This is a genomic window from Bradyrhizobium sp. WYCCWR 13022 (genome assembly GCF_030435535.1).
In the GTDB taxonomy this organism is placed as follows: domain Bacteria; phylum Pseudomonadota; class Alphaproteobacteria; order Rhizobiales; family Xanthobacteraceae; genus Bradyrhizobium.
Genome location: NZ_JAUIZJ010000008.1, coordinates 10001 through 239579, shown reverse-complemented (window position 1 = coordinate 239579; position 229579 = coordinate 10001). Strand labels below are relative to the sequence as shown.

Annotated in this window: 210 protein-coding genes, 1 tRNA gene, 1 rRNA gene, 1 pseudogene and 1 riboswitch (2 of these 214 cut by a window edge); of the genes and pseudogenes, 114 read left to right on the top strand and 99 right to left on the bottom strand. The window is 62.4% G+C overall.

Annotated elements, in window-relative coordinates:
• The 5 genes from QY049_RS14250 to QY049_RS14230 all read right to left on the bottom strand — a co-directional run.
• Nucleotides 1–734, bottom strand: the 5' portion of a protein-coding gene (locus QY049_RS14250; RefSeq protein ID WP_194478289.1) for an amidohydrolase. The gene continues 319 nt to the left of window position 1, outside the view; the window shows 734 of its 1053 coding nt (coding positions 1–734); its start codon is at nt 732–734; its stop codon lies beyond the left edge, outside the window.
• 112 nt (nt 735–846) lie between these two features.
• Complete coding sequence (locus QY049_RS14245) at nt 847–1368, bottom strand: hypothetical protein (protein ID WP_258764098.1); 522 nt, start codon at nt 1366–1368, stop codon at nt 847–849.
• Between the two features lie 66 nt (nt 1369–1434).
• Entirely contained in the window at nt 1435–2250 is an 816-nt protein-coding gene (locus tag QY049_RS14240) for an MBL fold metallo-hydrolase (RefSeq protein WP_258764097.1), read from the bottom strand.
• Between the two features lie 106 nt (nt 2251–2356).
• On the bottom strand, nt 2357–3883 hold the full coding sequence (locus QY049_RS14235; protein ID WP_194478286.1) for a permease: 1527 nt from the start codon (nt 3881–3883) through the stop codon (nt 2357–2359).
• Nucleotides 3880–4629 (bottom strand): ABC transporter ATP-binding protein, encoded by a 750-nt coding sequence (locus QY049_RS14230; RefSeq protein ID WP_194478285.1) that lies wholly within the window; start codon nt 4627–4629, stop codon nt 3880–3882. Before QY049_RS14230 ends, QY049_RS14235 begins: the two co-directional genes overlap by 4 nt.
• Before the next feature lie 259 nt (nt 4630–4888).
• On the opposite strand from QY049_RS14230, the gene QY049_RS14225 reads away from it, so the two are divergent.
• The 6 genes from QY049_RS14225 to QY049_RS14200 all read left to right on the top strand — a co-directional run bounded on the left by QY049_RS14225 (nt 4889) and on the right by QY049_RS14200 (nt 11663).
• A complete protein-coding gene (locus QY049_RS14225; RefSeq protein WP_194478284.1) occupies nt 4889–5764 on the top strand; it encodes a branched-chain amino acid ABC transporter permease in 876 nt (291 codons plus the stop codon).
• 4 nt (nt 5765–5768) lie between these two features.
• The gene (locus tag QY049_RS14220) at nt 5769–6920 is read left to right on the top strand and encodes a branched-chain amino acid ABC transporter permease (protein WP_194478283.1); all 1152 of its coding nucleotides are present in this window, start codon (nt 5769–5771) and stop codon (nt 6918–6920) included.
• Nucleotides 6917–7675 (top strand): ABC transporter ATP-binding protein, encoded by a 759-nt coding sequence (locus QY049_RS14215; RefSeq protein WP_194478282.1) that lies wholly within the window; start codon nt 6917–6919, stop codon nt 7673–7675. The genes QY049_RS14220 and QY049_RS14215 overlap by 4 nt, the downstream gene beginning before the upstream one ends.
• Nucleotides 7676–7679: 4 nt before the next feature.
• Entirely contained in the window at nt 7680–8468 is a 789-nt protein-coding gene (locus tag QY049_RS14210; protein ID WP_194478281.1) for an ABC transporter ATP-binding protein, read from the top strand.
• A gap of 70 nt (nt 8469–8538) precedes the next feature.
• Nucleotides 8539–10377, top strand: a complete 1839-nt coding sequence (locus QY049_RS14205; RefSeq protein ID WP_258764096.1) for a long-chain fatty acid--CoA ligase — start codon at nt 8539–8541, stop codon at nt 10375–10377.
• 86 nt (nt 10378–10463) lie between these two features.
• Nucleotides 10464–11663: an ABC transporter substrate-binding protein gene (locus QY049_RS14200; protein ID WP_258764095.1), complete on the top strand. Its 1200-nt coding sequence runs from the start codon at nt 10464–10466 to the stop codon at nt 11661–11663.
• Between the two features lie 87 nt (nt 11664–11750).
• Here QY049_RS14200 and QY049_RS14195 read toward each other — a convergent pair whose 3' ends face one another.
• Nucleotides 11751–12875 (bottom strand): lysozyme inhibitor LprI family protein, encoded by a 1125-nt coding sequence (locus QY049_RS14195; RefSeq protein ID WP_258764093.1) that lies wholly within the window; start codon nt 12873–12875, stop codon nt 11751–11753.
• 81 nt (nt 12876–12956) lie between these two features.
• Nucleotides 12957–13688, bottom strand: a complete 732-nt coding sequence (locus QY049_RS14190; RefSeq protein WP_258764092.1) for a transglutaminase-like cysteine peptidase — start codon at nt 13686–13688, stop codon at nt 12957–12959.
• Nucleotides 13689–14305: 617 nt separating this feature from the next.
• On the opposite strand from QY049_RS14190, the gene QY049_RS14185 reads away from it, so the two are divergent.
• From QY049_RS14185 to QY049_RS14135, 11 genes and pseudogenes are all read left to right on the top strand, one after another.
• Entirely contained in the window at nt 14306–20773 is a 6468-nt protein-coding gene (locus tag QY049_RS14185; protein ID WP_258764091.1) for a FecR domain-containing protein, read from the top strand.
• Between the two features lie 155 nt (nt 20774–20928).
• The gene (locus QY049_RS14180) at nt 20929–23160 is read left to right on the top strand and encodes a CHASE2 domain-containing protein (protein ID WP_194478275.1); all 2232 of its coding nucleotides are present in this window, start codon (nt 20929–20931) and stop codon (nt 23158–23160) included.
• 68 nt (nt 23161–23228) lie between these two features.
• Nucleotides 23229–23366: pseudogene (locus tag QY049_RS14175) on the top strand (dipeptide/oligopeptide/nickel ABC transporter ATP-binding protein); the annotation flags it as partial.
• The gene (locus tag QY049_RS14170; protein ID WP_258764090.1) at nt 23363–23560 is read left to right on the top strand and encodes a hypothetical protein; all 198 of its coding nucleotides are present in this window, start codon (nt 23363–23365) and stop codon (nt 23558–23560) included. The pseudogene QY049_RS14175 and the gene QY049_RS14170, both read left to right, overlap by 4 nt.
• The gene (locus tag QY049_RS14165; RefSeq protein WP_258764088.1) at nt 23557–24972 is read left to right on the top strand and encodes an amidase; all 1416 of its coding nucleotides are present in this window, start codon (nt 23557–23559) and stop codon (nt 24970–24972) included. The genes QY049_RS14170 and QY049_RS14165 overlap by 4 nt, the downstream gene beginning before the upstream one ends.
• 250 nt (nt 24973–25222) lie before the next feature.
• Nucleotides 25223–25492 (top strand): GlsB/YeaQ/YmgE family stress response membrane protein, encoded by a 270-nt coding sequence (locus tag QY049_RS14160; RefSeq protein ID WP_194478272.1) that lies wholly within the window; start codon nt 25223–25225, stop codon nt 25490–25492.
• Nucleotides 25493–25744: 252 nt separating this feature from the next.
• A complete protein-coding gene (locus QY049_RS14155; RefSeq protein ID WP_258764086.1) occupies nt 25745–27493 on the top strand; it encodes a type I secretion system permease/ATPase in 1749 nt (582 codons plus the stop codon).
• The gene (locus QY049_RS14150) at nt 27490–28824 is read left to right on the top strand and encodes an HlyD family type I secretion periplasmic adaptor subunit (RefSeq protein WP_258764084.1); all 1335 of its coding nucleotides are present in this window, start codon (nt 27490–27492) and stop codon (nt 28822–28824) included. Before QY049_RS14155 ends, QY049_RS14150 begins: the two co-directional genes overlap by 4 nt.
• Nucleotides 28825–28934: 110 nt before the next feature.
• Complete coding sequence (locus tag QY049_RS14145; RefSeq protein ID WP_194478269.1) at nt 28935–30404, top strand: AMP nucleosidase; 1470 nt, start codon at nt 28935–28937, stop codon at nt 30402–30404.
• A gap of 119 nt (nt 30405–30523) precedes the next feature.
• The gene (locus QY049_RS14140) at nt 30524–31138 is read left to right on the top strand and encodes a M48 family metallopeptidase (protein ID WP_194478268.1); all 615 of its coding nucleotides are present in this window, start codon (nt 30524–30526) and stop codon (nt 31136–31138) included.
• 125 nt (nt 31139–31263) lie between these two features.
• Nucleotides 31264–31539 (top strand): DUF1488 domain-containing protein, encoded by a 276-nt coding sequence (locus tag QY049_RS14135; RefSeq protein WP_258764083.1) that lies wholly within the window; start codon nt 31264–31266, stop codon nt 31537–31539.
• A 189-nt stretch (nt 31540–31728) separates the two neighbouring features.
• On the opposite strand, the gene QY049_RS14130 is transcribed toward QY049_RS14135, so the two are convergent.
• Nucleotides 31729–32211 (bottom strand): CinA family protein, encoded by a 483-nt coding sequence (locus QY049_RS14130; RefSeq protein WP_194478266.1) that lies wholly within the window; start codon nt 32209–32211, stop codon nt 31729–31731.
• 167 nt (nt 32212–32378) lie between these two features.
• On the opposite strand from QY049_RS14130, the gene QY049_RS14125 reads away from it, so the two are divergent.
• Genes QY049_RS14125 through QY049_RS14115 form a run of 3 tightly spaced genes read left to right on the top strand, consistent with a single transcriptional unit; the run spans nt 32379 to nt 34985 of the window.
• The gene (locus QY049_RS14125; protein WP_194478265.1) at nt 32379–33437 is read left to right on the top strand and encodes an amidohydrolase family protein; all 1059 of its coding nucleotides are present in this window, start codon (nt 32379–32381) and stop codon (nt 33435–33437) included.
• Nucleotides 33438–33462: 25 nt separating this feature from the next.
• The gene (locus QY049_RS14120; RefSeq protein ID WP_258764082.1) at nt 33463–34572 is read left to right on the top strand and encodes an amidohydrolase family protein; all 1110 of its coding nucleotides are present in this window, start codon (nt 33463–33465) and stop codon (nt 34570–34572) included.
• Nucleotides 34572–34985 carry a Rieske (2Fe-2S) protein gene (locus QY049_RS14115; RefSeq protein WP_194478263.1) on the top strand — a complete coding sequence of 138 codons (414 nt, stop codon included), beginning with the start codon at nt 34572–34574 and terminating at the stop codon, nt 34983–34985. The genes QY049_RS14120 and QY049_RS14115 overlap by 1 nt, the downstream gene beginning before the upstream one ends.
• Before the next feature lie 72 nt (nt 34986–35057).
• Here the strand turns inward: QY049_RS14115 and QY049_RS14110 are convergent, their stop codons facing one another.
• Together QY049_RS14110 and QY049_RS14105 are read right to left on the bottom strand one after the other, a co-directional pair.
• Entirely contained in the window at nt 35058–36404 is a 1347-nt protein-coding gene (locus tag QY049_RS14110; RefSeq protein ID WP_258764079.1) for an MFS transporter, read from the bottom strand.
• Nucleotides 36405–36549: 145 nt separating this feature from the next.
• On the bottom strand, nt 36550–37443 hold the full coding sequence (locus tag QY049_RS14105) for a transcriptional regulator GcvA (protein WP_194478261.1): 894 nt from the start codon (nt 37441–37443) through the stop codon (nt 36550–36552).
• A 110-nt stretch (nt 37444–37553) separates the two neighbouring features.
• On the opposite strand from QY049_RS14105, the gene QY049_RS14100 reads away from it, so the two are divergent.
• On the top strand, nt 37554–37757 hold the full coding sequence (locus QY049_RS14100) for a DUF1127 domain-containing protein (protein WP_258764078.1): 204 nt from the start codon (nt 37554–37556) through the stop codon (nt 37755–37757).
• 79 nt (nt 37758–37836) lie between these two features.
• Nucleotides 37837–38460: a GNAT family N-acetyltransferase gene (locus QY049_RS14095; protein ID WP_258764077.1), complete on the top strand. Its 624-nt coding sequence runs from the start codon at nt 37837–37839 to the stop codon at nt 38458–38460.
• A gap of 65 nt (nt 38461–38525) precedes the next feature.
• Here QY049_RS14095 and QY049_RS14090 read toward each other — a convergent pair whose 3' ends face one another.
• Together QY049_RS14090 and QY049_RS14085 are read right to left on the bottom strand one after the other, a co-directional pair.
• Complete coding sequence (locus tag QY049_RS14090) at nt 38526–39356, bottom strand: enoyl-CoA hydratase (RefSeq protein WP_194478258.1); 831 nt, start codon at nt 39354–39356, stop codon at nt 38526–38528.
• Nucleotides 39357–39466: 110 nt separating this feature from the next.
• Nucleotides 39467–40168, bottom strand: a complete 702-nt coding sequence (locus QY049_RS14085; RefSeq protein ID WP_258764073.1) for an SDR family oxidoreductase — start codon at nt 40166–40168, stop codon at nt 39467–39469.
• A gap of 233 nt (nt 40169–40401) precedes the next feature.
• On the opposite strand from QY049_RS14085, the gene QY049_RS14080 reads away from it, so the two are divergent.
• Nucleotides 40402–42186, top strand: coding sequence for an acyl-CoA dehydrogenase family protein (locus QY049_RS14080; RefSeq protein WP_258767080.1), 1785 nt, complete (start codon nt 40402–40404; stop codon nt 42184–42186).
• 44 nt (nt 42187–42230) lie between these two features.
• A complete protein-coding gene (locus tag QY049_RS14075; protein WP_194478256.1) occupies nt 42231–43319 on the top strand; it encodes a Zn-dependent alcohol dehydrogenase in 1089 nt (362 codons plus the stop codon).
• A 45-nt stretch (nt 43320–43364) separates the two neighbouring features.
• Here the strand turns inward: QY049_RS14075 and QY049_RS14070 are convergent, their stop codons facing one another.
• The 5 genes from QY049_RS14070 to mbfA all read right to left on the bottom strand — a co-directional run bounded on the left by QY049_RS14070 (nt 43365) and on the right by mbfA (nt 47711).
• Nucleotides 43365–43718 carry a nuclear transport factor 2 family protein gene (locus QY049_RS14070; RefSeq protein WP_301269542.1) on the bottom strand — a complete coding sequence of 118 codons (354 nt, stop codon included), beginning with the start codon at nt 43716–43718 and terminating at the stop codon, nt 43365–43367.
• A 28-nt stretch (nt 43719–43746) separates the two neighbouring features.
• Nucleotides 43747–45219 (bottom strand): amidase, encoded by a 1473-nt coding sequence (locus QY049_RS14065; RefSeq protein ID WP_258764071.1) that lies wholly within the window; start codon nt 45217–45219, stop codon nt 43747–43749.
• Nucleotides 45220–45309: 90 nt separating this feature from the next.
• Nucleotides 45310–45840 carry a cytochrome b gene (locus QY049_RS14060; protein ID WP_194478253.1) on the bottom strand — a complete coding sequence of 177 codons (531 nt, stop codon included), beginning with the start codon at nt 45838–45840 and terminating at the stop codon, nt 45310–45312.
• Nucleotides 45841–45869: 29 nt separating this feature from the next.
• The gene (locus QY049_RS14055; protein WP_258767079.1) at nt 45870–46730 is read right to left on the bottom strand and encodes a hypothetical protein; all 861 of its coding nucleotides are present in this window, start codon (nt 46728–46730) and stop codon (nt 45870–45872) included.
• 9 nt (nt 46731–46739) lie between these two features.
• On the bottom strand, nt 46740–47711 hold the full coding sequence (gene mbfA / locus QY049_RS14050; protein WP_194478252.1) for an iron exporter MbfA: 972 nt from the start codon (nt 47709–47711) through the stop codon (nt 46740–46742).
• 155 nt (nt 47712–47866) lie between these two features.
• Between mbfA and QY049_RS14045 the strand changes: the two genes are divergently transcribed.
• Entirely contained in the window at nt 47867–48589 is a 723-nt protein-coding gene (locus QY049_RS14045; RefSeq protein WP_194478251.1) for a hypothetical protein, read from the top strand.
• 59 nt (nt 48590–48648) lie between these two features.
• On the opposite strand, the gene QY049_RS14040 is transcribed toward QY049_RS14045, so the two are convergent.
• The 6 genes from QY049_RS14040 to QY049_RS14015 all read right to left on the bottom strand — a co-directional run bounded on the left by QY049_RS14040 (nt 48649) and on the right by QY049_RS14015 (nt 53741).
• Nucleotides 48649–49014 carry a hypothetical protein gene (locus QY049_RS14040; RefSeq protein ID WP_258764070.1) on the bottom strand — a complete coding sequence of 122 codons (366 nt, stop codon included), beginning with the start codon at nt 49012–49014 and terminating at the stop codon, nt 48649–48651.
• 82 nt (nt 49015–49096) lie between these two features.
• Nucleotides 49097–50248 (bottom strand): alpha/beta hydrolase, encoded by a 1152-nt coding sequence (locus QY049_RS14035; protein ID WP_301269541.1) that lies wholly within the window; start codon nt 50246–50248, stop codon nt 49097–49099.
• Nucleotides 50249–50284: 36 nt separating this feature from the next.
• A complete protein-coding gene (locus QY049_RS14030; RefSeq protein WP_258764069.1) occupies nt 50285–51154 on the bottom strand; it encodes an MBL fold metallo-hydrolase in 870 nt (289 codons plus the stop codon).
• A gap of 14 nt (nt 51155–51168) precedes the next feature.
• The gene (locus QY049_RS14025; protein ID WP_194478247.1) at nt 51169–51780 is read right to left on the bottom strand and encodes a glutathione S-transferase family protein; all 612 of its coding nucleotides are present in this window, start codon (nt 51778–51780) and stop codon (nt 51169–51171) included.
• Between the two features lie 140 nt (nt 51781–51920).
• Complete coding sequence (locus QY049_RS14020; RefSeq protein ID WP_194478246.1) at nt 51921–52763, bottom strand: fumarylacetoacetate hydrolase family protein; 843 nt, start codon at nt 52761–52763, stop codon at nt 51921–51923.
• 126 nt (nt 52764–52889) lie between these two features.
• Nucleotides 52890–53741, bottom strand: a complete 852-nt coding sequence (locus QY049_RS14015) for an MBL fold metallo-hydrolase (protein WP_258764067.1) — start codon at nt 53739–53741, stop codon at nt 52890–52892.
• A 194-nt stretch (nt 53742–53935) separates the two neighbouring features.
• On the opposite strand from QY049_RS14015, the gene QY049_RS14010 reads away from it, so the two are divergent.
• Nucleotides 53936–54367, top strand: coding sequence for a DUF3775 domain-containing protein (locus QY049_RS14010; RefSeq protein WP_194478244.1), 432 nt, complete (start codon nt 53936–53938; stop codon nt 54365–54367).
• On the opposite strand, the gene QY049_RS14005 is transcribed toward QY049_RS14010, so the two are convergent.
• From QY049_RS14005 to QY049_RS13985, 5 genes are all read right to left on the bottom strand, one after another.
• The gene (locus tag QY049_RS14005) at nt 54368–55357 is read right to left on the bottom strand and encodes an NADPH:quinone reductase (RefSeq protein ID WP_258764066.1); all 990 of its coding nucleotides are present in this window, start codon (nt 55355–55357) and stop codon (nt 54368–54370) included.
• A complete protein-coding gene (locus tag QY049_RS14000; RefSeq protein WP_194478242.1) occupies nt 55354–56136 on the bottom strand; it encodes an SDR family oxidoreductase in 783 nt (260 codons plus the stop codon). Before QY049_RS14000 ends, QY049_RS14005 begins: the two co-directional genes overlap by 4 nt.
• Nucleotides 56137–56264: 128 nt before the next feature.
• A complete protein-coding gene (locus QY049_RS13995) occupies nt 56265–56777 on the bottom strand; it encodes a CvpA family protein (RefSeq protein ID WP_194478241.1) in 513 nt (170 codons plus the stop codon).
• A 196-nt stretch (nt 56778–56973) separates the two neighbouring features.
• Nucleotides 56974–58569: a GMC family oxidoreductase gene (locus QY049_RS13990; protein WP_258764064.1), complete on the bottom strand. Its 1596-nt coding sequence runs from the start codon at nt 58567–58569 to the stop codon at nt 56974–56976.
• A 57-nt stretch (nt 58570–58626) separates the two neighbouring features.
• Nucleotides 58627–60072, bottom strand: a complete 1446-nt coding sequence (locus QY049_RS13985; RefSeq protein ID WP_258764063.1) for a coniferyl aldehyde dehydrogenase — start codon at nt 60070–60072, stop codon at nt 58627–58629.
• A gap of 309 nt (nt 60073–60381) precedes the next feature.
• Between QY049_RS13985 and QY049_RS13980 the strand changes: the two genes are divergently transcribed.
• The 4 genes from QY049_RS13980 (at nt 60382) to QY049_RS13965 (ending at nt 66522) form a co-directional block, all read left to right on the top strand.
• Nucleotides 60382–60458 (top strand) — tRNA-Met (locus QY049_RS13980).
• Between the two features lie 627 nt (nt 60459–61085).
• On the top strand, nt 61086–63335 hold the full coding sequence (locus QY049_RS13975) for a hypothetical protein (RefSeq protein ID WP_301269540.1): 2250 nt from the start codon (nt 61086–61088) through the stop codon (nt 63333–63335).
• A 210-nt stretch (nt 63336–63545) separates the two neighbouring features.
• On the top strand, nt 63546–65636 hold the full coding sequence (locus QY049_RS13970; protein ID WP_301269539.1) for an AAA family ATPase: 2091 nt from the start codon (nt 63546–63548) through the stop codon (nt 65634–65636).
• Between the two features lie 421 nt (nt 65637–66057).
• Nucleotides 66058–66522, top strand: coding sequence for a lipocalin-like domain-containing protein (locus QY049_RS13965; protein WP_301269538.1), 465 nt, complete (start codon nt 66058–66060; stop codon nt 66520–66522).
• 181 nt (nt 66523–66703) lie between these two features.
• Here QY049_RS13965 and QY049_RS13960 read toward each other — a convergent pair whose 3' ends face one another.
• Nucleotides 66704–67471: an SDR family NAD(P)-dependent oxidoreductase gene (locus tag QY049_RS13960; RefSeq protein ID WP_301269537.1), complete on the bottom strand. Its 768-nt coding sequence runs from the start codon at nt 67469–67471 to the stop codon at nt 66704–66706.
• Nucleotides 67472–67697: 226 nt separating this feature from the next.
• Here QY049_RS13960 and QY049_RS13955 point away from each other — a divergent pair, with 226 nt between their 5' ends.
• The 6 genes from QY049_RS13955 (at nt 67698) to QY049_RS13930 (ending at nt 74459) form a co-directional block, all read left to right on the top strand.
• Nucleotides 67698–68912: an ABC transporter substrate-binding protein gene (locus tag QY049_RS13955; RefSeq protein WP_301269536.1), complete on the top strand. Its 1215-nt coding sequence runs from the start codon at nt 67698–67700 to the stop codon at nt 68910–68912.
• Nucleotides 68913–68925: 13 nt separating this feature from the next.
• The gene (locus QY049_RS13950) at nt 68926–69435 is read left to right on the top strand and encodes a nuclear transport factor 2 family protein (RefSeq protein WP_301269535.1); all 510 of its coding nucleotides are present in this window, start codon (nt 68926–68928) and stop codon (nt 69433–69435) included.
• An 88-nt stretch (nt 69436–69523) separates the two neighbouring features.
• Entirely contained in the window at nt 69524–70336 is an 813-nt protein-coding gene (locus QY049_RS13945; RefSeq protein ID WP_301269534.1) for an HpcH/HpaI aldolase/citrate lyase family protein, read from the top strand.
• 17 nt (nt 70337–70353) lie between these two features.
• A complete protein-coding gene (locus QY049_RS13940) occupies nt 70354–71229 on the top strand; it encodes an oxaloacetate decarboxylase (RefSeq protein ID WP_301269533.1) in 876 nt (291 codons plus the stop codon).
• Nucleotides 71230–71246: 17 nt separating this feature from the next.
• Nucleotides 71247–72941, top strand: coding sequence for an FAD-dependent oxidoreductase (locus QY049_RS13935; RefSeq protein ID WP_301269532.1), 1695 nt, complete (start codon nt 71247–71249; stop codon nt 72939–72941).
• A gap of 183 nt (nt 72942–73124) precedes the next feature.
• Nucleotides 73125–74459 carry an MFS transporter gene (locus QY049_RS13930; RefSeq protein ID WP_301269531.1) on the top strand — a complete coding sequence of 445 codons (1335 nt, stop codon included), beginning with the start codon at nt 73125–73127 and terminating at the stop codon, nt 74457–74459.
• A gap of 196 nt (nt 74460–74655) precedes the next feature.
• Here the strand turns inward: QY049_RS13930 and QY049_RS13925 are convergent, their stop codons facing one another.
• Nucleotides 74656–76359, bottom strand: a complete 1704-nt coding sequence (locus QY049_RS13925; RefSeq protein ID WP_301269530.1) for an FAD-dependent oxidoreductase — start codon at nt 76357–76359, stop codon at nt 74656–74658.
• A gap of 210 nt (nt 76360–76569) precedes the next feature.
• On the opposite strand from QY049_RS13925, the gene QY049_RS13920 reads away from it, so the two are divergent.
• From QY049_RS13920 to QY049_RS13900, 5 genes are all read left to right on the top strand, one after another.
• Nucleotides 76570–77457: an alpha/beta hydrolase gene (locus tag QY049_RS13920; RefSeq protein ID WP_301269529.1), complete on the top strand. Its 888-nt coding sequence runs from the start codon at nt 76570–76572 to the stop codon at nt 77455–77457.
• Nucleotides 77458–77793: 336 nt separating this feature from the next.
• A complete protein-coding gene (locus tag QY049_RS13915; protein WP_301269549.1) occupies nt 77794–78579 on the top strand; it encodes an ABC transporter ATP-binding protein in 786 nt (261 codons plus the stop codon).
• Nucleotides 78576–79289, top strand: coding sequence for an ABC transporter ATP-binding protein (locus QY049_RS13910; protein ID WP_301269528.1), 714 nt, complete (start codon nt 78576–78578; stop codon nt 79287–79289). Before QY049_RS13915 ends, QY049_RS13910 begins: the two co-directional genes overlap by 4 nt.
• A 9-nt stretch (nt 79290–79298) precedes the next feature.
• Nucleotides 79299–80177 (top strand): branched-chain amino acid ABC transporter permease, encoded by an 879-nt coding sequence (locus QY049_RS13905; RefSeq protein ID WP_301269527.1) that lies wholly within the window; start codon nt 79299–79301, stop codon nt 80175–80177.
• 2 nt (nt 80178–80179) lie between these two features.
• Nucleotides 80180–81181 (top strand): branched-chain amino acid ABC transporter permease, encoded by a 1002-nt coding sequence (locus tag QY049_RS13900; protein WP_301269526.1) that lies wholly within the window; start codon nt 80180–80182, stop codon nt 81179–81181.
• Here the strand turns inward: QY049_RS13900 and QY049_RS13895 are convergent.
• Nucleotides 81178–82107 (bottom strand): LysR family transcriptional regulator, encoded by a 930-nt coding sequence (locus QY049_RS13895; RefSeq protein WP_301269525.1) that lies wholly within the window; start codon nt 82105–82107, stop codon nt 81178–81180. The two genes, QY049_RS13900 and QY049_RS13895, sit on opposite strands and share 4 nt — an antisense overlap.
• A 128-nt stretch (nt 82108–82235) precedes the next feature.
• Between QY049_RS13895 and QY049_RS13890 the strand changes: the two genes are divergently transcribed.
• The 6 genes from QY049_RS13890 to QY049_RS13865 all read left to right on the top strand — a co-directional run bounded on the left by QY049_RS13890 (nt 82236) and on the right by QY049_RS13865 (nt 88210).
• Complete coding sequence (locus QY049_RS13890; protein WP_301269524.1) at nt 82236–83228, top strand: LysR family transcriptional regulator; 993 nt, start codon at nt 82236–82238, stop codon at nt 83226–83228.
• Between the two features lie 88 nt (nt 83229–83316).
• The gene (locus QY049_RS13885; RefSeq protein ID WP_367401190.1) at nt 83317–85206 is read left to right on the top strand and encodes an FAD-dependent monooxygenase; all 1890 of its coding nucleotides are present in this window, start codon (nt 83317–83319) and stop codon (nt 85204–85206) included.
• 23 nt (nt 85207–85229) lie between these two features.
• Nucleotides 85230–86168: a fumarylacetoacetate hydrolase family protein gene (locus QY049_RS13880; protein WP_301269522.1), complete on the top strand. Its 939-nt coding sequence runs from the start codon at nt 85230–85232 to the stop codon at nt 86166–86168.
• Nucleotides 86169–86379: 211 nt separating this feature from the next.
• Nucleotides 86380–87000 (top strand): NIPSNAP family protein, encoded by a 621-nt coding sequence (locus QY049_RS13875; protein WP_301269521.1) that lies wholly within the window; start codon nt 86380–86382, stop codon nt 86998–87000.
• A gap of 36 nt (nt 87001–87036) precedes the next feature.
• Nucleotides 87037–87624: a VOC family protein gene (locus QY049_RS13870; protein WP_301269520.1), complete on the top strand. Its 588-nt coding sequence runs from the start codon at nt 87037–87039 to the stop codon at nt 87622–87624.
• Nucleotides 87599–88210, top strand: coding sequence for a VOC family protein (locus QY049_RS13865; RefSeq protein ID WP_301269519.1), 612 nt, complete (start codon nt 87599–87601; stop codon nt 88208–88210). Before QY049_RS13870 ends, QY049_RS13865 begins: the two co-directional genes overlap by 26 nt.
• A 55-nt stretch (nt 88211–88265) precedes the next feature.
• Here QY049_RS13865 and QY049_RS13860 read toward each other — a convergent pair whose 3' ends face one another.
• A complete protein-coding gene (locus tag QY049_RS13860) occupies nt 88266–91739 on the bottom strand; it encodes a pyruvate carboxylase (RefSeq protein WP_301269518.1) in 3474 nt (1157 codons plus the stop codon).
• A 318-nt stretch (nt 91740–92057) separates the two neighbouring features.
• Between QY049_RS13860 and QY049_RS13855 the strand changes: the two genes are divergently transcribed.
• Both QY049_RS13855 and QY049_RS13850 read left to right on the top strand, forming a co-directional pair.
• Nucleotides 92058–93434, top strand: a complete 1377-nt coding sequence (locus QY049_RS13855) for an MFS transporter (RefSeq protein ID WP_301269517.1) — start codon at nt 92058–92060, stop codon at nt 93432–93434.
• Nucleotides 93435–93615: 181 nt separating this feature from the next.
• Nucleotides 93616–94527, top strand: a complete 912-nt coding sequence (locus QY049_RS13850) for an alpha/beta fold hydrolase (protein WP_301269516.1) — start codon at nt 93616–93618, stop codon at nt 94525–94527.
• Between the two features lie 84 nt (nt 94528–94611).
• Here QY049_RS13850 and QY049_RS13845 read toward each other — a convergent pair whose 3' ends face one another.
• A complete protein-coding gene (locus tag QY049_RS13845) occupies nt 94612–95382 on the bottom strand; it encodes an SDR family NAD(P)-dependent oxidoreductase (RefSeq protein ID WP_301269515.1) in 771 nt (256 codons plus the stop codon).
• A 308-nt stretch (nt 95383–95690) separates the two neighbouring features.
• Here QY049_RS13845 and QY049_RS13840 point away from each other — a divergent pair, with 308 nt between their 5' ends.
• Nucleotides 95691–96917 carry an ABC transporter substrate-binding protein gene (locus tag QY049_RS13840; RefSeq protein WP_301269514.1) on the top strand — a complete coding sequence of 409 codons (1227 nt, stop codon included), beginning with the start codon at nt 95691–95693 and terminating at the stop codon, nt 96915–96917.
• Between the two features lie 72 nt (nt 96918–96989).
• On the opposite strand, the gene QY049_RS13835 is transcribed toward QY049_RS13840, so the two are convergent.
• The gene (locus tag QY049_RS13835) at nt 96990–97898 is read right to left on the bottom strand and encodes a LysR family transcriptional regulator (RefSeq protein ID WP_301269548.1); all 909 of its coding nucleotides are present in this window, start codon (nt 97896–97898) and stop codon (nt 96990–96992) included.
• 98 nt (nt 97899–97996) lie between these two features.
• Between QY049_RS13835 and QY049_RS13830 the strand changes: the two genes are divergently transcribed.
• The 3 genes from QY049_RS13830 to QY049_RS13820 all read left to right on the top strand — a co-directional run bounded on the left by QY049_RS13830 (nt 97997) and on the right by QY049_RS13820 (nt 99762).
• The gene (locus QY049_RS13830) at nt 97997–98752 is read left to right on the top strand and encodes an SDR family NAD(P)-dependent oxidoreductase (RefSeq protein WP_301269513.1); all 756 of its coding nucleotides are present in this window, start codon (nt 97997–97999) and stop codon (nt 98750–98752) included.
• A 100-nt stretch (nt 98753–98852) separates the two neighbouring features.
• Entirely contained in the window at nt 98853–99293 is a 441-nt protein-coding gene (locus QY049_RS13825) for a nuclear transport factor 2 family protein (RefSeq protein ID WP_301269512.1), read from the top strand.
• An 85-nt stretch (nt 99294–99378) separates the two neighbouring features.
• A complete protein-coding gene (locus QY049_RS13820; RefSeq protein ID WP_301269511.1) occupies nt 99379–99762 on the top strand; it encodes a nuclear transport factor 2 family protein in 384 nt (127 codons plus the stop codon).
• 321 nt (nt 99763–100083) lie between these two features.
• On the opposite strand, the gene QY049_RS13815 is transcribed toward QY049_RS13820, so the two are convergent.
• From QY049_RS13815 to QY049_RS13765, 11 genes are all read right to left on the bottom strand, one after another.
• Nucleotides 100084–101148 carry a hypothetical protein gene (locus QY049_RS13815; RefSeq protein ID WP_301269510.1) on the bottom strand — a complete coding sequence of 355 codons (1065 nt, stop codon included), beginning with the start codon at nt 101146–101148 and terminating at the stop codon, nt 100084–100086.
• 3 nt (nt 101149–101151) lie between these two features.
• Nucleotides 101152–103716 (bottom strand): DUF3578 domain-containing protein, encoded by a 2565-nt coding sequence (locus QY049_RS13810; protein ID WP_301269509.1) that lies wholly within the window; start codon nt 103714–103716, stop codon nt 101152–101154.
• Between the two features lie 911 nt (nt 103717–104627).
• A complete protein-coding gene (locus tag QY049_RS13805; RefSeq protein WP_301269508.1) occupies nt 104628–106439 on the bottom strand; it encodes a phage/plasmid primase, P4 family in 1812 nt (603 codons plus the stop codon).
• A gap of 429 nt (nt 106440–106868) precedes the next feature.
• Nucleotides 106869–107099 (bottom strand): AlpA family transcriptional regulator, encoded by a 231-nt coding sequence (locus QY049_RS13800; RefSeq protein WP_301269507.1) that lies wholly within the window; start codon nt 107097–107099, stop codon nt 106869–106871.
• 117 nt (nt 107100–107216) lie between these two features.
• Nucleotides 107217–107963 (bottom strand): hypothetical protein, encoded by a 747-nt coding sequence (locus QY049_RS13795; protein WP_301269506.1) that lies wholly within the window; start codon nt 107961–107963, stop codon nt 107217–107219.
• Nucleotides 107956–109197 carry a site-specific integrase gene (locus QY049_RS13790; RefSeq protein WP_301269505.1) on the bottom strand — a complete coding sequence of 414 codons (1242 nt, stop codon included), beginning with the start codon at nt 109195–109197 and terminating at the stop codon, nt 107956–107958. Before QY049_RS13790 ends, QY049_RS13795 begins: the two co-directional genes overlap by 8 nt.
• A 272-nt stretch (nt 109198–109469) precedes the next feature.
• Nucleotides 109470–110237: an ABC transporter permease gene (locus QY049_RS13785; RefSeq protein WP_258764062.1), complete on the bottom strand. Its 768-nt coding sequence runs from the start codon at nt 110235–110237 to the stop codon at nt 109470–109472.
• Nucleotides 110234–110998, bottom strand: coding sequence for an ABC transporter permease (locus QY049_RS13780; RefSeq protein ID WP_258764061.1), 765 nt, complete (start codon nt 110996–110998; stop codon nt 110234–110236). Before QY049_RS13780 ends, QY049_RS13785 begins: the two co-directional genes overlap by 4 nt.
• Nucleotides 110995–111801, bottom strand: a complete 807-nt coding sequence (locus QY049_RS13775; RefSeq protein WP_258764060.1) for an ABC transporter ATP-binding protein — start codon at nt 111799–111801, stop codon at nt 110995–110997. The genes QY049_RS13780 and QY049_RS13775 overlap by 4 nt, the downstream gene beginning before the upstream one ends.
• Nucleotides 111798–112502 (bottom strand): GntR family transcriptional regulator, encoded by a 705-nt coding sequence (locus QY049_RS13770; protein WP_258764059.1) that lies wholly within the window; start codon nt 112500–112502, stop codon nt 111798–111800. The genes QY049_RS13775 and QY049_RS13770 overlap by 4 nt, the downstream gene beginning before the upstream one ends.
• Before the next feature lie 12 nt (nt 112503–112514).
• On the bottom strand, nt 112515–113435 hold the full coding sequence (locus tag QY049_RS13765; RefSeq protein WP_309493996.1) for an ABC transporter substrate-binding protein: 921 nt from the start codon (nt 113433–113435) through the stop codon (nt 112515–112517).
• A gap of 111 nt (nt 113436–113546) precedes the next feature.
• Between QY049_RS13765 and QY049_RS13760 the strand changes: the two genes are divergently transcribed.
• The gene (locus QY049_RS13760) at nt 113547–114536 is read left to right on the top strand and encodes a fumarylacetoacetate hydrolase family protein (RefSeq protein ID WP_258764055.1); all 990 of its coding nucleotides are present in this window, start codon (nt 113547–113549) and stop codon (nt 114534–114536) included.
• 67 nt (nt 114537–114603) lie between these two features.
• Nucleotides 114604–115380, top strand: a complete 777-nt coding sequence (locus QY049_RS13755) for a cyclase family protein (protein ID WP_194478233.1) — start codon at nt 114604–114606, stop codon at nt 115378–115380.
• Nucleotides 115381–115523: 143 nt separating this feature from the next.
• Here QY049_RS13755 and QY049_RS13750 read toward each other — a convergent pair whose 3' ends face one another.
• The gene (locus QY049_RS13750; protein WP_301269503.1) at nt 115524–117086 is read right to left on the bottom strand and encodes a winged helix-turn-helix domain-containing tetratricopeptide repeat protein; all 1563 of its coding nucleotides are present in this window, start codon (nt 117084–117086) and stop codon (nt 115524–115526) included.
• 67 nt (nt 117087–117153) lie between these two features.
• Between QY049_RS13750 and QY049_RS13745 the strand changes: the two genes are divergently transcribed.
• The 4 genes from QY049_RS13745 to QY049_RS13730 all read left to right on the top strand — a co-directional run bounded on the left by QY049_RS13745 (nt 117154) and on the right by QY049_RS13730 (nt 121424).
• Nucleotides 117154–118392, top strand: coding sequence for an acyl-CoA dehydrogenase family protein (locus tag QY049_RS13745; protein ID WP_258764052.1), 1239 nt, complete (start codon nt 117154–117156; stop codon nt 118390–118392).
• 137 nt (nt 118393–118529) lie between these two features.
• The gene (locus QY049_RS13740; protein ID WP_301269502.1) at nt 118530–119327 is read left to right on the top strand and encodes a GNAT family N-acetyltransferase; all 798 of its coding nucleotides are present in this window, start codon (nt 118530–118532) and stop codon (nt 119325–119327) included.
• A gap of 379 nt (nt 119328–119706) precedes the next feature.
• Complete coding sequence (locus tag QY049_RS13735; protein WP_258764048.1) at nt 119707–120924, top strand: OpgC domain-containing protein; 1218 nt, start codon at nt 119707–119709, stop codon at nt 120922–120924.
• Between the two features lie 11 nt (nt 120925–120935).
• Nucleotides 120936–121424, top strand: a complete 489-nt coding sequence (locus QY049_RS13730; protein ID WP_258764047.1) for a DUF2059 domain-containing protein — start codon at nt 120936–120938, stop codon at nt 121422–121424.
• A gap of 6 nt (nt 121425–121430) precedes the next feature.
• Here the strand turns inward: QY049_RS13730 and QY049_RS13725 are convergent, their stop codons facing one another.
• The 6 genes from QY049_RS13725 to QY049_RS13700 form a co-directional block, all read right to left on the bottom strand.
• Nucleotides 121431–122927 (bottom strand): sugar ABC transporter ATP-binding protein, encoded by a 1497-nt coding sequence (locus QY049_RS13725; RefSeq protein ID WP_194478227.1) that lies wholly within the window; start codon nt 122925–122927, stop codon nt 121431–121433.
• Nucleotides 122924–124021 (bottom strand): hypothetical protein, encoded by a 1098-nt coding sequence (locus tag QY049_RS13720; RefSeq protein ID WP_258764046.1) that lies wholly within the window; start codon nt 124019–124021, stop codon nt 122924–122926. The genes QY049_RS13725 and QY049_RS13720 overlap by 4 nt, the downstream gene beginning before the upstream one ends.
• Nucleotides 124018–126141 carry an SMP-30/gluconolactonase/LRE family protein gene (locus tag QY049_RS13715; RefSeq protein ID WP_258764045.1) on the bottom strand — a complete coding sequence of 708 codons (2124 nt, stop codon included), beginning with the start codon at nt 126139–126141 and terminating at the stop codon, nt 124018–124020. Before QY049_RS13715 ends, QY049_RS13720 begins: the two co-directional genes overlap by 4 nt.
• A 75-nt stretch (nt 126142–126216) precedes the next feature.
• A complete protein-coding gene (locus tag QY049_RS13710) occupies nt 126217–127224 on the bottom strand; it encodes a sugar ABC transporter substrate-binding protein (RefSeq protein WP_258764044.1) in 1008 nt (335 codons plus the stop codon).
• A 40-nt stretch (nt 127225–127264) separates the two neighbouring features.
• Nucleotides 127265–128236: an ABC transporter permease gene (locus tag QY049_RS13705; RefSeq protein WP_258764043.1), complete on the bottom strand. Its 972-nt coding sequence runs from the start codon at nt 128234–128236 to the stop codon at nt 127265–127267.
• Between the two features lie 41 nt (nt 128237–128277).
• Entirely contained in the window at nt 128278–130167 is a 1890-nt protein-coding gene (locus QY049_RS13700; protein WP_301269501.1) for an AMP-binding protein, read from the bottom strand.
• A gap of 272 nt (nt 130168–130439) precedes the next feature.
• Here QY049_RS13700 and QY049_RS13695 point away from each other — a divergent pair, with 272 nt between their 5' ends.
• The 4 genes from QY049_RS13695 (at nt 130440) to QY049_RS13680 (ending at nt 135187) form a co-directional block, all read left to right on the top strand.
• Nucleotides 130440–131384, top strand: coding sequence for a helix-turn-helix domain-containing protein (locus QY049_RS13695; protein WP_258764041.1), 945 nt, complete (start codon nt 130440–130442; stop codon nt 131382–131384).
• 280 nt (nt 131385–131664) lie between these two features.
• On the top strand, nt 131665–132432 hold the full coding sequence (locus tag QY049_RS13690) for a FadR/GntR family transcriptional regulator (RefSeq protein WP_258764040.1): 768 nt from the start codon (nt 131665–131667) through the stop codon (nt 132430–132432).
• 118 nt (nt 132433–132550) lie between these two features.
• Nucleotides 132551–134164 carry an acyl-CoA synthetase gene (locus QY049_RS13685; protein WP_258764039.1) on the top strand — a complete coding sequence of 538 codons (1614 nt, stop codon included), beginning with the start codon at nt 132551–132553 and terminating at the stop codon, nt 134162–134164.
• A 15-nt stretch (nt 134165–134179) separates the two neighbouring features.
• Nucleotides 134180–135187, top strand: coding sequence for an NAD(P)-dependent alcohol dehydrogenase (locus tag QY049_RS13680; protein WP_258764038.1), 1008 nt, complete (start codon nt 134180–134182; stop codon nt 135185–135187).
• A 10-nt stretch (nt 135188–135197) separates the two neighbouring features.
• Here the strand turns inward: QY049_RS13680 and QY049_RS13675 are convergent, their stop codons facing one another.
• Nucleotides 135198–136397 carry an MFS transporter gene (locus QY049_RS13675; protein WP_258764037.1) on the bottom strand — a complete coding sequence of 400 codons (1200 nt, stop codon included), beginning with the start codon at nt 136395–136397 and terminating at the stop codon, nt 135198–135200.
• Nucleotides 136398–136579: 182 nt separating this feature from the next.
• On the opposite strand from QY049_RS13675, the gene QY049_RS13670 reads away from it, so the two are divergent.
• From QY049_RS13670 to QY049_RS13645, 6 genes are all read left to right on the top strand, one after another.
• The gene (locus tag QY049_RS13670) at nt 136580–137383 is read left to right on the top strand and encodes an MBL fold metallo-hydrolase (protein WP_258764036.1); all 804 of its coding nucleotides are present in this window, start codon (nt 136580–136582) and stop codon (nt 137381–137383) included.
• Between the two features lie 160 nt (nt 137384–137543).
• Complete coding sequence (locus QY049_RS13665; RefSeq protein ID WP_258764034.1) at nt 137544–138560, top strand: alpha/beta fold hydrolase; 1017 nt, start codon at nt 137544–137546, stop codon at nt 138558–138560.
• Nucleotides 138561–138575: 15 nt separating this feature from the next.
• Nucleotides 138576–139526: a fatty acid desaturase gene (locus QY049_RS13660; protein ID WP_258764032.1), complete on the top strand. Its 951-nt coding sequence runs from the start codon at nt 138576–138578 to the stop codon at nt 139524–139526.
• 304 nt (nt 139527–139830) lie between these two features.
• Complete coding sequence (locus tag QY049_RS13655; RefSeq protein WP_258764031.1) at nt 139831–141990, top strand: hybrid sensor histidine kinase/response regulator; 2160 nt, start codon at nt 139831–139833, stop codon at nt 141988–141990.
• Nucleotides 141987–142235 (top strand): Hpt domain-containing protein, encoded by a 249-nt coding sequence (locus tag QY049_RS13650; RefSeq protein ID WP_258764030.1) that lies wholly within the window; start codon nt 141987–141989, stop codon nt 142233–142235. The genes QY049_RS13655 and QY049_RS13650 overlap by 4 nt, the downstream gene beginning before the upstream one ends.
• Before the next feature lie 112 nt (nt 142236–142347).
• On the top strand, nt 142348–143664 hold the full coding sequence (locus tag QY049_RS13645; RefSeq protein ID WP_258764029.1) for an EAL domain-containing protein: 1317 nt from the start codon (nt 142348–142350) through the stop codon (nt 143662–143664).
• 270 nt (nt 143665–143934) lie between these two features.
• Here QY049_RS13645 and QY049_RS13640 read toward each other — a convergent pair whose 3' ends face one another.
• Nucleotides 143935–144168, bottom strand: a complete 234-nt coding sequence (locus QY049_RS13640; RefSeq protein WP_258764028.1) for a hypothetical protein — start codon at nt 144166–144168, stop codon at nt 143935–143937.
• A 137-nt stretch (nt 144169–144305) separates the two neighbouring features.
• A complete protein-coding gene (locus QY049_RS13635; protein WP_258764027.1) occupies nt 144306–145286 on the bottom strand; it encodes a YafY family protein in 981 nt (326 codons plus the stop codon).
• 86 nt (nt 145287–145372) lie between these two features.
• Here QY049_RS13635 and QY049_RS13630 point away from each other — a divergent pair, with 86 nt between their 5' ends.
• A complete protein-coding gene (locus tag QY049_RS13630) occupies nt 145373–146017 on the top strand; it encodes a glutathione S-transferase family protein (RefSeq protein WP_258764026.1) in 645 nt (214 codons plus the stop codon).
• Nucleotides 146018–146032: 15 nt separating this feature from the next.
• Complete coding sequence (locus tag QY049_RS13625) at nt 146033–146467, top strand: DUF6157 family protein (RefSeq protein ID WP_194478208.1); 435 nt, start codon at nt 146033–146035, stop codon at nt 146465–146467.
• 3 nt (nt 146468–146470) lie between these two features.
• On the opposite strand, the gene QY049_RS13620 is transcribed toward QY049_RS13625, so the two are convergent.
• From QY049_RS13620 to QY049_RS13605, 4 genes are all read right to left on the bottom strand, one after another.
• Nucleotides 146471–147256, bottom strand: a complete 786-nt coding sequence (locus tag QY049_RS13620; RefSeq protein ID WP_258764025.1) for an enoyl-CoA hydratase/isomerase family protein — start codon at nt 147254–147256, stop codon at nt 146471–146473.
• Nucleotides 147257–147268: 12 nt separating this feature from the next.
• Nucleotides 147269–148378 carry a cyclic nucleotide-gated ion channel gene (locus tag QY049_RS13615; RefSeq protein ID WP_258764024.1) on the bottom strand — a complete coding sequence of 370 codons (1110 nt, stop codon included), beginning with the start codon at nt 148376–148378 and terminating at the stop codon, nt 147269–147271.
• Nucleotides 148379–148548: 170 nt separating this feature from the next.
• Entirely contained in the window at nt 148549–148767 is a 219-nt protein-coding gene (locus QY049_RS13610) for a hypothetical protein (RefSeq protein WP_194478205.1), read from the bottom strand.
• Nucleotides 148768–148882: 115 nt separating this feature from the next.
• Nucleotides 148883–150322: a TAXI family TRAP transporter solute-binding subunit gene (locus QY049_RS13605; protein WP_258764023.1), complete on the bottom strand. Its 1440-nt coding sequence runs from the start codon at nt 150320–150322 to the stop codon at nt 148883–148885.
• 407 nt (nt 150323–150729) lie between these two features.
• Here QY049_RS13605 and QY049_RS13600 point away from each other — a divergent pair, with 407 nt between their 5' ends.
• Complete coding sequence (locus QY049_RS13600) at nt 150730–151077, top strand: DUF3307 domain-containing protein (protein WP_246755648.1); 348 nt, start codon at nt 150730–150732, stop codon at nt 151075–151077.
• A 190-nt stretch (nt 151078–151267) separates the two neighbouring features.
• Complete coding sequence (locus tag QY049_RS13595; protein WP_194478201.1) at nt 151268–151666, top strand: hypothetical protein; 399 nt, start codon at nt 151268–151270, stop codon at nt 151664–151666.
• On the opposite strand, the gene QY049_RS13590 is transcribed toward QY049_RS13595, so the two are convergent.
• Both QY049_RS13590 and QY049_RS13585 read right to left on the bottom strand, forming a co-directional pair.
• The gene (locus QY049_RS13590; protein WP_246755647.1) at nt 151663–151986 is read right to left on the bottom strand and encodes a YkgJ family cysteine cluster protein; all 324 of its coding nucleotides are present in this window, start codon (nt 151984–151986) and stop codon (nt 151663–151665) included. The genes QY049_RS13595 and QY049_RS13590 overlap by 4 nt on opposite strands.
• Nucleotides 151983–152681: a YafY family protein gene (locus QY049_RS13585; RefSeq protein ID WP_025575324.1), complete on the bottom strand. Its 699-nt coding sequence runs from the start codon at nt 152679–152681 to the stop codon at nt 151983–151985. Before QY049_RS13585 ends, QY049_RS13590 begins: the two co-directional genes overlap by 4 nt.
• Before the next feature lie 112 nt (nt 152682–152793).
• Between QY049_RS13585 and QY049_RS13580 the strand changes: the two genes are divergently transcribed.
• Nucleotides 152794–153057, top strand: coding sequence for a hypothetical protein (locus QY049_RS13580; RefSeq protein ID WP_194478199.1), 264 nt, complete (start codon nt 152794–152796; stop codon nt 153055–153057).
• A gap of 38 nt (nt 153058–153095) precedes the next feature.
• The gene (locus QY049_RS13575; RefSeq protein WP_258764022.1) at nt 153096–153824 is read left to right on the top strand and encodes a glutathione S-transferase family protein; all 729 of its coding nucleotides are present in this window, start codon (nt 153096–153098) and stop codon (nt 153822–153824) included.
• Nucleotides 153825–153900: 76 nt separating this feature from the next.
• Here QY049_RS13575 and QY049_RS13570 read toward each other — a convergent pair whose 3' ends face one another.
• The 9 genes from QY049_RS13570 to QY049_RS13530 form a co-directional block, all read right to left on the bottom strand.
• The gene (locus QY049_RS13570) at nt 153901–155052 is read right to left on the bottom strand and encodes an ABC transporter substrate-binding protein (protein ID WP_258764021.1); all 1152 of its coding nucleotides are present in this window, start codon (nt 155050–155052) and stop codon (nt 153901–153903) included.
• A 91-nt stretch (nt 155053–155143) separates the two neighbouring features.
• On the bottom strand, nt 155144–155563 hold the full coding sequence (locus QY049_RS13565; RefSeq protein WP_194478196.1) for a thioesterase family protein: 420 nt from the start codon (nt 155561–155563) through the stop codon (nt 155144–155146).
• Between the two features lie 13 nt (nt 155564–155576).
• The gene (locus tag QY049_RS13560; protein WP_194478195.1) at nt 155577–156338 is read right to left on the bottom strand and encodes an SDR family NAD(P)-dependent oxidoreductase; all 762 of its coding nucleotides are present in this window, start codon (nt 156336–156338) and stop codon (nt 155577–155579) included.
• A gap of 22 nt (nt 156339–156360) precedes the next feature.
• Nucleotides 156361–158244: a feruloyl-CoA synthase gene (locus tag QY049_RS13555; protein WP_258764020.1), complete on the bottom strand. Its 1884-nt coding sequence runs from the start codon at nt 158242–158244 to the stop codon at nt 156361–156363.
• Nucleotides 158241–159050, bottom strand: a complete 810-nt coding sequence (locus QY049_RS13550) for a crotonase/enoyl-CoA hydratase family protein (RefSeq protein ID WP_258764019.1) — start codon at nt 159048–159050, stop codon at nt 158241–158243. Before QY049_RS13550 ends, QY049_RS13555 begins: the two co-directional genes overlap by 4 nt.
• 265 nt (nt 159051–159315) lie before the next feature.
• Nucleotides 159316–159777: a DUF3237 domain-containing protein gene (locus tag QY049_RS13545; protein ID WP_258764018.1), complete on the bottom strand. Its 462-nt coding sequence runs from the start codon at nt 159775–159777 to the stop codon at nt 159316–159318.
• A 10-nt stretch (nt 159778–159787) separates the two neighbouring features.
• Nucleotides 159788–161107 carry a TRAP transporter large permease gene (locus QY049_RS13540; protein ID WP_194478191.1) on the bottom strand — a complete coding sequence of 440 codons (1320 nt, stop codon included), beginning with the start codon at nt 161105–161107 and terminating at the stop codon, nt 159788–159790.
• A gap of 2 nt (nt 161108–161109) precedes the next feature.
• Nucleotides 161110–161619 carry a TRAP transporter small permease gene (locus tag QY049_RS13535; RefSeq protein WP_258764016.1) on the bottom strand — a complete coding sequence of 170 codons (510 nt, stop codon included), beginning with the start codon at nt 161617–161619 and terminating at the stop codon, nt 161110–161112.
• A gap of 74 nt (nt 161620–161693) precedes the next feature.
• The gene (locus QY049_RS13530; RefSeq protein WP_258764015.1) at nt 161694–162710 is read right to left on the bottom strand and encodes a TRAP transporter substrate-binding protein; all 1017 of its coding nucleotides are present in this window, start codon (nt 162708–162710) and stop codon (nt 161694–161696) included.
• Between the two features lie 254 nt (nt 162711–162964).
• Between QY049_RS13530 and pobA the strand changes: the two genes are divergently transcribed.
• The gene (pobA, locus tag QY049_RS13525) at nt 162965–164134 is read left to right on the top strand and encodes a 4-hydroxybenzoate 3-monooxygenase (protein WP_258764014.1); all 1170 of its coding nucleotides are present in this window, start codon (nt 162965–162967) and stop codon (nt 164132–164134) included.
• A gap of 142 nt (nt 164135–164276) precedes the next feature.
• A complete protein-coding gene (locus QY049_RS13520) occupies nt 164277–164732 on the top strand; it encodes a PaaI family thioesterase (protein WP_258764013.1) in 456 nt (151 codons plus the stop codon).
• Here QY049_RS13520 and QY049_RS13515 read toward each other — a convergent pair.
• Nucleotides 164689–165573 (bottom strand): LysR family transcriptional regulator, encoded by an 885-nt coding sequence (locus tag QY049_RS13515; RefSeq protein WP_194478187.1) that lies wholly within the window; start codon nt 165571–165573, stop codon nt 164689–164691. The two genes, QY049_RS13520 and QY049_RS13515, sit on opposite strands and share 44 nt — an antisense overlap.
• A gap of 117 nt (nt 165574–165690) precedes the next feature.
• Here QY049_RS13515 and QY049_RS13510 point away from each other — a divergent pair, with 117 nt between their 5' ends.
• Nucleotides 165691–166314, top strand: a complete 624-nt coding sequence (locus tag QY049_RS13510; RefSeq protein WP_194478186.1) for a pyridoxamine 5'-phosphate oxidase family protein — start codon at nt 165691–165693, stop codon at nt 166312–166314.
• Here the strand turns inward: QY049_RS13510 and QY049_RS13505 are convergent.
• Both QY049_RS13505 and QY049_RS13500 read right to left on the bottom strand, forming a co-directional pair.
• Nucleotides 166311–167396, bottom strand: coding sequence for an AbrB family transcriptional regulator (locus QY049_RS13505; protein WP_194478185.1), 1086 nt, complete (start codon nt 167394–167396; stop codon nt 166311–166313). The genes QY049_RS13510 and QY049_RS13505 overlap by 4 nt on opposite strands.
• Nucleotides 167397–167496: 100 nt before the next feature.
• On the bottom strand, nt 167497–167775 hold the full coding sequence (locus QY049_RS13500; RefSeq protein ID WP_194478184.1) for a PsiF family protein: 279 nt from the start codon (nt 167773–167775) through the stop codon (nt 167497–167499).
• Between the two features lie 186 nt (nt 167776–167961).
• Here QY049_RS13500 and QY049_RS13495 point away from each other — a divergent pair, with 186 nt between their 5' ends.
• On the top strand, nt 167962–168453 hold the full coding sequence (locus QY049_RS13495; RefSeq protein WP_258764012.1) for a hypothetical protein: 492 nt from the start codon (nt 167962–167964) through the stop codon (nt 168451–168453).
• A gap of 47 nt (nt 168454–168500) precedes the next feature.
• On the opposite strand, the gene QY049_RS13490 is transcribed toward QY049_RS13495, so the two are convergent.
• Complete coding sequence (locus tag QY049_RS13490) at nt 168501–169049, bottom strand: TetR/AcrR family transcriptional regulator (RefSeq protein ID WP_258764011.1); 549 nt, start codon at nt 169047–169049, stop codon at nt 168501–168503.
• A 107-nt stretch (nt 169050–169156) separates the two neighbouring features.
• Between QY049_RS13490 and QY049_RS13485 the strand changes: the two genes are divergently transcribed.
• The 5 genes from QY049_RS13485 (at nt 169157) to QY049_RS13465 (ending at nt 171955) form a co-directional block, all read left to right on the top strand.
• Nucleotides 169157–169585, top strand: a complete 429-nt coding sequence (locus tag QY049_RS13485) for a thioesterase family protein (RefSeq protein WP_258764010.1) — start codon at nt 169157–169159, stop codon at nt 169583–169585.
• Nucleotides 169586–169588: 3 nt separating this feature from the next.
• On the top strand, nt 169589–170065 hold the full coding sequence (locus QY049_RS13480) for a PaaI family thioesterase (protein WP_258764009.1): 477 nt from the start codon (nt 169589–169591) through the stop codon (nt 170063–170065).
• Nucleotides 170066–170105: 40 nt separating this feature from the next.
• Nucleotides 170106–170489: a CidA/LrgA family protein gene (locus tag QY049_RS13475; protein WP_258764007.1), complete on the top strand. Its 384-nt coding sequence runs from the start codon at nt 170106–170108 to the stop codon at nt 170487–170489.
• A complete protein-coding gene (locus QY049_RS13470) occupies nt 170486–171208 on the top strand; it encodes an LrgB family protein (protein WP_258764005.1) in 723 nt (240 codons plus the stop codon). Before QY049_RS13475 ends, QY049_RS13470 begins: the two co-directional genes overlap by 4 nt.
• Nucleotides 171209–171295: 87 nt before the next feature.
• The gene (locus QY049_RS13465) at nt 171296–171955 is read left to right on the top strand and encodes a DsbA family protein (protein ID WP_194478178.1); all 660 of its coding nucleotides are present in this window, start codon (nt 171296–171298) and stop codon (nt 171953–171955) included.
• 84 nt (nt 171956–172039) lie between these two features.
• On the opposite strand, the gene QY049_RS13460 is transcribed toward QY049_RS13465, so the two are convergent.
• The 3 genes from QY049_RS13460 to QY049_RS13450 all read right to left on the bottom strand — a co-directional run bounded on the left by QY049_RS13460 (nt 172040) and on the right by QY049_RS13450 (nt 174412).
• On the bottom strand, nt 172040–172246 hold the full coding sequence (locus QY049_RS13460) for a hypothetical protein (RefSeq protein ID WP_194478177.1): 207 nt from the start codon (nt 172244–172246) through the stop codon (nt 172040–172042).
• A gap of 85 nt (nt 172247–172331) precedes the next feature.
• Nucleotides 172332–173402, bottom strand: coding sequence for a phospholipase (locus tag QY049_RS13455; protein WP_194478176.1), 1071 nt, complete (start codon nt 173400–173402; stop codon nt 172332–172334).
• A gap of 20 nt (nt 173403–173422) precedes the next feature.
• Nucleotides 173423–174412 carry a S1C family serine protease gene (locus tag QY049_RS13450; RefSeq protein ID WP_301269500.1) on the bottom strand — a complete coding sequence of 330 codons (990 nt, stop codon included), beginning with the start codon at nt 174410–174412 and terminating at the stop codon, nt 173423–173425.
• Nucleotides 174413–174701: 289 nt separating this feature from the next.
• On the opposite strand from QY049_RS13450, the gene QY049_RS13445 reads away from it, so the two are divergent.
• From QY049_RS13445 to QY049_RS13415, 7 genes are all read left to right on the top strand, one after another.
• Entirely contained in the window at nt 174702–176120 is a 1419-nt protein-coding gene (locus tag QY049_RS13445; protein ID WP_258764002.1) for a M20 family metallopeptidase, read from the top strand.
• 261 nt (nt 176121–176381) lie between these two features.
• On the top strand, nt 176382–178172 hold the full coding sequence (locus QY049_RS13440; RefSeq protein WP_194478173.1) for a peptide ABC transporter substrate-binding protein: 1791 nt from the start codon (nt 176382–176384) through the stop codon (nt 178170–178172).
• A gap of 29 nt (nt 178173–178201) precedes the next feature.
• Nucleotides 178202–179161 carry an ABC transporter permease gene (locus tag QY049_RS13435; RefSeq protein ID WP_194478172.1) on the top strand — a complete coding sequence of 320 codons (960 nt, stop codon included), beginning with the start codon at nt 178202–178204 and terminating at the stop codon, nt 179159–179161.
• On the top strand, nt 179127–180056 hold the full coding sequence (locus QY049_RS13430) for an ABC transporter permease (RefSeq protein ID WP_194478171.1): 930 nt from the start codon (nt 179127–179129) through the stop codon (nt 180054–180056). The genes QY049_RS13435 and QY049_RS13430 overlap by 35 nt, the downstream gene beginning before the upstream one ends.
• The gene (locus QY049_RS13425; RefSeq protein WP_194478170.1) at nt 180056–181051 is read left to right on the top strand and encodes an ABC transporter ATP-binding protein; all 996 of its coding nucleotides are present in this window, start codon (nt 180056–180058) and stop codon (nt 181049–181051) included. The genes QY049_RS13430 and QY049_RS13425 overlap by 1 nt, the downstream gene beginning before the upstream one ends.
• The gene (locus tag QY049_RS13420; RefSeq protein WP_194478169.1) at nt 181048–182016 is read left to right on the top strand and encodes an ABC transporter ATP-binding protein; all 969 of its coding nucleotides are present in this window, start codon (nt 181048–181050) and stop codon (nt 182014–182016) included. Before QY049_RS13425 ends, QY049_RS13420 begins: the two co-directional genes overlap by 4 nt.
• A gap of 63 nt (nt 182017–182079) precedes the next feature.
• Entirely contained in the window at nt 182080–183327 is a 1248-nt protein-coding gene (locus tag QY049_RS13415; protein WP_258764000.1) for an MFS transporter, read from the top strand.
• A 12-nt stretch (nt 183328–183339) separates the two neighbouring features.
• On the opposite strand, the gene QY049_RS13410 is transcribed toward QY049_RS13415, so the two are convergent.
• Both QY049_RS13410 and QY049_RS13405 read right to left on the bottom strand, forming a co-directional pair.
• Nucleotides 183340–183963 carry an HAD family hydrolase gene (locus QY049_RS13410; RefSeq protein ID WP_367401189.1) on the bottom strand — a complete coding sequence of 208 codons (624 nt, stop codon included), beginning with the start codon at nt 183961–183963 and terminating at the stop codon, nt 183340–183342.
• A 77-nt stretch (nt 183964–184040) separates the two neighbouring features.
• Complete coding sequence (locus QY049_RS13405) at nt 184041–184262, bottom strand: dodecin (RefSeq protein ID WP_194478166.1); 222 nt, start codon at nt 184260–184262, stop codon at nt 184041–184043.
• A gap of 150 nt (nt 184263–184412) precedes the next feature.
• Between QY049_RS13405 and QY049_RS13400 the strand changes: the two genes are divergently transcribed.
• Entirely contained in the window at nt 184413–185294 is an 882-nt protein-coding gene (locus QY049_RS13400; RefSeq protein WP_258763999.1) for a DMT family transporter, read from the top strand.
• 5 nt (nt 185295–185299) lie between these two features.
• On the opposite strand, the gene QY049_RS13395 is transcribed toward QY049_RS13400, so the two are convergent.
• The 6 genes from QY049_RS13395 to QY049_RS13370 form a co-directional block, all read right to left on the bottom strand.
• The gene (locus QY049_RS13395) at nt 185300–186559 is read right to left on the bottom strand and encodes a glycosyltransferase family 87 protein (protein ID WP_258763998.1); all 1260 of its coding nucleotides are present in this window, start codon (nt 186557–186559) and stop codon (nt 185300–185302) included.
• A 132-nt stretch (nt 186560–186691) separates the two neighbouring features.
• On the bottom strand, nt 186692–187249 hold the full coding sequence (locus QY049_RS13390) for an HNH endonuclease (protein WP_008142962.1): 558 nt from the start codon (nt 187247–187249) through the stop codon (nt 186692–186694).
• Between the two features lie 209 nt (nt 187250–187458).
• On the bottom strand, nt 187459–188436 hold the full coding sequence (locus tag QY049_RS13385) for a peptidyl-alpha-hydroxyglycine alpha-amidating lyase family protein (RefSeq protein ID WP_258763997.1): 978 nt from the start codon (nt 188434–188436) through the stop codon (nt 187459–187461).
• Between the two features lie 39 nt (nt 188437–188475).
• Nucleotides 188476–190239 carry an NAD(P)/FAD-dependent oxidoreductase gene (locus tag QY049_RS13380; RefSeq protein WP_258763996.1) on the bottom strand — a complete coding sequence of 588 codons (1764 nt, stop codon included), beginning with the start codon at nt 190237–190239 and terminating at the stop codon, nt 188476–188478.
• A 55-nt stretch (nt 190240–190294) separates the two neighbouring features.
• A complete protein-coding gene (locus QY049_RS13375) occupies nt 190295–191380 on the bottom strand; it encodes a DUF2855 family protein (protein WP_258763994.1) in 1086 nt (361 codons plus the stop codon).
• The gene (locus QY049_RS13370; RefSeq protein WP_258767077.1) at nt 191377–192117 is read right to left on the bottom strand and encodes a DNA-3-methyladenine glycosylase; all 741 of its coding nucleotides are present in this window, start codon (nt 192115–192117) and stop codon (nt 191377–191379) included. Before QY049_RS13370 ends, QY049_RS13375 begins: the two co-directional genes overlap by 4 nt.
• Nucleotides 192118–192217: 100 nt before the next feature.
• Between QY049_RS13370 and gluQRS the strand changes: the two genes are divergently transcribed.
• Nucleotides 192218–193090, top strand: coding sequence for a tRNA glutamyl-Q(34) synthetase GluQRS (gene gluQRS, locus QY049_RS13365; RefSeq protein WP_258763993.1), 873 nt, complete (start codon nt 192218–192220; stop codon nt 193088–193090).
• A gap of 106 nt (nt 193091–193196) precedes the next feature.
• A complete protein-coding gene (locus QY049_RS13360; protein WP_258763992.1) occupies nt 193197–194474 on the top strand; it encodes an ATP-binding protein in 1278 nt (425 codons plus the stop codon).
• Here QY049_RS13360 and QY049_RS13355 read toward each other — a convergent pair.
• Entirely contained in the window at nt 194401–195294 is an 894-nt protein-coding gene (locus QY049_RS13355) for a YihY/virulence factor BrkB family protein (protein WP_194478072.1), read from the bottom strand. The two genes, QY049_RS13360 and QY049_RS13355, sit on opposite strands and share 74 nt — an antisense overlap.
• A gap of 287 nt (nt 195295–195581) precedes the next feature.
• Here QY049_RS13355 and QY049_RS13350 point away from each other — a divergent pair, with 287 nt between their 5' ends.
• The 6 genes from QY049_RS13350 (at nt 195582) to QY049_RS13325 (ending at nt 199546) form a co-directional block, all read left to right on the top strand.
• A complete protein-coding gene (locus QY049_RS13350; RefSeq protein ID WP_194478071.1) occupies nt 195582–195776 on the top strand; it encodes a twin transmembrane helix small protein in 195 nt (64 codons plus the stop codon).
• 1 nt (nt 195777) lies between these two features.
• Nucleotides 195778–196350: a cob(I)yrinic acid a,c-diamide adenosyltransferase gene (locus QY049_RS13345; RefSeq protein ID WP_194478070.1), complete on the top strand. Its 573-nt coding sequence runs from the start codon at nt 195778–195780 to the stop codon at nt 196348–196350.
• A 125-nt stretch (nt 196351–196475) separates the two neighbouring features.
• Entirely contained in the window at nt 196476–197225 is a 750-nt protein-coding gene (locus QY049_RS13340) for an electron transfer flavoprotein subunit beta/FixA family protein (protein ID WP_194478069.1), read from the top strand.
• A complete protein-coding gene (locus tag QY049_RS13335; protein WP_194478068.1) occupies nt 197225–198175 on the top strand; it encodes an electron transfer flavoprotein subunit alpha/FixB family protein in 951 nt (316 codons plus the stop codon). Before QY049_RS13340 ends, QY049_RS13335 begins: the two co-directional genes overlap by 1 nt.
• A gap of 209 nt (nt 198176–198384) precedes the next feature.
• Nucleotides 198385–199266 carry a 3-hydroxybutyryl-CoA dehydrogenase gene (locus QY049_RS13330; protein WP_194478067.1) on the top strand — a complete coding sequence of 294 codons (882 nt, stop codon included), beginning with the start codon at nt 198385–198387 and terminating at the stop codon, nt 199264–199266.
• 85 nt (nt 199267–199351) lie between these two features.
• Entirely contained in the window at nt 199352–199546 is a 195-nt protein-coding gene (locus QY049_RS13325) for a hypothetical protein (protein ID WP_212297328.1), read from the top strand.
• A 7-nt stretch (nt 199547–199553) separates the two neighbouring features.
• Here the strand turns inward: QY049_RS13325 and QY049_RS13320 are convergent, their stop codons facing one another.
• Nucleotides 199554–200219, bottom strand: a complete 666-nt coding sequence (locus QY049_RS13320; protein WP_258763990.1) for a TlpA disulfide reductase family protein — start codon at nt 200217–200219, stop codon at nt 199554–199556.
• A 101-nt stretch (nt 200220–200320) separates the two neighbouring features.
• On the opposite strand from QY049_RS13320, the gene argH reads away from it, so the two are divergent.
• From argH to lysA, 3 genes are all read left to right on the top strand, one after another.
• A complete protein-coding gene (gene argH, locus QY049_RS13315; RefSeq protein ID WP_258763989.1) occupies nt 200321–201718 on the top strand; it encodes an argininosuccinate lyase in 1398 nt (465 codons plus the stop codon).
• 94 nt (nt 201719–201812) lie between these two features.
• The gene (locus QY049_RS13310) at nt 201813–202106 is read left to right on the top strand and encodes a lipoprotein (protein ID WP_194478063.1); all 294 of its coding nucleotides are present in this window, start codon (nt 201813–201815) and stop codon (nt 202104–202106) included.
• A gap of 23 nt (nt 202107–202129) precedes the next feature.
• The gene (gene lysA, locus QY049_RS13305; RefSeq protein ID WP_258763988.1) at nt 202130–203395 is read left to right on the top strand and encodes a diaminopimelate decarboxylase; all 1266 of its coding nucleotides are present in this window, start codon (nt 202130–202132) and stop codon (nt 203393–203395) included.
• A gap of 142 nt (nt 203396–203537) precedes the next feature.
• Here lysA and QY049_RS13300 read toward each other — a convergent pair whose 3' ends face one another.
• Together QY049_RS13300 and QY049_RS13295 are read right to left on the bottom strand one after the other, a co-directional pair.
• Nucleotides 203538–204428 (bottom strand): NAD(P)-dependent oxidoreductase, encoded by an 891-nt coding sequence (locus QY049_RS13300; RefSeq protein WP_194478061.1) that lies wholly within the window; start codon nt 204426–204428, stop codon nt 203538–203540.
• 220 nt (nt 204429–204648) lie between these two features.
• Nucleotides 204649–205032, bottom strand: a complete 384-nt coding sequence (locus QY049_RS13295) for a carboxymuconolactone decarboxylase family protein (RefSeq protein ID WP_008567285.1) — start codon at nt 205030–205032, stop codon at nt 204649–204651.
• Between the two features lie 169 nt (nt 205033–205201).
• Between QY049_RS13295 and QY049_RS13290 the strand changes: the two genes are divergently transcribed.
• Entirely contained in the window at nt 205202–207814 is a 2613-nt protein-coding gene (locus tag QY049_RS13290; protein WP_301269499.1) for a TIGR02302 family protein, read from the top strand.
• Nucleotides 207815–207892: 78 nt separating this feature from the next.
• On the opposite strand, the gene QY049_RS13285 is transcribed toward QY049_RS13290, so the two are convergent.
• Together QY049_RS13285 and QY049_RS13280 are read right to left on the bottom strand one after the other, a co-directional pair.
• Nucleotides 207893–208267, bottom strand: coding sequence for a response regulator (locus QY049_RS13285; RefSeq protein WP_027530607.1), 375 nt, complete (start codon nt 208265–208267; stop codon nt 207893–207895).
• A gap of 46 nt (nt 208268–208313) precedes the next feature.
• Nucleotides 208314–209192 carry an MJ0042-type zinc finger domain-containing protein gene (locus QY049_RS13280; RefSeq protein WP_258763985.1) on the bottom strand — a complete coding sequence of 293 codons (879 nt, stop codon included), beginning with the start codon at nt 209190–209192 and terminating at the stop codon, nt 208314–208316.
• A 201-nt stretch (nt 209193–209393) separates the two neighbouring features.
• Between QY049_RS13280 and ftsE the strand changes: the two genes are divergently transcribed.
• From ftsE to QY049_RS13260, 4 genes are all read left to right on the top strand, one after another.
• Nucleotides 209394–210053, top strand: coding sequence for a cell division ATP-binding protein FtsE (gene ftsE, locus QY049_RS13275; RefSeq protein ID WP_092288863.1), 660 nt, complete (start codon nt 209394–209396; stop codon nt 210051–210053).
• Entirely contained in the window at nt 210046–211014 is a 969-nt protein-coding gene (locus QY049_RS13270; RefSeq protein ID WP_194478057.1) for an ABC transporter permease, read from the top strand. The genes ftsE and QY049_RS13270 overlap by 8 nt, the downstream gene beginning before the upstream one ends.
• 71 nt (nt 211015–211085) lie before the next feature.
• Entirely contained in the window at nt 211086–211790 is a 705-nt protein-coding gene (locus QY049_RS13265) for a YdcF family protein (RefSeq protein WP_194478056.1), read from the top strand.
• A gap of 23 nt (nt 211791–211813) precedes the next feature.
• The gene (locus QY049_RS13260) at nt 211814–212587 is read left to right on the top strand and encodes a 1-acyl-sn-glycerol-3-phosphate acyltransferase (RefSeq protein ID WP_258763984.1); all 774 of its coding nucleotides are present in this window, start codon (nt 211814–211816) and stop codon (nt 212585–212587) included.
• Here the strand turns inward: QY049_RS13260 and QY049_RS13255 are convergent.
• The gene (locus tag QY049_RS13255) at nt 212584–213186 is read right to left on the bottom strand and encodes a gamma-glutamylcyclotransferase (protein WP_258763983.1); all 603 of its coding nucleotides are present in this window, start codon (nt 213184–213186) and stop codon (nt 212584–212586) included. The two genes, QY049_RS13260 and QY049_RS13255, sit on opposite strands and share 4 nt — an antisense overlap.
• 110 nt (nt 213187–213296) lie before the next feature.
• On the opposite strand from QY049_RS13255, the gene QY049_RS13250 reads away from it, so the two are divergent.
• Nucleotides 213297–214481 carry a DUF2125 domain-containing protein gene (locus QY049_RS13250; protein ID WP_258763981.1) on the top strand — a complete coding sequence of 395 codons (1185 nt, stop codon included), beginning with the start codon at nt 213297–213299 and terminating at the stop codon, nt 214479–214481.
• Nucleotides 214482–214488: 7 nt separating this feature from the next.
• On the opposite strand, the gene QY049_RS13245 is transcribed toward QY049_RS13250, so the two are convergent.
• The 3 genes from QY049_RS13245 to QY049_RS13235 are packed head-to-tail and all read right to left on the bottom strand — an operon-like array spanning nt 214489 to nt 217404.
• Entirely contained in the window at nt 214489–215430 is a 942-nt protein-coding gene (locus QY049_RS13245; protein ID WP_258763979.1) for a prephenate/arogenate dehydrogenase family protein, read from the bottom strand.
• Nucleotides 215427–216521, bottom strand: coding sequence for a histidinol-phosphate transaminase (gene hisC, locus QY049_RS13240; protein ID WP_194478051.1), 1095 nt, complete (start codon nt 216519–216521; stop codon nt 215427–215429). Before hisC ends, QY049_RS13245 begins: the two co-directional genes overlap by 4 nt.
• A gap of 34 nt (nt 216522–216555) precedes the next feature.
• Nucleotides 216556–217404: a chorismate mutase gene (locus QY049_RS13235; protein WP_194478050.1), complete on the bottom strand. Its 849-nt coding sequence runs from the start codon at nt 217402–217404 to the stop codon at nt 216556–216558.
• A 159-nt stretch (nt 217405–217563) separates the two neighbouring features.
• Nucleotides 217564–217643, top strand: a riboswitch (SAM riboswitch).
• A gap of 93 nt (nt 217644–217736) precedes the next feature.
• Here QY049_RS13235 and QY049_RS13230 point away from each other — a divergent pair.
• Both QY049_RS13230 and metW read left to right on the top strand, forming a co-directional pair.
• Nucleotides 217737–218939: a homoserine O-acetyltransferase gene (locus tag QY049_RS13230; protein ID WP_258763978.1), complete on the top strand. Its 1203-nt coding sequence runs from the start codon at nt 217737–217739 to the stop codon at nt 218937–218939.
• Between the two features lie 2 nt (nt 218940–218941).
• On the top strand, nt 218942–219604 hold the full coding sequence (metW, locus tag QY049_RS13225; protein WP_194478048.1) for a methionine biosynthesis protein MetW: 663 nt from the start codon (nt 218942–218944) through the stop codon (nt 219602–219604).
• A gap of 117 nt (nt 219605–219721) precedes the next feature.
• Here metW and QY049_RS13220 read toward each other — a convergent pair whose 3' ends face one another.
• Nucleotides 219722–220585: an alpha/beta fold hydrolase gene (locus tag QY049_RS13220; protein ID WP_258763977.1), complete on the bottom strand. Its 864-nt coding sequence runs from the start codon at nt 220583–220585 to the stop codon at nt 219722–219724.
• A 230-nt stretch (nt 220586–220815) separates the two neighbouring features.
• Here QY049_RS13220 and QY049_RS13215 point away from each other — a divergent pair, with 230 nt between their 5' ends.
• Nucleotides 220816–221463, top strand: coding sequence for a TIGR02594 family protein (locus tag QY049_RS13215; protein WP_258763975.1), 648 nt, complete (start codon nt 220816–220818; stop codon nt 221461–221463).
• 119 nt (nt 221464–221582) lie between these two features.
• Here QY049_RS13215 and QY049_RS13210 read toward each other — a convergent pair whose 3' ends face one another.
• Complete coding sequence (locus tag QY049_RS13210) at nt 221583–222386, bottom strand: MOSC domain-containing protein (protein ID WP_258763973.1); 804 nt, start codon at nt 222384–222386, stop codon at nt 221583–221585.
• Nucleotides 222387–222627: 241 nt separating this feature from the next.
• Between QY049_RS13210 and clpB the strand changes: the two genes are divergently transcribed.
• Nucleotides 222628–225267, top strand: a complete 2640-nt coding sequence (gene clpB / locus QY049_RS13205) for an ATP-dependent chaperone ClpB (RefSeq protein WP_258763972.1) — start codon at nt 222628–222630, stop codon at nt 225265–225267.
• 82 nt (nt 225268–225349) lie between these two features.
• Here clpB and QY049_RS13200 read toward each other — a convergent pair whose 3' ends face one another.
• Nucleotides 225350–227413: a M23 family metallopeptidase gene (locus QY049_RS13200; protein ID WP_194478043.1), complete on the bottom strand. Its 2064-nt coding sequence runs from the start codon at nt 227411–227413 to the stop codon at nt 225350–225352.
• A 691-nt stretch (nt 227414–228104) separates the two neighbouring features.
• A complete protein-coding gene (locus QY049_RS13195; RefSeq protein ID WP_143270136.1) occupies nt 228105–228398 on the bottom strand; it encodes a hypothetical protein in 294 nt (97 codons plus the stop codon).
• Nucleotides 228399–228408: 10 nt separating this feature from the next.
• On the opposite strand from QY049_RS13195, the gene QY049_RS13190 reads away from it, so the two are divergent.
• Nucleotides 228409–229579 (top strand): 16S ribosomal RNA (locus QY049_RS13190) (it continues 316 nt past the right edge of the window).

Below are 229579 nucleotides of genomic sequence, written 5' to 3'. Positions count from 1 at the left end.
GCGATCTCCCGGATCGCGGCGCGCCACTGCGGGAATACCTCTTCGCGCCGCCCGGCAAAGCGGCCCACGCCGGCCGGCCCGCCGCAATGGTCGAGCACGATCCTGGTGTCGGGGAAGGCGTGCGCCAGTTCAGCGAGCTCGCCGATCTGCGGATGAAACAGCCAGGCATCGAAGCTGAGGCCAAGCGGCGCGAGGCAGGCAAAGCCCTTGCGGAAGGTCGGGTCCTGCAGCAGGCCCTTCGGCCGGTTCGCGTACATGCCGGCGACGACGGGGTCTTGGTCCCAGGCGGAGGAATGCCTGATGCCGCGGAAGCGACCGTTGCCGGCGGCGATCTCCGCCTCGAGCACCGGCTTTGCGGCATCGCCCAGCAGCAGATTGGCGTGGCTGACGATGCCGGCGCAGATCGCGGCCTTGCCGTAGCCGCCGCTCGCGCTCATCGCGGCGACGCCGTTGGCGAACTCGACCTCACCCACGGGCCGGAACGCTTCGGGCCCGTGCGCACGGTACATCGAGCGGCAATCGACATAGACGGTGGCGATGATGTTGTGGCCGGAGGCGATATCGGCAGCCATCTCCTCGATCAGATAGCGATGTCCGCGATTCCAGAGATGATGATGCGGATCGACGATCGGCCTGAGGGGATCGATGATCTCTTCCTGATATTGCGCGAGCCAGTCCTCGCGCGGTTCGACGAAGAGTCCGCTGGTGTTGGCAGGCAGACCGCTTGCAGCCATCGACGTTCGCTCCCTCATGTTTTTATGGCGGGAGCCTAGCACCTGATCTGGTTGCGCAGCAGCGCGCGTGGCTCAGAGCACCATCGCAGCGGCGGAGGAGGTGGGCTCCCCATCACCTCTTACGCCGCCGCGCCCTCACATCGACCACCAGTCGCCAGTCGGTTGCCGCGGCGGGCTTGACCTCGCCCAGCCAGCGAAAGGAATCGTCCGTGATTTCGACAAAACTCCACCGCGTGAGGTCACCGGCTTCGGTTGTGCCCTCCTGCACGATGTCCTCGCCGCGTGGACGACCGATCTGGTGACGGAACACCGAGCGCGCTGGATCGGACCAGGAAATCCGCCACGCGGAAATGGTGGGGTCGTAGACCCGCAGCGTCGTGCCGTACCAATTGCCCGCGATGGGAAAGGCGGAGCTGCCCGCTGGGCGCGGAATGATCCAGACGTCCTGAACGGCGCGTCCTTCCAGCACCCAGCCGAAATGGATTTCACCTGGCGCGGTGTGTTTCGTTCCATCAGCGCCGTGGGCGGTGATCCCGGCGTCCCAATCTCCGACGAAGCGGCCATAGAGCTCAAGCGCCGCCGCATGCTCGGGGTTGGGGCCATCCGCGTGCAGCAATCTCTCGAAGTCGGTCATGTCGATCTCCTGCTGCCAGGGAGATCAGCACGACCGGCCGGCGGCCGACTTGGAGAAAATTGCGCGTTAGACGCCGTCGAGGATGATCACTGTCGGTGTCGTCGGCAGCGTATCTCGCGAGATCCGCAAGGAGCGCTCGGTGCGGCGGTCGATCTCGAACTGCCGGCCAATGCGGCGCATGAACTCGTCGAGCGGGGTCGCGAAGCGGTGCATCGGCAGCACCACGGAGGCGCGCAGCCGCCTGGTGATCTCGGAGACACCGTCGAGCGACATGGTGTAGGTGCCGTCGATCGGCACCATCACGATGTCGAGCCGGCCGATCTGGGCGAAATGGCTGTCGTCGAGCTTGTGATGGAGATGGCCGAGATGACCGATGCAGAGGCCCGCCACCTCGAAGATGAAGATCGAATTGCCGTCACGGATCATGTCCGCGCCGGAATCGTCACCGAAATAGCGGCGGATGTCGGTGGTGACGTTGCGGATGAAGGTGTCGCCGATGCGCTCCGACACGATGGCCGGCTTGCCGTCCTCGCCCCAGCCGTGCAGGACATGGGGAATGCGCTTGTCGGGATTGAGAGAATAGTGGGTGCTGTGCGCCCGGTTCATGGTGACGACGTCGGGCAGCCGGCCGACCTGATAGGCGCCGCTGTAATCGGTCGCGATGCGCACGCCGCCGGGCGTGTCGATGAAATAGGTGGAGTGGCCGGCATAGGTGATCTCGACCTCGGCCGCGGTAGCCGCCTGCCGGAAGGCGACCGGCATAGCGCGGGGCGCGGCGTTCGCTATCGCCAGGCATTCGCTGCGTTGAGACGGCTGCTGGGCGAGGGCAGGAGAGAGACAAGCGCCCAACAGCGCAAATGCCGCCGAAATGAATCGCCGCATGAACCGGTCCTCGATGACTTCAGGGGAAAGTCTAGCGTGCAACGCAGCGTGTCGCCAACAGGACGCGATCAACAGCGCGTCAGTGTCGCACCTTCAGTCCCTGCCTTTAGTCGCGCCTCGGGCTGAACTTCCAGGTCATCGCGACCAGGCCCGCGGTGATCAGGCCGCTGACGATGCCTGCGGTCGGCAGCGTGAGCAGCAGCGCGGAGGTAGCGGCCCAGCCGATCGAGGAGAAGGCTTCGGCGAAGGTGGCAAGCCGCGACGAGGTCTGGCGACGGCGGAATTGGCTGCGCCGGGCCTGGACGCGGAACCAGAGCTGGATCGCGGTGGCGCAGGCTGCGCTGGCGATGATCATGGCCGCCGTGATCGCAGCCTGGAAAGGCGAGGCGAATACCAGTGCAGCAACCAGCGGGCTGAAGATCGCGGCGATCGCGATCAGCACCACCTCGATCTTGGCGCGGATGACGCTCGTGGGTGTGAGTGGCGCGGTCGCGACCAGATCGGGCGCGTCTTCGCCTGATATCGTCAGCCAGGCGAGCCCGCCGGCGAGTTGCCCTGCCGCCATCACGATGACAGGCGAGATGAGAGTCAGCGCCGCGGAACTGTCGCCAAAGCTGCGCCAGAGCAGCAGGGCCGGCGGCACCAGATAGAGCAGTTGCATCAATGTCTGCGAGATCAGCCAGGGATCGCGCCAGAGCAGCATGAATTCCTTGCGCCGCAGCGCCTGCTGCCGCGATCCGCCACGGAATGGACGTTCCTTCGCGCGCTTGCGGTTGGACGTGCCATAGGCGGCGGCGTCGATCGCGGTGTCGGCGAAACGGCCCGAGAAGATCGCCATGACGCATCCGAGCAGCACCAGCCCGAGCGCGAGGAGCGACAGCAGCGCCTCGCTGTCGCCCATGGTCGCACGTGCCGGCCACCACCAGATGCTGTCGATGTCGGGCGCGTGGGCGGCGAGAGTGCCCGACGTCAGGATGGTGAAGCGCGACAGCGTGCCGTAGGATATGATCGCCGCGACCTGGAGCGCGATCACGAAACCGGCGCCGATGATCGCAGCCAGGATCTGGGCAACGAAGCGCGTCCGCGCCGGGCCGATCAGGCGGAACAGGAGAATGGTGACGGCAATGGCGATGGCCGCGGCCGACAGGCCCATCGCGACGACCACGCCGAATGCGGCAAGCCACCGCGCGCCGCCGCCGATGACGAGCACGTCGATGAAGGGCGTCGAGAACAACAGCGCCATCGCCGTGACGGTGAGCGCGATTGCGGCGATGCGGACCGAGAACAGGTTCGCCAGCGTCGCCGGCGAGGACATGATCAGGTCGAGATCGGCGCGGGCGTAAAACACCCGCGTCACGGATTCGATCGCCTGCGACAGCATCAAGGTCCAGGCGAGGAAGATCGTCGCCGAGATCACGATCAGCGACGATTTGTCGAGCGGCAGTTGCAGATTGGCGAAGCGGCCGATCACCGCCCAGGCCGGCACGTGCAGCAGCGCGGCGAAGAAGACGAGGCCGATCATAGCGGCGCGCGCGCGCCGGCGCCGGCCGCCCGTCATCATGGCGAACCATTCGCGCCAGGCGAGGCGGAGCTCGTGACGGGCAAACCACGAAAGGGCGGTCGCCGAGCTCATGCGGCTTCCTGGAGCGTCACCAGGGCGATGAAGAGATCCTCCAGGCTGGTGTCGGCATGGCCGTTCTGCTGACGCAGCTCCGTCAGCGTGCCTTCGGCAACGAGGCGGCCCGCGGCGATAACGCCGATGCGATCGGCCATGCGCTCGGCCACCTCGAGAATATGCGTCGTCATGATGACGGTGCAACCGGCGCGGACCCGCTCGCCGAGCAATCCCTTCACGTGGCGGGCGGAGACGGCATCGAGGCCCGTCAGCGGCTCGTCGAGAATGATGAGACGGGGATCGTGCACCAGCGCGCCGGCAAGAGCCACCTTCTGACGCATGCCCTTGGAAAAACCTTCGCATCGTTCGTGCCGGTGCGGCTCGAGCCCGAGCGAAGTCAGGAGCTCCTCGGCGACCGGCTTCGAGGCCGAGGGCGCGATGCCCCAGAGGCCGGCGACGAATTCGAGATATTCGAGTGGGGTGAGCTTGTCATAGATCATGGGCTCGTCGGAGACCCATGCCATGACTTGCTTGGCGGCGACCGGATGAGCGAGCGCATCGACGCCGAAGATCGAGACACCGCCATCGTCGGGCCTGAGCAGGCCCGCAACCATGCGCAAAGTGGTGGTCTTGCCGGCGCCGTTGGGGCCGACCAGCGCATAGAATTCGCCGGCATGAATGGTGAGATCGAGGCTGTCGACCGCCAAACGGTCAAAACGCTTCGTTAACCCTCGGACTTCCAGTGCCGAGCTGTCCGGCTTCATGACGGCCACACCATGAGGTTTTGCATAGCCCGCGACCATGACCCGAAGATGTTTCGGCCCCGTGAATCGCGCCGCCGCAAATTCCGTCATTCACCTTGGACTAAAGGCAAGTCACCGTTTGTTGACAGCGCGCGGGCCTTCAGGCTGAATTGGCGCCGGGCAAATGCGCTAACGCGGCAGAACGACTGCGTAGCGACTGGACACAAGATGCGACAAGGCGGTCAAAGAACCGCCGGTCGCGTCGGGAGGATGCGCGGCGATGCTGGATTTCGTTCAGCAGCTGGTCAGCGGCATTGCGCTCGGCTGCGTCTACGGCCTGATCGCGCTCGGCTTCGTGCTCGTCTACAAGGCCACCGAGGTCGTCAACTTCGCCCAGGGCGATCTGATGATGCTGGGCGGCTTCTTCGCCTTCACCTTCATCGGCATGATGGGCCTGAACTACTGGGTCGGCTTCGCCGGCGCCGTGGCGGCGATGGCGCTGTTCGGCATGCTCGCGGAGCGGATCGTGGTGCGGCCGATCCTCGGCTATCCGCAATTCTCCATCATCATGGCCACCATCGGCCTCGGCTATTTCCTGCGCTCGGTCGCCGGCATGATCTGGGGCACCGACGATTTCAAGATCGAGACGCCGTTCAGCCAGGGCGTGCTGCGCATCGGCTCGCTGGTGCTCGCGCATGACAAGCTGTCGGTGATCGCGGCAACGATCATCCTCTGCACGCTGCTCTGGCTGTTCTTCAACAAGACCACGCTCGGCACCGCGATGCGCGCCAGCTCCGAGAACATGCTGGCAGCCTACTACATGGGCATCCCGGTCAAGCGCGTGGTGTCGATCGTCTGGGCGATCAGCGCGGCGGTTGCGACCTGCGCCGGCGTGCTGCTGGCGCCGATCACCTTCATCCATTCCAACGTCGGGCTCGTGCTCGGGCTCAAGGCATTTCCGGCCGCAGTGCTCGGCGGCTTCGGCTCGATCCCCGGCGCGGTCGTCGGTGGCGTCCTGATCGGCGTGATCGAGAGCATGGCCGGGTTCTATCTGCCGGAGGGATGGAAGGACGTCGCGCCCTACGTCGTGCTGCTGGCCGTGCTGTTGCTCAAGCCCGAAGGCCTGTTCGGCCTTCATGCCCGCAAGAAGGTCTGAACGCATGCGCTTCCTGTTCAAGACCGACTATGAGGACGACATCAGGCTGTTTCCGCATTCGGGCTATGTCGTCTCCTACGGCCTGCTGCTCGCGGTGCTGCTGATCGCGCCCTACGTGCTTTCCAGCTATCTGATGAGCCAGCTCGTCTTCGTCTGCATCTACGCGACCGTGGGCGTGGCGCTGTTGATTTTGACGGGCTTTACCGGACAGGCTTCGCTCGGGCACGCCGCGTTCCTCGCGATCGGTGCCTACACGGCGGCCTACCTGCAGAAGTACAACGTACCGTTTCCGGTCTACTTCCTCGCCGCAGGCGTCTTGACCGGCTGCATCGGCGCGCTGGTCGGCTTTCCCGCGCTGCGGCTCCAGGGCATCTATCTCGTCATCGCCACCATCTCCTTCGCTTTCATCGTCGAGGAGATCCTGGCGCGCTGGGAGAGCGTCACCAACGGCAACGAGGGCATGCGGGTCAAGGCGCTGACGCTGCTCGGCGTGACGGTCTCGCGCGACAGCCCCACCTTCTATTTCGTCTGCCTGGCGGTGCTGGTGCTCACCATCGTCGGCACGCTCAACCTGTTGCGTTCGCCGACGGGGCGGGCCTTCGTCGCCATCCGGGACTCCGAGACCGCTGCACGCAGCATGGGCGTCAACGTCGCGCTCTACAAGGTGAAATCCTTCGCGATCTCGGCGGCGATCACCGGCTTTGCCGGCGTGCTGTTCGCGCACAAGCTCTCCTTCATCTCGCCGGAGATGTTCACGCTCCAGCTCTCGATCGAGTTCATCATCGTGATCCTGATCGGCGGCACATTCAGCCTGCACGGCGCGGTGCTGGGCGCGATCTTCATCGTGATGATCGATCCGTTCCTGACATACCTCAAGGACGACATGCCGGGAATCATCGCCGGCATCGCCGCGACCTTTGGAGCGGGCACGGCCGCGGCGGAGAATATCCAGTCGAAGGCCGCGGCCTTCGCCTCGCTCAACGGGCTGAAGGGTGCGATCTACGGCATCATCATCGTGCTGTTCGTGCTGTTCGAGCCGCTCGGGCTCTACGGCCGCTGGCTCAAGATCAAACTCTTCTTCCAGCTGTTCCCGCTCTACAAGCGCTCGACCTTCAAGCGGCAGAAGATCTACGTGAAGTCGGAGCGGAACCGATGAGCTATTTCCGCGCCGAAAACCTGTCGCTGCATTTCGGGGGGCTGAAGGCCGTCGACGCAGTGTCCTTCGCGGTCGAGAGGGGCGAGATCCTCTCGATCATCGGGCCCAACGGCGCCGGCAAGAGCTCTATCTTCAACCTGATCTCGCGCATCTACCGGCCGACCTCGGGCCGCATCTTCTTCGAGGACCAGGACATCACCGAACAGCCGCCCTACGACATCGCCAAGCTCGGCATCGCCCGCACCTTCCAGAACATCGAGCTGTTCGAGAATGCGACCGTGCTGTCGAACCTCCTGGTCGGACGCCACCGCCATTCCTCCACGCAGCTCTGGCAGGAATTGCTGTTCCTGCCGAGCGTGCGCGCCAATGAGAAGGTGCACCGCCGCCGGGTCGAGCAGGTGATCGAGTTCCTCGACCTCGAGGCCTATCGCGACAAGCTGATCTCGGGCCTGCCTTACGGTGTCCGCAAGGTGATCGAGCTTGCGCGCGCGTTGTGCACGGAGCCGAAGCTGATTCTGCTCGACGAGCCGTCCTCCGGCCTCAATGTCGAGGAGACCGACGACATGTCGTTCTGGATCCGCGACATGAAGAGCGAGCTCGGCGTCACCGTGCTGATGGTCGAGCACGACATGTCGTTGGTCAACCGCGTCTCCGATCGGGTGATCGCGCTGAACTACGGCCGCGTGCTGGCGATGGGCTCGCCCACCGAAGTCCAGCAGCATCCCGACGTCGTCGCTGCGTATCTGGGAGCCTGATGCGATGGATGCGACCGTTGCGCCCGACATCATCCTGAAGCTCTCCAACATCGAGAGCTATTACGGGCCGATCATGGCGATCCGCGGCATCTCGCTGGAGGTGCCGCGCGGCCGTATCGTCACGCTGCTGGGCGCCAACGGCGCCGGCAAGACCACGGTGCTCAAGACCATCTCCGGCATTCTCGACCCGCAGAAGGGCTCGATCGAGTTCATGGGCAAGCCGATCCAGCGGATGGAAGCCGATCGCATCGTGCGGCTCGGCCTCAGCCATGTCCCCGAAGGACGCGAGGTGTTCCCGTTCCTCTCGGTGCGCGAGAACCTGATGATGGGCGCCTATCCGCGCAGCGACCGCGACGGCGTGGCGGACGATCTGGAGCGGGTCTATGGCTATTTCCCGCGGCTGAAGGAGCGCATCAACCAGCCGGCCGGCCAGCTCTCCGGCGGCGAGCAGCAGATGCTCGCGATCGGGCGCGCGCTGATGAACCGTCCGACGCTGCTGCTGCTCGACGAGCCCTCGCTCGGCCTGTCGCCGATCCTGGTGAAGGAGATCTTCACCATCATCCGCCGCGTCAACGAGGAGCAGGGCATGTCGATCCTGCTGGTCGAGCAGAATGCCCGCGTGGCGCTGGAGACCGCGCATTATGGCTATGTGCTGGAGATCGGGCGCGTCGTGATGAACGACAGCTGCGACCGCTTGATGCATTCCCAGGACATCCAGGAATTCTACCTTGGCGCCAAGGAAGCCGGCGCGCGAGGCGAACGGCGCTGGAAGAAGAAAAAGACCTGGCGATGAAAGACCTGGCGGTGAATGTTGGCGGTGAAAGACGTCGATGAAGCGCTGAAGCGGCAACGAGGAGAGACGCATGGCCCGACCGGCGGTGCTGACGGTCGCTGATACGATCGCAAAGAGCTTCTTGCGCGCGGCAGAAGTGCGCGGCGACAGGCCTGCGATCCGCGAGAAGAAATTCGGCATCTGGCAGCCGACGAGCTGGCGCGAATGGCTGCAGATCTCCAGGGAAATTGCATACGGCCTTCGCGCCATCAACTTCATGACGGGCGACGTCGCTTCCATCATCGCCAATGCGGTCCCGGAATGGATCTACGCCGACATGGGTATTCTCTGCGCCGGCGGCGTCTCCTCCGGCATCTACCCGACCGACGCATCGGCCCAGGTCGAATACCTGATCAACGATTCCACGACGCGGGTGATCTTCGCCGAGGACGAAGAGCAGCTCGACAAGATCCTCGCCTGCCGCGCCCGCTGTCCCAGCCTGCAGCGGATCGTCGTGTTCGACATGGAGGGCCTCAGCGGCTTCTCGGACGACATGGTGATGTCGTTCGAGGAGTTTCGCGCGCTCGGCCGCAACCACATGGTCGGCCGCGAAGCGCTCTGGCAGGAGATGGTCGACAGCCGCAGCGCGAGCGATCTCGCCGTGCTCGTCTACACCTCGGGCACGACAGGTCCGCCCAAGGGCGCGATGCACGCCAACCGCAGCGTCACGCACCAGATGCGGCATGCCAACGACTTCATCCCTGCGCGCGAGGACGAAGACCGGTTGATCTTCCTGCCGCTCTGCCACGTCGCCGAGCGCGTCGGCGGCTACTACATCTCGGTCGCGCTCGGCTCGGTCATGAACTTTGCCGAGAGCCCCGAGACCGTGCCGGACAATCTGCGCGAGGTACAGCCGACCGTGTTCCTCGCGGTGCCGCGGATCTGGGAGAAATTCTATTCGGCCATCACGATCGCGCTGAAGGACGCGACGCCACTCCAGCAATGGGTCTATCGCCGCGCCATCGCGATCGGTTATCGCATGGTCGACTGCCGGAGCGAAGGCAAGGCGCCGCCACTGGGCCTGCGCATCGCCAACGGCGTCGCGTACCGGCTGGCCTTCCGCAACATCCGCCGCATGATCGGGCTCGATCGCTGCCGCATCGCCTTCACCGGCGCGGCACCGATCGCGCCGGACCTGATCCGCTGGTACCTCGCGCTCGGCATCGACATGCACGAAGTCTACGGCCAGACCGAGAATTGCGGGGTCGCGACCATGATGCCGGGAGAGCGCGTCAAGCTCGGCTCGGTCGGTACGGCGGTGCCCTGGGGAGAGGTCGCGCTGTCGCCCGACGGCGAGATCCTGATCAAGGGCGACTTCCTGTTCATGGGCTATCTGAACCAGCCGGAGAAAACGGCGGAGACCATCGATACCAGAGGCTGGCTGCACACCGGTGACGTCGGCACCATCGACAACGAAGGCTTCGTCCGCATCACCGACCGGATGAAGGACATCATCATCACCTCGGGCGGCAAGAACATCACGCCGTCGGAGATCGAGAACCAGCTGAAATTCTCGCCCTACATTTCGGACGCCGTCGTGATCGGCGACAAGCGGCCGTATCTCACCTGCCTCGTGATGATCGACCAGGAGAACGTCGAGAAATTCGCCCAAGACCACGACATCCCCTTCACCAACTACGCCAGCCTGTGCCGGGCCAGCGAAATCCAGGACCTGATCTGGCGCGAGATCGAGGGCGTCAACGCGAATTTCGCCCGCGTCGAGACCGTCAAGAAATTCTACCTGATCGAACGCCAGCTCACCCCTGAGGACGAGGAGCTGACGCCGACCATGAAGCTGAGGCGCGGCTTCGTGAACAAGCGCTATGCCGCCGAGATCGACGCGATGTATCGCGAGCGCGCGGTGGCTTAGCGCGCGCATGCGCGTGCAGACAAGAAGGCGAAGCGGTGATGGCCCCGCCCTTCGCGTCATACGGGCCCTAAGGAGAGGAGACGTCAATGTCGAAATCGTTGAAAGCGTTCGGCCTTGCTGTGGGCGCGGTGGCGCTCACTTGTCTGCCGGCCGCAGCGCAAACCAAGGTCACCAATGAAGGCATCTCGGCTAGCGAGATCGTCATCGGCACCCATCAGGATCTGTCGGGTCCGATCAAGGTCTGGGGCGTGCCCGTGTCCAACGGCATGAAGATGGCGGTCGAGGAGATCAACGCGGCTGGCGGCATCCACGGCCGCAAGATCAGGATGATCCTCGAGGACAACGGCTACGATCCGAAGAAGGCGGTGCTGGCCTCGCAGAAGATGGTCGAGCGCGACAAGATCTTCGCCATGATCGGCCCGATGGGCTCGCCGACCGTGCTCGCCGCGCAGGACATCCTGTTCGACGCCGGCGTGCTCCAGCTCTTCCCGCTGACCGCGGCCGAGTTCACCTTCAAGTTCGATCCCGCCAAGCCGCAGGAGCGGCTGAAGTTCAACAATCTGCTGCCTTACGTCGAGAGCACGCGCGCCGCGCTGAAATACATGATGGAATGGAAGAACTTCAAGAAGCCCTGCATCATGCACCAGGACGACGAGTACGGGAAGAACGTGCTCGACGGCTTCAACCAGCAGCTCGCCGCGATGAAGGTGCAACCGGCCGCGATCACGAGCTTCAAGCGCGGCGCCTCCGACTTCAGTGCGCAGATCGCCAAGATGAAGTCCGACGGCTGTGATCTCGTCGTGCTCGGCACCATCATCCGCGAGACCATCGGCGCGATGACTGAGGCCAGGAAGCTCGGCTGGGACGTGACCTTCCTCGGTGCCACGCCCACCAACGTGCTGGAGGTGCCGATGCTCGGCAAGGAGGCGGTCGAAGGGCTCTATGCGGCCTCGGGCTTCGAGATCCCCTACGAAGACACCGCCAAGGGCAAGGTCCACGACTGGCTGATCAACTACAAGAAGATGTTCAACACCGATGCGAACACGCAGGCGATCATCGGCTACAACGCGGTGATGACGTTTGCGTTCTACGCGGACAAGGCCGGCAAGGATCTCACGGGTCAGAAGATGCTCGATTCGCTGGAGTCGGGCGACAAGTTCCTCGACATCTTCAACTCGCCGCCGACCAAGTTCTCCAAGACCGACCACCTTGCCAACACCATCACCCAGGTGCAGCAGGTCAAGGGCGGCCGCTGGGTGCTGGTGAAGGACAATCTGATGTTTTGATGTGCGCCTCTCCTCGCTTGCGGGGGGAGGAAGCAGCCTCGCCACAACTCTCTCCCCGCAAGAACGGGGAGAGGGAGACAAGGTCGTCTACGATCCCCCGCCCGCCGTCCCCGAATTCACCGGCGCCAGCTCGTCCTCGCGGCAGCGCCAGCCGTCGGCGGCTTTGACGAAGGCAAAGGTGCGCTGGATCCTCAGCCGGCGCGTGACGTTGAAGGCTGCCGCGGAGCGCTCCTTGCCGGTCGCGGCCGGCTGCGGCCGGCCGGTGCCGGCGTCCCAGCAGGTGCCGGTACAGGTCGAGGCGACCTTGCTGCACGTGGTGAACGGTGCCAGCACCACCATCTCGATCTCGCCGGTGACCTGCGCCTCCTGATCGGTCACCTTGCTGTCGAGCGCGTAGACGCGGTTGATGCGCAGGAAATTGCCGCACGAATTGGCCGCGTGAATGCGCGCCGCGCAGAAGTCGACGGCGTCGGTGTCGGGCTCCCGGGCTGCGACCTGGCGGCCGAACACCTGCTTCGGATCGCCCTTGGCGGCCGTGATCTCGTCGGTCTTTTGCTTCAGATATTCGGCGAGGCAGTTTTCCGCGGAGCCGAGCTCCTCGAGCGGCACGTTCTCTTTGCCGACCAGATTGCACTTGCGATCGCGCTCGCGCGTCCAGCGGCCGTATTCGGCGAAGGCAAAGCGTGCGGCGGTGGGGTCGAGCTTGCCGATCAGGCCGAGCACCTGGCTGTTGAGCTCGGTCTCGGTCAGCGCCAGGGACGGGTCCGCGCAGATCAGCGCGCCGGCCGCCGTGTTGGCCGCGAGACAGTCGAAATCGGGATCGCGCACGATCGCGGCGCGGTCCTCCGTCACCTTGAGCAGGCAGGCCTTCACCCGGTCGAAATCGTCATCGCGGATCGCGGCCTGGCCGACGATGCCGCAGCCGAGATTGCGCTGGCGATTCCAGATCGCGTTCTCCTCGATCGCGGGCAGGCGATCGGGCAGGCGGGCGAGCCGCGCCTCGACGGCCGCAGACAGCTTCTCGGCGGCCGCGGACAGCTCGGCGTCACCGCAGAACAATTGGTTGCCGGGATCGCGAATCTGCTGGCAGTCGTTCCTGGCGAACAGCGGCAGCCTGTCGGCGATGGCGGGAGCGGACGTGCCGGACTGAGCGAAGCCTGGCGCCGCAGGCCAGGCCAGCAGCGCAAGCACAGTCACCACGATCGACCGCATTCCGGATGTCCCCAGCATTGCCGTGGCCATGCTAGCGTCTCGGATCGCGCGGCGAAATGGGTTTGTAGGGTTACGGCGAGATCAATGCGCCGCGGGGGCGATCATCGAGAACCGCACGGGCTCGACGGCATATTTCAGCACGGCCGACTGGTAGAGCACGAACAGCGGCTGGTAGGTGCGTGCGTCGTCGTCCTCGACCATCGCCATGCGGCGGTTGTCCAGCATCAGCCAGTGACCGTCGAGCTTTGCCGCGACGACCGCATGGTCTTCGCCGACCCTGACGTCGCGCACCACGACGAGGCGGAGGTCTTCCGCGGCGACGCCGGCAAGCCGCAGCGCGGCGAGCTTGGCGATGGCATAGTCTTCGCAGTCGCCGGCGCCGCGCGCGAAGGTCGCGAGCGGCGAGCTCCAGACGTCGTCGGCGCCGTCATCGGCGGCGCGGATGCCGAGGTTGATGGCCCGGTTGGTCTCGCCGAGCCGCGCGCGGCCGTCGCGCGTGCGGGCCTGGTCGACGATGGCGAGCAGCTTCAGCGCCGCGGGCGAGGCGCAATGGTCGCGGTCGCCGTCGCACAGCGCGAGCTGCACCATGTCGTCGTCGAACTGGTCCTTCAATGCGAGCCATTTCTGACGCAGGCCGCCGGTGGAAATGGCGAAGGCGAACACGCCGAACGGCTCGGCCGATCTGCGCACGAGCACACCCGCACCCGGCGACAGCAAGGTGCCGGCACGAAGATCAGCGGCGGATCCGAGCAGGAACAATCCGCACAGGACAAGGATAGCGCGCCAGGCGCGCGAGCGAGCAGCGGTCTCCATCTGACATCCCCTTCCAGCTTCGCCGGGTCCCCTTCGACCTGCACGTGCCGGGCTTGTTGCTTTCGCGGAGATAGTGCGAGACGGGCCGTTTTGTTCTGCTTAACGCGCCGAGGCAGGGTGCCGAAACCGCGGGGCAGGCTCAACCGGGCCTGCCCAAATTGCGTAAAGTTTTACGAATCGGGGGCGGGGGAGAGGCCCGGCTGCCGCGAAATCGAATCGATTGCATGCAGAGGTTGCAGGCCGGGCGATTATGCGCCTATGGCTAACGACCCGCTATTTTACGGGTTTTGTTAGTTGGATCACAGATTTGGCTCCGTATTTGCCGCAGGATGTTGCGGGGCACCACGAAGAATAGATGACACGAGTATCTGCTGCTGGATGATTACTTCTGAATACATGGGGACCAGAAGAACATGCGCAAATAGACGAAGCTATACTTATCAAGATCGCGGGGATGACTTCAGCTTCTCCATCGATGTCGCCCTGAGCATAGTCGTTGCGCGCCGAGTCACGCTGAATCACACAAGCAATAGATGGTTTCGCTAATGACTTGGTAATGATATGCAAGCTTAGGCGGTGGATACTTTCTTAAATATTAACCCTTTTTCGGTGCCCGGTTGAACTACGCTGGCAAATTTGACGCCGCGCTCTCTTTGGATGGCCAGGGTTTTCGCGCGCCCGCCTCCGACCATGTCGATTCCTTTACCGCCAAGGCGCATGGCCACGTGCCTGACGGCGCGATCGTCATTGCCGATCCGAATCTGATCTTCCACGGCGAGTTCAAGCGCACCGGTGTCGATCTCGTGCTGTCCCGTGACGGCCATGACTTCGTCGTTCACGATTATTTCAGGGGCGACAAGCGCGCGGCGATCGCCTCGCCCGACGGCGCCCATCTCACCGGTGACATCGTCAGCGCGCTCACGGGCTACGTTCAGGTCGCGCAGGCCGCGCCCGGCGCCGCCACGGCGCAGGTGATCGGCCACGTCACCAAGCTCACCGGCAGCGCGACCGCGATCCGCAACGGCGTCTCGGTCATCCTGAACAACGGCGACAATGTCGAGAAGGGCGACGTGGTTTCGACCGGTTCGGACTCGACGCTCGGCATCACCTTCATCGACGGCACCGTGTTCGGCCTGTCCTCCAACGCGCGGATGGTGCTGAACGAGATGGTCTACGACCCCAACGGGTCGAACAATTCCTCGCTGCTCAGCCTGGTCGCCGGCACCATCACCTTCGTCGCCGGCGACACCGCCAAGCACGGCGATATGAAGATCGACACGCCGGTCGCCACCATGGGCATCCGCGGCACCGCGGTGCTGACGGAGATCAACTTCGTCGTTCCCCCGGGCGGCGGTGATCCGCAGCCGCAGGCGAATTTCCAGGTGCTGGTCGAGCCGAACGGCACCACCGGCTCCTACATCCTGTTCGACAAGCTGACGCTGCTGCCGATCGCGACGGTCAATCAGGCCGGCCAGATGATCCAGATCAGCGGCGGCAACGTCTCGGTCACCAATGCGCTGCTGTCGCCTGACGTGCAGAAGCTGATCACGGACGTGTTCACGCTGAAGTTCACGGACAACAACACCAACACCAAGCTCACCACGAACTTCACCGACACCATCACGCAGAACGGCAACATCGTCATCATCAAGACGGACACTGGTGCGACCGCGACCGCGACCTTCACCAATACCGTCAACAATGGCACCGGCCCCGGGCAGGGCGGGACGGACAAGGGGGCCGATCGTTTTCCTGGACCGCCCGACGCGCGCACCCTCGATGCCAACGGTAATGTCACGACGGCGTTCGCCACGACCGAGCACGCCGCGGCGACCGGCGACCGCGCAGACGCGACCGGCGCGCCCGTGCCTTCCGACACGATCACCATCCGGGTCACGTTCGTCGACCAAAACCTGGGCGACCGGCCAACGGTGTCGGTGAGCCTCGACGCATCAAGCTACACCTATAAGGACGCCGGTGATCACGACGTCACCGCCTCGCTCACTGCTCTGCAGAAGCAGGACATCGCGGCGACGCAGGTCCAGATCGCCGTCGCCGCCGACGGCGGCAACAACAACAACGGTTCGGCGGTCCTGACCTACACGGTCCCCGACCACGTCTTCGACTTTCTGGCGGCCGGCGAAACGTTGACGCTGACCTACAATGTCAGCGTCAACAACAATTTCGCGGTCCAGCCCGAAGCCAAGACCATCCCGATCACCATCACGATCACCGGCACCAACGACAAGCCCGTGATCGCCACCAGCGTCCCGACCATCACGTTCGCGGGCGGCACCAGCGTCCCCGGCGGGCCGCTCACCAGCGACGTGCCGACGTCGGGCACGCTGACTTTCAACGATGTCGACCTCACCGACGCGCATACGGTGTCGGTGTCGGATTTCAGTGCGGTCCTGCCCGGTGGCACTGTTCCCACGGCCATCTCCGACTTCCTCGCGGGTGCCTTGCTGGTCTCGATCGGATCCGGCGATGACAGTACCGGAACCGGCACGGGGACGGTCACCTGGTCGCTGAAGGACATTCCGGTCTACCTCGCGGACTTCATTCCGCAGGATGAAGTGCTGACGCTGACCTACACGGTGACGGTCACGGATTCGCAGGGCGCGACCTCGAACCAGACCATCACGGTCACGATCACCGGCACCGACGCTCCTGCCGTGGTGTGGATCGCGACGAACGCGCCCTCGGGCGGTTTCTGGAAGGACGGTGCCAACTGGGAAACCGGCACCGTTCCGACGATCAATGACGACGTCATCGTCATCACCGATCAGCTGCATGGGCTGACGCCCTCCTATCCCGTCACGATCGACCTCCCGGCGTTCGGCAAGTCGCTGACGATGGATGATTACGACACGACGGCCGACCACACCGCGCCAGAGGTGATCAACCACAGCACGCTCACGCTCGCGGGCACGCTCACGCTCAATGCCGACGCGAAGTTGACCAATGCTGCGCACGACACCGTCTTCGTCGGCGGCGCGATCGATGTCGAGACGATCACCCGGAAGAACGGCGATGTCGTCGTCAACACCGCCGCGATTGCCAATGCGGGCACGCTCACGCTGGCCGCAGGCGGCAAGATCGCCTCCCTGACCACCATCGCCAATTCCGGCACGATCGAACTTTCCGGCGGCACGCTGGCGCTGAACACCAGCATCGCCAATGATGGCGGTGGCGTGCAGGTCGACTCCGTTGCGACGCTGGTTGCGGACACCGTGACGCTCGACGGCGGCACCCTCACCATTCTCGGCACGCTGGAGCTCGACGGCATCAGCCTGATCGAGAACGGCACGCTGAACAATTCCGGTGCGGTCAACGTCAAGGGTGCGGCGGAGTTCGCCCACGAACTCGTCGACAACGCCGGCGGCACGATCGAGATCTGGGCGAACGACACGCTGACCCTGAACGGCGTCACGATCAGCGGCGGCGCCGTCGAGGGCGACGGCAGCATCGACGTCACCGGCGCCAGCCGGATCGACAGCGGCGCGACGCTGAGCGCGAGCGCCGTGACGGTCGAAAGCGACGCCACGCTGACATTCGGCGATGCGACGGTGTCGACAGGCGCCATCGACAATGGCGGCACCGTCGAGGTCGAAGCCGACGAGACGCTGACGTTTGCCGGCGCCACCCTGACCGGCGGCACGCTGGCGATCACGGGCACGCTTGAAACGACCGGCACCGGCGCCATCGACAGCGCCGACACCACCGTAGCCACGACCGGAACGATCTCCGTCACCAGCGGCACGCTGACGATCGACCCTGGAACGCTGCACGCCATCACCAATCACGGCCTGATCGAAGCGGTGACCGGCGGCACGCTGAATCTGACGACTGCCACGATCGGCAATGCCGACGGCACGATCTCGGTTGACGGCACGTCGAAGCTCTTTCTGACCGACGTCTCGATCAACGGCGGCAGCCTCACCAACGCCGGCAATCTCTACAGCGCCGGTCTCGACACGGTGACAGGCGGCGTCACCAACACCGGTGTCATCGAGGTCCAGGGCGGCACGCTGAACCTGTCCGGCGGCCTCACCGGCGCCGGCAAGCAGATCATCATCGACGACGAGGCGACGCTCGAGCTGGCCGGCGCTGACGCGCAGGCCATCAGCTTTGCCGGCGGCACCAGCACGCTTCAGCTCGACAAGGTGGCCGGCCAGAGCTTCACCGGCACGATCGCGGGTACCTCGTCGCAGGACGGCACCTTCACGATCACCGGAACGGCCGATATCTCGACATCGCTGGGCGACGCGCTCGACTTCACGGCCTCGGGCGGGACGAGCGATGGCGGCGGTGGCAACATCGTGCTGACACCGACCGGCACGCTGGCCGGTCACGACAACGGCATCGTCGTCACCCAGGACGGCATCGGCGATATCTCGCTCACGACGGTCGGCGACATCACGGGCCAGACCGGCAGCGGCATCGTGCTGCACGACGGCGTCAACGGGGCCGGCGGCATCACGGCGACGATCGGCGGCGGCGTCACCGGCGCCGTCGGCTTCGATGTCGTGTCCCATGGCGACGGCGACGTCACCATCACGAACGACGGTGACATCACCGGCACGGCCTCGTTCGGCATCGATATCGACCAGAACGATTCGGGCGCGGCCGGCGCGACGCACGTCGTCAATCACGGCACCGTGGTCGGCGCCGACGGTGTTGCGGCAATCTCCATCCGGGAAAACGACGCCAACGCGGCCGTGATCGACAATTCCGGCACCATCGGACCCGCTGATGCGGACACGGTGACCTCGACGACCCATGCGATCGTCGAGACCGGCGGCGCCGTCACCATCAACAACACCGGCCACATCAACGGCAACATCTCTGTCGCCTCCGCCACGTTCAACAACGAGGCGGGCGGCACCTGGACGGTCGCCGGCAGCGGCGTGTTCGGCGCTGCGTCGTCGATCGTCAATCACGGCGACATCGATCTGCACGGCGCCTCGATCTCCGGCACCGGGCTGAGCGTCGAGAATGACGGCGGCATCGACAGCTGGGGCGCTGCGTCGATCGCGGGCGATATCACCAATACCGACACCGGCCTGATCGAGGTTCACGCCGGGACGCTGACGCTGTTCGGCTCGCTGACGGGCTCGACGTCGAGCGCGGTCGTCGTCGATGCCGGTGCCACGCTCGAGGTCAAGGGCGCGGTATCGCAAACGGTCACGCTCGCCGGCGACGGCGCCGAGTTCGAGATCGACACGCAGCATTTTGGCGGCGCGATCGCGGACCTGACCGCGAACGACAAGATCGACCTGACGATGATCAAGTGGGGGCTCGGCACCACCGCGGACTATGTCCCCAATGCCGACGATCCCGCCAGCGGCGGTGTGCTGACGGTTACCGGCGACGATGGCGCGACCATCAGCCTGACCCTGGTCGGCGACTATCGCGACGCACATTTCGCCGGCAGCGACGAGGGCGGCCACACGCTGATCACCATCCACGCCGACGACGACGCACCGGCGTTGAGCACGGATGGTGCGACCTTGACGGCGAGCGTCTCCGAGCTCGCCGATACCACCAATTCTCCGACGCTCGACCCGTCGCCGGCCGCGACGGGCTCGATCGCTTTCACCGACATCGACCTGACCGACCGCCCGACGGCGATGATCACGGACAGGTCGGCCACCTGGCTCGCTGCCGATGGAGATACCCAGCTCACGCTGACCTCGGGACAGGCAAGTGCGCTGGAAAATGCGCTTTCGGTCCTGACGTCGGGCAAGAACAACGGCACCGCCGACTGGAGCTATTCGATCGCCGACAGCGCGCTGGATTTCCTCGCGCGGGGCCAGACCGCGACGGTGGTCTCGACCATCACGCTCGACGACCATCACGGCGGGAGCGATACGGCGCAGGTGACGGTCACGATCACCGGCGCCAACGACGCGCCGACGCTCGCCGACACGACGCTGCCGTCCGTCGCCGGCAACCAGGGCGACCCGGCCGGGCACAGCTTCAGCGATCTGTTCCAGGGCAAGTTCGCCGACGTCGACGATGGCGGCAGCCTGAAGGCCATCGCGGTGACGTCGGACACGGCGTCATCGAGCCAGGGCGTCTGGCAATACGAGCTCGCGGACACCGGCCAGTGGGTCGACATCGGCTCGGTCAGCGACACCCATGCGCTGGTGCTGGACCCCGGCACGCTGGTGCGATTCGTCCCGGCCAACGGCTTCACCGGCACCCCGGATCCGCTCGGTGTCCACGCCCTCGACGACACCTATACTGGCGGCATCACGAGCTCCGCCTCGCCGGTGACGACCGATATCACGGTGATGGATACAGACGGCACGGCCTCGGTCTCGCACCAGGCCGCCACGATCGGCACGAGCGTGACCGCCCCCGTCGGCGGGCCCGTGATCGACACCACTCATTTCTACGTCGTGCATGACGGCGAGCTCGGCACCGACACCATCTTCAATCTCTTGGTCACTGACACCGATTCCGGCGCTTCGACGGATGGCTTCACGGTCACGGCAACCACCGCGCATGCGCCGGGCAGCAGCGTCGATCTGTCGCCGACGTCGGGGTCGCTCGCCGACATCAACACGGCCTTCACGGACGGTGTCACCTACAGTGGCGGCGTCACGCCGCCTGATACCGACCAGATCGCGGTGACGGTGACGGACAAGACCACCGGTCTCTACGACACTGTCAACTTCATCTTCAACGAGGGCGACGCCAGCAACGGCGTCACGCTGACCGGCACCAGCGGCAAGGACGTCATCTTCGCGACGACGACCGGCGACACGCTGACGGGCGGTGACGGCAAGGACCAGTTCGTGTTCGCACCGGGCTCGAGCGGGGGCGACGCCACGCATACCGTCACCGATTTCATCGAAGGCCTCGACACGATCGACCTGCGCCAGTTCTCCGGTGTCAGCTCCATCGGCAATCTGACCATCGTCCAGCAGCAGACCTCCGCCGACACGCTGGTCACATGGAGTCAGCAGATCAGTCATTCGGACGGACCGCCGGTCACGGAGAACGAACAGCTCCTGCTGAAGAACGTGATTGCCGCCAATCTCAAGGCCAGCGATTTCATCTTCCACGTGACCTGACGAGCGCCGGATCCGGCCGGCTGGCCCGCGGCGAACGCCCAGCCTGACCCCGGCAAAAAATCGACAATCCTTCGCCCCAGGGAATAGCCAACCGCGCACTGAAGTTCCATGATCGGCCTCCGAGGACGTGGCGCGCGGCAGGAAGCTCGACTGACATGAAACGTCTCAAAATCTGGCGCCGGTGGTTCGCGCAAAAATTCGGCTTCGCGCGGCTGCTGTGCCTTGGGCTGCTGATCGTGTTTGCAGCCCTTCGGCTCTGGGATCCGCCGCCGGTCCAGGAACTGCGGCTGCGCACCTTCGACATGTTCCAACTGATCGATCCCCGGCACAAGACGGTGCGGCCGGTCACCATCGTCGACATCGACGACAAGAGCCTTGCCAGGTTCGGCCAGTGGCCATGGTCGCGCACGCGCATCGCGGACATGATCATCAACCTCACCAGCAACGGCGCGGTGGCGATCGGCTTCGACGTGGTGTTCTCCGAGCCCGACCGGCTCAATCCGGATCTGGTTGCGAGCCAGATGCGCTATCTGGACGACGCCACCCGCACCAGGCTGCGCGAACTGCCGAGCAACGACCAGGTCCTCTCCGAAGCGATCAGGCGCTCGCGCGTGGTGCTGGGCGAGACCGGGCAGTCGACGATCACGTCGGAGATCGACAAGGAGCTTCCCTTCACCGGCGTGGCGACGGTCGGTGAAGCCGGGGCCGAGCGCTTTCTGTTCGAATTCCCGGGCCTCCTGCGCAACGTGCCCGTCATCGAGAAGGTCGCCGCCGGTCGCGGCCTGTTCACGATCAGGACCGAGCGCGACGGCCTGATCCGGCGCGTGCCGACGGTCATGCTCGCGCAGGGCAACATCATGCCCTCGCTCAGCCTCGAGATCCTGCGGGTCGTCACGGGGACTCCGACGCTGCTGGTGCGGACCGACAAGGCCGGCGTCCGCGCCGTCCGCCTCAAGGGTGTCGAGATCCCGACCGACGAGAACGGTCAAATCTGGGTGCACTATGCCCGTCACGATCCCTCGATCTACGTCTCGGCGGCCGACGTGCTCGACAACACCGTGCCGCCGAGCAAGATCAACGGCAAGCTGGTGCTGATCGGTACCTCCGCGGTCGGCCTGAACGACATCAAGACCACGCCGGTGTCGCGCGCCATGCCGGGTGTCGAGATTCACGCCCAGGTGCTCGAAAGCATATTGACGGGCGCAACGATCTCCCGGCCGAACTACGCGCTCGGCATCGAATTGCTCGCAGCGATGATCATCGGCATTCTCGTCATCATCTTCACGCCGAATCTCGGCCCGGTCAGGCTGGTGGTTGCGGGCGCGATGTTCGCCGCCATCCTGATCGGCACGTCCTGGTTCTTCTACTCGCAGTACCGCTATATCATCGACTTCACCTATCCGCTGCTGTCGACGACCGCGATCTACCTGACCTTCATCTTCGCGAGCTTCGTGCGCGAGCAGCGGCAGCGGAAGGAGATCCGCGGCATCTTCGCGCAATACATGTCGCCCGTCCTGGTCGAGCAGATGGCGCAGTCGCCGGAGAAGGTCGTGCTCGGCGGCGAGGAGCGCGAGATGACGATCATGTTCTCCGACGTGCGCGGCTTCACCACGATTTCGGAGAGCTACAAGCACGATCCGCAAGGGCTCATCGTGCTGATGAACCGCTTCCTGACGCCGCTCACCGACGTGATCATCGAAGAGAAGGGCTACGTCGACAAATACATGGGCGACGCCATCATGGCGTTCTGGAATGCACCGCTCGACGATGCCAACCACCAGGTCAACGCCTGCGAGGCCGCGGTCCAGATGCTCGAGAAGATCGACGTGGTCAACAAGGAGCGCGAGCAGGAGGCCGCCGACGGCGGCCGCATCTACATCCCGCTCAATGTCGGCATCGGTCTCAACACCGGCATCGGCGTGGTCGGCAACATGGGCTCCGATCTGAAGAAGAACTATTCGGTGCTCGGCGACAGCGTCAACCTGGCGTCACGCCTCGAAGGCCAGACCAAGGAATACGGCTTCCCGATCATCGTCGGCTCCCGCACCGCGCTCGCCGCCAAGGACAGGTTCGCGATCCTCGAGCTCGACTTCATCATGGTCAAGGGCAAGACCGAGCCGGAAGTGATCTATGCGATCGCCGGCCGCGAGGACGTGATGCATTCGGCCGCGTTCCAGCGCCTGCGCAACATCACCATCGAGATGCTCGGCTGCTACCGCAGCTGCGATTGGCAGGGCGCGCTGGACGCCATCGAGCGCGGCCGCCGCAGCGAGGATGCCGATACGCTGGAAAAGCTGTTCAAGCTGTACGAGGCGCGCATCAAGGAGTTCAGGATCAACCCGCCGCCGGAAGGCTGGACCGGAGCGTATGCGCTGCTGACGAAATAGAGGGCGAGGCTTTACGCTCGTCCCACGACGAAAGTGTCGCCCCCGCGCAGGCGGGGACATCGCGACGCCGCCCATTTGCGGAGCCGCCCTGCGCAAATGCGGCACCAAATCTCACGGCGCTCGGTAATATGGGTCACGAGGCCGCCTGCTCCATGGCCACTTCGGGATCAGGCCATGGCCGAGCGGCCAAAGAGGAAACCGCATGACGAGACCAACGACAAAAGAGATCCAGGCGACGGTACGGATCGCCGGCATTCCCGTGGACGACGAGATCGCGACCCGCATTTCCAACTCCATCGGGCCGGCCTTCGAAGGCTTCGCGGCCATCGCCGGCACGCTGCCGTTCGACCTCGAGCCGGCGCTCTATCCGCTCGCGCAAGCCGCGAAGGTGTCGAAATGAGCGCTGAGCCCGCCTTGATGACGCTCACCGAGGTCGCGCGTGCGATCGCGATGAGGCAGGTCTCCTCCCATGAGGTGACGCGCGCCCTGCTGCACCGCATCGCGCAATGGCAGCCGCATCTCAACGCCTTCATGTCGATCGAGTCGGAAGCGGCGCTGAGGGCAGCCGATGCCGCCGACGCCGACCTCGCCAAAGGCGAGGTGCGTGGTCCGCTGCACGGCGTTCCGCTCGCGCACAAGGACATGTATTACGACGCCGGCAAGGTCGCGACCTGCGGCTCGCTGATCCGCCGCGACTTCGTGCCGACGGTGACGTCCACCGCGCTGCAGCGGCTGAAGGATGCCGGCCAGGTCCGCCTTGGCACGCTGCATCTGGCCGAATTCGCCTATGGTCCGACCGGGCACAACGCCCATTACGGCCCGGTGCGCAATCCCTGGAACGTCGCGCATATCACCGGGGGCTCCTCCTCGGGCTCCGGCGCGTCGGTCGCCGCGCGGCTGACCTATGCGGCGCTCGGCTCCGACACCGGCGGCTCGATCCGCATGCCCGCGCATTTCTGCGGCGTCACGGGGCTGAAGACGACCGTCGGCCGCGTCAGCCGCGCCGGGGCGATGCCGCTGTCGCAATCGCTCGACACGGTTGGCCCGCTCGCGCGCACGGCGGAGGACTGCGCGCTGCTGCTGGCGCTGATGGCTGGTGCGGATCCGGAGGACTCGACGACCAGCCGCGAACCGCTGTCGGATTACGTCGCCGCCACCAAAGGCTCGCTGAAAGGCTTGAAGATCGGCGTGCCCGCGTCCTTCTATGTCGACGATCTCGACAGCGAGGTCGCGCGCGTGCTGGACGAGACCATCGCGGTGCTCAAGCGCGAAGGCGCCGACATCGTCAAGGTCGAACTGCCGGACCAGCGGCAATTGTCGTCCGCAAGCCAGCTCGTGCTCGCGGCCGAAGCCGCCGCCTTCCACAAGCGCTGGATGATCGAGCGGCCGCAGGATTACGGCGCGCAGACGCTGATGCGGCTGCAGAACGGCCTTTCCGTTCCCGCCGTCACCTATCTCGAGGCGATGCGCTGGCGCGGCCCGGCCCTCGCTGCGCACAACGCGGCCGTCGCAGGCGTCGACGCCATCATCGCACCGGCCTCGCCGATCCCGGCGCCGACCATCGAGGAGAGCGATGTCGGCGGCGGGCCGAACGCGCCGGCGCTGCTGCAGCGGCTGACGCTGTTCACCCGCCCGGTGAACTTCCTCGGCCTGCCGTCGCTCACGGTGCCCTCGGGCTTCACCAGGAGCGGGCTGCCTGTCGGCATGCAGCTGATCGGCCGCTCCTTCGATGAAGCGACCCTGCTCACCGTCGGCGCCGCCTTCCAGCGCGTCACCGACCATCACGACCGGGTCCCGAAACTGCCGTCATGAGGGGCGGGCGAGGGGGCGACCGAAGCGAGCACCGAGCTGCGGTTACACCTCTCTCGTCATGCTCGCAGGATTCTCCTGCGCGAACATCGGACTATGACAACCCACCGAGCGCATCCCGATGGGCCAGTTCTACTGTGCATGGGCTGTTTTCGCGATTCGTGTCTGACCGGTCCCGCCCTGGGCACCATTCAGACCCCATTCATCCCGGTTCCGGTTCCATGGCCGCGTTCACGGAGAGGGACTTCAACTTATGTACATTTCTGGTCAAAGCCTCATCGTCATCCTGTTCGTCGGCCTGGTCGCCGGCTGGCTCGCCGGCAAGGTGGTGCGGGGGAGCGGGTTCGGCATCATCGGCGACATCGTGATCGGCATCGCCGGCGCGTTCGTCGCGAGCTTCCTGTTCCCGAAGCTCGGCATCCATATCGGTGTCGGGCTGGTCTCGGAGATCATCTTTTCCGCCATCGGCGCCGTCATCCTGCTGCTGGTGGTGCGACTGGTGCGCGGCGGCGGCCGGCTCTAGCCGTCTCGATCGACCGGAACCTCCGCCTCTCCCCAGCCCTGGGGGGAGGCGCTTGTCTTTGCTAGAAAAAGCCGCAAAGACTGTGAAATACCGGACTTGCGGATCGAGCCGTCCGGGGTAGATGTGATGCGGGCCCGGATAAATTCGATTGCGTTGCCCGCGGGAAGAACCCGATATTAATCCGGGGCGGGTACGCCTCGATTTGCCTGTGAATTCGGGGGGCCTCCCCCTTACCCGAAAGAGATCAGACTGATGGCAGCCGTTCCCGGCCTCCGCCGTTCAGAGCTCGGTGACGCGCTGCGTGCCTGCCGCACCGCGTTCGTCGGCGTCGGCTTCATGAGCTGCATGATCAACCTGCTCTACCTGACCGGGTCGCTCTTCATGCTGGAGGTTTACGACCGCGTGCTGCCGAGCCGCAGCATTCCGACCCTCGTCGGCCTGATCGTGCTCGCCGGCGGCCTCTACATGGCGCAGGGCGTGCTCGACATGATCCGCAGCCGCATCCTGGGACGGGTCGGCACCGCGCTCGACGAAGCGCTGAACAAGCGCGTGTTCGACACCATCGTGCGGCTGCCGCTGCTGGTCGGCAACCGCAACGAGGGACTTCAGCCGCTGCGCGACCTCGACAATGTCCGCTCCTTCCTGGGCAGCATGGGCCCGAGTGCGTTCTTCGACCTGCCATGGCTGCCGCTCTATCTCGGCATCTGCTTCGCCTTCCACGTCTGGATCGGCGTGACCGCGCTGATCGGCGCCGTCATCCTGGTCGGCCTGACGCTGGTCACCGAATTCCTGTCCCGCCAGCCGGCGAGGGAGGCGATGGGCCTTGCCGCCCAGCGCAACGACCTCGCCCAGTCCAGCCGCCGCAACGCCGAAGTTCTGGTGTCGATGGGGATGGCCGGCCGGCTGAACGCGCGCTGGAGCGCGGCCAACGAAAAATATCTCGCCGGCAATCAGCGTGCGAGCGATGTCGCCGGCGGCCTCGGTGCGATCGCCAAGGTGCTGCGCATGATGCTGCAATCGGCGGTGCTCGCGGTCGGCGCCACGCTCGTCATCCGCCAGGAGGCGACTGCCGGCATCATCATCGCGGGCTCGATCCTCTCCGCCCGTGCATTGGCGCCGGTCGATCTCGCGATCGCGCATTGGAAATCCTTCGTCGCGGCCCGTCAGAGCTGGCATCGCCTCAGCCGTCTGCTGGAACAGATGCCGGCGCAGGCGATACCGACCCAGCTGCAGGCGCCGACCAGCCGCCTCGCGGTCGAGGCCCTCGCCATGGTGGCGCCGGGTGACCAGCGGCTCATCGTCCAGGACGTCACCTTCGCGCTCGAAGCCGGCAACGGCCTCGGCGTGATCGGCCCCAGCGGCTCCGGCAAATCCTCCCTGATCCGCGCGCTGGTCGGCGTCTGGCAGCCGGTCCGCGGCAAGGTCCGGCTCGACGGCGCGGCGCTCGACCAGTGGTCGTCGGACGTGCTCGGCCGTCACATCGGCTACCTGCCGCAGGACGTCGAGCTGTTCGCCGGCACCATCGCGCAGAACATCGGCCGCTTCGATCCCGAGGCCACCTCCGACGGCATCATCTCCGCGGCCAAGGAGGCCGGCGTGCACGAGATGATCATCAAGATGCGCGAGGGCTACAACACGCAGGTCGGCGAGCAGGGCGGATCGCTCTCCGCAGGCCAGGCCCAGCGCGTGGCGCTGGCGCGCGCGCTCTACGGCAATCCGTTCCTGATCGTGCTGGACGAGCCCAACTCCAACCTCGACACCGAAGGTGACGAGGCCCTGACCCGTGCGATCCGCAGCGCGCGCGGACGCGGGGCCATCGTCATCGTGGTCGCGCACCGGCCCATCGGCGTCGAGGCGGTCGACCAGATCCTGGTGCTGCGTGACGGCCGCATGCAGGCCTTCGGTCCGAAGGAGCAGGTGCTCGCCCAGGTGCTCCAGCCCCGCGTTGCGCCGCCGGCGCCGATCAAGATCGTCAGCGAAGGCGGAGTGGCCAAACCATGAGCACGGTGACGGTTGACGGGACAAAGCCCGCCGCGAACAGGACCGTGCGGGAATCGATCCGGTTTCACCTGATCCTCGGGCTCGGAATCGTGCTGTTCCTCGCCGTCGGTCTCGGCGGCTGGGCCTCGACGGTGCTGATCTCTGGCGCGCTGATCGCGCCGGGCCAGATCGTGGTCGAATCCAACGTCAAGAAGGTGCAGCACCCGACCGGCGGCGTGGTCGGCGAGGTGCGCGCGCGCGATGGCGACGTGGTCAAGGCCGGAGACATCCTGGTCCGGCTCGACGACACCGTCACCAAGGCCAATCTCGCCATCGTCACCAAGAATCTCGACGCTGCACTGGCGCGCGCGGCGCGGCTCCAGGCCGAGCAGCGCGGTCTCGACAAGATCGTGTTCCCTTCATCGCTGCTCGATCGCGTCAGCGATCCCGACGTCAAGGCGCTGCTCGACAGCGAAAGCAAGCTGTTCGACGTCCGCGTCAACGGCCGTGCCGGCCAGAAGGCGCAGCTTCGCGAGCGCATCCAGCAGCTCAACGAGGAGATCGAGGGCCTCCAGGCGCAGGAGAAAGCCAAGGACAAGGAGATCGCGCTGGTGCAGCAGGAGCTCACCGGCGTGCGCGATCTCTATGACAAGCATCTGGTGCAGATCTCGCGCCTGACCACGCTGGAGCGCGACAGCGCCCGCCTCAATGGCGAGCGCGCCCAGTACATCGCCTCGCGGGCGCAGGCCAAGGGCAAGATCACCGAGACCGAGCTTCAGATCATCCAGGTCGACAAGGACATGGTGAGCGAGGTCTCCAAGGATCTGCGCGAAACCAATGACAAGAGCGGCGAGCTGATCGAGCGCAAGGTCGCGGCCGAAGACCAGCTCCGTCGCGTCGACATCCGCGCGCCGCAGGACGGCATGGTGCTGCAATCGACGGTGCATACCGTCGGCGGCGTCGTTACCGCCGGCGACACCCTGATGCTGATCGTGCCGCAGACCGACGACCTCCAGGTCGAGGCCAAGGTCAATCCTGTCGATATCGACAAGCTGCAGATCGGCCAGAAGACGTTGCTGCGTCTCTCCGCCTTCAACCAGCGCACCACGCCTGAACTGAACGGCGTCGTCAGCCGCGTGTCGCCGGACGTCACCACCGACCAGCGCACCGGCCAAAGCTACTATACCATCCGCGTCTCGATGTCCCCCGAGGAGGTCGCCCGCCTCGGCGACTCCAAGCTGATCCCCGGCATGCCGGTGGAAGCGTTTGTGCAGACCGGCGACCGCACCATGCTGTCGTACCTGTTGAAGCCGCTGCACGACCAATTCATGCGGGCCTTCCGCGAGAAGTGACGCGCGGCAAATTCGATCTCGTAGGGTGGGTTACGCCAAGGCTAACCCACCCTACGGCACCTTCTTCTTTGCTATAGTTCGACTCACGCAAACAGCCCGGCGGTCGAACCATGCAATCTCCCCCCTCCATCGCCACGAAATCCTTCTCCGATGCGGGCCTCGCCGTCGCCCGTCTCGAGAAAATCTACGAGCGCAACACCAAATTCCTGCGCGACCGGTTCGAGGCCTATGTCTCGGGCGAAGCGATCACGACGCGGGTGCGCGCCTATTATCCCTTCGTCCGCCTCACCACCGCGACGCATGCGCGGCTGGATTCGCGTCTTTCCTACGGCTTCGTCGCCGGACCCGGCGTGCACGAGACTAGCGTGACTCGACCCGACCTGTTTCGCGCCTATCTCACCGAGCAAATCGGCCTGTTGATCCAGAACCACGGCGTGCCCGTCGAGATCGGCGAATCCGCCGAGCCGATTCCGATCCATTTCGCCTATCGCCGCGACATCAACATCGAAGCGGCCATCACCACCAGCGAGAATTCGCCGGTCACGCGGTCGCTGCGCGATGCGTTCGACGTACCTGATCTTGCCACCATGGACGATTCCATCGCCGACGGCACCTTCGAACTTCGGCCGGGCACGCCCGAGCCGCTGTCACTGTTCCGTGCCGCCCGCGTCGATTACTCGCTGCGCCGACTCTATCACTACACCGGCACCGATCCCGAGCACTTCCAGAACTTTGTCATTTTCACCAACTACCAGTTTTACGTCGATGCGTTCGCGCAATCGTGTCAGCAGCGTCTTCAGTCCGGCGAAGCCGGCCTCGACGCCTTCGTCGCGCCGGGCAACGTGATTACGCGCAGCGGCGGTGCGACCACAGGCGATGCACCCGTGCGCTCGCCGCAGATGCCGGCCTTTCATCTGGTCATGCCAGGCTATCGTGGCATCAGCCTGATCAACATCGGCACCGGTCCGTCGAACGCGCGCAATGTCACCGACCACGTCGCGGTGCTGCGGCCGCATGCCTGGCTGATGCTCGGGCATTGCGCGGGCCTCCGCAACACGCAACGGCTCGGCGACTACGTGCTCGCCCATGGCTATGTGCGCGAGGACCACGTGCTCGACCGCGAGTTGCCGCTGTGGGTGCCGATCCCGGCATTGGCCGAGATGCAGGTCGCGCTGGAGCAGGCGGTGGAGGACGTCACGGGCCTGGAGGGTTTCGAGCTCAAGCGCCTGATGCGTACGGGCACCGTTGCCAGCGTCGACAACCGCAACTGGGAGATATCCGGGCCAGAAGTGATCCGCCGCATGTCGCAATCACGCGCGGTCGCGCTCGACATGGAATCGGCAGCGATCGCCGCCAACGGCTATCGCTTCCGCGTCCCCTACGGCACGTTGCTCTGCGTCTCTGACAAGCCCCTGCATGGTGAGATCAAGCTCGCCGGCATGGCCAGCGAATTCTACCGTCGCCGCGTCGGCCAGCATCTCGAGATCGGCCTCAAGGCGCTGGAACGGCTTAAGCAGCAGGAGTCGGAACGACTGCATTCGCGCAAGCTCCGCAGCTTCGCCGAGGTGGCCTTCCAGTAAGGCAACAGAGCTGTCATACGAACGCCGACGTCTCCGCGTGGACGGCGTCCCGGAATATTGCTGCCGTGGCAGGGTTATCAGATGGTCCGGGGCCGCTTGAAACCTCACAGGAGGCGGAGATGTTCACGACAACGATCAGGTTCGTCACGCTGGGCATGTTGGCGGCAGGTTTGTTGGGCGCGCCCGCGTTTGCCGCGGGCGGAGGCGGTGGTGGGGGCGGCGGAGGCGGAGGGGGATCCATGGATCCCTTTGCCTCGTCATCGTCGCAGTCGCAACCGCAGCCAGTCTATCCGAAGCGGACGGGTACCAAGGCAACCCAGAAAGGGAAGAAGCCGAACAACCAGTCCAGTATCGACGATCCGGCATTCGCGGCCGGTTACCGCGTGGCCTACGACACCATCTACCAGCGCAACGACTACGCGACCGCGATCTCGCAACTGAAGTCGCTTGGCCATGACGACCATCCGAACGTCGCCAACCTCATCGGCTACTCCTACCGAAAGCTCGGTGACTACGAGCAGTCGCAGGTCTGGTACGAGCGTGCATTGAAGGCCGACCCGAACCATGTCCTGACGTGGCAGTATTACGGGCTGTGGCAACTCGAGCGGGGCAATCGCGAGCAGGCGCTCTATCACCTCAGCCGGATTGCAGCCATCTGCGGGACGGATTGCGAGGAGTATCGATCGCTGGCGGCGGCACTCGACAAGCCGACCGGGACGGCGTTCGCCTATTGACGCCGGAGAGGCGCCCGGCGCCGTTGCCAGGCTCCGCATGACGACCCCGTCTTCCTGGCGCAGATGGTGACAAGGCGCCGGATTTTCAGCATTGTCCCGCTCGGGGGCGCGAACGGGACAATTGCATGCCGCTGACGCGCGACAGGATCATCGGCCACGACCTTGAACGGCTGGCCTTCCGCTTCACCATGCTGAACGATGGTGAGGCCGTGCAATGCCAGATCAGCGATGCGGCGATGGATGAGCTTGCAGGCATGCAGGGCACCGAGAGCAGCGCGCGGCAGGCGCAGTTCACCTCGCTGCGCGAGACCATCGAACGGATCGCTTCGGACCTCTACGACGAGGCGCCGCGCTTCAAAGGCTATGTGGTGCGGATCTTTATCCGGCATTTGGAAAGGTAGTGATGTCTCACGATGTGGTCGTCCTACCCACCGCTGTCATGCCCCGGCTTGACCGGGGCATCCAGTACGCTGCGGCCTATCGATTCGACAACGAGTGTCTCTGGAATACTGGATCGCCCGGTCAAGTCGGGCGATGACAGTCGTGTTTGTGGTGAGATCATTGCGACTCACTCACACGGCAGCAGGCGCTCACACCTCCAGCTTCCTCAGCAACAGCTTCAGCGCCGTCGCCGCGAACACCTGCATGTTGGCGAACCGGTCGCCGCTCGCCGTCTCCAGCGTCATGACCTCGACCGCAGGTCCCGCGACCGCCATGCAGCTATGGCCGGCGGCATCGCCGTAGCGGTTGCCGGTGGGGCCGGCAGCGCCGGTCTCCGACAGGCCCCAGTCGGAACTGAAGCGGCTGCGCATCTGCTCGGCGAGGAGCTTCGCGTAGGGCTCCGACGATGAGCGAAAGCCCTTCATTCCTTCGTCCGAAATATCCATCAGCACGCGCCTGGCATCGCGGGTGTAGACCACCGCGCCGCCGAGGAAATAGGCCGACGCGCCGGGCACCGCGAGCAGGCTTGCCGCGATCAGGCCGCCAGCCGACGATTCCGCAACCGCAATGGTCTGTTTGCGCGCGATCAGTTTCGCGGCGACCTGTTCCGCAATGCCGACGAGCTCTTTCATCCCTATCCCCTGTTCCTTCGCAACCGAGCTCAGCCTTCCTAGCATATGACAGAAGCCTTGGCCGAGTTGCGGGCGAGGGGCAGGCCTGCTTGAATGGCAACCAAGGCGGAGCGCCGAAGCGGTATCCGCGAGAAGATTCGACGAGGAAACGTGAGAAGAGAGACGTGATGGCGTCCCTGATCGCCGGCGGAGTGGATTGCGACGTGCATCCGGCCGTGCCGCATCTGACCAGCCTGCTGCCCTACCTGAACGACTATTGGCGCGATCAGGTGACCACGCGCGGCATGGTCGATCTCATCTCGCAATCCTATCCGAAGAACTCGCCGATCGTGGCGCGGCCCGATTGGCGTCCGGAAACCGGCAAACCGGGTGAGAGCCTCGAGGGCATGCAGCGCCATGTGCTCGATCCCTTCCAGCTCAAGTACGCTATCTGCAATCCGCTCTACGGCGTGCAAATGGTGTTTTCCGAGGACATGCAGGCCGCGTTCTGCCGTGCGTTGAATGATTGGCTCGCCACGGAATGGCTCGATCGCGATTCCCGGCTGCGCGGCTCGATCGTGATTCCGACTCAAAGCGTCGAGAAATCAGTCGCCGAGATCGAGCGATGTGCGCCGGACAAGCGCTTCGTGCAGGTGCTGGTGCTTGTGATGGGGGACACGCCGCTCGGCAAGCGTGCGCTGTGGCCGATCTACGAGGCTGCCGAACGGCTCGACCTGCCGGTCGGCGTCCACGCCGGTTCCGCCTATCACAATCCGCCGACCGCAGTGGGCTGGGGTTCCTATCACATCGAGGACTATGTCGGTCAGGCCCAGGCGTTCCAGACCCAGCTCACCAGCCTCATCGTCGAGGGCGTGTTCGCAAAGTATCCGCGGCTGAAAATGGTGATGCTGGAATCCGGCGTGTCCTGGATCTCACCCTATCTCTGGCGCCTGCATAAGTTCTGGCGCGGCGTTAGGATGGAAACGCCATGGGTCGATCGCGCGCCGCTCGAGATTGTGCGTAGCAACATCCGCTTCTCATTACAGCCATTTGATGCGCCGCCGGACGCTGAGACATTAATTCGCCTGTTTGATCATATGCAGTCCGACGAATTGGTCTTATTCTCCACGGACTATCCACACTGGCAGTTCGACGGCCAGGACGCGCTGCCCGAAGGTCTCACCCCCGATCTCGTGCGCAAGATCATGATCGACAATCCGCATGCAACCTATCCCCGCCTGACGTGAGCCCGCTGCCAAAGGAGGCAAGGCGATGAATATCCAGTTCCGCGAAAGCCCAGAGGCCGCTTCCCATCCGACGACCAAGACCGCGATTGCGGACTGCGACATCCATCCGGCGCGCGCGACCCGGACCGAGCTTTATCCCTATCTTGCCAAACGCTGGCAGCATCACCTCGAAGTCTACGGTGTCCACGCCTATCAGGGCATGATGGAAGGCCCACCCTATCCGAAGGCGCAGCCCAACGCTTCGCGGCGAGATGCCTATCCGCCGGAAGGCGGCCCACAGGGTTCCTCGCTCTCCTTCATGCAGAAGCAGCTGCTAGATCCCAACAACGTGCAACTCGGCGTGCTGAATCCGCTCAATACCGGGCAGGGCATCCGCAATCACGATCTCTCGGCTGCGCTGTGTTCCGCGATCAACGACTGGCAGATCGACAAATGGACCAGCAAGGACAAGCGACTCAAAGCGTCGATCGTCGTCGGCAATGAGGATGGGCTGTCGGCCGCCGCAGAAATCCGCGAGCGTGCCGGCGACAAGAATTTCGTGCAGGTGCTGCTGCTCAGCCGCAATGTCGAGCCGCTCGGCCAGCGCCGCTATTGGCCGATCTATCAGGCTGCGGAAGAGGCGGGCCTGCCGGTCGGTGTGCACGCCTTCGGTTTCGGCGGCAATCCGATCACGCCGTCGGGCTGGCCGTCTTATTACATCGAGGAGATGGTGGGGCATTCGCAGTGCCAGCAATCGGCGCTGGCAAGTCTCGTTCTGGAGGGCGTGTTCGAGCGCTTCCCAAAATTGAAGATGGTGATGATCGAGGCCGGCTTCGGCTGGGCGCCGTCGTTGGCGTGGCGGCTCGACAAAGTCTGGCAGCGGCTGCGCAGCGAGGTACCGGATGTGAAGCGGCCGCCGTCGGAATATATCCGCGAGCAGGTGTGGTGGACGACGCAGCCGATGGAAGATCCTGAACGCCGCGAGGATCTGTTCGACGTGATCAACTGGATCGGCTGGGACCGGCTGCTGTTCGCCACCGACTATCCGCATTGGGACTACGACGAGCCGTCGCGCGTCCTGCCGGCGGGCGTCAGCGAAGCCAATCGCGCGGCGTTCTATCTCGACAACGCAAAGAAGCTGTATGGAATTGCTTGATGGCGCGTCATGTGATTGCGCCCGTGGATGAGCTTCCGCCCGGCACGCGAAAATTTCTGGAGATCGAAGGACGGCCGATCGCGGTCTTCAACATCAAGGGCGAGTATTTCGGTCTGATGAACCGCTGCCCGCATCAGGGCGCGGCGCTCTGCGAGGGGCCGCTGATTGGCCTGGCGCAGTCATCGAATCCCGGCGAGATCGAATACACCAAGTTGGGTGAGATCATCCGCTGCCCCTGGCATGGCTGGGAATTCGACATCCGCACCGGCCAGTCCTATTGCGACCCCCGCCGCTTTCGCGTGAAGGCCTATCCGGCTCATGTCGAACCGGGCGCGAGCGTGGTGAAGGGGCCGTATGTCGCGGAGACTGTCACGGTGAAGGTCGAGAGCGACTACGTGGTGGTGGAACTGTAAGTCAGCCGCGCCGGGACTCCGATCCCTCGCCCCGTTCTTACGGGGAGAGGATTGGGGTGTGAGACTCCCGTCTCAGTGCCCCGTCGCCGGCTCCGTCGCCGTATCATAGGTCGGAACGGCTTGGCTGCCGCCGCGATAGACGATCAGCGCGGCGACGATGCCGAGCGCTGCACCGAACATGAGCCAGTACGCTGGCGAGGCCTTGTCGCCGTTGGTCATGCTGATCAACTTGGTCGCTACGGCGGGCGTCGACGTGCCGAAGATGCCTGCGGCCAATGCGAAAGCGATCGAGAAGCAGGTGGTCCGGACATGGGCCGGCACGATCTCGACCAGACAACCCAGCATCGTGCCGCTGTAAACGCCAAAGTAGAACGAGAACATCATCTGGACTGCCAGCAGCTTTCCGAGGCTGGGAGCTGCCGCGAGCCAGGACAGCGCGGGGTAAGCAGTCAGGAATGACAGGGCCGCGATCGTCACCAGTACGGGCTTGCGACCGATCCGGTCGGATAGCGCGCCTCCGACCGGATTCCAGATGAAGTTGGTCACCGCGACGAGAAGCGTCACAAGCAGCGTTCCCGTCGCCGATAGGTTGAGCTGCTTGCCGAAGCCCGGGGCGTAGACCGTGATGAAGTAGAAGGTCGTTGTGGTCAGCACGGCAATCATCATACCGAGGATGACGATGCGCCAGTTCGCGATCGCCGATGCGAACACCTCGCGCGCGGTCGGATGCCTCTTCATGGCGAGGAACGCCGGTGTTTCCTCGAGCGAACGCCGCAGGAAGAAGATGACGGGGATGATGATGCAGCCGACGAAGAACGGGATGCGCCACTTCGCGACGCCACCGAAGACATCCAGGAAGGTGTCGCTCGGCATGGCTTCTCTCAGGATGAAACCGATGATCGCTGCGACAAAGATCGCGACCTGCTGGCTGGAAGACTGGAACGAGGTGTAGAAACCGCGATTGCCTGGTGTCGCGATCTCCGACAGGTAAACGGAGACGCCCCCCAGTTCCACACCGGCCGAGAACCCCTGGATCAATCGGCCAATTAGGACGATGACCGGGGCTGCTACACCGATCGCTGCATATGACGGACAGAAGGCGATGACCACGGTGCCGAGCGCCATGAGTGCCAGCGTCAAGATCAGGCCCTGGCGGCGGCCGATGCGGTCGATATAGGCGCCGAGCACGATGGCGCCCACCGGGCGCATCAGCGCGCCGAGCCAGAACACGCCATACGCGTTGAGCAGTGCAGCGGTGTCGTCTGCCGCGGGGAAAAACGCCTTTGCGATGTCCTGCGCATAGAAGCCGAACAGGAAGAAGTCGAACTGCTCGAGGAAATTGCCTGATGTGGCGCGCAGGATCGCGCCGATGCGCGATTTGATGGCGGGCGGATTGGTTGATGCTGCTGGTCCAGCCATGACGTTAATCCCCTTGAAGGTGCGGCCGGACCGGAACTCACTTCGCGGCAGGCGACGGATTGTTGCTGCGACAATTTGTCCACCTACCCCATCCCGCGCGGGGCGCGGCGAGTCAACCAATTTTACCGCCGAAGCTGATGATTTTTCAGGCTTTATTTCGCGTCGCAGCCACCACCCATTGGCGGAATGCGGCAAGCTTGGGCGCCTCGCGGCGGCCTTCCGGAGAGACCAGGTAAAAGCCGGCATCCGCCGGCAACGTGATCTTGAAGGGAACCACCAGCCGGCCCTTGGCGATGTCGTCCTGGACGTAGGACGTCCGTCCCATCGCTACGCCCATCCCGTCGATGGCCGCCTGCACCGTCATCAAGGTCATGTCGAAGGTGAGGCCGGGCTGGCGGGAGATGCCGGTCGCAAGCCCCGCAGCCGTCAACCACAGCCGCCAGTCATCGCTGTTGTTGGTATGCAGCAGCACGTGGCCCTTCAAATCCTCAGGCGTGCGAAGCGACCTGTCGCCGCGAAGCAGTGAAGGGCTGCACACCGGAAACAGCTCGTCCGCCATCAGCCAGTCGGCGCGCAGGCCCGGCCACTGACCGCGGCCGTAGCGGATTGCGGCATCGACTTTGTCGCGCTGGAAATCGACGAGGCTCGTCGACGTCGTGATGCGGACGTCGATGCCGGGATGACTTTCCTGGAAATCGGTCAGCCGCGGCAGCAGCCATTTTGCGGCGAGCGAGGCGATCGTCGAGACCGTCAGCACCTTGTCGTCGTCCTTGCGCAGGAGGCGGTCGGTCGCGAGACGGAGGTCGTTGAAGGCCGCGCGGATGCCCGGCAAATAGTCGCGCGCCTCCGGCGTCAGCGCCAGCGCGCGGTTCTGCCGGATGAACAGGCGGATGCCGAGCTCCTCCTCGAGCCTGCGGATCTGATGGCTGATCGCGGTCTGCGTCACGTTCAGCTCGGATGCGGCCAGCGTGAAGCTGAGATGGCGTGCGGCGGCCTCAAACGCCCGCAATCCGTTCAGAGAGGGCAATCTGGCAGTCATTTGGCAGCAGAGTGCATGAGTTTATTTCATGCGAAATGGTACAATTTGTCGTTTGTCGCAGTGCACTTCGAAGCAGATATTAGCTCCCAACTTAGCTCAAGGAGCTGAATATGTCTACTTTGACCCACAATTCGATGACAAATCATCATGCACCGGGCCTGATCCAGCAGATCGGCGAGACCCTCCATATCTGGCACGAGCGCTACCGGACCAGGCGCGAATTGACCAACTGGACCGCCCGCGATCTCCACGACGTCGGTCTGTCCTGGGCCGACATTGCCTACGAGGCTGACAAACCCTTCTGGCGGGCCTGATAGGCCGCCAGGCCGGCGCCGCCTGATCACAGGGGCGCCGGCGGTCCCTTGTTCCATTGCACTCTATTGGGCTCGTGTCATGAGCACCTATCGGCTGGAAGACCTGAAGCAATATTCCGATATGCTGCGCACCCGCGGCGGAGAGGCGGTCAACGTTCGCTTCGTCGAGCCTGGTGACACCGAGGAGCTTCAACACTATTTCCGCTCGCTCACGACCCGCTCCCGCTACAACCGTTTCTTCGGCGCCCTCAGCGAGTTGCCGAAAGCACTGCTGAGCGATTTCCTCGCGGTCGGCGAACGCGAGCGTTTTACCGTGGTCGCGACCAAGATGGTCGATGGCTTCGAGACCATCGTTGCCGAGGCGCGCTACGCTTTCCACGCGGAGACCTCGACGCTCGAATTCGGCCTGTCGGTCGACGATCGCTGGCAAGGCCACGGCATCGCGACTGCGCTGATGAAGAATCTCGAATGCCGCGCCGCTGCGCTCGGCGCCGAGCACATCTTCGGCGACACGCTGCGCTCCAACGAAACCATGATCTCGCTTGCACGCAAGTCGGGCTTCGCCTTGGTGAACCATCCAGACGACTGGAAGCTGGTCCGCTTCGACAAGGAGATCCACGTCGCACCAAAGGACATTCCCTGTGCGAGCTGGCGCCTCGCCGCCCTTTCCCGTCAGGCCGATAGCCCCTCAGCCTCGGCCTGACACCACTCCAAGCCCGGCCCGGCCAAGCCAGTGCCGGGCTTTTTTTGCTTTCACGAGGCGCGCGCCTACTTCCCGGTGAACACGGCTTTCCGCTTCTCGATGAAGGCCTGCACAGCCTCCTTGTGATCCGCTGTCGTGGTCAGGCGGACCAGCCGCTCGGCCTCGTGGTCCCTGGCGGTCTCGAAGTCGAATTGCAAGGCCTCGTCGAGATTGTCCTTCATGTATCGCAGCGCCAGCCGCGGACCTTCGGCAAGTGATTTTGCTAGCGCGAAAGCTTCGGCCTGCAGCTTGTCGTCGGGCACGACGCGGTTGACGAGGCCGATGGCTTCGGCGCGCGCCGCATCGACGCGGTCGCCGGTGAACAGCAGCTCGCGCGCCCGCGCAGTGCCGATGAGGCGGGTCAGCAGCCAGGCGATGCCGTAATCGCCGGACAGCGCGATGCGGGCATAGCCGGTGGCGACGAAAGCCGATTGCGCGGCGATGCGGATATCGCAGGCCATGGCAAGGGCAAGCCCCGCGCCGACCGCGGGGCCGGGAAGAGCAGCGATGGTCGGCTTGCGCACCGATACCAGCGCGCCGGTGAGCAGCCGCTGTCGCTCCTGGAGATCGGCGACGCGGTCTTCGAGCGACATCTCGAGCTTTTTGGGATCTCGATGTGCGCCCATCCCCTTGACGTTGCCGCCGGCGCAAAAAGCTTCGCCCGCGCCGGTGATCAAGAGCGCGCCGACGTCGCGGCTCTCGCCGCAGCTGCGGATCATCGTGCGCAGCGCCGGCGTCAGCGTGTCAGAAAGCGAATTGCGCGCCTCCGGCCGGTTCAGCGTGATGACGGCGACCCGGTCGCGGATGACGCAGAGCAGTTCATTGGTGCCGGTATCGACGGTGGTTTCCGTGGTCATGCTCGCTCCTCCGTTCTTGTTGTCATTCCGGGGCGATGCGAAGCATCGACCCCGGAATCTCGAGATTCCGGGGTCGGCTCTTCGAGCCGCGCCGGAACGACGAAATTAACTCAAAACTTCTCCACCCAGGGCCGCAGCTCCAGCTCCCAGCTCCACGCGCTGCGCGGCTGCTGCAATACGTTCCAATAGCTCTCCGCGATCGCATCGGGATCGAGCATCGAATCCGGCTTATCGCCAGGTTCGGTCCGTACTGCGCTGCGGATGCCGCCGTCGATGACGAAATGCGCGACATGGATGCCCTGCGGCGACAATTCGCGCGCCATGCTCTGCGCCAGCCCGCGCAGCGCGAACTTGCCCATCGCGAACGGAGCGGACTGCGCATAGCCCTTGACGCTCGCTGATGCTCCGGTGAACAGGATCGCGCCGTGCTGGCTCGGCAGCATGCGCCTTGCCGCCTGCTGTGCGACCAGGAAGCCGCCATAGGCGCTGACCGCGATTGCGTTGGCGACATCGGCCGGGACCAGGTCGACGAGCGGCCCGCGCGAACGGCCGCTGGCGTTGTAGACGACGAGGTCGGGCGTGCCGATCTCGCGCTCGACGAGGCCAAACAGCCGCTCGACCTCCTCAGGATCGGTGGCGTTGCAGGCATAGGCCTTGGCGCCTGTCTCGCTGCAGAGCGCGCCCAGCTTCTCGATCTTGCGCGCGGCCAGCGCGACGTGGATACCTTGCTTGGAAAGCAGCCGCGCCAGCGAGGCGCTCAGGCCTTCGCCGGCGCCGACGATGAGGGCGATCTTGTATTTCGGATGTTCCATGGGGAGATCTCTTAGGACGGGAAACCGTTGATCTAGGCATCCGCGGCGCGGACAACCAGCCGGGATACAAGGCCTGCCGATCACAATTCCGCAGAGCGAATTGCACCTTCACGGCGATCATGCCTCCCTGACAATTTGCGGCTTTAACGCGTCTCGCGATGGGAGCATGATCGACATCATCTCAAGCGGCAAGCGATAAGAATTGCCGTCGGGCGGAAACGAAGAGGACGATGATGCACAAGCCGGTCACAGCGCAGCCCAAAGATGTCGTGGCCGCACCTTCAGGTCTGCTGGCCCCGGATACGTCGGGCATGAATTTCTACCGCGCCGATCAGGCGCTGACGGACCTCCTGCGCATTCATCTGCCCGACACGCTGTTCCGTCACATCGAGCCGCATCTCGATCGTCTCGGCGAACTCGCCGGCGGCCGGCTCGACGAATGCGCGCGCCTCGCCGACCGGCACACGCCGGTGCTGCACCAGCGCGACAAGTTCGGCCGCGACGTGCAGTCGGTCGAATATCATCCGGCCTATCGCGAGTTGGAGAACGCCGCGTTCGGCGAGTTCGGCATCCACGCGCTCTCGATCCGCAAGGGCATCATGGGCTGGCCCGACAAATATCCGGTCGTGGCAAAACACGCCTTCACCTTCCTGTTCAACCAGACCGAATTCGGCATGGGCTGTCCGATCAACGTCACCGACGGTTGCGCCAAGCTGCTGGCGAATTTCGGTAGTGAGGCGCTGAAGGCGAAATATCTCGAGGGCCTGACCTCGACCGACATGAGCAGGCTGACGCAAGGCGGCCAGTTCATGACCGAGAAGGAAGGTGGCTCCGACGTCGGCACGCTGACCACGCGCGCGGTGCAGGAGGGCGACCATTGGCGCCTTTACGGCGAAAAATGGTTCTGCTCGAATGCCGATGCGAAAGTCGTGATGCTGCTGGCGCGTCCTGAAGGCGCCGGCCCCGGCACGCGCGGCGTCGGCCTGTTCCTGATGCCGCGCTTCCTCGACGACGGCTCGCAGAACCACTACCGGATCGTGCGCCTGAAGGACAAGCTCGGCACCCGCTCGATGGCCTCGGGCGAGATCAAGCTCGAAGGCGCGATCGCCTATGCCGTCGGCAAGCTCGATCGCGGCTTCGTGCAGATGGCCGAGATGGTGAACTCGTCGCGGCTGTCCAACGGCGTCAAATCCACCGCGCTGATGCGCCGCGCCTATCACGACGCGATGACGGTGGCGAAGAACCGCGTCGTGTTCGGCAACCGCATCATCGATTTGCCGCTCGGCCGAAGGCAGATGCTGAAGATCATGTTGCCGGTCGAGCAGGCGCTGTCGATGAGCTTTCTCACCGCCGATGCGCTCGACCGCGCCGAGGCGGGCAGCCAGGATGCGGCGGCGCTGCTGCGCATCCTGACACCGACGCTGAAATTCCGCGCCACGCGCGATGCGCGAAAGGTCTGCGGCGATGCGCTCGAGATGCGGGGCGGCATCGGTTATATCGAGGAATTCGCGACCCCGCGCCTGCTGCGCGACGCGCATCTCGGCTCGGTCTGGGAAGGCACCGGCAACATCGTGGCCATCGATGCGCTCAGGCGCGCCGTTGGTCGCCACGGTGCCGAGTCCGCGCTCGCTGCCGATCTGCATGCCCGGCTGGATGACAGCGCGTCGGTGCCGCAGGCCTGGCGCGACAATCTGCGCGGCCTCGTGGATCAAGCGGTCGGATTCGCGCGCGAGGTCGCCGGCAAGTCCGAGAATGAGGCCGATGCGCGCCGCGCGACGAGCTTGCTCTATCATGTCGCCAGCGCGGTCGCGCTGGCCTGGGAGGCGCACCGTATCCACGAGATGCGCGGCGATGCGCGCCGGCTGCTGCTGTCGCGGCTGGTGATCGATCACCGGGTGTCGCCGAGCGATCCGTTCCGGCTGACGGAAAATGCCGTGCAGGCAAGGATCGCAGCGCTGCTGCTCGGCGATCGTGCCGCCGGCATGAGCGAGGTTGGCGAACTGGTTCTGGCAGCGTAGGCTGCGCGCCACGCTCGAACAAAAAACGTGATAGGGAGTGCTCGATGAAGGCCGCCGTCCTCCATGAAGTCAACAAGCCGCTGGTCATCGAGGATGTCAGCCTGCCCAAGCCCGGCCCGCGCGAGGTCCTGATCCGCACCGCGGTGGCCGGCCTCTGCCACTCCGACCTGCACTTCATGGAAGGCCTCTATCCGCATCCGCTGCCCGCGGTGCTCGGGCACGAGTCCGCCGGCATCGTCGAGCAGGTCGGCTCCGACGTTACCTACGTGAAGCCGGGTGACCACGTCGTGACGTGTCTCTCAGTGTTCTGCGGCACCTGCGACAATTGCACCACGGGCCGCACCGTGCTCTGCACCGACACGACGGTGAAGATGCTGCCGGGTGCATCCAACCGGATGCAGTGGAACAGGCCGGAGAAGCTGAACCAGTTTCTCAACCTCTCGTCCTTTGCCGAGCAGATGCTCGTGCACGAAAACGCCATCGTCAAAATTCGCAAGGAAATGCCGCTCGATCTCGCGGCGCTGATCGGTTGCGGCGTCATCACCGGTTATGGCGCAGTCGTGAACACGGCGAAGGTGACGGCGGGCGAGACCGTGGCGGTGATCGGCTGCGGCGGCGTCGGCATGGCCGCGATCAACGGCGCGCAGATCGCCGGCGCCGGCCGCATCATCGCCATCGACACCAATCCGGCAAAGCTCCAGCTCGCGACCAAGCTGGGCGCGACCGACATCATCAACCCTGCCGACGGCGACGTCGTGAAGCAGGTGCGCGATCTCACCAATGGCGGCGTGCAGCATTCGTTCGAGGTGCTTGGCCGCAAGGAGACGGCGGAGCAGGCCTTCGCCATGCTCACCTCGGGCGGCACCGCCACCATCGTCGGCATGATCCCGTTCGGGCAGAAGATCGAGCTGCACGGCTTCGACTTCCTGCGCGAGCGGCGGATCCAGGGCTCGTCGATGGGCTCGAACCATTTCCGCGTCGACATGCCGCGCCTGGTCGATTTCTACCTGCGTGGCCGGCTGCATCTGGAGGATTGGATCTCGGCCAAGCTGAAGCTCAGCGAGATCAACGAGGGTTTTGCCAACATGAAAGCCGGCAAGACGCTGCGCAGTGTAATCGTGTTTGATAGCTGAGCGTTTTTGCCTCTCCCCGCCCTTTGCGGGGAGAGGCAGGAAGCCTCAGCGCGACACGTGCGCCGACACGGCCAGCCACGTCCCGTTCTTCTTCGCCCAGCAATCGGTATATCGCCCGGTCGCCTGTTGGCCGTCCGCGGTGGTGTAGCTCGTCGCCGCGTGGATGATGGCGAAATCGCCCATGATGCGGATGACGACGTCGAATGCGTGCAGATTGCGGATCGCGATCGGCCGTGCCGTCTGCTCCAGGAAGGCGGCGCGGTCGACCAGTGTCTTGTCGGGATTGGAGCAATAGAATTCCGGCGCCAGGATCTCGTCGAAGCGCTTGACGTCGCAGTTCTGCACGGATGCGACGTAGTCGCGGTTGAGTGCGGTGAGCTGTTCGAGGTCCTGGTTCATGGTGCTTCCTCTCCCTGGGATGAGGCCTTCAATCGTCAAACATCTTCGGCGGCACGAATCCGCCGAATTCGCGCTCGATCAGCTCGGCAAGCTTGAGCGGCGTGCGGTCCTCCAGCCACGGGCCGACGATCTGTACGCCGACCGGCAACCCATCCGGTGCGAAGCCTGATGGGATCGCGGTCGAGGGCAGGCCGGGGAGCGTCGCGATGCCGGGCCAGGCGAGCTGGTCGGGATAGACATACTCCTCGCCGTCGATCTTGATGCGGCGCTGCTCCTGGTCGTCCGAGTGATCGTGCGGATAGGCCGGCGTCGGCATGACCGGGCAGATCACCGCGTCAAACGTCTTGAACAGCTCGCGCCATTGCGCGCGCAACCGGGTGCGCCCGGCGTTCGCCACCACCCAGTCGCGATGGCTCAGCGAGATGCCGCGCAATCTTTCCGCGGCGAGGCTGTTGTCGCCTTCCGGCAGGGCCGCGGCGGCCGCCTTGGCGCCGGCATAGACATCAGGTGCAAAGCTGGCCGCCAGGAACGACAGCAGCATGCGCATATAGAGCCGCGACGAGGCCGTGAAGTCAGGCAGCAGCGGGCTGCTGCGTTCGATCTTGACGCCAGCCTTGGCCAGATTGTCGGCGAGCGTGTTGATGGTGCCGCGCACGGCCGTGTCGGTCGGCAGCAGCGGATCGGTGTCGATCACCAGCACACGAAAATCCCTGAACGCGGCATGTCGCGCCGCGGGGAGATCGAGCCTGTAGGCGACGCCCGCCTCGATCGGATCAGGGCCGGCCATGACGTCGAGCAGCAGCGCGAGGTCGGCAGCGCTCCGCGCCATCGGACCGATCACCGAGAGATCGCGCTCGAACGGCAGCGGCGGCGCCGGCGGCGCGACATGCCCGCGCATGGCGACCAAGTTGAAGGTCGGCTTGTGCGCATAGACGCCGCAATGGAACGCTGGCACGCGCAGCGAGCCGCCGATGTCCGAGCCGATCGACAGCGGGCCATAGCCCGCGGCGAGCGCCGCGGAAGAGCCGCCGGACGAGCCGCCCGGCGTGCGGCCGAGATCGTAGGGATTGTTGGTGGTGCCGTAGATGTCGTTGTAGCTCTGCCAGTCGGCGAGCGCGAGCGGCACGTTGGTCTTGCCGAGCACGACGGTGCCGGCGTCCTTCACCCGCGCCACCGGCAGCGAGTCGTCCTTGGCGATGAAATCTCTCTGCGCAGGATTGCCCCAGGTCGTGGGCAGGCCGGCGATGTTGTAGGATTCCTTCACCGTCATCGGCAGGCCGAGCAGCGGCCTGCGCTCGCCGCGGGCCAATGCCGCATCCGCGTCACGGGCGGCGCTCAGCGCACGATCGAAATCCCGGACGCAGATCGCGTTGATCTTGTCGTCGTGACGCTCGATGCGGTCGATCGCATCCTGCGCGAGCTCGACGGCGGAGACCTTCCTTGCCGTCAACGCGGCCGACAGCTCGACCGCACTCTTGAAACTCCATTCCGACTTCGCCACGACATGCTCCTGCGCTTCACTTGTGGGATGATGCGCAGTTTTAGCCGATGCCGCAACCGCCGTTTGATCGCGGTTGATCTGCCTTGGTCTTTATCCGGGTAGCATTCGCTGCATCACACGGTCGCGATAGACGAAGATATGCGCGAGCGCGGCGGCGACATGAACCGCGATGGTGACGAGCAGCGCCCATTCCATCGCCTGGTGGAGGCCGTCGATGGTCCTGCCGGCCGCTGCGTTGCCAGATGCCAGCATCGGCAGCGGCACGAGATAGAAGAAAGACAGCGACCATCCGCGAAAGGACGCAAACAGCCAGCCCGAAATCGTCGTCGCCAGCACCAGCGCGTAGAGCAGCCAGTGAATGGCCTCCGACGAGATGCGCTGCCAGGCGGGCAGCGAGCTCTCGGGCGCGACGGGATGGGTGACACGCCAGGCGAGGCGGAGTGCCGTCAGCGCCAGAACCGTGATCCCGATCGAGACATGAAACGTCATGCCGGCACCCGGACGCATGTCGCGGTGGAGATCCGGCATCAGCCAGCCGATCGGATATTGCACGGCAAGCAACGCGACGATGAGCCAGTGGAAGATCTTGGCTGGTGTGCCGTATTGAAGACGGTTGGTCATGAGGCTCCTGCCATTGAATGCCGTGCCGATCAGGGCTGGAAACCCCGCGTCGCGGCATGGGTGAACGGATTGACGGGCCCGCTGCCCATGCGCGTGTTGCCGTCCGGCTTCTGTCCCGGCACGGGGAAGGCGTAGCCGATGATGGTCTTCACCACCAGCCGGTCGGACGCCGGCGTTAACCCGTAGCCGACGCCAAAGTTCACATCGAACACACCGGCCTTGAAGTCGGTAACGGCAAACAACGTGTGCTGCTGGTCCGCAAGCTTGTCGAAACTACCGATCTGGCCGAGGTCGCTGTAGTACTCGAATCCTGCGAACAGGTCGTCCCCGAACCTGCGTGCGATACGCGCTGCCGGCGTGAAGTGCTGTTCAGAAAATTTCCCGAAATGGATGTCGACGATCGGATTGACGATGAACTCGTAGTCGCTGTTTCGCATCCCGATGATCGGGCGAATCTCCATCGAGAAGCGGGACTGGGAGAATGGCGGTGTCTCGTTGCTGAATTCGAAGTTCACGCCGTAGAAAAAATTGCGTTGTTCGGCGTGCGGCGAAACGAACAGCGTTCGCAGCTTGAAGGCGTCCGAATAGAAGCGCTCGTCCTGGACCGAGAACGGTAGATACAGCCCGACCTCCCACCAGTCGGTCACGCCGTAGGCGAATTCCGGGGTGCCGTTCAGGCTGTGATTTGAGGCGAGCTCCCCGGGAAAGGGCGGATTCTTCTGACCGAGCGCGACGTCGTTTAGGTGCTGCTGGATCGTGAATTGGCCCACCTCGGCGATCCCGGCGTTGTAGACTTGAATTTCGTCGGTCGCATGCGCGGCTCTGCCGACGGCCGAGAGGCTCAATGCAGCCCCAAGGCCTGCTGCAGCGAGCGAGCGACGTTCCTTCATCGCCGCCACCTACGCCGCCCCGATCAATATTCCCACCGCCAGCACGATCGCGCCACCGAGCACGATCTGGAACACGGCCTGGAGGAACGGCGTGTCCATGTAGCGGGCGCGGATGAAGGCGATCGCCCACAATTCGAAGAACACGACGAGGCCGGCGATACCGGTCGCGATCCAGAAGGCGTTGGGCCATGCGTCTGGTACGAGATAGGGCATGGTGTGGCCGAGGCCGCCCAGCGTCGTCATCGCGCCGCAGGTGATGCCGCGCAGCCAGGGCGAGCCGCGTCCCGTCAGCGAGCCGTCGTCGGACAGCGCCTCTGCAAAGCCCATGCTGATGCCGGCGCCGATCGAGGCGGCAAGGCCGACGAGAAAAGTCTGCCAGTTCTGGTGCGTGGCGAAGGCCGCCGCGAACAGCGGCGCCAGCGTCGAGACCGAGCCGTCCATCAGGCCGGCGAGGCCGGGCTGCACATATTGAAGCACGAACATCCGCCGACGCGTTCGGTCTTCTTCCTCGCGCACGTCGGGCTTGAGGATCTCGTCGGTCAGAGCGACTGCGCGGTTCTCGTGATGCTTTTCTTCCTCGGCGAGATCGCCCAGCAGGCGGCGCACGCCGACATCCTTTGCCTGCTCGGCGGCGCGCGCGTAAAAGCGCTCAGCCTCGAGCTCCATGGTCTCGACTTCTTTCCGGATCGTGTCGAGTGGCAGGTTCTTGGTCAGCCAGATCGGGCGCCGGCGCAGAAAGCCCTTGACGTCCTCGCGGCGGATCGGCGGCAGATGCGGGCCGAAACGCTCTTCAAAGAGCTGGAGCAGGCGATGCCGGTGGCCGCGCTCCTCCTCCGCCATCTCCTCGAAGATCTTGGCCGTATCCGGATAGCGCTCTCGCAAATCCTCGGCGAAGGTCATGTAGATGCGGCTGTCCTGCTCCTCGGAGGAGATCGCGACCGCAAGCACCTCGCGCTCGGTCAAATCGGCAAAGTTCTTCACGGAGAGCCCCATCAACGTAACTTAGAACGGTTCTAAATTACATAGGGTATCCGTCAGAGCAGGTCAATTCGCCCCCGCAATGCGGCGACTTGGATGGAACCGAAGTCCGGGAACAGCCGTTCGAATGACCGTGCCGAGACGCGGAGGGGAGTGCCATGGACAAGGTCAAATATCGCTTCAATGCACCGCGCCTGGCCCCGCGGAGGACAAAGCTCGAGATTCCCGGATGGGCGGGGCCGCGCGAGCCGCGTGCAAACGGTTCGCATGAACAGGTCTGGCACTGTGTGCCGTTCTCGGAAGGCGCGCAGTACGGCATCGAGCTGTTCTATCCCTACGACAATGAGCTGCATGTCAGCACCCGCGACGGCAAGCTCGAGCTGGAGGGTGATTGGGGACCGGCGCCCGAGAGTGGGGTGCAGTGGCCGCCGTTTCGCAACTTCGGCGACGGCTTCTACACCTATCAGCTCCTGCTCGACCTCAAGGTTGAGAAGGGCATGGCGATCCGCACCGAGCCGCATCCGCGCTTCTACGTTGACCGGACGGACACCGTTCCGGTTGCCGTGCCGGCCCTGATCCGCAACTGGTGGCCGATGGTCTTCTTTTGCGTGTTCAAGTCGCCGGCCGAAGGACGCACCCACATCTTCCGGCCGGGCGAGCCGTTCGCCCAGATCATCGTCATTCCCGAAGAGGCGAAGTTCGAACTCGAGCCGATGAGTGAGGAAGAGGCGGCCGAGCGGGAGCTCCAGTCGCGCCGGATCCATGCGAATCGGCCTGCGCTCTCGGCCGGGACCGAATGGACCTCATCGACCGACACGGTGTTCGATGGCACCTACAGGCACCTGCATCGCGCAGCCAAGGACAAAGCCAGACAAGGCTGAAGGTCAAAGAGAAACGCCGGGCGGGGCGCCCGGCGCTTCGACGTGATCCTCGGTAACCGCTACCGATAGTAATAAAAGCCATGGTGGTGGTGATGATGGTGGTGATGGTGGTGATACCGCCGCCGCGGAACCACCACGACGCCACCGCGCCAATAGCCATGATGATGGTGATGGTGCCAGTAGCCGTGATGATGATGGTGGTGGTGATGGTGGTAGTAGAATTGGGCCACCTGGACGTTGGCTTCGGCTGAATTCGCCGGAGCCTGCTCATCGAGCGCCTGCAGCGTACGAGCTGCATTCGGAATGGGTTCCAGCAAATCTGCGTAGGAACTTGCCTTCAGCACGTCCGACGGCGTGGCTTGCGCGCCGGCCAATGTGCCGAGCGCCGCCACCGCTCCCAACAGTCCGGCGATCTTCTTCTCCATCAGGGAATCTCCTCCTATGTGCACATTGCCCAATGGCGGCAACGCGTCGCAGGGAGGAACGTTCCTGCCTTCCGGCCTGATGCTACCGATGCCGTGCAGCCTGTTCGAGAAAGCCGAGCAGCAACCGGCTGACCTCGGCAGGCTGCTCCTGCTGCACCCAATGGCCGGCGCGGTCGACGAGATGGCAGCCGAGCATGTTGGTGCAGCCGCCCCCCTGCATCGCCTCGAACACGCCGGGCCGCTGGTAGGTGCCCCAATCCTGCTTGCCCGAGATGAAGCACGAGGGCACGTCGATGCCGCGGCCCGAGAACAACTGCATCTCGCTGTTGAGAATGCCCGTCGTGCCGTAGCGATACCATTGCAACCCGCCCTGGAATCCGGTGCGGCCATATTCGGCGGCGTAATAGGCGAGATCGCTGTCCGGCAGCCATTGGTTGGCGGCGATCGCGGCGGCCGACGGCATCTCCTTCGCGACCGTCTCGGCCATGGTCTCGTCGAGGTCCATCACGTAATAGGTCGGCAGTTTTTCGAGCTCGCCCGCCGACCAGGATTTCAGCGGAGTGGGGTTGTTGTCGGTCCAGTCCGCGCTTTTGTGATGATAATAGGCGCGCAGGAAATCATGCAGGCCCTGCGGCGCGTCGACCATGTCGGCATTGGCCGGCCGTGTCGAATAGTACCATTGATAGTGCTTGCGCGGGCGCGGCAGCGCGGCGAGCTCGCGATGGACAGGGTCTTCGGCTGGCGGCGTTGCCGGCGCATCGACCGTATTGAACGGCAGCGGCGGCGCCCCGCCGAACGGCGCGCTCATCAACGTCACCGAACGAAACACGTCGGGCCGGATCAGCGCGCACCAGGCGGCGACCGGGCTGCCGAAATCATGTCCGGCGAGGTCGACCTGCCTGTAGCCGAATGCCGACACCAGCGTGAGCGCATCGCGAACCAGATTGAGCAGCGAGAATGGCGTGAGATCGCCGTCGTAGTCAGCGGTCCATCCCGTGGTGCGGCCATAGCCGCGCTGGTCGGGCGCGAGCACGTGATAGCCCGCAGCCGCGAGCGCCGGCATCACTTTGCGCCAGGAGAAGGCGAGCTCGGGAAACCCGTGCAGCAGCAGGATGCAGGGGCGCCCCTTTGTCTCGAAACCGGCCTCCAGCACATGCATGCGCAAGCCGTTGATGCCGTCGACATATCGTGAGCGGATGCCGGCGGGAAGGGGGATGTCGGGGAGTGATGCCATCGTGTCGCTCTATTCGAGGGAATCTACGACATCTCACTAAACGGCCGCACACACGAATGCGCTGCCCTTGCGCTTGATCTTCCCCACCGAGGGCGAAGGGAAATGCGCGGTGCAGCACAGCGTGTCGGTGCCGCAATAGCGTTCGAGAAAGCCGCGGCGTGTCGTCGCCGCCTTGGCCGGATCGACGTCGAACTTGATCGACAGCTCAGGATAAAGCGTCTGCAGCGGCGAGTGCATCAGATCGCCGGAAAACACCGCGTCGTCCTTGCCGCGTCCCATCGCGATGGCGACGTGACCCGGCGTGTGGCCCGGCGTCGGCACGATGCGGACATGATCGCCGATCCGGTGGTCGTTGCCGACGAGCTCGTGCCTGTTGGCCTCGACGACCGGCAGCACGCTGTCGGCGAAGGGCGGGATCTCCGTCTTTGCATTCTCCGCGAACCAGTGGTCGTATTCCTGCCTGGCGAACACGTAACGTGCCTTGGGGAAGGTCGGCACCCAGCGGCCGTTCTCCAGCCGCGTGTTCCAGCCGACGTGATCGACATGCAGATGCGTGCACATCACGAAGTCGATGTCGTCGACCGAGACGCCGGCGCCATTGAGCGCGCGCAGATAGCTATCGTCGGTCTTCATGTTCCACTTCGGGCGATTGGGGCGCGGCTTGTCGTTGCCGATGCAGCTGTCGATCAAAATGGTGTGGTGCGGCGTCTTCACCACATAGGACTGGAACGCCAGCATCAACACGTCCTGATCGTCCAGTGCCTTGGCTTGCCGCATCCAGTCCCGGTTCTCGGCGAGCACCTCCGGCGTCAGTCCCGGCAGCATCTCCAGTGCCGGGACGAACGAGGTTTCCTGCTCGATGACGCGATGGATGATGAGATCGCCGACCGAGAACTTCAGGCTCATGAGAACTCCAGTTGTTATGCGGCTGGTGGCACCGAGATCTTGACCGAGGGCCGCTCGAGCATCTTCTGATGGAAGGCGTCGAGTTTCGGATAGGCCTTGCGCCAGCCGCAATCGGCGAAGCGGAAGTCCGCATAGCCGAGCACGCAGACGAGGCCGATCTGCGAGATGTCGAACGGGCCGTTCAGCACCTCAGGCATGTTCTCGAACCGCGCCATGCCGGTCCATGCCCGGTTCCAGTGGTCGTCCGACCACGCCTGCCATTGCAGGCCCTGCGGTCGCACCATCTTTTCGTAGCGGCACAGCAGCATGGAATCGAGCATGCCGTTGATGAGCGAATGATTGGTCTTCGCCTTCCAGCGCCGCGGACCGTAGTCCGGGATAAGGCTGCCGCCGGCCATCTCGTTGAGATATTCGACGATGACGTAGGAGTCCAAAATCACGTCGCCGTCATTGGTGATCAGCACCGGCAGCTTCTTCAACGGCGTGATCTTCGAATAGTCCTCGTTCACCGTGCCCGGGGCGACGGTCGCCGGCGTGAACTCGATCTTGTCGATCAGCCCGAGCTCGATCGCGGCGATGCGCACCTTGCGGGCGAAGGGCGAGGCAGCGGAGAAGGAGAGTTTCATGGGAGTGTCCTACGGGGTGACCGGAAGTTGGTTTTCGTCATTGCGAGGAGCGAAGCCAATCCGGACTGTCTCCGCAGGACGATCTCTGGATTGCCTCGCTTCGCTCGCAATGACGGGGAGAGGGCGGAAGTCGCGGCAGCTTACGCCGCCACGATCTCCTGGCGTTGCTCGCCGAGGCCTTCGATGCCGAGCGTCACGACGTCGCCGACGTTGAGGAAGGTCGGCGGCTTCATGCCGAGGCCGACGCCGGGCGGGGTGCCCGTCGTGATGATGTCGCCCGGCAGCAGGGTCATGAACTGCGAGACGTAGGAGATGCACTTGGCCATCGAGAAGATCATGGTCTTGGTCGAGCCCGTCTGGCGGCGCTGACCGTTGACGTCGAGCCACATCGAGAGGTTCTGCACGTCCTTGATCTCGTCCTTGGTCGCAAGCCAAGGTCCGACCGGGCCGAACGTGTCGTGCGATTTGCCCTTGGTCCACTGGCCCAGGCGCTCGGTCTGGAAGTTGCGCTCGGACACGTCGTTGCAGACGCAATAGCCGGCGACGTAGTTCAGCGCATCGGCTTCCGAGACGTACTTGGCGCGGGTGCCGATGATCGCGGCGATCTCGACTTCCCAGTCGAGCTTGGTCGAGCCGCGCGGCTTCTCAACGTTATCGTTCGGGCCGGACAGCGACGTGTTGGCCTTCATGAAGATGATCGGCTCGGTCGGAATGGCGGCGCCGGTCTCCTTGGCGTGGTCGCTGTAGTTGAGGCCGATCGCGACGAATTTCGAGATGCCGGTGACGGGGGCGCCGAAGCGCGGCTTGCCGGAGACGGCCGGCAGCGAGGCCGGATCGATGGCCGCGAGCTTCTTTAGAGATTCCGGCGAATAGGCCTCGCCGGTGAGGTCCTTCACATGCGCCGAGAGGTCGCGCAACTGGCCGGATTTGTCGATCAGGCCGGGCTTTTCCGCACCCTTTTCGCCGTAACGAACAAGCTTCATTCTCGTTTCTCCCTTGGGATGGACTGATCGGTTAAATAGCTTCATGGAACAGCGCGGCGGGAAATTCAACCGCCGAAAAAGGAGCGCAATGCAGCCCTTCCGCCGTGAGGTGACGGCCCGCAAACCCTATGATTGCAGCGCCACAAACCTGAACGCATCGCCCTCCCGCCGGATATGCCCGGCCGAGAAATGCCCGCCCACCACCAGAGTCGGCGTATCGGCAAACCGGTCGAACAGTTCGCGCCGTGTGGCGGCCGACTGCGCCTGGTCCGAATCCGCGGTGGAGGACCAGCCAAGATGCGCCATCTGGCAGGGGTGATGGGCGACGTCGCCGGTCAAGAGACCCTGCTCGCCGTCCGACTGGATCAAAATGCTCATATGGCCCGGGCTGTGGCCGGGCGTCGGGATCATGCTGATGTGCTCGCCGAGGCGGTGATCGCTCGGGATCAGATCGGCACGGTCGGCATCGACGATCGGCTTCACGGAATCGCTGAAGACGGCCTGCTTGTCCGGCTCGGACGAGTGGTCGCGCCAGTGCTCGTATTCGGTGCGGCCGAACACGTAACGGGCCTTCGGGAAGGCCGGCACCCATTTGCCGCCGACGAGCTTCGTATTCCAGCCGACATGGTCGACGTGAAGATGGGTGCACAGCACGGTGTCGATGCTTTCAGGCGGAAAACCCGCCGCCGCCATCATCTCCAGGAATGGTGTGTTGCGGTTATTCCAGGTCGGGACGTTGCGGCCCTGCTTGTCGTTGCCGAGCCCGGTGTCGACCACGATCCGGCGCGAGGGCGTCTCCACCACCAGCGAATGGATCGACATTTTCAGCCGGCCTTCCTCGGTGGCGAAATGAGGGATCAGCCAGGGCAGCTTCCGGATCTCGTCATTGCTCGCCAGAGGCAGAATGAAGCGGGTCGAGCCGACCGTCTCCATCTCCACCACCTTGGTGATTTTGACCTTGCCGATCTTCCAATGCATGGGACGTGCCCCCATTTTCTTGCTTGTGTCCTCCCCGTCATTCCGGGGTCGTGACTTCGTCACGCCCGGAATGACCGGGATAACTGGCGGCGAAAGATGCGCACTTTCCGCCTCCGGGCGCAATGGATCATCTGTCGCGATGTTGCGTTATCGAGGAAACCCGGACCAACCCGAACGACGAGCAGGGGGAGCCCATGCCAGAGCTAGCGATTTCCGCCGACAAGGTCGCCTTCATCATCGAGAAGGCGCGTGAATTCGACGTCAAGGAATCGGGATCGGATCCGGATTCAGGCTCCAACCCCTCCGATGACGACGAGATCGACGTGCTGGAGGACACCAATTCCGATCCGGTCGCGGCCGAGCTATCCGGCTTCATCCGGGCGCTGAACGAGGACGAGCAGCTCGACCTGGTCACGCTGATGTGGCTCGGTCGCGGCGACGGCGATGTCGACGAGTGGGACGACCTGCGCGCCCGCGCCATCGAGGCGCGCAGCGAGTACAAGGCGCCGAGGCGCGAGGTGGTGCAATATCTGCTCGGCGAGCCGATGCTGGGCGATCTGCTCGCCGACGGCATGGACGAACTCGGCATCGACTGGAGCGGCGAGCGGACCACGCCTGTGTCGTAGCTATCGAGCGCAGTCGACGATCACGGTACCGAGCTTGTCGCCCCTCTCCACGGCAAGATGGGCCTGCGCAGTATCCGACAGCGCGAACTGCGCCGCGACGTTGTGAATCCGCTCACCCGCCAATAGCCACTTTGTCATGTCGGCTTGTGCCGCTGCGAGCAGCGCCGGCGGCAGCGCGAACAGCACGAGCGATTGCAGGTTGATACACTTTTCCATCAGCTCGCGCATCGGCAGCGTTGGCGTGCGATTGCCGTTGGTGGCGTAGACGGCAATGGTGGAGTTCACCGCCATCAGCTTCAGCGTCGTCGCGATGTTGCCGCCGAAATCGACCTCGACCACGCGGTCGACCCCGCGCCCGCCGGTGAAGGCCATCGCCTTGGCGACGACGTCCTCGTGCTTGTAGTTGATCACGAGATCGGCGCCCGCGCGCCTGGCCTGCTCGCCCTTCATCGCCGAACTGACCGTCGCGATCACCCGGGCGCCGCCCCATTTGGCGAGCTGCACCGCATAATGGCCGACCGCACCGGCGCCGCCGGTGACCAGCACGGTCTTGCCGACGAGCGGCCCGCCCGCAAACAGCGAGCACCACGCGGTCATCCCCGGGATGCCGAGCGTCGCGCCTTCCGCGAAGGAGAGATCGTCCGGCAGCGGCGTCACCAGCTTCTCGGCGAGCGCGATATATTCCGCGGCCGTGCCGAAGGCGCGGCCGTTGCGCTGACCGTTGAACAGCCAGACCCGATCGCCGATCTTGAAGCGCGTCACGCCGTCGCCGATCTGGTCGACAAATCCCGCGCCGTCGCTGTTCGGAATGACGCGCGCAAACTCCATCGTGCGGTAGCTTCCGCCGCGACGACCGACATCGGCCGGATTGACGCCGGAGGCTTCCAGGCGAATGCGAACTTCGCCCGGACCCGCGACCGGCGTTGGCATCTCACCATAGGTGAGAACGTCCGCCGCCGGTCCTGTCTGTTCGTACCAGACTGCCTTCACAGCGTGCCCGGGAACGCACCACCATCGAGCAAGATGTTCTGTCCGGTGATGAAGCCCGCCTTGGCACCGCACAGGAATGCGCAGGCATAGCCGAACTCGTCGGGCTGGCCGAAGCGGCCGGCCGGATTGAGTTTTGCGCGCTCGGCCAGAATCTGCTCGGGCGTCGTGCCGCGCTTGTCGGCCTCGGCCTTCGCGGTGCCGGTCAGGCGGTCGGTCTCGAACGGGCCCGGCAAGAGGCCGTTGATGGTGACGTTGTTGATCACGGTCTTGCGCGACAGGCCGGCGATGAAGCCGGTGAGGCCGGCGCGTGCGCCGTTGGAGAGGCCGAGGATGTCGATCGGCGCCTTCACCGCGGCCGAGGTGATGTTGACGATGCGGCCGAACTTGCGCGCCATCATGCCGTCGACGGTCGCCTTGATCAGCTCGATCGGCGTCAGCATGTTGGCATCGATCGCCTTGATCCAGTCGTCGCGGGTCCAGTTGCGGAAATCGCCGGGCGGCGGGCCGCCGGCGTTGTTGATCAGGATATCGGGCTCGGGGCAGGCTTTCAGCACGGCCTCGCGACCGGCGGGCGTGGTGATGTCGCCGACGATCTCGGTGACCTTCACGCCGGGATAGGCCTTGCGGATGTCGTCGGCCGTCTTCTTCAGCGCTTCGGCGCCGCGCGCGGTCAGCGTGACGTCGACGCCGGCTTCGGCCAGCGAGATGGCGCAAGCGCGCCCCAAGCCCTTGCTGGATGCGCAGACGATGGCGCGGCGGCCTTTGATCCCAAGATCCACAGTTTCACTCCCGAAAATAGCAGGCAGGTTTTGGATGGCCGGCACTGTAGCCAACCTGAACGCCGCTGATAAGGGACAGGCCCGCGTCAAAATGCATGGCGCGCGGCGCGGCGATGCAAATGCGCGGGTTAGATTCGCCGCTCCTGCTTCAGGCGGTCGATCGCGGCCGCGGCCTCCGGCGGCAGCGACTTGAAGCCCATCTGCCCGACCATCGAGAACAGCGGCCGCAGATGCGAGCCGGCCAGGAACGGCGGCTGCCGGTTCGGCGGCACGATCTGGTCGAACACCAGCACCAGCGTCGTGGCGACGAGCCCGACCCTGATGGCGCCGAGCGCGGCGCCGCCGAGGCGGTCGCCGATCCCGGCGTCGCGGATCGTGTCGCTCAGCGCGAGGCGGCCGAGATATCCGAACAACATGCCGACGACCAGGAAGATGCCGAAGAACCAGATCCAGTTCTGAAACAGCGGCGCGTTCGGATTGGCGGCGACCTGGGGCACGATCAGCGGCATCAGCGCGACAGCGATGGGGGCGGCGAGCAGATAAGCGAGGATGGTCATGGCGCTGCCGAGCAGACCGGTCCGGAAACCGAAGCCGATCGCAATTGCGAGCGCCGCATAGACGGCGAGATCGAAACTGTTCATGCGCGAAACCCTGCCAATGGAACGAATGAACGGCGAACCGGTCGTTCGGTTTCAGATCGCTAAAATCGTCTGTATTTTTTGCTCCAGAGGCTCAAATACTGCGCCCATTCCATGACTATTCAACGTCAGCGATAAAGGCAACTTTTGGTTGTCAGCCCGACGAAGGCCGGGACGACGATGTGGAGACCGCGCCCCCTCACGCCCGCACCTCCGCCCGGATCATGTCCGCCGCCTTCTCCCCGATCATGATGGCAGGCGCATTGGTGTTGCCGCCGATCAGCGTCGGCATGATCGAGGCGTCGACGACGCGCAAGGCCTCAACGCCATGCACTTTCAGCTTCGGATCGACCACGGCCATCGCATCGGTGCCCATCTTGCAGGTGCCGACGGGGTGATAGACCGTGTCGACGCGATTGCGCAGGATGGCGCGGATGTCGTCGTCGGTGTGCACGCCGGACGTGAACATGTCCTTCTTCTGCAATGCGCGCAGCGCGGGCGTCTCCATCAGTCGTCGCGTGGTCTTGAAGCCCGCAACCATCGATTCGAGATCCGCTTCCTCCCCCAAGAAGTTCGGATCGATCATCGGCGCCGCGAGCGGATCGGCGCTCTTCAGCCAGACGCTACCGCGGCTCTTCGGCCTGAGCAGGCAGACATGGCACGAGAAGCCTGCCTCCTTGTGCTTCTTGCGGCCGTGGTCGTCGAGCATCGCGATGACGAAGTGCAGCTGGATGTCGGGCACGTCGAGGTCGGGCCGTGTCTTCAGGAAGCCGCCGCATTCGGCGAAATTGGTGGTCATCAGGCCGCGCCGCTCCTTCCGATAGCGCTGGATGGCGCGGAGCAGCGATGGCACCCGGCCAAGCGAGGCGTGAACGAAGTGCGGATAGTCGGAGGCGTAGACGAACACGAAATCCGGATGGTCCTGCAGATTGCGACCGACGCCCGGCAGATGATGCGTGACGTTGATCCCATGCTTGCCAAGTGCCTCGCCCTCACCGACGCCCGACAGCATCAGGAGTTGCGGTGACTGGAAGGCGCCGCCGGCAAGGATCACCTCGCGGCGCGCGCGCAGCTCCTTCGTTTGCTTGCCTTGCACATATTCGATGCCGACCGCACGCCCGCCTTCGAACAGGATCTTCGTCGCCTGCGCCCCGGTCTCGACGCGCAGATTGGCGCGCTTATCCATGTGCGGCTGTACATAGGCGCGTGCGGCGCTCCAGCGCTCGCCCTTGTGCTGCGTCACCTGATAGCTGCCGAGCCCTTCGTGGTCCTCTTCATTGAAGTCCTCGCGAATGCGGAACTGCGCCTCGCGCGCGGCCTGGTGGAAGATCTCATGGATCGGATTGTCCGAGCGCAGCCTGTTGACATGCAGCGGGCCGTCCTTGCCGTGATAGGCGCCGTCGAAGTCGCTGTTGTTCTCCGAGCGCTTGAAATAAGGCAGCACGTCCGCGTACGACCAGCCGGCATTGCCGAGCGAGGCCCAGTGGTCGTAGTCCCATTTGTGGCCGCGGATATAGACCATCGCGTTGATCGCCGAGGAGCCCCCGAGGCCCTTGCCGCGCGGTTGATAGCCGATGCGGCCGTTCAATCCCTTTTGCGGCACGGTATCGAAGGCCCAGTTGGCCGCCTGGTACGGCAGCGCGAGCCCGAACGGCGTGGTGATCCGCCAGCTGTCGTTCTTGCCGCCGGCATCGAGCAGCGCCACTGACGTTGCCGCATCCTCGGAAAGTCTTCCTGCCACCGCGCAACCGCCCGAGCCTGCGCCCACGACGACGAAATCGAATGTGTCAGTCACTGATGTTTCCCCCTGATTGTCCTTCCGGGTTCGCTTCGCGCCCCGGAACGACCGTCCTTACGACATGAACCGCATCATCTTCTCCAGCCGCGCGATCTTGCCGCCATAGGGCGGGTAGAGATCGGCGAGACGATTGAATTTGGAGCGATAGAACACCGGCTTCAGCTTGCTGAACGTCCTGAAGCCCCACTCGCCGTGATAGGCGCCGGTGCCCGAAGCGCCGACGCCGCCCATCGGCTGGTTGATCTGCGCGAAGTGAAACAGGCAGTCGTTGATGGTGACGCCGCCCGAGACGGTGCGTGCCAGCATCTCATCGCGCGCGTGGTGGTCTTTGCCGAACCAGTACAGCGCCAGCGGACGGTCGCGCCGGTTCACGAAGGCGATGGCGTCAGCGGGATCGCGAGTGCCGAGCACCGGCAGCACCGGGCCGAAGATCTCCTCCTGCATCGCCGCCATGTCTTCGGTCGCGCCGAGGATCAGCGTCGGCGGGAATTTGCGGTGTGACTTCCAGTTGGGATCGTCAGCCCTCGCCGGTTGCAGGATCTTGGCGCCGCGCTGCGCGGCGTCGGCGACCAGCGCTTCGAGCCGCGCATAGTGCCGGTCGGAAATGATCGAGGTGTAGTCCTCGTTGGCGGGATCGGCGCCGAACATGCGCCGCATCTGCGCGCGCAACTTCTCGGCGAAGGCCTGCAACGAACGTTCCGGCACCAGCACATAATCAGGCGCGATGCAGGTCTGTCCGGCGTTGAGCAGCTTGCCATAGGCGATGCGCTCGGCCGCTTCGTCCAGATCGGCGGAGGCATCGATGATCGCCGGCGACTTGCCGCCGAGTTCGAGCGTGACAGGCGTGAGATTGCGCCCTGCGGCTTCCGCGACCAGCCGCCCGACCCGGGTCGAGCCGGTGAAGACGAGGTGATCGAACGGCAGGTGTGCGAAACCTTTTGCGACCTCGTCCTCGACGCCGGTAACGAGCAGCTCCGTTGCGTCGAACCTTTCGGTAACCGTCTCCTTCAACAGCGCGGAAAAGTGCGGGACCAGCTCGCTCGGCTTGATGATGACGCGGTTGCCGGCGGCGATGGCGCCGATCGCGGGCGCGAGCGTGAGCTGCAGCGGATAGTTCCAGGGCGCGATGATGCCGACGACGCCGAGCGGCTGCGGGATCAGCCGGTTGCGCGCGGGGAGAAATTGCAGCGCAGTCGCCACGCGCTGCGGCGCCATCCAGGCTTTCAGATGTTTCGATCCATGCCGGATCTCGGAGAACACCATCATCGCCTCGGCGATGGTGGTCTCGACCGCCGAGCGGTGGCCGAAATCGGCCGAGATCGCCTGTCGGAGACGGTCCTCGTTGTCGGCGACCAATGCGCGCAGCCGCGCCAACCGGTGGAGCCGCGCGGCGCAATCAGGCGCCGGTTCGGTTCGCGAGCGCGCGACCATGGCCTGGAATCTGTCCGTGAGCGCGGAAAGTGCGGCGCTCGCCACGGGGCGGTCCACAACGTTGTCCATGGCGCTCCTCCCCATCAGGCGTTTCGCCGCTGTTTTGTTGCCGCAAGCTGGCGGTTTGTGGAACTTCTGGCAAGTGCGTGGCAAATTGGCCGGAATCGGTGGCCGCAACCTGTCATAAAGTCGAAAAAAACGTCCCTGCGGCCCTTTCCAAAGCCGGTTCGGGTTGGTACATACCCCTCGCACCCGACGGGCGTCGCCCGGGGTTGCCTTCCAGGGAAGCCTTCGGGACGGGAGAAGCAAGCCACGCGAGCCGCGTCGGCCCTCAATCCACCGTCCCCGGCTGATCTGCGAAGGCGCGCAACAGTTTAACGCGGGGTGGAGCAGCCCGGTAGCTCGTCAGGCTCATAACCTGAAGGTCATAGGTTCAAATCCTATCCCCGCAACCAAATAAGTCGCTGTCTTTTAAGCGTAAATTCAAAAAGCCGCTCTGATGAGCGGCTTTTTTTTGTCCGGAATCGCCACCGAGTCGCCACGGTGATTCTGCGACCCTCCCGCGAGCTGGCGTCGCTTTCGATCAGTGCACCTGAGTCTGCTTAGTGCCGTGTCGCGAGTTCGAATCTCTCTGGCTCCGCCACCCCACCACAATCATCTCGTACTTGGAGCTGCGGACACGTCAGAAAATCGGCTGTCTTCCTGCATTCCCGCGCACGGAGAACTCCCGGCCGTCCTTCGACAAGGGCCCGAATGCATCCGGAGAACCGAATTTTTCTCCGAATCTTTGAACCCGCAAATCGGCCTAGTACGGCATTTCTCGGAAAATCAACGGCTTGGCTGCGCGGCGGTTTGAATCCGTCTCGCTCACCCAAATATCATAACCCATAAAAGCTGTATCGAACTCAAACTTCCCGTTGTCCGATGTATGCGCTCCGTGTTTTGCTGAACTATCGCGGTTGAGGAATGCCCAGACTTTGCAGACTCACGACAAGATGGTGGCACAAGCTCAGGGACCGTACCGAGATTTAGCCCTGCATACGATCGGTTGGAAAGCTTTCCAAGACTTATGCGCGCATGTCATGGAAGACGTTCTCCATACGCCGGTTGAGATCTTTCGCGAGGCGCACGACGACGGGCAAGACGCGGTATTCAACTCAAAAGGCATCGGCGGAGGGGAACAGCCGACAACTGTTCAATGCAAATTTAGTGCAAACGCGGGGCGCACTCTCACACCGAGCGATTTGGCCGTTGAAGAAGAGCATATCGAACAGTTATTGCGGAAGGGGCTTGCCGACCGATACGTGTTGATGACGAATATGTCGGTTTCCGCTCCCGCGGCTGTCAAAATTCGGAACCGATTGAAAGAACTTGGCGTGAAGCGTCCTCACGTCTTTGGAAAAGAATTTCTGACACGCGTCATTCGTAGCAGCAGCAAACTTCGTGCGCTGGTTCCACTCGTCTATGGTCTGGGAGATCTCTCAATTATCCTGGATGACCGACGGGCGAAACAAGCCAAGGCCGTTCTTGGGCATCTTCAGAGTTCTTTGCGAACGTACGTAACCACAGCTCCGCACGTCAAAGCCGTTCGGGCTCTCGCAAAGCATAAAATCGTCATGTTGCTCGGAGATGCAGCCACCGGCAAATCAACCATAGCAGCCGTCTTGGCAACGGTCGCAGCCGATAATCCGCGCCACCGCTGCTTCAAAGCGGACGGACCAATCGAACTCATGGAGAATTGGAATCCCGATGATGGCGGCGCGCTTTACTGGATCGACGATGCGTTCGGCCCGAACCAGTTGAGGCAAGATTTCGTTGATGCCTGGATAAACATGATGCCGAAAGTCCAAGCGGCTATCGCTGGAGGAAACTCGTTTGTACTTACGTCCCGCCGCCACATTTACGAGGCTGCCAAGCCGAAGCTTGGCTCTCGCAATCACCCGCTGTTTCGAAACGAAGAAGCCATTGTTCAAGTAGGCAATTTGACTCCGGATGAGCGCAGCCAGATTCTTTACAATCACATAAAGGCCGGCAATCAGTCCAAACAATGGAAAACGAACCTCAAGCTCAATCATATTGAGGAGCTCGCTAAGGAGGAATTACTTCTCCCGGAGATTGCAAGGCAATTGGGCGACCGCGCATATACCCAAAAGGTTCAGCTAAGTCGGGATTCTCTCGTTCATTTCATCCGCTCGAACCGTGCTTTTCTGAACGACACGATCAAAGAGCTTTCAAAGGATAGCCGTGCCGCGCTCACGCTCGTCTTCCTGCATGGCGGTAAGATGGCGATTGGCAATCCGTCTGCCAGCATGCAAGAGCTCGTGATCCGCCATTATGATATTGATCGCGAGACGTTGGGCGAGGCACTCGGCCACCTCAAGGGGTCTTTTCTCGTTGAGAAGTCGGAAGGCGGCCAGTCATTCTGGACATTCAAACATCCGACCCTTGCAGATGCTCTCGCCGCCACGCTAGGCGAGACTGAGGGTATGCGTGAACTCTATTTGCGTGGCGTACGGGTTGAAACAGTTTTGTCCAACACTGCGTGCGCCTCTGAGAGCGTTATTGGTGATTTCGTTCTGCTGCCAGAAACGCTTGATGGATTGCTGGTTGAGCGCTTGCTCCAGACGCCAGATGAAGCGGGTTTGAACCGACAATTCTTCAGCTATCTCGCCGACAAGGCATCCGATTCAGTTTTTCGCGCTCTATTCGCCAAGGCTCCGGAACTCTTTGAGCGAAACGCTTCTTCCAGTTACCGTTCGGCCTACGACCCCAAAGTGCGTGCATACGCTCGCGCGCATAACCTCAATATTCTTCCGCCGGAACGTCGCTCGGTGATGGCTGACACTCTTGAAAACGATCTGTTTGAGTATCTTGATGTTTCGTTTTTGGACGAAGAACGCATCCTGCAACTCTTCTCTGTGTCGACGCTCCTCAATTTGGTTTGGCGCATCAAAACCGATCTCATTCCCAAGTACGAAGAGGCCATCGACACATGCGTTGACGATGCCGATCTCGACCTCGAGCCGAGCAGCAACTTCGACGATCTGAGTTCGGCCGTGTCCGATCTTGAGCGGTTCCTTGATGATAAGGATCCGGAGGCGCTTGAGCGCGCGCAATCACTTTATGGCGCAATCGAGAGCGGTATCGAAAAGGTTGCGGAGCGCAAAGATAAGCGCCGGCGTCAGCGCGACAGCGAAGATTGGATGTGGGAAGAGCTATCTGAAAGCAGTCGCCCGCTGTCCCAATCGCCGCCAACCACGTCGCGCGCGGAGCGAGAAATCAGTAACGCCTCCCCCACTCCGCGCTCGATTTTCAGTGACGTCGATCAATAATTCTCTCCGGGAGCGTAGCTGATGCGGAGCGTGCGGTCGCAGATCCGAGCAGCCCCTGATTTGGCCGGTCCGACGGCTCGCGGGGGGCCATCGTAATGAAGCATGTTGCGTACCGGTCAGAAGGCGTAGTTTTCGATGTTAAACTATATTTTGTCTGCGCAACGAGCCATGCTTCCGCTAAATATCCGATTAGATTCGTAGGGGGCTATCGTGGCTGTGTTGACCATCAAGATATCGAATTGCAACAGCATCGACGATGCAACGATCAGTATCGCCGAGGGGGCGTTGAATATCAAGTATGGTCCGAATGGGCTTGGCAAAAGCACGTTAGCGAAAGCAATTGTTAGTCAAATACGCGCGGATGACACGCTTAAAGATCTTGTCCCTTTTAAGAACCGCGGGAAGACGGGCGTACGGGCGCCGTCCGTCGAAGGTGTTGACAGTCTAAGATCGGCGCTGGTTTTCGATGAGGAGTTTGTTCAGCAATTCGCTTTTCAAAAGGATGAGGTGGTAAAAAACAGCTTCGAAATATTTATCCGAACACCGGAGTATCTTGCAGAAATCGCTGAAATTGATGCTTTACTGGCTGGCATAAAGAAAGCTTTCGCCGATAATGCCGAAATCGGGCAAGTCATCGGGGATCTGAAGGAGCTGCGCGAGGCGTTTGGCAAATCTTCCAAGACCGGCGCCATTCCAAAAAGCAGTAAAATCCACAAGGCATTCGGCTCCGGAAATAAGATCGCGAACATTCCTGATGCGCTTAAGCCGTTCGAGACTTTCATTAGGAGTCAGGAGCCCGCCAAGTGGATCGCCTGGCAAATTAAGGGGAACGAGTTTCTGCAGCTCGAGGACCGCTGTCCTTATTGCTCGACAGCGCTGACGGATACACAACAAAAACAGACGGTCTTGGCTGTTGAGAAGGAGTATGACGCGACCGCCGTAGGTCACCTGAATACGTTGAAGGCGGTCATCGATCGGCTAGGTAAATACTTCAGCGAAAAATGCCGAGAAAATCTCGACAAAGTAACAAAGGCGAAAATTGAGCTGACGGCTCAGGAGAACAGCTTTCTAACGGGCCTGAAGGCGGACATTGAAGGTTTGATCGAGAAGCTGGAAGCCTTGCGAACCATGTCGTTCTTTTCGCTCCGAGACGTTGCGGAAATCAGTGATCGACTGACTCCCTTGAAAATAGACCTTAGCCTCATCGATAAGCTGGATTCGCGTGAGACAAGGATAACTGTAGACCCGATCAATGAGCAGCTCGACGGTCTTATCGATAGGGTCGGAAGCCTGAAAGGTAGGATCAATCGGCACAAGGCGAAGATTAAGAAAACAATTGATGAGAACCAGAGTAGCATAAACGGCTTCCTTCGGTCGGCTGGCTATAGATACGCTGTGGAAATCGTTGCCGAACCGGATTCATACAAAATGAAGCTGGTTCATCGGGATCTCGGCAGCCACATCGAAATGGCATCGCGGCATCTGAGTTATGGCGAGAAAAATGCCTTCGCGCTCGTGCTGTTCATGCATCAGGTCATCAGCGAAAAACCGGATCTGATCGTCCTCGACGACCCAATCTCCTCCTTCGACAAGAACAAGAAATTCGCTATCCTCCACGAGTTGTTCCGCGGAAGGGCGAGTCTCCGAGATAAGACGACCCTTATGCTGACTCATGACATCGAGCCGGCCATTGATGTAATCAAAAGCACGAATGCCATCTTTCAAGGGGCTCGACCCTCGGCGACCTTTCTGTCGTCCCGGGCTGGAGTCATCAAGGAAGTTCCGATCGAACGCGAGGATATTCAGACCTTCGCAAAGATATGCAAAGATAACGTCACGTCTCTGACTGACCCCCTCATCAAGACTATATATCTGCGCCGCGAGTTCGAGCTGCGAGACGATATGGGACTGGAGTACAACCTGTTAGCCAGCTTATTCAAGGGGAGAGAAATACCGACCGTTAAGTTTGCAACGGGCAGCCGAGACATGACCCCCCAGGAGAAGACGCTCGCCGAAGCAAAGATAAAGGTCGACTTTCCAGCATTTGACTACGATGCGCTGGTGACCGAAGCAAAAGACTTAGAAGCTATTAAAGCCAAGTTCCACGCTACCAACGTGGGCTATGAGAAAGTCCAACTATTCCGGCTTCTAGGCGGTGATCACGATGATGACGTTATCCGAAAATTTATCAACGAAACTTATCACATCGAGAATGAGTATGTAATGCAACTCAACCCCCATAAGTTTGAGAGTATTCCGGAGTACGTCGTCGACGAGTGCGCGCGTCTCTTGCCAACCTGATCGACGGTAGTGACAGCGCGTTTCGATAAGTGCGGTCATCAACAACGCGCCGGCCGAGGGTTGTTCCAAAAGAGTAGGTTCCTGGAGAACAAACGTCGCCCCACATGGAGCCCGCAAAACTCCATAACACTCGATGGGCGAATAAAGACGAGTGCACTCCAAGTGGCGGGTGTCTGATCCAATCAGAACACCCCTTGAGAGCGCAGGCGTGATCGGCAAGGAGGCCGCGTCGGGCGTCATCGCTCAACCATCGTACGCATGTGGGCGAAGGAAGTCCGCAGGTGCGCCACGACGAAGAGCTTTGCGAGAGAAGAAGGGCTCTTTCAAAATGACGAATCGACGCAATTAGTCATTCTGTCATAGAATTATGAAATGACCCGCCAATAGGGGCGGATCGAACGACGTTGCAGGATTTCACAAGATGGACGAGCAGATCACGCCTTTTGATCGGAAGCTTCTGGCGGGATCTTGGGAGTTTGTGTCCGACTTGAACAAAGCCACGCAGGACCCGACCCAAACGACTAGCTTCTTCGGAGCAAAGCCGAGCGGCATCTTTATGTTCATGCCCAACGGTCGCTACTCGGTCATCCTAATGCATCCCGACCTGCCAAAGTTCGCGGCGAACGATCGTCTCAAGGGCACGCAAGAGGAAAATTTGGCTATTATCCGAGGTGTATATTCTCACTTCGGTCGGTATGCTTTCGATGGTGCTTCGGGAGAGCTTATCTTCTCCGTGGAGGGCAGCACGTTTCCAAATGAGAGGGGTCGTCAGACCAGGAGACACGTGGTGCGGCTCACGAACGACTTGCTGTCGTTTACTAACAGCGCTCCCCCCACGGGCGGACATTTGGTCCAGGCAGCTACTGAACTTAGGAGAGCCGATTGAGAGCCAAACTCAACATCTGAAGCATCAATGAGCCGATACCGCTTGTGTAGAGCGTTACGCGGGTCGTCGCGCCTCCCAATGGAGAGCCGCCCATTGCGTGATCAGGCCTCGTCCTGACTGGAGATGCGCGATCAAACGAAACCATCGACTGGGACCCATAGCTAGCGGAGCCGCTTAGCGGTTAGGTCAGAACGCCGCCATCAATCACATTGATCGACCCGGTTATCTTTGACGATGCTGGCCCCAACAACCAAAGCACGAGATCTGCGACATCATCTGCTGTAATCGGAAGCCCGAGGGGGCGTTTTCGCAACTGCCTCGACACTCGTCGATCGACTTCTCCCCCGTCCTCCGATGTACCTTTCAACGAAGACCGTAGTGCCGGCGTATCTACCGACCCTGGGGCTACGGCATTTACTCTAATATTGAACTGGCCCAACTCGGCTGCCGCTTGCTGAGTGATCCTTAACACCGTCGCTTTGGTCGCCCCATAGAGGCCGTGATCGGCAACGCTTCGCAATCCTACGGCGGAAGCCGTATTCACGATTGAGCCGCCGGAGGACGCCTTCATAGCCTTGGCCACAGCCTGCAGTCCGAGCAGCGATCCCAGAACATTCACATCGAACAGAGAGTGATAATCCTCGTCCGTGAAGTCCAAAAGCGGAGCGCGGGGGCCAAGTAATCCCGCATTATTGTGGAACATGTCGATCCGTCCAAATCGATCTAAACAGGTGCTAACGTAACGTTCTACCTGAATTCTATCACTGACATCCGCTTCGATCTTCAATACCTTGTCGACTCCTCCAAACGCGCCCTGCAGCGCGGATCCGTCTCTGTCGACGACAGCCAGTTGAACTCCCAAAGACAACAGCTTCGAAGCGACTGCGAGACCGATGCCGCTGGCGCCGCCCGTCACAATTGCTACTCGATCCACGAACCACTGGCTCATATTGCTCGACCTCTCGTTCTGCCGAGTAGTGAATCCGGCGAGCAGAGTCAAAGTCTAGTCGTTAATTGAAACTGTATCTTCGCCAATGGCGAAGGCGAGATGAGCGCGAGGGGCGAATAGGTCTTCACGAAATACGAATTGATCAAGACGTGCTACAGACGATTATAGGGTAGCCGGTGAACCATGACGCAGAATGCGCCTGAGGCCGACTGAAGGGGAGGGATACATGAAAGCCATTCGTCTCGCAGTGGTGTGGCTCGCAATCGCAGTGGGAATGCTTCCTGCGCAAGAAGCCCTTGCTCAGAAAAAATATGGGCCAGGCGTCACCGATACCGAAATTAAGATTGGTAACACGACGGCCTATAGCGGTCCTAACTCGCAGTTCGGCGTGATGGCGCGCGTGATGGCCGCTTATTTCGCACAAATCAACGACCATGGCGGGATCAATGGTCGGAAGATCAAGTTCATTTCGTACGACGACGCCTTCAATCCCTCCAAGACCGTCGAGCAGGCTCGTAAGTTGGTTGAGAGCGATGAGGTTCTGCTCCTCTTCGGTACGTTGGGTACACCGACGAATACTGCAATTGTGAAGTACATGAACATCAAGAAGGTGCCGCACCTGTTCATCGCAGCTGCCGGAGCGCGTTGGAACGATCCGAAGAATTATCCCTGGAGCATGGGAACTGTTCCGAGCTACCTGTGGGAAGGTAGGATTTATGGAAAATTCCTTCTGCAGGAAAAGCCGGACTCGAAAATTGCGGTCATTTACCAGAATGACGACTATGGGCGCGATCTTCTCAAAGGCTTGAAGGAGGCCCTTGGCGAAAAGGCAGGCGATATGGTCATTTCGGAGAACAGCTTCGAAATTACCGACCCGACAATTGATACTCAGATTGTAAAATCGAAGGCGTCGGGAGCGGATGTCTTTATGGATTTCACTCCGCCGAAATTCGCTGCGCAAGCTATCCGAAAGCTGTCTGAGATCGGCTGGAAACCGTACCACATTCTGAACAGTGTCGGGAGCTCGATTGGCACTGCGATAAAGCCAGCCGGCTTCGAGAATGCGCAAGGCATCGTGTCGTCCGCCTACAACAAGGACGCTAGCGACCCGAGGTGGGCCGACGACCCCGGGATGAAGGAGTTCTTTGGCTTCATCGACGCGCGCCTGAATGGCGTAAGCAAGGACGATCTTCAGGCTTTGAATGGATACAACTTCTCTCAGATGATGGAGCAGGTTCTGAGGCAGTGCGGTGACGATCTCAGTCGTGAGAACGTCATGCGGCAGGCGGCGAATCTTAAAAACTTTCATCCGTCGGGCTTGTTGCCAGGTATCACTGTGAATACCAGCCCGACCGATTATGCGCCGATGAAGTCGCTGCAACTCGTCAGGTTCGAAGGGGAGAAGTGGGTCCCGTTTGGCCCGCTTCGCAACGGGGAATAAGGAAGGTGACCATATGCCCGTAGACACTAAAACGGAACAGTTCGATGAGAAGCGATCGCTAGCAGAAGCTGAAATCAAGAACCTCTCGCATCGCTACGCGCTCGCGTTGGATCGCAGCGATTTCGAAGAATGGGAAACGCTCTTCACCAGCGACGTTGTTTGGCAGACGGCCGGTCGTCCGGCGTTCAGCGGGCTGACCGAAGTTATGGAGGTCCCGCGACGGCTGCATGGCGCCTTCAAGAACACATTCCACGCCGTGCTCACGCAAGTCGTCAAATTCTCGGGAGCTGACACGACTGGTATCGTCTATTGCGCGGCGCACCACCTGATTGACTACGACTTCGTCTCGCCAGGCCGGGATCCGATAGGAATGTCATACCAATTTCTGATGCGCTACGAGGACAAGTATCGCAAGGAAGACGGCCGGTGGAAGTTCGCAGCAAGGAAGCTGATCATGGTCACGAGGCAGATCGACCAGATCGTTCAATTCGCTCCGGATGGGACTTGGTCCGCCGCGTCGTAGGCAATGGCGAATCTATCGCTGATCGTGCGCCAGGATGCTGCGTATTTTGCGCGCGCATAGCTGGCCTCTTAAGTGAGCAGGAGCGAAAGTGACCGATCGCGACCGATCTAGAAGGGGTAATCGCATCAAATCTGCGCTCTTGCTGGGCCGATCTGCGTGGGGAATTGGTGTGCAAACAAATTCCCCCGAGTTCGTCGAGATGGCGGCGTCTATTGGGTTCGACTTTGTATATCTCGATTGCGAGCACGGATCGTTTGGATTCGACGGTCTCGTTCCGCTGATACGGGCGGCCGAGGCTTCCGGCACGACGCCGATCGTCAGGGTGCCTGATCATACTCCGAGCTTCATCATGAGAGTGCTCGACGCAGGCGCGATGGGCGTCATAGTGCCGAACATCAAAAGCGCTGCTGAAGCTCGAGCGGTTGTATCGGCGGCAAAATATCTCGATGGCTCGAATGGCGGATCGCGTGGCGCGTGCCCCGGAACGAGAGCGACTTGGCATCAAGTAGCCGATTGGCGCGCATTTTCGGCGGCGAGCAATGCGGACACAATAGTCTGGCTGCTGTTGGAGTCGGTCGACGCCTTGAAGTCCGCGGGTGAGATCGCGGCGATCCCGGGGGTTGATGCGATTATGCTCGGGCCATTCGATCTTGCGCACGCTTTGGGACTTCCCGGTCAAACTGCGCATCAGGCGGTCGTAGAGGCGTGCTGTGACATCGCAAAGCAGGCTAGGTCACACAGTGTAGACGTCGTGTGGACGATGTTCGGGGCAGAAGCGTCACCTGAGGAGGCAGATCTAATCAAATCGATAGAATCCAGAATTATTATCGCGGGCACAGACCGTCGAATCGTCATGAATGCCCTACGAGGGCGTTTGCCGACTAGTGGCCACGGTCGATAAGCAGCAGGAAATAGACAATGGAACGACCGGTGCGCTCCCGCAGTGCCAGCGATAGACGACGCGCTTTCAAGGCGCGGCTTACCCAACCGGGTACGATAGCGGTCCCGGGCGCCTACGACGCGCTGAGTGCCAAACTGATCGAGCGCGAAGGGTTCGAAGCAGTTTATCTCGGAAGCTACGCCACATCGGCGGCTCGATTCGCTGCGCCCGACGTCGGATTGGTGACCTTGGAAGACATGATTTCCCATGCATCGACCATCGTTCGCGCGGTGAACGTGCCGGTCGTGTGCGATGCGGAGGCCGGGTGGTTCAATGCAGCGAACATTTGGAAGACGGTCGAATCGTTCGAGTCCATCGGCGTCTGCGGGATCCACATGGAAGACCACGAGTTCGGGAAGCATGCCCCTGTCGCTCCTCGAATGACGCCCTTGGTGGAGGCTGCAGCGCGCATACGCGCAGCGGTTGAAGCACGCACCGATCCGAACTTCCTCATCATTGCCAGGACCGATGCCCTATGGATATCCGGCAGCCTCACGGAGGTTGTGGATCGTTTGAACGCATACGCTGGGGCGGGAGCCGATCTCTTGATGCCGACGCGTGTTTCCCCAGAGCAGGTGCAACACATTCGTGAGCGCGTCTCAGTTCCGATCGTGATCACCGACAGGCCTGGTGTGTCCCTGGCGGCGGAGCGCGAAGCCGGCGCGAAAATGGTGCTCTATTACGGTCTTACACTTTACGCAGCGTTTTCGGGAGTGCGCAACGCTTTGAACGACTTCGCGGAGAAGCAGAATGCAGACGTGGTTCCTAATCTTCGAGCCGTGATTCCCGACCTTGAATCGATGCTTGACTACGGGGCGTTCGCCGAACGTGCGCGTCGATATGGCCTGACTTGATAGCTGGAAGTGAAGTCATGAGTGTTGCTCGAGCTGCAAAAGCCGTAGATGTGATCGTGGTCGGTTCTGGTGCTGCTGGGTTGGTTGCGGCGGTATTTGCTTCGTTGTCCGGGAGCTCGGTTGTCATCCTGGAAGCCGCCGACGAGCCGGGAGGCACGACGGGCTGGTCTGACGGCGCTTTCTGGGCGCCGAACAACCATTTTCTAAAAGCCAAGGGGTTAGACGACCCGCGAGATGACGCCCTGCGTTTTATGGCGTCCACGGCATTTCCCGGCGAGTACGTCGCTGAGGACGCATATCTCGGCATCGGTCGACGTCGCTATGCGGCTTTGGCGGCATTCTACGATAAGGGTGGGCATGTCTTTGAGACGCTGCAGAACTTGGGTGCCCTGGTGACGAAGCACGCCAATAGAACGGACATGATCGATCACTCTCTGCTGAACAAGCGCTCGAGAGGGAGGGTCATGGTCGTCATGAGGCCCGACGGCCAACGTGGGTTTGGCGAGGATATCGTCGGACAATTGCGTGACTACCTTGACCGCCAAGGCGTCCCGTTGCTTCTTAACCATCGCGTTATGGAGCTGCAGCGCAATCGGACAGGCAGAGTCGACGGCGTGGTTGCGCAGACACCATCCGCAGAAGTGCGCATCTTGGCGAGGCGCGGTGTTGTCTTCGCAAGCGGAGGTTTCGTGCACGATCACGAGCTTTTGCGTTCCTTCCAACAGACTGCTCCATTCGCAGGAACTGCGGCTCCGACGAATCGAGGGGACTTCATCAGAATTAGTGCAAAAGTGGGAGCGGCGTTGGGCAACATGGCTCATGGTTGGCGCTCCCAAATCGTTCTCGAACAGGCGCTCGACGAGGGAATTGCTCCAAGCCACGTTCTTCAGCCTTCCGGTGTTCCGCGTCACTACTGGCAGTCCCCAGGCGACAGTTGCATGGTTGTCAACAAGAAAGGACATCGCGTTGTCAACGAAAAGCGTGCTGGGCATGAGGTGTCATTGGTGCACTACCAATGGGATGCGGTGGAGTCGGAGTTTACGAATCGGCTTCTCTTCATGATCTACGATCGCCGAGCCCGGGATGTGTTCGCTGGAAACTATCCACTCCCCCATCCGGGAGAGACGGCCGGTTATATTATCGAAGCTGCCACGATCGCTGATCTGGCGATAAAGATCCAGGGAAGGCTAGATAACCTAAAGAGCAGGATCGGCGAAATTCGTCTGGCTGACAATTTTGCTGATGCTCTCTCTCGTGAGATCGAGCTCTTTGAAACCGAGGCATTGAGCGGCGTTGATGCCCGTTTCGCGCGTGGGCACAATGTTTTCGATACGGAATTGCACCGCGAAGTCTTCTCGATCGCTCGAACGGATACAAACTGGCCACCTCATGACCTTCCTAACGTGACCATGTATCCTTTCCAAAAGGAAGGACCGTTTTACTGTATTATCGTCGCGCCGAGCCTTCTGGACACGAACGGGGGGCCGATCACGGATGAAACGGGTCGGGTGATTGACGTCGACGGAAAGATCGTGCCGGGACTTTTCGCCGCAGGCAACTGTTCTGCATCACCGGCGGGGCAGGCTTACTGGGCACCAGGTGCCACGATGGGTCTTGCTGCCGTCTTTGGCGCGATCGCGGGCGAGAGCGCGGCGTTAGAGCCTTCAAACATCGGTGAGTTGCCGGAAGACCTGTTGTACGACTCTGGTTAGCCGACAGCGGGCGGCCAAAGCTGCAGTGGTCTTCGCACAAGACGAATGGCAGAACGTCATAGACATATGGCCGGCCCGCGCTCATCGACCTAAGGTCTCCGGTACTAAGAATCGTCCGGGGGAAGTATGGCAATCCGAGTGGCATTCAGATCGAAGGGTGGTAATGCAGGCGATGTGAATGACATGGCCCGACGTTCTGCGTTGGTCAGCTTTGTCGGTAGCATGCTGGAATACTACGACTTCATCATTTACGGCGCCGCCGCCGCGTTCATCTTTCCGAAGATATTCTTCGTGGGCCTCGATCCCGCCACGGCTACACTCGTGTCGCTTGCAAGCTTCGGGGTTGCGTTCGTGGCCCGCCCCGTGGGTGCAGTGGTCATCGGCCACTTTGGGGATAGGGTGGGCCGCAAGTCCGTCCTGGTCTTCACACTTCTGATGATGGGGTTTTCTACGCTGGCGATCGGCCTTCTGCCTGACGCAAGAACGATCGGCAACGCGGCGCCGGTCATCCTGGTAATTCTAAGGCTTTTGCAGGGCTTGTCCGCGGCTGGAGAACAGTCAGGATCGAATTCTCTTACCTTGGAACATGCATCCTCCGGCAACCGCGCCTTCTTCACGAGCTGGACCTTGAGCGGAGTGCAGGCAGGCGCGATCTTGGCTAAATTCGCCTTCATCCCAGTGGCGGCGCTTCCCCAAGAGCAGCTTCTCAATTGGGGATGGCGCATTCCCTTCCTTCTCAGCTTCGTCGTGCTCGTGGTGGCATATCTGGTGAGGAGAAGGATGCCCGAAGCTCCGGAATTCGCGCGGCTTAAGGATCGACGCGATGTTGAGAGATTTCCGATCGTCATGTTGGTTCGCGACTACTGGGCCGAGGTGAGTCGTGTGGTCGTCTGCTCCTTGATCTCATGTATCAGTTCATTGACCACGGTGTTCGCCTTGAGCTACGGCACGGCGGAATTCCATGTTCCGGGCTCTATCATCCTTTGGGCAGGAGTGCTCGGAAACGCGCTTGCGTTAGTCGTGCAGCCGTTCTGGGCCATTCTTGGCGATCGCGTTGGCCGGAAGCCGGTCTTCATCGTCGGTTCGGTTGGATGCGCATTGACTGTGTTCCCATATTTCATGGCCATCTCTTCCGGAAACTCCCTGCTTATCTTCGGCGCAGCGATGCTGATGTCAGGGATTTTTTATGGCGCGACGAACGCGATCTGGCCTTCGTTCTTCGGTGAGATGTTCGAGACACGTGTACGATATTCCGGCATGGCAGTCGGAACCAATCTTGGCTTCCTTGCGGCAGGATTTACACCGGCCATCAGTCAGAGCCTGATGCAGAGCGGCCCCACGGGTTGGCTTCCTGTAGCAATATTCATCGGTTCTTGCTGTATCGCCGCTGCGGTGTCTGCCGCGACAGCTCGTGAAACGCACGCAGTTAGGCTCAACGATCTCGGACGGCCTGCCGCTGATGAAACCCATGCAGGTGCCAGATCATCCGTCGCCAATTTTGGGCGCGGTAAATGCTGATCCCCTGGTGCGCACTAGGCGCCTTATCGGCAGCTTCGTATTAGGAATGGTCGATCGAACGAATCGCAATGGTCGTTAAGACCGAACTGTTGGGGCAACGGAAAACTAGACCTTGCGTAAGGGCGCTGCCATGCCACATAACGATAATAGTCTGCCAAAGGTGATCCAAGTCAGATCACCCTGGCTCGCTCCCATTTCAAACATCAGTTAAAGCAGTACTCAACTTCTTGGCCACGATGTAGGCGAATGTCATAGCCGGGCCGATCGTTACGCCAGCGCCCGGATAGGTTCCCCGCATGATGCTGCTTGCATCGTTGCCCACTGCATAAAGGCTCTGCAATGGCTCGCCATTGTCGCCGATAACTTGCGCGTCCGCGTTCGTTTTCAGACCAGCAAACGTCCCGATGTCTCCAGGGATGATCCGAAGAGCGTAGAATGGACCGTCGCAAATTGGAGCGATATTCGGATGTTCTCCGCGATCATGTTTCGCTCCGTGGATTCGCTCGTAGGCGTCTGCGCCCTTATTGAAACTGGCGTCCACACCCTTTCCAGCCTGCCCGTTGTAGAATTCTACGGTCGCTTCTAGTCCTGCAGCCGAAATGCCGCAGAGTCGTGCCAGGTCTGCAATTGATTTGCCCTTCTTCAAATATCCGGTGCGTAAGAACCTCGTGATGCTGAGCGGCCACGGCGGTGCCGCCCCCATGCCCCACCGTCTTACGGATCGATGATCAGCGATAATGAACGCCTCGACATTTTCGTCGTTTTGGCAGGCGGCAATCATCTGGGGGACAAAGTCGTGATACGGTAAGGCTTCGCTGGCAAATCGATTTCCTCGACGGTCCACGACGATAAATCCGGGTTTTGCCCTATCGCTGAAATGAGGAAAGCCAATCCTGGAGCCGTCTGGTTGGGGGACTTCAGAGACAGGAGCCCAAGCCGCGTACTGATGCACATCACCATCGATCGCACCGCCGATCGCGGTGGCGAATTGAAAACCGTCTCCAGTATTCGTGGACGGGGGTAGCGAATGGTACTGAAGATCTTTACGGATTTCCTGGTCGAACGGCTGGCGCAAATCTCGATTGGCGGAAAAGCCTCCCGTCGCGAGAACAACGGCCTTCCGCACCCGCACTAGTACTTCTCGGTTGTCTCTGGTGACGATCGCCCCTCGAATTCGGTCCCTCTCGACTATGAGACGTGCGAGGGGGCTTGAGCGCCACATCGGAATTTTCAACTTCAGCGCGCTCGAGAGTAAGCTCGCGACCAGCGCATTTCCGTTGGTCAGTCGTGTTCCTCTCGAGTGGCCAAGTCGATCGTAACAATAGCGGCCAAACATCTTGGTGGCGTACCAGACCGAGGACGCCGAATTTCTGAGATTGTACAGATGAGGAATGTCTCCGCTGCCGACCATCATTCCCCCGAAGATAGTCATCGTCTTCAATGGAGGACGGACATTTGCAAAGTGAGCTCCCAGGAGGCGGCCGTCGAACACGCGCGGGCGCAGAGTCCGTCCGCCACCCGATGCTCCCGGTAGAGTAGGATGGTAGTCCGGCATCGTCGGGAGAAGGTCGAACCGAGTGTCTGTTTTCGCTTCGATGAAACGCAACATTTCGGGCGCCCACCGCAGAAAGGCTAGCATGCGATCTCTGTCGACCAGATTGCCTGCTTCGCATTCGAGGTATTTGGATGCGCGCTCCTCGCTATCGACTATGCCTGCTGCCGCAGCCTGCGGACTGTTCGGCACCCAGATCACCCCCGCGGAGAAAGCGGTAGTGCCGCCGAAATACTGGGTCTTCTCTACCAAAAGTACGTCTTGCCCGAACTCGCGACATGCGATCGCAGTCGTCAGACCTGCGGCACCACTCCCGACCACCAGAACGTCGCACTCGTAGCTATCCATAACAGCTCCTGCTTTTTAGGGACGGTACTTCAGCTCGCGTTGTTGCGGCATTCGAAAGGCGCGAATGCCCTGTCTTGCGCTTCGGGGCGTGGAAACAAGACTGGGTCTTCGCGCTGAGCGAACGGTTGTTAGTGCAAGCCGAATCGACGGTGTGGACCGTCAGGGGCATACCTTCAAAATCCCGCCGAGTTCATCCCGAACGGAGGTCGAATGTCTGATCCTGAAGTCGAAGTCATCCGCCGCATATTGAGCGAGAACCCCGCTCCGCAGTCGCTTGCGGAGCTAAGGAAGTTCGTGGACTTGGACGCAGAGAGATATCCGCTTTCAGGATACAGCACGGAGAGGATCTCCATCTCGGGTCTGCAAGCCGAGTGGGCAATTTCGGCAGGTGCCGACCAAAGGCGGGCGATCCTCTATCTTCATGGTGGTGGCTATGCTTTCGGCTCCATTTTAAGCCATCGTCACTTAGCGGCCGAGATCGGCAGATCGTCCGGCTGCAAATCTCTCATCCTCGACTACCGTCGTGCTCCCGAGCATCCGTATCCCGCGGCGGTTGAAGATGCGATGGCCGCGTATTCCTACCTTTTGGAGCAAGGAATGAGGCCGGAACACATCGCAGTGGTCGGCGACAGCGCCGGAGGAGGGCTCGCCGCGGCTACGTTACTCTCCATCAAGAGCAAACGATTGCCGCAGCCGGCCTGCGGGTGGCTCATCTCGCCCTGGGTCGATATGGAGGCGACTGGACGCAGCTACGAGACGCGGGCTCAAGCTGACCCGATGGTCAAGCGCGAGATGATCTTGGAACTAGCGCGAATGTACTTAGCGGGGCACGATCCGAAAGGTGAGCTTGTTTCGCCTATCTACGCAAATCTGACCGGTATTGCTCCACTACTTCTACAGGTGGGCGCAGCGGAAGTCTTGCTCGACGATTCGCTGGCTTTGGCTCGCCAGGCAGGATCGCATGACGTAGCGGTGCAACTCGAAATCTGGCCCGACATGATTCATATTTGGCACACGTTCTTTCCCATCTTGTCGGCGGCTCGTCGGGCCATCGCCAACGGCGCGGCGTTTGTGAAGGCGCGGATGGATATTCAATGACAATCGGCGCCAAGCTGCCGCCCAGCACGTGTAAGAAGTCGTAGGCTGTACCAACCGCAACTGCGCATCGACGTCGCGTCGGCTTGAGTGAATCGGGGCTCAATAGCAAGGCGGGATTGTTCGAGTAGATGCTCCAACAGTGCGTGCGCCGTCGTGCAGCTTCTAATCGATTTACAAGATCAACGGGTCTGTCCAGTTGTCGTTCGCTCGCCGCGAACGCTGTTTTGCATATGACGATTTGACCGTGAAGGCGCGTCGAATACCTTAGGACAAATGACAAAGCATGTCGGCGGATTTCGACCGACACTGCGCATCAGGAGCGGCCAAGGGCAAGAGATGACGATTGCTGGCGCACGTGAAGTTCTGTCCGTTGAGAAAGTGGGAATTCGCTTTGGTGGTGTCGTTGCGCTGGACGACGTATCCTTCGCGATACGTGCCGACGAGATCTTGGGTTTGATCGGTCCGAATGGTGCCGGCAAGACCACGTTGTTCAATTGTTTGAGCCGATTGTACCAACCCACGAGCGGTGACATCCAGATTGCGGGCCAGAGCCTGCTTAATTTGAGGCCGCACGAAATTGTGCGGCATGGCATCGGACGGACTTTTCAGAACGTATCCCTTTTCCATAACCTTTCTGTCTTCGACAACATTCGCATCGGATGTCACTCGCGGGGTCGAAGAAATGTAGCTTACGATATCTTTGCGCTTCCGGCGGCTGCGCGCGAGGAACGCGAGGTTGATGCGCGCATACTCGAGATTGCTGAATTTCTTGACCTCTTGGATTGCGGGTCGAGGAAAGTTGTTGGCCTCCCGTTCGGAACCCAGAAACGGGTCGAGCTTGCCCGAGCGTTGGCATCACAGCCGAAACTCCTGCTTCTGGACGAGCCGGCCGGCGGCCTCAATCACGAAGAGGTCTACGCGCTGGGCGATCTCATCAAGAAGATACGCGATCGACGCGGTGTGACGATCTTGCTGGTCGAGCATCACATGGGGCTCGTGATGTCGATTGCAGACCGAATCGTCGCCCTGAACTTTGGAAAGAAACTCGCCGAAGGAACGCCTTCAGAGATTCAGGCTAATCCAGAGGTGATCAAGGCGTACTTGGGAGACGGTGGAAGATGAGGGCGCTGTTGGAAGTAAGCGATTTGCGCGCACAGTATGGCGCCGTCCGAGTACTGCATGGGATGTCTTTCGAACTCGAAGAAGGCGGAGTGACGGCGCTGTTGGGAGCCAACGGTGCGGGAAAGACAACGACGTTGAGGGCTGTTTGCAATGCCGTGTCTCATACAGGCGACCTGATTTTCGACGGCAAAAGTCTTCGGGGAAAAACCACGGAGTCTATCGTCAAGCTCGGCATTGCTCATGTGCCGCAAGGGCGGGGTACTTTCACGAGATTGAGTGTCGAAGAGAATCTTCAAGCGGGCGCGCTGGTAAGGCGTGGCCGCACCGCTATCGAAGGCGACATTGAGCGAATGTACGCCTATTTCCCGAAGCTGAAGGACCGTCGATCGCAACAGGCCGGAACGCTTTCGGGCGGCGAGCAACAGATGTTGGCTGTGGCTCGAGCGCTCATGCTTCGCCCTCGCCTCATGCTGCTGGATGAACCATCCTTTGGCCTCGCCCCGCTCGTTGTGCAGTCGCTCTTCGAGATCTTGGCAAGGATCAACAAGGAGGAGCAGGTGAGTGTCCTGGTCGTTGAACAGAACGCACAGCTTGCGCTGAAAATATCCCGAAAGGCCTATGTCATCGAGACGGGCTGCATCGTGATGAGCGGCGATGCTGCGGAGATCGCAAGCAATGAAGATATCCGCAAATCCTATCTGGCGTGCTGAGGACTGAACATGGAGCTGCTTGTCAATCAAGTTCTGGCTGGTATCGCGACCGGAGCGATTTACGCCTGCATGTCGCTATCCATCGTGATGATCTACCAGGCGATCGATCACCTAAACTTCGCGCAGGGCGAGATGGCGATGGCGTCGACGTTCATCGCATGGCAGATGATCCAGTGGGGATTTCCGTACTGGGTCGCGTTTACACTCACGATCGCTATTTCGTTTGGCGTGGGGTTTGCCCTGGAACGTGCAATTTTTCGTCCGCTAGCGAAGGCTCCGGTGTTGACGCATGTGGCGGGCTTCATCGCTCTGTTTGGAATATTCAACAGCGGCGCCGGCATGATCTGGGATTACACAATAAAGGAATTCCCTACTCCGTTCGGCAAGGAGCCATTTCTCGGCAGTGATCTTTTAAACGCACATCAGGCCGCGATGTTTGGGATTACCGCGGCGCTCTTGGCTCTTCTATATTTTTTCTCGAACTACACGCGTACGGGCCTGGCGATGCGGGCCGCCGTCTCTAACCCGGAGTCCGCTGGATGGGTCGGGATCAACGTCGGCTGGATCATCGGGCTCGGCTGGGCCTTGGCAGCCGCGATCGGTGCGGTCGCCGGCATGCTCATCGCCCCGTTAGTATTTCTGGATCCTAACATGATGGGCGGCGTATTGATCTACGGATTTGCTGGAGCAGTGCTCGGGGGGCTCAATAGTCCATTGGGCGCCGTAGTTGGCGGCTTCATTCTCGGCGTAGCTGAGAATTTGATCGGGACATACCTTCCGGGGGCCGGCAATCAGTTGAAGTTGCCGATCGTGCTGTTCGTAATCGTTGCGATCCTTTGTGTTCGGCCGCAAGGGCTCATGGGCCGCACAGCAGTCGAGAGGGTTTGAAGATGACGAGTCTTCCTGAAGTGGCCGCGGTCGCGGCACCGTCTGAAAACAGGAGTACACATGTCAGCTCCGGACAATGGCATACGGCCATTGTTCTCGGACTTTTGATTGGCGTTCCAGTTGTTGCGACCGGTTTCGTCACCTTCCAAATGACAATGTTGCTCGTGTACGCGATTGCCCTCATCGGTTTGAACATTCTGACCGGGTTCACAGGGCAATTTTCGCTGGGTCAGAACGCTTTCTTCGCTATAGGGGGATACACGTCGGTCATTTTGATCGAGCACCTTCACGTGCACTACCTTCTCAGCATACCCATCGCTGGAATTGTCGCTTCGCTCGCTGGCATAATCTTCGCATTCCCTGCGCTGCGGCTCAAAGGCGTGTATCTGGCATTGGCGACCTTCGCGTTGGGGACCGCGTTGCCGCAGATTCTCAAGATCGAACAGTTCGAGGAGTGGACCGGTGGCGTGCAAGGTATGATCACTGAGAAGCCGGAGACCCCCTTCAATTGGCCGATTTCGCAAGACACGTATATTTTCTACCTTGTCCTGGCTTTCACAGTGGCCGTGTATCTTCTGTCCAACAATTTGCTTCGGAGCAAAACTGGGCGCGCGCTTTTGGCTATCAGGGAGAACGATGTCGCTGCGTCCGCCATGGGCGTAAATGTCGCATTCTACAAGACAGTAGCTTTCGCTCTTAGTGCAGGCGTAACCGGCATCGCCGGCGCTCTTGGCGCACTTGTCGTCCAATTCGTTGCGCCGGACGGCTACACGATCCAGTTGGCAGTTGCTCTTTTCCTCGGAATTGTGATCGGAGGCGTTGGTTGGCTACCGGGCACGCTAGTGGGAGCGGCCTTCATCGTGTTCGTTCCCAATATAGCAGAAGACATCTCGAAGGGATTGTCAGGAGCGGTCTTCGGCGTTCTCATTCTCTTCGTCATCTTTGTATTGCCGCGCGGTGCCCAGCAACTGACTGAGCTGATAACGGGAAGGCGCGATAACTAGGGCAATCTCGAGGTTCCGAGCAATGAAATGCCTCCCTTGCGCATGGAGAGAAACCGCTCCGTGAGAAAGTCGAGAAGCACACTAAGTTTTGGTGGAACGTGAGGGCTAGCGGGCCAGACCGCCCACCAGCCGATATCTCGTTGAACTTCGTTCTCCAGGACGCGGATCAGTTGTCCGGACTTCAGCAGGTCGGTCACCGTGAAGTCGGGTACGCATGCGATGCCCAGCGCCGATTTTGCGGCGTGGATGAGCATTAGGTTCTCGTTGGAGATCAATCGAGCGGGTAGGCGAATATCCGGCTCATCGTTCGTCTTTGAGATCGGCCATGGCGCGATCCGCCCGCTACGCACGAAACGAAGATGTAGGCAATCGTGGTCGGATAGACCTTGTGGCGTGCGTGGGGCGCCCTTCTTGTCCAAATATTCAGGAGATGCAACCAAGATCAATCGGAATACTGCGATCTTGCGAGCCATCAGTCGAGAGTCATGAAGTTCGCCGACCCGGATCGCCAGATCGAAGCCTTCCTCGATGAGATCGACATATCGATTCGTGAAATCTAGGTCGAGCTCGACATCCGAATATGAGCGCATGAAGTCCGCGAACATCGGTAGCAGCAGACCGCTCGCAAGGGGCAGAGATATCCGCATCCGTCCTCTCGGCATCCGTCGAGCGCCCGATAGCTCTGCCTCTGCCGTCTTCAGTTCGAAGAGTATCTTTCGACAACGTTCCAGATAAAGGGTGCCTTCGTGCGTCAAGCGTATGCTGCGGGTACTGCGATGAAACAGCCGCACGCCGAGCCGTTCCTCTAATCGCCCGATGCTTTTTCCAACAGCAGATGCCGAAACGCCCAGAACGCGCCCAGCCGCCACGAAACTTCGCAGCTCCGCAACTTGAACGAACACTGAAACGCCTGACAGGTCTGCCATTGCGGACAGTTTGGTCCTGTTAGAACGGAATTCAAGAGATATTTTCCTAATTCGGGCTCGCGGTTAAAGAATTTGTGACGAAAGCGAACCGCCGAAGAGCGGGCGCGGGACCGAAAGGAGGAACTGCAATGGACCGACGTCTTGCACGCAACTTGGACATTCTCACGCTCCAACTCTTCGTGGCTATCTGCGAGGAGGGAAGTCTGACTCGGGCGGCTCGGCGCGAAGGTATTGCCCCATCGGCAGTGAGTAAGCGGATCGCAGATCTGGAGGTCGCTCTGGAGGCCGAGCTGCTGCACCGCGGAACGACAGGAATGGTTCTTACCTCTGCCGGCGAAACGATGCTGCGCTACTCTCGCAGCGTTCTCCGAACTATCCAGACAATCGGGACGGAATTGCAAGAGTACGCAAGGGGGCACCGAGGATTCGTTCGGCTAAGGGCGAATATGGGCACGATCGTTCAGTTTCTGCCGGAAGAGCTTGAAAGCTTTTTTGCAGCAAACAATCGCATTCGAGTCGACCTGGCGGAGCGCTCCAGTCATGCCGTCGTAGACGAAATCGAGAAGGGCCAGGCAGACATCGGACTTTGCTCGAGTATTGTGGAGAGCAGCTGCCTGAGTCGGATACCCTACCGAACTATTCGGCTCGTTCTTGTTACCCGCGACGATCACCCGCTCGCGGTAATGTCAAAGGTGTCCATCCTGGATACGCTTAGCTACCCGCACATCGGCCTGGAGGAACACAGTGCCGTTCATAAGCTCATGTCGTCCTATGCTCAGTACGTTTCAAAGCAATTGAACACCCGGCTTCATGTTTCGGGCTTCGACGCACAATTGCGGATGATCCAGGCTGGCCTCGGTATCGGCTTTATGCCCGCTGAGGCCTTTAACGCCATCGGAAAACCTATGGGTCTCGTTTCGCTGGAGTTGACCGACATTTGGGCTCGTCGGCAGATTGACATTGTTTATCGCGGAGAAGAGTCGTTGTCAGCGGCTGGGAAGTTGCTGCTTCATCATCTAACCGAGAGCGGCTCGAGACACGTATCCGACGATCAGAGAGTTTCGCCGCCATTGTTGGCGGGTCTACCCGATTGGGGCCGAGAGTTCGCCAGCCTCCAGTAAGCCGCGAATGGAGAACGGTCGTCAGGCTCGGGATCAAATCCCGAGCCTGTTTGATTCAGAGCCGTCAACGAGACTTCGTCACTAACGAATGCGCCGTTGTGGCAGACGATTAGACCTGTGGCCGCCTCCACCCTACCATTTGGCACGTCCCTCGGTTCGAGATGCGATTTCCTTGGGAGCCAACTTTCTTAGTCTGGAGGCTAGCATGCGGGCGGTCGAAACTGATGTCCTCATCATTGGAGCTGGACCCGCTGGCTTAACCGCTTCGGCCCTTCTCGCTCGCGCGGGCGTCAGAGCGATCACTGTCACTAAACATCGCGGGACTGCAGATTCTCCAAGAGCACACATCACCAATCAGCGGACAATGGAGGTGTTTAGGGATCTAAAGGCAGACGGTAACGTCGAGGCCGTAGGCATGCCGCATGAGCTAATGGGGTGCCAAATATTTGCAACTTCGTTTTCAGGCTTGGAGTTGTCGCGAATGAAGACTTGGGGAGCGGGTTCGGATCGCCGCCATGACTACGATAGTTCCAGTCCTTGCCGCATGCATAATATACCCCAGCACGTGCTGGAGCCGATTTTGCTTACTGTCGCGAAGCATCATGGAGCTGACATTCGTTTCAAGAGTGAACTGATTCGTATCCGTCAGGACGAAGGTGCGGTCGAGGGAGTAGTTGCCGATTACGGAGAAGCTGCCGAATACATCATACGTGCGAAATATGTTATCGGAGCGGATGGCGCAAAGAGCGTCGTTGGTGAACAGCTCGGCTTCGATTTTGAAGGCTCAGCGGCGCTCGGCCACGCCGTCAGCGCCTGGGTTGAAGCGGATCTTACCAAGTATACCCGTCATCGGTCAGGTGCGATTGCTTTCATCGCACACCAAGACAGCGATCTCTGGATGAGCGTGTGGCCTTGCGTAAAGCCATGGACCGAATGGAATCCTTTCTTTTTGCGTTACAACCGGGCGCATGGTGACGCCTCAGAAGAAGGTATCCGAACGCATATTGCGGCGGCCATCGGCGATCCTAACATCGAATTTAAGATCAAGAAGATAAGCCGCTGGCAAGTGAACCAGATGGTCGCTTCTAGATATCGCATCAAGCGAGCCTTCCTCGTGGGTGACGCAGCGCACCGTCATCCACCTGCGAATGGGCTTGGAAGCAATACCTCGATCCAGGATTCTTACAATCTCGCATGGAAAATCGCCCTTGTTCTTCAAGGAAGTGCTCCAGAGGCACTTCTCGACACTTACAATTCGGAGCGCCAGCCTGTTGGCCGTCAGGTAATCGATCGAGCGATTCGAAGTCAGCGAGAAATGCTTCCGTGGTCGGACGCGGTGGGGCTGCGGCCTGGCATGACCACGAGCGATGCTCGCGCCAATATCGAGGAGCTATTTGGGGACAGCGAAGAAGGCGCTAAGCGGCGTTATGCCGTTGAAGCGGGAATAAGGATGATGAATGGTCAATTCAATGCCCACGGTGTTGAGTTGGGGCAGCGATACCGCCTCGGAGCCATCGCTGATGATAATACTCCATTCCCGGAATACATCCGAGACCCAGAACTCTACTATCAGCCAACCACGCATCCTGGCGCGCATCTGCCTCACGTTTGGGTCGAGAACGGTCCTGATCGCATCTCGACAATCGACGTCGCCGACTACGGTCGCTTTACTTTGATTACCGGTATAGGGGGGAGCAGATGGCTCGCGGCCGCTCAGGCAGTCTCTGCGGACCTGGGGGTAAAAATAGCTGTCGTCCCGATCGGGATGCGACTTTCGAACGACGATGTTTACGGTGATTGGACGAAGCAGCGCGAGATCAACGATGGCGGCTGCATTCTCGTCCGCCCAGATCGCGTGGTCGGCTGGCGGACAGTAGATCTGCCTTCGGATCCCACTGCAAGTTTACATCGCGCCATGCAGAAAATCCTACAACTAGACTCCACTCCAACAGCAGCCCGCGCTGTGGCGGCTTGCTAAGAAAGGTCAGATACGAGGCTATCATGAAACTCTGCTATTTTGACGACTACAGGCTGGGTATGGTTCGCGACGATATTGTCATCGACGTCAGCTCGACGCTGAGTGAAGTGAAGGCGCGAAACCAGCAGGATCTCATGGCTACCCTGATAGCCGACTTCGCAATTTTCAAACCACGACTAGAGGCCTTGACCAGTGGAGCGGGAACGCCGCTTTCGAAGGTGCAGCTCCGAGCTCCGTTGCCCGCTCCACGCACCATCGTGTGCATGGCCGTAAACTACGACGACGGCCTTATAGTCTCTCCCCATGTGAATGCATTTCACAAGACGCCGAACGCGATAATCGGGCCCGACGAGAAGATGGTTCTTCCCGACGTGCCAGCGAGCGTGTTCGAAGGTGAGGCCGAGATGGCGATTGTCATCGGCAAGCGAACGGAAAACGTTTCGCCGGAAGAGGCGATGGATCACGTGTTCGGATACACGAATTTCATAGACGGGTCTGCTAGAGATCTGCTCCCGACTACGAACAGCTTCTTTCAAATGAAGTCCCGTCGTACCTTCGCTCCGACAGGGCCGTACATCGTGACTAGGGACGAAATAGCGGATCCCCAAAACCTGAACATCAGGTTGTGGGTCAATGGGGAGCTGAAGCAGGATTTCAACACAGCGAAGATGGTGACGAACATTCGCAACAGTATCGCGTGGGTAAGCGCTATCCAGACGTTGGAGGCGGGAGATATGATTGCAACGGGTACCGACCATTGTGGATTGAACGCGTTCCAACATGGTGATCTCGTCGAGCTCGAGACGCAAGGGCTAGGACGGCTCCGCATAAGGGTTCAAGACGATTTGAAGCGGACATGGTCTCGCGAGACGCGGATAGAACGCCACAAAAAGGGCCTCAAAACCATAGCCCCCCAACTGTCTGGAAAATATACTTCGGAGCAATCGGTCGTGAATAGCTGACCGCCGGGACTCTCCCTCTAACGCCAAATGACTTGGTCCTGCGAAGGGTCTCGTGGTGCGGGCGAAAGCCCGCATTTTGCGTTTTGGACGAGTTGCTCTTTCGATTGTTCGCGAACGACGAAAGTCCCGCCCCGATTTACGATTGGACGCTTGATTGGGTCGTACTTACCAAGAGCAGGTACACGCGGGAATGGATAGGAGAAACCTGCGAATGATTGTCGAGATGCGCACCTATACTCTGAAGCCAGGGTCGACCAAGCAATTCGAGGACAATTTCGAGAAAGGGCTGCCCGCTCGATTGCAGCTTTCGCGCCTGGGAGCGTTTTGGCATACCGAAGTCGGCACACTAAATCAGGTCATTCACCTCTGGCCGTACAAGGATATTGCCGAGCGCGATAGCGTTCGGCAAGCAGCCTACAAGCTTCCTGGCTGGCCCCCGGATATTCGTCCTTTTGTCGAGCACATGGAGGCGAAGATTCTTGTCCCCGCCGAGTATTCGCCTCCACTTGAGGAGCGAAGGGTCGGCCCGCTCTTCGAGATCAGCACATTTACCTATTCGCTCGGTTCGATCCCCTCGGTCATGCAGGCGTGGGGAGAGAAGATCGAGGCGCGAATGGCAATGTCGCCGCTGGTTGGAGCTTGGCGAAGTGAGATCGGGCCTCTCAATCAATGGATCCATATTTGGGGCTATCGGGATGCTGGCGAACGTCAGCGGATCCGCGCGGAATCCGTCGCGAATGGTGTCTGGCCTCCGAAATTGCCAGCGGATGCAAAGATCTTGCGACAAGAGAGCATTCTGGCGATGCCAAGTAGCTTCTCGCCAGTACGTTAAAACACTAAAGCATCGAACAGGACACAGGAACAATATATGACCGATGAGAAGACCGGACAGCCTCCCGAAAAGCCAGTTATGCCGAGCGGCATGAATCATCTCGTGCTGAACGTTTACGACATCGAGGAGACGCATCGCTTTTGGACCGAGGTCATCGGGTTAAAGCAGGTGGGGGCTCTTGCGCCGGGCGCGGGCCCGAACGGTCGCCAACGACCCAAGATGCGCTTCTATAGCGGATATGACGAGGGCGCACGCCGGCATCACGATATTGCGTTCGTGGAGAACGCGAGCCTGCCTCCGAAGCCGAAGGAGGGATGGGACATCTACACATCACCGAATTCGATCAACCACATCGCGATCGAACTGCCGAGCCGTGAAGCGTGGCTGCAGCAATTGGAATTCATGCAAAGCAAAGGCGTGAAATTCAATCGCAAGATTGATCACGGGATGTCGCACAGCGTCTATGTTAGCGACCCCAACGGGTACGGCGTTGAGCTCCTGTACGAACTGCCGCGGGAGAATTGGGAGAACGATCTCAACGCAGCGTTCAACTACGCCCGTGAACGGCCGGCCGAAGGTCCCGAGGCGCTGCGGGACGATGGCGAAGTTCCTAAATTTGGCTGACAAGATGATCCAGCATAAGGAGCATTCGACCATGGCGCCTTCGCTCATCCGTGGCATGGATCATGTTGGGATTACAGTCCCAGATTTGGATGCGGCTATCCGCTTCTTCTGTGAAGTGCTCGGGTGCCGCCTCGTCCATTCGCGAGGGCCGACCGCTTGGGCGGACCCTGCCAAATCCGCAGAGGCCGCTCGCTTTGTGACCGAAAACTTGGGCGTTCATGAAGGTACGACGGTAGCTGGCATCGCAATGTTGCGGTGCGGTCACGGGTCGAACATCGAGCTGTTCGACTACCGTTGCTCGAATCGGCGCGAAGAGCCGCCGAACAACGCCGATATCGGTGGGCACCATCTCGGCTTTTACACGGATGACATCGTCGCAGGCGTCGAGCACTTGAAAAGAAACGGCGTCAAAATCCTTGGTGAGGTCAAGACGGTCACGTCGGGGCCGGAGGCGGGGCTGTCTTGGGTCTACTTCGTCTCGCCGTGGGGGCTTCACATGGAGCTCGTGTCGTTTCCCTCGGGCAAAGGATATGAAAAGTCCGATCCCGACACGAAGCTTTGGTCCGCGATAGCGCCCGCGGCCTGAGCCAAAACTTCAGACCAAAGTCGGGCCGACGCCATTGGCGTCGGCCTTTTGCCGTTCAAGCGATGACTGCGAGTAGGTCTTTCGCATCGACCTGCTGTCCGACCTGCACGAGGATCTCGCTGATAATTCCATCTTCTTGAGCGTGCAATACAGTTTCCATTTTCATCGCTTCGATGCTGAACAACACGTCGCGCGCCTTGACGCTCTGGCCCACCGTCACCGCGATGTTCGAAATAGAACCCGGCATCGGCGCGGCGACCTGCTTCTGATCACTGGCGTCAGCTTGTCGGCGAGCTACCCGGTTGGCGCCCGCAGCATGGTTGCGGACTTTGACGATCCGTTGCTGGCCGTTGAGCTCGAAAAAGACCTGAGTTTCGCCATCCTGATCGGTTTCGCCGATCGTCAGGAGCCGAATCTGAAGGCGCTTTCCATGTTCGATTTCGATGGAACACTCCTCGTTCGGACGCATCCCGTAGAAGAACACTGAGGTCGGAAGTACCGATACGGGGCCATACCGACGGGTCGAATCCACGTATTCGAGAAAAATCTTCGGATACATCAAATAGGAGACAAATTCATGCTCCGATATCGGGCGACCACATAGCCGCTCTGCTTCGCTCCTCTCGCGCGCAAGATCCGCATCGGGCAACAGCGCGCCCGGGCGGCAAACGATCGGGGTCTCGCCTTTTAGAGCTTTGAGTTGCAGTGTCTTGGGCCAACCTCCGGGCGGCTGGCCGAGATTTCCTCGAAGCATGTCGACCACAGAAGCAGGAAAGGAGAGTTCCTTTTCCGGATCTTCTACATCTTGGCGCGATAGCCCTTGACTGACCATCAGAAGCGCCATGTCACCAACGACCTTCGAGGACGGTGTTACTTTGACGATATCGCCCAACATTTCGTTCACCGTGCGATAGGTGGACGCGATCTCATGCCATTTCTGATCAAGACCGAGCGAACGGGCCTGTTCCTTGAGATTTGTGTACTGCCCACCGGGCATCTCATGCAAATAGACTTCTGACGCTGCGACAGCCTGGGCACTTTCAAAGGCCGAATACTGATTTCGCGTCGTTTCCCAGTAGTGGCTGATCCGACGAACGGCGTCCGCACTCAGGCCGCTATCTCGGTCTGTGTGGCGTAAAGCCTCAACAAGAGATCCCAAGCATGGCTGAGACGTGGCCCCCGAGAACGCGTCCATGGCGGCGTCGATAGCGTCTACGCCCGCGTCAACGGCGGCCAAAAGCGTTGCACCTCCCAAGCCCGAAGTATCGTGCGTGTGAAGATGTATGGGGAGGCCGACCTCTTCCTTGAGCGCTTTCACCAGGACTCGAGCAGCCTGTGGCTTCAACACGCCTGCCATGTCCTTTATTCCAAGAATGTGGCAGCCGGCCGCTTCCAGCTCCTTGGCAAGACCAATGTAATAGGAGAGCGAATACTTCTCTCGGGATGAATCGAGTATGTCGCCCGTGTAGCAGATTGCTCCCTCTGCGAGCCTGTTGCTTTCCAGAACCGCGTCGATCGAAACGCGCATGTTCTCGACCCAGTTCAAGCAGTCGAAGATGCGAAAGACGTCCATGCCCGCGGAGGCGGCTTGGCCGATAAAGTGGCGTACAACATTATCGGGGTAGTTGGTGTAGCCGACGCCGTTGGCGCCACGAACAAGCATTTGAGTGAGAATGTTTGGAGCAGCCTGACGAATGAGTGCCAATCGCTCCCAAGGATCTTCGTTCAAAAATCTCATAGCCACATCGAATGTGGCGCCTCCCCAACACTCCAGTGAAAAGAGCTGTGGTAGGCCCACCGCGTATGCCTCAGAAATTGTGGCAATATCGCGCGTCCTCATGCGCGTTGCCAACAATGATTGGTGAGCATCTCTCATCGTGGTGTCGGTGATGAGCACCGTTCGTTGCGATCTCATCCACTCAGCGAATGCTTTGGGTCCAAGGCTGTCGAGAAGCACTCGAGTGCCTTCCTGCGGCGCATACGATTGGTGTTGCTCGAAGCGCGGCACCGGCATGTCACGAACCCGCAAAACCGGCTTGGGTCGGTCGCGCGTTTCCGGGTGACCGTTGACAGTTATTTGTCCGATATAGGAAAGAAGCTTGGTGGCGCGGTCGCGCCGTTCAATGGCTGCGAACAACTCGGGAGTTTCGTCAACGAAGCGAGTACTATATTGGCAAGAAACAAACGTCGGATGGACCAAGACTGTCTGGAGAAACGTAAGATTCGTCGCGACGCCGCGGATGCGGTATTCGCGCAACGCACGCCCCATTCGCGCTATCACTTCTTTGGACGATGGAGCCCAAGCTGTAACCTTTTCGAGCAGCGGATCGTAATGACGAGAAACGACTGCGCCCGTGTAGGCCGTTCCGCCATCGACCCTGATGCCCAGGCCGAACGCCCCCCGGTATGCTTGAATCCGACCGTAGTCGGGTATGAAGTGATTTTCAGGATTTTCAGTCGTAATTCGACATTGCAGGGCGTGCCCATTCATTCGGATTTCTTCTTGAGGAGGAATTCCGGTTTCCTCGATGAAGCCGAGGCGGCCACCTTCGGCGATCCTGATTTGCGCCTTGACGATATCCAGACCGGTTATCTGCTCCGTGACGGTGTGCTCTACTTGAATTCGCGGATTGACCTCGATGAAATAGAAAGCGCCCGTGTCGGCATCCATGAGGAATTCGACGGTTCCTGCGCCGACATAGTTTGTGGCGGCGCCTATCCTTAAGGCGAATTGGCAAAGTGCGTCCCGGGAATCCCCCTCAAGATATGGCGCGGGCGCACGTTCTACGATCTTTTGGTTTCTCCGTTGGATCGAGCAGTCACGTTCGAAAAGATGCATTTGTCGTCCGTGGGTATCGCCCAGAAGTTGGACTTCCACGTGCCTTGCCCGCCGCACCAGTTTCTCGAGATATACCTCGTCCTTCCCGAACGTCGATTTTGCCTCCCGCCTCGCGCTCGCGACGGCTTCCAGAAGCGCTGCTTCATCCTCGATCGGCCTCATCCCGCGTCCACCGCCGCCCCAGGACGCCTTCAACATGACGGGATATCCGACCTCCGCGGCAATTTGCAGGATAGCATCGTTATCGTACGGCAAGGGTGGCGACGCCGGCATTACGGGCACACCTTGACTCTGGGCCAGATTGCGGGCTGCCACCTTGTTTCCAAGCGTGCGCATCGTGAGAGGCGTTGGGCCAATGAAGATGATGCCAGCTGCTGCACAAGCTTCGGCGAACTCGGGGCTTTCAGAGAGAAAGCCGTATCCGGGATGGATCGCATCCACCTTGGCGCTGACGGCCACTCGGACAACTTCGTCGATGGAAAGGTATGCCTCGATAGGTCCGAGCTGCAGCTCTCCGCGAGCGCCGCGCCCCACCTGATATGCTTCGTCGGCCTTGAAGCGATGCAGCGAAAGTGTGTCTTCCTCAGCGTAGATGGCTACCGTTGCTATGCCCATTTCGGAGGCGGCACGAAACACCCGAATTGCGATTTCGCCTCTGTTGGCAACCAGAATTCGCTTAATGTTGGACAACGCACACTCCTTAGCTATCCGACGCGATAGTGTCGGTCTAGGGAATTGCTTTACGTAAGCGGGCAAATCATAGAATTCGTCTCTTGCGAATGCTCCTTCCCGATAAGTCATCCGATGCACGAAAGCGCCCCCGCGCGGCCGTCTGCGGAATGCCGCGAGAAGCTGGCACGCGGTGCCACGTAACTTGCGTCCGGACGGGTCGTGTTATCCAAGCGCGAAGGGACGCTGATCTCACACGAATGGACCCGAGCCTTGATTGTGAAGAAGGTGAGGTGCGCAAATGTCCTCGACTAGGCGGCGCATCCCAGGGGAGTCATCTTGCACGAGCCGTTGCCCAGCAAGCCGAACAAGCAGTCCAATGATATCTACGAAATGGGTGCGCTCGCGGGCGCCTCTGCCATTACGGCACTTCACTTCAATATGATTGTCGTTGCTCTTCCCAATATTGCAAGCGACCTGGTGGTTCCTCCGGACGTTTTGCAATGGGTCGTGACGGCGTTCTCCTTGGCGTACAGTGGCTTTCTCTTGGCGGGAGGAAGAGCCGCGGACGTCATCGGGAGAAGAAAGGTGTTTCTCGCGGCTCTGCTCGTGTTTGCTCTTGGCTCGGCCCTGGGAGCGTTGGCCAACCGCACGTCCGTCCTATTGATAGGACGGGTGATACAGGGACTGGGCGGTGCGCTTCTCTTTCCTTCGACACTGTCGTTATTGAACAATCTATTTCCCGAAGGGCCTGCTCGGCATCGAGCGTTTGGAATTTGGAGCCTCGTTTCATCGTCGGGAGCCACATTCGGCGCGTTGGCGGGAGGCGCGCTCGTGCATGCCTTGGGATGGAGGTCGGTATTCATCATCAATCTTCCGATGGTGGCGCTGACAGCGCTCTGTGCGATCCTGTCCCTTCCCGCGGACCAACCTCGCGCTGGACGTGTGAGTTGGTGCGGCGCATGTGCCGCCGCGGGTACGGTTACCGCGTTCATGACGCTCCTGGCTCAAGCAGGAAAATGGGGGGTGCTGTCACCCAGCTCCGGCGCCGTCCTTTGCTTAGGCTTGATCTCTGCCGGGCTGAGCTTCCGCATCGAGAAGAAATCGTCGTATCCGCTCGTCGATCGAGCCGTGTTTGGAGAGGGAACCGTTTCCATGGCGATGGTGCTTGCCGCGCTGTTCATGGGGACTTTCATGATGCTCCCCTATTTCCTGACGCTGCTGTTCCAGCAGACCTACGAATACGACCCCGTCAAGGCAGGTCTCGCATTTCTCGTCCCAAGTTTGAGCATCATGGCCGGAACGCAGCTCGCAGCGCGCATAGTCGCGCGGACCGGAGTTCGGACACTTTTAGCGACAAGTTTCGCGCTCGGCGCTGTTGGAACACTGTGGCTCGGTTTCGAGCTTAATGCATCGGCGAACTATCCCCGCCTTGTCCTTCCTTTAGTTTTATTCGGCATCGGCCAGGGCGGTGCATGGAATGGGATTTGGATCTTCGCCGGACTGAACGTGTCTCGCGCGCGCCAAGGCATAGCGTCCGGTTTGGTGTCTACGTCGATGTGGATAGGAGGTGCGGCTGGTCTCACCATCCTTGTCCGCATATCGGAGACGCAAGGCTCATCATCCGGGCACACGAATGTAATGGCCGTATTCGGAACGGCAGCCGGCGCAATGCTGTTCGCTGCCGTCGTAGTCGTGCTTTGGAGACGAGACTGAGCGCTGCTTTCAGGAAGCCAGTGGATCGGCAACTCCCTGGTGTATTTGAAGCTCGCCGTCGTCTACTGGAGCATTCTTAGTCCAAGAATGATGAAGCGTTCTAAACGAATGGACCGAGGCACTAGCTGAACCTTACGATCGGGCATCTTACTGGCCATCACGCTACGCGGGAGAACTCTGAATGTCCGACGATTACAAGAGCATCTGGACCGAACTCTGTAAGCTGCCCCTCAGGCAGGATTACGTAGATGCCAAGGGCGTGAAGACGCGCTACATCAACGCTGGGCCTAAGTCTGCGCCAAAGGTGATAATGCTGCATGGAATGGGCGGCAGCTGGGAAAACCTTTATTGCAACATCGCGGATCACGCCCAGCACTTTGATACTTACGGCTACGACATGGTCGGTCACGGTTTCAGCGACAAGCCGGACAAGCCACGCAGCACCGTTGAGTATGCGGAGCATCTGCTTGCCTTCATGGACGCGATGTCCATCGAGAAGGCCTCGCTCCTGGGTCTGTCTTTGGGCTCATGGGTGGCAACGAAGTTCGCCGCAATGTATCCCGATCGGGTCGAGAAGGTCACGATGGTTTCGGCTTGGGGCCGCCCCTATACGAGCGAAGCCGAGGTCGAGAAGAACCGTGCTCTCATGGCATCCAGCCGTGAGAGGCGGCTCGCCGCTGTCGCAAATCCGACCTGGCAAGCCATGGATGAGGTCTTCGCGCATCTGATCTCCGACCCCAAAAAGCGCGTGCCCGACCTCCTCGCTCTGCGGCAAATCATCTATAGGCAGCCGGAGATGAAGCGCGCCATGGAAAACATTCTGGAGGGTCTAAATCCTGATACTTGGAACACCAATGCAGTCAGCGACGATGAGGTAAAAAAGATCCAGAATCCCTATCTGATCGTCGCGGCGATCAGCCACAAGGATGTTTTCCTCGAGAGTGCTTATGCCTATGCCAAGCTCTTGAAGAACGCTCAACTCATCGAGTTTCCGGGAACGTCCCATTTCCCTCACCTCGAGCGGGCATCAGACTTCAACCGCATGAACATCGAGTTTCTCCGAGGACAATTGAAGGAGCGGCACGTCGCCTAAGCTGGCAGTCATCCTCCCGAGACTGAGCCCGGCAGCAAAGCCGGGCTCGTTTTTTAGTCGGTGAACCAAGTACGGATGCTCCCATCACAGAGCTAGAAGGCCGCCATCGATGGGCAGGACCGTTCCGGTCACGTAACTCGATCTGTCGGACGACAGGAATAACACCGGCCCGGCTACCTCGTCGGGTTTTCCCATCCTGCCGAGAGGAGTGCGGTCTCTGAAATATTTAAGGTAGTTTTCATCCTGCCGCGAGGTGTGGGTCATTGGGGTTTCGATGGGGCCCGGCGCAACGGCATTTGCGCGTATCCCATACTCCGCTAGCTCGACAGCGCAGGCGCGCGTGAATTGGGCGACAGCAGCTTTAGACATCGCGTAGGCCGACATTCGGAAGGGAAGCGAGATCTGGGATTGGATCGAGGCGACACTGACTATGGTCCCGCGCGTTTCTCGAAGGTGGTCCAGGAAGGCGTGGACTGTGAATGCAAGGCCATCGACGTTTATAGTTTGAAGACGCTTCCATACATCGAAATAATTGTCGGACCCGACTGCGCTCCTCGTAGCGACACCGGCGCTATTTACCAGAGCTGAGATCCGGATTCCCATACTGCCAAGTTCCGAACTGACTCTCTGAGCCGTCGAGAGATCGGTTATGTCCCAGCCATAGGCGAGCGCTTCGCTTCCATCGTTTTTTATCTCGGCGGCAACTAAGGCCGCACCTTCAGCATTCCGGTCGCCGACGATCACGCGAGCTCCTGATCTGCCAAATGCATGAGCGACCGCTTTTCCGATGCCGCTCGCTGCGCCTGTGACCAGCACGGTCTTTCCGTCGAACTCAGTTGTGCGGCTCAAGATCATCGTTCACTCCCTGCTGCTTCGTTCGGCGAACTGCGCGACAAACGGTTGCGACATTGTCGAAGGTCATTACGATGAGACAAGAGGTGCAGCGTGCGTCTTTTGAGAACTCTCATTCTTTTCCATGTGCGGCCAATCGTCGATAGTACCATCTCTCAATGGTGAGAGCTCTTTTACGCGGCATTCGTCTCCGGAGAAGGATGAGTGGCAGGAGATGAATCGACACAATTGGGACGACGCGCGATTTTCGGTCTCCTGACAGTCGCGCGCTGATCCAAGCGTAATGGCGCAAAGGCGACGAGGAGGAGCTCATGCGAAGGAATTACAAGCGGGTCATCTTGTGTTCTGGTTTGGCAATATTGCTTGGTGTCGCCCGTAGCGAGGCGGCCGGAAAGTATGATCCGGGAGCAAGCGATTCGGAGATCAAGATCGGGCAGACGATGTCTTACAGCGGTCCGAATTCGTCGTTCGGCGTCATCGGTACGGTCTTCGCGGGCTATTTTCGGAAGGTCAACGACGAGGGTGGTATTCGCGGCCGAAAGATCAACTTTATTTCTTACGATGATGCCTTCAATCCCGCGAAAACGGTAGAGCAGACGCGACGCCTCGTCGAGAGCGACAAAGTGCTATTTACGGTTGGCTCGCTCGGCACCGCGCTGCAGCTTGCTGTGCAAAAATACATGAATTCGAAGAAAGTCCCGCAACTCTTCATCAGCGGCGCATCCTCGCGCTGGGAGGATCCTGAGCACTTTCCATGGACGATGGGTTATGTGCCGAGTTATCGCGCCGAAGGGCGAATTTACGCGCGCATGCTTCTCAAAGAGAAGCCTGACGCGAAGATCGCGATTTTGTATCAGAATGACGACTACGGAAGAGATCTGATCCGCGGGGTAAAGGACGTATTCGGAGAGCGCGCAGCCTCGCTGATCGTCGCTGAGGAAGCGTTTGAGATCACCGAGCCGACTATTGATACCCATATCGTGAAACTCAAGGCGTCTGGAGCGGATACGTTCTTCGATTTCACTCCTCCCAAGTTTGCCGCTCAGACCATCCGGAAGGTGGCCGAGATCGGCTGGAAGCCTTTTCATGTCCTGAATACGGTCAGTTCCTCCATTGCCACCGTCCTTCAGCCGGCCGGTCTGGAGAACGCCGAGGGAATCGTCTCGACGGCTCATTCCAAGGATCCAAGCGATCCTCGCTGGGACAACGACCCGGGAATGAACAGGTACAAGGAGTTCGTCAAAAAGTACGTTCCGGCGATCAATCCCAACGACTTCTTGGCATCAAACGCCTACGACGCCGCGCAGACGATCGTTCTCGTGCTGAACGAGTGCGGCGATGATCTGACGCGGGAGAATGTCATGAAGCATGTGGCGAACATCAAAGGTCTTCATCCGGATGGCAAGCTTCCTGGTATCGACATCAATACTAGCCCGACCGATTATGCTCCGATGGAGAGCCTTCAGGTGATGAATTTCCAGAAGGACCGATGGGTGCCAGTCGGTGACGTCATTAGCGGAGAACTCGATCCGCATTAATCCAGCAAGGACGGTGTCAGCCCGCCTCGCGGTCGGGCTGGACACTTCGGCGGACGAAGAGGCGAACAACGGTTAGGAGGATCGCGATCGAAACAAGTGATCGGCCAGGAAATCGCTCAGTACTTCGATTTTTGCGGGGCGAGTGCGGGCCGCGGGTGTGATGAAGTACACCCCGCCTCCGGGAAGCTTCCAATCCGGTAGCAGGACCTTGAGTGTTCCGCCGGCTAGGTGGGGGTCGGCGACAAAGGAAGGAAGCTCGGCAATCCCTATTCCATCCAAGAGCGTAGGCAGCAAAGCATCGATGTTCGTCACGGAGAGCGGCCCGATGGGGGTCACCGAAGCCTCTCTTCCATCTGGATGCGTAAAGTGCCAGCTGCTCGTACGCGTCCGGTAGGCATAGCCGAGGCAATGATGCGCATTGAGTTCCGCGGGCGACTGCGGCGCCCCATAACGCTTGATGTAGGAAGGCGCTGCCACGATTACGCGGCCCATATTCCGAAGGCGGCGGGCCACCAAAGATGAATCCGGAAGTGCGGCAATCCTGATCGCTGCATCGAACCCCTCGCCAATCAAATCCACAGTCGCATCGCTCAAGTGCAGATTGAGCGAGATCTCGGGATATTGCCGCAGGAAAGCAGGCGCTATCGGAGCTATCTCGCGCAATCCGAATGACATCGGGACTGCGAGATTGATCGTACCGCGTGGCAGGCTCGACAGCTCGCGAGCTGCCGCTTCAGCCTGCTCCGCCTCCGCCAATACCCTGGCCGCTCGCTCAGCAAGGCGCCGGCCAAAATCCGTGAGCGCGACTTTCCGCGAGGTTCGGTTGAACACCTGGGCGCCCAGACGATCTTCGAGGCGCGTGATGGCTCGGGAGACGGTAGCCACCGACAACTTCAGCGACCGAGCGGCGCCTGCGAAGGAGCGTTCTTCGGCGACTTTCGCGAGAAGGGCCAGTCCTTCGAAGTCGGGGAGATTTGACATAATGTCGACAATCCTGCAACGATGACTTTCAATCATTTCTATATCGGAATGATAGGGGCGTTGTCATCTTGTGTTTGCAACACGCAGGAGTGACCAACATGTCCCAGAAACTTAATGGAAAAATCGCTGTCATTACCGGCGGCACCAGCGGCATCGGCCTCGCCACGGCCAAGCGTTTCGTCGCGGAAGGTGCCGAAGTCTTCATCACTGGCCGACGAAAGCCCGAACTGGATACCGCCGTGACCGCGATCGGTCGAGGTGCAACGGGTGTTCAAGCAGACGCCTCGAAACTTTCCGACCTCGATCTGCTCTACCAGAAAGTGAAGGCCGACGCGGGTCGGATCGACGTGCTCTTTGTGAATGCGGGTGGTGGATCCATGTTGCCGCTCGGTCAGATAACTGAACAACAATATGCGGACACGTTCGATCGTAACGTCAAAGGTGTGCTGTTCACGGTTCAGAAGGCGTTGCCGCTGATTCAGGATGGAGCATCGATCATCTTAACGGGCTCTACCGCCGGGACCGAGGGAACGGCTGCATTCAGCGTCTATGCCGCATCGAAGGCTGCGGTTCGGTCTTTCGCCCGCAACTGGATCCTCGACCTTAAGGAACGGCGGGTGCGGATCAACACGCTCAGTCCCGGCGCTACAAAGACACCAGGTCTTGTCGAACTCGCAGGGCCCGATCCTGCTCAACAGCAGGGGCTGCTCGATTATCTTGCCTCCCGCATTCCCATGGGGCGCGTCGGTGAGCCCGATGAAATTGCAAAGGCCGCAGTGTTTCTGGCTTCCGACGATGCCAGCTTTGTGAACGGCATCGAGCTCTTCGTCGACGGCGGCCAAGCTCAGATCTGAACTGAGCACAAGCACCAACTGCTCTCTATTCATCTCGGATCGCGCCGCAGCTGCTCAGCTCTCGTCGCCAACGATAACACTGCATCTGAAAGGACCAACTATGACCGAGAACGAACGCATTATCCGCAAACTCTACGATGTCGCAGAAGCCCAGGATTCTCGCGCATTTACCGAACTATTCACTCCCGATGGATATTTCTGGGACGTATCTGCCGGCCAACGCTATTTCGGTGCCGATATCGGTAAGACCGTCGATATCTACGCTAAGGCCTTCCCGGATATGCATCGCGCGCTCGAAGTCATCTACGTCACCGGAGACGTGGTGATCGTGGAGCTATCCCTGAACGGAACTCACAAAGGTCCGCTTGCTCTTCCTGCCGGCACTATTCCTGCGACCGGAAAGGAAATCCATGCGCCGTGTTGCGATGTCTTTCATCTCGAGAACGGGAAGGTGAAGTCCTTCCATTGCTACACCGCCGCGACCATTCTGATGGGACAGCTCGGGGTGATGGGGAATCTTCAAGCTGCGCTAGCAGGTTAATTGAATTTGCCAGATCGTCGGCGTCTATAACTTTCCAGATCAGGGCGCGCCTTCTAGGCGCGCCAGCCCTTCAAGGAGCAAGCCTATGCCGAGCCTAGAACCGGACTACGACCATATTCTGCGTTCGAATCTGGGGCGCGTTTTCAACGAACGCGATGCTGCAAAGCGAGCGGAAGCTGTTGCGGAGCTCTTCATTGCAGAGCCCATCATGTACGAGCCAACGAAGGTTATTCACGGGCGCGAAGCGATCGCGGACGTGGCGGGTCAGTTGCTCGAACAGTTCGGGCCCGAATTTGCGTTTGTGCCGAACGGAAAGGCGGTGGGACATCATGGTTTCGGGCAGCTATTGTGGCGCGCGGGTCCAAGAGGCGGTCCGATCGTTGTCACCGGTGCAGACGTCGCAGAGGTCATCGATGGTCGGATTGCACGGCTTTGGGTGATGCTACAATCTGAGAAATCCCCCGACTAGGGGATCGAGTTGGGGGGAACGATACCGCGCCTGTCAAATCACAGCGGGCGTCTCGCTCGACGGGATCTTTCGAAGAGCGTGTCAACGTGTCAACCGTGTCAACCCAGATATCGAGTTCTGGCGCTGGAGGAATTTAGGGGCGCGCTTGGGCCGTACGGGGGGTGGGCTAGGGAAGGACCCGATGGAATCCGAATGACCGCAGCGCTTCCTCCGCTGATACTCTAGGGATCAAAAGCGCAAAACCACGGGACTAATTTCGGAAAGCAAATACTGTTTGCGCAACGAAAGGTTTCGGCCAGTGGCCTAAGCCCGCATTCATCGTCAGTTCGATGCTTGGACAGCGGTTTGCCGTTCAAATCCCTCAAGCAGGCCAGTCAGCGCAAGATGCACATGCTTCCAAGGTACACTTAAGTCAATAGCTGCTATAACGATCTCATGTCCGTCTAGACGATACCTGTGCATAGATCCCTCCCCTGGAGAGGCGTAGACGAGAGCGCCGCGAACCGGGAGCCCCGGCGCTCTGTCCGAAGCGTGCTTCATATATGCGAAGAGCTGGTATAGGTGGCTAGATCTGATCTTGGGCGTTCCCGACGAGCGCGGGAACGGATCAGCGTAGAACTTTGCATCCATCACGATAGTACTTTGAGGGGATCGCAATACTATATCAGTTCGCATAAGCGGCACGAGACTGGGATCGCCGTCCGGCCGGGCGTCGAACCGCCATCGCATGTCCTCTCGTCGCACGGTGAAGGCGCTCTGCTCATAAAAATAGAAGTTGCGCAAGAAATCCTCGAAGACACTCGACATTCGCTCTTCATCGCGCAGGATTTCGGCAAACCGAGTGCCTGAACCGTCTTCGTTTGGGAGCATCGTGCGACAGATAAACTCACACAACTTTATGAGAGAAGAATATTGCGCGTTGTTTCGCGAAAGTTGAACTCTCCGAAAGATGCTCGGGCTTAGCTTGAGCAGAGCCACCTCTCCCATCTTCCGACAGATCAGACGCAGTTCGTGCGCGAGGGAAGCGTCGATCTGGACATTATTAGCGAGCAGGACGGCGGTCGATTTGATGATCTGATTGTGTAAAACGTCATGACATAGCTCATCGACCTGGCAGGAGGCCGCTCCCCTTTGAAGCGTCTGCTCCTTAATGGTCCGATCAATAAGGATGCGTCCGCGTGGCGATCTCAGTTCGCCCTCGAAACCGACGTATCCTCGATCGAGGCCTCTCCGTAAGAGGCGGCGAACCCCGTTAATCATCACCCGCGCAAACAAATTGGGGAGGTCCGGACAATCATCGATCCCGACTTCGGTAGATCCCCCCTCGGGAAAACGCTCCCATGCATAGCAAAAGAGGTAGTAAAGGTTACGAATGGGGATAGTCACGGCTTAACCTGCTAGCAGTCGTTCTCGCCAATCCGCCGCCTTCTTCGGGTCATCAAACCAGTATTCCTCAAGAAGAGGACGGATCTCCGTTTCGATGATCCTTTCGTACCATCCATCAGTGTAGGAGCTATCGTCCTCAGGCACAAAGAAGCTGTGTCCAATTTGAAATCCCGGCCCTAGGTTGATCGTGTCGTTCGCAATCGCGTCGTTTAGCTCAATCATCCGTGACGTGATACGATCTACAATAGCCTCCGGAATCTCTCCAGCTAGCAAATACTGCCTGAAACGAGGAGATGAGAACTGGGGAGACAACGTTACGAACGCGAACCGACGCCGTAGTGCATAATCCACCATTGAGAGGGATCGATCGGCAGTATTCATCATACCGATAATAAAAAGGTTCTCCGGCACGTAAAATTTCCGATCATTGGATCGGGCATAAGTCAGGCGGGTTGCCCACCCGGGATCCCTCTTATCCTGTTCGATCAGGAGCATCAATTCCCCGAAAATTTTGGACAGGTTGCCGCGATTAATCTCATCAATGATGAGAACGTAGTCGCGGCTCGGATCGATCAGGGCTGCCTGACAAAATCGCAGGAATACACCGTCTCTGAGTTCAAAGCCCCCGGCGGGGGTAGGCCGATAGCCTTGAACGAAATCCTCATACGCATAGGACTGGTGGAATTGCACAGCCTCAATGCGGCTCGGGGCATTGTGGCCCATTAGAGCGAACGCAAGCCGTTTGGCGATAAACGATTTACCGACGCCCGGCGACCCCTGGAGAATGATGTTTTTCTTCGCTCGCCAGACGGTAAGGATACTTGCGACTTCCTCCTCGGGCACAAAGACACCTGACATGGCATCTTTGAGCGAATATGCCTCTTCCTCGACTGGAAGAGGGGCGAGATCGGGCGCTGACACGAGGTCTTGCGCTGCTGACGCTGGCCGGGTATCCACAATCTGGTCATAAGCCTTCAGGAGGGTTTCAAGTACTTCTTCGAATCGTTCGTCGGTGGGGAGATCGCTCAGATCGAAACGCTTGTACGCCACCGTTCCGGCCTCGTACTGTCGGCCCCTCCACTTCTCGGTCTTTAGGTTGATAGTGTTACCAAGCTCGATGCCGGTTTGTGTCACCCAACCGATCTGCCCACGGTAGCCTTCCGATCGTTCGGTCAACGTCCGAACGGCTGCATTCCGGCCGAGTTCGTTGACGAGTTGCGTCATGCCCTGATTGAGCGTCGCGTAAATGGTTGCGAGATCTTCGGACACGAGCAGGCCGACGTAAATTCCAGATTGAGTGCTGGTAGTCACATCTCGATTGAGGAGGGCGAACCATGGTATGCTGGCCCACACGCCCTTTCCGAGGCTCCATTGAGTAGTGATGTGCGGACGTTTCGCAACACTTGCCAGATTTTCCAGTCGAGTCTGGATCTCCTCCATCAGATCCCAGAGATCAGGAATTTCCCCATAGGGTCGCTGCCGAGCGACGTCGAGTTTTCTAACCATCTCGCCGAATAGCGTCGCGAAAGATCTTCCCAGCGCCGGAACTGCCGCATAAGGGGACAAATGAGGCGAGCTATTACCTTCAGTTCGGATCGAGGACATGAGTGGCTGAAAGGTACGAGCCATATCACGGGCGACGGTTGGGAGGTCTGCGGAGTCAAGCTCCTGTCCAGTAAACCATCGAGTGATGGCGCCTCCGCCCTCTCCAGCGCCCTCGGGGGATTTGAAATAGCGAAGCCATGCCGAAAGATCGTCGAACTCACGGCGGCCTGGTTCAAGTCTGGACTTGCGCCGAAAAGTCCAGCAATCGCCAAGCGAGCGTTCCAGTTCGACTGCGGCCGGATCGCGAGGGTCGGGCAGCTGCCGATAAATGGCGGGGGCTGCTGCTCGGAGTTTTGCCTTGAGATCTGAATTGGAGAAATCGGATGGGTGTGTCGAGACGTAGAAGCCGAGTTCTACACCTTTACCGGATGCAATTGCGAACAGCTGGGGATTGCCTAAAAATTCTGTAGCATTCTGCTTTCGATAAACACCAAACCAGAGGTCTTTAGGAATTGCACCTCGGACCCCACTCTTCAAATGAAAGCCCGAGGTGAGGCGGACCTCATACTCAGCGTCGCCCAGTTCCTCCTGAACCAGGCGCCCCAGTCGCCCCAACGCAGCATGAACCCTCTCGTAAGCTGCGCTCTCTTCGGAGGAGAGGTCAGCGTACCTGTCGCGGTCACGGCTGAGCCGCAGGAGTTCGACATCGCGTGAATGAATTGAGACGCGTGGAGGCTCCGATGGGCCTCTTACTTGGAACCCCAAGCCTTCGAGCTTGGCTCGCACAGTTGCCTCGCCTCCGCTGAATTGATCAGCCCCGAGTGGCCCCTCGTCTGGAAATTGCTTGCCAACAGCGACTCCGACAATGGCTTTGCTGTCGTAATCCCGCCCATCGTGCTCTAAAAAGTACGTTCGGGAGGGGCCGTAGCCATAGCGAGCGAGAAAGGCCTCGCGGCCAAGTTCATCGTACTCCGCTATGGCGCTAAGCACGGCATCTCTGTCGCTCAATGCGGACAGCGGCATAACTTCTCCCCCAAATGAGTTTCTACAGACTATTCATCGCCGAACTGAGTGTCTCGATCAAGGTCATGGGCCAGCAGAACCAGGCGGAGCGACGGTCATGCCCACCTCGCTAGACCAGCCGTAGCGTTGGAATTCCGGCAGGGCTCAAAGCTGGGGCCTTGCGCGTCCGCCTTTCTACATGCAGGTCGTCCAAGCGATCCTGCGCTGGTCGCCTCGTCGGTCCGTTCTCAGGCCTTATGCTGGGCTTCTCTGCATCGTGCCGGTTTTCGTAAAGACTCGCGCTCGCGCTGGATCACTGACCGGCTCCTGATTGCGTTGGACGAAGAGGCAGACACTTGCAAAGACCAAGGAGAGGGGGCGAGAGCCTGTTGGGAAGAGATCGTCTTTGAGGGGTAGGCTTGAAAGGACGGTGCGACCAGCGGGTGGTGCCGCACCGAACCTACATCGCAAGTCAGGTGATTTGCCTCGTGCAAAAGGAGTTAGTGTTCGGTCTGGAACGTGCCGCAGTGTCTTGGGACGGATGTACATTTCAATGCACCGGCAACCAATTCTAAGCGTTTGAGTCACCCTTTAAGTCCAAGCTCGGCCGACGTATCGAACTAGTCAGAGGTACGGACTGCGTAGGGTGTGCAGGCTGTGAAGGCTGGTAAGCCAATCATCAAAAGCCAATTCCCTTTTCAATTTCATGTTCTTATTCCTTTGTGTGAAGGCTGTGAAAGGTTGGACTAGACGCACGCATGAGAGAAATTGATTGCGGGCTTGGTTTTGCGCAGAACAGCAAATTTGAAGGCGCCGACTTCGGTCGTTACCCGTCATACCCTCCCCAAATCTTCTATCTCTCTGACTCGGCTAATGATTACTGTTTGTGAAGGGGGCGAAGCCCCCTTCACGCAGCGACCTACCCGTCACGGTTAAACGGGAACGATGTCATCATCGCTAGGACGGGACGATTTATCCGAGAGGCGTCGCGAAGGAACGTTCTTCAATTTGATATTGAGATAGCGCATTCCAGTTCGGTGCTTCTCTTTAAGGAAGCCCTTCTGCAACATCGCCGTCGCAAAGCTCTTTTCACGCCAGGGACGAACAGCGTTGGCGCTCGACCAGCTCACGAACGCATCATACAGCTGCCGAGCGAACACGAAAGGAGGTTCCGCCTCAGAAGTCGAAGGAGGCACTCGTTCCACGCATTGAGCGAGAAACGTGCCGACCGGATCCATTTCCTCGCGATATTCCGCAGTCGCGTCGCTGACCTCCTTGGGCGTTTGCAGGCCGTGATTAAGATAGTCGAGAGTGCCCTTGATGAGCCAGTTCAAGATGCCGGATCGCTCCTGCCAAAGCTCCTCCATCACCTCATCCATCGGTCGCTTCTCGGCGTTCGAAATCGTAACCGGCCAAGGCACGAAATTGACACGCCGCCAAATACCATGGTCCACCCCGCTGATTTCCGGCTTGTGGTTTCCAGAAAGCACGAGCTTAAAGGTTGGTCGAAATTCAAAAAATTCTTTGTTCAGTGACCGCACGAGCATCGGTTCGCCGCCTGTCAGTGATTTGATCAAGGCCTCTTTGAACTGCACGCCTCGCTCGGGCTCAGATGCGCGCACGAGCCGCGCGCCAGGCAATCGTGCGAGATCAGGGGTTGCTTGAGCTCCCGACCTCTGCTGGTCGCCCGACAAAGATTCAAACGCAATCGTTGCGCAGTACGGTCCCATAATTCGTGACACGATCTCGACAAAGGTCGATTTCCAATTCGAGCCGGTCCCGTAATAAAAGGCGAAGCATTGATCCCCAGTGAGCCCGGTCAACGAGTACCCGTGGTAACGCTGAACAAAATTGCGAACGGGGTCGAGGGGCAGAAATCGCCTTACGGCAGCTTCGAAAGTTGGGCAACTTGCTTCGGGATCGTACTTCACAGGCGCCACCTTGCTAATGTTGTCGGCCCGAGAATGCGGATGCAGTTCGACCCGATAGCTTTTAACACTGTGCTCGACGTAATCAGAAGTGTCAGGATCCGGGCTCTCGTCGCAGAGAAATCGGATCGTTCCGTTTTCGACGTTGAATGCCAATTTTTCAAAATCGAGCTCATCGATCGTCGCAACGCGGTGCGGCTGTGCCTGCTCAAGCATTCCGCGGATTTTCCCGCTGTTGCCGGACGAGACGGAATATTTCTGGCGGATGAGACGCCGAGCCGCGACGGCATTTGTGGCGTAGTCGCCACCCGCAACGATTCGGGTCAGCGTTCCCCAGCGTTTGTCCTTTTTGGCGTCCGCGCCTTGGTCCCTTTCGATCGCCTCCAAGGCCGGCCGCGCTGTCTCGGCAGCGTCGATGAGACCTTGCTCGTGCGACGTCGGCAAAATCACGTCACTTTCGAGAGCGATACGAGCGGCCGTTTCTTGTGCAAACAACATAGCAGTTAGAGCACCGCCCTCCTGTTCCCAATGCGTGCCCTTCCAAACGTGCCATCCGACATCTCGGACGTGAAGAAGGTTAGCCCCAAACCATTTGAGCAGCCGTTGGCCATTTCCAACGTCGTTTTGAGGTTCTTTCGAGCAGGCGACCAACACTTCTTTAGTCAACTCAGCATTCGGCGGATCTTCGCTTGCCTGTGCGGCGGGGTGCGGGGCGTATTGCGACCCAATGCCGTAATGAAAATCGGAGTTGGTTTCCGCTTCGATCATCCTGCAGATCCGTTCGTGAGGCGGAATGTGATTTTCGTCGTTTTCCACTTGTAGTCTCTTTCGTATCGGTGAGAATTGGCGGCGGCGCCAACAAATTCGTTAGGCGCACGGCGCGGCGATTGCGCGTCGACGGTTCACGTCAAAAGCGCATGGCTATCCGCACTCGAAGATCGAGTTCGGAATCTTGAATCGGCCGTAGCCGAAAGTTTGGTGATGGTCTCGGCGAGCTTTCGCGTGTCGGAGGGCGGAAGCCCGTAAGAGCTTAGCCTCTTATGGCTGGCTGTGTATGAGCGCGCTGTCGCAGCTTATGCATATGTTGCGCAGCATCTTGGAGCGAGTTCCAGCTAACAGTAGACGGCCAGCCTCACAGCCATAAAACTCATAGGCATTTCGATCGATAGCAGTCATTAGAATAGCCGAGATCTTGTTCGAAGGCCTTTTTGGCGGGCGACGGTGCGCTTGTAGTTGCGCCTCTTGTCATCCCACATCAGATGTCGACTTGCGCCGGCGTGAATTCATCCAGCTGTCGATGTCGGACCGCGAATAGCGAACAGTTCGGCCAATCTTGATTGCGGGCGGCCCCTCGCCCGAAACAAACAGTTTAGCAAGCGTGCTCTCGCCAATTTGGAGATGAAGGGCGGCCTCACGTCGAGTGAGCCACGCTTTGGGGACGAAATCGGTAGTCTTGGGTTGGGCGATCGAAGACATGAAGTTGCTTTCAAGTTGGTGCGTTAGAATCAACGTCCACTCTTTTAGAGCCACTTTTTCGACCGGCCTGATTTTGGAGTTTTTTCACTGATACGACCTATTGTATCAGTTTTTCTGTCATTTTTTCCGAGATTTGCTCGCCTTCATGGCTCGGAAACTTCGCTGACCGTTCCAAATTAGCTTGAGAGTCTGCGAGACGTTTGGAGCTTTGTAAGAGAACTGGTCACCCTTGCTGCGCCACTCTTGGATGAGGCGGCGAGCGACATCGACCCGACGGTATTTCCCGGGCCCATCGACGCAGTTGTACCCTCGAGTGGACAGGGCCAGTAAGGTTTCCTGTATTTTCATTCTGAGGTTCGCCGGCCTCCCTGCCGCTTTTGTCGGTGCGCTAATAGACGCCGCGGCTAGGCTCAATGGCCAGAGGGCTAATACCTGTGAGCCATCCAAGATAGCATGAGAGACCACTTCTTTTCGGATAGCCCCCTTTCGTGGCCGAGACCGCTTTTCGACGACGCCGAATGCGGACACAAGAGAACCGGACTCCGTCGAGACGTCCAACCGGGTCCATTCCCACGGATGGAGTGCCTGGATAGGGCCATTGTTATAAGCGCCATAGGCGATCAATTTTCCCTTCAGTAGAGCTTCTCGAATTTCGGAAAGGAACCGACCATCGATTTCGGACCACAGCTCGCTGTCGAGATCTACGTTGTATGTTTGCGGGAAGCCGCGGCGAACCAGTTCCCAACGAACGAACCAAGCCCAGGTCTCATCAAGCGTCCACCATCTCTCATGCGTCGTCGTATGGGTTATCGATGCGTTGGTAGCCGCGTGGCGGCGGCGGGTCTGACCCAGGTTTTTAGGCATCGCCCATCGCTTTGGAGAGGCTGGCTCCGATCGCATTCGAAGCACGTTTGAGAGGGTCGTTGTCCAGATGTGCATACCGGGCTGTGGTAGCGGGCTGCGAGTGCCCCAACAGCTTCCCGATAATTGGAAGTCCAAAGCCGGCGCCTGCGCCGTAACTGGCGTGTGTGTGGCGAAGATCGTGAATTCTTACCCCCGCCAAGCCCGATCGCGTGCTCACGAGCTTCCAAGGCTTGTTAAGATCATGGCGTGGCTGACCGGCGATATCGCTAGCAATCACGTAGTCATCAACACGCGGAAGTTTTTCAAGAATGGCGACAGCTGGGGCGTTGAGAATAATCGCCTTCTGCCCTGTCTTGCTATCCGGCAATAAAAGGAGTCCTCGCTGCAGGTCGACATACTCCCATTTGAGTTCGAGAACTTCTCGAAGCCGAGCGCCGGTGAGAATCAGAAGCCGCAGGGCGGCGGCGACATGAGGCCCGATTTTTGTCCGGCCGTTTTTCGGGATGTGCTTCGCATTGGGCTGGTTGTTATCAACAGCCCACGGAATGCCCACCGTTTCCGCTTCACGAATGGCGTCTCCCAGGCGGCCGAGTTCCGCTGAGCTCAGGAACCGCTCGCGGCGCTGCTCGCGGAATGCTTGGACGTGACTCGCAGGGTTGTGCCCCTTGGCGACGAGCCCGCAGACGGCAGCGTACCGGAAGACGGATCCGACGAACTCGACGACCCGATTCGCGGTCATTGGCGTCACCTTGCCGATCTTCCGGTGCATCTTCGAAACATCGGCGCTGTCGAGCGCATCGAGCTTGCGGGTGCCGAGGAGGGGAACGGCGTGCTTACGGAGATAGATGCGGTAATTCACGACCGTGCGCGGCTTGAGCTTTGTCTCGGCCTCCTCGCTGAGATAGCGCTCGCCGAAGTCGGCGAATGTTGGCATGGCGCGCTCGGTCGAGCGCTTGCGGGCGGGATCCTGTCCGAGGGCCACAGCGGCAAGAGTCGATTTGGCCATAGTGCGTGCCTGGTCTGGCGTCATGCTTGTGGTGGATCCGAGCACCATCCGCGTCTTGCTGACGCTCCGTCCGCCCGCACCGCTTCGGTACTCCACGCACCACCTCTGAACGCCGGAGGGAAGGACCTTCAGGCAAAAGCCGGTCAGTTCGCTGTCGTAGAAGATGGTTGGCTTGTCGACCGGTTCGATTGCGTCGATGGTCCTTTTCGTCAGCTTCAATACTGGCACTTTGCTCCCCAGAATCGCCACCGAGTCGCCACCGTAACGGGAATGACGGGATATCTCGGGAAATCGCGATGCTAGAGTTCAGTAGTACTTTGAGAGACTTAGGTAAAGCGGGGAGTCTTGGGATAAATCCAGAAAACTGTGAAATTCATACTCATAACCTGAAGGTCATAGGTTCAAATCCTATCCCCGCAACCAAATTCGGAATGACCGGTTCCGAGACGAAAATGGCCCGCTTGATGCGGGCCATTTTTGTTTTGGGCGATGTGATCGCGCTACCTCGCCGCGGTTTGCCAGGCGAGGAGCCGCTGCTCGACGAGCGACACCGCAATCGACGTCAGATATCCGGTCGCACCGAGCAGGATGACGCCGGCGAAGAGGTCGGCCGAGCGGAACGCGCGTGCCGAAAGCAGGACCCACTGACCAAGGCCGTCGAGTCCGGCCAGGATCTCGCAGACCACCGAGAGGATCAGCGCGACCGTCAGGCTGAGCCGCATGCCTGCGAGGATGTCGGGCAATGCCGAGGGCAAGGCGATCTTGCCGATGATTGCGGCGCGCGACATCTGCAACGAGCGGGCGACCTCGTAGAGTCGCGGCTCGACTGCGGCAAAGCCGTGAATGGTTGCCAGCATGATCGGCCAGATCGCGCCGAAAGCGATGACGAACAGCGCCATGCCTTGCGTCAGTCCGAGCATCGCGATTGCGACAGGGACGATCGCCGAGACCGGCAGGGGCCGCAGGAATTCCAGCGACGGCGCGACATAGGCCCGCATCATCCTTGAGGATCCGATCAGCGCGCCGAGCGCGATGCCGGCGATCGAGGCGGCGAGCCAGCCGTAGGCCATGTGCTCGAGCGTGCCGATCAGCTTGCTGGCGAGATCGCCGCTCGAAAAGCCGCGCATCAGCGCGGCCCAGGCCTTGTCAGGACCCGGCAGGAACACCGGCGAGACCAGCTTCAGATTGGCAATGAGCTGCCACGTCGCGATGAAGCCGGCCGCGACGACGACGCTTGCGACACGCCAGAGGATCGCCGCGCGGTTCACGGATTGTCTCCGGCAACCGCGGCGCGCCCGAACAGGCGGCGCTGGGCCGCAATCAACAGGATGTTCAGCGCATAGCCGATTACGCCGATCCACAGCAGATAGGCCAGCATCAAGTCGGCGCGCAGGGCCTGCTGCGCCAGCATGATGCCGGCGCCGAGCCCGATCGGATTGATGGCGATCTCGACGGTAACGGCGACGATCAGGGCGATGCCGGCCGACAGGCGGAAGGCGACGAAGATCCGCGGCAGTGCTGCCGGGATCACGATCTCTGTGATCCGTTGTGTCGCGCTCAGCCGCAGCGCTCGCGACACCTCCATCAAGCGCGGCTCGATGCTGCGCACCGCGCTGCGCGTCATGATCAGCATCGGCCAGACGCAGGCGAACGCCACGATCACGATCTCCATCCGGTAGCCGAAGCCGAGCGCGATCAGCGCAATCGGCAGCAGCGCGATCGAGGGAATCGGGCGGATCGCCTCGACCGTCACCTCCATCAGCCGGTCGAGCGGACGTGAAATGCCGAAGGCGATGCCGAGCGAGAGGCCTATTGCGCTGCCGATCGCGAGCCCTGCAAAGGTAGCGAACAGCGTGTCGCGGGTCGCGACCGGAATCGACAGATCGGCCAGCGCTGCGGCCAGCGCCGCGAGGATCGCACTCGGCGGCGCCAGGCTGTCGCTTTGCAGATGGGTGAGGCGCGCCCAGAGCTCGAACGCCAGCATCAGCGCCAGCGGCAGCAGCAAGGGTCTCGTGCGATCGAGGTTCAATGTTCGGTTGCCTTGATGAAGTCGAACAATTGCCGGCGCAGCCGCAGGAATTCGGGATGCTCGCGGGTGGCGAGCTGGTCGCGCGGACGCGGCAGGTCGACATCGAGCTCGATCCCGATCCGGCCCGGATGCGGCAGCAGGCCAATGACACGGTCGCCGAGATAGATCGCCTCGTCGAGGTCGTGGGTCACGAAGATCACGGTCGTCTGGCTTGCCTGCGTCAGCGACAGGACTTCGTCCTGCAAGCCCTGGCGCGTCATCGCATCGAGCGCGCCGAACGGTTCGTCCATCAGCAGCGTCGTCGGCTCCTGTGCGAGGCAGCGCGCGATCTGCAGGCGCTGCTGCATGCCTCCCGACATTTCGGTCGGATATTTGTCGGCATGGCCGGGCAGGCCCACCTTGCGCAGCAGCGCCTCGATGCGAGCGTTGCGCTCGCGCGCCGGCACACGAGAAGCTTCCAGCGCCAGCGAGATGTTTCCGGCCGCGGTCCGCCACGGCAACAGCGCCTTGCCGTAATCCTGGAACACGATCGCGACCTCGCGGCGCGGCGCGGTGATCTCCTCGCCGTCGAAGGTCACGGCGCCGCTGGTGGGGCGATAGAGGCCAGCGGCGAGCCGCAAGGCCGTGGTCTTGCCGCAGCCGGAGGCGCCGACGATGCAGAGGAATTCGCCCGGCCGCACCTGAAGGTCGAGATTCTCGATGATGGTCTTGCCGCCGAGCCGCAGCGTCGCAGCGTTGAACGCGATCAGCGTCTCTTGCCGCCGCGCGGCGCGGGCCTCAATGATCCTGGCAACGACGGTCATGATTGCTCCCCGCCGGCCTGCGGATAGACGAAATCGATGGTCGAGTGCAGATGCGCCGCCAGCATCTTTTGCGCGGCGGGCACGTCGCGGGCGAGCACATGGTCGGCGAGCGTCTGGTGACTCCGGATGAACCCCTCGCCGCTGTCGATCGCACCCATCATGACGCGGCGATAGCGATAGGCCTGGTCGTAGAGGTCGGAATGGGCGGCCAGCATGCGCTGCGAGCCGCAGGCCGCGAGCAGCGCGGTGTGAAAGCCCTTGTGCAGCCGGTCGAAATCGGCCGCGCCTTCGCGGAACTCGTTGCCGGTTCGCTCGATATGCCGGCGCATCTGATGCAGCGCGCTGATGATGCCGGCCTCCCAGGCGACGTCGCCATGGAGGATGGCGAGCCTGACGGCCTCGATCTCGACCGCCGTCCGCATGCAGGTGATGTCGGCGAGATCCTCGCGGCTGACCTCGGCGACGCGAAAGCCGCGCTGGCCGATGCCGACGATCAGGCCGCGCGACATCAGCCGCGACAGGCCTTCGCGCAACGGCGTGGCGCCGATCTCGTAGCGATGCACGAGATCGACGATGCCGAGCCGCGATCCCGGTGCGAGATCTCCGGCCAGGATGTCCTGTTCGATGAGGCTTGCGGCGCGCTCGCTCAAGGTGCCGGCTTCAGTCGGCGGGCGTTCGAGAGTGCGCTCGGGAGCAGGCATCGTCCTTTTCCTTCAATTCAGCACGAGTTTGGCGGTATCGAGCTTCGATTGCAGCATCTTCTGCGACGACATCACCTCGATCCACCAGGTGAGGTTTTCTGCCTTGAGGTTCGGCTCGGACTGGTTCGGCGGCGTCGACTTGACGAGTTCGAGCGGCTGCTTGGTGAACTTGGCGATCGCGGCGGAGGCCTTCTCGCGATCACTGTTGACGATTGCGGCCGCCTCCGCGATGGCCTCGCGGAATTTCTTCACGGTCGCCGCGTTTTTCTCCGCCCAATCGCGGGACGCTGCGTAGAAGATGATCGGATCGGTGCGGCCGAGCTCGGCGCCGTACCGCGCGCCGACCGAGCCGAGCCCCGCATTGGTCATGCGCGTGACGAACGGCTCGGCGGTGAGCACGGCATCGACACTGCCTGATTTGATGATGTCGGCCATGGTCGGGAAAGTGACCTCGACGAAATTGACGCTTTTGGGATCGACGCCTTTCTCCACGAGCCATTTCACGAACAGCACATGGAGAAAGGCGTTCAGGCCGGGTGCGCCGACCTTCTTGCCGACGAAGTCCTTCGGCTCCTTGATGGTGATGCCGTTTCGGACGAAGGCGGCGATCGCGGTGTTCGAGGTCTGGTTCATGACCGAGGCGCCGGCGATCGCGACGAGGTCGAGGCCGCCGTCGACGGCCTGCAGGAAGACGGTCGAGGTGGGGCCGCCGATCTGAATCGAGTTCGACAGGATTGCCGCCGGGATATTGGAATTGATCGCGATCGGCGTCATCTCGACGTCCAGCCCATGCTTTCTAAAGATACCTTCGTCGACCGCGACCATCGCCGAGGCGCAGTCGGAGGTCGCGGTGCAGCCGATCTGGATCTTGGCCTGCGCCTGTGCTGGCGCCGTCACTGCAACAGACATCCCGAGGGCGAGACCCGCCACCATCGCACTTACCTGCGTTCGCCTCACCGCGCTCTCCCAATTTGTATTTTTATAGCTTGTTTATCGATATTTTATCTGATCATATATTTCTAGCGATAGCAAGGGGTGCCCAAGGTGAAGCTCGCAACGTTCAGATCGGCCGGTCAGGAGAAGATCGGCGTCGTCCATGGCAATGACAGCCAGGTGCTCGACCTCGCCGCAGCCGCCGCGCGGGAGGGGCAGGCCGATCCCGCCTTCGGCTCGATGCTGGCGCTGATCGATGCCGGGCCCCGCGCGCTCGATCGGGCGGCGGCCCTGCTCGACAAGCACGGCCAGGACGCGACACTGTCGGCGGCGGTCCGCGCCGTCGACATCCTCGCGCCGGTGCCGGAGCCCAGGCAGATGCGCGACGGCATGTCGTTTCCGCTGCACATCCTCCAGGCGCCGCGCGGGCAGCAAAAGCTCGCCGCGCGCGCCAAGGGCGACATGGCGGAATTGGCGCGCATCGACGCCGAGCCGCTCGGCGAACTGCCCGAGGTCTATCGCAAGCAGCCGATCTTCTACATCACCAACCGCTTCAGCGTGCGCGGCACCAACACCACAGTGAAATGGCCGCGCTACAGCAAGGTCATGGACTACGAGCTCGAATTCGGGATCATCACCAAGAACAAGGGCGCCAACATCTCGGCCGCGAAGGCTGGGGATCACATCTTCGGCTACACTATCTTCAACGATTTCTCAGCGCGCGACGCCCAGCGCATCGAGATGGAGGGACGGCTTGGCCCGGCCAAGGGCAAGAGTTTCGACGGCGGCAACGTGATGGGTCCGTGGATCGTGACCCCGGACGAGATCGGCGATCCCTATCGTCTGAAGATGGAAGCGCGCGTCAACGGCGAGACACGTTCGAAAGGCGTGAGCGAAGGCATGCTGTTCTCTTTCGAGGAGATCATCGCCCACGTCACCCAGGACGAGACGCTGATGCCCGGCGAGTTCATCGGCTCCGGCACGGTCGGCAATGGTTGCGGCCTCGAGCTCGGATGGTATCTCGAGCATGGCGATACGATCGAGCTCGAGGTCGAGAAGATCGGTATCTTGAAGAACCGTGTCGAGCGGCAAGACGTTTGAAGAGACGCCTGAAGGGTCGCCTGACGGCCGCCAAACATTCAACGAGAACAATCAACGAGGAAGCGCCATGACGACCAGGCTGATCGACATCTCCGTTCCCCTGCAGAATGATGTGCCGGCCGACCCGCCCGGCAATCATCCGACGATCCAGTACATCAATCACCAGCAGGGCCTGCCGCGTATGCTGCAGTTCTTCGACGGGTTGAAGGCCGAGGATCTGCCTGATGGCCAGGGCTGGGCGGTGGAACAGGTCAGCCTGTCGACCCACAACGGCACGCATCTCGATGCACCCTGGCATTTTCATCCGACCATGAATCGCGGCGAGCGTTCCTGGACCATCGACGAGGTGCCGCTGGAATGGTGCTTCCAGCCCGGCGTGAAGCTCGACTTCCGTCACCTGCCGGACGGCTATGTCGCAACGGCCGGGGATGTCGAGGCCGAGCTCAAGCGCATCGGCCACGAGCTGAAGCCGCTGGAGATCGTCGTGGTCAACACCAGCGCCGGCGCCAAATATGGCCGGCAGGACTACGTCACTTCGGGCTGCGGCATGGGCTATGAAGCGACCATGTACCTGCTCGAACGCGGCGTGCGCCTGACCGGCATCGACGGCTGGAGCTGGGACGCGCCGTTCGTTCATACCGCGAAGAAATACGCCGAGACGAAAAACGCCAGCCTGATCTGGGAAGGTCACAAGGCCGGTCGCCATATCGGCTATTGCCATCTCGAGAAGCTGCACAATCTCGAACTGCTGCCGCCATCCGGCTTCAAGGTGTCATGCTTCCCCGTGAAGATCGAACGGGCCTCGGCGGGATGGACACGGGCGGTTGCGATTCTGGAGAGCTAGCCGCGCAGGCCTCGGTGCGCACCGGTCGTACCTCAAATGGCCATCATCAGCATTTGCGCTGCAACGAGAATGGCCCGCTAGACGCGGGCCATTCTGGCTTTGCAGGCACTGTCGCCGTAACCGTGGCTTCGAGCGAGGCGCCTTCAACCAGATAGACCGGCCTTGCGCAAACCGTCGAGGAAGTGATCGCGATCGACAGAGGCTCTGTACCTCCCGGCCCGCGCGCGAGCGAGATCGAGCGTGTTCGCCGGAAAAATTGTCCCGTTGGCGTTGATTTCCCGATGCCTTTCCCTCACGAACCTCTCCGCTTCCGACCGTGCTTCGCCGAGCCGGCCCATCTGTGCATAGCAGGCGGCAAGGAGACCGTGCGACCACCGGTCAAGGGATCGCGTCTCCATCAGCGCCTTGACCGCCTGCTCGTACTCCCGACCCGAATAGAGGGCGAGCGCGTGGTACCAGTTGTACAGATTGGGCGGAAACGGATTTAGCCGCTTGGCCACTCCGATCCATGTGAGCGCCTCTCGCCAGCGCCCCCAGTAGACCAGAATGTTTGCGAGGACCGCAGCGACGTCGGCATCATTCGGATTGAGCGCGAGAGCGCGGCCGAAGTGGAATTCGGCCCTGTCGTCCTCGCGTCGCAGGAACAGCAATTGCGCGAACACGCCGTGAGCCCAGGCGTCGCGGTCGTCGATATCGAGCGCGGTCTCGATCTCGCGAAGTGCATCGTCGAGGTCGGCGCCGGAGGGCGATTCGAGAAACTCGTCGCAGACGATGGTCCAGGCGATGTTGACGTGAGCTCGGGCATATTGCGGGTCGAGCGCGACGGCGTTCCGAAAATGCTTTCGGGCCTCCGCCATGCCGCTCACCGTCAACTGACGCCACCGCTCGTCCCCCATCAGGACCAGATCGTAAGCGGTGATGCTCGGGGTGGGTTTTCGTCTGGCGATCTCACGGCTCGCGTCCTCGAGCCGGCCCGGAAGAGCCGCGACGATCGCCTGGACGATCTCGTCCTGCAGGGCGAAAATGTCCTCGAGTTCGCGTTCGTAGCGCTCGGCCCAGAGATTGAAGCCGCTCCTGGCGTCGAGAATCTGGACGGTCACCCGCACGCGGCTGCCGGTCTTGCGCATGCTCCCTTCGGCGACGTAGTCGACGCCGAGTTCGCGGCCGACCCGCTTGATCTCGGAGGTCTTGCCCTTGTAGGCGAAGCTGGAGTGGCGGGCGACGACGAACAGCGACCTGAACCGCGACAGCTCCGAGATGATGTCTCCGGTGATCCCGTCCGAGAAGTACTCCTGCCCGGGATCGCCGCTCAGATTCGAAAACGGAAGTACCGCGAGCGAGGCCCTGTTGGACACGACGGGCGATTGCGAACCAGGCTGGTCGGCTCCAATCTCGGTGAGCGGCGGCCCGACGTAACGATAGCCCCGGCGCGGCAGCGTCTCGATCCAGGTGGCGCCCCCGTCGGCTCCGGCAAATATGCGACGCAACGCGGCGATCTGAACCGTTAGATTGCTTTCCTCGATCGCAAGCCCCGGCCAGCCGGCCTGCATCAGTGCGTCCTTGGAAACCGGCGTTCCGGCCTGCTCGACGAGCAGCCGAAGCAGCATCACCGCGCGGCGTCCGAGTGCGATCGGTTCGGACCCACGAAACAGCATCTCGGCTTCTGCATCGAGACGGAAGGGACCGAATTGTCGGATCGGGGGCATGATCCGGAGACTACATTTTTTACAATCTTTTCGGAACAGATTTGGGACCGCCGATAAGCGGGCGATCATGCTGTGGGCGCCAAATCACTTCGAGGGTTGCCCGATGAGCGATACGTGCGATGCGGCGGAGACGAACGAACTGGATCCGGACGTACTATCCGACCCCCGGCATCCGGTTCGTCGCATTCGCGAAGCCGTCCAGGCGCTGGCCCCACTCGTCGCCGCGCATCGTGGCGAATTCGACGGCGGGCGCCGCTTGCCGGATGTTGTTTTCGTGGCGCTCGCCGAGGCCGGCCTCTTTCGCCTGTGGCTGCCGCACGCGCTCGGCGGACCCGAACTTTCTCCCTTCGACTTCATGCGCGTCGTCGAAGACGCCTCGGCGCTAGACGGCTCGGTTGGCTGGCTGGTGGGCAACGGTGGCGGCATGAGCCGGCTCGGCGGCTACCTCGGCCGGGCCGTCGCATCCGAGTGGTTTTCCGATCCCCGTGCCTTCGTCGCCAGTGCGACCGGCGCGGTCGGCACGGCGCGTGTCGTCCGCGGCGGCTATCGCGTATCCGGACGGTGGCCCTTCGGCAGCGGCGCACATCACGCGACGCGCTTCATGGTGCTGACGAGCGTCCGGCCCGAAGATCCGGTCTCGCCCCTCATCTGCTGCTATCTCGACCGGACAGACGTGACCATCCTCGACAATTGGCACGTGTCCGGACTGCGCGGCACCGGAAGCTGCGATTTCGACGCGCGCGATGTCTTCGTACCGGCGGCTCATGCGCACTCGTTCCTGGGCCTGCAGCCGACCCAGCCCGGACGGCTCTATCGCATGCCGCCGTCATCCGTGTTCGCCTGGAGCATCTCCGGGGTGCCGCTCGGGATCGCCTCCGGCGCGATTGCCGGATTTGCAGAACTCGCCTGCCGAAACGGCCGCCAAGGCAGCCGGGCCTCGCTACGCGATCGAGAAACCGTCCAGGCGACGGTCGGGCGGGCGAGGGCGAAGCTTCGCGCGGCCCGCGCCTTCATCGTCGATGCGATGAACGAATTGATGGCGGCGGCCGAGACGGAAGGCGATCGGCTGACGGAGGCGCGCGCGGATGTTCGGATCGCCAACGCGAACGCGGCCGAAGCTGCGATGTCCATTGCCGACGAACTGGCCGCGAGCGCGGGCTCCGTGGCCATCTTCGAGACTTGCGCGCTGGAACGCGCGGTCCGCGACGTGCGCGCCGCCGCAAAGCACGTCGCGATGAGCCCAAACAACTACGTCACTTCCGGCCGGCTGACGCTTGGGCTCGATCCCGGAGCGGCGAGGTTTTGACCACCCTCCGACCACCAAACGGAGTTGCCTCGATGTCTGTGGTTTACCGGCCGGCGCGTGCACAGGATCTGGAAATCGCGGATGCTCTCGTCGTTTCCAGCATCAACGACCTCACGGAACGGCATGGCTTTGGGCCGATGGCCGCCGCTTCGGCCCCCAGGTTCCAGCTGTTTTCCATGAGAGACGATCCCGACGGTCTGTGGGTGGCGGAGGAGGACGATCGAATCCTCGGCTTCGCCTGGAGTTGGGTCTGCGGCCAAATGTGGTTTCTGGCACAGCTATTCGTGTCGCCGGATCAGCAGGGGCGGAGCATCGGCAACGAGCTGATCAAGCGGACCCTGGAGCATGCCGGGCGGTCGAATGCGTCCAACAAGGTGCTGATCACCTTCAGCTTCAACACGGTCTCGCAAGGCCTCTACATGCGCTACGGACTGTTTCCGAGGTTTCCCATCTACAGCGTCGGCGTCGCGCGCGAGCAGCTGATCGCTGCCCGGCGAGGCCCGCAGTTCGACGTCACGCCGCTGCAGGAGAACGCTTCGACCCTTGGTCGCCTGGCACAGGCGGATGTGCGGGTCGTTGGCGTATCCCGCGAAAAGCATCATCGTTATCTGATCAACGACAGCAGCACGCGAGGGTTCAATCTCCACGACGGCCATGAATGGGTGGGCTACGCCTACGTCGATTCCGGCGGGCACGTCGGACCGCTGGCGACGATGGAGCACCATGCCGTCGCTACCGCTTTCAGGACGGCACTCCATCTCGCGCTCGAAAGCGAATCGCCGCGGATATCGGCGTTCCTGCCCGGCGCGAGTGAGGCGGCCCTTCACACCGCGTTCGAGCATGGAATGCGGATCAAGTTTCCGATGTTGCTGATGTCGTCGCGGGACTTCGGGAACTGGAGCGGCTATCTGCCGCGCAATCCCGGATTCATGTGATCGCGATGACCGGTAAAGTCATGCCGACAATCGTCCGCAGCGCTCACGTCGGCTTTCCTGAAAGGCTCGGCTTCAGGCGTGCTGCCGAGGGCGATCAGCCGTCCCGACGCCGGCGCCGCGTCGGGTCGCGTTTTGCCCGACGGGTGCCGTGTGTTTTGTAAGCCATGCAAGGACTTAGCTACTGTGCATGGGGTTGTTTTCAGCTCCTTTGCGCGTCCGGCCCGCGCGTTGCGGCGACAAAGTCCCTTGCGCGGACGCCAAGGTCGGCTACCGTTGCTCGTCTAACCGCAGGGTTAGATGAGCTTTTGATTGATCCTTTTTAGCATCTGATTTTCACGGCGCCGCGGTGGCGCGGTGCCCACGGTAAGAGGCGGGGGCCATGATCATACGAGACCAGGCAGCACTCTTGGCGCCGGTCGAGCGCGACTTGAGGCTCGACCTCTTCCGCGGCATCGGCCTCTGGATGATCTTCCTCGACCACATCCCGCAGGATGTCGTGGCGTGGCTGACGCTGCGCAATTACGGCTTCAGCGACGCCGCCGAGTTCTTCGTCTTCATCTCCGGCTACCTGGTCGGCTGGATCTACGGGCCGATCGTCACGGGCGGCTGGTTTCTCGCCGCGCTGAAGCGATTGTGGAAGCGGGCGGCGGAGATGTACGTCGCCCACATCATGCTGTTCCTGCTGTTCACTGCGCAGATCGCCCGCACCGCGCGCCGCTTCGACAATCCGATGTACGAGCACGAGTTCAACGTGTTCAATTTCCTGGCGCATCCGGACGAACTGATCGGGCAGGCGATCCTGTTGAAGTACAAGCCGGTCAATCTCGACGTGCTGCCGCTCTACATCGCACTGGTGTTCGCTTCGCCCTTCATCGTCTGGTGCCTGGTCCGCCGGCCGAACCTGACGCTCGCTGCGTCCGTGGTGCTCTACGTGCTGTCGCGCTGGTTCGACTGGAACGTGGCGTCCTATCCGCCGGGCACGACCTGGTATTTCAACCCGTTCTGCTGGCAGCTGATGTTCGTGTTCGCCGCCTGGTGCGGCATCGGCCAGATCGATAAGATCAGCCGATGGGTGTGGTCGAAGGCTGCGATGACGCTGGCCGCGGCCTGGATCGTTTTCGCCCTCCTGATCGTGATGACCTGGCACGTTCCCGCGCTCGAAGCCATGATCCCGAAATGGATGATCAAGGCGATCTACCCGATCGACAAGACGGACCTCGACCTGCTGCGCTTCACCCATTTCCTGGCGCTGGCGACCTGGGTGACGTATTTCGTCTCGCGCCAATGGAAGGCGCTGCAGACGCCATGGCTGCGGCCCGTCATCCTCTGCGGCCAGCACTCACTGCCGATCTTCTGCCTCGGCGTGTTCCTGTCGTTCTCCGCGCACTGGATTCTGACCCAATACACCAAGGGCGTATGGGAGCAGCTCGCGGTCTCCGCCGCCGGGATCATCATCATGATCGGCGCCGCCTGGCTGCTCCATCGTGCCGAGCGGGTGCCGAATCTGTTCGTGAAAGTGTCGGAGGTCGAGCAGGCGGAAGCGGCCATCGAGACTGGGCCGACGTCGACCGCGGCCGTTGCGCCTGCGGGCCGGTGAGGGGAGTGGCCATGCCCAGACATTTGCCAGCGATCGCCGCTGTTCTTCTCTGTCTCATTGGCGGGGCTTCCGCGGAAGCGCCGTCGCCGGAGGCGATGAATACGGCGCGCAAGCTCGTGGTGACGCTGAAGATCGCCGATCAGTATCGCGCGCTGCTGCCGCAGCTTCTGCTCAAGCTGCGGCCGGTGGTGGCGCAGGACAGGCCGGAGATCGAGCGCGACTATGACGCGATGACGGCGCCCGGTGCCGAGATCTACACGCCGTTCTTCGCATCGATGACCGACCAGATCGCCGCCGTGTATGCCGCGAGTTTCACCCTGGACGAACTGCGCCAGATCGAGGCGTTCTACGCCCAGCCGGCCGGACAGAAGTTTCTGGCGCAATCCGATGCGTTGGTGCAGGCGAGCGCGCAGATTGCCCAGGATGTCAGCCAGAAGGCCGCCGACCAATTGAAGCAACGCCTGATCGAGGCACTGCGCCAGAAGGGGCACAAATTATAGACGCAGCTAGTGGATCGCCGCGTACATGATCTTCTCCTCCGTCGCCTCCAATGCAGAGAACTCTTCCACGACCTTGCCCTGGCGCGAGACCAGGATGCGGTCGGAGAGCGCCATGATCTCGGGCAAATAGGACGAGATGACTACGACCGCCTTGCCCTCATCGGCGAGCCGGTTGATCAGCTCGTGGATTTCGACGATGGCGCCGACGTCGACGCCGCGGGTCGGTTCGTCGAAGATGATCAGGTCCGGCTCCTGCACCAGCGATTTGGCGATGACGACCTTCTGCTGATTGCCGCCAGAGAGCTCGACGACCTTGCCGTCGTCGCTAATGGCGCGAACCTTCAGCCGCTCGATCCAGGTTTTGCCGACCGCGTCGGTCTCCCGCCGCGACAGCATCATGCGTCCCCGCGGAAACTTCGACAGCAGACCGAGATAGATGTTGCGCGCGATCGAGGACGTCTCGAAGAAGCCCTCGACCTTGCGGTCCTCCGTGACATAGGCGACGCCGGCCTTCACCGCGGGCGCCGGCACACGATAGCGCACCGGCTGGTCGTGCAGCAGGATCTCGCCGCCATGGAAGAAGTCGCGCTTGAGCACGCCCGCGACGATCTTGAACGTTTCGGTGCGGCCCGCGCCAACGAGGCCGAACACGCCGGTGATCTGGCCCGCGAATACTGACAGCGAGTTGTTCTTCACCATCGGCGCCATCTTCAGATTTTGCACCGTCAGCACCCGCGCGCCGGTCGGCCGCACGCTGCTCTTGCGGGCGCCATAGAGTGTGTTGGAAAGGTCGCGCCCGACCATGGCCTGCACGATCGCGGCTCGATCGAACTTGGCGACATCGTCGGTCACGACATGCTTGCCGTCTCGCAGCACCGTGATGCGGTCGGCGAGTAGCAGCGCTTCTTCCAGCGCATGTGAAATGAACACGATCGAGACGCCGCGCTTCTTGAGATCACGAACGAGGTCGAAGAAATATTTCTTCTCCTCCGGCGTCAGCGACGCCGTCGGCTCGTCGAAGATGATGACCTTGGCGCGGTGCAGGACGGCGCGTGCGATTTCCACCATCTGCTTCTTGGCCGCGCCGAGGCCGCTGACGGTTGCGGTCGGCGTGACGTCGAAATTGAGCGACTGCAGGAATTGCTGTGCGGCGATGTAGATACCGCGCAGCCGGTTATAAAACTTCTCCTGCCCGAGAAACAGATTTTGCGCGACCGTCATGGTCGGGACCAGACTGTTTTCCTGGAACACCATGGCGATGCCGAGATTGCGCGCCTCCAGCGGTGTTTTCGGCGCGACGTCGGCGCCGTCGACCGTCATGGTCCCCGAGGTCAGCGTCACCACGCCCGCCATCACCTTGGTGAGGGTGGACTTCCCGGCTCCGTTCTCGCCGACCAGTGCGTGGATCTCGCCGCGGCGGAGATCGAAGTCGACACCGTCGATAGCGGGCACACCGGCATAGAGCTTTGTCGCCTTGCGCAGCGAGAGGGCGATGTCGCTCATGTCCGAAACTCCTTGGCGAGGCCAGCAAGCGGCAGCTTCAGGATCCGGCCCGGTCCCTTTGCGATCAGCACGAGATCATCGTCCATCTCGATCGCCGCAACGATACCGTGATTGACGCCGTCCACCCGGCTGTGCAGCGAATAGAGCGGCTGGCCGTCCGCATCGAGACGGATGACGAGACCGTAGGAGCGCGGTGGTGCCCACGGCTTGATGACGCCCATGGTCTTGATATGCGCGCCCTGCATCGGCTCCTTGAAGGAGCGCCCGGAGCGCAGGCGCGGCGCGACCCAATAGGCCGGATCGATCTCGGCCATCATGCGGCGCCGGTAGCCTGGCTCGCGCAGCACAAACTCGACGAGCTGGGTCCGTGCGGTGAAGGCGGTGAGCCAGTAGCCGCCCCCTGAGGCCTTCGACAATCGCGACGGATAGACGGGGAGATGGGCAAGCACGACCTTTGGCGATGCGCCTGATGCAACGAGAACGAGGCGATGGCGCCAGCTCTCGCTGACCAGCACGGCGTTGCCATGCGCGCAGGCGCCGAAAGCATAGCCGAGCCCCTGAGCCAAGCGCGTCACGGTCTTGGTCGCCGGGTCCAGTCTGAACACGCGGCCCGTGCGATTGAGCTCCAACAGGTCTCGGGCCCAATCGTCGACGCCTGACGTGGTCGAGCCGTCGGTTGCAATCAGCGTGTTGTCGTCCGCCAGCGCCAACGCGTTGATCGCTTTGAAGGCCGCATCGGTGAACGTCACGCCCGGCTGCTCGGCTGATGGACTTGCATAAACGCGCACCTCGCGACCGCCGAGCGCGATGACGAGGCCGCCGCCAGGAAGGGCACAAAGGGCTGATATCGGCTGTTCGAAGCGACGCACCTCCGATGCCGAGCCGCCGCGCAGGCACATCAGCCGCTGGCCGTCGGCGATGAAGAGGTTGCTTCCATCCGTCGCGATATCTTCCGGTGCCTCGCATGTCATCAAGGTCTCGGCCGATTCCAGCTTCTGGTTGGGCTTCAATGCGCCGTCGAAGGACGGCACGGTGATGGTGGCGTCGCCGCGCCCGAGGAAACGGTTGGCGAAGTCTCTGACGGCCGCGATCACGATTGCTTCCCCCACCGCTTGTCATACTGGACGAAGTTCGGATCGGCCTTGTCGAGCTTGTAGCGACCGATGCGGTTGTTGAGGATGCCGCCGAGATAGAGATAGCCGCGATGCTCGCGCATCGAGGTGATCATCGGATGGTTCTCGCCGTGCAGGTCCCAGAACGACTCGACGATCTTGCCCTGCTCGTTGAACTTGACCACGCAGCCGGTGTTGATGTTGGGGAACAGCCATTCGTCGACCGGCACGCGCTTGGCCATGCGGCGACGGAAGCCCGGCATCTTCCAGGCGAGGTCGAGCGAGGGGCTGCGCATGCCGACCAGGGCCAGCCAGTAATTGCCGTCGGAGGCGAGGTTGATGTTGTCGGGGTATCCAGGCAGATTGTCCATCACCACCTCGACCGCACCCTTCTTGGGGCCTGCGAACCAATAGCGCTTGATCGAGCAGCCGAAGGTTTCGGCGAACAGGATCGACTGGCCGTCGCTGGCGACGCAGATGCCGTTGGGAAATTTGAGGCCGCGCAGTTCGGTGCGTGTGGTGCCGGTCTTGGTGTCGTACGAGATGATGCGGCCGTTGCCGCGCGCTTCCAGGCCGTCGATCGGCCACTCGTCCATCTCGTAACGCACCGTTGCTTCCGAGAAGAAGATCAGGCCGTCGTCGGTGATGTCGAGGTCGTCGGCGAGGCGCAAGCGACTATCGTCGTTGACTGAGCGCATGCTGCGGTTGGTCTCGTCGGTCGCCTTCTCCACCGTGCCGTCGGGCTTGATACGATAGAGCCCCATGCCGCCGATGCAGACATAGAGATTATCCTCGCGGTCGAAGGCCATGCCGAGCGGCTGGCCGCCGATATGGGCGAACACTTCCATCTTTTGGTAGTCGGGCGCGAGGAAGCGCATGATGTCGCCGTGGCGTGAGCCGGCGTAGAGATTGTCGTGGCGATCGAGGATGACGTCCTCCGGTGCCTCGATGCGGCCGAGCCCGATCGCCTCGACGTCACGCAGCTTGTCGTTCTGCTCGAACGGTCCGCCTTGTCCGATCTCGGTCGGCGGTGGCGGCGGCAGCTCGTGGTAGGTCGGCGCGACGTAGACCTTGCTGATGATGCGGGTCCGGTTCTTCTGCCAGCGGATGTCGACCATCGCGGCGACGAGCAGGATGCCGGCCAGCGCCATGCGGTTGACGCCGCCGCGCGCGTTCATGGTGGTGAGGCCGTTGGTAATCAGGAGCACGATCAGAACGCCGACGGCCGATTTGGCGACCGAGCCCTTGCCGCCGCCGAGCGTGATGCCCCCAAGCACTGTCGCGGTCAGCACGATCACCTCCAGGCCGACACCGATGTCGCCGCCGACGGTGCCGAGCCGGGACGCGAAGAACAATGCGCCGACGCTGGTCAGCGCGCCGCTTGCGACATAGCAGAGCGCGATCGTGCGGCGGACGGGAATGCCAGAATTGTAAGCCGAGCGGCGCGAGCCGCCGATGGCGGTGATGTGCCAGCCGGGCCGCAAGCGCGTCATGAAGATGTGACCGAAGATGGCGACAACGATATAGGCCAGCGCCACGGTCGGAATGCCCAGGACAGAACCGGCGCCGATGAAATCCCAGGACGGGATGTCGGGGAAGGCCGAGGCGATGGCGTTGGAGTAGCGCTGGATCAGGAGATCGTAGGCCGAACGGTAGATGATCAGCGTGATCAGCGTGGTGATGAAGGCGCGTAGCCGCAGATATCCGACCAGGATGCCGTTGACGGCGCCGAGCAGGGCGCCACAGAGCAGTGTCGCGACCACGACTGCGGGAACGGGCCAGCCCGCGACGTCGAGCAGATAGAGGGCGCAGAAATCGGTCAGTGCGAAGATCGATCCGACCGAGAGATCGATGCCGCCGACGATGACGACCAGTGCGAGCCCGAGCGCGATGAAGCCGATCTCGCCGGCCTGGCGCGCGGTGTCCGCGAGGCTCGCCGGCGACAGGAAGTTGTCGATGGACCGGCTGAACGCGAAGCCGACGATCAGGAGAAGGATGACCGGAATGGCTGTCTCGGTCCATCGCTTGGAGAGGATTTCGCCGAGGAGATGATCAGGCCAGTAGCGGTAACGCAGGCTTGTGATTGTGTCGCGCATCGGCATTCCAATGAGGCATGGAAACTATTGAGAGCGAGATCCCCGGGTGTTGATCCCGGGGATCTCGGGCGTCAGCGCGGACTATTTCTTGAGATCACTGAGATTCCAGCACGACATCTGGCTGTCAGCGTTCTCCTTGGTGATCGGGATCAACGTGGTATATTCCGAGCCCTTGATCGAGCCGGGCTTCGCGCCCGACGACAGCAGCCACTTGATCGTACCGGCCATCTGCGCGGCCTGGGTCGGCACGTCGTAGCTCAGGTTGAGGTCGAACGCGCCTGATTTCACCAGCTCGCAGGCGCCTTTGCGTTCACCGCCACCCGAAGTCGCCAGGAACACCTTGCCGGTGAGGCCCGCTTCCTTCACCGCGGCCGCCGTGCCGATGTCCATGCCGTCCCAGAATCCGACGATGCCGCACAGGTCTGGATTCTGCTTCAGCACCGTTTGCGTGATCGCCTTGGCTTTCGCAGCATCCCAGTCGGCGGCCTGGCTCGACACCACCTTGACTTCGGGATGCTTGGCGAGAACGTTCTCGACACCCTTCAGCGTGTAGGCGCTGGCCGCGGCCGAGAGCGCACCCTGAACGATCGCGATCTTGTTCGACTTGCCCTCGCAAGCCTTGACCACGGCTTCGGTATCCCGCTCGCCGATCTCGATCCAATTGGCGCCGACGAAGGCGGAGCTGCGATAGGCCGAACCCATGTTGATCTGGATGACGTAGATGCCCTCGTTCTCGGCGCGCTGGAGCAGCTTTGCGTAGGTTTGCACGTCGGGATTATGGACCACCATCACCGCCGGTTTCTCGGAGATCAGCGACGTGACGGCTTGCGCGCCCGCATTGGTGTTCCAATTGGCATCGCGGATCACGAACTTGACGCCGAACGGCTCGAGTTCCTTCTTCAGCCCGGCGTACCAGCCCTCGGTGAGGTCGAAGTTCATCGCGACCGGCACGTAGGCCACGGTCTTGCCGGCGAGGGCTTCCTTGAACGGCTTCTGGAACGGTTCGTCCAGGCCCTGCTGGGCCAGCGCCGGTCCCGTCAGTGCCGCGAGAGCCAGTGCGGCGAGCATTGCCTTTTTCGGATTGTTCATTGCTTCCTCCTTGGTTGTCGTCGTCGTTGTTGTCGGTCGTTCAGATGTCGCCTTGCTGTGCCGTTTCTTCGTTGCGCGGATTCAGGAAGGAGTCCGTGATGACGGCGAGCAGCAAAACCACGCCCTTGATGAGATTTTGCCCGGCGTAGGAGATATCCATGATGGTCATGCCGTTGAGCATGGTGCCGATCAGCAGCGTGCCGATGACGACGTTCAGCACACCGCCGCGCCCACCTGACAGCCCGATGCCGCCCAGCACGACCACCAGGATCACGTCGTAGATCAGCGTGGAGTTGAAGACACGGGTCGGCATCGAATTGACCGATGCGGCCATCACGAGACCTGCGAAGCAGCCGATCAAGGCGGCGACCACGTATTGCAGCACGACGATCGGCCGTGACGGAATGCCGGTGACGCGCGCGGCGTAGGGATTATCGCCGATCGCATAGATATAGGCGCCCCAGCGGGTCTGGCGCAGCAGGAATGCGACCACGATGCAGGCGATCGCGAACATCACGATCGAGGTCGGAATGCCGAGAATGGTGCCCTGTCCAAGCCGCTCGAAGCCGTTCATGCCCGCGCTCCATTGCACGACGTCGAGTTCGAACAGTGCGGCCTGTCCGAGTCCAGCGAGCAACAGGCCGGTTGCGAGCGTCGCAAACAGCGATGGCACCTCGGCATAGGCGATCAGCCAGCCATTGACGAGGCCGAAGGCGATCGTGAGCAGAACCGCAATCAACAACGAGAACGGCAGCGAATGGCCGTTCTGCACCATCTGAAGCACCAGTCCTGGGGGCACCGCGAGGGCCGCGATCAGCGAGATGTCGATGCCACGGCCGATCACGACGATCGCCATGGCGAGGCCGAGGATGCCGAGCACGGCCACGTTCTGGAGCAGCGTCAGCATGTTCTCGGCCGTCAGAAAGCCATTCAGGAAGATCGAGAAGACGAGGAACAGCAACGCAAAGACGGCGAAGACGATCTCTTGCTGATTGAACCGAAAGCGCTTCATCCCCTGATTGCCTTTCTTCGACGCCGGCCTCTGCGGGTCCGTTATGACGATCGAGTCTCTATGCGATAGGTCTGTGGGAGCGAAGCCAGGCTTTCCGTAAGTGCCTGCACCCGCTCCCTGTCGTTGGAATCGATCGAGATGGTGACCAGCGTATTTAACCTGGCGTCTTTGTCGACGAGAATCTCAGCAACGGTGTCCGGGCCGAAGATGAGATCGATTTCGGTCCTGACCTTCTCTCGAATGGCGAAGTCCCGCAGCGTGGGCTTGAAGATCTTGCCGACCGCGGTGACCGGGAGTGCTTCGAGCAGGACGACGCGTTTTGGTCTGGCGGGAGGCTCATTGACGTTACGTTCGAGGTGCTCGCGCAGCTGCGGCAGGTCGATGGTTTTTCCGGGAGACGGAACGACGAAGAGAATAGGTACCTCGCCCGCGTAGGCGTCCGGCATGCCGACGGCTGAGCTCATCTGGACACCGGGGAAAGCATTCGCGACGTCCTCGATGGCGGCGGGGTCGATGTTGTGGCCGCTGCGGACAATCAGGTCTTTCTCGCGGCCGGTTAGCACCAGCCGTTGGTCGGCCGTAAGGTAGCCAACGTCGCCTGTGACGATCCAATGGTCGTCGGTGAGCACGCCCCTGTTGTGCCGGGGATCAAGATATCCGGGAAACACTTGCGGTCCACTGACAAGGACGAGGCCGCTGGTGAGCGGCGGGCATTTCGTCTCGAGGGTCGCATCGGTTAGCGCGACGATCTTCGTGTTTGCAAACGGCGCCCTGAAGCCGACGCTGCCTTGCACGGGCGTGCCGCGGCCGGGATTGAACGCGATCGCCGCCGCGGTTTCCGTCATGCCGTAGGTCTCGAACAGTCTGATCCCGGTCCGGGCCTGGAACCTTTCGCTGACGGCCTTCGGCGCCACGGCCCCTCCGGTGAGGGCCATGCGGACGGAGCTGACATCGGAGGATCCGATCGGCACCTCCGCAAGGGCGGCGATCGAGGTCGGCACTCCGCTGACGATGGTCGCGCCAAACCGCTCCGCCGTATGCCAATAGTCGCGGATCGCATCCGGACTTCTGAGGCTGTAGGGCGACGGAATGATCACGTGGCCGCCAGCCGCCAAGATGGACAGGCCCACCGTCATGGTGCCGCCGACGTGAAACAGCGGGAAGCCGTTGATGGCGGCATCCTGCTCATCCAGTCCGTGAACCTGTGCAAAGGCCCAGGCGGCATGGATCTGGTTGCCATGCGTCAGGCGAACGAGTTTGGGCCGTCCGGTGGTCCCGCCGGTGTGGAACAGTGCGCAGACCGTGTCGCGATCCCGCGAGGTCTCGAAGTCCAGCGTATCGCGCATCGTCGCGACCGCCTCATCGAAGCTCACGGCGCCGCCGGTCAGGCGGCCATTCGCGCCGATCACGAAAATCGTCTTCAGCGACGGGACGCGACTCGCGACATTGGCCGCCCTCGTCCAGATCGCGCGATCGGCTGCTTCCGAGGCGACGACCAGAACGGTTGCGTTCTGCGCGTCGAGCAGATCCGCAATGGCATCTTCGTTCAGGAGATAGTTGATCGAGCTGGCGACGCCGGCGATCTGGGCGCCGAGCAAGGCCGGGAAGAGCTGCGGCAGGATCGGACAGAGAAACGCGACCGTGCCGCCGTTCCTGTCGATGCCGTGTGATCGGAACAGGTTCGCCGCGCGTATGATTTCCGCGAGCAACTGCCGATGCGTAAGCGTGATGTCGCCGGGTTCGCGCGAGCCTTTGGTCAGGACCGTCAGCGCAGGCCGGTCGGGATGCAGGCGCGCCGTTGCGGCAAAGAGATCATGCAGATTGCGGGCCGGGATGAGCGAGTCGTAAGGCCGCCGTTCCAGCGCCTCGATGTCGGCGATGGTTTCGATCAGCTGCGTGAACCGCGTTGTGCTCAGCGAGGGCGCGCTCACGGACGCCGCCGTTCAAGCGGCACGGCGCAATGTGCGGCAGCTGATCTGTCCTGGTGCAAGCGAACGTTTCCCGCCTATCTAGGTGACCGATTTTTGTTCTTCATAGGCGACATTGCCTGGACCCGGCTTGCTCTGGAGCGCAAAGCTTTTGCTTGTCCGCGCAAACCCGTCTTGCGTGCAGGCGGTGGCCATCCAGAATTTCGCCGCCGGGCCGGCTTGTGCGACGCACAAACGACGTTCATCATCATGACCTCGTAACGGATGGGCGCGCGATGGACCTGATATTTTCGACGGACGACCTTGAGCCGTCCAAACGTTTCGCCGCTTGGCAAGGCGCCATTTGCGACGTCTACGTTCATGTCGACGTCAATGCCGAAGAGCGGTCCGACTACCAGGGCTTCATACGCGAGGCGAAGTTCGGCGCGATCACAATGACCGATGTGCTGCTGTCGGAGCAGCGCATATCTCGGCGCGAGCGGCACATCGCAAAGCTCGACAAGGATTGCTACTACCTCGAATTCGTTCAGCAAGGCAGGATCAACGTTCTTCAGGCCGGCCAGACCATGCGTTCGAACGCCGGAATGAGTACGGTCTTTTCGGCCTCCGAGGCCTATGACCTCGAATGCATTGGCAAGGTACGTTCGCTCTACCTGGAAATTCCCTGCGCGGAGTTCGTGGAGCGCTTCAGCGATGGGCGGCTGCCTGTCATCACCGCTATGACGACGAGCCGCGGCCTGGGCCGGATCGCCGCCGAGTTCTGTGCGACCCTTGCGCAGGAAGGCGCATCGCTCGACGAGATTGCACGGACGCGGCTCGGCGGTGAACTGATGGACGTGCTGGCACTTGCGCTCGACATGGGCGACCGGGACGAATTCTCCGAGGACGCGGCCGCGCAGCAGGCCCGTCTGCGCTCGGTCAAGGCCTGGATCGAGGCGCACCTCACCGACGCGGATCTGTCGCTGGAGAGGATCGCGAAGAGCAATGGCGTCTCGCTCAGGCATCTGCACTATCTCTTCCGGCTCACTGATGTCTCGGTGTCCGAATGGATTTTGGATCGCCGGCTTCAGCGTTGTTACGACGTCTTGACCCGTTCCGAGTTGCGATCCCTGTCGATCACCGAGGTTGCCTATCAGCTGGGTTTCAGCAGTTCGTCCTACTTCAGCACCGTGTTTCGCAAGAAGTTCGGGCATAGCCCGTCGGACCTGCGGCGGCGCTAGCGGACCTGCAACCGCGATGCAGGCCCGTCGTCGGTGGCGTCACTTCAGGATCAGGCAGCCACCGACCTTCAGCGGACAGCAGCCAGCCCGCAGACACGAATGCCGCGATAGGTCTCATGGACAGTTTCCTCTTGTGGGACTGTTCCGTCCCTTTGTCCGACAAAGCTAGAGCCGAGCTCCCCTGGAGTCAATTTACTCCGCATGCTTCGTTAAAGGAGCCATTTGACGCGCTCTCCAGCGCCTTTTATAGCTTGTCGGACAATCGCCATTAGGAGCCGTCGTGCCCCTCTCGCCGCTCTTCCGTCCGATCGATGTCGCGCCGGCCTATCAGAAGGTCGCCGACGCAATCGAACGTGAGATCGTCAATGGCCGTATCAAGCCCGGCGATCCCATTGGCACCGAGCACGATCTGGTGCGGCAGTTCGGCGTCAATCGTTCGACCATTCGCGAGGGCATCCGCGTGCTGGAGGAGGGCGGGCTGATCAGCCGCGATTCCTCGCGCCGTCTGCACGCCTGCCTGCCGCGCTACAGCAAGCTGACGAGCCGCCTCAGTCGAGCGCTGGTGTTGCACGAGGTCACGTTTCGCGAGCTCTACGAGGCCTCGATGACGCTGGAGGTCGCCAGCATCGAGGGCGCGGTCGAGCGCGCGAGCGAGGAGAATCTCGCCGAGCTCATCGACAATCTCGCGCGCAGCGAGGCGGTGGTCGGCGATCCCGCGGCGCTTGCCGAATGCGACGCCGAATTCCACGTGCTGGTCGCAAAGGCCTCGCAGAACCGTGTGCTCCAGCTCGCGCGCGAGCCGGCGGCGCAGCTGTTCTATCCGACCACCGAGATGATCGTGACGCGCGTCTCCGAAGGTGGCCCGCGTCTCGTCGCGGCGCACCGGCATCTCATCGATGCGATTCGTCGCCGCGACCACGAGGCGGGCGTGCTGTGGACGCGCCGGCATTTGCAGGACTGGCGCCGCGGGTTCGAGAAGATCGCCTCGCTCGATCGATCGGTTGAACACATGTACATGGAGCACGCGCGGGCGGCCCGGCGCAGGTAGCGCCGCATGATCCAGAAAAGTGTGAAGCGGTTTTCCGACAAGATCATGCGCAAGAGGCACAAGACGCAAGATTTCGAACAAGAAATCGGACAAACAAAGCCATTACACGGAGGGACACATGACCGGCGATATCGCAGCCACCATCTCGAAAGCGCGCGAGCATTCCATCGGCGATCTCTTGCGCCGCTCGGCCGGCCGCGATCCGAACAAGCTTGCGGTGAGCTGCGGCCATGTGAGCTGGACCTTTGCCGAGATGGATGCAATCTGTAACCGTCTTGGCCGCGGGCTGCTGCGCCTTGGTGTCAAGAAGGGCGATCGCCTCGCAGTGCTCTCGCGCAATTCGCACGCCTTTGCGGCGCTGCGTTTCGCGGTGGCGCGGATCGGCGCCGTGCTGGTGCCGATCAACTTCATGCTCAACCCGGACGAGATCAGTTTCATCCTGAAGAGTTCCGGCGCAAAGCTGCTCGCGACTGGGCCCGACTTCGTCGATCCCGCGAGGGCCGCAAGCGCAAAAGATTGCGCGGTCGAGAAGATGATCTGGCTGCCCGGCGAGGATCTGGTCGCGGCGCCCGCGGGTCTCACAACGTTTGATGATCTCCTCAACCCCGACGGTTCGTTCCTCGAGGCCTCCGTCGACAGCCGCGATCTCGCGCAGATCGTCTATACCAGCGGGACGGAATCGCTGCCCAAGGGCGCCATGTTGACGCACGAAGCGGTGATGTGGCAGTATGTCAGCTGCATCATCGACGGCGGCATGAGCGTCGACGACAAGTTCCTGCACGCGCTGCCGCTCTATCACTGCGCCCAGCTCGATGTGTTCCTGGGGCCGCAAGTTTATCTCGGCGCCTCCGGCGTGATCACGGGCAAGCCGACTGCGGACAACATTCTGGCGCTGATCCAGGCGCACAAGATCACCTCGTTCTTCGCACCGCCGACGATCTGGATTGCGATGTTGCGCTCGCCGAATTTCGACAAGACTGACCTGTCGACTCTGCAAAAGGGTTATTACGGCGCCTCGATCATGCCGGTGGAGGTGCTGCTCGAACTGCAGCGTCGCCTGCCGAACGTCAAATTCTGGAATTTCTACGGCCAGACCGAGATCGCGCCGCTCGCCACCGTGCTCCGCCCCGAAGACCAGCTCCGCAAGGCCGGCTCGGCCGGCAAGCCCGTGCTCAATGTCGAGACGCGCGTGGTCAATGCGTCGATGGAGGATGTGAGCGTGGGCGAGGTCGGCGAGATCGTGCATCGCTCCCCGCATCTGCTGTCCGGCTACTACAACGATCCCGTCAAGACTGCGGCCGCGTTCACCGGCGGCTGGTTTCATTCCGGCGACCTCGCCACCGTCGATGACGAAGGCCACATCACGGTGGTCGATCGCGTCAAGGACATGATCAAGACCGGCGGCGAGAATGTCGCCAGCCGCGAAGTCGAGGAGATGGTGTATCGCATCCCCGAGGTCTCCGAAGTCGCCGTCGTCGGCCTGCCCGATCCGCGCTGGATCGAGGCAGTGACCGCGATTGTCGTGGTGAAGACCGGCGAAAAGCTGGACGAAGACGCCGTCATCCGGCACTGCGCCGGCCAGATGGCGCATTTCAAGGTGCCCAAGCGCGTGATCTTTGTGGATAGCCTGCCGAAGAACCCGAGCGGCAAGCTGCTCAAGCGCGAGCTGCGCCAGCGATTCGTCGGCGGCGAGACGCTCGACACGGCGGTCCAGAAAAGCTTTGGCACCTGAGGCGGAGCATTCGTCATGAAAGCCTGGCAGGTCGTGCGCGACTGGTCGATCGAGGGGATGGAACTGGTCGATTTGCCCGAGCCGGCGCCCGGTCCAGGTCAGGTTGCGGTGCGGATGCGCACAGCGTCACTGAACTATCGCGATCTGCTCACGGTCCAGGGCAAGGGCGGCGTCTCTCGATTGCCACTGATCCCGTTCTCGGATGGTGCAGGCGAGGTGAGCGCCATCGGCGAGGGCGTTGGCCGCGTCGCAGTCGGCGATCGCGTTTCCCCAATCTTCTTCCAGTCCTGGATCGACGGAAAGGTCTCGGCGTCCAGTCGCCGCTACGCGCTCGGCGGCACACGGCCGGGCGTGTTGCAAGAGGTGATGGTGCTTGATGCTGAGGGCGTCAGCCATATTCCAGCGCACCTTTCATTCCAGGAAGCCGCGACATTGCCCTGTGCGGGCCTCACCGCCTGGCGCGCGCTGTTCGAGGAAGCCAAGGTGCAGCCCGGCGACACCGTGCTGGTGCAGGGCACCGGCGGGGTCTCGATCTTCGCGTTGCAATTCGCAAAACTCGCCGGCGCGAGCGTGATCGTGACGTCGTCGAGCGACGAAAAGCTCGAGCGAGCAAAGGCACTCGGCGCCGATCACACCATCAACTATCGCGCGGTCCCCGACTGGGGCAAGGCGGCGGCGGAGTGGACCGGCGGCGGCGTCGATCATGTCGTCGAGGTCGGCGGCAAGGACACGTTCGGGCAATCGCTCGAGGCGGCGCGGGTCGGCGGCACCATTCTCGTGATCGGCGTACTCTCGGGCTTCTCGCAGCAGATCGCGATTCCGAGCCTGTTTTCCAAGAATCTGCACGTCATCGGCCTCTCCGTCGGCAACCGCCGCATGTTCGAGGCCATGACCGCGGCGATCGGGCGCAATGCGATGAAGCCGGTGATCGATCGCGTGTTCGACTTCGACGCCGTGCCCGAGGCGCTGCGGCTGATGCAGCAGGGCGGACATTTCGGCAAGATCGTGGTGGAGTTTCCCTGAGGACCTCGCCTCAGTACTTCTTCACGTGTGCGCCGAACACCAGCCACAGCGCCATTGACGCGAGGCCGAAGCTGCCGAGCAGCAGAAAGGTCGGGCCGTAGCCGATCCATTGCGCGATCCAGCCGCCGAGCGCGGGGCTCAGGCTCGCGCCGACACCCTGCACGGTGATGACAGCGCCCTGGCCCAGATTGATGCGGCCGGTGCCGTCGAGCGAGCGCGCGACCATGCCGGGGACCGCGACCGTCTGCAATCCGGTGCCGATGCCGTCGAGCACCTGCATGGGCACGACGCCCCACCATCCCGTGACGAAAAACGCCAGAACACCCCGGATCGGCAGAAACATGAAGGACACCAGGATCACCGGCCAGTAGTTGCGCTTTCCCGCAACTTGCATTGCAACCAGCGACGTCACCACCATGACGCCCTGTGCAATGACGACGGTGGTCGCAACGAAGCTCGGGCCATTGGCTTGTCCTTGCGCCACGGCGGCGAGGCCGTAGAGCGGGACGATGGCTGCATTGCCGAGATGGAAGATGGCGAGCGCAAGCGCCAGCACCAACAGAGGCTTGTGCTTCAGGAGGACGGACATGGCATCCGGTGGATTCTTGCTCTCATCCTCCTTGCCGCCGCGCGCCTGACGATCGTCGATGGCTTTGGCGGGGATCATCAGCACGCAGGCGATCGCGATGGTGCCGAACACGGCCGCCAGCACGAACACCCAGACGTAGCCGAATTTGAAGCCGAGATAACCCGACAGCGCCGCGCCGACCATGTTGCCGGCGTGATTGAAGGCCTGGTTGCGGCCATTCAGTGCATTAAAGCCCTTCTGCTTGGCGATGCCGAGGCTGATGCCGGTCACCGCCGGCACGATCGCGGCGCTCGCCAGCGATTGCGCCACCTGCGAGAATGTCACGGCCCAGAAATTCTGCGAGATCAGGATGATCGCAGAGGCCAGCACCACGCAGATGCCGGGAATGACGACCCACAGCCGCTTGTTGCGGCTGGAGTCGATGAAGCCGCCGATCGGGGTCGTGACCAGCATGCCCGCGACATTGCCTATCGTCAGCGCCGTGCCGATCAAGCCGGTGGCCCAGCCGCGCTCTTGAAGGAACACGTCGACGAACGGCCCGATGCCGGACTGCATGTCGGCCATGAAGAAGTTGACGGCGTAGAGAGGCCAGAGACGGGGTGAGGAGAGGCGCGATGTCATCGAGACGCTGAACGTGATGCTGCCGATCGACCGTGATATCGCGCAGGCGGAGATGGCCGGCCATTTGTGCCGGGATGGACATGAACGTAACCTGTGCTAATCGCCTTGGTTCCTGCGAACTTGCGGTTGCGGGACCGCGATGCCACTTCAAGTCTGCGACGGTCTCATTCCGGATCACAGTCATGCCTCTCTGGACCTGCGAAACCTGCGGCGCGCAATTCCCGGACAGTGGAAAACCGCCTGCATCCTGTCCGATCTGCGAAGACGAGCGGCAATATGTGAACTGGAAAGGGCAGACGTTCCTGAGCCGCGAGACACTGGCCGAGCGCCACAGTCTCATCTGGCGCAACGATCTCGGCCTCACCGGCATCGCGCTCGAGCCGAGCTTCGCGATCGGCCAGCGCGCACTGCTGGTTCCCGATGGCGGGGGATTCGTGATGTGGGACTGCATTCCGCTGGCAACGGCGCAGGCGATCGCGCATGTCAAATCGCTTGGCGGCCTGACAGCGATCGCGATCTCGCATCCGCATTATTATGGCGCCCTCGCCGACTGGAGCGAGGCGTTTGGCGGCGTGCCGGTCTATCTTCATGCCGACGATCGCCAATGGGTGACGCATCCGCATCCGTCGATCGTGCACTGGACCGGCGATCAGCATCGCATCTCGGGCGATGTCCTGCTGCTCCGCACCGGTGGCCATTTCGCAGGCGCCACAATGCTGCACCACGCGCGAGGCGCCGAAGGCAGGGGCGCACTGCTCACCGGCGATATCGCCCAAGTGACGATGGACCGCCGCTTCCTCAGCTTCATGTACTCCTATCCGAACTACATGCCGCTCAACGCCGCAGCGGTGCGGCGGATCGCAGAGGCGGTCGAGCCGCTCGCCTTCGACCGCATCTATGGCGCCTGGTGGGGCCGCAACATCGCCTCGGGCGCGAAGGCTGCTTTAGCGGCGTCGGTGAAGCGATACATCGCGGCCATCGCCTGAGCCGCGCGATAGCCAGAATCTCTGTTGCCTTCGCTTAATAAATGTACTAATTGTACAGTTATTAGACGCGGCGCAACGGTGCGTTTGCTGGTCCGGCACGATCGATGCATCGTAGTTGCGGCTGCCGCGTTGCGCGGCCGCGTGAGCGGGAGCTTGATACATGACCGGGCGCGACTACGAAACCTTTGAGGCCGGCGACGTCACGCTTGCATCCGGCGCGGTCTTCCCCGCGATGAACCTCGTCTATCGGACCTACGGCACTCTGAGCCCCGACAAAGACAACGTCATCCTCTATCCGACTTCGTTCAGCGCCCAACACTCTGACATTGAATGGCTGATCGGGTCCGATGCCGTGCTCGATCCCTCGCGCTACTTCATCATCATCCCGAACCTGTTCGGCAATGGCTTGTCGTCCTCTCCGTCGAACTCCGGCGATGCGCCGTTTCCGGACGTCACCTATCACGACGCCATTGCGATTCAGCATCGGCTGCTCGCCGAACGCTTCGGCATCAAAAAGCTCGCGCTGGTCTATGGCTGGTCGATGGGCGGCATGCAGGCCTATCACTGGGCCGCCCTGCACCCGGAGATGGTCGAGCGTGCGGCGGTCGTCTGCGGCAGCGCGCGCTGTGTGCCCTACAACCATGTCTTCCTTGAGAGCGTGAAGGTCGCGCTCACAGGCGATCCCGCCTTCCGCGACGGCCGCTTCGTCGAGAAGCCTGTCGCCGGCTATCGCGCGATGGGCCGCGTCTATGCCGGTTGGGCGATGTCGCACGGCTTTTATCGCGACGAACTCTGGCGAGAGGCGGGCTTCACCTCGCTGGAGGACTATCTCGTCCGTGCCTGGGACGGGGCGTTCGCACGGCGCGACGCCAACGATCTGCTGGCGCAGGTCGGAATCTGGCAGCGCGGCGATATCAGCCGTTGCGACGCCTTCGGGGGCGATCTCGGGCGCGCGCTCGAGGCGATCAAGGCACACATGCTGCTGATGCCGGGCGCTACCGATCGCTATTTCGATGTCCGCGACAACGAGGACGAACTCGGCAGGCTGGTCAACGCGAAATCCGCCGTGCTGCATCCGATCCCGTCGCTGCACGGTCATCGCGCCGGCAACCCCGTCAACAATCCGCGCGATCAGGCGTTCCTCAAGGCCGAGATCGCAGCGCTTCTCAGCAAGTAAGGCAGACATCCAACCATGACCGACGCGATCGTTTCGGAATCCGGCCAACGCCTGAAGCCGCTGAGCCTGGCCATGTTGCGCGAATTATCGGGGCGTTCGAACTTGAGGGGCGTTGTGCAGAGCCTGGGTCATTACGGAATGATCGTGCTGGTCGGGACGGTGATCTGGTTGGTGTCTTCGCGCTATGGCGTGCTCTGGGCGCCGCCGCTGATGGCGATGCAGGGCTATCTCGTCGCCTTCCTGTTCATGGCCGTGCATGAGACCGCGCACAAGACCGCGTTTGAAAGCCGTAGCCTCAATCTCGCGGTCGGCTATCTCTCGGGCTTCGTGATCGGTCTTCCGTACGAATATTACTGCCTGTTCCATTGGGATCATCATCGCTACACGCAGGATCCCGGCAAGGACCCGGAGCTGATCGTCGGCGTGAAGCCAAAATCCGACACACAGCTTGCGATCGCCTATAGCGGATTGTTGCAGGTCGCCGCCCGTCTCCGCCTGATGCTCGGCCATGCCGTTACCGGCAAGGTCGTCGTACCCTGGATTCCCGAGAACAAGCGCGCCACCATCGTGACCGAAGCGCGGATCTATGTCGCGCTCTATACCCTGCTTCTCGCACTCTCGCTTTGGTGTTCCTCCCCCCTGCTGCTGTGGGTCTGGATCGTGCCGCTCATCATCGGGCAGTTTTTCCTGCGGCCCTATCTCTATGCCGAGCACACGGGCTGCGAGCGGACCCGTAGCGCGTTCCAGAACACTCGCACCACCTATACCGGTGCGGTCGTCAAATGGATTGCGTGGAACATGCCCTATCATGTCGAGCACCATGCCTACCCCTCGATCCCATTTCATGCGCTCCCGAAGCTGAACGGCATTATCGACGGCGAGATCGTCCATCGCGGCCGCGGCTATATCAGAACGACGCGCGAGACCTGGTCCTGGTTTCGCCGGCATCGACAGACAGGCAACTGATCTCACGTTGCAGCAATGCCATCTCCGTATCAGCGCGGATACCGCGGGCGGGCATCTGCTCTTTTTCGATAGGCAGCTTCACGCCACGCTAAGCGCGAATTCCTGTCGCCGCGCGCACTCCGATACCGCGCCGGCGCTGCGCCCCACATGCGACAATAAAAGCTCATCCATATCAGGGGTTGAAGCGAGCGTCGCTGGCGCGTCGCGACTGGTTACCGGTCTCTTGCAGAGCCGCTCGAACTTTAGCGAAAGCTCTTCACTACAAGTCTAGTCGGATTTCCTAGCATCTCTTCAAGGAGGAGATATGCCGAACGCAAATCCGACAGCACAACGTTTGTACTTCAAGGCACTCGAGCAGTTCGGGCGGCAAGTCGGGCGCTATGGCAGTGCGCTCTCCGGCGTCGCCGCAATTGCGCTCGTCTGGTTGGGAATCCTCTACAACATGGACGCAGATCGATCGCGTACCGAGCGTGCTGCCCTGCAGAATGGCTCGAACCTAGCGCGCGCCTTCGAGGAGCAGATCATTCGCTCGATCCGCGCTGCTGACCAAACTCTCCTCTATGTCAGAGATTCTTACGAGCGGGATCCGGAGAATTTTGATTTTTCGCTGTGGACCAAGAACAGCCAATTTTTGACTGATTTTTCGTTCCAGGTCGTCCTGATCGACAAGAACGGGATCATGCGCACCAGCAACATCGATCCCGGCCTCAAGGGACTGGATTTGCACGATCGGGAGCACTTCCGCGTTCATGCCGACGGCCGGGAGGACTTCCTGTTCATCAGCAAGCCGATCTTCGGGCGGGTTTCGAATAAATGGTCGATCCAACTGACCCGTCGGATCACCGCGAAAGATGGTAGCTTCGACGGTGTCGTCGTCGTTTCGCTTGATCCGGACTATCTATCCCGCTTCTACAACTCGATCGACATCGGGAAAGACGGCTCGGCATCTCTCGTTGGTCTCGATGGCATCGTGCGGGCCCGCGGCGCGGGTGGACCATCCGCTATCGGCTTGTCGATCAGCGGAGGGCCGTTGCTGGGTCTTCTCGCGCAGCGTTCAAGCGGCTCGTATGTCGGAAGCAGCCGGGCTGACGGGGTCGAGCGGTTGTTGTCCTTCCGCAAGGTCGACGGATATCCGCTCGCCGTCGTGATCGGTCAGGCGACGGCCGAAATCTTCCTGAATTACCGTCGTGAGCGCGACAAGGACGTCATCGCTGGCTGCGTGCTGAGCTTGGTGATCTGTCTCGTCACTATCCTGATCATGCGCTACCAGGCCGGTCTTGCGAAATCTCGTGACGCTGCGGAAGCCGGTTCGCGCGCGCGGTCCGAATTTCTGGCCATGATGAGCCACGAAATTCGTACGCCCATGAACGGCGTCATCGGCATGGCGGACATCCTGCTGTCCAGCTGTCTGGATCGTGACCAGAAGCAGATCGCTTCGACCTTGCGGGATTCGGCTGACTATCTGCTGCAGATTCTCAACGACGTCCTCGACTTCTCCAAGCTTGATGCCGATCGGCTTGAGCTGGAACGGATCGAATTTGACGTTCGAAAGTCTGTTTCCGCGGTTGTGGATCTGCTGGCCTTGCGCGCCAAGGAAAAGGGGCTCCGCCTGACCTGCACGATCGGCGAATTGGTGCCGCCCATGATTGTGGGCGACCCAGCGCGTATTCGGCAGGTGCTGTTCAATCTGGTTGGGAACGCCATCAAGTTCACCGAAGCCGGCGGGGTTGAAGTGATGGTGCACTCCAACCCCTTAGGTAAGGGGCGGTCAAAGTTGACATTCAGCGTTCGCGATACCGGTGTTGGGATTCCCGAGGACGCGATCGGACTATTGTTCCGTGAGTTCTCGCAACTCGATAGTTCGATCTCGCGTCGCTTCGGCGGCACGGGGCTAGGGCTCGCGATCTGCAAGCGCCTCGTGACTTGCATGGAGGGCGAGATCTCGGTCCAGAGCGTTCCCGGCGTGGGAAGCGCCTTCTCGTTCTCTGTCGAGGTCGCGGCCGCCAACGATGTCGAGGCGGCCTCGGCCGTCCGATCAGATTGTGGGGACTCGGCAAGCACCACGGACATCGTGTCGCTTCGTGTGCTGGTTGCCGAAGACAATCTCACCAATCAATTCGTGATCCGTAAGCTCCTCGAGAGAATGGGCGTGAAGCCAGATCTCGTCGACAACGGCCTGAAAGCGGTGGCTGCCGTGCAGGAGAACGCTTACGACCTCGTATTCATGGACATGATGATGCCGGGCATGGATGGGCTCGCCGCAGCCCGCGCGATCCGCCAGCTGCCGCCTCTTGCCCGCGACGTTCACATCATCGCGTTGACGGCTAATGCCACGCGCCAGGATGAGCTCGCCTGTCTGGCTGCAGGCATGAACGACTTCGTCACAAAACCGGTGACACGCGATCAGCTCGGCGCAGCTATGCAGCGCATGTCTATCGCCGAAAAGGGAAGGCTTATCGCATGAAGTCCGGGCCAGCGTTTGAAAAGGACACGCTTCGCTTGTTGGTCTCCGAACTCGGGGCGGAGGACGCAACGGAGGTGCTGAAAGCATTCCTCGAAGACACGGCGGAGAAGATCGGCTTGCTTGGTACCGCACCGCTCGATCCGGCGTTCATCCGACAGCAGGCGCATTCGATTAAAAGCTCCGCTGGAACGTTCGGTTTCGTTGAACGTCCGAGCTGGCGTTCAGTATCGAGCAGAGCGCCTTGAGCATGATGCCTGACCAGCTTGAACGCGCGACTGCGAGGCTCGAGCGAGTGTTCGAAGAGACCGCCGAATTTGTCAGGTCAGTCTTGCTGGCCTCGGATATGGAGATTGCGTAATGCGCGGATTTTCTCGCCAGACGGAAGAAACGCTGGGACGGTTGCTTGTCGTGGATGACGATCTGGTTCAGCGCACCGTCGCGGGAAAGATCGGCGCAAAGATCGGTTATGATTGTCTTACCATGCCCTCGCTGGAGCTCGCCGAGTCGGTTCTGTCGCGAGAGACGTTCGATGTGATGACCGTCGATCTGTCGCTCGGCGAACGTGACGGCGTCGAGCTGCTTCGATTCGTCGCCGACCGCGGGCTCCAGAATATGGCGATTGTGGTTATCAGCGGTTGCGACGGCCGCGTCCTGAAATCGACAAGACGCGTCGCACAGGGGCTAGGGCTATCGGTTGTCGGAGTGCTCAGCAAGCCACTGAATCTGGACGAGCTGAAAGATGCTCTGCTCTTGCCACGGCCGAAGCGAGCCGCGGCGAACGTGCCTTCGGCGGCGATTGTCGTTTCTCCGGAGCGGATCGTCGACGGCATTCGGCAAGGCGAGTTCGTCGCCGATTTCCAGCCGAAAGTCGAGCTGGGCAGCGGCAAGGTTGTTGGAGCGGAAGCGCTTGCGCGCTGGCGCACGCGTGAACCCGGTATCATCTCTCCGACGGCATTCATTCCGATCGCCGAGCAACACGGCCTGATGCCGGAACTGACTGATGCCGTCTTTGCCTCTGCGATGTCGCAGGGGCGCAAGCTGATTGATCGATATCCCGATTTCACGATCGCGGTGAACGTGTCTGGATCGCTATTGTCCGACCTGACACTGCCGGAGCGGATCGAAGATGTCCTGCGTCGACAACAGGTGCCGGCGCATGCCCTGATCGTGGAGATCACAGAAACCACCGCTATGGCAGATGTGGACCTCGCGACCGATATCCTGGTGCGCCTGCGCCTCAAGAACATCGGTACCGCCATCGACGATTTCGGAACCGGATATTCCTCGCTTGCTGCACTGGCCAAGCTGCCGTTCAGCGAGCTCAAAATCGATCGGTCATTCGTTCATGGCTGTGAAGCCGACGAAGACATGATGAAGATCATCGAGGCATCGGTCGGATTGGGGCGCGCCTTCAACATGAAGGTCGTTGCCGAAGGTGTCGAGACCGCAGAGACGTTGGCGGCGATTCGTCGCGCGGGATGCGACATCGGTCAGGGATACCTCTTTAGTCCGTCGCTGAGGCTTGCGCGTGCCGAGAGCTGGGTATCGCAGCGTAACGAGTTCGTGGCTCAGCGTGCGGCCTGGATGGGCGAACAACGGCAAGCGATATCGGCTCCCTCTGCAACCGTCACGGACGGAGTAGGCCGTCAGCGGATCGAAGCCGCTCACGGGTGATAGACACGCTTGGCGATATTGTCGAGATCGAACGGCCGAAAAGATCAATCTGGAATGTGGAGGCTGGCTCGCCCCCCCCCGTTTCCGAAGCGCCACCGCATCATCGAACCATGACGGACGACGGTGCGTCCGGATCGACGACTGCACTGCTGGCGGGGCTCGCACGGTCGATACGAGAAGAGCTCGTTCTTTTGGATCGCGTGCGCGCCAGACTTGAAACCAGACGCTCCGGCCGCAATGCGACCGGAGCTCTGTCGTGAAGGCACAAAATCAGTAGACGGTGTACCCGCAGACATTCACGACGCGGACGCGCAGGCCGTGACGGGTCTGGACGACGCGTTCCTGGTAGCAGTTGTTGAGGCCGGTGTTGACGTACACGCCGCCGAAGCCCCAGCCGGGGCCCCAATAGTGGTGGAAGCCGTGAGCCGAAGCGGCAGTGGGCGCGAGAGCAGCAGCGCCGAGCGAACCGGCGGCGATCAGACCAAGTGCAAGCTTACGAAACATCTTCATTCTCCAGTGTGGCGCGAAGCCGTTGTTGTGTCCCTGCCTTTCGGTCGAGGTGAAGCGTGATTCCGTTCACAAGGAGGATGGAGAATCGTGTTTCAGGATTGTTTCATCGAGTACGGCGAGACGCGCCGCTATCAGGCTTTCCGCGCCGCGCGATAGCGCGCAGCCATCGCCTGCGTCATCTCGGCCATTTTCTCGCGGAGATCGGCGGGCTCCAGCACTTCAGCTTCGGACCCGAGCCGCAATAATTCCGCGGCGGCATGCCATGACGTCTTGCCGGTCGGCACTCTGGCGATGCGCCAGCCGTCCGCATCCTCGGCCCCCTCGATCTGCGTGCGCGCCTTGACGTAAGGCTGGCTCAACGCATCGAGCATCTTCACGCCGAGCGGCGACAGCCGCACGATCGCGACATTCGGATGCATCTCCGCCTCTAGTCGTAGTGTCGCGTTCTGCCAATAGGCGGCGAGATCGAAATCGACGGGGCGCTCGAAGTCATCGTCGAGCGCCGTGCAGTCGAGCACGCGCGCGATGCGATAGGTGCGTACGCTGCCATCGACTTGGCCTGCGAGATACCAGCTGCCGCCTTTCAGCACGAGGCCGAGCGGGGCGACGCGGCGCCGCTTCTCGGCGCGCCAGCTCTGGTATCGGATCTTGATGAGTGTCCCGCGCAGAGCGGCGCCGGCAATGGTGCGCAGATGTTCTGGCTCCTCCGTCTCGCCGAACCAACCGGGAGCATCGAGATGGAAGCGTTCCTGCATCCGGCCGGCGTCCTCGCGCAGGTTTGCGGGCAGGGCCGCCATCAGCTTGTTCTGCGCGGCGATCATTGCCGCATCCAGCCCCAGCGCCGCTGCTGGTCCAGGAAGTCCTGCGAGGAACAGCGCGCTCGCCTCGCTCTGTGAGAGCCCGTTCAGCCGCACGCGATAGCCGTCGAGCAGGCGGTAGCCGCCCTCCGCGCCGCGGTCGGCATAGACAGGAACGCCCGACGCGGCGAGCGCGTCGATGTCGCGATAGATCGTGCGCACCGAGACCTCGCAGGCCTCCGCAAGCTCGGGCGCGGTGACCTGCCCCTTGGCCTGGAGGGTGGTGAGGATCGACAGCATCCGGCTCGCACGCATGAGTCCTTAAACCATACCTGACACAAGATGTCAGGTATGGTTCGTTACAAGGGCGCTATCGCCAGCCGGCCAGATGGAGACCCGCCATGACCGATCCGAACCGCATCACCCTGTTTTATTCGCCGCAAAGCCGGGCCATGGGCACGCGGGTGCTGCTGGAGGAGCTCGGAGCGCCCTATGATCTCCATGCCCTCAACATGAAGGCCGGCGAGCAGCGGCAGCCGGCGTACCTCGCCATCAATCCACTCGGCAAGGTGCCGGCCGTCAGGCATGGTGAAGCGCTCGTGACCGAGCAGGTGGCCATCTACATCTATCTCGCCGATTTGTTTCCGCAGGCCGGGCTTACACCCGCGCTGAACGATCCGCTGCGCGGTCCTTACTTGCGCTGGATTGCCTATTACGGCTCCTCCTTCGAGCCGGCCCTGATCGATAAATTCATGCAGCGCGAGCCCGCGCCGATCACGCAGTCGCCCTATGCCGATTACGACACCATGCTGGGTGCGCTCGAAGCGCAGCTTTCGAATGGGACGTATCTGCTCGGCGAGCGGATGACCGCCGCTGATATCCTGTGGGGCGTCGCGTTCAGCTGGACGATGATGTTCGGCATCGTGCCCAAAAAGGACGTCTTCGTTCGCTATTCCGAGCGCATCACCTCGCGACCGGCGTTCCTGCGCATCAGTGCTGCGGACGATGAGATGGCCGCGCAGCATGCCGCGGCTGCCGGAGAATAAAGGGCCCAACCTCATATGACCAAGCCGATCCATACGACCAATTGTTTCGATACGTTCATCCGGGTTGCCGAGGACTGTCCGGCGCGCTCCGGTGAGGAGCCGCCGCCGCGGGCAGGGCGGCCGACGGTGGCGGGGCTGCAATATGCGATGATCGCGAATGCACCTTATACGTACACGTCCGACGACGTGGTTTTCGCGACCTCCGCGCAAGGGCGCGAACTTGGAGCCAAGGCGACCAGCCCGGAAAGGAACGCCGCACGCGCTGCGTTCTTCTCGCGCGGCCAGGCCTGCATGCGTGCCTCAGGCCTCGGCAAGCGCTACGGCTGGGGCGTGCACGCCGACAGCGAAGGCCGCATCGCGATCTATGCTGTCGACAGCAAGCGCTATCATGCGCTGTCGCGGGATTCAAAGCTCACGCAAACGCGTGCGATGCGGTCGAAGCGAGCGTGATCCTCAAAAATTCGGCAGCCGCTTCTCCGCAAAGGCCTTGATGCCTTCCTTGATCTCGTCGCCGCGCATGCTGTCGCGGTGGCGTTGATCGGCAGCTCGCTCGTCGAGCTCGCCGCGGGCGAATTCGTTGATGGCGTGTTTCATGCCGCGCATCGCGTTCGGCGCATTGCCGGCGAGGATGCTGGCGAGCTTGTCGACTTCCTCGTCGAGTGTCTCCACCGGCACCATGGCGGTGAGATAGCCGATCCGCAGCATCTCCGGTGCGGTGATCTTCTGCGCGGTGAGGAACAGCTTCTTGGCATTGTCGACGCCGAGCCGCGTCACGTAGCGTTTGATGCCGCTCCTGTAATAGTGCAGCCCGAGCCGTGCCGCGGGCATGAACATCTCGGCGGTATCGACGCCGATGCGGAAATCGCAGGCGAGTGCGAGGTCGGTCGAGCCGCCATAGACGCCACCGTTGAGCCGGCAGATCGTCGGAACGCCGAGATCCTCCAGCCGGTTGACGACAATCTCGAAGGCCGAGCCCGCGCTCTGTTGCTCGTTGACGCTGATCGCCCGTTCGGCGACCGAATTGAGGTCGTAGCCTGCCGAGAAAGCCCGTCCTGTCCCTGTCAGCACAAGAACACGAATGTCAGGATCGGCCTCGACCCGGTCGAACAACTTGACCAGCTCGCCGAGGTCCTCGGCCTGGAGACGGTTGAGATGCTTGGGCCGGTTGAGGCGGATGGTGGCGCGGGGGCCGGAGATTTCTAGCACGGGGCTGCTTGCAGCGTCGGCTGTGTCCGGCATTCTTGTCTCCATTCACTTGTTTTCGAGCGCGCGCCGCTTCGCCTCGGCATCGATGGTCTCGGCGAGATCAGGGTGCCGTGCCATCAGCACGCGGAAGTCGACGAGGTCGAGCACCAGCAGTCGCGATACCTTCGTGGTCGAGACGTTGGCGCCGCGCATGTTGTTGCCGAGCAGCGCCATCTCGCCGAAGAAAGCGCCTTCGCCGAGTTGGACCTTCTTGCCGGGGAGGTCGACCTCGACGGCGCCGGCGGCGATGAAATACATGCAGTCGCCTTGCGCGCCCTTGCGGATGATCATGGTGCGCGCCGGAAGCTCCATGGTGCGCAGCATATGGGTGACGTCGGCGATGGCCGCCGGGCCCAGCGCCGCGAAGAACGGTACCTTGCTGACGGATTCCCAGGTCTTGAGGAAGTTGTCCCGCCGCGTCTCCGCCGCGAATCCGGTCGCCAGAATACCGGTCCAGAGGCCGAACACGCCGAGGCCGGAGATCATCACCAGTGCCGCCACCATGCGGCCGAGCGGCGTAACCGGTACGACGTCGCCGTAGCCTGTCGTGGTCAGCGTGACGACGGCCCACCATAGCGCGGCGGGGACGCTGCCAAAGGTTTGCGGCTGCACATCCCGCTCTAGGAAATATTCGGCGACGGAGGCGAGGAAAACCACCATCAGGAAGATGACGAGCACGCTGATCAGCGGTCCCGATTCCAGCACGAGCACGCGGCGGAGCTGGCGCAGGCCTGGAATGCCCGGCACGACCTTCAAGACCCAGAGCACACTCAGCAGCCAGGCCGTCTTGGGCTCGGCGCCGAGGATCAGTGCCACCGGCACCGCCAGCGCCCCCATTGCATCAACCACCCCGGCGGAGGAGGATACGTAAAGGCCCAGCCGCCCCTGCCGCGCCATGTGACGCAGTCGGACCAGCCATTCGAATACGAAATAGACGAGGCAGGCCCACAGCAGGACATCGATCCAGCGGTGCGCTGTTTCATAGGCCGGATCGACCGTCAGCAGCACCATGCTGAGCACGCCGACGGCCACAGCCACATAGGCCGCCTTGGTCATGTTGCGGCCGGCGGTCGCGGCCACGAACTGGGCCAGAGCGGGAAACATCGGCTTGGACATGCGGGATGGCAGCTCGGTCTTGGTTTTTTGCGGTCCCTGGCTGGGACGCCGGCGCCAAAGTGCCCGCCCGCACCGGGGCCGTCAACGACGCGGCGGGCAGGGCGCACCATCCGCCCAGATCAGGGCGCGGATGGTTTGTACAGATGCTGGGGTCGCGCCGGGCCTGATCGTTACTTGAAATGTGGAGGTTCGTCGTAGCCGCGGCGGCTGCTGAAGAACAGCAGCATCATCAGGCCGATGCCGACGACCACGGAGAAGCCCGCTCCCAGCGCCAGCGCCACATAACCTTCCGTCGGGATCGGCCCGCCTTCGACCGACATGGCCGAATAGCCGAAGTAACCGACTGCAACCAGCATTCCAAGCAAGAGGATGAGAAGGAGGATACGCATGGTGCGTTCTCCGGTTGTACCGGGAAACCAACGGTTGCGCAGGGGAAGCGGTTCCAGGGGCGGCAGCGGCGGTTTGCCCGCGAAGGTAGGTCCCAGTCGCGCGGCGCCCGATAGGTCAGGCGCTCTGAGCTGTTTTCACCACCACGACATTGCTGTCATCATGCGGGGGAGGGGGGGCAGCGACCTTCTCGACCTCGTTGGCGTGGCGCTTCAGATAGTCGCGGCGCATCCCGATCTCGTCGCGGACGAATTCGTAGCCCAGCTTGAACGTGTCGAGCCCGTCGGTACTGATCGTGCCGTCGCGCAGGCCGATGACCGCGCCGCGCAGGATGCTCTCGAGTTCGTCCTGGAGGCATTCGAGCTGGTCCAGCGAATGGGCGTGCTCGATGCGTTCGCCGATGTCGAGGATGGCGGTGGAGAGCTGGCTCGCCTTCTCCGGCGCGATGCGGGTGATCTTGGCGTAGATCGCAGCGAAGATCGAGCCGATGACGCTGAGCGCGGCAGCGCCCAGATACATCATGTCGCTGTATTTATCCATGAACGACTTGGTGTCGTCGTTGATGTAGTCGGCCGCGCCCTGATGCGCCATCACGTAGGAGTCCTTCTCGACGGAGGCCGGCTCAATGTGGGTGGCAAAGCCGTTGTCGAGGCCAAGCGCGGACTTGTTCTCGTAGACGATACGCGCGATGTCCCCGGCGGTGGTCAGCGACATCCTGGATTGCGCGACCAGCAGCCATTCGAGCCCGATCGTGTCGAGATCGTCGTCGGGGATTTCGGGCGAGGCGGACAGCGTGCCGGCCGTCAATGTCTCCTCGGAAATTCCGGGGAATTTGCGTGCCAGCGCTTTGGCCTCGTCGATTGCGTTCAGCGTGAAGCCGCCTCGCTTGGCGACCTGCTCATAGGCCTTGTCGCGCACGGCCTTGGAGGTGTGGACGAGGACGATCACTGCGCTGAAGCCATTCGACGGCGCGAACAGCTTGTCCAACGTCGACCCCTGCGGCGCCATCTGGACCTTGGCGGTGTCTGGGCCGTCAGCAACACCGAGGATGCTGCGGACGAAAGCAAGCGAGGTGTCGCTGTCGGCGAGAACCGCGACCTTCTTCTTCTTCAACTCGGCCAGTGACTTGACCTTCTTGTTGCCGGGGCCCAGCAGCAGCACGAGATCATGCTCCAGGATCGCCAGTGCACGCGCGCGAAGGGGCACCTTGGCATCGGTGCGCAGGACGGCAAGATCGGCCTGCCTGCGATCGAACTGTGCGACCGCCTTCGCGTTGTCGGGGTTGTTGACGACCTTGATCCGGAAGCGCGAGGCGTTGTTCTTCAGCAGTGTGGCGAGCTTGTTCGCGAACAGGGCCTCGTCGCTGTTGGGAGCACCGACGGCAAAGGTCAGCGTCTCCGAATTGTGCAACATGGCTCGGCCGCCCCAAACGGTCGCCAGCGACAACAGCAGGGTCAGAACGACATACAGCAGGACCTGCTGCTGGTTGGTCTTGATCACCTTGGGACGCCGGGGCGGCGGAAGCTCGGTCGGCGAGGTCGGGCCTTCAGCACTCATGGCAGCACCCTGGCCTTATTCCTTGAACGGCGGGCGGCACGGCCATCGCCGCCGGCCCGCGCGAAAAATTCTTAAGGGTCTGAAAAAAGAACGAAAATCCTCTACCTGAGGATGATAGCGCTCCACCGGGAGAAAGCAAATTCCGCGCCGAACGTAACCTTAATCGACATCGCCCCGCCCTCGCTCAGCCATCCTATCACCGTTTAGCCACAGTTGGCGATTTTCCAGTTCCCCCGGCTGCATTCCGGCGCGGGAAGTGTCATAAATCGTCGGTCCCGATGGTTTGACGGGTCCAAGAAGAAGTTGCGCTGAACGCTCCATTTTTTCTTTTCGAGTCAACGAGGGCGTCAGCTTTGTCGTTTCCACCCCTGTCATCGGCGGTTCCGATTGAAGCGCTCATTGGCTGGATGTTGCTGCTTACCTTCAAGCACATCATCGCCGATTTCGTCCTGCAAACGGCCTGGATGGCGCACGGCAAGGACCAGAAGCACGGCTGGGCGCTGCCGCTTCTGGTGCATTGCCTGATTCATCTTGCGGTTGCGCTGCCGCTGATCCTGATCGTCGCGCCGAAATTCTGGTTCGTGGCGCTGATCGATTTCGTCATCCACATCACGATCGATCGGGCCAAGGGCCTGGTCTCGGCCAATTGTGGCGTCAACCAGGAGCACCCCTGGTTCTGGACACTGATCGGCGTCGACCAGGCGCTGCATCACCTGACAGGCTTCGGCCTTTCGATCTTCATGGCGGCGAACTAGGCCCCAGACCTCATCCTGAGGCGTCCGCCAGGGGCAGGCTCCACGAAGCACGGTGATCCGTAATCGACCCGGTAGGGTTGCGTTCTGATTCGCGGCATAAGGGCAAGGACACCGGGTGACTACCGCCCAGGGTGGTTAACCTTTCATTAGAGAATTGCGCTGCATCTTCCGCACACGAGGGAGAACTGCAATGTTTTCAAGCCGCGACGCTTTTGAAAGCGATTTCTGCCCGGTTCGTGACGAGCTTCTTGGCGAGATGTACCGCGCCAATGAAGGCGGCCTGCCGAGGCTGGTTGAGAGTGTTTCCCCTGACGTCCGCGCCAGGCTGGCCCTGTTTTGCTACCGCCGCAGCCATCTGCACTCGCTGGCCGTCGCGATAGCGAGCAGCTGCAGCGAGCGCGACCTGATCGAGAACGGCGGGCGTGTCGGCTCGACGCTCTATGCGCTGTCGCGCGAAGGCTCGACCAAACCGTCACCATCGGTGTCGGGTGGCCGCAAGCCGATCACGCTGTCGACCAAGCCGCTCTCGGTGCTCGCACCGCTCGAGGACGAGATCGACGACGAGATCAGCGAAGCCGTTCCGGCCTAAGCGGTCTCTATCGACGGCAGCCCGAACTTCCGCCGCGCCATCGCGCATTCGGCGTCACCCGGCATGCAGGTGCGGCACACCTCCGGCCGCACCGCATAGATGCCGCAAGCGGTCGCCTTGCCGATCTCTCCCTGCAACGCTGAACAGCGATCACCCTCGCAGCGCATGCCGGATTGCCGCGCGTTGACGAGCGCTTCCGGAATCAGCGCGAGCTCCTCGTCGCTCTCGATCGAGAAGCGCGGCCAGTTCTGCGAATAGCCACAGCAGGCGCCGCAGCTCTGGCAACAGCTCGACAGATCGGTCTCCTTCATCAGCGTCATGTGTCCTTCGGCGGTCCCCAGACCAGGCTCTGTCGCCATTTCGCGCGCAGCACGTCGCGTCTTTCCGGATATCTTTCGTCGAGATAGGTCGCATCCACGACGCGGTCGGTGCGGAAGCTGCGGAAGTCGCTGCGCAGCTCGCACCACGCCGCGAGCAGGCGAACGGCTTCGAGATAGCCGACCGAGATCGGCCAGATCATGCGCTCGCTGGGGCGGCCCTGCTCGTCGCGATAGCGCAGCATGATTTTCTTGCCTTCGTGGATCTGCGTGCGCGTGCGTGCCATGTCGAGGCGATCCGGCTCCCTGTTCCAACTCGGTCGCGCCCGGCTCGCCGGCTCCAGCACGAAGGGGCGCAGCCGTTCCGGCACGGTGTCGGCGATCTTGGCCATCAAATCCTCGGCCGCACGCGCGAGCGTGGAATCGGCGTGGCCCGCGACCCATTGCGCGCCAAGCACTGCCGCCTCGATCTCGTCGGGTGTCAGCATCAACGGCGGCAGGTCGAAACCCTTCTCCAGGATGTAGCCCATGCCGGCTTCGCCGCGGATCGGCACGCGCTGGCCGATCAGCGTCGCGATGTCGCGATAGATCGTTCGCTTCGAGGTCTCGAGCTCGGCGGCAATCGCGTCCGCCGTCAGCGGCTTACGGGTGCGCCTCAGCACCTGGATGATCTGAAACAGCCGGTCGGCGCGTCTCATGACAATTCTCTCATCGGGGGCGGATCAGACAACGGCGCGTGGCTGCTGACAGGATGTTGGCAGCAGGGGAGTTCTATACCGGGACAACACATCGACTGAAGAGGATTTGTCCATGATCACTCCAATCCATCTCGGCCTGGTCGGTCCGTTGTGGCGGGCGCAAGCGTCGTTGCATGCCAAAGTCTTCAGCCGCGTCACGTTTTTCGATCTCACGATCGTCGATCTCCGCGTTGCGCTCGCGACCGTGCTGACACGCTCGCTGATCCAGGCTGCGGGCGCGCTGGTCCGCCATGTGATGGGCCGCGCCTGGCGGGGGGCCCGTTTCGCAGAAGATATCACGGCTGCTGCCACCATGGTGGCAGCAGCCCGGCACTAGGTTCCGTCAACTCTTTCGGTAGGTTCAGGAGAGCTTCAATGATCACGCTTTACGGTTTTGGCACGGGCTTCGGCCTGCCGGAAATCAGCCCCTTCGTTACCAAGACCGAGGTACAGCTCAAGATGGCGGGACTGCCCTACCGGAAGGAGCGGGCGATGCCGCCGGCTTCCCCCAAGGGCCAGCTGCCTTTCATAGATGACGGCGGCGAAGCGGTGTCCGATTCCACCTTCATCCGCGCGCATATCGAGCGCCGCTACGGCTTCGATTTCGACGCCGGCCTCTCCTTGCAGGAGCGCGCGCAAGCCTGGGCGTTCGAGCGCATGATCGAGCATCACGTCTATTGGGCGCTGGTCGGTGCACGCTGGGTCGATGCCGCCAATTTCGCCAAGGGGCCTGCGCATTTCTTCGACGGCGCGCCCGAGCACAACCGCGAGAAGCTGCGCGAAGACGCGCAATTCCGCGTCGCCGAGAATTATCTGCTCTCCGGCCTCGGCCGCCACGCCCCCGACGACGATGTCGATCTCGCGGTCCGTTCGCTGTTCGCGCTGTCGGTGCAACTCGGCGACAAATCCTATCTGATGGGCAACAGGCCCTGCGGCGTGGACGCGACCGCGTTCGGAGCCCTAGCTGGCATCTTGACGCCGTTCTTCGAATCCGGCCTGCGCGAGCGCGCGGAAGGATTTCCCAACCTCACTGCTTATGTCGACCGGATGATGGACAGCTACTATCCGGAATTCGCCTGGACGCCGCTGCGGCAGGCAGCCTGACGCGGGAGCGGTACGCGCGAACGAAGAGAGCCGGCCCAATGGGCCGGCTCTCGTGGTTTCAGGGGACTTTCGCCGCTTACTTCGCGAGCGTGTATTTTCCGTCCTTGACCGTGAGCAGGATGCGCGAACGATCGTCGAGGCCGTAGCGATCCTTCTCGGTGAAGTTGTAGACGCCCTGGCTTGCCGCGATGTCCCGTTCGGTCAGCCAGGCCTGGCGAATGGCTTCGCGGAATTCCGGCGTGCCGGGTTTGGCCGTCTTCAGTGCGGTCGGAATGATGCGCTTCAGCACCTCGAAAGCGTCGTAGGAATGGCCGGCGAACTGGCTGCGGCTGTGCGGGCCGTATTTGGCTTCATAGGCGGTGTTGAGCGCCAGACCCGGCTTCTTGGTGAGGGCGCTGTCGGGCTGATCTTCCGGATCCATCACCGGACCGGACGCCATCAGCACGCCTTCGGCGGCTTTGCCGGCGATGCGGATGAAGTCCATGCTGGCAGCGCCGTGGGTCTGGTAGATCAGGCCCTTGTAGCCGCGATCGCGCAGCTCGGTCTGCGGCAGCGCGGCCGCCGTACCCGATGCGCCGACCAGGATCGCGTCGGGATTGGCCGCGACGAGCTTCAGGACCTGTCCAGTGACGGACGTGTCGGGTCGCGCGAAGCGTTCTTCGTCGACCATGGTCATGCCCATCGGCACGCCCTGGGCCTTGAAGTCGTTGAACCAGAGGTCGCCGTAGGAATCGGAATAGCCGATATAGCCGACCGTCTTCACGTTGTGGGCTTTCATGTGCTGATAGAGCACCTTGCCCATGATCGGAATGGGCTGCGGCATCGACACCGACCACTTGGCACGCTCCGGCGTGATCGGGAATGGCGCGAGGCCGAAATGCGGAATGCCGGCTTCGTTGGCGACGTTGGAGACCGCGATCGAGGGCGGCGTCGTCGACGAGCCCATGATGATGTCGGCCTTGGACTCCGTGACGAAGCGGCGCGCGTTCGTGGTTGCCGTGGTCGGGTCGCCGCCGTCATCGAGCACGATCACCTTCAGCGGCACGCCGCCGATCTCCTTCGGCACGAATTCCAGCGCATTGCGCTCGGGAATGCCGAGAGCGGCGGCAGGGCCCGTGGTGGTGACGCTGATGCCGATGGTGATTTCGTTGGTCTGGGCCAGTGCGGGCAGGGCCGGCAGCGCCAGCGTCGCTGCCGCGATGGCGGCGGTCAGGTAAAAGCGTTTCATCAATTCCTCCCTTGACGTTTTTCTTTGAAAGCAGAAATCGGGGATGAATTCAGCCCCGTCTTTCGGTGATGCGGCGATTTAGCTCCGGAGTTTAGCTTCCTGTGAATTTGGCTACCATTTCCGGAGGGAATGGCGCCGATTTCAGTCTGTCGGGGTTGTCGGGATCGCGGCCAACCAGGACTCGGGTCTCGAAACCTTCGATGGCCAGGGCTTCGCCCTTGTAGACGTTGTGCTTCACCTCGAAGCTCGAGCGCTTGATGCTCTCGATTCTGGTTTCGATGGTGATCCAGTCGCCATAGGTCGAGGGGATATAGAACTTGGACCGCGTGTCGACCATGGGGATGCCCACCAGGCCGTATTTGCGGACCAGGTCCTGCTTGGAGAAGCCGGCGACCTCGAACAGGGTCGACGTCGAATCGTCGAACATCGCGAAATAACGCGGGTAGTAGACAATGTTGGCGGGGTCGCAGTCGCCCCACTGGATCTGGACGTCGCGCCGGTTCACGAACATGCGTTTTCGCGTCCTACTTGGGCGCCATGCGCAGCGAGCCGTCGAGGCGCACCACTTCGCCGTTGAGGTAGGAATTCTCGACCATGTGCAGCGCGAGCGCCGCGAACTCGTCGGCGTTGCCGAGACGGCGCGGGAAAGGGATCGCGGCGGCAAGCGAGTCCTGGGCTTCCTGCGGCAGATTGGCGAGCAGGGGCGTGAGGAACAGGCCTGGCGCGATGGTCAGCACGCGAACGCCGAACTGGGCGAGTTCGCGTGCGATCGGCAGGGTCATGCCGACGATGCCGCCCTTCGAAGCCGAATAGGCCGACTGGCCGATCTGGCCGTCATAGGCGGCGACGGAGGCGGTGTTGATGATGACGCCTCGCTCGCCGCTCGCCTGCGGCTCGAGCCTGGACATCTCGGTCGCGGCAAGGCGCAGCATGTTGAAGGTGCCGATCAGATTGACCTTGATCACCTTGTCGAAATCGGCGAGCGCCATTGGGCCGTCGCGGCCGACGACGCGCTTTGCCACGCCGATGCCGGCGCAGTTGACCAGCACGCGGGCGGGGCCGTGGGCCTTGGTTGCCTGCGCGATCGCGGCTTCAGCCGAGGCGGCGTCGGAGACGTCGCAGGTGACGGCGACGCCCTTGATCTCGGCGGCAACGGTTTCCGCAAGCTTGGCATTGAGATCGCACACCGCGACCTTGGCGCCTTGCGCCGCCAGTTTGCGCGCGGTCGCAGCGCCCAGTCCCGATGCGCCGCCGGTGACGATGGCTGCCTGATCCTTCAACAACATGGCGTTCTCCTTCGATAAGTTCTCAGCCGACCGATATCACACGGTCCGATGGATTGGCAGCGTAGAGCTCGTCGATCAATGCGGTGCGATGCTCGAGCACCGCGCGCTGGTTGATCGAGCCCTTGTCGGTGACCTCGCCCTTGTCGATCGAGAGCGGCGTGTCCATCAGGATCGCGCGTGTGACCCGCGTCGAGGAGCCGGTGGCTTGGGTGAGGAAACGTGTCAGGCGCTCGCGAAAAGCCTCCCGCACAAGGCGGTCGCGCGCGGTGACGGTGAGATCGTCGGCTGGCAGCGTCGGGTTGACCAGGCGGCAGCCGTCGAGATCGAGGACGACGAGTGCGGAGACTTCGTCGCGGTTGATGCCGGCGATGACGACATCGCGCACCAAGGGCGCGCAAGCCGCGGTGAGGCGCGCGCGCAGCGGGCCGACGCTCACCCAGGTGCCGCTCGCAAGCTTGAAATCCTCGCTGACGCGGCCGTCGAAATCGAAGCCGGCGTTGAGATCGTTGAGATCGGCGGGTTTGAGCGCATCGCCCATCTTGTAAAATCCCTCCTCGTCGAAGGACTTTGCGCTGATGTCGGGCTGTCGCCAGTAGCCGGGCATCACGTTCGGCCCCTTGGCGCGGACTTCGAGCTTGCCGTTGTTCGGCACCAGCTTGGCGTCGTTGCCTGATACGGGCAGGCCGACATGGCCGGAGCGGCTGGTGCGAGGATTGACCGACATGAAGAAGGGCGCGGTCTCGGTGGCGCCCAGTCCGGTCAGCATCGGCACGCGATAGCCCTTCTCCTTCACCGCGAGTTCGTCGAGGCTGTTCCAGACGAAAGGCGACAGCGCCGCGCCGGAGAAGAACATCGCGTGCAGCCGGTCGAAGAACTTTGCGCGCAGGCCCTGGTCGTCGCGCAAATAGGGCAGCAGCGATTCATAGCCCTTGGGCACGTTGAAATAGACCGTCGGCGAAATCTCCTGGAGATTGCGCACGGTCTCCTCGATGCCGCCGGGCATCGGCTTGCCGGCATCGAGATACATCGAGCCGCCGTTGTAGAGCGTCAGCCCGATATTGTGGTTGCCGCCGAAGGTGTGGTTCCAGGGCAGCCAGTCGATGATGACGGGAGGCTCGTCCTTGAGGAAGGCGAGCGTCTCGCGCAGCATCACCTGGTTGGCGCAGATCATGCGCTGGGTGTTGATGACGGCCTTGGGATTGCCGGTCGAGCCCGAGGTCAGCAGGAATTTCGCGATCGTGTCGGGGCCGATCTTGCCGTGCACCGCGTCGAGATCGCTGCGAACGGGTGTCGCCATGAGATCGGCCAGCAGCGTGACGTCGCGGCCTGGCACGCTGCCATAGGACGCCGCGATTTCGGTGCCGTGCGAGACATTGGCAGCGAGCGCGTCCGCGAACTTGTCGGCGTCCTCGGCGAAGACCAAGCCCGGCGTCAGCAGCTTCATCAGGTAGGACAGCTTGCCGTAATCTTTCGACACCAGCGAATAGGCCGGTGACACCGGGCAGAACGGAACGCCGGCATAGAACGCGCCGAAGGCAAGCAGAGCGTGGTCGATCGAATTGCCGGAGAGGATGACGACCGGCCGCTCCGCCGACAGGCCGCGCTGGATCAATGCGGATGCAATGTGCCGGCTCGCGGTCAGAAGTTCAGCATAGGTGATTTTGCGCCAGCCGCGGCCGCCCTCGCGTTCGGCCATGAAGATGCGGTCTGGGGTCGTCGCCGCCCAATGATGCAGGCGGTCGGTGATGCGGACGGGATAGTCGCCAAGCGGCTGCCTCGGCCGCAGATAGATCGTGCCATCGGCGCGACGCTCGATGTCGACGGCGGGATCGCCGAACGAGATCGGTCGCAGCGGAGAATTGCTCGCGCCGCGCTCTGTGCTGGAAGAGGACGGCTGTGCGCTCATGACTTCGGCTTTACCTTGGCGGTCTTGTGCTCGAGAAATTCACGGATCCTGCGTTTTGCCTCCTTGTCGCTCTGCGCGACAGTGGCCATCAGGGACTCCATCAGCAGGCCGGTCTGCGGATTGGCCTCCGCGATCATCGGCAGTGCCTGCAGCACGGCGAAATTCGTCAGCGGCGCGTTGGAGGCGATCTTGGTCGCAAGCTCCAGCGCCTTGGCAAGACCGTTGCCGGCCTCGGTGACATATTGCGCAAAGCCGTAGGACGCGCCTTCGGTGGCGCTATAGACGCGGCCCGTCAGCATCATGTCCATCATGCGGGCGACACCGATCAGCCGCGGCAGCCGCACCGAGCCGCCGCCGCCGACGAAAATGCCGCGCTGCCCCTCCGGCAGGGCAAAATAGGTCGAAGGTTCGGCGACGCGGATATGCGCCGCGCAGGCAAGCTCCAGCCCGCCGCCGATCACGGCGCCCTTCAGCGCGGCGATGACGGGGACGCGGCTATACTGGATACGATCGAACACCCGGTGCCACATCTGCGAATGCAGCAGGCCGCCGGTGGCGTCGTGGTCCTGGAGCTCGGACAGGTCGAGGCCACTGGAGAAATGGTCGCCGATGCCGTGAATGACCACCGCGCCGACATCCTCGGGCAGGGACGAAAAATACTTGCCGATTTCGAGGATGATGCCGTCATTGAGCGCATTGCGCTTGGCGGGGCGGTTCAGACCCACGGTCAGAACCCGGTTCACCCTCTCGATTTGAAGCAGCCCGGAGGCGCCCGCACCAGCGGTCTCGGCGTTTCCCTGTGTCATTTGCGTCCTTGTCAGAATAGTTATGTTGTATAACGAATTCTGCGGGAGTCAATATGGATGGACGGCGTATAATGGCGCCGGCGCCCCCTTGAGCCGCCCGGTGTCGCGCGACGGCCAGGGCCAGGAGCGTGTTGTAAAACGCCGTTCCTGCAAAATTCTCCGTCATTGCTATTGCGAGCGAATCGAAGCAATTCAGATCGTTGCCGCGGGAACAGTCTGGATTGCTGCGTCGCTTCGCTCCTCGCGATGACGACGGGGGACCGCTTCACACCACCTGATGCACGTCGATCACCACGCGATCGGCGTGCCGTGCGGCCGAGCCCACGAAGATGTGCTCCATCAGCCAGCGATATTTCTCGTGCCCCGTCTCGAACTTCGGCACGGTGCGAAAATAGATCAGCTTGGGATCAACAGGCTCGCCGCGCTTGAGCTTTTGCAAGAGTTCGACAGGACCGAAGCGCATGCCCTTGTTCTCGACATAGACGATTGCGCCGTCGTCGGTCTCGAAGGCGTATTTGGCCTCGAGGTCGATCAGCTCGTTGGGGCGGATGGTCTGGAAGTCGGCGCCGAACGGCAGCACCTTGCCTGAGATCGCGCCTTTCACCTCGCCGCCGATGATCGGGATGATGCGGCGGACGCCGATGCCGGTCTCGCCGGCGGTGACAACGTCGCCGATCCTCGCGGTGATGGTGAAGACGTATTTCGTCTCGAGCGTCGGCGCGGTCATCGCATCACCTCTAGTGCGCCATCATCCGCGTCGGCAGCCATGTGGCGAGCAGCGGGAAGGCGATCAGGATCACCAGGCGTACCAGATCCGTTGCCACGAACGGGATGACGCCCTTGAAGATCGTGGAGAAGGAGACGTCCTTCACCACGCTCTTGATGACAAAGACGTTCATGCCGACCGGCGGATGAATCAGGCCGAGCTCGACCGTCATCACGATGATGACGCCGAACCAGATCGGATCGAAGCCGAGATGCGTGATGACGGGGAAGATGATCGGCACGGTCAGGATGATCATCGCCATCGCGTCCATCAGGCAGCCCAGCACGAGATACATCAGCATGATGAGCGCGAGCACGCCGTAGGGGCCGAGACCCAGGCCGGTGAGGAACTCCGTCACCTTCTGCGGCGTCTGCGTCACCGTCAGGAAGTAGCCAAAAATCAGTGCGCCGATCAGAACGGTAAACACCGCGGCGGCCGTGCGCGTCGCCTGGAGCAGAGAGGCCAAAATCTTCTCGCGGTCGAGCCGTCCCGTGACAACGCCGATGATGAACGCGCCGGTGGCGCCGACGCCGCCGGCCTCGGTCGGCGTGAAGCGCGGCAGGAACGGCAGGCCGTAGAGGCCGCCGATCACGAATACGAACAGCAGCACCGGCGCCCAGATGTCCTTGAGGCCGGCAAAGCGCTCGCGCCAGGGCAGCACCTTGCCCTTGGGCAGGAAGTCGGGGCGAAGATAGCCGATCAGGAAGATCGTGATCATGTACATGGTCATCGCCAACAGGCCGGGGATGATGCCGGCGATGAAGAGCTTGCCGATGTCCTGCTCGGTGATGATGCCGTAGACGGCGAGGACGGTGGAGGGCGGCAGCATTGCACCCAGCGTGCCGCCGGCGGCGATCACGCCTGTCGCAAACGACTGCGGATAGCCGAAGCGGCGCATCTCTGGGTATGCGACCGCGGAGAAGGTCGCGGCGGTCGCGACCGACGAGCCGCAGATCGCGGCAAAGCCGCCGCAGGCGCCGACGGTCGCGATGCCGAGGCCGCCGCGCAAATGTCCGACAAAACCGTTGGCGGCACGGAACAGCTCGCGGCTCATGCCGGAATTGCTGACGAACGAGCCCATCAGCAGGAACATCGGGATGACGCCAAAAGTATAGTCGGTGACGGTGCGCATCGAGGTCTGGCCGACCAGCTTCAGCGCCGCCGTCCCGTTGACGAGGTAGGCGAAGCCGGACACGCCGACGAGGCCCATAGCCATGCCGACGGGCACGCGCAGCAGCATCAGGACGAACAGGGAAACGAAGCCGATAACGGCGACGGCATCGGTGCTCATGATTACTCCGTCGCCTTCAATTTGGGATCGTGCATGTCTTCGGGATGGAAGATCAATCGGTAGGTGCGGATCGCGATCAGCAGCACAGCCGAGACGTCGCCGATCCAGGCAATCGCGAAGAACGGCCAGGTCGGCATGTGCATGTCGAATGTCAGAACATTGTCGTTGTAGGTGCCGCGCACCTTGTCGAACAGCGTCCAGGTCTGCACGGTCACGACGAACAGCAGCACCAGCGTCGCGAACACGTCGATCCAGCGCTGGTAGCGCGGCCCGACATTGCCCCAGACCAGGTCCACCGTGATGTGCGTGCCGCGATACGAGGTCGCCGCGATGCCCCAAAAGATCAGGATGCCGAGCAGCATGCGGCCGATGTCGAAACTGTCGGGAATCGAATAGTTCAACGTGTTGCGCAAAAGCACCGACAGGAAGATGTCGAGCGCGACGATGCCGACGAACGCGGCGGCGATCCATTCGATCGAATCGATCACGCGGTCCATCCAGGAGCGCTTCATGGGTGGAGGCCCTCGGGTATGCAGGACAACGGCGGCGGGAGGATTCCCGCCGCCGCTTCTGTCGAAGTGAAAACCTATTCCGCCAGCGCGTTGTATTTCTTCAGCGACGCCTTCAGATCCGCGAGCGCCGCGTCGGGATCGATGCCGGCCTTCTTGGCGCCATCACCCCAGGTCTTGACCAGCGGCTCGGCGGCCTTCTTCCAGGCGGCGGTCTGGTCGGAGGTCAGCTTGTAGACTTCGTGATCGGACTCCGCCTTCACCTTGTCGATGCCGGCGTCCTCGAACTTGCCCCAGTGCTCGCCGACCACGCCCGCCATCTCGGTCGAGCAGTTCTTGTCGATCGCGGCCTTCTGCTTGTCGGACATCGCATTGTACTTGTCCTTGTTCATGACGAACACGAAGGTCGTGGTGTAGAGCGGTGCATCCATGTCGTACTTGGTCACCTTGTCGATACCGAACAGCACGAGCGAGCCCCAGGGGAAGGTCACAGCATCGGCCACCCCGCGCTCGATGATGTCGCGCACTTCAGGCGCTGAAGATTGCACATTGGTGCCGCCGAGCGAGGTGACGAAGTTCGCCATGGTGGCGTGGGCGGGGCGGATCTTCATGCCCTTCACGTCCTCGGGCATCACGATCTTCTTTGTGCGGGAATGGAACGAGGAGGGCGAGTGGACGAAGGCGAGGCAATACTTAACGTCCTTCATCTCCTTCTCGGCATATTTGCGATACCAGGCGTCCAGCCCCATCGAGCCGCCCTTGGCGTCAGAAATCAGGAACGGCAATTCGCCGGCGCCGATGATCGGGAAGCGGCCGGGCTGGTAGCCGGGATTGACGTAGGTCACGTCGGCGATGCCGTCGCGCGCCATGTCGTAATGATCGAACGCCTTGCCGAGCTGCTGAGCCGGAAACACCTTGCCCGTGATGGTGCCGCCAGAATCCTTATTGACCGCGGCGACCCAGTCTTCCAGGGACTTTTGCAGCGGGTGCGATGCCGGTACCCAATGCGAGACCTTCAGGTCGAAGGTCTTGTCCTGCGCGAACGCAGGCGTCACGCTTGCTGCCAGCAGCAAAGCCAGACAGGCTTTCCTCATCACGTGTCTCTCCCTCTTTGTGACGGCGGGCTTCGATGGCCCGGTCTCGTTAGTTAACATGTTATCTAATTGGCCGGCGCATTCAAGCCGGAACTGGCGCTTCATCTACGTCAGCGATGTTGCACGGATTTGTCGCCCCCCCCGGGCGACCAGCCTCCCCTTTTGCCCAACCGTTATATGATATAATTATCCCGCGCGGATCGGTGCGACAAGCGAGCCGCGACGAAAGCCTACAGGATCGGGAGGAGCAAGTATTGCGGACAAAAGTCGCAATCATCGGAGCCGGGCCGGCAGGATTGTTGCTTGGGCAACTTCTGCATGAATATGGCATCGACAACGTCATTCTCGAGCGGCAGAGCCCGGATTACGTCCTGGGACGGATCCGCGCCGGCCTGCTGGAGGAGGGAACGGTCGGGCTGCTCGATCAGATCGGCGCGGGCGCACGGGCGCATGCGGAAGGCCTGGTACATGAAGGCATCGAACTCGCCTTTGCCGGCCGCCGTCACCGCATCGACATGAAGGGCGCGACCGGCAAGACGGTCATGATCTACGGGCAGACCGAGGTCACGCTCGACCTGATGAATGCGCGGAAAGCTGCCGGCCTCTCCACCGTCTACGAAGCCAAGGACGTGCAGCCGCATGACTTCGATGGCAGTCACCCGCGCGTAACCTGGGTCAAGGACGGCGTCACTCAGACGCTCGATTGCGATTTTATTGCCGGCTGCGACGGCTTTCACGGCGTCAGCCGGGCCAGCGTCCCGGCCTCGGCGATCGAGGAGTTCGAGAGGGTCTATCCGTTCGGCTGGCTCGGCATCTTGTCCGAAACGCCGCCGGTCAGCCATGAGCTGATCTATTCCAACCATGCTCGCGGCTTTGCGCTCTGCACCATGCGCTCGATGAAGCGCAGCCGGCACTACGTGCAGTGCTCACTCGACGACCATGTCGATCAATGGCCGGACGATCGCTTCTGGGACGAGCTGAAGCGCCGGCTCGACCAGGAGGCCGCCGACAATCTCGTCACCGGTCCATCGATCGAGAAGAGCATTGCGCCCTTGCGCAGCTTCGTCGCCGAGCCGATGCGTTTCGGCAAGCTGTTCCTGTGTGGCGACGCCGCCCACATCGTGCCGCCGACCGGCGCCAAGGGTCTGAACCTTGCCGCCAGCGATGCGCATTATCTCTCGAGCGCGCTCCGCGAGTTCTACGACGAAAAATCGAACGCGGGCATCGATGATTACTCGGCCAGGGCGCTCGCGCGCGTCTGGAAGGCCGTGCGCTTCTCCTGGTGGATGACCTCGATGCTGCACAAATTCCCCGACAACGGCAGCATCGGTGTACGCATCCAGGTCGCCGAGCTCGACTATGTCACGCAATCGCAGGCCGCGATGACGTCGCTGTCGGAGAATTACGTGGGGTTGCCGTTCTGAGGGACGGCGCCGCCTCTTCGTCATTGCTGTGACGATGTTGTGCGTTTCAAACATCCGCGCAAATCCCGTTTAAAACTTTGTCATTGATGCGTCCGTCACGTCCATCGCGTTCAATGCTGGCAATCAGCAACGTGAGGCCCACATGACCGACACCGACTTCCCCGAAGGCTTCGAGCCGCTCTCTCGCAAGAGCCCGCTCACCGAACCCTGGGAGCCGCTCTACGCGAAGAAAACCGATCGCGCCGTCATCATCGGCCTCCGTCTGGCACGGCCGCACACCAACGGCCGTGGCCTGATCCATGGCGGCCTCATCACCGCACTCGCCGACAATGCCATGGGCTACAGTTGCGCGCAGGCGACGGGTCGGACCATTTCGTTCGTGACGGTATCGCTTTCGATCGACTTCGTCGGCTCTGCCGAGATCGGCCAATGGTGTTCGATCGAGAGCGACGTGATCAAGACCGGCAAGATGATCTGTTTCGCGCAGAGCCTGATCAAGGCCGATGGCGTCGTGATCGCGCGGGCCAGCGGCACGTTCCGCGTGGTGCCGAAATCTAGCCAAACCTCCACTGCGTCGTCTCCACCACGAGATCAATGAACGCGCGCACCTTGGCCGAGAGCAGGCGCGAGGTCGGATAGACGATGTGGATCGGCAGCGCCGGCTGCTCGTATGTCTCCAGCAGGATCTTCAGCCGCCCGCGCTGCAGGCCGTCTGCGGCCTGATAGGCCAGCACACGCGTGATGCCGCCATCGGCCTCGGCATATTGCAGGGCGGCGTCGGCGCTATTGCTGGTGAATCGCGGAGCTGGCATCACCTCGATGTCACGGCCGTCCTGCGCGAAGCGCCACGCCGTTGCCGGACCAAACAGGATGGTCTGATGCTCGCGCAGCGCCTCAGGTGTCTTCGGCTCGCCATGGCGCTTCAGATAGCCCGGCGTGGCCACCGTGATCCGCCGCATCTCCCCGACCTGGCGCGCGACCAGCGAGGAGTCGGCGAGATGACCGATCCGCACCGCGGCATCGACGGCGTCCTCCACCAGGTTGACGAGATTGTCCGACAGCCTGAGTTCGCAAGCGACTTCCGGATAACGCGTGAGATAGTCGGTCATGACAGGGCCGACATGGAGCCGGCCGAAGCCGACGGGGGCCGATACCACCAGACGCCCGCTCGGCCGGTTGCGCTCCTCGCGCGCCGAGCCGTCGGCTTCCTCGACATCGGCGAGGATCCGCCGGGCGCGTTCCAGATAGCGCGTGCCGACGTCGGTCAATCTCACCTGCCGTGTGGTCCGTTGCAGCAACCGCGCGCCGAGATGCTCCTCCAGCGCCGCGATCAGCCGGGTCACCGCCGAGGGCGACAGCCGAAGTTTCCGCGCTGCCGGCGCAAAGCCGTGCAGGTCGGCGACTGTGACGAAGACGTGCATGGCTTCCAGACGATCCATGGAATTATTCCATATATCGCAATGATGAAGTGTCAAGTTGGCTAATTGTTCTGATCGTCGGAATGTCTATGTTGACCGATGAAAAGCAATTCGCCGGAATTTTCAGGAGATGTTCCGATGGCCGCAGTTCAGACCTATGCCAGCGATGTGGCCTTCACCCCCGCGGTGAAGGCGATCCAGGCGCGCAAGGGGTCGCGCGAGGCCTATGGCCGCGTCGAGCAGCGAGGCTGGCGCACCGAGGTCGACGAGAATCTCGAAGCCTTCCTCGCCGATGCCAACAGTTTCTATTTCGCCACCGCCTCGGCCACAGGCCAGCCTTACATTCAGCATCGCGGCGGGCCGAAAGGGTTTCTGAAGGTGCTCGACAAACAGACACTCGCTTTCGCCGACTATGCCGGCAACCAGCAATATCTGACCCAAGGCAATCTCTCGGAGAATCCCAAGGCCTACATCTTCGTGATGGACTACGCCCATCGCCGCCGGGTGAAGATCTGGGGCGAGGCGCGGGTGGTCGAGGATGACGATGCGCTGACGGATGCGCTGATGCCGAAGGGCTATCGCGCCCGGCCCGAGCAGGTGATCTTGTTCAGGATCGCCGCCTGGGATACCAACTGCCCGCAGCACATTCCGCAGAAATTCGACGCCCCGGATGTGGCGACGGCGTTGGCGGCAAAAGACCAGCGGATTGCGGAGCTCGAAGCGCAAGTTGCGGCGCTGAAAGGGCAGGCGACGGAGGGTTAATCGTCCACGTCGTCCTGCGTGCGGCCGAACAGGTGCACGATGCCTGGCGTGGCGATCGTCACGAACACGAAACGCGAGAGGTGATGGGCGCCGACGAAGATCGGGTCGATGTGCAGCGTCAGCGCCAGCGCCAGCATCGCATCCATCGCGCCGGGCGCAAACGCGACGACGACGTCGGAGAACTTCACCTGGGTGGTAAGTGCGACGATGCCGACAAAGATCGCTGAGACGGCGATGGCCACTGCAAACGAGCCAAGCGCGGCGTTGATGTGGCCCGCCAGCGTCTTGATGCGCATCCGGGCGAAGCGACTGCCGATCAGTGCGCCGATGCCGACCAGTGCCACGCCGCGCACCCAGTTCGGCAGGCCGCCCTCGACCCAGCCGGCGCCGTGCAGCAGGCTGGAGGCGATCATCGCGCCGAACATCCAGCTCGCCGGAAACTTGATCAGTCGCAGCACCAGCGATGCCGCCAGCGAGGCGAAGATCAGCTCAACAAGATCGAGCGGCGAGGCGGTCGTCGTCGTCAGTGACGGCGCGACGGAGGGTGCGACGCCGGCGACCGCCAGCACCATCGGCAGCGCCGCGGTCAGGATGATGACGCGCATTGTCTGCACGACCGCGATTCCAGGCAGGTCGGCGCCGCGTTCGACCGCCAGGATGGTGATCTGCGAGAGGGCGCCAGGGCTGCCGGCGAGAAAGGCCGAGGTGCGGTCCCAGCCATGGACGCGCTGGAGGTAATAGCTCGAGCCGAAGGTCGAGCAGAAGGTGGCGAGCGCCAATAGCCCGATGGTCAGCGGATACGCGCTGACCTGCTGGATCAGATGGCGCGACACGACCGAGCCCAGCGAAATGCCGAGCAGCACCAACACGGTCTGGGTCAGGATCGGAGGGACGGCAAGCTGCCGTCCGGCGATCGCGGCGATCCCGACCGCGATCATCGAGCCCGAGATCAGCCCGCCCGGGAGTCCCGCAACCAGGAAGATCAGGCCGCCGCCGGCGCCGATGACGAGCGTCTCCGCGGTGCCCAAAACCTTGGCACGGCTTGGCCATTCGAACGGTAGGGAGGCGGTGATTTGCTTCACGCCGCCTTATCGCAAATCGGCGAGAGGCGCACAATTGCGGGCTCGTCATGCCGCAATGCGCGCGCCTCCCGCCAAACGCGAGGAAGGGATTGTGACGGATTTACTTCTTGTCGGCGGCGGCTGGAGCAGGGGCAGCGCCGGCCTTCGCGGTCTTGATGCACTCGGAGCGGAATTTCTTGCGCTCCTTGCCATGCAGGCCCTTGGCATCCGCCTGCTTGGAGCATTCGAGCGACTCGGCCGAGCGCTCCTTCGGCGCCTTCTTGTCGGTGGTCGTGGTGGCATCGGTCTTGGCGGCCGGCGCCGCGGTCTGGGCGAAGGCGGCACCGGTGGCGAACAGGGAAGCAATGGCGACGACGGCGAGGCGGGAGGCGAGGGTCATGTTGCTGCACTCTTCTTGCGAGAATTGCGAAGGGCGCGAACGTCGGCCCGGGTTGCTGAACGCGACATGAATAATCTGAACAAGGCGATCACTATATTTTGGCCCTGAACGCCATCACTTCCTTGTCGGACGTCCGTGGCACGCTAGGATAGCAATCCTCGTTTGCTTCCCTGAGGGAGACCAAGGATGACCATTCGATCGAAATTGTTGTGTGCAGTTGCGGTGTCGGGTTTTGCCGCGCTGATGGTGAGTGCGCCGGCGCAGGCGCTGACTTCGCAGGAGTGCAGCGCGAAATACCAGGCGGCCAAGAAGGACGGCTCGCTCGGTACCATGAAGTGGAATGACTTCCGGAAGGCCCAGTGCGGCGCCGACGCAACGCCCGCCGCTACGCCGACCGCCGCTGCCCCGGCTGCGCCCCCGCCCGCTGCCGAGCCCAAGCAGGCCAAGAAGGAGGCGACCCCCGCTGCCGCTCCGGCGATGCCGGCCGGCCCCGCGATCTTCCCGAACGCGGTCGATCCGAAATACGCGAAGGAGACCGCCGGCAAGGCCCGCCTCCATACCTGCGTCGACCAGTACAACGCCAACAAGACCACCAACGGCAATGGCGGCATGAAGTGGATCGAGAAGGGTGGCGGCTATTACAGCGAATGCAACAAGAAGCTGAAGGGCGCCGCCTGAGGCTTCGAGACGACGCAGAGGCCGGAGCCAAGCCCCGGCCTCTTCTCTTAGTCGAGCAGTTTCTCGGCCGATTTCGCCACGAGTTGTGACCGCTTGCGCGGGCCGCGCTCGACGAACAGCAGGCTCTGACCGAAGATGAAGCAGTAGAACAAGAAGGCCTGTGCCTCTGCCTCCTCGGCCTCGAGGCCGATCGCGCGATAGAGTTCGGTGACGTGCTTGAGCCGCGCCGCATCCACGCTTGCCACTGCCGCCGCCGCGCTCTCGTCGGAGCGGGCCCATTGCCGGATTGCGAGCTCGATCGCCATGCCGTCCGGATTCAGCCGCTCGGAATAGAGCTGGATCACTGCCCTGAGCCGCTCGCGCGGCTCTTGCCCGTCGAGGCTGGTCTGCTGTGCGATCGATGCCGAGCGTCCTTCGCGCCAGTGCACCAGCATGGCCTCGAGCAGCGCGGACCGGTCGGCGAAGCGGCGGTAGAAGCCGCCCTTGGTGACGCCCAGATTCTTGGCAAGCACCTCGACCCGCACCCCCTCGACACCCGCGCGGGCAAGCTCCGTGAACCCTGCCTCGACCCAGACGTCGCCCTTGCCGTCGTTCATGAAGGAAGCCTCACCGGTTCTTGATACGGTGCCGTATTGCTAACGCGCCCGATACCCGATACGCTACCGTATCAAGACCAGAACACCGAAAAGGGCGGGGAAAGGCGATGGAGCAAGAGGCCACCTATCGCGGTACGGTCTATCCGTGGCAATGCGATCACGTCGGCCACATGAACATCATGTGGTATGTCGGCAAGTTCGACGAGGCCAATTGGAATCTGTTCGCCCGGCTCGGGCTGACGCCGAGCTATCTGCGCTCTTCCGGCCGCGGCATGGCCGCCGTACAGCAGAACATCACCTACAAGCGCGAACTGCTGGCCGGTGACATCATCGAGATCCGCAGCCACCTGCTCGAGTTTCGCGACAAGTCGGTCCGGTTTCGGCACGACATGACCAATGCCGAGACCGGCGAGATGGCCGCATTCTGCGAGATCACCGGCGTGCACATGGACCGCAGCTTGCGCAAATCTGTCCCATTCGCTGAGGCCATCCGCGTGATCGCGCTGAAATATCTTTCCGAGCCGGTCGAGGCCTGAGTCATGGCTGCGTTTGAGCCGAATAATCCCGGCTATCGTGCCGCCGCCATCGCCATGTTCGAGGGACAGCCGGCGATGCGCACGCTGGGCGTCGTGATCGTGCGGCTCGCGCCTGGTGAGGCCGAACTCGCCATGCTGCATTCGTCCGCCTTCACGCAGCAGAGCGGCTTTGTTCATGCCGGCATCATCACCGCGGGGCTCGATAATGCCTGCGGCGTTGCCGCCTTCACGCTGATGCAGTCAGGGGCCGATATCCTCACGGTCGAATTCAAGACCACGCTGCTCGCCCCGGCCCGCGGCGAACGCTTCGTCTTCAAGGCCGAGGTGGTCAAGCCGGGCCGTACGCTCACCTTCTGCGAAGCCAGGGCGTTTGCCGAGCATGAGGGCACGACCACGTTGATCGCCACCATGACCGGGACGCTGATGGCGATGCTGCCTCGGATTGCGGCTTCGCACGAACCGCGCGCGTCCCGCGGCTAGCGCCAATTGACAAGCCCTGCGGCGCATTCCTTGATGCGTCATGCTTGCAAGTCTCAGCCTCATCCTGCTTTGCCAATTGATCGGCGAGGCCGCGGTCCGCGGCCTCGGCCTGCCGCTGCCGGGGCCTGTGCTCGGCCTGCTCCTGCTTCTGATCTTGCTGCTTGCCCGCGACCGCCTCTCTATTCTCGCGCACGGACCGCTGCGCAACGACGGCGTCGAGACCGCAAGCAAGGGCCTGCTGGCTCATCTGTCGCTTTTGTTCGTGCCGGCCGGGGTGGGCGTCGTTCAGAAGCTCGATCTGCTCGCCTCTCACGGCATCGCCATCGTCCTGGTGCTTGCGCTCTCGGTGATCATCACTTTGCTGGCGACCGTTCTGACCTTTCGCCTGGTCAGCCGCCTGTTGAAGCAACAGGACGCGCAATGAAGGATAATCCGTTCTCGCTCTGGGTCTATCTCTCGCAATCGCCGCTGCTCTGGCTGACGGTGACGTTGGTGGTCTATGCGACCACCGACGCGATATCGCTTGCGACGCGGCGGCATCCGTTCGCCAATCCCGTGCTGCATGCGATGTGGATCATTGGTGCGTTCCTGCTCGTTACAGGCACCTCCTACACCGCCTATTTTGCCGGTGCGCAGTTCGTGCATTTTCTGCTCGGGCCCGCCACCGTTGCGCTCGCCGTGCCCCTCTATGAGAACCGCAAGCGCGTGGTGAGTTCCATCGTGCCAATGCTGGCGGCGTTGGTCGCGGGCTCGGTGACGGCCGTGGTGTCGGTCGTGCTGCTCGCAGAGTTCGTCGGCCTGCCGCGTGACGTGGTGCTCTCGCTTGCACCCAAATCAGTCACGGCCGGCGTGGCCATGGGCATCGCCGAATCCCTCCATGCCGATCCTTCGCTGGCGGCGGTTGCAGTTATCCTCACAGGCATCATGGGCGCAATCATCGTCACACCGCTGATGAACCGCACCGGGGTCACGGACTTCCGTGCTCGCGGCTTTGCCGCCGGCCTGGCCGCGCACGGCATCGGCACCGCCCGCGCGTTCCAGGTCGATGAGGTTGCCGGCGTCTTCTCCGGCATCGCCATGAGTCTCAATGCTCTGGTCACGTCGTTTCTGGTCCCGCTGGTGGTGACATTGCTGGTGCGGTGACATCGCCCCCGCGACACTCTATATGGTCTGTAACAATTCCCGGTTCCGAGCCGTACTTGCGGCGATGGGACCGAAACGGGACGAGATATGGCTGGATCTGGAAACAAGGGCTTTGGGCCGACGCGCCGTGCCGCGCTGACGTTGATCGGGGCGGGCGCCTTCGCGGCTGGCGGCATGTCGTTGGCGCGCACAGCTACCAATGATGGCGAGGTGCTGACTGAAGCCAAGGTGCTGCGCGATCCCGACGTTCCCGTCGCCGGCAATCCCGATGGCAACGTCAGCATCATCGAATGGTCCGACTACAATTGTCCCTATTGCCGCAAGCTCGAGCCTGAGCTGCGTCAGGTCGTCCAGGACGACGGCAAGGTCAGGCTGGTGTTGAAGGACTGGCCGATCCTCGGGCCGGTCTCGGTGACGGCTGCCCGGATCGCGCTCGCCACCAAATATCAGAACAAGTACCATCAAGCCCATGACGCCATGATGGGCGTCAGCTCGCGCCTGACCGAGTCGCGCATCAACGAACTGCTCGCCTCCGTCGGCGTCGACATGGACCGCGTCAAGGGTGACCTCACGGCGCACGGCAAGGACATCGACGCGATCCTCAAGCGCAACAACGATCAGGCCGAAGCCTTCGGCTTCCGCGGCACGCCGTCGTTCATCGTCGGCAAGTACCGCGTGCCGGGTGTGCTCAGCATGACCGAGTTCGAGCAGGTCATCGCCGACGCCCGCAAGGCCAAGATGAACTGATCCATCGCTGCATTGATCGCAGCCAAGACAAAGGCGCCGCCGCGGAATCGCGACGGCGCCTTGTTCATGTCCGGTCGATCGAGGTTACTTTGAGGAGATGCGGACCCAGTCCTTGTGCGCACGGTCGCGCAGCAGGTCCCAGTCGGCCTTCGCGACGTCCCAGTTCACGATGGTGCGATTGGTGGTCGCGACCTCGCCGTTGGCGACGGACGACGTCTGCATGGAGTCATAGACATAGACGCCGCAAGCAAGCAGCAGCGCGCCCAGGATCATTCCGAAAAAAGTCTGCATGGCGAACCCTCCGGTGTGTCGGGCGGATAACGTCGGCCCAGAGTGATGGTTCCGCGCCAGTGCGGCGCAGGTGAGGACGCCTCGTTCACGCCCCGTTCAGCCATTGCAGAAGCTCCGCGTTGATCTCGCGCGGATAGGTGTGACTGAGGTCGTCAATCTCGCGGTAGGTGACGTCGGCGCCAGCGGCCGCGAGCGCTCCCTGCGTTTGGCGCGCGGTCTGTACCGGAAACATCCAGTCGAGCTTGCCGTGGGTGATGAAGACGGGCAGGCCCCGAAGCCGCGTGACGTCGGCCATCTCCGCCATCAGCGGATGGAAGGTTGCCGATACCGGCGCGAGATGGGTGAAGGGCGAGGCGCCATCGAGCCCGCTCACGTAGCAGAAAGTGCCGCCATCGCTCATGCCGGTCAGCAGCATGTGCGAAGCATCGATCGTCCAGCGGCCGCGTACGCTTTCGAGGATGAGCGCAAGATTGGGCGTGTCGGTGTCGTCGCCCATCAGCGCCCAGGTCTGCCCGGTCGCGGTCGGCGTCACCAGGATCGCGCCCAGGCTGCGGACGTCGCGTAGCCAGCTCCACAGAAAGCCGCGGCCGTTGCCGCTGCCGCCGTGCAACGCCATCACCAGCGGCCAGCTGCGATCGGGCGTATAATATTCGGGTACATAGACCGAGAAGCCGCCGCGGCTGCCGGGCTCGTTGTGATCGTGGAAGATGCCGGTGGGCTCGCTCGCACCGCCCCCGAGCCGCGAGAGCAGCTCTTCGTTCTCGCGATGAGCTGCAGTGAGGAAGAAATTGCTCACGGGCGGGAATTGCGCCGACAGTGGATAAAGCGCCTCCTGCGCACGCGGCAGATGGCGGAGCGCGCGGAATACCGCGAGGAGATCGCCATTGCCGCGCTCGACGTCGCGGATGCCGGCAAAGGCGGCGAGCGTCTCGTTGCAGGCGCGATCGAGCCGCTCGCGAAGCCCGGCGAATTGCTCCGGCCACGCGCCGACGGCCTCATGCGCCGATCGTAGCGCATCATCCGGCGCGCCGATCGCGTTCATCACCGAGCCGAAGGCCGGCGGATGCAGATGCCGGGCGAAGTAGCCGAGTGCTTCCAGCGCATTGAGCAGCGGCGGCAGCACGGCCACGATGTCGTCGACGACGGCCTCGGTCATTGCCGCTTCCTTTGGGTGGCTCAGTGCAGCTTCGGCGCTTTCAGCAGCTTGAAGCGGTCGGTCGACGTCACCGTGACGTCGAAGGTGACGCCTTCATGATGCGCAGTGCCCTGATGGTGCACGGTGAGGGGCACGTCGACGCCGGCGGGGCCGAGCCCCCACATCTTCTTGTAGAACGCCGTCTGGCTCGTGACCTTCTCGCCGTCCACGGCAAGAATGACGTCGCCGGTCTTGAGCTCGGCGCGCGCGGCGGGACCGTTGGCGGAGATCCCGATCACCACCACGCGGTTGTCGATCTCGGTCGAATAGAGCCCGAGCCACGGCCGCGCCGGCTTGTTGACGCGGCCGAACTTCCGGAGATCGTCGAGAATCGGTTTCAGCAGGTCGATCGGCACGACCATGTTGACGTGCTCGGCGTTGCCGTCGCGTTCACGCTCGAGTTGAAGCGAGCCGATGCCGATCAATTCGCCGCGCTCGTTGATCAGCCCCGTGCCGCCCCAATTCGGATGAGCCGGATAGGTGAACAAGGCCTCGTCGAGCAGGTACTCCCAATAGCCGGCGAATTCCTGCTTGGCGACGATCTGGCTCGCGACCGATCGCGTCCGCCCACCCGCGCCGCCGACCACGACGCGGTCGCCGAGCCTGACATTCGCCGACGAGCCGAGCGGCAGCGGCTCGATATCGAGCCGGCCGAGCGCCTGCACCAGGCCGAAGCCGGTGACGGCATCGAAGCCGAGCACATGTCCCTCGACGACGTGCCCGTCGCCGCGATGAAGCCACACGGATTCCGCCTCGGTGACGAGATAGCCGATGGTGAGCACCAGCCCGTCATCGATCACGACGCCGTTGCCGGCGCGTTCGGTACCGAGCGTTTCCGCGCTGAAGGCGTCCGACGGGATGATGGCGTGCAGGCCGACGATGGACGCGAGCGCACGGTCGAGGTCGAAGCCGTACTCGCTCGCACGCGGCTGATTGGCCGGCGGCACTCTCCATTCGGTCAGAACGGTCATCGAGTTCTCCTGGCTGACAGCTTCGCTCCGCCTTGGCTGCGGAACAACAACGCGCGAAGCAAGCATAATTTAGGCCGGAGAAGGTCGTCTTGAAAGACTTGACCTCAACTATTCGGATGTCGCGCCGCCGATTTCCGAAGATCACAGGCATCGTTCACCCAAATTCGGTCGGTGGCTGCCCAATCCGGCATCGGTCGCATGGCTGGTGTCCGGCGAGATGCTAGGCGGGGTCCAACGAAGCTGCTAACCATTGGCGCTTGGTTGGACCAAGAGATCACGGACCGAAGCAATGGATAACCGCAGCGACATCTGGCGTGGCATCGACACGATCAAGGGACGTTTCATCGACCTGAGCGACAAGGTCTGGGGCATGCCCGAAGTCTGCTACACTGAGGCGCGCTCCGCGGCCGAGCATCTCGCCGAATTACGCCACCAGGGCTTCCGCATCACCGAAAAGGTTGCGGGCATTCCGACCGCGGTGATGGGCGAATGGGGCGAGGGCGGTCCGGTCATCGCCTTCATGGGTGAATACGACGCGCTGCCGGGCCTCAGCCAGGAGGCGGGCGTTGCCGAGCACCGTCCGGTCGAGACCGGCGGCCACGGCCACGGTTGCGGTCACAATCTGCTCGGCTCCGCGGCGCTGCTCGCCGCAACCGCGGTCAAGGACTGGCTCGCCGAGAACAAGGTGCCTGGCCGCGTGCGCTATTACGGCTGCCCGGCCGAAGAGGGCGGCGCGGCCAAGGCCTTCATGGTGCGCTCCGGCGCTTTCGAGGACGCCGATATCGCGATCACCTGGCATCCACACAGCTTCTGGGAAGTCGCGGTGACGCCGTCGCTCGCCAACACCCGCGCCGACTTCATCTTCACCGGCCGCACCTCGCATGCGGCGGCTTCGCCCCATCTCGGCCGCTCCGCGCTCGATGCGGTGGAGTTGATGAATGTCGGCGTGAACTACATGCGAGAACACATGCCGAGCGATGCGCGCGTGCACTACGCGCTGCTCGACACGGGCGGCATCGCGCCCAACGTGGTGCAGGCCCATGCCCGCGTCCGCTATTCGATCCGCGCGCGTGATCTCCCCGGCATGAACGAGCTGGTCGGGCGTGTCAGCAAGATCGCGGAGGGCGCGGCCCTGATGACCGAGACCAAGGTCGAGATGAAGATCATCTCGGCGGTTTCCAACATCCTGCCGAACACGCCGCTGGAGCAGGCGCTGCATCGGGTCATGGAAGAGCTCGGACCGCCGCATTTCGACGATAGCGACAAGGGCTTTGCCAGCCAGATCCGCGCGACGCTGACCGACAAGGACATCGCGTCGGTCTATTACGCGATCGGGATGGAGCCGACCGATCGGCCGCTGGCAGACTTCCTGGTGCCGCTGGATGCCAAGCGCAACCCGCTGGTCGGCTCGACCGACGTGGGCGACGTGAGCTGGGTGGTCCCGACCGTGCAGGTTCACGCACCGACGGTTGCAATTGGCACGCCGTTCCACACCTGGCAGGTGGTTGCACAGGGCAAGAGCCCGCACGCCCACAAGGCGATGGTGCAGGCGGCAAAGGCCATGGCCGGCCTCGGCATCAAGGCATTGACCGAACCGGAGCTGATCAAGGCCGCGAAGGCCGATCTCACGAAGCGGACGACCAAGACGCCTTACGTCTGCCCGCTGCCCGACCACGTCGCGCCGCCGCTCAATATGTCCGTGGCGTAGAATTCCATCTCGATACTTCGTCTGATCTGAAGAACAAATTTTTCGCAGTGCAACTTGGTTTCCGGCGGATTTTGGCGCCGGAATGCCAAACCGTTGGGCTGCGGGACGAAGTTTTGCCCAACGGACAGCCAGAACTTCGTTTGTACACGCGCGGCCGCAGTTGACGTGCGGCCTATTCAGTGTGCCATCTACCGCCAGCCAAAACCCGGCGGCCGTCCTGCGACCGCCTGTATCCATAAGGGAACCAGACGGGGGACAACCATGCTGGACAAAGAACTGCGTTCGATGATCGGTGACGTGAAGGATGGGCGGATGGATCGCCGTGCCTTCATCAAGCGCATGGCCGCTGTCGGCCTCACTGCTCCCATGGCGAATCAGATCCTCGCCATCGGCGGCGTCGCCATGGCCCAGAGCCCGAACCCATATCCGCCGACCAAGCGCGGCGGCGGCGGTCCGCTCAAGCTACTGTGGTGGCAAGGGCCGACCTTGCTCAATCCGCATTTTGCCACCGGCACCAAGGACCAGGACGGTTCGCGCCTGTTCTACGAGCCGCTCGCAAGCTGGGATGCCAACGGCAATCTCAACCCGATTCTCGCCGCCGAAATTCCGTCGGTCGCAAATGGCGGCCTGGCCGCCGATGGCAAGTCGGTCACCTGGAAGATCAAGCCCGGCGTCAAATGGCATGACGGCAAACCCCTGACCGCCGACGATTTCGTGTTCACCTGGGCGTATGCCAGCGACGCCGCCACGGCCGCAGTGTCCATCAGCACGTACGCCGACATGACGGTCGAGAAGGTAGATGGTCTCACCATCCGCATCCAGTTCAAGAATCCCACGCCGTTCTGGGCCAATGCCTTCGTGGGCGCCTACGGATGCGTGATCCCGCAACACCTGTTTGCCGAGTACAAGGGAGCGAAATCCCGCGAAGCGCCGAGCAACCTGGCGCCGGTTGGCACCGGCCCCTACAAGTTCGTCGAGTTCAAGCCGGGCGATCTGGTCCGAGGCCAGATCAATCCTGACTATCACATGCCCAACCGGCCGCATTTCGACACGATCGAGATGAAAGGCGGCGGCGATGCCGTCTCCGCAGCGCGCGCGGTGATCCAGACCGGCGAATTTGATTTTGCCTGGAACATGCAGGTCGAGGACGACGTGCTGTTGCGGCTGGAGAAGGGCGGCAAGGGCAAGACCATTTATGCCGTGGGCGGCGACATCGAGTTCATCGCGATCAACTTCACCGACCCGAACACCGAGGTCGATGGCGAGCGGTCTTCGATGAAAACCAAGCATCCCCTCCTGTCCGACCCGGCCGTTCGCCAGGCGCTCGCCTTGCTCGTCGACCGTGACGCGATCAGGAAGGCGATCTACGGTCGCGCCGGGCGCGCCACGGCCAACTACCTCAATGGCCCCGAGAAATTCGTCTCCAAGAACACCTCTTGGGAGTTCAATATCGACAAGGCGTCGAAGATGCTGGAGGACGCCGGCTGGAAAGCCGGTGCGGACGGCATTCGCGAAAAGGGCGGCAAGAAGCTGAAGCTCCTGTACCAGACCTCAATCAATGGTCCGCGCCAGAAGACCCAGGCCATCGTCAAGCAGGCCTGTCAGAAGGCGGGCATCGAGGTTGAGCTGAAATCGGTCGTCGCGTCGGTCTTCTTCTCTTCCGACGTCGCCAACCCCGACACCTATTCCAAGTTCTATTCCGACATCGAGGAATTCCAGATCCCGATGACCCAGCCCGATCCCGCGCTTCACATGAGGCGCTACATTTCGGCCAATGTTGCAACCAAGGAAAACAAGTGGCAGGGCCAGAATTTTCCTCGTTACGTCAACAAGGACTATGATGCGGCCATTGCCGCGGCCGAGACCGAAACCGATCCGGTCAAGCGCGCAGCGCTCTACATCAAGTGCAACGACCTGTTGTGGAAAGACACCGTGTTCATTCCGGTCCTGCACCGCTTGAAGGTGGAGGCTGCCTCCAACACGCTGCGCCCTGCCATCAGCGGCTGGGCCAACGAAACGGACAACATCCAAGACTGGTATCGGGAGGCATGAGGGACGGCCGCTAAGAGGATCCTTCCCTGATGAGTCAGTATGTCCTGCGTCGCCTGTTGATCGCGATTCCGAGTTTGCTCGGGATTTCGCTCGTGTTGTTCGTCGTGTTGGCTTTGGCCCCCGGCGATCCCTTCTCGGACCTGGCGACCAATCCGAACGTTCCGCCCGAAGTCGCTCTCGCGCTTCGGGCGAAGTTCGGCCTCGACGATCCGGTTTATCTTCGCTACCTGCACTGGCTCTCGGCCATGGCGCATGGCGATTGGGGCTTCTCCTTCGTCAGCCGGATGGATGTCGATCAACTCATCCTGCAGCGCCTGCCGACCACGCTCTACGTGATCGGCTCCGCGCAGCTTCTCGCGTTGCTAGTCGCGATTCCGGTCGGCGTCTATGCGGCGACCAAGCCATATTCGCTGTTCGACCAGATCGCCAATACGCTCGCTTTCGTCGGCTTCTCGCTGCCGACCTTCTTCACGGGCATCCTGTTCATCCTGATCTTCTCGGTCAGGCTGGACTGGTTGCCCTTCGTCTATTCGACCGATATCGATGCGACCGGCATTCGCTGGGTGCTGGAGATGATCCGGCAGGCGATCATGCCGGTGATGGTGCTCGGCCTGTTCCAGGCGGCGTCCATGACCCGCTTCGTTCGCTCCGCCATGCTCGACGTGATCCGGCTCGACTACGTCACCACGGCGCGCGCCAAAGGCCTTGGACAAGCCAAGGTCATCGTCAAGCACGTGATGCGCAACGCAATGATCCCGGTTGTTACCCTGATCGCGTTGCAGATGCCCGCGGTGTTCGGCGGCGCCATCGTCACCGAGCAGATCTTCCGTATTCCCGGCATCGGATCGCTGCTCATCTCCTCAATTTTGGCCAACGATACGCCGGTGGTGATGGCGGTCACCTTCGTCTTCGCGTGCCTCGTCGTGCTGTTCAATCTCATCGCGGACGTCCTTTATGGCTGGCTTGACCCTCGCATCTCCTTCCGCTGAGCGGACCTCCGGGCGGGCCGTCTACTCGCCCTGGCGCGAAACGTGGCGGCGCTATCGCAGGCACAAGCTCGCGGTCGTGAGCGCGCTCCTGTTGCTCGTTCTCATCCTGGCGGTGGTGCTCGGTCCCTTCGTATGGCACGTCCAGATCAACGACATCGATATTACCGCGAGCCTGCAGGGACCTTCGCTCGACCATCCCTTCGGAACCGATGATCTCGGGCAGGACATTCTCGCCCGCATGATCTATGGCGGCCGCATCTCGCTCGCGGTGGGGCTCGCCGCGATGCTGGTCTCCGTGTTCGTGGGAACGCTGATTGGCGCGCTTGCCGGCATGTCGCGGGGCGCGCTGGGACACGGGCTGATGTGGCTCACCGATCTCTTCCTGTCGCTGCCGCAGCTGCCGCTGCTCCTCATGCTGATCTACCTGTTCCGCGACGGGCTGAAGGCGGTGTTCGGCCCCGAAGGCGGCATCTTCATCCTGATCGTGCTCGTGATCGGCGGCCTGCGCTGGATGCCCGTGGCGCGCCTCGTGCGCGCGCAGTTCCTGTCGATCCGCGAGAAGGAATTCGTCGAGGCCGCGCGCGCGCTTGGTGCGAGCCCGGTGCGGCAGGTGGTGCGTCACATTCTGCCCAATGCCGTCGGTCCCGTGATCATCGCCGGCACCATCGACGTCGCAGCCGCCATCATCGCGGAATCGACGCTGTCCTTCCTCGGTCTCGGCTTTCCGCCTGACACCCCGACCTGGGGACGGTTGCTGTTCGACGCCAAGGACTTCCTCGACATCGGCCCGCACTGGGCGCTGTTTCCCGGCGGGGCGATCTTCATCGCGGTGGTCGCCATCAACTTCATCGGCGACGGTCTGCGTGACGCGCTCGATGCGCGACGGGTGATCTGATGGCGCCGCTGCTCGAGATCAAGGGTCTCAAGACTCACTTCTCCACCGACGACGGCATCCTCCAGGCCGTCGACGGCGTCGACATCACCATCAACAAGGGCGAGACGCTCTGCGTCGTCGGCGAATCCGGCTGCGGCAAGACCGTTACCGCGATGTCGATCCTGAAGCTGATCGCGATGCCGCCGGGCCGCATCGCGGCCGGCGAGATCATCTTCGAGGGCCGCGATCTGGTGCCGCTGACGAGCAACCAGCTCGACGACATCAGGGCCAAGGAGATCGGCTTCATCTTCCAGGAGCCGATGACCTCGCTCAATCCGGTGCTGACGGTCGGCGAGCAGATCGCCGAGAGCCTGCGCCGGCACGAGGCCGTGACCAAGAAGCAGGCGCTCGCGCGCACCATCGAGATGCTGAAGCTTGTCCAGATCCCCAATGCGGAAGGCCGCGTGCACAATTATCCGCACCAGTTTTCCGGCGGCATGCGCCAGCGCGTGATGATCGCGATGGCGCTCGCCTGCAAGCCCAAGCTCATCATTGCCGACGAGCCGACCACCGCGCTCGACGTCACCATCCAGGCGCAGATTCTCGATTTGCTCCAGGACATGAAGGAACGCTTCGGCATGGCGGTGATGCTGATCACCCATGCCATGGGCGTCGTCGCCGAGACGGCACAGCGCGTCGTCGTGATGTATGCCGGCAAGGTGGTGGAGGAGGCCGGTGTCGACGATCTCTTCGCCGATCCCCGCCATCCCTACACGCAGGGCCTGATCCGCTCGATCCCGCGTATCGATCTCGACAGCGAGCACAAGACGCGGCTCGAGGCGATCGGCGGCTCGGTGCCGATCCTGATCAATCCGCCGGTCGGTTGCCGCTTCGCGCCGCGCTGCAAGTTCGCCATGAACGTCTGCACCGAGAAGGAGCCGCCGTTGCGCGAGATCGCGCCGGGCCACCGCATGGCCTGCCATCTCGGCGACACACGGCTGGGAGGCGCGGCATGAGCGAGCCCCTGCTCCGCGTCAGCGGCCTGAAGAAACATTTCCCCGTGCTGGGCGGCCTGTTGTCGCGCCAGGTCGCCACCGTCTACGCGGTCGATGGCGTGTCGTTCTCGGTCAATCGCGGCGAGACGCTCGGTCTCGTCGGCGAGTCCGGTTGCGGCAAATCGACGACGGGGCGTTGCGTGCTCCGCCTGATCGAGCCGACCGACGGCGAAGTCGTGTTCGACGGCCAGGATGTCGGCAAGCTCGGCGGCACCGATCTGCGGGCGATGCGGCGGAACATGCAGCTGGTGTTCCAGGATCCGTTCGCCTCGCTCAATCCGCGCATGACTGTGGGCTCCATCCTCGGCGAGGCGTTCACCATCCACGATCTCGCCGCCAACGCCAGGGAGCGCGAGGACCGCGTCGCGGGCCTGCTCGTGAAGGTCGGCCTGAAGGCCGAGCACATGCGCCGCTATCCGCATGAATTTTCCGGCGGTCAGCGCCAGCGCATCGTGATCGCGCGTGCACTCGCGGTTGAGCCGAAATTGATCGTCTGCGACGAGCCGGTTTCCGCGCTCGACGTCTCGATCCAGGCGCAGGTCATCAACCTGCTGGAGGATCTCCAGGCCGAACTGAATCTCACCTATCTCTTCGTCGCGCACGACCTCTCGGTGGTCGAGCACATCTCGGACCGTGTCGCAGTGATGTATCTCGGCCGTATCGTCGAGTTGGCGAAGGCAAGCGACCTCTATCGCAATCCGCAGCATCCTTATACCAAGGCGCTGCTCTCCGCGGTGCCGGTGCCGGATCCCAAGCTCAAGCGTAACCGCATCCGCCTCAAGGGCGACGTGCCGAGCCCGATGAAGCCGCCGTCAGGCTGTCATTTCCATACCCGCTGCCCGATCGCGCAGCCGCGCTGCGCTGAAAGCGCGCCGGAGCTGAAGGAAGGCGCAGGCGGGCATTTCGTGGCGTGCCATCTGGCCTGAGTTGCGCGGTGCATAGGCCTCCAAGGCCTTGATCGCGCGGGACCGGCTGACGTAGGGGAACGCATGAGCCAGGTACAGGACGCTACTCTCGGCGCGGTTGATACGGCTGCGACGGATCGCGATGCGGAAGCACGACGGGCGTTGTGGGGATCGGCGCTCGGCTACGCGATGGATGGGTTCGATCTCCTTATCCTCGGCTTCATGCTGACGGCGATTTCTACAGATCTTCATCTCACCCAGCCGCAGGCGGCCTCGCTCGTAACGGGGACCCTGGTCGGCGCGGTCGTCGGCGGGCTCGTCTTCGGCATGCTGTCGGACCGGCTTGGCCGCGTGCGGGTCCTGACCTGGAGCATCGTCCTGTTCGCGGTCTTCACCGGGCTCTGCGCGCTGGCACGGGGCTATTGGGACCTCCTGGCCTACCGGGCCATTGCCGGCATTGGTCTCGGCGGCGAGTTCGGCATCGGCATGGCGCTGGTGGCCGAGGCCTGGCCTGCGAGCAAGCGCGCGCGGGCGACGTCCTATGTCGGGCTCGGCTGGCAGTTCGGCGTGCTCACGGCGGCGCTGGTGACGCCGGCCCTGTTGCCGATCATCGGCTGGCGCGGAATGTTTGCGCTCGGGGTCTTTCCGGCGGTGATTGCCTATGCGATCCGTCGCAAGCTGCACGAACCAGACGTCTTCATCGCGTACAAGGCAAAGGCGGCGGATACCGGCTCGTCGCTTCGCGCACTCGTGGCCGATGCGGAGACCACTCGAATCGGCATCGGGATGATCATCCTCTGCTCGGTGCAGAATTTCGGCTACTACGGCATCATGATCTGGTTGCCGAACTATCTCTCGACGCGGTTCGGCTATGGCTTGACGCAATCGGCGCTCTGGACATCAGTCACCATCGCCGGCATGGCGCTTGGCATCTTCCTGTTCGGTCATGCGGCCGACCGTTTCGGCCGCCGGGCGGCGTTCCTGACCTACATGCTCGGCGCGGCCGTCATGGTGGTGGTCTATTCGCAGCTCACCAGCGCCGGTGCGCTGCTGATTGGCGGGGCTGTAATGGGCTTCTTCGTCAACGGCATGCTCGGTGGCTACGGCGCCTTGATGAGCGAGCTATATCCGACCGCGGTGCGCGCCACGGCACAGAACGTGTTCTTCAACATTGGTCGCGCGGTCGCCGGCTTCGGTCCGCTGGTCGTCGGCATCGTGAGTGCCGCTTATGGGTTTCCGACCGCGATCGCAGGTCTTGCACTGCTCTACCTGATCGACATCGTGGCGTTGCTCGTGCTGATCCCGGAGCGGCGCGGCGCCGATCTCGCCTGACGTCGAATGCGCTCATCGCGCACGAAGCAGGCCGTGACCCAAAAGGGCTTGCCTGAACGCTCTCACCGACGTGTGGTGATGCGCAAGGAGGCCGGCTTCCCTGGCGCCGGCAACATTGGCCGCGAGGTCGTCGACAAAGAGGACCGTCTCGGGACGGACCTTGAGTTCTGAAACGCAGCGGCGGTAGCAGAGCGGGTCTGGCTTCGCGGTCCTGAACTGGGCCGAGGTGTAGATCTTGGAGCCGAACAGCGGTCGTAATTCCGGCAGCAGCGTATCGATGTGATCGGCGACCAGCGTGGTATTGTTGGTCAGGACCGCAATGTCGACGGTTCGGCGCAAATCCCCGACGATCTCCAGCATGGCGCGATCGGCCTGCATCGAGCGGCGTCGCGCCTCTACCCATTCGTCGAGCGACAGCGGATAGCCGATGCGTTCGCCGAAGCCCCGCAGATAATCGTCGGCATCGAGCGTGCCGGAATCGCCGAGCAACTCGAAGCCGCTGTCCCAGATCGCCTGGTGGACAACTGCGTCCGTCGATCCGGCAAGCTCCGCCAGGCGCGCGACGCGCTTTCCCCTGTCATAGTCGCAGAGGACATTGTCCATGTCGAAGAGGACGAGCTTGATCGCACCAGTCACGGCAGCACTCTCGGATGGCCGGGACGTCCGGCCGCGATCAGAGTGATATCCGAGGTGCTGCCGGACGCAAGACTGCCTTACCCTTCCAGCGTGAACCCGACGCGCAGTGTCACCTGGTAGTGGCGCACCGTGCCGTTCTCGATGTGGCCGCGCGTCTGCACCACCTCGAACCATTTCATCTCGCGGATGGTCTTGGACGCCCTGCTGACGGCATTCTTGATGGCGTCCTCGATCGAGGTCTCGGACGATCCGACCAGTTCCAGGATCTTGTAGACGTGATCCTTCTCGGCTGTGGGCATGATGAGCCTCCCTGGGTTGCGCGGCGGCGTCAGCCGCCGCATGGGCTCTCGATTTGAACGGACGCCGGCCTTTCCGGTTCCGTCGTCCGCGATGGCCAGCATGCGCCAGCCGAGGTGGAGCATGCCCCCCTTGCCTGCTAAGCGCTATCCATGGATTCGGTGCGGCGCGACAGGACGATCGGCTTTCTCTGCCTTGGCGTGACGGCGGCCGGATGGGCGCTGAATTGGCCATTGATGAAGCTGTTGCTGCAGCAATGGCCGCCGCTGTTCGCCCGCGGTCTCGCCGGCGTCTCCGCCTCCTTCATTTTCGCCATGCTGGCGCTCAGCCGGAAGGAGCAGCTTGCCGTTCCGCGCGAGGCGATCCCGCGGCTGCTGTTTGCGACGTTGACCAACGTTTTCGCCTGGATGGGCCTCGGCACGGTCGCGATGAAATATGTCAGCGTGGGTGAGGGTGCCCTGCTCGCCTACACCATGCCGATCTGGGCCATGCTGTTCGCCTGGCCGGTGCTGCACACGCGGCCGACCGTCCGGGACATGTTTGGGCTCGTCCTCGGCGTCGTTGGGGTCGCGCTGCTGCTGAGCGGCAACGGCTTTGTCTTTGGCGCCGGCAAGCTGCTCGGCATCGGATTGGCGCTGCTCTGCGCCATCCTGTTCGCGCTCGGCAATGTGCTCAACCGCAAGCCGTTGCCGCTGCCGCCGCTTGTCGTCGTCGCCTGGCAGGTCGGGCTTGGCTGCGCCACCATGCTCGTCCTGGGCGTTCTGTTCGAGCATCCGAACGTTTCCGCGATCACGCCCCTGGGGCTCGGCTGTTTCGTCTACATGACGCTGGTACCGATGGGCGTCTGCTACGTCACCTGGTTCGAGACGCTGCGCCGCTTGCCGCCGACCTCGGCCTCGACGGGCATGCTGATCGTGCCGGTGATTGGCGTGGTCTCCGCCGCGATCATTTTGGGCGAGCCGCTGGGCTTGCGCGAATGGGCCGCGATGGCGCTCACGCTCGGCGGCGTGACGCTGGCCTTGCAGCGGGCCTAGCGGCGCTATTCCGCAGCTTGTTGCAGCATCTTGGCCGGCTGTGCTGCGCGCCACAACATCTTCAGCAGCAGAGCGAGCAAGGCGATCATGGCGAGGCCGGCGATCGCGGGCGCGACATGCGGGGAGAGCTCGCCCTTCTGTCCGAACTGCGCCGCGATGCGCGCCGATTGCAGCAGCCCATAGCCGCCGGCGAGCAGGATCAGTCCATACATGACGCTGCGCTCGCGTGAGGTCGCTACCTTGCCGAGTTCGGGCAGCAGCAGCGCCAGGCCGATGCCGAGCATCGGAAGGTCGTAGTCATAGGCGTAGGGGCTGATCATCACCGATACCATGGCGGCAATGCCGAGCGCGAACTGGGCCGATATTCCGCGCGCTGCGCCGAGGAAGATTGCAAGCAGGATCGCGAGCAGGGCAATCGCCGCGATGGCGGCTTGTCCCCAGAAGGCGACGCTGGCAGGGACGCCCGCCGTATAGAGTGCGGCGTAGGCCGAGACCATGCGGAAGAGGGGATAGAAACCCTGCTCGAGATAGCTCGCCGATTCCCTGATTGCGCCGAGCCACGCAGTCCAGATTTGCCACCCAAACATCAGCGTGCAGACGAGGGAGCTCGCCAGCACCAGAGTGGCGGCGACCGCCACCGTGACCCAGCGGCGCGTTGCCAGCAGATAGACGCCGGCGGCAATCGCAAGGTGCGGCTTGATCACCATGGCGCCGAGCGCGAGACCGGCGATGATCTGCCGCCGCTCCAGATTGAGGCAGACGAGGCCAACCAATGCACCCGTCAGAAAGCCGTTCTGGCCGCAACCGATCGTGATCGCGAGCGCCGGAAAGACGATCACCAGAACCTGCGCGAAATTGTTGCGTGCAATCCTGTGCAGCGTCACGAGATAGAGCGCCAGCGTTGCGGCGGTGAACAGGAGGTAGCCGATGCCGACCGAAACGAATGCAAACGGCGCCATCAGGACATCGTACTGCGGCGGATAGGTCCACGGCATGAAGCTGGTCTTGCCGCCGGCGGCCGCGATCTGCATCTTCAGCAGGGCCTCGAAATGATAGACTTGCTCGAGATCGCCGAGCCAGACGTGCTGCGCGACGATGTGGAAGGCATCGAAGTCGGCGAGTTCGCGATCGGCCCAGCCGCCCCAGCGGGCGAACCAGAAGGTCTTGAAGGCGACGATCACCGCCAGCGCCGCCAGCACGAAACGCACATAGGTTCTCTGCTTCGAAGGCGAAGCCTGGAGCTGTTCCAGTGTTTCGGCGAGCATGAGACTGGGACCTCGGAATGACCGTCCGCGGCTGTTGGGGCACGTCCGCAGATCCCTGCCAAATTGCCATCGGAGGTTTAAGGGACGGTAACGAATTAGGGCGGATTCGGCCGGTCTGGTTACCGGCCCGCTCTACGGATCCAGCTCCGTATCCCAGTAGAGATAGTCCAGCCAGCTGTCGTGCAGATAATTGGGCGGGAACAGGCGGCCGTTGCGGTGAAGCTGGTGCACGGTGGGCGCGAACGCGCTCTGCCGCGGAAACATCTTGGCCTGTGCGGGTGTCAGATTGCCCTTGCGCAAATTACAGGGCGAGCACGCCGCGACCACGTTCTCCCAGGTGGTCTGGCCGCCTTTGCTGCGCGGGATGATATGGTCGAAGGTGAGGTCTTCGGGCGAGCCGCAATATTGGCAGGCGAAACGATCGCGCAGGAAGACGTTGAACCGGGTGAAGGCGGGATGGGTGGTCGGCTTGACGAAGGATTTGAGCGAAACCACGCTCGGCAGCTGCATTTGCAGCGTCGGACTGTGAACCGCTTGATCGTAATGCGCTACGATGTTGACGCGGTCGAGGAACACCGCCTTGATCGCGTCCTGCCACGACCACAGAGACAGTGGGTAGTAACTCAGCGGCCGAAAGTCCGCGTTGAGGACCAGCACCGGCCAACTGCCTTGCGAGACATGTGCGTTCAAGTAACGCTCCCGGCCTCCAATATACGCTGCGAAGCAGCATGTACTGACATACTACATGCAGCGTGACGGGATTGTGAAGCCCGTTGAGCGACTTATTCAGGTGCAAGCAATACGGCGGCGGGGTGGCAAACGCTCAAAAACGCCGTGATTTGGGGAGAGTTGTGGCCGGCGCCGAGCCGTCTCCAGCGCGTCGCGCCCTGCTGCGGCAGCTACTCCCGCACCCGCTCCAGCTTCTGCAGACAGCGCGTTGCGCGCACCGCGGCCGGCATCTCGTCGTCCGGAAAACTGGTCTTCCAGTCGGTGACGCCGACTTCGCCGACATAGATGTCGCCCTTCGAATCCAGCGCGATGCCGTGGGGCGCGAGGAATTTTCCGCTGGCAACGCCTGGACCTTCTTCGCCGCCGAGCCGCGCGATGCGCTTTCCCGTGGCATCGACGATCGACAGCCGCGGGCCGAGATTGGGCACCTTGCGGTTGACCGCCATGCCGGGACCGAGCTCGCCGATCACGAAGGTCGGGCTCTTCGCCCCGCCGCAACAGCACAGCGCGCAAGGGCGGTGGAGGTTGTTCCACTGCGTCTCGTATTTGCCCTCGCCGTTGAACACCTGCACGCGATGGTTCTCGCGGTCGGCGACATAGACCCAGCCGTCGGCATCAGTCGCAATATTGTGCACGATGTTGAACTGGCCGGGGTCGGTGCCCGGCTCGCCCCAGCTTTTGATCAGCTTGCCATCGGGCGTGTATTTGTGCACGCGCGCATTGCCATAGCCGTCGGAAACGTAGATCTCGCCCTTCGGCGACAGCGCCGTGTGAGTGCAGCGGTGGAACGGTTCGCCGCTCATGAACGGCGCAGGCTTCTTGGGGATACCGATCGTCAGCAGCACCTTGCCGTCGGCGCTGCATTTGCGCACGGTGTGGTCGCCGTCATCGGTACAATAGAGATTGTCGTCAGCGTCGATGTGCAGGCCATGCGCGCGGGAGAACAGGCCTTCGCCAAAACTTCGGAGGAAATTGCCCTCGCGGTCCAGCACCACCATCGGATGTTCGCCGCGGTTGAAGACGTAGATCCGGTCCGTGCTGTCGACCGCGACAGAGGCGACGTCGGTGAGCTGCCAGCCGTCGGGAAGCTTCGCGAAGTTTTCGACGACGCGGTAGCGGTGCTCGCCGGTGCCGAGAATGGCTGGCATGGTGCTCTCTCCTCTTGTCATTGCGGGAGACGATTGTGGTTACGCCCGCCCCAAAATCCCTTCCTCGATCGCCTTGATCTGCAATGCGAGGAATTTCGAGTTGATCCGGCACTGGGCGAGGCTGCCTGCGATGAACCACAGGCCTGATTGGTTCGTGCGCGCATACATGTTGCGCAGCTCGAGGCCGTCGCCAAAGCCCCAGACCGGGCCGACGCGGTCGGCGATGGCATCGCCGAACAGCTTTCGCACCAGATATTCCTGGGACTTGTAGCCGGTCGAGAGCACGATGAGATCGGCCGGAATGGCCGTACCGTCCTTCATCTGCGCGCCGTCGGCCGTAAAGCTCTCGATGTCCTCGAACTGCTTCAGCTTGATCGCGCCCTCGACGATCAGGTTGGAGCAGCCGACGTTGAAATAGTAGCCGCCGCCGCGGGTGAGGTATTTGAACTGCCAGCCGGTGCCTGCCTCGCCGAAGTCGAGCTTGAAGCCGACGCGGCGGAGGCCGTCGAGCAGCTCCTTGTCGAGTTCCTTCGATTGCTCCGTCAGCATCACGTGAGTCTTCTTCGCAAGCGGCGTCGGCATCGACGCTGCGATCAGGTCGTTGTCCTCCAGCGTGCCCTCATTGTAGGTCGCATAAGCGAGCTGCGCCGACGGCTCGATGTTGGTGACCAGCGTCGGCGAGCGCTGCACCAGCGTCACCTCTGCGCCGCTGGAGTAAAGATCCTGCGCAATGTCGTGACCGCTGTTGCCGGAGCCGATGACGATGGCGCGCTTTCCGGTCCAGACTTCGCCGTCCTCGTAACGGCTGGAATGCAGCAGCGTACCCTTAAAACGATCGAGAGTCGGAATATCAGGGATGTTCGCGATGCCGCTGACGCCGGTCGCCATGATCACGTGGCGTGGATGCATGATGCGCTTGCTGCCGTCGGCGCGGCGCAACGTCACCGTCCAGTGGCCATTGGCGTCGTCATAGTCGCCGCCTTCGAATTCCGTGCCGGTCCAGAAGTTCAGCTCCATCGCATCGACGTATGCCTCGAACCAGCTCGCGAGCTTGTCCTTGGGGATGTAGGTCGGCCAGCTCGGCGGGAACGGCATGTAAGGCATGTGATTGACCTGCACCTGGTTGTGCAGGGTGAGCGCGTGATAGCGCTTGCGCCAGACATCGCCGATCCGCGCCCCGCGATCGACGATCAGCGTATCGATCTGCAATTGCTTCAGCCGCGCTGCGATCGCGAGCCCGGCCTGGCCGCCGCCGACCACCAGTACGGCCGGATCGCGGTCGGCGTAGTCGCGCGAGGCATTGCGCAGGTCGAGCCAGTTCGGCCCGCGGAAATCGCGCGAATAGGCCTGTCCCCGCGGTCGCGAGCTGCCGAGCTGCTCCTCGAACCCCTTGAGCTCCTCGAGTGCGGTGAGCAGTGTCCACGCCTTCAGCCGGTCGCCGTCGGCGGGGTCGGGTACGAGCCGCACGATGCCGCTGCCGCGACCAAGCGCGGTCTCGAAATTGAAGATGGCCTCGATGTTGCTGGTGCCGGCGCGCGTCACCCGGCGCGGCGCCGCGCGGTTCGGCGCGATCTTGAAATTCGCCGGAGACGCCTTGGGCGCGAGCGCGGTCAGTGCTTGCGCGACCGCGTCGCGGCCCGCAAGCGTTTGCAGGTTCCAGCTCAGCGCCAGCACATCGCGCCAATAGCAGTCGGCGAGGAAGAGGCGGTCGAGCGCGCCGCGACCAGGCTCGCGCAACGCACGCTCGAACTCATCGAGCCAGGCTTGCGCGGAGACAGCCATATCCTTCGTGCGATCAAGCATGCGCGACCTCCCTCGAGAGGAACGCTATACCGGATCAAGCGATGCCAGAAGCGCTTTACCTGAGCAGAGAAAGCATGTGGCCCTGCTCGGGCGGAATGCGCCCCTTGAGCGTATCGAGATAAGTGCGCTGCACCGCCTCCGGACCACGGCTCTCAACCACGCGGAGGCATCTCTCCAGCATCGGCGCGAAGCCCGACCAGGCCGCGCCAAAACGCTGTTCGATCCCGCCGGGTCCCCAATCCTTGGCACGCTTGCGGATGTGGTCTGGCGCGAAGAACCAACGCGGCTTTGCGCCGGGCAGCACGCCCTCGTCCGCGTCGGTGGCGCGATGCGTCAAACCGACGCGCACCGAGCACTTCATCTGGTCACCAAAATGCCGGTGCAGATCGACCCGCAGCGCGCTGTTACCGGCCATGTCGACAAAGGCGACGGCCGCGTCTGACGGCAATGACGCGACGCGGTCATAGGTGACGACGTCGTCATAGCAGCCAAGCGACGAGACGAAGCCGGTATTGCCCGATGACGTCAGCCCGATCACCCTGCGGCCGCGGCTGTGCAGCAGATGCGCGAGGCCGAATGCGGTCTTGCTCGAAGCGCTCGACAGCAGCACGGTGCGTGCGCCGAAATCGTCGTTCTCGGCGAGGAAGTCGTCGACCAGGAACGACAGCATGAACAGCGGCCGCAGCAGCGCCTGGAGGTCGCCCTGATGCCCGGCGAAAGCGAGGTCGCCGGTCACGCGGGAATAGAGATTGTAGACCGGCGAGACCTGCTTGCGGTGCTCGGCGCCGTCACGAAGCGCGCGCTTGCTGACGTCTGCGGCTTCGATGACGAGGTGCGTCGCCATCGGGAAATAGCCGAACAGTCGTTCGCCCGCGGCGATGCCGGGATGTCGCGAGGCGATGACTTCGCCGAAGCCCCACACCGGGATGTTGCCAAATCCCTGCGGCGCCGGAAAGATCTGCCAGTATTTCAGTTCGTCTCCCATCACGGCATAGGTGATGTTGTTGGCGGTGAACGCGAAGCGCTCGACCTTCACCAGAAGCGCATCCGCGGGCAGCGTGGCCGCATCCGGAAGGGCCGTCTCGATCAGTTTGCATTGCTCGAGATCGTTGCGCGCGACGACGAAGTCGGTCGATGTCATGGTGAGGGTCCCGGCTTTTTCCGTGCCGGCATCTTCTCCTTTACGGCTGCGCGCTTTGCAACAGCAACATTGTTTGAAACTGCGTTCGCTTTGCCGGCGATGATGCCCTCGCGCTTCTTCACCGCGCGGTAGTAGCTCCACCACAGATGCGCGGCGGCGCCGCGCAGGGGACGCCAGGGTTCGGCGAGCGGCGCCATCTGCTTTTCCGTCGGTCGCGCCTTCAGGCCGAGGCCGATCTTGATTCCCTCCTGCACGGCGAGGTCGCCAGCGGGCCAGGCATCGCCGTGGCCGAGGCAGAACAAGAGATAGACGTCGGCCGTCCACGGCCCGATGCCGGGCAGCGAGACCAGGGTGTGATGCGCGGCATCGGCGTCTTCTTCGGCGAGCACGTCGAGGTTCAGCCGCTCGGCGATGATTTCGCGCGAAAGATGTTTCAGCGTCTTGATCTTGGCGGCGGACAGGCCGAGCCGCCCCAGCCGGTCGATGCGGGCGCGACGCACGGCCTCATGATCGAACGGGTCGAAGGCCGCGGACAGCCGTCCCCAGATTGCCGCTGCGCTCGCGGTTGAAAGCTGTTGTCCGCACACGATGTGCGCCAGCCCAGCAAAGCCCGGCTCGCGCCGCCGCAGCGCCGGCATGCCCGCCACATCAAGCACCGGCTTGAGGCGCGGATCGCGCTCGACCAGCGCGTGGACAGCTTCTTCGAGATCAGACTGGGTTTCAAGGTGGATGGTCATCGCAGCTCTACTTGTCATGCACAGGCTTGACCCGCGCATCCATCTCCTATCGTAACAGAAGATGGCCGGATCGAGCCCGGCCATGATGAGATCTTTGCATATGGCGCCACCCGTTTTCCGATTTGCCCCCAGCCCCAACGGCCACCTGCATCTCGGCCACGCTTATTCCGCGCTGCTCAACTTCGACCGAGCGCGGGAAGCCGGCGGGAGGCTCCTGCTGCGAATCGAGGACATCGACGCGACGCGCTGCCGGCCGGAATATGAAGCTGCGATCTACGAAGACCTCGGCTGGCTCGGGATCGCCTGGGACACGCCGGTGCGGCGGCAATCGGAGCATCTCGCCGACTATCGCGCTGCGCTGGAAAAACTCGCCGCACTCGGCCTCGTCTATCCCGCCTTTGAAAGCCGTGCCGAGATCGCGAGGCTCGTCGCCGGGCGCGAGGCCGATGGGCCGTGGCCGCGTGATCCCGATGGCGCGCCGGTCTATCCCGGTGACGCGAAATCGCTGCCCGTCAGCGAGCGGTCGCGCCTGATCGATTCCGGTTTGCCCTACGCCTTGCGCCTCGACATGGCAGCGGCTTGCCGGCGCGTCTCCGGTCTGACCTGGAATGAACTAGGCGAGGGGCCCGATGGCGAGCGCGGCCTGGTCGTCGCGCGGCCCGAGGCGTGGGGCGACGTGATTCTCGCCCGCAAGGAGATCCCGACCAGCTACCATCTGTCCGTGGTGGTCGACGACGCGCTCCAGGGCGTGAGCGAGATCGTGCGCGGCCAGGATCTGTTCCACGCCACCTCGGTCCACCGGTTGCTTCAGGCCTTGCTCGGCTTGCCGGAGCCCGCCTACCGCCACCACACCCTGATTCGCGATGCGGATGGGCGGAAGCTGTCGAAATCGGACCGCTCGACCGGCTTGCGAGAGTTGCGTGCGGCCGGCTCCTCGCCCGCGGGTGTCCGCAAGGCTGTAGGATTAGGCTAAGTTTCTCTGGGGGTTAGCCAAACACCGCCGTGACTCCGGGGGTTCCGCCGTGCGATGCTTGGCCCATAGCCCGGGGGTTCGAAGGGGAACACTTCGAAGGGGATTTATGGCGGCGAAAACGCGCGCAGCGCGCACCACGCGAAAGTCCAGGCAACCGCCTCGGAAGCGGTCCGGGGCGGTCGGTAAAGTGCGCACGCGCAGCGCCAAGGCCGTTGCCCCCGACGTGATCCAGGCTGCGCTCGCAGCCTTTGCCCATGAGGTCCGCACACCTCTGACCGGGATTCTCGCGATCAGCGACCTGCTGTCGACCTCCGACCTCGGCGAACGCGAGCGGCGCTGGGCCGATACCATCAAGGCGGGAGCCGAGCATCTGGCCAACCTCGCCACGCTGTTCGTCGATGCCGCCAAGACCGGAAAGGGCGCTGGTGGCAGCGCGCTGCGGCAGGACCTGTTCGACCTGCGGGCGCTCGCCCGCAGCACCGGCGATTCGCTCGCCGGCCGCGCCGCCGCCAAGGGTCTCCAGGCCGAGGTCGAGATCTCCGACAAGCTGCCGGGACTAGTGGTCGGCGATCCCGTCCGCCTCCGCGCCGCGCTCGAGAACCTGATCGACAATGCAGTGAAATTCACCGACCGGGGTGCTGTTGCAATCTCGGCCGCGCCCTGGCGTCCAGCCAAGGGCAAAGCAAGCGGCAAAGGCAAAGAGAAGGACACGCGCCGTGTCGGTGTTGCCTTCTCGGTCTCCGACAGCGGTATCGGCTTGACCTTGGCCGAGATCAAGCGGCTGTTTCGTCCGTTCACCCAGGCCAATGTCACTATCGCCTCGCGCTTCGGTGGCGCCGGGCTCGGTCTGTCCTCGGTGAAGCAACTGGCGCGCGCGATGGGCGGCGACATCACGGTCGCGCCGCGGCGCGGTGGCGGCGCCACCTTCACCCTGACGGTTACGCTCGATGCGACCGGGCCGGCGAAGTCGCGCAAGGCCGAGGGCGGCGAGGCGGATGCGCTGGCGGCGCTGCGCGTGCTCAGCGTCGAGGACAATCCATTCGGCCGTGTCGTGCTCAACACGATCCTGACCGAGCTCGGTCATCATGCCGAGTTCATCGGGCGCGGCGAGGATGCGGTGAACCGGCTCGCGCAGGGCGGCTTCGACGCGGTGCTGATGGACATGGTGTTGCCCGGCATCGACGGCGTCGAGGCCATCAAGCGGATTCGCAGGATGCAGGCGCCGCTGGCTCGGATCCCGATCATCGGCGTGTCCGGCCGCGGCGAGGACGAGGCGGCGTCGCGCGCGGCTGGCGCCGACGCCTTCCTGGTCAAGCCTGTGTCCCCGCGGGCTTTAGCGACTGCGCTGCTTGAAGCGACACGCCGTGAGGAAGTCGCGACTTGATGATCGCGGCGTTGAGCTCGCCGCCGAAAACGAAGATCGCGGCAATGAAATAAAGAAACACCAGCGCGATGATCACCGAGGCGAGCCCCGCATACATCGTCACGTAGTTGTTCGCGAAGCGCGCCAGGTATTGTCCGAACACGATGCCGGAGATCAGCGATGCTCCCATCGTGAAGACGATGCCGGGCAGGATCTGGAAGAAGCCGCGTCGCCCCGCCGGCAGCCAGGCGTGCAGGATGAACAGCGCCACCACCAGCGCGCCGATGGTGATGCCGTAGCGCACCCAGGTGAGGATGCTCTCGTTGGATTCGACGAACAGCGGAATGTGGCGCCGCGCCGCCTCGATGAAAAGCGGGCCAAGCACGATCAGGAACGCCATGGCGAGCGCGGTGAAGGCGGCGACCAGCGTGTAGCCGATCGATTCCAGCCGCAGCCAGTACCAACGCCGCATCTCCACCACCGCATAGGCGCGGTTCAGCGCGACCCTGAGCGCCTCGACACCGTTCGAGGCGAAATAGACCGACAGCACCGCGCCGATCGTCAGCACGCCGGTGCGTGTGGTTGTCAGCACATCGTGGATCTCGCCGGACAGGGAATCGGCCACCTGTTTCGGCCAGACCTGGAGCATCAGCCCCGCGGCCTGGTCGGCAAGCTCCTTGGAGCCGAAAAAGCCGGCGAGCGAGGTCAGCACGATCAGGAACGGGAACAGTGCCATCAGCGTCGAGAGCGCGATGTGGCTCGCGATCGCCCAGCCATCGTCCGCCAGGAACGTGTAGAAGGCGTCTTCCACGACGACGTAGATGGTGCGGAGGATCTTCACGGTACCTACACCGCAACTGCTACTCCCTCTCCCCGCCTGCGGGGAGAGGGTTGGGGTGAGGGGGGCTCTCCGCACGGACGGTGACAGGGAGACTCGCGGAGCGTCCCCCTTTCCCGGAATCCGCGCTGCGCGCGCATTCCGGCCTCTGCCCGCACGAGGGCAGAGGCAAAAAGGACGAGCAATGAACGCAAATCGGAAATCATCCCGCCAGCTTCTGATATTCTTGGCTCAAAAGCCAGATTGGGAACGCCATGGCGGAGCGCCGCACACGGTGTTATCACCCTCAAATGGCATCTCTCCTCAGTACTTTCATCCTGCCGATTGCCGTGGCCGCCGTGGCGGTGGTGCTGCTGCTCGGTCTCGTCAACATGATGCGTGGCGGCTCGCCCAACACCTCGCAGAAATTGATGCGCTGGCGCGTGCTGCTTCAGTTCATCGCGATCGTCATTGCAATGACCGCGGTTTGGGCCATGGGGCGCTAACATGGTCGTGCTCAACCGCATCTATACCAAGACCGGTGACGACGGCACGACAGCGCTCGGAACCGGCGAACGCCGTCCGAAATACGATCTGCGCATCGCGGCCTATGGCACGGTCGACGAGACCAACGCCGCGATCGGCGTGGTGCGGCTTCACACCAAGGATACGCCGGAGCTCGACGCGATGCTTGGCCGCATCCAGAACGATCTGTTCGACCTCGGTGCCGATCTCGCGGTGCCCGAGCGGGAAGGCAAGGCGGAACGGCTGCGGGTGGTGGCGAGCCAGGTCGAGCGGCTCGAGCGCGACATCGACGCGCTCAACGACAAGCTCGCGCCGCTGACCTCCTTCGTGCTTCCGGGCGGCACGCCAGCTGCCGCCTATCTCCACGTCGCCCGCACGATTTGCCGCAGGGCGGAACGCGTGATCGTGGAACTGGCGGCCCAGCCCGGCGAGCCTGTGGGCGCCGCTGGCATCCAGTATATGAATCGCCTGTCGGACTTCCTGTTCGTGGCCAGCCGTGCCGCTAACCATGACGGGGCCGGCGACGTCCTCTGGGTTCCAGGCCAGAACCGCTGACCCATTGAGGTCAGCATTTCCAAGGTCTAAAATTTGGCCTTGTCGCGCGTTGACCGGGCCGGATCAGGCCTTTAGGTTCCGCGCCAGTTGAATACCCCCCTCCCAAATTGAGTGAAAGAGGATCGATGAAGGTCTTAGTGCCGGTAAAGCGGGTGGTCGATTACAACGTCAAGGTCCGCGTCAAGGGCGATGGATCGGGCGTTGAACTCGCCAACGTCAAGATGTCGATGAACCCCTTCGACGAAATCGCGGTCGAGGAAGCGTTGCGCCTGAAGGAGGCCGGCAAGGCGACCGAAGTCGTGGTGGTCTCCATTGGACCGGCGCAGGCGTCGGAGACGATCCGTACTGGTCTTGCCATGGGCGCCGATCGCGGCATCCTTGTGAAGGCCGAGGGCACGGTCGAGCCGCTCGCTGTCGCCAAGATCCTGAAAAAGGTTGCCGAAGAGGAGCAGCCCGGCCTGATCATCCTCGGCAAGCAGGCGATCGACGACGACAGCAATCAGACCGGCCAGATGCTGGCCGCGCTGCTCGGCTGGTCGCAGGCGACCTTCGCTTCGAAGCTCGAGGTCGAAGGTTCCGACTTCAAGGTCACCCGCGAAGTCGACGGCGGCTTGCAGACCGTGAAGCTCAAGGGACCGGCGATCGTCACCACCGATCTCCGTCTCAATGAGCCGCGCTATGCCTCGTTGCCGAACATCATGAAGGCCAAGAAAAAGCCGATCGCGGAGAAGACCGTCGCCGATTATGGCGTCGACGTCACCGCGCGCCTCGAAGTTCTGAAGACGGCTGAGCCCGCGGGCCGCAAGGCAGGCGTCAAGGTGAAGGACGTCGCCGAGCTGGTGTCGAAGCTCAAGAACGAAGCCGGGGTGCTCTGATGACGACGTTGCTGATTGCTGAACACGAACACGAAGTTCTCAAGGACTCCACCAACAAGGCACTGACCGCGGCCTCCCAGCTCGGTGGCGACGTTCACGTGCTGGTCGCCGGTGGCGGGCAGGGCACCAAGGCTGCGGCCGAGGCGGCCTCGAAGCTCGCTGGTGTCGCCAAGGTGCTGGTCGCCGAGGGCGAGGCTTACGCGCACGATCTGGCCGAGCCGCTGGCCGCGCTGATCGTCTCGCTGGCGCCGTCCTATGACGCGATCGTCGCGCCCGCGACTTCGCGCTTCAAGAATGTGATGCCGCGCGTCGCCGCTCTGCTCGACGTCATGCAGGTCTCGGAGATCATCAAGGTGGTCGCCCCCGACACCTATGAGCGTCCGATCTATGCCGGCAACGCCATCCAGACGGTGAAGTCGAAGGACGCCAAGAAGGTCATCACCGTCCGCACCTCGACCTTCGCGGCCGCCGCTGCCGGCGGCAGCGCGCCGGTCGAGAGCGTCGCTGCGGCAGCCGATCCCGGCCTGTCGACCTTCGTCGGCGAGGAAGTTGCCAAGAGCGACCGTCCCGAACTGACCTCGGCGAAGATCATCGTCTCCGGTGGCCGCGCCATGCAGAGCCGCGAGAACTTCGCCAAGTACATCGAGCCGCTCGCCGATAAGCTCGGCGCCGGCGTCGGTGCCTCGCGCGCGGCGGTCGACGCCGGCTATGCGCCGAACGACTGGCAGGTCGGCCAGACCGGCAAGGTCGTGGCTCCCGAGCTCTACGTCGCCGTGGGCATTTCCGGCGCGATCCAGCATCTGGCCGGCATGAAGGACTCCAAGGTGATCGTCGCGATCAACAAGGATGAGGATGCACCGATCTTCCAGGTGGCCGACTACGGCCTGGTCGCCGACCTCTACCAGGCGGTTCCGGAGCTGACCGCCGAACTCGCCAAGCTCGGCAAGTAAAACGCGCCAAAAACACCGGCCGGAGGTATAAACCCCGGCCGGTGTTTCATTTCTGAGGCGTTTTCTTTGGCGTGGGGCACGCCTTCGAAGCGATCCAATCTAGGTTTCGAGCCAAGGTTCTGATTAAATCGGGCTTCTGGTCAAATCAGACCTCCCGGCTCAGGGGATAGGCAGGGCGCGATATGCGCGCCGTTCCGGTGGATGACATTATGGCGGCAGTGATCAAGAAGGTCGGCGTGATCGGCGCGGGTCAGATGGGCAATGGCATCGCGCATGTCGCGGCCTTGGCCGGCTTTGATGTGGTGCTCAACGACATTTCGGCCGACCGCCTGAAGTCGGGCATGGCCACCATCAACGGCAATCTGGCGCGTCAGGTCTCCAAGAAGGCCGTCTCCGAGGACGACAAGAACAAGGCGATGGCGCGCATCTCGCTCGCCGAGAAGCTCGACGACCTCGCTGACTGCGATCTCGTGATCGAGACCGCGGTCGAGAAGGAAGAGGTCAAGCGCAAGATCTTTCATGACCTCTGCGCGATCTTGAAGCCCGAGGCGATCGTCGCCTCCGACACGTCCTCGATCTCGATCACCCGCCTTGCGGCTGCCACCGACCGGCCAGAGCGCTTCATCGGCATTCACTTCATGAATCCGGTGCCACTGATGGAGCTGGTCGAGCTGATCCGCGGCATCGCCACCGACGACCAGACCTTCGAGGCGTCCAAGGAATTCGTCGCCAAGCTCGGCAAGCAGGTCGCGGTCTCCGAGGATTTCCCGGCCTTCATCGTCAACCGCATCCTGCTGCCGATGATCAACGAGGCGATCTACACGCTGTACGAAGGCGTCGGCAACGTCGAGGCGATCGACGCGGCGATGAAGCTCGGCGCGCACCATCCGATGGGCCCGCTCGAGCTTGCCGATTTCATCGGCCTCGATACCTGCCTTTCGATCATGCAGGTGCTGCACGAGGGGCTCGCCGACTCCAAGTACCGGCCGTGTCCGCTGCTGGTGAAATACGTCGAGGCCGGTTGGCTCGGTCGCAAGACCCAGCGCGGCTTCTACGACTACCGTGGCGCCAAGCCGGTTCCGACGCGCTAAGGCGGCAGCACCTTCCGCCTTGTGACAATTCATGTCGCGTTAACCCACTCCGCCTAGTGTCCGGCCCGGTACGAGGGTCTGCGCAATGGACATGATGGCGATGGTCAGCACCATGCTGGCCTCTCAGCAAGGCGCGCTGCAGTCGAATATCGCGGCGACGCTGACGAAGCAGAATATGGACATGGAGAAATCCACCGTCCTGACGCTGATGGGTGCCGGTCAGCCTTCGCTTGCCAATGTCGGCCCCGGGGTCGGCGGCAACCTCAACGTCACCGCCTGAATTTTCCCTAAAGCGACGCGGCAGCCGGTCCCAGTGCGGCGCGAAGCAGCTTGAGCGCGTCGTCGCTCGCCCATTCCGCCGGTCCCGCAATGGTCGCGATTTCGCAGCCCTGCGGATCGACCAGCACCGAGGTCGGCATGCCCAGCGCCCGACCTATCGATTTAAGATCCTGGAAAACCTTGGCTTTCTGGTCAGTAAAATAGCCGAGCCTGGTCAGGTTGGCATCTTTCAGGAAGTTCTTCGGCTTCTCGGGATCGCGGGTGTCGATATTGATCGCCACCACCTCGAAATTCGGCCCCGAAAGCTTGGTCTGGAGCTGGTCCAGTGCCGGCATCTCTTTCCGGCACGGCACGCACCAGGTGGCCCAGAGGTTCACCAGCACGGTCTTGCCGCGGAAATCCGACAGCTTCTTCGGCTTGCCGTCCGCGTCCTCGAAGGCCAGGTCCGGCAGCTTCAGGGGGGCGCTCGCCATGGTCAGCGCAGCCACCTCGCCATGGGCGAGCGGAGCGATTTTCCGGGCCGTGGCGACCGCCGCGCGGCAGGCCGGATCACCTGACGGGGCCCGGTTCAGGCCCAGCCCGTACAGCGCGGCGAAGCCGGCCAGCCCGCCGATCGCCACGGTGGCGATGACGATGGGGATCCGGCGCGTGGCGGAGGGCTTCTTGTCGAGCATATCGTTTGTCATCCGGTCGCAGATATGGCTATCAGGGGCCTCTTAATACGGCTGGCCTCGGCCGGCAAACATGCGGCAAAGCAAGGCGTGAGCAGGGGATCATGAGCAACAAGATGTGGGGCGGCCGGTTCTCGGAACGTCCCGATGAGATCATGGAAGAGATCAACGTCTCCATCGACGTCGATCGTCACCTCTTTGCCCAGGACATTGCCGCGTCCAAGGCCCACGCCGCGATGCTTGCCAGCCAGGGCATCATCACGGCCTCTGATGCGAAAAATATCGGCAGGGGTCTAGACACGATTTTGTCAGAGATCGGCAAGGGCGGCTTCGAGTTCAAGCGCGCGCTCGAAGACATCCATATGAACGTCGAGAGCCGCCTGTCGGAGCTGATCGGCCCCGCCGCCGGCCGACTGCACACCGCGCGCTCGCGCAATGACCAGGTCGCGACCGATTTCCGGCTCTATGTCCGCGACATCGTCGACGAGACCGACGCCGCGCTCGCCGCGTTCCAGCAGGCGCTGGTGGAGCGCGCGCTCGAGCACGCCGGCACGGTGATGCCGGGCTTCACGCATCTGCAGACCGCGCAGCCCGTCACCTTCGGCCACCACCTGCTCGCCTATGTCGAGATGGCCGCGCGCGATCGCGGCCGTTTCCAGGATGCGCGCAAGCGGCTCAATGAATCCCCGCTGGGAGCCGCGGCGCTCGCCGGCACCTCGTTCCCGATCGATCGTCATGCCACCGCGAAGGCGCTGGCGTTCGACCGTCCGATGGCAAATTCGCTCGATGCGGTCTCGGATCGCGACTTCGTGCTGGAGACCTTGTCGGCGGCCTCGATCTGCGCCGTGCACATGTCGCGCTTTGCCGAGGAGATCGTGATCTGGACCTCGCCGCTGGTGGGCATGATCCGCCTCAGCGACAAGTTCACCACGGGCTCCTCGATCATGCCGCAGAAGCGCAATCCTGACGCCGCCGAGCTGGTCCGCGCCAAGACCGGCCGCGTCATCGGCGCGCTGAATGGTCTCCTGATCGTGATGAAGGGCCTGCCGCTCGCCTATCAAAAGGACATGCAGGAGGACAAGCAGGGCGCCATGGAGGGCTTCGCTGCGCTGTCGCTGGCGATCCGCGCCATGACCGGCATGGTCCGCGACCTCGTGCCTGACGAGGCCAGGATGAAGGCCGCTGCCGGCGAGGGCTACGCCACCGCGACCGATCTCGCCGACTGGCTGGTGCGGACGCTGAAGATGCCGTTCCGCGAGGCTCATCACGTCACCGGCCGCATCGTCGCCAAGGCCGCCGAGGGCGGCGTGGCGCTGCACGAACTGCCGCTGAAGGAGATGCAGGCGATCGAGCCCAAAATCACCAAGGAGGTGCTCGGCGTGCTCTCGGTCGAATCGTCGGTGAAGAGCCGCACCAGCTTCGGCGGCACCGCGCCGAAGAACGTGACGTCGCAGGCAAAGAGCTGGCTGAAGCGGCTGGAAAAAGAGCGAAAATTGGGCTGAGGGCGAAAATTTCGCTTTTGTTTCATGGCCCTCCGGCTCTCGCCAGAGCGAGCCAATCTCTGTATGGTGCGCGCCGCGTAGTGGGGATTTCGTCGTGACGTCAAAGTTTCGCCCGGCCGGCTCGGGGTGGGCCATCATTGTCTTGAGCCTGACGGCGCTTGCGCTCGCCGGCTGCGGCCGCAAGGGCCCGCTCGACCTGCCGCCGACCGCCTCCAGCGCATCCACGGCCAACGTTGCCGCGCCGACCGACACCGAGACCGAAGCCCAGAAGACGCCGAGCGTGTTCAATCCGACCTACGGCGCGGATGCCGCGCCGGCGGCGACCAAGGGCAGGAAAAAACCGTTTATCCTCGACCCGCTCCTGGACGAACCTCCCGGCAAGAAATGAGCCGGGATAACTGAGCCAACGCCATGAACCATTTCGACTATCGCAACGGCGTGCTGCACGCCGAGGCGGTGAACCTGTCCGAGCTGGCCGCGACCGTCGGCACGCCGTTCTATTGCTATTCGACTGCGACCCTGGAGCGGCACTACCGCGTCTTCGCCGACGCCTTTGCCGGCGAGAAGGTGCTGGTCTGCTACGCCATGAAGGCGAACTCCAACCAGTCGGTGCTGCGCACGCTGGCCAGGCTGGGCGCCGGTGCCGACGTCGTGTCCGGTGGTGAACTGAAGCGCGCGCTGGCGGCCGGCATTCCCGCCAGCAAGATCGTGTTCTCCGGCGTCGGCAAGACCGAGACCGAGCTGCGCGCCGCGCTCGCCGCCGACATCCTCTGTCTCAATGTCGAGTCCGAGCCCGAGCTCGAGCTGCTGTCGCGCCTTGCGACCGGGATGGGCAAGACCGCGCGCATCTCCATCCGCGTCAATCCCGATGTCGATGCCGGCACGCACGCCAAGATCTCGACCGGCAAGTCCGAGAACAAGTTCGGTATCCCGATCGTGCACGCCCGCGAGGTCTATGCGCGTGCCGCGAAACTGCCGGGCATCGAGGTAACAGGCACCGACGTCCATATCGGCAGCCAGATCACCGATCTCTCCAAGATGGAGGCGGCGTTTCGCATCCTCTCCGAATTCGTGCAGACGCTGCGCAGCGACGGCCACAACATCAGCCACGTCGATTTCGGCGGTGGCCTCGGCATTCCCTACTACATGGACCGCGAGGCACCGCCGGCGCCGGATGCCTATGCCGCGATGGTCAAGCGCGTCAGCCACAATCTCGGCTGCACGCTGATGTTCGAGCCGGGCCGCATGATCGTCGGCAATGCCGGCATCCTGGTCGCCAGGGTCATCTATGTGAAGCACGGCGACGGCAAGAATTTCGTCATCATCGACGCCGCGATGAACGACCTGATCCGTCCGACGCTGTATGAGGCGCATCACGACATCCTGCCGGTGATGGAGCCGGCCAAGGGGGCGGCGACCATCATGGCCGACGTGGTCGGTCCGGTCTGCGAGACCGGCGATTATCTCGCCCTCGACCGCACCCTGCCGACGCCGAAGCCGGGCGATCTCATCGCCATCATGACATCGGGCGCCTATGGGGCGGTGCAGGCCGGCACCTACAACACGCGGCCGCTGGTGCCGGAGGTGCTGGTGAAGGGCGATCAATACGCGGTCGTGCGTCCGCGCATCGAGGTCGAGCAGCTCATCGCGATGGACACGCCGGCGCCGTGGCTGTGAAGCGGCACGACGCGGCCGGCCGAAATCTGCAAAACAACCCCATGCACAGTAGCGCGGGGAGCCTTGCATGACACCCGGTCGTCCGGCGAAATTGCTTGATTGGCCGGGAGAATCGGCAATGGTCGCGCAATTCGCGTGAGCGTTACGTCTTTCCGCCCACGATCACGCCCGCCTTCTTCTCGATCGGCTTGATCGCCGCGGTGAAATCGGACCCGGCGCCTTCCGCAGCGATCACCGTCTCCCACAGCCGGCCGACCGCGTCGGCGACTTCCATCGACAGGCCGAGCTGCTTCATCTCCTCCAGCGCCAGCCGCACGTCCTTCACCATCAGTCCGGTGGCGAAGCCGAAATCGAAGGTTCGCGGCAGCACCGAGCGCGGAAACTTGTCGCGGCTTGCCGTGTTCATGCCCGAGCCGGCATTGATGACGTCGATCATCACGGCCGGATCGAGCCCGGCCTTCACGCCCATCACAACGGCCTCCGACGTCGCCACGATCGCCGTGGCCGACAGGAAATTGTTGGCGAGCTTCATCGTCTGCGCCGCGCCGGGCTTCTCGCCGATGAAGAACACCTTTCCGATCACGTCGAGCGCAGGCTTCAACAGCTCGAACTCGGCCTTCGGCCCCGACACCATCACCGCCAGCGTGCCCTTCTCGGCGCCGCCGACGCCGCCGGAGACCGGACAGTCGATCTGAACGATGTCGCGCTTGGCCAGCAGGCCGTGAATTTTCGCCGCCATCGCCGAGCCGACGGTGGACAGGTCGATGAAGCGCCTGACGCGGCTGCCCTCGATCACGCCGTTCGCGCCCGTGGCGACCTCGAGCGAGGCCTGCAGCGACGGCAGGCTCGCCATCACGGTCTCGACCTTGTCGGCGACGTCCTTCGGCGATGTTGCAGCGGTGGCGCCGCGCGCGACCAGCTTGTCGACGACCTCCTTGCGGGTGTCGAACACGACCAGCTGGTGCCCGGCCTCGATCAGCCGCCGCGCCATCGGCAAACCCATGTTTCCGAGGCCGATAAATCCGATGTCCATGGTGTTTCCTTTGTTTGTTGTTGTGCGTGAGAGCGGAGTCGCATCTTCCGCTCATCGTCCCGGGGCATCGTGAAGCGCGAGCCCGGGACCCATATTCCCAGGGAGAAGATGTTCGTGCGAAAGTGGTCACTCCGAGTCCCGATAACCACATCGGCCTGTGGTTATGGATCCCGCGCTCGCGCTTCGCGCGCCCCGGGACGACGTCGGAGCTAATGGGGCCTCATGCCTTCCCGTCGATCTCCGCGAACACCTCGCGCGCGATTCTAAAGCTGTCGACCGCGGCCGGCATGCCGCCATAGATCGCGACCTGCATCAGGATCTCGCGGATCTCGTCGCGGGTGACGCCGTTGGTCAGCGCGCCCTTCAGGTGTGCGCGGAACTCGTGCTGGCGGTTGAGGATCGCGATCATCGCGATGTTGAGCATGCTGCGGGTCTTGCGCGGCAGCTCCTCGCGGCCCCAGACCGTGCCCCAGCAATATTCGTTGAGCATCTCCTGGAACGGACGGTTGAAATCGTCGACGTTCTTCAGCGCGTTGTTGACGTAGGCCTCGCCCAGCACCGCTTTGCGGACTTCCAGGCCCTTGTCGTGCATCTTCTTGTCCATGGCGTTTCCTTGATTCCTCTCGGGATGGCGGCGCGGAAATTACGGGGTTGCGCCGGGCCAGTCACGTCCCCGTGTTATGCGGGAAAAGGGGTGTCTCCCGTACAGGAACGGATGCCTCAGTGCTGCCGTTGTGGTACGCTTCTCTCCACCGGGCAACTTGGAGAGTTGATTGAACGGCGTCACCCCCGACCCGTCAGACCCGATCCGTGATGGCGATGCCCTGTCGCGGTTGAAGCTGGCGCAGGCCCTCGAGCGGTCCACCTATGCCATCGCGTGGGAGCGTGCCTGGCCCGGCTTGGCGCGTGTTCTGACGGTCATTGGCCTGTTTCTGGTGGTGTCCTGGGCCGGTCTCTGGCTGGCGCTACCCTCCGTCGCGCGTGCCATCGGCCTCGCCATCTTCGCTGTCCTTGCGGCCGGCGCCCTGTTCCCGCTGTTTCGGTTTCGCTGGCCGGGCCGCGAAGAGGCGCTTGCCCGCCTCGACCGTGGTTCGGGCATCCGTCACCGCCCGGCCACCACCCTCACGGACACGCTGACGTCGCAGGACCCGGTCGCCCAGGCACTCTGGCAGGCACAGCGCGAGCGCACGCTGGCCTCGCTCAAGCGCATCCGCGCCGGTTTGCCGCACCCGCGCCTCGCCATCCACGACCCCTGGGCGCTGCGCGCGCTGGTCATGGTGATGCTGGTCGCGACCTTCTTTGCCGCGGGCGACGAGCGCGCGATGCGGCTGGCTGCGGCCTTCGACTGGAACGGCGTGCTGGCGCCCACCAATATCCGCGTCGATGCCTGGGTCACGCCGCCGCTCTACACCGGCAAGCCGCCGGTGATCCTGTCGGCCGCCAACAAGGAGGCTGCAGCACTTCCAGCCTCCGGCCCGCTCGCCGTTCCCGCCGGATCGACCCTGATCGTGCGCTCCTCCGGCGGCAGCCTGGACGTCGTTGTCTCCGGAGGCCTCAAGGAAGCTGAACCCAAGGAAGCGGCGCCCAAGGGCACCAGCGAGAAGCATTTCACCATCTCCGGCGACGGCACCGCGCATGTCCGCGCGCCCTCGGGCCAGCCGCAATGGGCTTTCGCGGCGACGCCGGACCGTCCGCCGACGATCGCGCTGGCCAAGGATCCGGAGCGCCAGGCGCGCGGCGCGCTGCAGCTCGTCTACAAGATCGAGGATGATTACGGCGTTACCGGCGCCGAAGCGCAGGTTGCCGCGCGCAGCAGTGACGCCGGCAAGGAAGCCGATGGCAAGACCGCGGTGCGGCCGCTGTTCCAGCCGCCGCAATTCCCGCTGGTGCTGCCGAATGCGCGCACCCGTAATGGCGTGGGCCAGACGGTGAAGGACCTCAGCGAGGATCCCTATGCCGGCGCCGATGTCACGCTGACGCTCACCGCCAAGGACGAGGCCGGCAACGAGGCGAAGAGCGAGCCGTTCAACATGCGCCTGCCCGAGCGGCTTTTCACCAAGCCCCTCGCACGCGCGCTGATCGAGCAACGCCGCATCCTCGCGCTCGACGCCAACAGGAATTCCGACGTCTACACCGCGCTCGATGCGCTGATGATCGCGCCCGAACTGTTCATGCAGCAGACCGGGCAATATCTCGGCCTCTACAGCGTCACCCGCCAGCTCGAGGCGGCGCGCACCGACGATGCGCTGCGCGAGGTCGTGGCGAGCCTGTGGGCGCTCGCGGTGACGATCGAGGACGGCAACATCTCCGACGTCGAGAAGGCGCTGCGCGCGGCGCAGGACGCGCTGAAGCAGGCGCTGGACCGCGGCGCCAGCGACGAGGAGATCAAGAAGCTCACGCAGGATCTGCGGGCTGCGCTCGACAATTTCATGCGCCAGCTCGCCGAGCAGTTCCGCAACAACAAGGACGCACAAAATCTCGCGCGTCCGCTCGATCCGAACACGAAAATCCTGCGCCAGCAGGACCTGCAGAACATGATCGACCGCATGGAGCGCCTGTCGCGCTCCGGCGACAAGGATGCCGCCAAGCAATTGCTCGACCAGCTCCAGCAGATGCTGGAGGGCCTCCAGATGGCGCAGCCCGGACAGTCCGGCGAGAGCGACATGGAGCAGGCGCTCAACGAGCTCGGCGACATGATCCGCAAGCAGCAGCAATTGCGCGACAAGACCTACAAGCAGGGCCAGGACTCCCGGCGCGATCGCATGCGCGGCAAGCAGCAGCAGCAGGGTGACCAGTCCATGTCGGACCTGCAGCAGGACCAGCAGGCGCTGCGCGACCGCTTGAAGAAGCTCCAGGACGAAATGGCCAAGCGCGGCCTCTCGCAGAAGGGCCAGAAAGGTCAGCAGGGACAGAAGGGCCAGCAAGGGCAGCAGGCCGATCCCGGACAGGACGGCGATCAGGACGCCGACCAGGGTGATGACGACGGCGGGCTCGATTCCGCCGACAGCGCCATGGGCGATGCGGGTTCGAAGCTCGGCGATGGCAATGCCGACGGCGCAGTGGATGCCCAAGGCAAGGCGCTGGAGGCGATGCGCAAGGGTGCGCAGAAGATGGCCGAGGCGATGCAGCAGGGCGATGGCGACGGCCAGGGCGATGGCCCCGGTAATCGCGTGGGTCGTCAGCAGAGCGGCGGCAACCAGACCGACCCGCTTGGCCGTCCGCTGCGTGGCCGTGAATTCGGCGACGATTACACGGTCAAGATTCCCGGCGAGATCGACGTCCAGCGCGTCCGCCGCATTCTCGAAGAGCTCCGCCGCCGCTTGAGCGACCCTTCGCGCCCGCAGATCGAGCTCGACTATATCGAGCGCCTGCTGAAGGATTTTTGAGGGCGGCCCACGACCAGCTCACCGTCATCGCCCGGCTTGACCGGGGCATGACAGCGGAATGCTCGGCTGGCGGCAGCGCTACCCCTTCTTCGCCGCCAGCGCATCCGCCACCGCCGTGCGGATATCCGCCACTGAAAACGGCTTGGTCACGACGTCATGCACCAGCGCATTCAGGTTCGACGCCCGCTCGCGCTGGTCGGCAAAGCCCGTCATCAGCAGGATGGTCAGCTGCGGAAAGTCACGCGCGGCCGAGAGCGCCAGCGCGATGCCGTCCATCACAGGCATCTGGATGTCGGTGAGCAACAGATCGAACGCGCCGTCCTCGCGTGTCAGGATCTCCAGCGCCTCGGCGCCGTCCTGTGCGGTGACGGTCTCGTGGCCGTCCATGGCGATGGCGCGCGCCACCAGTTGGCGCATCGAGTCCTCGTCATCGGCGATCAACACTTTTGGCATGAGACGATCCTTGGGACCAACCCCGCGCGGATTCCACAAAGCCTGATTATACGCTGCCGCCGGCAATGTCGCGCCGGTTGAAGAAGCGAACGTCGATATTGCGGCCTTCCGCGGGCGGCGAGGCCAGGCGCGAGCGGAAGAAGGCGCGCTCGCCGGGTTGCAGCACGGTCTGCTCCAGCACGGAATTCCAGGCGTAGATTTCGGCGCCCTGCGCGTCGCGCACGGCAAAGCGCAGGCGCGGAATATCGAGCGGCTTCTTGCCCTGGCCGACGATCACGCCCTCGATCACCAGCACCTGTTTACCGTCCACGGTCTCGGTCGAGAGCTTGACGTCCTTGAAGGAGAGCCCGCGCAGGTTCACCTCCAGCCCGACCATCTTGTAGAAGGCCGCGGTCTGCGGCAGCAGGCGGACCATGTCGCCGCGCCAGATCACCAGCGCCAGCACCAGCGCGCCCATGGCGGCGCAGGCGGTCGGCAGGCCGTAGTAGGATTTGCGCGGGGCGGCGGCAGGCTTCGGTCGGCTCACCCTGGCGCCGCGACGACTGAACAGGTCGCGGAACCAGGACTGATGCTTGGCCCCGACGACTTCGTCTTCCGCTGCCCGGGCTGCCGCCGACCATTCGTCCTCGGGTTCGGCGGCGTCCTCGCTCGGCCAGTCGCTGGCGATCGAGGGGCTCTCGACCACCGGCGTCTCGGCGGCGGCGTCATCCTTGGCGTAGGTATTCCACTGCGCGGCGAGGTCGGACTGGTCGTCGGCCTGGCCGGTTGCGGCCATCGCGGGCAGGGCCGCCTCCTCGATGGCATCCTCCGGATGCGCCATCCAGGTTTCCTTGCAGCGGGAGCAGCGGACCGTCCGCCCATTGGCCCCAAGGCTCGCAAGCTTGATGGCGTAGGATGTCGTACAATGAGGGCAGACGATATGCATGGACGGCCTCGACGATGACCTTGTCGCGCGGAACCGGGCGCCGAAGGTACTCCCAAGAAGGGACTTCTAAGGATGCTCGCCGGGATGCTACAGGGCGACCGTTAACGAACCGGAAACCATAACGGTCGCACAACCCCTTGACCGCGTGCGGCGAAAACGGGCCGCCGTGCGGTCTACGTCCCCTCTCGAACGGAGCTGAGCTTGGTTCGGTTCGAAAATGTCGGATTACGCTATGGTCTGGGGCCCGAGATCCTGCGCGACCTCAGTTTCCAGATTCCGGCACATTCCTTCCAGTTCCTCACCGGCCCGTCCGGCGCCGGCAAGACGTCGCTGCTGCGCCTGTTGTTCCTGTCGCACCGGCCGACGCGTGGCCTCGTCAACCTGTTCGGCCACGACGTCTCGCAGCTCGGCAAGGACGAGATCGCCGACTTGCGCAAGCGCATCGGCATCGTGCTCCAGGATTTCCGTCTGCTCGATCACATGACGACCTACGAGAACGTGGCGCTGCCGTTCCGCGTCATGGGCCGCAGCGAATCGAGTTATCGCAAGGAGGTCATCGATCTCCTGCGCTGGGTCGGCCTCGGCGACCGCATGGATGCGTTGCCGCCGATCCTGTCGGGCGGCGAGAAGCAACGCGCGGCGATCGCGCGCGCGGTGATCTCGCGGCCGCAGCTCCTGCTCGCGGACGAGCCGACCGGCAGCGTCGATCCGACGCTCGGACGGCGCTTGCTGCGGCTCTTCATCGAGCTCAACAAGTCAGGCACCGCCGTCATCATCGCAACCCACGACATCGCGCTGATGGACCAGTACGAAGCACGCCGCTTCGTTCTGCATCAGGGACGGCTGCACGTCTATGAGTAGGACCGACGAGCGCGGCGTATTGGTCGATCTCGGACAGGAGCGTCCGCCGCTGCCGGCCAGGGCGCGCAACCTGTCGCCGATCGTGCCGCGCGCCTCGATCCATGGCCGCGCGCTGGTTGCCGTCGTCGCCATCATGACCTTCCTCGCCTCGATGACGACCGGCACGGTGCTGCTGGTGAGCGCCTCGGCCGCGGAATGGCAGTCGGACGTCGCGAGCGAGATCACCATCCAGGTTCGCCCGCAATCGGGGCGCGACATCGAGCGCGATACGGCCGCCGTCACCGAGGCGGTACGCGCGCAAGCCGGCATCGTCGAGGTCAAGCCGTTCACCAAGGAGGAGAGCGGCAAGCTGCTCGAACCCTGGCTCGGCACCGGGCTGTCGATGGACGATCTGCCGGTGCCACGCATGATCATCGCGCGCGTGCAGCCAGGCACGGTGCTCGATCTCGGTGCGCTTCGTGCGCGTGTGACGCAAGTGGCGCCGAGCGCCAGCGTCGACGATCACCGCGCCTGGATCGAGCGGATGCGCTCGATGACGAATGCCACCGTGTTCGCCGGCATCGGCATCCTCGCGCTCGTCATCGTCGCGACCATCATCTCGGTCTCCTTCGCAACCCGCGGCGCGATGGCGGCGAACCGCCCGATCGTCGAAGTCCTGCATTTCGTCGGCGCCGGCGACCGCTACATCGCCAATCATTTCCTGCGGCATTTCCTCAGGCTCGGCCTCGAAGGCGGCGTCATCGGCGGCGGCGTCGCGATGCTGCTGTTCGGCTTCTCCGAGTCGATCGCCGGCTGGTTCTCGGGCACTCCTGTCGGGGATCAGTTCGCGGCCCTGCTCGGCACCTTCTCGCTGCGGCCATCAGGCTATGTCGTGCTCGCGGTGCAGGCCGTCCTGATCGGCGCGATCACCGCGGTCGCCTCGCGCCAGACGCTGTTCGCGACATTGAACGACGTGGATTGAGCCCGATAAACCGGACTCCACTTCGCCTCAAAACGTCTTAAAATCATCCGGGGAAGGGATCACCGACATACATGACCTCGCCGACCGACGATCGATCGCCGAAACTGCCGCGCGGCTGGCTCCACGCGACCGTCGTGTCGGCGATCGCGTTCGCCTTTGTCGGCGCGGCAGCGGGTTTCGTCGCGTTCCTGTCGCAATTGCGCGGTGCCGAGGTCGCCCCTGGCCGCAAAGCCGACGGCATCGTCGTCCTGACCGGGGGCTCTTCGCGGGTGTCCGATGCGATGGAGCTGCTGGCGGCCGGCTACGGCAGGCGGCTGCTGATATCGGGCGTGCATCCGACCTCGACGGCGAGCGACATCTCCCGGACCCTGCCGGAGAATCAGTCCTTCATGACCTGCTGCGTCGATCTCGACCGCACGGCGCTCACGACCCGCGGCAACGCGGCGGAGGCGCGTCGCTGGGCCGAGGCGCGCGGCTTCAAGTCGCTGATCGTGGTCACATCGAACTATCACATGCCCCGCGCGCTGGTGGAATTCTCGCATGCGATGCCGCAGACCACGCTGATCCCGTTCGCCGTGGTCGGCGACAAATGGCGCGAGGAGCCGTGGTGGACTTCGGCCTCGACCCTGCGGCTGCTCTTGTCCGAATATGTCAAGTACACCGCGGCCGAGCTCAGGGTCCGGCTGGAGGATTTCGGGATTGACCTTTCCCCCGAGATGTCGGAGCAGCCTGCTGGACCGCAATCCAGGCGGCCCGCCACCGCACAGGCCAATTGACCGGCAAATCCAACGGATCGTCGATGTTCCTGATTTTCCTGCGCTCGCTCGTCTTCAACGTGCTGTTCTACAGCGTGCTGGTGTGTCTCGCGATCGTGGCGCTGCCGACCTTTGCGCTGCCGCCGCGCGCGATGCTGACGGTTGCCGGATGGTGGGCGAAGGCGACGCTCGTCCTGATGCGCGTGGTCTGCAACATCAAGGTGGAATTCCGCGGCGTCGAGAAGATCCCGCAGGGACCGCTGGTGATCGTGGCGAAGCACCAGTCGTTCTGGGAGACCTTCGTGCTGCCGGGCTTTTTCCATCGCCCGATCTTCATCCTCAAGCGCCAGCTCATGCAGATCCCGGTGTTCGGCCAGTTCCTGGTCAAGACCGGGATGATCGCGATCGACCGCAATGCCGGCGTGAAGGCGTTGCTGGACATGACGCGGCGTGCGCGCGAGGCGGTGCGCGCAGGCGGCCAGCTCGTCATCTTTCCGGAAGGCACGCGACGCGCACCGGGGGCGCCGCCGGACTACAAGACCGGTTTTGCGCAAATCTATTCGTCCTGCGGCGTGCAGTGCCTGCCGATCGCGCTCAATTCCGGCCTGTTCTGGCCGCGCCGCACGTTCATGCGCTATCCCGGCACGCTCGTTGTCGAATTCCTCGATCCGCTGCCGCCGGGGCTGCCCAAGGATCAGTTTCTCACGCGCGTGCAGACCGTGATCGAGGACGCGACCAGCCGTCTCGTCGAGGCGGGCCGGAAGGAGCAGGAGCAGCTGATCGGCTCCGCGCCGAGTTACGCGCCGTCGGAGACCTAGCGGCTTTCGCGATCGTCCGCAGGAGCCGGCGGACGAGGATCGCCATGCAGCATCCTCGCGAGCTGATGCAGCTGCGTGTCGCGAAAGCCTTCGGCCTCGATCGCCTTCACGGTTGCGGTGACATAGTCGCGGTTGGCGCCGGACTGGCCGTGGCCCTGGAGCACATGACGGTGCTGGTCGGCGAGCGAGAGGCGGCCGGCATATTGGACATGGCCACGGTCGACGACATAGGCGAGCGCCGAGACGCGCTCACGCGCTTCGTTCTCCAGCCACACCGAGCGCATCACCTCGCGGTAGACCGACGTCACCTGCTCGCGCTCCCGCAGATAGGCGACCACGTCGGCGCGGCTCTTTTCAGCGACGCGGAAGGCGATGCCGCGGCAGGCGCCGCCGCGATCGAGCCCCAGCACCAGGCCCGGCTGCTCGGGCGTGCCGCGATGCACGAAGGAATAGACGCAGAGCGCGCGGTGCTCGCCGACCAGCCGCGCCGGAACGCGCTCCTCGAATTCGAAGCCCGGCCGCCACATCAGGGAGCCGTAGCCGAACACCCAGAGGTCGCCCTTGGCTGTCGTGACGGAGGGGAGGGTGATTTCCGACATTTCGGGCACGGCTAGCAGAACCGCCGCGCCAAGCGAAGTGAATTCTCCGCCTTTTGCCGCAGGCCCGTCTCGCTTACATTTGACAAAATCTGGGGCCAAAGGGTCGCCGCATGTCCGATACGACCATTGCCGCAGGCCGGCGCTCCCGTTGGGGGCTCTTCATTGCTCCCGTCCTCCTCCTGATCCTCGCAGTCGCCTGGAGCGGCTTCTGGTTCTATGCGGCCTCCCAGGCGGGCGTCGCCGCCGACGCCTGGCGTGCGCAGGAGGCCAAGGCCGGCCGCATCTACGACTGCGCCAAGCGTTCGGTCGCGGGCTTCCCGTTCCGCTTCGAGATCCAGTGCTCCGGCGCCAGCGTCGCCCTGGTCTCGCAGAATGCGAGCAAGACGCCGTTCACGGCCAAGCTCGACAACATCCTGGTCGTGGGACAGGTCTACGATCCCAAGCACGTCATCGCCGAGTTTTCCGCGCCGGCAACCCTGGTCGACGGCGTCACGCAGAACACGTTCGTCGTGAACTGGAGCAAGGGCCGCAGCAGCGTGATCGGTCTGCCGGCGGTGCCGGAGCGCGCCTCCATCGTGTTCGACGATCCCAGCCTCGACAGGCTCGATGGCTCGGTGCAGGTGCCGCTTGCGCGCGCCAAGCGGATCGAACTGCACGGACGCATCGCCGAGGGATCGCCAGCCGATCATCCCGTGATCGAGACCGTGCTCCAGGTCTCGCAAGGCAGCATCCAGGGCGTTCATCCCCTGCTCGCCGAGCCGTTCGAGGCCGACACGCGTGCGAAGATCACCGGCCTCTCCGACTTCACGCCCAAACCCTGGCCGCAGCGCTTCCGCGAGATCCAGGCCGCCGGCGGTCATATCGAGATCGTGCAGTCGCGGATCCAGCAGGGCGAGATGATCGCGGTCGCGGCCGGTACGCTCGGCCTCTCGGCCAATGGCCGACTGGATGGCGAATTGCAGATGACGGTGACCGGCCTCGAGCGGGTCATCCCGGCGCTCGGCATCGAGAAGATGCTGGAGGAGGGCGTGCCACAGGCGACGCTCGATCGCGTCGCGCCCGGCGTGAAGTCGCAGGACCTCAACAACCTCTTCGGTGCGCTCGACCGTGCCGTGCCCGGTCTCGGCAAGGTCATCAAGCAGAACGCCAATGCCGGGATTGCCGCCGGCATCAACGCGATCGGCACCGAGAGCACGCTCGAGGGCAGGAAGGCCCGCACCTTCCCGCTGAAATTCGCCGACGGCGCCGTGCTGCTCGGCCCGTTCAAGGTCGGCCAGATTCCGCCGCTGTATTGATCCGCTGCTAGCTCTGTTTCTTGTCGAGCTGCCCATGCTGGCGGCCGAAGTCGGGTGCGGCCGAATCCTGGCCGATCTCGACGATGCCGCGGCGGATGGCACGGGTGCGCGTGAAATGGTCGAACAGCGCCTCGCCGTCGCCGCGACGGATCGCGCGGGTGAGCTTGGCGAGATCCTCGGTGAAGGTGCCGAGCATCTCCAGCACGGCGTCCTTGTTGGCGAGAAAGACGTCGCGCCACATCGTCGGGTCGGAGGCCGCGATGCGGGTGAAGTCGCGGAAGCCGCCAGCCGAGAACTTGATGACTTCGGACTCCGTCACCTGCTGCAGCTCGTCGGCGGTGCCGACGATGGTGTAGGCGATCAGATGCGGCAGATGGCTGGTGATGGCGAGCACGAGATCATGATGATCCGGCGTCATCACCTCGACCTTGGCGCCCATCGCCGCCCAGAACGCGCGAAGATGCGCGGTGGCCCCGGCGTCGGTGCCTTCGGGCGGCGTGAGAATGCACCACCGGTTGATGAAGAGCTCGGCGAAGCCGGAGTCAGGTCCCGAATGCTCGGTGCCCGCGACCGGGTGCGCCGGCACGAAATGAACGTTCTTCGGCAGATGCGGCGCCATGTCCTTGACCACCGCGCCCTTGACCGAGCCGACGTCGGAGATGATCGCGCCGGGCTTCAGATGCGCGGCGATCTCCTGCGCCACCGGGCCGCAGGCGCCGACGGGAATGCAGAGGATGACGAGATCGGCATCCTCCACCGCTTCCGCATTGGTCGCGACGACCTTGTCGACGATGCCGAGCTCGAGCACGCGCGCGCGCGTCTTCTCCGAGCGCGCGGTGGTGACGATCTCGCCGGCCAGGCCTTGGAGCTTCGCAGCGCGCGCGATCGAGCCGCCGATCAGACCGAAGCCGATCAGGGCGACGCGCTGGAAGTGCGGGTTCACGCTCATTTGCCGGCCATGAAGTCGCGCAGGGCCTCGACGACCAGGCGGTTGGCCTCCTCGGTGCCGATGGTCATGCGCAGCTGGTGGTGCAGGCCATAGTTCTTCAACGCGCGCAGCACCAGGCCGCGCTTGGTGAGATAGGCGTCCGCCGCGTCCGAAGTCTTGCCGGTCTCCGGGAAGTGGATCAGCACGAAGTTGGCGACGCCGGGCGTCACCTTCAGCCCGAGCCTGGTGATCTCCTCGCCGAGCCAGTTGCGCCAGGTCTCGGTGAACTGCTTCGACATCGCCTGGTGCGCGGTGTCCTCGATCGCGGCGACAGCGGCGTACATCGCCGGCGTCGACACGTTGAAGGGACCGCGGATGCGGTTGACCGCGTCGATGATGTGCTCGGGGCCGAACATCCAGCCGATGCGCAGCGCGGCGAGGCCGTGGATCTTGGAGAAGGTGTGCGTCACCACGGTGTTCTCGGTGGTGGCGACCAGCTCGATCCCCATCTCGTAATCGTTGCGCGAGACGTAGTCGCAATAGGCGGCGTCCAGCACCAGCAGCACGTGTGACGGCAGGCCCGCGCGCAGGCGCTTGACCTCGTCGAACGGGATATAGGTGCCGGTCGGATTGTTGGGATTGGCGAGCCAGACCAGCTTCGTCTTCGGCGTCACGGCTTTCAGGATCGCGTCGACGTCGCAGGTCAGGTTCTTCTCGGCCGCAACCACGTTCCTGGCGCCGACCGCCATGGTCGCGATCGGGTAGACCAGGAAGCCGTGCGTGGTCGAGATCGCCTCGTCGCCGTGGCTGAGATAGGTATGGGCGAGCAGGTTGAGGATCTCGTCCGAACCCGCGCCGCAGATGATGCGGTTGGGATCGAGCCCGTAGTGGCGGCCGATCGCCTCGCGCAGCACGCGCGAGGTTCCTTCCGGATAGTCCTCCAGATGATCCGCGACACGCTTGAAGGCCTCGATCGCCTTGGGCGAGGGTCCGAACGGCGTCTCGTTGGCCGAGAGCTTGAACACCTTGCGGCCCGGCTCCGGCACCGGGGTCTTGCCGGGCGTGTAGGGCGCAATATCGAGAATGCCGGGATTCGGCACGGGGCGGGACATCTTCAACTCCGGAGTAACTTCAGCGGTTCGCGATCTACGATTTCGGCCCGGTCGGGGGCACCGTATAGCGCGTTGCGTGGCTGCCGACGAGAGCCGTGGACCGCACGGAGGCCCCCGCTTCGATCAGGGCAGCCCTGATCCTGTCGATGCTGGTGGCTGACGTGACCGAGACCAGCAGCGCCGCGCCGTCGAAGGCGGTATCGGGCACCGCCACGATGTCGGCGAGCGGCGACAACGCCCGCGCGACTTCGGCGTTCCACCCGGAGACGCGCACGCTGAAGGTCTCGACCTCGGTCACCACGGCGCTGTCGGCGACGCGCGAGATCGCGAACACGGGCAGCGCCGCCGGATGATCGGCGCGCTCGACGAAGGGCATGCGCGCGATGATCTTCGGCGCGCCGTCCGCTTCCAGCTCCAGCCACCATGGCGTGCGGCTCGATGTCGCCGACACCAGCGCCAGGTCGCCCTTGGATTTCGCCACCGCCTCGACCGCGGCCTGCGCGCTGAAATGCGCGACGTAAGGAACCGTGAAGCCGAAATGGAAGCGCACGGAATCGCGCATCGCCGGCTCGCTCACCGAGATGTCGGCATGCACGGAGAACGGCGCCTGGACATAGGTGAAGGTCGAGATGATGACGCGCCAGATGCTCTCGACCGTGTCGAGCGGCAGGATGCCGCGATGGCGCTGCACGATGTCGCGCATCATCGAGGCCTCGCGCGCCGGGCGGAACGCCGAGCCGACCTCCTGGGTCTGCTTCACCTGGATCAGGCGGTCGATGATGTCGCCGCGCTGCATCAGCAGGCGATGCATGGCCTCGTCGATCGCGTCGATCTCCTTGCGCAATTCCTGGAGCGATGGTGGCGCGGGCGGACGTTGGGACATATTTGACGGGCTGTTGTGAGGCTGAGGTCGAGGTTCTGATTAGGCAGGATGGGCCGCGAAAGCAAAGAGAAATGACGGCCTGCCGCGCGGCCCATCGAGAGCCGATTTTGGCTAATCCGGACCGCGACTTGACGAAATCGGCTCAAGCCGGTAGGTTTTTGCCCGTTCCGTGGTCATTTGAGCCGGCCGGCTTGCAGCCACGTTAAAAAACTCGCTAAACAGGCCGGGGACGCTTCCGATCCCGGCCGAACCTATCGTTCAGGCCGGGTTTTTCATGGCCTGATGTCAGTGGCGATCTGAAGTCCGATCGCAAACGAGGTCGATGGTCAGAGATGGTTGGCGTCAAGTCGATTCCAAGTCCCGCGATCAGTGCCGATGAACGGTCGCACGAGGTGGATCACCCGAGCTCACTGCTCGCGCATTTCGGCGCCGACCAGCCGCTGCGGCTCGATTGCGGCGTCGATCTCACCCCGTTCCAGATCGCCTACAAGACCTATGGCGAGCTCAATGCCGATCGCACCAACGCGGTGCTGATCTGCCATGCGCTGACCGGCGACCAGCACGTCGCCAATGTCCATCCGGTCACCGGCAAGCCGGGCTGGTGGGAGACGCTTGTCGGCCCCGGCCGGCCGCTCGATCCAGCCAAGTACTTCATCATCTGCTCAAACGTGATCGGCGGCTGCATGGGCTCGACCGGCCCGGCTTCGATCAATCCCGCGACCGGCAAGGTGTGGGGCCTCGATTTCCCCGTCATCACGATCCCCGACATGGTGCGCGCGCAGGCGATGCTGATCGACCGGCTCGGCATCGACACGCTGTTCGCCGTCGTCGGCGGCTCGATGGGCGGCATGCAGGTGCTGCAATGGACCGCGGCGTACCCCAAACGCGTTTACTCCGCGCTGGCGATCGCCTGTTCGACGCGGCACTCCGCGCAGAACATCGCCTTCCACGAGCTCGGCCGCCAGGCCGTGATGGCCGATCCCGACTGGCACAATGGCGCCTATGCCGATCAGGGCATCCATCCGCATCGCGGCCTCGCGGTCGCGCGCATGGCCGCGCACATCACCTATCTCTCGGACGCGGCGCTGCACCGCAAGTTCGGCCGCCGCATGCAGGACCGCGAACTGCCGACCTTCTCGTTCGACGCCGACTTCCAGGTCGAGTCCTATCTGCGTTATCAGGGCTCATCCTTCGTCGAACGCTTCGACGCCAATTCCTATCTCTATCTGACCCGCGCGATGGACTATTTCGACATCGCCGCCGACCATGATGGCGTGCTGGCGAAGGCGTTCGCGGGGATCGAGACCCGCTTCTGCGTGGTCTCCTTCACCAGCGACTGGCTGTTTCCGACTTCGGAATCGCGCGCGCTGGTGCATGCGCTCAACGCATCGAGCGCGCGGGTGTCGTTCGCCGAGATCGAGACCGATCGCGGCCACGATGCCTTCCTGCTCGACGTGCCCGAATTCTTCGACATCTCGCGCGCCTTCCTGCAATCGGCCGGCAAGGCGCGCGGGCTCACCTCTAAGGACGGCTAGCGATGTCTGTACAGGAAGTGCTGCCGCTCAACGGGCTGGCCTCTGAGCAGTCCGGCCCATTTCGCACCGACCATCTGCTCGTCGCCGAGATGGTCAAGCCGGGCTCGAAGGTGCTCGACGTCGGTTGCGGCGAAGGTGATCTGCTTCAGCTGCTGGAGACCCGCGGCATCGACGGCCGCGGCATCGAGTTGTCGCGCGAGGGCGTCAACCGCTGCGTGGCAAAGGGCCTCGCGGTGGTGCAGGGCGACGCCGATACCGACCTCGTCAATTATCCTGACGATGCCTTCGACTACGTGATCCTGTCGCAAACGCTGCAGGCAACCCGGCAGCCCAAGGTCGTGCTGGAAAACCTCCTGCGCATCGGCCGGCGCGCCATCGTGTCGTTCCCCAATTTCGGCTTCTGGCGGATGCGCCTCCAGCTCCTGATCGGCGGCCACATGCCGCGCACGGAGAATCTGCCGGCGAGCTGGTACGACACCGCCAACATCCATTTCTGCACCATCAAGGATTTCGTCGAGCTCTGCGACGCCATCGGCGTCAAGATGGAGCGTGCCGAGGCGCTCGACCTCTACGGCCGCCCGCTGCGTTTGCGCCTGCCATGGTGGGTGTGGAATCTGTTCGGCGAGCAGGGCGTGTTCCTGCTGAGCCGCGGGCAGGGGGAGTGATGCCGTAGGCGTCATTCCGGGGCGATGCGAAGCATCGAACCCGGAATCCATCGTGCTTCAGCGTCTGCCGTTCAATGGATTCCGGGCCTGCGCCTTCGGCGCATCCCGGAATGACGATCAGTGCGCCGCCAGCGATCGCGGATCACGCACCGGCCACCGTCCCGCTTCCACCAGCGTCACGAACCGCTCCACGCTCTCGTTGAACAGCGCAGGCTCTTCGAGATTGAGCACATGACCTGATTTCGGAAACATCGCGAGCCCTGCCGCAGGCAGATGCTTCTTCAGGAACAGGCTCGCTCCGATGCACGGATCGTCTTCGTCGCCGCAGATGATCAGCGCCGGCGTGGCCACCTTCGCAACCGCGTCCGTCATGGTGTAGATCGACGGCCGCCCGCCCTGGAAGCCGCGCATCGTGTTGGCCGATCCCCTGGAATCGTGCCGCGCCAGCGCGGCATAGAAATCGGCGTGGCCGCGCGGGTCCTTCACCAGGAAGGGAATCCGGCTCGGCGCCTCGCGCGTGACCTTTGCGACTTCGGCTGAGCCCAGCGTCTCGAACTGCTCGGCATTGGCGCGGCACTGTTTGCGCCATGCCTCGAGATTGTCGAGCTCCGAGCCGGAGCCGACACCGGCGAGCGTCATCGACAGCGCGCGTTGCGGCGCGTTCAATCCGATCTGGAGCGAGGAGTAGGCGCCCATCGACAGGCCGACGAGATGCGCGCGTTCGATCCTGAGATGATCGAGTACGGCGAGCGCATCGGTGTAGAAGTGCGTGTAGGTGTAGACCTCACCATCGGGTACGTCGGACGGCGTGTAGCCGCGCGCGGAATAGGTGATGCAACGGTGGCCGCGCGAGAAGTAGCGCATCTGCGGCTCCCAATTGGTGTAGTCGGCCGCGAATTCGTGAAGAAAAATGATCGGCGTTCCCTGGCCGGCTTCCTCGAAATAGATGCGGACGTCGTCCTTCGTCATGGCGTGGGGCATTAACTGTTTCCCTCTCTTCAAGCCGTGACGTCAGGATCGCAGTTAATGCTGATGTCCGCAATGAGGCAGCTTCGAACCAGCATTGCCGCAGAATCATCGCAGCTATTCGCCGGCGCGGCGTCTTTTTCTCGCCACATCGGACGGCTTAACGGCCCTATCGATGTTGGCCAATGCACGGGCCGACTTGGCAGGTTCACTTGGGAAGTGGGGGTGTCAACGAAGGATGAAGAATGGTTGAGTTGTTTGCGTTCCGCCTGTCGCGTTGTGTTGTCGCGCTGGCGTTGTTCTTCGCGGCGGTTGCCGCGTTCGTTTCTCCGGCCTCGGCGCGGCCGCATCATCGTCATAGCGCAGAGCGGCACGCTTACGTGCATCACGCCAGACATCGACATCATCATTATCGCCACCGTGCCCGCAGCTCGCGCTTCGAGCGCAGCGCGGCTGCTTTGCGGGCGAGTGGATTCGCCAACACGCAGGCCAGCTATGATCCGAACGCCAATGCCGGCGCGGGCATGAGCGGCGGCTTCGGTGGTGGATCTGGCCTCGTCTCCGAGGCGCGTCGTTATCTCGGCGGCAATCCCACGGGGCGCGGCAGCCTGTGGTGCGCGCGCTTCATGAACATGGTGCTTCAGAAGACCGGTCATCAGGGCACCGGCTCCGACATGGCGAGCTCGTTCGCGCATTACGGCACGCGCGTCTCCGGTCCGCAGGTCGGCGCCATCGCGGTGATGTCGCGCGGCCGCCGCGGCGGTCATGTCGGCATCATCACCGGCATCGACGCGCAGGGCAATCCGATCATGATTTCCGGCAACAACGGCAACCGCGTTCGCGAGGCTCCGATCTCGCGCGGCCGGATCTATGCGTATGTGATGCCGAACTGAGGTTTCAACCCGTCATTGCAGCGAAGCGAAGCAATCCGGAGTCCCTCCGCGGGCGCAGTCCGGATTGCTTCGTCGCAACAACTCCTTGCAATGACGGAATACGTGGAGACGACGTTGGCTCACACCAGCTTCGGCTCTTCCACCGCCACCGCATCCCCCACCCCGATCTCGCCGTCGGCCACCACCTCGGCATAGATGCCGCAGTCCATGTGGCCGAGATGGCGCGAGAGCGTCGGCGGGATCTCGAGATCGCGCTTTGCCGTCACCGGGTCCACATTCGTGGCTGGGCAGCGGACGATGCGCTTGATCACTTTCAGCCGGGCCTGCCCGATCGCGAGCGTCTGGCCGACGAGGTCGAGCTCGGACCAGGCCGGCCAGCCATCGAGGTAAAGATTGCCGCGGAAGCGCAGGGGATTGACGGCGGTGCCGCCGAGCATGGTCTCGATGGCGCGGACGCTCTCGATGTTGATGATGGACACGACCTTGCGGGCGACGTCGGAGAAGCTGTGGCCGCGCCCTGACAGCACTTTTGGCGGGCCTTTCAGCTCCGGCTGAAAGTTTTCGGTGAAATAGCCCTCGATGGCCGCGCGCCCGGCCGCGGTCTCCAGATCGCCGCTGGCGACGATCTCGCCGTCCTTGCGGATGGTCAGGCGGTTGGTCGCGTCCTCGAAACGGCTGTCGAGAGAGGCGAGCCGCTCGTTGCGGGCCAGCATCAGGAACTGGATTTTCGGTTTCCATTCCGGAGCCTCCGGGTCGAAACCGCTGGGGCCATTCTCTATGGCGTAGCGGCGGTCGGCGGGGAGGGTTTGGCCGGTCCGCAGGGAAACCCGGGGCAGGGGTTCCGGCGTCAGGCCCTTGATCGGGTAACGGTAAAGGCCGGTAATTTCGGCGGTCTGGCTGGCTGTCTTGGCGCTTAAATTCATGGGCCTACTTAGGAGATTCTGACCGCGCTCGCCAAGCAGGCCAGTCAGTGCACGAAATTGTGAACTCGCCTCTTCCGATCCGAGGGCACGCTTCCCACATCTGGGGCAGGCCGGCGCCAGCGCCGGCTGATAACGACCGCTGTTGGTTGAGCAACGTCAACGCGACAAGTGGAAACCCAATGAAGATGCCGTTTGGGGTGCCTTAGAGGGCCCCAGGGGCAGGCCGAGGGAAAGAAAAGCCATGAATATCGACAAATATACCGAACGCTCCAGGGGCTTCGTCCAGTCCGCGCAGTCGCTTGCGGTCCGCGAGGGGCATCAGCAATTTTCGACGCTGCACGTCCTGAAAGTGCTGCTGGACGACAATGAGGGGCTGGCTGCCGGTCTGATCGACCGTGCCGGCGGCAATTCCCGCGCAATTCTGAAGGCGACCGAGGACGCCCTCAACAAGGTGCCGAAGGTGTCTGGCGGCGGTGCCGGCCAGATCTACCTGGCGCCCGAGCTCGCGCGCACTTTCGATGCAGCCGAAAAGGCCGGCGAGAAGGCCGGCGACAGCTTTGTCACCGTCGAGCGGCTTCTGCTCGGCCTCACGCTGGAGAAGACCAGCGAGGCTGGCGCGATCCTCGCCAAGGGCGGTGTCACGCCGCAAAATCTCAACGCGGCCATCGAGGCGCTGCGCAAGGGCCGCACCGCGGATTCCGCGACGGCCGAGAACGCCTACGACGCGCTGAAGAAATATGCCCGCGACCTGACCCAGGCTGCGCGCGATGGCAAGCTCGACCCGGTCATCGGCCGCGACGAGGAGATCCGCCGCACGATCCAGGTGCTGTCGCGCCGGACCAAGAACAATCCCGTCCTGATCGGCGAGCCCGGCGTCGGCAAGACCGCCATCGCCGAAGGCCTCGCGCTGCGCATCGTCAACGGCGACGTGCCTGAAAGTCTCATGGACAAGAAGCTGCTCTCGCTCGATCTGGGCGCGCTGATTGCCGGTGCAAAATATCGCGGCGAGTTCGAGGAGCGGCTGAAGGCCGTGCTCCAGGAAGTCACCGCGAGCGACGGCAATTTCATCCTGTTCATCGACGAGATGCACACGCTGATCGGCGCGGGCAAGGGTGACGGCGCGATGGACGCGTCCAACCTGCTCAAGCCGGCGCTCGCCCGCGGCGAGCTGCATTGCATCGGCGCGACCACGCTCGACGAGTATCAGAAGCACGTCGAGAAGGATGCGGCGCTGGCACGGCGCTTCCAGCCGATCTTCGTCAGCGAGCCCTCGGTCGAGGACACGATCTCGATCCTGCGCGGCCTGAAGGACAAGTACGAGCAGCACCATGGCGTGCGGATCACCGATTCCGCGCTCGTTGCGGCGACAACCCTGTCCAACCGCTACATCACCGACCGCTTCCTGCCCGACAAGGCGATCGACCTCATGGACGAGGCGGCCGCGCGGCTGAAGATGCAGGTCGATTCCAAGCCGGAAGAGCTGGATTCGCTCGACCGCGAGATCATCCGGCTCAAGATCGAGCAGGAAGCTCTCAAGAAGGAAAGCGATCTCGGCTCCAAGTCCCGTCTCGAATCTCTTCAGAAAGAGCTCGCCGAGCTCGAAGAGAAGTCTGCGGCACTGACGGCACGCTGGAGCGCGGAGAAGAACAAGCTCTCCAACGCCCAGAAGCTGAAGTCGGAACTCGACGCCCTGCGCGTCGATCTGGCCGACGCGCAGCGGCGCGGTGAATTCCAGAAGGCGGGTGAGCTGGCCTATGGCCGGATCCCGCAGCTCGAGAAGCAACTCGCCGACATCGAGGCGCGTGAAGGCTCCGGCGAGATGATGGAGGAGGCGGTGACCGCCAACCACATCGCGCAAGTGGTCTCGCGCTGGACCGGCGTGCCGGTCGACAAGATGCTGGAGGGCGAGAAAGAGAAGCTCCTGAAGATGGAGGAGCAGCTCGGACAGCGCGTCGTCGGCCAGGCCGAGGCCGTGCGCGCGGTCGCAACCGCCGTGCGCCGTTCGCGCGCAGGCCTGCAGGACCCGCACCGGCCGACCGGCTCGTTCATGTTCCTGGGGCCCACCGGCGTCGGCAAGACCGAGCTGACCAAGGCGCTCGCCGAGTACCTCTTCAACGACGAGACCGCGATGGTCCGCCTCGACATGTCCGAGTACATGGAGAAGCATTCGGTCTCGCGGCTGATCGGCGCGCCTCCGGGCTATGTCGGCTACGATGAGGGCGGTGCGCTCACCGAAGCGGTGCGGCGCCGGCCTTACCAGGTCGTGCTGTTCGACGAGATCGAGAAGGCGCATCCTGACGTCTTCAACGTCCTGTTGCAGGTGCTCGACGACGGCCGCCTGACTGATGGTCAGGGCCGCACCGTCGATTTCCGCAACACGCTGATCATCATGACCTCGAACCTCGGTTCGGAATTCCTGGTGAATCAACCCGAGGGCGAAGACACTTCGGCTGTGCGTGACCAGGTGATGGGGATGGTGCGGGGACATTTCCGCCCCGAGTTCCTGAACCGTGTCGACGAGATCATCCTGTTCCACCGCTTGCAGCGGAGCGAGATGGGTCGGATCGTCGAGATCCAGTTCGCGCGATTGCAGAAGCTGCTGACCGATCGCAAGATCGTGCTGACGCTCGATGCCGCGGGCCGCGACTGGCTCGCTGCCAAGGGCTGGGATCCCGCCTATGGCGCCCGGCCGTTGAAGCGGGTGATCCAGCGTTACCTGCAGGATCCGCTCGCCGAGATGATCCTGGCCGGCGACGTCAGGGATGGCGACAGCGTCTCGATCTCGTCCGAAGGCAACGTGCTGACCTTCAACGGCAAGGCGCCGCAGACCGCGGAGATCGCCCAGTTCGAGGCGCCGGTGTCGAAGCGCAAGCTGAACTGAGCGCCGGACTCGAGGCAAAACGAAAATGCCCCGGAGAGGTTGTCTCTCCGGGGCGTTTTTTCGAAATCGTCCGGTCTGAAAGCTAGCGGTTGCTGACCTGAAGTGACCCGCCGGTCGCGTCCGACATGCGTGCGATGGCGCCGTTGCGGCCGCTCATCATGGCGTCGAGGCGGTCGCGTTCCTTCTCGAAGCTGGCGAGCATCGGACCCTCGAGCGAACGGCCGCGCGGCAGTTTCACGCGCATCGGGTCGACGAAGCGGCCGTTGACGAGGATTTCGTAGTGGACGTGCGGGCCGGTCGACTGGCCGGTCGAGCCGACGAAGCCGATGACCTGGCCCTGCCGCACCTTCTTGCCCGGCTCCATGCCCTTGGCGAAGGCCGACATGTGGCCGTAGGCCGTCTCGTAGCCGTTGTTGTGCTTGATGCGGACGTATTTGCCGTAGCCGCCTTCGAGCTGGGCCTTCTCGATCACGCCGTTGCCGGCGGCGAAAATCGGCGTGCCGTAGGCGGTGGCCCAGTCGACGCCGGTGTGCATCTTCACATAGCCGAGGATCGGATGGCGGCGACTGCCGAAGCCGGAGCGCATGATGGCGGTGTTGACCGGCTTGCGGACCAGGAACTTCTTCGCGCTCTTGCCGGTCTCGTCGTAGTAGTCGACGACGCCGTCGTCGGAGCTCTGGAAACGATAGTATTTCTTGGTCTCGCCACCCAGCGTCAGAGAGGCGAACAGCACCTCGTTCTTCTCGCTCGAAGTCACGCCTTCGTCTTCGCCGGCGTAGAAAACGTCGAAGGAATCGCCCGGCTGCACCTTGCGCTGGAAATCGACATCGTAGGAGTAGATCTTGATCATGTCGTCGATGACGGGCATCGGCACTTTGTTGCGCATCGCGGTCTCGTAGATGCTCTGGTAGAGCCGCACGCCGCTGCCGTCATCGTCTTCATCGTCGTCGCTGCTGGCGTTGGCAGTGGCGTCGGCGACGGTGTTCATGCTGGAAACGTCGACCGCGACGTATTTGCCGAGATCGGACAGCGCCGCGATCGCTTCGACCACGGTGTCGTTGGCGACCACGACGCGGTAGGGCTGCAGGCGTGCGCCGGGGCTTGCGGGCGCCATCAGGATGCGGAGCTTTTCGCCTTCCTTCAGGCCGCCGTCGCGGCCACGGGGGCCGAGCGTCGCTGCGATCGCCTTGATCTCGTCGGGCGTGGCGCCGAGATCGCGCAGCACCGAGCCGACGCTGTCGCCCTTCTTGACGACATGGACGCGCTCGCCCGTGGGATTGCCGCCGGTGATCTGCTCCTTGGTCTTCGGGAGCAGCGTGACGTTCTCCGGCACCACGCGCGTCTCGAAACCGGCATAGGGATCGGACGACGACGCTTCGGCGGCGTAGGCCATCTTCATGTCGGACGGGCCGGCCGCGCCGGAGACGTCGGCGGTGGCATTGGCGAGCGAGGCGTAGCGCACCCCGCCATTGCCGCGCCAATTGGCGGCATCGCGCACCCGCATCAGGATGTCGTCGAGCGCCACCACTGCGGCGATCCTGGCCTTCGGCAACACCGGCGAGAGATCCTTGGTGACGAAGGAAACCTCGGCGTCGGGCTCGACGGCTTCAGGATTGTTCGGATCGTCGGCAGCGGTTTTGGGATCGGAGCCGACGTCGGTGAGCAGACGCTGCGCGTTGAACGGCGGAATCTTCGCCGACAAATCGCTCGTCGTCATCGACAGATTGCCGGCGATCCGGATGAAGGGGCGCACGCGCATCACGTCGCGGTTGCCGACGCGGGCGACCGTCGAGACGCGCACGATATTACGCGACGCCGTGGAGTCACTCGGCGGCGGCAAGCGGTCGCTCTTGTGCAGCGTGGCGGTGCGATCGGCGGCGCCGAAGGCCCCGCGCAGCGCGCCCTCGACCCGCTCCGGCACCTTGGCGAAGGTCAATTCGCCGTCGAGAGACGCGAAAACGGCGCCGCCGATCAGGGCTGCGCCGCAGAGTCCGGTCAGAATTGTACCGCTGAACCATTGCACCGAGACGCGACGGCGATCGATGACGGCAGCTTCCGAACCATCGACGGACAGCGGCGGCTCGTGGCCGAGATCGATGATCCCGGTCTCACGCCCGTAAGCGCCGCGTGACGTCCTCTGGTTCAACCCAAGTCCCCCAATCAACGACCCGGAACCCTCGCTTCGAGCTCTTCCCGGTTGCCCTCTTGCAGGGGCATCGCTGGAAAAGTCTTGATCGCACAGGTGCTCGCGCTCAGTAGGCCCCGGATGAGGCCCGGCCGAAATTACGAACAGCAAGGCAGGTGAAGGTCTCTCGATGTCTTTCGAATGTCCGAAGAAGGCCGCGTCATCGTCAGATCGCCTTCTCTGAACCCCATGAAAATCGCCGGCAGCCCCCACTGGCATCCCTGCGATTCAAGCTTGTGTCATACCAGAACGCCGCGGGATTGTGGCTCTAGTACGGCGCCCGGTATGGAAAAAGTTTCCTGAACGGCCGGGTGCAGGAGCCCTGGGCCATGGGGCGCCCGAGGCCGCTCCCGATACCTCTCAGGAGCCCCTCAGGAGCTCCCTCGGGCCCAAACTTTTTTTCAGATTTTTTACCGGACGGCTCCGCTTCGCTCGCTCCCCGCCTCTCTAATCAGCTGGAATCGCTGGATTTTTTACGACAATCCACTGTGCGACGATTTGTTGACGATTGGCGTTGACAGCCCGGAAGGTGGGGCCTATAACCCCAACCACTGAGCGCGGCGCCGCCGGGTCACTGACCAAGGCGAGCGAACGCGCCACTGATGCTCCTCACCTTGTTGAGTGACACAACAGCCGACGCAATCGGTTGGAGTCATTCGACGTCGGTAAGGGTGTCGGAACCCTTCCACTCCGGAAGGTTGGGGCCTCCACGGTCCCGGGCTGTTTGACAAGTGAAGATGAAGAAAGAGAAACGTGGACGGCGGAGTCCTTGCGGGTCTCGCTTCTGAAAAGCTTCGGCTTTTCTGATCGAGACCGGACGAAAGACTTCGGCGGTACACGTTTCAAAGGAAACACCATCGTTGCCCGCGATGTGAATCGCAGGCAGCACATCGACTTCGGTCGATAATGGTGGGACCTCGTCAAACGTTGTGATCAGCCGGTTCAAAGTTCAAGTCCAACTTGAGAGTTTGATCCTGGCTCAGAGCGAACGCTGGCGGCAGGCTTAACACATGCAAGTCGAGCGGGCGTAGCAATACGTCAGCGGCAGACGGGTGAGTAACGCGTGGGAACGTACCTTTTGGTTCGGAACAACACAGGGAAACTTGTGCTAATACCGGATAAGCCCTTACGGGGAAAGATTTATCGCCGAAAGATCGGCCCGCGTCTGATTAGCTAGTTGGTAGGGTAATGGCCTACCAAGGCGACGATCAGTAGCTGGTCTGAGAGGATGATCAGCCACATTGGGACTGAGACACGGCCCAAACTCCTACGGGAGGCAGCAGTGGGGAATATTGGACAATGGGGGCAACCCTGATCCAGCCATGCCGCGTGAGTGATGAAGGCCCTAGGGTTGTAAAGCTCTTTTGTGCGGGAAGATAATGACGGTACCGCAAGAATAAGCCCCGGCTAACTTCGTGCCAGCAGCCGCGGTAATACGAAGGGGGCTAGCGTTGCTCGGAATCACTGGGCGTAAAGGGTGCGTAGGCGGGTTTTTAAGTCAGGGGTGAAATCCTGGAGCTCAACTCCAGAACTGCCTTTGATACTGAAGATCTTGAGTCCGGGAGAGGTGAGTGGAACTGCGAGTGTAGAGGTGAAATTCGTAGATATTCGCAAGAACACCAGTGGCGAAGGCGGCTCACTGGCCCGGTACTGACGCTGAGGCACGAAAGCGTGGGGAGCAAACAGGATTAGATACCCTGGTAGTCCACGCCGTAAACGATGAATGCCAGCCGTTAGTGGGTTTACTCACTAGTGGCGCAGCTAACGCTTTAAGCATTCCGCCTGGGGAGTACGGTCGCAAGATTAAAACTCAAAGGAATTGACGGGGGCCCGCACAAGCGGTGGAGCATGTGGTTTAATTCGACGCAACGCGCAGAACCTTACCAGCCCTTGACATGTCCAGGACCGGTCGCAGAGATGTGACCCTCTCTTCGGAGCCTGGAACACAGGTGCTGCATGGCTGTCGTCAGCTCGTGTCGTGAGATGTTGGGTTAAGTCCCGCAACGAGCGCAACCCCCGTCCTTAGTTGCTACCATTTAGTTGAGCACTCTAAGGAGACTGCCGGTGATAAGCCGCGAGGAAGGTGGGGATGACGTCAAGTCCTCATGGCCCTTACGGGCTGGGCTA

Excerpts from the sequence above, each read along its gene's own strand:
- QY049_RS14245 (WP_258764098.1), bottom strand. The coding sequence starts at position 1,368 with ATGACCGACTTCGAGAGATTGCTGCACGCGGATGGCCCCAACCCCGAG.
- QY049_RS14240 (WP_258764097.1), bottom strand. The coding sequence starts at position 2,250 with ATGCGGCGATTCATTTCGGCGGCATTTGCGCTGTTGGGCGCTTGTCTC.
- QY049_RS14235 (WP_194478286.1), bottom strand. The coding sequence starts at position 3,883 with ATGAGCTCGGCGACCGCCCTTTCGTGGTTTGCCCGTCACGAGCTCCGC.
- QY049_RS14230 (WP_194478285.1), bottom strand. The coding sequence starts at position 4,629 with ATGAAGCCGGACAGCTCGGCACTGGAAGTCCGAGGGTTAACGAAGCGT.
- QY049_RS14225 (WP_194478284.1), top strand. The coding sequence starts at position 4,889 with ATGCTGGATTTCGTTCAGCAGCTGGTCAGCGGCATTGCGCTCGGCTGC.
- QY049_RS14220 (WP_194478283.1), top strand. The coding sequence starts at position 5,769 with ATGCGCTTCCTGTTCAAGACCGACTATGAGGACGACATCAGGCTGTTT.
- QY049_RS14215 (WP_194478282.1), top strand. The coding sequence starts at position 6,917 with ATGAGCTATTTCCGCGCCGAAAACCTGTCGCTGCATTTCGGGGGGCTG.
- QY049_RS14210 (WP_194478281.1), top strand. The coding sequence starts at position 7,680 with ATGGATGCGACCGTTGCGCCCGACATCATCCTGAAGCTCTCCAACATC.
- QY049_RS14205 (WP_258764096.1), top strand. The coding sequence starts at position 8,539 with ATGGCCCGACCGGCGGTGCTGACGGTCGCTGATACGATCGCAAAGAGC.
- QY049_RS14200 (WP_258764095.1), top strand. The coding sequence starts at position 10,464 with ATGTCGAAATCGTTGAAAGCGTTCGGCCTTGCTGTGGGCGCGGTGGCG.
- QY049_RS14195 (WP_258764093.1), bottom strand. The coding sequence starts at position 12,875 with ATGCGGTCGATCGTGGTGACTGTGCTTGCGCTGCTGGCCTGGCCTGCG.
- QY049_RS14190 (WP_258764092.1), bottom strand. The coding sequence starts at position 13,688 with ATGGAGACCGCTGCTCGCTCGCGCGCCTGGCGCGCTATCCTTGTCCTG.
- QY049_RS14180 (WP_194478275.1), top strand. The coding sequence starts at position 20,929 with ATGAAACGTCTCAAAATCTGGCGCCGGTGGTTCGCGCAAAAATTCGGC.
- QY049_RS14170 (WP_258764090.1), top strand. The coding sequence starts at position 23,363 with ATGACGAGACCAACGACAAAAGAGATCCAGGCGACGGTACGGATCGCC.
- QY049_RS14165 (WP_258764088.1), top strand. The coding sequence starts at position 23,557 with ATGAGCGCTGAGCCCGCCTTGATGACGCTCACCGAGGTCGCGCGTGCG.
- QY049_RS14160 (WP_194478272.1), top strand. The coding sequence starts at position 25,223 with ATGTACATTTCTGGTCAAAGCCTCATCGTCATCCTGTTCGTCGGCCTG.
- QY049_RS14155 (WP_258764086.1), top strand. The coding sequence starts at position 25,745 with ATGGCAGCCGTTCCCGGCCTCCGCCGTTCAGAGCTCGGTGACGCGCTG.
- QY049_RS14150 (WP_258764084.1), top strand. The coding sequence starts at position 27,490 with ATGAGCACGGTGACGGTTGACGGGACAAAGCCCGCCGCGAACAGGACC.
- QY049_RS14145 (WP_194478269.1), top strand. The coding sequence starts at position 28,935 with ATGCAATCTCCCCCCTCCATCGCCACGAAATCCTTCTCCGATGCGGGC.
- QY049_RS14140 (WP_194478268.1), top strand. The coding sequence starts at position 30,524 with ATGTTCACGACAACGATCAGGTTCGTCACGCTGGGCATGTTGGCGGCA.
- QY049_RS14135 (WP_258764083.1), top strand. The coding sequence starts at position 31,264 with ATGCCGCTGACGCGCGACAGGATCATCGGCCACGACCTTGAACGGCTG.
- QY049_RS14130 (WP_194478266.1), bottom strand. The coding sequence starts at position 32,211 with ATGAAAGAGCTCGTCGGCATTGCGGAACAGGTCGCCGCGAAACTGATC.
- QY049_RS14125 (WP_194478265.1), top strand. The coding sequence starts at position 32,379 with ATGGCGTCCCTGATCGCCGGCGGAGTGGATTGCGACGTGCATCCGGCC.
- QY049_RS14120 (WP_258764082.1), top strand. The coding sequence starts at position 33,463 with ATGAATATCCAGTTCCGCGAAAGCCCAGAGGCCGCTTCCCATCCGACG.
- QY049_RS14115 (WP_194478263.1), top strand. The coding sequence starts at position 34,572 with ATGGCGCGTCATGTGATTGCGCCCGTGGATGAGCTTCCGCCCGGCACG.
- QY049_RS14110 (WP_258764079.1), bottom strand. The coding sequence starts at position 36,404 with ATGGCTGGACCAGCAGCATCAACCAATCCGCCCGCCATCAAATCGCGC.
- QY049_RS14105 (WP_194478261.1), bottom strand. The coding sequence starts at position 37,443 with ATGACTGCCAGATTGCCCTCTCTGAACGGATTGCGGGCGTTTGAGGCC.
- QY049_RS14100 (WP_258764078.1), top strand. The coding sequence starts at position 37,554 with ATGTCTACTTTGACCCACAATTCGATGACAAATCATCATGCACCGGGC.
- QY049_RS14095 (WP_258764077.1), top strand. The coding sequence starts at position 37,837 with ATGAGCACCTATCGGCTGGAAGACCTGAAGCAATATTCCGATATGCTG.
- QY049_RS14090 (WP_194478258.1), bottom strand. The coding sequence starts at position 39,356 with ATGACCACGGAAACCACCGTCGATACCGGCACCAATGAACTGCTCTGC.
- QY049_RS14085 (WP_258764073.1), bottom strand. The coding sequence starts at position 40,168 with ATGGAACATCCGAAATACAAGATCGCCCTCATCGTCGGCGCCGGCGAA.
- QY049_RS14080 (WP_258767080.1), top strand. The coding sequence starts at position 40,402 with ATGCACAAGCCGGTCACAGCGCAGCCCAAAGATGTCGTGGCCGCACCT.
- QY049_RS14075 (WP_194478256.1), top strand. The coding sequence starts at position 42,231 with ATGAAGGCCGCCGTCCTCCATGAAGTCAACAAGCCGCTGGTCATCGAG.
- QY049_RS14070 (WP_301269542.1), bottom strand. The coding sequence starts at position 43,718 with ATGAACCAGGACCTCGAACAGCTCACCGCACTCAACCGCGACTACGTC.
- QY049_RS14060 (WP_194478253.1), bottom strand. The coding sequence starts at position 45,840 with ATGACCAACCGTCTTCAATACGGCACACCAGCCAAGATCTTCCACTGG.
- QY049_RS14055 (WP_258767079.1), bottom strand. The coding sequence starts at position 46,730 with ATGAAGGAACGTCGCTCGCTCGCTGCAGCAGGCCTTGGGGCTGCATTG.
- QY049_RS14045 (WP_194478251.1), top strand. The coding sequence starts at position 47,867 with ATGGACAAGGTCAAATATCGCTTCAATGCACCGCGCCTGGCCCCGCGG.
- QY049_RS14040 (WP_258764070.1), bottom strand. The coding sequence starts at position 49,014 with ATGGAGAAGAAGATCGCCGGACTGTTGGGAGCGGTGGCGGCGCTCGGC.
- QY049_RS14035 (WP_301269541.1), bottom strand. The coding sequence starts at position 50,248 with ATGGCATCACTCCCCGACATCCCCCTTCCCGCCGGCATCCGCTCACGA.
- QY049_RS14030 (WP_258764069.1), bottom strand. The coding sequence starts at position 51,154 with ATGAGCCTGAAGTTCTCGGTCGGCGATCTCATCATCCATCGCGTCATC.
- QY049_RS14025 (WP_194478247.1), bottom strand. The coding sequence starts at position 51,780 with ATGAAACTCTCCTTCTCCGCTGCCTCGCCCTTCGCCCGCAAGGTGCGC.
- QY049_RS14020 (WP_194478246.1), bottom strand. The coding sequence starts at position 52,763 with ATGAAGCTTGTTCGTTACGGCGAAAAGGGTGCGGAAAAGCCCGGCCTG.
- QY049_RS14015 (WP_258764067.1), bottom strand. The coding sequence starts at position 53,741 with ATGCATTGGAAGATCGGCAAGGTCAAAATCACCAAGGTGGTGGAGATG.
- QY049_RS14010 (WP_194478244.1), top strand. The coding sequence starts at position 53,936 with ATGCCAGAGCTAGCGATTTCCGCCGACAAGGTCGCCTTCATCATCGAG.
- QY049_RS13995 (WP_194478241.1), bottom strand. The coding sequence starts at position 56,777 with ATGAACAGTTTCGATCTCGCCGTCTATGCGGCGCTCGCAATTGCGATC.
- QY049_RS13985 (WP_258764063.1), bottom strand. The coding sequence starts at position 60,072 with ATGGACAACGTTGTGGACCGCCCCGTGGCGAGCGCCGCACTTTCCGCG.
- QY049_RS13975 (WP_301269540.1), top strand. The coding sequence starts at position 61,086 with ATGGAAGACGTTCTCCATACGCCGGTTGAGATCTTTCGCGAGGCGCAC.
- QY049_RS13965 (WP_301269538.1), top strand. The coding sequence starts at position 66,058 with ATGGACGAGCAGATCACGCCTTTTGATCGGAAGCTTCTGGCGGGATCT.
- QY049_RS13960 (WP_301269537.1), bottom strand. The coding sequence starts at position 67,471 with ATGAGCCAGTGGTTCGTGGATCGAGTAGCAATTGTGACGGGCGGCGCC.
- QY049_RS13955 (WP_301269536.1), top strand. The coding sequence starts at position 67,698 with ATGAAAGCCATTCGTCTCGCAGTGGTGTGGCTCGCAATCGCAGTGGGA.
- QY049_RS13950 (WP_301269535.1), top strand. The coding sequence starts at position 68,926 with ATGCCCGTAGACACTAAAACGGAACAGTTCGATGAGAAGCGATCGCTA.
- QY049_RS13940 (WP_301269533.1), top strand. The coding sequence starts at position 70,354 with ATGGAACGACCGGTGCGCTCCCGCAGTGCCAGCGATAGACGACGCGCT.
- QY049_RS13935 (WP_301269532.1), top strand. The coding sequence starts at position 71,247 with ATGAGTGTTGCTCGAGCTGCAAAAGCCGTAGATGTGATCGTGGTCGGT.
- QY049_RS13930 (WP_301269531.1), top strand. The coding sequence starts at position 73,125 with ATGGCCCGACGTTCTGCGTTGGTCAGCTTTGTCGGTAGCATGCTGGAA.
- QY049_RS13925 (WP_301269530.1), bottom strand. The coding sequence starts at position 76,359 with ATGGATAGCTACGAGTGCGACGTTCTGGTGGTCGGGAGTGGTGCCGCA.
- QY049_RS13920 (WP_301269529.1), top strand. The coding sequence starts at position 76,570 with ATGTCTGATCCTGAAGTCGAAGTCATCCGCCGCATATTGAGCGAGAAC.
- QY049_RS13915 (WP_301269549.1), top strand. The coding sequence starts at position 77,794 with ATGACGATTGCTGGCGCACGTGAAGTTCTGTCCGTTGAGAAAGTGGGA.
- QY049_RS13910 (WP_301269528.1), top strand. The coding sequence starts at position 78,576 with ATGAGGGCGCTGTTGGAAGTAAGCGATTTGCGCGCACAGTATGGCGCC.
- QY049_RS13905 (WP_301269527.1), top strand. The coding sequence starts at position 79,299 with ATGGAGCTGCTTGTCAATCAAGTTCTGGCTGGTATCGCGACCGGAGCG.
- QY049_RS13900 (WP_301269526.1), top strand. The coding sequence starts at position 80,180 with ATGACGAGTCTTCCTGAAGTGGCCGCGGTCGCGGCACCGTCTGAAAAC.
- QY049_RS13895 (WP_301269525.1), bottom strand. The coding sequence starts at position 82,107 with ATGGCAGACCTGTCAGGCGTTTCAGTGTTCGTTCAAGTTGCGGAGCTG.
- QY049_RS13890 (WP_301269524.1), top strand. The coding sequence starts at position 82,236 with ATGGACCGACGTCTTGCACGCAACTTGGACATTCTCACGCTCCAACTC.
- QY049_RS13885 (WP_367401190.1), top strand. The coding sequence starts at position 83,317 with ATGCGCCGTTGTGGCAGACGATTAGACCTGTGGCCGCCTCCACCCTAC.
- QY049_RS13880 (WP_301269522.1), top strand. The coding sequence starts at position 85,230 with ATGAAACTCTGCTATTTTGACGACTACAGGCTGGGTATGGTTCGCGAC.
- QY049_RS13875 (WP_301269521.1), top strand. The coding sequence starts at position 86,380 with ATGATTGTCGAGATGCGCACCTATACTCTGAAGCCAGGGTCGACCAAG.
- QY049_RS13870 (WP_301269520.1), top strand. The coding sequence starts at position 87,037 with ATGACCGATGAGAAGACCGGACAGCCTCCCGAAAAGCCAGTTATGCCG.
- QY049_RS13865 (WP_301269519.1), top strand. The coding sequence starts at position 87,599 with ATGGCGAAGTTCCTAAATTTGGCTGACAAGATGATCCAGCATAAGGAG.
- QY049_RS13850 (WP_301269516.1), top strand. The coding sequence starts at position 93,616 with ATGTCCGACGATTACAAGAGCATCTGGACCGAACTCTGTAAGCTGCCC.
- QY049_RS13845 (WP_301269515.1), bottom strand. The coding sequence starts at position 95,382 with ATGATCTTGAGCCGCACAACTGAGTTCGACGGAAAGACCGTGCTGGTC.
- QY049_RS13840 (WP_301269514.1), top strand. The coding sequence starts at position 95,691 with ATGCGAAGGAATTACAAGCGGGTCATCTTGTGTTCTGGTTTGGCAATA.
- QY049_RS13835 (WP_301269548.1), bottom strand. The coding sequence starts at position 97,898 with ATGTCAAATCTCCCCGACTTCGAAGGACTGGCCCTTCTCGCGAAAGTC.
- QY049_RS13830 (WP_301269513.1), top strand. The coding sequence starts at position 97,997 with ATGTCCCAGAAACTTAATGGAAAAATCGCTGTCATTACCGGCGGCACC.
- QY049_RS13825 (WP_301269512.1), top strand. The coding sequence starts at position 98,853 with ATGACCGAGAACGAACGCATTATCCGCAAACTCTACGATGTCGCAGAA.
- QY049_RS13820 (WP_301269511.1), top strand. The coding sequence starts at position 99,379 with ATGCCGAGCCTAGAACCGGACTACGACCATATTCTGCGTTCGAATCTG.
- QY049_RS13810 (WP_301269509.1), bottom strand. The coding sequence starts at position 103,716 with ATGCCGCTGTCCGCATTGAGCGACAGAGATGCCGTGCTTAGCGCCATA.
- QY049_RS13800 (WP_301269507.1), bottom strand. The coding sequence starts at position 107,099 with ATGTCTTCGATCGCCCAACCCAAGACTACCGATTTCGTCCCCAAAGCG.
- QY049_RS13795 (WP_301269506.1), bottom strand. The coding sequence starts at position 107,963 with ATGCCTAAAAACCTGGGTCAGACCCGCCGCCGCCACGCGGCTACCAAC.
- QY049_RS13775 (WP_258764060.1), bottom strand. The coding sequence starts at position 111,801 with ATGACCGTCGTTGCCAGGATCATTGAGGCCCGCGCCGCGCGGCGGCAA.
- QY049_RS13770 (WP_258764059.1), bottom strand. The coding sequence starts at position 112,502 with ATGCCTGCTCCCGAGCGCACTCTCGAACGCCCGCCGACTGAAGCCGGC.
- QY049_RS13765 (WP_309493996.1), bottom strand. The coding sequence starts at position 113,435 with ATGGTGGCGGGTCTCGCCCTCGGGATGTCTGTTGCAGTGACGGCGCCA.
- QY049_RS13755 (WP_194478233.1), top strand. The coding sequence starts at position 114,604 with ATGACGACCAGGCTGATCGACATCTCCGTTCCCCTGCAGAATGATGTG.
- QY049_RS13750 (WP_301269503.1), bottom strand. The coding sequence starts at position 117,086 with ATGCCCCCGATCCGACAATTCGGTCCCTTCCGTCTCGATGCAGAAGCC.
- QY049_RS13745 (WP_258764052.1), top strand. The coding sequence starts at position 117,154 with ATGCTGTGGGCGCCAAATCACTTCGAGGGTTGCCCGATGAGCGATACG.
- QY049_RS13740 (WP_301269502.1), top strand. The coding sequence starts at position 118,530 with ATGGCCGCCGCTTCGGCCCCCAGGTTCCAGCTGTTTTCCATGAGAGAC.
- QY049_RS13735 (WP_258764048.1), top strand. The coding sequence starts at position 119,707 with ATGATCATACGAGACCAGGCAGCACTCTTGGCGCCGGTCGAGCGCGAC.
- QY049_RS13730 (WP_258764047.1), top strand. The coding sequence starts at position 120,936 with ATGCCCAGACATTTGCCAGCGATCGCCGCTGTTCTTCTCTGTCTCATT.
- QY049_RS13725 (WP_194478227.1), bottom strand. The coding sequence starts at position 122,927 with ATGAGCGACATCGCCCTCTCGCTGCGCAAGGCGACAAAGCTCTATGCC.
- QY049_RS13715 (WP_258764045.1), bottom strand. The coding sequence starts at position 126,141 with ATGCCGATGCGCGACACAATCACAAGCCTGCGTTACCGCTACTGGCCT.
- QY049_RS13710 (WP_258764044.1), bottom strand. The coding sequence starts at position 127,224 with ATGAACAATCCGAAAAAGGCAATGCTCGCCGCACTGGCTCTCGCGGCA.
- QY049_RS13705 (WP_258764043.1), bottom strand. The coding sequence starts at position 128,236 with ATGAAGCGCTTTCGGTTCAATCAGCAAGAGATCGTCTTCGCCGTCTTT.
- QY049_RS13695 (WP_258764041.1), top strand. The coding sequence starts at position 130,440 with ATGGACCTGATATTTTCGACGGACGACCTTGAGCCGTCCAAACGTTTC.
- QY049_RS13685 (WP_258764039.1), top strand. The coding sequence starts at position 132,551 with ATGACCGGCGATATCGCAGCCACCATCTCGAAAGCGCGCGAGCATTCC.
- QY049_RS13680 (WP_258764038.1), top strand. The coding sequence starts at position 134,180 with ATGAAAGCCTGGCAGGTCGTGCGCGACTGGTCGATCGAGGGGATGGAA.
- QY049_RS13675 (WP_258764037.1), bottom strand. The coding sequence starts at position 136,397 with ATGACATCGCGCCTCTCCTCACCCCGTCTCTGGCCTCTCTACGCCGTC.
- QY049_RS13670 (WP_258764036.1), top strand. The coding sequence starts at position 136,580 with ATGCCTCTCTGGACCTGCGAAACCTGCGGCGCGCAATTCCCGGACAGT.
- QY049_RS13665 (WP_258764034.1), top strand. The coding sequence starts at position 137,544 with ATGACCGGGCGCGACTACGAAACCTTTGAGGCCGGCGACGTCACGCTT.
- QY049_RS13660 (WP_258764032.1), top strand. The coding sequence starts at position 138,576 with ATGACCGACGCGATCGTTTCGGAATCCGGCCAACGCCTGAAGCCGCTG.
- QY049_RS13655 (WP_258764031.1), top strand. The coding sequence starts at position 139,831 with ATGCCGAACGCAAATCCGACAGCACAACGTTTGTACTTCAAGGCACTC.
- QY049_RS13650 (WP_258764030.1), top strand. The coding sequence starts at position 141,987 with ATGAAGTCCGGGCCAGCGTTTGAAAAGGACACGCTTCGCTTGTTGGTC.
- QY049_RS13645 (WP_258764029.1), top strand. The coding sequence starts at position 142,348 with ATGCGCGGATTTTCTCGCCAGACGGAAGAAACGCTGGGACGGTTGCTT.
- QY049_RS13640 (WP_258764028.1), bottom strand. The coding sequence starts at position 144,168 with ATGTTTCGTAAGCTTGCACTTGGTCTGATCGCCGCCGGTTCGCTCGGC.
- QY049_RS13635 (WP_258764027.1), bottom strand. The coding sequence starts at position 145,286 with ATGCGTGCGAGCCGGATGCTGTCGATCCTCACCACCCTCCAGGCCAAG.
- QY049_RS13630 (WP_258764026.1), top strand. The coding sequence starts at position 145,373 with ATGACCGATCCGAACCGCATCACCCTGTTTTATTCGCCGCAAAGCCGG.
- QY049_RS13625 (WP_194478208.1), top strand. The coding sequence starts at position 146,033 with ATGACCAAGCCGATCCATACGACCAATTGTTTCGATACGTTCATCCGG.
- QY049_RS13620 (WP_258764025.1), bottom strand. The coding sequence starts at position 147,256 with ATGCCGGACACAGCCGACGCTGCAAGCAGCCCCGTGCTAGAAATCTCC.
- QY049_RS13615 (WP_258764024.1), bottom strand. The coding sequence starts at position 148,378 with ATGTCCAAGCCGATGTTTCCCGCTCTGGCCCAGTTCGTGGCCGCGACC.
- QY049_RS13610 (WP_194478205.1), bottom strand. The coding sequence starts at position 148,767 with ATGCGTATCCTCCTTCTCATCCTCTTGCTTGGAATGCTGGTTGCAGTC.
- QY049_RS13605 (WP_258764023.1), bottom strand. The coding sequence starts at position 150,322 with ATGAGTGCTGAAGGCCCGACCTCGCCGACCGAGCTTCCGCCGCCCCGG.
- QY049_RS13600 (WP_246755648.1), top strand. The coding sequence starts at position 150,730 with ATGTTGCTGCTTACCTTCAAGCACATCATCGCCGATTTCGTCCTGCAA.
- QY049_RS13595 (WP_194478201.1), top strand. The coding sequence starts at position 151,268 with ATGTTTTCAAGCCGCGACGCTTTTGAAAGCGATTTCTGCCCGGTTCGT.
- QY049_RS13590 (WP_246755647.1), bottom strand. The coding sequence starts at position 151,986 with ATGACGCTGATGAAGGAGACCGATCTGTCGAGCTGTTGCCAGAGCTGC.
- QY049_RS13585 (WP_025575324.1), bottom strand. The coding sequence starts at position 152,681 with ATGAGACGCGCCGACCGGCTGTTTCAGATCATCCAGGTGCTGAGGCGC.
- QY049_RS13580 (WP_194478199.1), top strand. The coding sequence starts at position 152,794 with ATGATCACTCCAATCCATCTCGGCCTGGTCGGTCCGTTGTGGCGGGCG.
- QY049_RS13575 (WP_258764022.1), top strand. The coding sequence starts at position 153,096 with ATGATCACGCTTTACGGTTTTGGCACGGGCTTCGGCCTGCCGGAAATC.
- QY049_RS13570 (WP_258764021.1), bottom strand. The coding sequence starts at position 155,052 with ATGAAACGCTTTTACCTGACCGCCGCCATCGCGGCAGCGACGCTGGCG.
- QY049_RS13565 (WP_194478196.1), bottom strand. The coding sequence starts at position 155,563 with ATGTTCGTGAACCGGCGCGACGTCCAGATCCAGTGGGGCGACTGCGAC.
- QY049_RS13560 (WP_194478195.1), bottom strand. The coding sequence starts at position 156,338 with ATGTTGTTGAAGGATCAGGCAGCCATCGTCACCGGCGGCGCATCGGGA.
- QY049_RS13555 (WP_258764020.1), bottom strand. The coding sequence starts at position 158,244 with ATGAGCGCACAGCCGTCCTCTTCCAGCACAGAGCGCGGCGCGAGCAAT.
- QY049_RS13550 (WP_258764019.1), bottom strand. The coding sequence starts at position 159,050 with ATGACACAGGGAAACGCCGAGACCGCTGGTGCGGGCGCCTCCGGGCTG.
- QY049_RS13545 (WP_258764018.1), bottom strand. The coding sequence starts at position 159,777 with ATGACCGCGCCGACGCTCGAGACGAAATACGTCTTCACCATCACCGCG.
- QY049_RS13540 (WP_194478191.1), bottom strand. The coding sequence starts at position 161,107 with ATGAGCACCGATGCCGTCGCCGTTATCGGCTTCGTTTCCCTGTTCGTC.
- QY049_RS13535 (WP_258764016.1), bottom strand. The coding sequence starts at position 161,619 with ATGAAGCGCTCCTGGATGGACCGCGTGATCGATTCGATCGAATGGATC.
- QY049_RS13530 (WP_258764015.1), bottom strand. The coding sequence starts at position 162,710 with ATGAGGAAAGCCTGTCTGGCTTTGCTGCTGGCAGCAAGCGTGACGCCT.
- QY049_RS13520 (WP_258764013.1), top strand. The coding sequence starts at position 164,277 with ATGACCGACACCGACTTCCCCGAAGGCTTCGAGCCGCTCTCTCGCAAG.
- QY049_RS13515 (WP_194478187.1), bottom strand. The coding sequence starts at position 165,573 with ATGGATCGTCTGGAAGCCATGCACGTCTTCGTCACAGTCGCCGACCTG.
- QY049_RS13510 (WP_194478186.1), top strand. The coding sequence starts at position 165,691 with ATGGCCGCAGTTCAGACCTATGCCAGCGATGTGGCCTTCACCCCCGCG.
- QY049_RS13500 (WP_194478184.1), bottom strand. The coding sequence starts at position 167,775 with ATGACCCTCGCCTCCCGCCTCGCCGTCGTCGCCATTGCTTCCCTGTTC.
- QY049_RS13495 (WP_258764012.1), top strand. The coding sequence starts at position 167,962 with ATGACCATTCGATCGAAATTGTTGTGTGCAGTTGCGGTGTCGGGTTTT.
- QY049_RS13490 (WP_258764011.1), bottom strand. The coding sequence starts at position 169,049 with ATGAACGACGGCAAGGGCGACGTCTGGGTCGAGGCAGGGTTCACGGAG.
- QY049_RS13485 (WP_258764010.1), top strand. The coding sequence starts at position 169,157 with ATGGAGCAAGAGGCCACCTATCGCGGTACGGTCTATCCGTGGCAATGC.
- QY049_RS13480 (WP_258764009.1), top strand. The coding sequence starts at position 169,589 with ATGGCTGCGTTTGAGCCGAATAATCCCGGCTATCGTGCCGCCGCCATC.
- QY049_RS13475 (WP_258764007.1), top strand. The coding sequence starts at position 170,106 with ATGCTTGCAAGTCTCAGCCTCATCCTGCTTTGCCAATTGATCGGCGAG.
- QY049_RS13470 (WP_258764005.1), top strand. The coding sequence starts at position 170,486 with ATGAAGGATAATCCGTTCTCGCTCTGGGTCTATCTCTCGCAATCGCCG.
- QY049_RS13465 (WP_194478178.1), top strand. The coding sequence starts at position 171,296 with ATGGCTGGATCTGGAAACAAGGGCTTTGGGCCGACGCGCCGTGCCGCG.
- QY049_RS13460 (WP_194478177.1), bottom strand. The coding sequence starts at position 172,246 with ATGCAGACTTTTTTCGGAATGATCCTGGGCGCGCTGCTGCTTGCTTGC.
- QY049_RS13455 (WP_194478176.1), bottom strand. The coding sequence starts at position 173,402 with ATGACCGAGGCCGTCGTCGACGACATCGTGGCCGTGCTGCCGCCGCTG.
- QY049_RS13450 (WP_301269500.1), bottom strand. The coding sequence starts at position 174,412 with ATGACCGTTCTGACCGAATGGAGAGTGCCGCCGGCCAATCAGCCGCGT.
- QY049_RS13445 (WP_258764002.1), top strand. The coding sequence starts at position 174,702 with ATGGATAACCGCAGCGACATCTGGCGTGGCATCGACACGATCAAGGGA.
- QY049_RS13440 (WP_194478173.1), top strand. The coding sequence starts at position 176,382 with ATGCTGGACAAAGAACTGCGTTCGATGATCGGTGACGTGAAGGATGGG.
- QY049_RS13435 (WP_194478172.1), top strand. The coding sequence starts at position 178,202 with ATGAGTCAGTATGTCCTGCGTCGCCTGTTGATCGCGATTCCGAGTTTG.
- QY049_RS13430 (WP_194478171.1), top strand. The coding sequence starts at position 179,127 with ATGGCTGGCTTGACCCTCGCATCTCCTTCCGCTGAGCGGACCTCCGGG.
- QY049_RS13425 (WP_194478170.1), top strand. The coding sequence starts at position 180,056 with ATGGCGCCGCTGCTCGAGATCAAGGGTCTCAAGACTCACTTCTCCACC.
- QY049_RS13420 (WP_194478169.1), top strand. The coding sequence starts at position 181,048 with ATGAGCGAGCCCCTGCTCCGCGTCAGCGGCCTGAAGAAACATTTCCCC.
- QY049_RS13415 (WP_258764000.1), top strand. The coding sequence starts at position 182,080 with ATGAGCCAGGTACAGGACGCTACTCTCGGCGCGGTTGATACGGCTGCG.
- QY049_RS13405 (WP_194478166.1), bottom strand. The coding sequence starts at position 184,262 with ATGCCCACAGCCGAGAAGGATCACGTCTACAAGATCCTGGAACTGGTC.
- QY049_RS13400 (WP_258763999.1), top strand. The coding sequence starts at position 184,413 with ATGGATTCGGTGCGGCGCGACAGGACGATCGGCTTTCTCTGCCTTGGC.
- QY049_RS13395 (WP_258763998.1), bottom strand. The coding sequence starts at position 186,559 with ATGCTCGCCGAAACACTGGAACAGCTCCAGGCTTCGCCTTCGAAGCAG.
- QY049_RS13385 (WP_258763997.1), bottom strand. The coding sequence starts at position 188,436 with ATGCCAGCCATTCTCGGCACCGGCGAGCACCGCTACCGCGTCGTCGAA.
- QY049_RS13380 (WP_258763996.1), bottom strand. The coding sequence starts at position 190,239 with ATGCTTGATCGCACGAAGGATATGGCTGTCTCCGCGCAAGCCTGGCTC.
- QY049_RS13375 (WP_258763994.1), bottom strand. The coding sequence starts at position 191,380 with ATGACATCGACCGACTTCGTCGTCGCGCGCAACGATCTCGAGCAATGC.
- QY049_RS13370 (WP_258767077.1), bottom strand. The coding sequence starts at position 192,117 with ATGACCATCCACCTTGAAACCCAGTCTGATCTCGAAGAAGCTGTCCAC.
- gluQRS (WP_258763993.1), top strand. The coding sequence starts at position 192,218 with ATGGCGCCACCCGTTTTCCGATTTGCCCCCAGCCCCAACGGCCACCTG.
- QY049_RS13360 (WP_258763992.1), top strand. The coding sequence starts at position 193,197 with ATGGCGGCGAAAACGCGCGCAGCGCGCACCACGCGAAAGTCCAGGCAA.
- QY049_RS13350 (WP_194478071.1), top strand. The coding sequence starts at position 195,582 with ATGGCATCTCTCCTCAGTACTTTCATCCTGCCGATTGCCGTGGCCGCC.
- QY049_RS13345 (WP_194478070.1), top strand. The coding sequence starts at position 195,778 with ATGGTCGTGCTCAACCGCATCTATACCAAGACCGGTGACGACGGCACG.
- QY049_RS13340 (WP_194478069.1), top strand. The coding sequence starts at position 196,476 with ATGAAGGTCTTAGTGCCGGTAAAGCGGGTGGTCGATTACAACGTCAAG.
- QY049_RS13335 (WP_194478068.1), top strand. The coding sequence starts at position 197,225 with ATGACGACGTTGCTGATTGCTGAACACGAACACGAAGTTCTCAAGGAC.
- QY049_RS13330 (WP_194478067.1), top strand. The coding sequence starts at position 198,385 with ATGGCGGCAGTGATCAAGAAGGTCGGCGTGATCGGCGCGGGTCAGATG.
- QY049_RS13325 (WP_212297328.1), top strand. The coding sequence starts at position 199,352 with ATGGACATGATGGCGATGGTCAGCACCATGCTGGCCTCTCAGCAAGGC.
- QY049_RS13320 (WP_258763990.1), bottom strand. The coding sequence starts at position 200,219 with ATGCTCGACAAGAAGCCCTCCGCCACGCGCCGGATCCCCATCGTCATC.
- argH (WP_258763989.1), top strand. The coding sequence starts at position 200,321 with ATGAGCAACAAGATGTGGGGCGGCCGGTTCTCGGAACGTCCCGATGAG.
- lysA (WP_258763988.1), top strand. The coding sequence starts at position 202,130 with ATGAACCATTTCGACTATCGCAACGGCGTGCTGCACGCCGAGGCGGTG.
- QY049_RS13300 (WP_194478061.1), bottom strand. The coding sequence starts at position 204,428 with ATGGACATCGGATTTATCGGCCTCGGAAACATGGGTTTGCCGATGGCG.
- QY049_RS13295 (WP_008567285.1), bottom strand. The coding sequence starts at position 205,032 with ATGGACAAGAAGATGCACGACAAGGGCCTGGAAGTCCGCAAAGCGGTG.
- QY049_RS13285 (WP_027530607.1), bottom strand. The coding sequence starts at position 208,267 with ATGCCAAAAGTGTTGATCGCCGATGACGAGGACTCGATGCGCCAACTG.
- QY049_RS13280 (WP_258763985.1), bottom strand. The coding sequence starts at position 209,192 with ATGCATATCGTCTGCCCTCATTGTACGACATCCTACGCCATCAAGCTT.
- QY049_RS13270 (WP_194478057.1), top strand. The coding sequence starts at position 210,046 with ATGAGTAGGACCGACGAGCGCGGCGTATTGGTCGATCTCGGACAGGAG.
- QY049_RS13265 (WP_194478056.1), top strand. The coding sequence starts at position 211,086 with ATGACCTCGCCGACCGACGATCGATCGCCGAAACTGCCGCGCGGCTGG.
- QY049_RS13260 (WP_258763984.1), top strand. The coding sequence starts at position 211,814 with ATGTTCCTGATTTTCCTGCGCTCGCTCGTCTTCAACGTGCTGTTCTAC.
- QY049_RS13255 (WP_258763983.1), bottom strand. The coding sequence starts at position 213,186 with ATGTCGGAAATCACCCTCCCCTCCGTCACGACAGCCAAGGGCGACCTC.
- QY049_RS13250 (WP_258763981.1), top strand. The coding sequence starts at position 213,297 with ATGTCCGATACGACCATTGCCGCAGGCCGGCGCTCCCGTTGGGGGCTC.
- QY049_RS13245 (WP_258763979.1), bottom strand. The coding sequence starts at position 215,430 with ATGAGCGTGAACCCGCACTTCCAGCGCGTCGCCCTGATCGGCTTCGGT.
- hisC (WP_194478051.1), bottom strand. The coding sequence starts at position 216,521 with ATGTCCCGCCCCGTGCCGAATCCCGGCATTCTCGATATTGCGCCCTAC.
- QY049_RS13235 (WP_194478050.1), bottom strand. The coding sequence starts at position 217,404 with ATGTCCCAACGTCCGCCCGCGCCACCATCGCTCCAGGAATTGCGCAAG.
- QY049_RS13230 (WP_258763978.1), top strand. The coding sequence starts at position 217,737 with ATGGTTGGCGTCAAGTCGATTCCAAGTCCCGCGATCAGTGCCGATGAA.
- metW (WP_194478048.1), top strand. The coding sequence starts at position 218,942 with ATGTCTGTACAGGAAGTGCTGCCGCTCAACGGGCTGGCCTCTGAGCAG.
- QY049_RS13220 (WP_258763977.1), bottom strand. The coding sequence starts at position 220,585 with ATGCCCCACGCCATGACGAAGGACGACGTCCGCATCTATTTCGAGGAA.
- QY049_RS13215 (WP_258763975.1), top strand. The coding sequence starts at position 220,816 with ATGGTTGAGTTGTTTGCGTTCCGCCTGTCGCGTTGTGTTGTCGCGCTG.
- QY049_RS13210 (WP_258763973.1), bottom strand. The coding sequence starts at position 222,386 with ATGAATTTAAGCGCCAAGACAGCCAGCCAGACCGCCGAAATTACCGGC.
- clpB (WP_258763972.1), top strand. The coding sequence starts at position 222,628 with ATGAATATCGACAAATATACCGAACGCTCCAGGGGCTTCGTCCAGTCC.